This is a genomic window from Anaeromyxobacter sp. K (assembly GCF_000020805.1).
In the GTDB taxonomy this organism is placed as follows: Bacteria; Myxococcota; Myxococcia; order Myxococcales; family Anaeromyxobacteraceae; genus Anaeromyxobacter; species Anaeromyxobacter dehalogenans.
Genome location: NC_011145.1, coordinates 4,081,083 through 4,303,712, shown reverse-complemented (window position 1 = coordinate 4,303,712; position 222,630 = coordinate 4,081,083). Strand labels below are relative to the sequence as shown.

Genomic DNA, 222,630 nt, shown 5'->3' with positions numbered 1-222,630 from the left:
CACGAAGAGCTGCCCGGGGGAGAGCGTGCGGGTGTCGGTCGAGACGCCCGCCACGGCGGACGGCGGCGCGCCGAGCCAGCGGCCTCGCGTGGCGGCCGCGAGCTCGTCGGGCGTGAACTGCGGGGTGGAGCGGGGAGTGGTCATGCGATCCCGAGCGCCTTGCGCGCCTCGTCGCGGTCGGAGAAGGGGCGCTTCTCGGCGCCCACCTGCTGGTAGTCCTCGTGCCCCTTGCCGGCGACGAGCACCGCGTCGCCCTCGCGCGCGCACTCCACCGCGAGCGCGATGGCGGCGCGACGGTCCGGCTCGACCAGGTAGCCGTCCTCGCCGGTCCGCGCGCGGGCGGCGCCGAGGGCGGGCTTCCCGGCGCGGTCCAGCCCGGGCAGCACGTCGGCGATGATGGCGAGCGGGTCCTCGGTGCGCGGGTTGTCGCTGGTGACGATGGCGAGGTCCGCGGCCGCGGCCGCCGCGCCCATGAGCGGGCGCTTGCCGCGGTCCCGGTCGCCGCCGCAGCCGAACACGCAGATCAGCCGCCGCGGCGAGAGCCCGCGCAGCGCCGCGATCATCCGCGCCAGCGCGTCGTCGGTGTGGGCGTAGTCCACGAAGACCGACAGGCCGCGGCCGTCGATCCGCTCCAGCCGGCCCGGCGCGCCGTGCGAGGCGGCCAGGCCGCGGACGACCGCGTCGGGCGGCAGGCCCAGGCCGAGCGCGAGGCCCGCGGCGCAGAGCAGGTTCTCGAGGTTGTGCTGGCCGACGAGCGGCGAGCGGATCGCGAGGGCGCCGGCCGGCGTCTCGAAGGTCGCGCTCGTGCCGGCGAGCCCGGTCCGCACCTCCAGCGCGCGCAGCGCGTCGCCGGCGCGGACGCCGTAGCGCCAGACGCGCGGCCCCGGCCCGAGCTGGTCGGCGAGGCGCGCGCCCCAGGGATCGCGCGCGTTGATCACCGCGGTGCCGCCGGGCGCGAGGTGCTCGGTGAACAGCCGGCGCTTCGCCGCGAAGTACGCGTCCATGTCGCGGTGGTAGTCGAGGTGGTCGCGCGTGAGGTTCGTGAAGCCGGCCGCCTGGAAGCGGATCCCGGCCACCCGCTCCTGCGCGAGCGCGTGCGACGAGACCTCCATCACCGCGTCCCTCGCGCCGGCCGCGACCATCTCCGCCAGCACCGCCTGGATGGCGGTGGACTCCGGCGTGGTGTGGCTGGCGGGCCGGTCCGCGCCGGGGAAGCGGAAGGAGATCGTCCCGAGCACGCCCACCGGCACCGCGGCGGCGCGCGCGCACGCCTCCACCAGGTAGGTGACGGTCGTCTTCCCGTTCGTGCCGGTGACCGCCGCCATCCGCAGGCGCTCGGCCGGCCGGCCGTGGAAGCTGGCGGCGGCGAGCGCCATGGCCCGGCGCGCGGACGGGGCGAGCAGCAGCCGCGCGGGCGCGCACTCGACCGGCCGCTCGGCGACCACGGCGACGGCGCCGCGCCGCGCCGCCTCGGCGGCGAAGGCGTGGCCGTCGTGCTGGACGCCGGGGAGCGCGAAGAACACCGCGCCCGGGATCACCTCCCGCGAGTCGCCGGTGACGCGGGTGATCTCGGGATCGCCGGCGAGATCGCCGCGGGCGCCGCTGCCGGCGATGACGGTGGAGAGCCTCATTGTTCGCTACCAGCGGGAGATACCATGCAAACGGCCGTCCGCCTCGTTTTCCTCCGAAGCGCGGCCGGTTGCGCGCGGGCGTGTCCGGCGGGACACGGGCGGCGCGCCTCCTTCTATCATCCCGCCGGAGCGAGCGTCACCCGGACGCGCGAGCCGCGCGCGACCACCTTGCCCGCGGCGGGCGTCTGGCCGATCACCCGGCCGGAGCCGCTCGGCTCGGGCGCGAGGTCGAGCTCCTCCAGGCGGCGGATGGCGGCGCGCATGGGGAGCCCGGCGAGCGCCGGGACCGCCACGCTGCCTGCGGGCATCGCCGCCTGGCGCCGGTCGGCCCACTCCACCGCCGGCGGCTCGGGCGGCTCGTCCGCGGGCGGCGCCTGCGCCACCTCGACCACGGCGGGCGGGGGCGTGCGCACCGCCGACGGATCCGGCGGCACGCCCATCATCCGCAGCGCGTACTCGGCGATCTCCCGGAACGCCGGCGCCGCCACCTCGCCGCCGTAGATCTCGCCCCGCGGCTCGTCGATGAACACGCCGATGGCGATGCGCGCCTGCTCGGCCGGCGCGAAGCCCACGAACGAGCTGTAGTGCCGGTCGGAGGAGTAGCCGCCGGAGATCCGGTCCGGCTTCTGGGCGGTGCCGGTCTTGCCGGCGGCGCGCCAGCCGTCGAGCCGCGCGCGCTTCCCGGTGCCCTTCGGCTCCTCCACCACGCCCACCAGCCAGCGCGCCACCGTCGCGGCGATCTCCGGGCGCACCGCCTGCCGCACCACCTCGGCGCCCGGCGCCTCCAGCACCTGGCCGGTGGCCGGGTCCAGCACGCGCTTCACCAGCCGCGGGCGCATCAGCGCGCCACCGTTCGCGATGGCGGCCATCGCGGCGGTGACCTGGAGCGGGCTGGCGGTGATGGGGCCCTGGCCGAAGCTCTGGGTGGCGAGCGCGATGTCGGACCGGGCCAGCAGCACCTGCCCACGGATCTCGCCGGGCAGCCCGATCCCGGGGCGCTCGCCGAAGCCGAACGCGAGCAGCGCCTCGCGCACGCCCTCGCGCCCGAGCCGGGCGCCGACGTGCGCGGCCCCGATGTTCGAGCTCTCCACCAGGATGCGCGACGGGCCCGCCCAGCCCACCGGGTGCGTGTCGTGGATCACGTGGCTGCCCACCGGCCAGCGCCCGGCGCCGCAGTCGAACGGGTCCTTCGGACCGACGGCGCCGCGGTCGAGCGCCGCCGCGATCACGAACGTCTTGATGGTCGAGCCCGGCTCGAACGCGTCGGTCACCGGGCGGTTGCGGATGGCGTCCGCGCTGCGTGGAGCGTTCGCGTTCGCGACCGGGTAGCTGGCGAGCGCCAGCACCTCGCCGGTGCGCGGGTCCATCGCGACCGCGGTGCCGGACAGCGCGCGCGAGCCGGTCACCGCCCGCGCCAGCGCCCGCTCCGTCACCACCTGCAGGCCCTGGTCGAGCGTCAGCTCCACCCGCGCGCCCTCGCGCTCGCGGCCGGGCGAGGGCGCGTCGGCGAGCACCACCCGCCCGCGCCCGTCGCGCAGCGACGGCACCCGCGCCGGCTCGCCCCGGAGCAGCTCGTCCTCGGCGAGCTCCACGCCCTCGCGGCCCGCGCCGTCGTCGTCCACCACGCCCAGCACCTGCGCGGCCAGCTCGAGCTTCGGGTAGTAGCGCCGCGTCTCGGGCACGAGGCGCACGGCGCGCACCCGCTCCTCGTCGATCCACCTGCGCAGCGCGGCCGCCTCGGCCGGCGGGATGCGCCGCTCCAGCCACACGAAGCGCCCGCCCTTGGCGAGCTTCTTCTGCAGCGCGCGCGGGTCCTGCTTCAGGATCCGCGCGATGCGGCGGACCGCGGCGCCGGAGCGGTCGTGCTCGGCGAGCAGCTTCGGGTCGGCGTAAGCGGACTGCGCGTCGGCGCTGCCGGCGAGCAGCACGCCGCTGCGGTCGGTGATGACGCCGCGCCGCGGGCGGAGCACCAGCTCGCGCAGGTACTGATCCACCGCCTCCCCTGCGAGCGCGTCGCGCTGCAGCACCTGCAGCCAGAACACGCGCCCCGCGACCGCGGCCAGGCCGGCGGCGAGGAGGACGGCGAAGACGGTGATGCGGATGGCGATCCAGCGCGCGGCGCGGGGGTCCGGCCCGGCGCGCACGGCCTACGGCTCCCCCGGCGGCGCGCGACCCGCCCGCAGCGGACCCCGGAGCGCGTACGCCGCCCCGGGAGCCGCCACGGGCCCCGCCGCCGCCGCCCGCCCAGCAGAAGGGGATGGCTCCGCCGGCCGAGGAGGGTGACCAACCCCATCCACGCCCGCCCTACCCGGAGCGTCCAGCGGACGCTCCGGGCCTGCCGCCAACACCGCACCGCGGTCCGGCGGAGCCATGCCCAGCCCAGAAAGCCTCGTGCGCACCGCCCGCTCCAGCTGCCCGGGGGAGCGCAGCATCTCCAGCTCGATGCGCAGCTGGTCCTGCGCGGCCACCAGCTCGGCGTGCTGCTTCTGCAGCTCGCCGAGCGCGTAGCCCGCGGCCACCACGCGCGTGCGCGACCAGATGTGGAACACGCCCAGCGCCGCGAGCAGCGCGGCCGCGAGCGCGATCTCGCCGGCCAGCCGGGCGCCGGGGAGGCCCGGCGCGGCGCGGCGCGCGGGGGCGCGGGCGCTCATCGCAGCTTCTCCACCGCGCGCAGGCGCGCGCTCCGGGCGCGCGGGTTGCGCGCGATCTCCTCGTCGGACGCCTTGACGGCCTTGCGGGTGATGGCCGCGAACGAGGCCTTCGCCCCGCAGGCGCACACCGGCAGGTCCGGCGGGCAGGTGCAGGCCTGCGTCAGCGCCCGGAACTTCTCCTTCACCATCCGGTCCTCGAGCGAGTGGAACGAGATGGCCGCCGCGCGCCCGCCGGGCGCGAGGACGCCGGGCAGCCCGTCCAGCCACGCGGCCAGCGCGCCGAGCTCGTCGTTCACCGCGATCCGCAGCGCCTGGAACGTGCGGGTGGCGGGGTGGATCCGGTGCGGCCAGGCCTTGCGCGGGATGGCGCCGGCCACCACCTCGGCGAGGCGCGCGGTGTCGAGCGGCGCCTCGGTCTCCAGCGCCGCCTTGACGGCGCGCGCCACCGGCCGCGCGAACGGCTCCTCGCCGTACTCGCGCAGGATGCGGGCCAGCTCGCGCTCGTCGATGCGGCGCAGCAGGTCCTCGAGCGTCTCGCCGGTGTCGCCCATGCGCATGTCGAGCGGCCCGGGGCGCGAGAAGGAGAAGCCGCGCTCCGCCTCGTCGAGCTGGGGCGAGGAGACGCCCAGGTCCACCAGCGCGCCGTCCACCGCGGCGATGCCGAGCGCCTGGAGCACGTTCTTCGCGTCGCGGAAGTCGGAGCGCACCGCGCGGAACGCCTCGCCGAAGCGGGCGAGCCGGGCGGTCGCCGCGGCCAGCGCGCGCGGATCCTTGTCGAGGGCGATCACGCGCGCCCCCGCCTCGAGCAGCAGGCCGGAGTGGCCGCCGCCGCCGAGCGTGCCGTCGAGGAAGAGCTCGCCCGGCCGGGGGCGCAGGAGCTCCAGGATCTCGTTCGCGAGTACCGGCTCATGGCGAAAGTCCGCGCTCACGCCGCCCGGACGGCCTCCTCCACGTCGCCGTACAGCTCCACGTAGCCGCCCGCCCCGCCGGCGTGCACCAGGTCGCGCACGTAGCGGCTCGCGCCCGCGGCGCGCAGGCCGGGGATGGCCTTCAGCAGCGCCGCGCCCGCGTAGTGCAGGTGCGTGACGCGCTTCAGGTCCACCACCACCATCCGGCCCTCGTGGCGGGCTCGCTGCGCCAGCCCCGCGATGGCGGACAGCTCGTCGCGCGTGAGCTCGCCCACGCAGCGGATCACCGTGACCTCGTCCTGGTTGCGCGCCTCGTACATTGCCCGTTCCCCTTCGCCCGCTACGCCGTCCTGAAGAAGTCCACCACCTGGTCCGCCGGGATCTCCGCGGACATCTGCTCGTCGTAAGCCGCCCGGTCGTAGAGGTGGATGGTCCGCCCCATCCCCACCCAGACGACGTCCTTCTGAAGGCCCGCCCACTCGCGGAGCGGCGGCGGGACCAGCACGCGGCCGTGGACGTCGAGGTCCACCTCGTGCGCGCTCGAGACGAACTTGAGCACGTTGCGCTGCCACCGCGCGTCGAGCGGCGAGGCCTCCATCACCTTCTTGACCAGCTCGTTCCAGACCGACTGCGGGAGCGCCTGCACGGCCCGCCAGTGCGGGTACTGCATCAGCACGATGCGCGGCTCCCCGGCCGCGGCCAGCGCCTCGCGAAACTTCGCGGGGAGGCTGGTGCGCCCCTTCGCGTCGATCGCGTGGTTGAAGGTTCCGAAGAACACGGGCTGGCCGATCTTCCCGCCGGGATCCGCTTTTTGCCACTTTCTCCCACCGGACGGTTCGGATCTACGGACATCGGCCGGGGAAGTCAACGGTCGCCCCGGCGCGCCGGGACGGGCCTGGGCCGGCGTTCAGGATCGGATCTGGAGCCGTGGGGGTGGGCGTTGTCCCACACGCGACCGGTGGGAGCGTCGCAAGGCCGGGCGCGCGCTTCGGCCGCAGCGATATCGCGGTGGGACGCGGCCGGACCGGCGCCCCGAGCGACCCGTTGACGCGCCGTGGCAGGACCCTGAATAACGGCTCGACCCCCACCCCGAGGCCGCCATGACTTCACTCAAGGACAAGACCGTCTTCATCACCGGCGCGAGCCGGGGGATCGGGCGCGCCATCGGCGTGGCCGCCGCCCGCCAGGGCGCGAACGTGGTGGTGGCCGCGAAGACCTCGGCCCCGCACCCCAGGCTCCCCGGCACGATCCACGACGCGGCCGAGGAGATGGAGCGCGCCGGCGGGCGCGCGCTCGCGGTGGAGTGCGACATCCGCGACGAGGCGCAGATCGCGGCGGCCGTCGCGCGCGCGGTCGAGCGCTTCGGCGGGATCGACGTGCTCGTGAACAACGCCAGCGCCATCTTCCTCGGCGGGACGGTGGACACGCCCATGAAGCGCTGGGACCTGATGCACGGGGTGAACGCGCGCGGCACGTTCGCCACCTCGCAGGCCTGCATCCCGCACCTCGCCCGCGCCGGGAACCCGCACATCCTGAACCTGTCGCCGCCGCTCTCGATGGAGCCGCGCTGGTTCGCGAACCACCTCGCCTACACCATGGCGAAGTACGGGATGAGCATGTGCGTGCTGGGGATGGCCGAGGAGCTGCGCGACCAGGGCATCGCGGTGAACGCGCTGTGGCCGCGCACCGTGATCGCCACCGCCGCGCTGAACCTGCTCGGCGGCGACGAGACCGCCCGCCACGGGCGCACGCCCGAGATCGTCGCCGACGCGGCCCTGGAGATCCTCCGCCGGCCGTCCCGCGGCTGCACCGGCAACTTCTTCATCGACGACGAGGTGCTGCGCGAGGCCGGGATCACCGATCTCTCGCGCTACGCGGTCGAGCCCGGCGCCGAGCTGATGCCGGACCTGTTCCTCGGCTGACGCGGCCCGCCGCCGCGCCGCTGGCCGGAGGCTCATTCACCCACCGTGTCGCACCTGGCCGCCTGTGGGTGGACGTCGGGCGCTCGTCCCCGCACGCTTCGGGGGCTCCCTCCCGGCGAGGGCGCGTGCTACGCGATGGGCTTCACCAACCGGCGAATGCCGACGGGGACTCTCATGCGAAAGCTCACGATCGCCGCCCTGTGCGCGGCGGCGATGGCCTGCGGTGGCGATGACAAGGCGGCGGATCCCGCCTCCCGCAAGTTCACGTACGGCGCTGCCGGCGCGGCGACGTTCGAGGAGCAGGCCGCGGCGGACCTGGCGCAGGGCAGCGCGGCCGACGCGCAGCAGGTCCAGTCCGGCACGAGCAGCGACGGCTCCTCGGTGGCCGGGCTCGCGGACGCGATGGCCTCGCAGGCCTGGGGCAGCGCCACCGTCGCGGTGGCCGCGCTCCGCGCCGCCGGCATCGAGCGCGCCGTCACCACGGTGCGCCCGGCGGCCGACCTGACCGGCTTCGACGACCCGACCTGCGTGACGGTGACCACGGGCCGGATCTCCTACTCCGGCTGCACCATCACCATGGGGCTCGATCAGCTGTCGGTGAACGGCTGGTTCGCGCGCGACGGCGCCACCCTGGCCTGGGACGTCACCAGCGCGCTCCACAGCGTGGCGGACGGGTACGATCTCGACGTCTCCGCGCACCTCACCGGCAACCTGACCTTCGGCACCGGGACCATCGTCGGCCGGGTCCGGTCCGACAACGCGGCCACCATCCACACCGCGCAGGCGAGCATGCACGTCGCCTACGCCACGATCGCCGACCTCGACCTCGAGCACGACGGCAACGGCTGCGTCACCGGCGGCACGCTGGAGCTGCGGCGCGTCTGGACCGATCGCGCGCCCGGCATGCCCACCACCGGCGAGTACGCCGACGCGGGCCTGCTGTTCAGCTGGCAGGGCTGCGGCGTGGTGGTGGTGTCCAGGTCCATCTGACGGGGCTGCGCCCCGCCCCACGGAGCGGAGCTCCGTGGGGCCCCACCTTGCTCGCCGGGTCCCGTGCGCCGCCGCGGGCGGCTTCGCCGCGCGCGCGGCGGCGCCCCGGCGGGCTCGCTTCGCTCGCCGAACGGCATTGCCGCGCCCCGCCCCACGGAGCGGAGCTCCGTGGGGCCCCACCTTGCTCGCCGGGTCCCGTGCGCCGCCGCGGGCGGCTACGCCGCGCGCGCGGCGGCGCCCCGGCGGGCTCGCTTCGCTCGCCGAACGGCATTGCCGCGCCTCGTCGGGGCACACCCGCGCCCGCACCCGCCGGGATGGCTACCATCCTGGCATGCACTCCGCGGACCGCGCCCTGGCCGCCGTCGAGCGCGCGCTGCACCTGCAGCTCCCTCGCGGGCTGTTCCTGCCGGGCGGGCTGGGCCCGTTCGACGAGACGGTGGACCCGGAGGCGCTGCTCGAGCCGGGCGCGGGCGCGGTGCGCGGGGGCGAGCTGCTGCCGGACGCGCTCCCGTTCGCGCGCGGCGCCGACGGCGGGGTGCTGGCGATCCGCTTCGGGCCGGCCGGCCGGGCCGTGGAGGCGATCGCCTGGCATCCTGGCGGCGCCTGGCACCCGACCGATCTCGCCCCCGGGCTCGCGTCCGAGCCGGCGCGCCTCCGCCGGGCGTGCGAGGCGGCGCTGGAGAGCGGGCTCGCGGTGCTGGCGCGCGAGACCGGCGCGGCGGCGCTGGCGCAGGACCTCGGCGTCGCCCGCGAGACGTTCTCGGACTGGCTGCTCGACGCCCGGCTCGTGCCCGCCGCCGCGCGCGCCGCGCTGCGGCGGCTGACCGGGGCGGACGACGCGGCGCTGTTCGCGCAGGACTGGGCCGCGGCGGCGGCCGCCGCGCGGACCGCGCTCGCGAGGCGCCCGGAGCTCGCCTGGCCGGGCGCGGTGCTGGGCTGGCACGAGGAGGGGCGCGGGCGCGCCGCGGAGGCGGCCCGCGCCTACGCCGGCGCGCTGGGCGCGTTCGGGGGGACGCTCGCGTTCGCCGGCCGCCTGGCGCGCCCGGGCGAGAGCGCCGCGCGCGTGATCTCCGCCGCCTGGCTGCGCGCGACCCGCGGGCGCGCCGCGCCGGATCCCGCGCTGCGCGCGGCGCTGGCCGGGCCGGGGCCGCTGCGCGCGCACCGCCTCGCCGAGAGCGATCGGGCCCGGGCCGGAGGGCGCCACGCGGACGCGTGGGAGCTCGCGCTGCGCGCGGGCTGGCAGCGCCACGTGGCGGTGGACATGGACGACGTGCTGGGGCGGATGCTCGACGCGGCGGAGGCAGCCGGCCACGCCGCGCACGCCGAGCTGGCCCGGCTGCACCTGCGCGCCTGGGTCGAGTCCGGGCGCTAGCGCGCGCCCGATCAGCCGGCGACGGGCAGGAACAGGTTCGGGCCGATGCGCCCGTGCCCGGCCTCGCCGAGGAGCAGGTCGAGCGCGAGGGTGGCCGCGTCGTCGGCGAACGGCTCCGAGCCGGGGCGCTTCTCGAGGTCGAACAGCTTCAGGTAGCCCTGGCAGGCGGCGCAGGTCTCGGCGCGCGCGCCGGGATCGTTCTCGAGGTGGTGATACGCGAGGCCGGCGGTGGCCTGGCAGCCGGCGCAGCGGATCCGCGGGAGGTGCCACTCGGCCGCGCAGAGCGAGCAGGTGAGGTAGCGGAGGCGATCGTCGCCCTGCACCACGCCGGCGACCGGCGGGGCGCCGCACACCGGGCAGCCGCCCTCCACCCGCGCCACCGTGGACGGGTCGAGCCGCGCGGCCCGCACCGTGGCGAGCACCTGCAGCGCGGCCCCGACGAACGTCGCCGCGGCCAGGTCCTCGGGGCGGGAGGCCCCGGCGAGCACGCCGCCCGCGATGCGCCGCAGCGCGTCCGGCGCGGCGTCCCGGAGCCCGCGCACGGCCTCCGCGGCGGCGTCGGGCAGGCCGTCCGCCGGGAGCGCCACGAGGAGCGCACGGAGCACCGCGCCGAGCGCCGGATCCGCGGCGAGCGCCTCGCGGTCCACGGGGCGGCCCGGCGCGCGCGGCGGCGTGAAGCCGGGCACCGCCGCGGTCGCGGCGCGCTGCGCGCCGGCGAGCCGTCCCAGGAAGCCGAGGAACGGATCGCCGCCGCGCTCCGCCGCGACGGCCTCGAGCCGCGCGGCCCGGCCCGCGAAGAGCAGGGCCGGCTCGGGCAGGCGCAGGTACGGGATCTCGACCCCGGGGAGCTGCACGAGCGTGCTCACGCGGCCTCCCCCGAGATCGCCGCCCCGCGCCGCCGCGTCACGGCCGCTCCTTGCCGGTCATCCGGGCGTACCAGCCCGGGTGATGGAAGCGCGCCCACGCGCCGGAGACGGTGCCCCGGGTCATGGCGCGCATCGAGCCCTTGGTCCAGTAGGCCGCGTACACGTGGATGCCGATGCCCACGAACATCACGAACGCGAGCCCGGCGTGGATCACCGCCGCGAAGCGGCGCGCGACGAGCGAGAAGGAGGGCGCGAAGTACGGGCGCCACAGCACGATGCCGGTGAGGAACAGGCCGGCGATCACCACGATCATCGACCAGTACATGAGCTTCTGGCCGGCGTTGTACTTGCCGTCCACGTAGGGCTCGGCGGCCTTGTTCATGTACGCGACCATCTGGCCCATCCACTTCCGGTCGCTGTCGCTCAGGATGTTGTCGCGCCAGAGGCGCAGCGCGTACGCGTAGAACAGCACGAACAGCGCCACGCCGAGGAACGGGTGGAGCACGCGCATGAACGCGGCGCTGCCGAACAGCGCGCTCGTCCAGTAGAAGAACGGGTGGAACATGGCGAGGCCGGACAGGAACAGGGCCACGTACGCGACCGCCACCGCCCAGTGCGTGAGGCGCTCGCCGGTCGAGTAGCGGGGGACGACCTCCTTCCCCGGCGGCATCCGCATCGCAGGCATCATGACCCGTTCTCCTTCTGGTCCTCGTCGACCTCGACCGGTCCGACCTTCATGTAGTGGAAGATCCCGGCCACCACGACCGAGACCATGGTGAGGACGCCGAGCGTCTTGGCGATGCCGCTGCGCCACAGCGCCACCAGCGGCGACACCCGCGGGTCCTTGGGCAGGCGGTACAGCTCCGGATCGCCGTGCGGGAGCACGAACATGACGTGCGTGCCGCCCACGCCGGACGGATCGTAGAGCGCCGCCTTCTCGAAGCCGCGCGCCTTCAGCTCGACCAGGCGCTCGCCGGCGAGGTCCTTCATGTCGGTCTTGGTGCCGAACGCGAGCGCGCCGGTGGGACAGGTCTTGACGCAGGCCGGCTCGAGCCCGACCGAGACGCGGTCGGAGCACAGCGTGCACTTGTAGGCCTTCTGGTCCTTCATCGAGTAGCGCGGGATGTTGAACGGGCAGCCGGTCTGGCAGTAGCCGCAGCCGATGCACTGGTCCTGCTGGAAGTCCACGATCCCGTTCGCGTACTGCACGATCGCGCCCGGCGCCGGGCAGGCCTTCAGGCACCCGGGCTCGGCGCAGTGCAGGCAGCCGTCCTTCACGATGAGCCAGGCGAGCCCCCGGTCCGCGGGGAGCTCCTCCTCGTAGAAGCGCATCACCGTCCACGACTGCGCGGTGAGGTCGGCCGGGTTGTCGTAGTGCCCGGGGTTCACCCCGACCTCGTCGCGGAGGTCGTTCCACTCCATGCACGCCGACTGGCAGGCCTTGCAGCCGATGCACTTGGAGATGTCGATGAGCTTCGCCACCTCCAGCGCGCCGCGCGCCTGCGGCGGCGTGCTGGTGGAGGCGGACCGGTTGATGACGTCGAGCGACTGGAACGCCATGGCCGCCTCCTAGACCTGCCCCGCCGCGGCCTTCTCCACGTCCACCAGGAACGCCTTGAACTCGGGCGTCTGGGTGTTCGCGTCGCCGACGAAGGGGGTGAGGGTGTTCGAGATGTAGCCGGGCTTGGTGAGCCCGTTGAACCCCCAGTGGATGGGGATCCCCACGGTGTGGACCTCCTGGCCCGCGATCTTGAGCGGCTTGATGCGCTTGGTGACCACGGCCTTGCCCACGATGCGGCCGCGCTTCGAGCGGACCGCGACGGCGTCGCCGCTGCGGATGCCCTTCTTGCCGGCGAGCACCTCGTCCAGCTCGATGAACAGCTCGGGCTGGAGCACCGACGGGATCCGCGCGTGCTTGGTCCAGAAGTGGAAGTGCTCCACCACGCGGTAGGTGGTCGCGGCGTACGGGAACTCACCCGGCAGCCCGAGCTGCGCCTTGTCGCCGGGGAAGATGCGCGCGGCCGGGTTCGGCCCGACCTTCGGGTGCATCGCGTTCGACGCCGCCGGCGACTCGAACGGCTCGTAGTGCTCGGGGAACGGCCCCTCGGCCATCTTGTCGAGCGCGAACAGCCGGCCCATGCCCTCCGGGTTCATGATGAAGGGCGACATGCCCTCCTCGGGCTTCGAGTCCACCTTGAAGTCCGGCACGTCGTGCCCGACCCACTTCGCGCCGTTCCACCACACCAGCTTGCGGTTCTTGTCCCACGGCTTCCCGGACGGATCGCAGGACGCGCGGTTGTAGAGCACGCGGCGGTTGGCCGGCCACGACCAGCCCCAGGACGGCGTGACGCCCAGGCCGCTCGGGTCGGAGACGTCGCGGCGCGCCATCTGGTTGCCGGCCTGCGTGAAGGAGCCGCAGTACAGCCAGTTGCCGGACGCGGTGCTGCCGTCGTCCTGCAGGTGCGCGAACGTGGCGAGCTGCTCGCCCTCCTTCGCCAGCAGCGGGGCCTTCGGGTCCTTCGGATCCGCCTTGGGGTCCTTCACGTCGGCGAGCGCCTTGCCGTTGAACTCGCGGGCGAGCTCCTCGGCCGACGGCGCGCGCGGGATCTTGTAGTCCCAGGTCAGGTCGCGGATCGGATCCGGGAACGCGCCGCCCTCCTTCTCGTAGAGCGCCCGGATGCGGGTGAAGAGCGCCGCGACGATCTCGGGGTCGCCCTTCGCCTCGCCGGGCGGCTCGGCCGCCTTCCAGTGCCACTGCAGCGTGCGCCCGGAGTTCACCAGCGACCCGTCCTCCTCGGCGAAGCAGCTGGAGGGCAGCCGGAACACCTCGGTCTGGATCTTCGCGGACTCGACCGGGTTGAGGTCGCCGTGGTTCTGCCAGAAGTTCGAGGTCTCGGTGACGAGCGGGTCGATGGTGACGAGGTACTTCAGCTTCGACAGCGACTCGAGCAGCTTGGGCTTGTTCGGGATCGACGCGAGCGGGTTGAAGCCCTGGCAGAGGTACCCGTTGACCTTGCCCTGGTGCATCAGGTCGAACACCGCGAGGATGTCGTAGACCTTGTCGAGCTTGGGCAGGTAGTCGTACGCCCAGCCGTTCTCCTTGGTGGCGGCCTTCCCGTACCAGGCCTTCATGAGCGACGCGTAGAACTTCGGGTAGTTCTGCCAGTAGTTCATCTGGCCGGGCCGGAGCGGCTTCGGGGTCCGCTTCGCCAGGTACGTCTCGACGTCGCCGTCCGCGTCGCGCGGCACGGTGAGGTAGCCGGGCAGCAGGTCGGAGAGCAGGCCGAGGTCGGTCAGCCCCTGGATGTTGGAGTGGCCGCGCAGCGCGTTCACGCCGCCGCCGGCCATGCCCACGTTGCCGAGCAGCAGCTGGATCATCGCGATGCAGCGGATGTTCTGCGAGCCGACCGAGTGCTGCGTCCAGCCGAGCGCGTACAGCGCCGTCATGGTGCGGTCCGGCGCGGAGGTGGTGGCGATCGCGTCGCAGATGCGGGTGAACGCGGCCTCGGGCACGCCGGTGATGTCCGCCACCATCTTCGGCGTGTAGCGCGCGTAGTGCTTCTTCATGAGCTGGTACACGCAGCGCGGGTCCTGCAGCGTCGGATCGCTCCTCGCGAAGCCGTCCGGTCCGGTCTCGTACGACCAGGTCGACTTGTCGTAGGTGTGCTTCGCCTCGTCGTACCCGGAGAACAGGCCGTCCTGGAAGCCGTAGCCCTCCTTCACGATCAGCGAGGCGTTGGTGTACGCGGTCACGTACTGCTTCTGGATCGCGTCCTTCTCCAGCAGGTGCCGGATGACGCCGCCCAGGAACGCGATGTCGGTGCCCGGGCGGATCTGCGCGAAGACGTCGGCGACCGCGGCGGTCCGCGTGAAGCGCGGGTCGACCACGATGAGCTGCGCCTTGTTGTGCGCCTTCGCCTCGACGACCCACTTGAAGCCGCAGGGGTGGGCCTCGGCGGGGTTGCCGCCCATGACGAGGACGAGGTTGGCGTTCTTGATGTCGACCCAGCTGTTCGTCATCGCGCCACGGCCGAACGTGGGGGCCAGACCGGCCACCGTTGGACCGTGTCAAACACGTGCTTGGTTGTCGATCGCGACCCCGCCCAGCGCGCGCCAGACCTTGTGCGTGATGTAGCCGGTCTCGTTCGACGAGGCGCTCGCGGCCAGCAGGCCGACGGTGGGCCAGCGGTTCACCGTCACGCCCGCCGCGTTCTTCGCGACGAAGTTCTTGTCGCGGTCGTCCTTCATGAGGCGCGCGATCCGGTCGAGCGCCCAGTCCCAGGTGACGCGCTCCCACTTGTCGGAGCCCGGCGCGCGGTACTCGGGGTAGCGCAGCCGGTTCGGGCTCTGGACGAAGTCCAGCAGCGACGCGCCCTTCGGGCAGAGCGTGCCGCGGTTCACCGGGTGGTCGGGATCGCCCTCGACGTGCATCACCGCGCTGTGCGCGTTCTTGGAGCGATCGCCCAGCGTGTAGAGGATGACGCCGCAGCCCACCGAGCAGTACGGGCAGGTGTTCCGCGTCTCGGCGGTGCGCGACAGCTTGAAGTTGCGGACGTCGGCGAGGACGCGATCCGGGGAGAAGCCCAGCGCGACGAGGCCGGTGCTGCCCACGCCGGCGGCGGTGAGCTGAAGGAACTGGCGTCGGGTGACGGACATGGCTCGAACCTCCAGGAGGTTCGATCTCCATAGTCCCGTCCTTCGGCGGATGGCAGAGGCGCGGCGTGGCCAGTTGGGGCACCCACCTTCATTGACTCCTCGTGAACGGCGTCGTGACGCGGGGCGCCATGGACCCTGCGTCGAGCGCGCCGCGCGTGCGCGTCCGGATGTGGAGCGATCAGGTCGACGATGAGGTGCCTCTCATCCGCGCCGAGGCGGCGCCCGCGCGCAGGGCACGCGGATCGTCACGTGCCCTCAGCGCCCGTCGGGCAGCACGCGGGCGGACAGGAGGCGGCCCATCGGATCGCGCAGGACCTCCAGCGCGCGGCCGTCCCCCGCGTCCACCACCTGCACCACCTGGCCGCGCTCGTCGCGCCGCTGCGTCCGGATCGGGAGCGTGGAGAGGTCGCCCGCCTCCCGCTCGCCGACCAGCACCCCGTGCGCGTCGAGCGCACGCTCGAGCACGCGGCCGTCGGGGGTGAGCAGGCGCTGGACGCGCTCTCCCTCCGAGGTCCGCGCCTCGGCGAGCAGGGTGAGCGCGGGCGCGGGGAGCGCCACGGCCGGCGCCGGAGCCGCGGCTGAGGGAGCAGCGGGCGCCGGAGCGTCCGGCGCCGGAGCGGCGGGCCCGGGGGGCGCGGGCGACACAGGGAGCGCGGCCGCCAGGGGCGCCGCCGCGGCGGCCGGCGTCGTGGGCGCGGGTGCGCCGTCGGGCATCCCGGGCGAGGCGGCGGTCACCGCAGGGAGCGGCGTGGCAGCCGCCAGCGCGGCCGGCGGCGCGGCCCGGGCCGGGGCCTTCATGCCGGGCTCGATGCGGACGCCGGGCGCGAGCCGCGCCGCGTCGTCGAGCAGCGCCTGCACGGCGTCGGCGGGGCCCCCGACCGTCAGCTTCAGCACCACGTCGCGGTACACGACGCCGGGCTCGACCTCGGCGGGGAGGTTCGTCCGCTCCACCTTCCACCACGCGCGCGCCGGGCCGGCGCCGGCGAGCGTGACGCGGATCCGCGGGCGCTCCTCGAACGTGACCTGGCGGAGGCGCACGGTGGCGCCGAGCTCGACCGCGGCCGGGTCGGCGGCGCCGGCGGCCGGGTCGAGCGCGGGCGCGGGGGAGACCGCGAGCGCCACCGCCAGGGCCACGAGCGCGGCCTCGTCGAGGCGCGGCGCGGGGGCGGCCGCCGGCGCCTCGGCGTGCGCGAGACGAGGCAGGAGCGCGGCCGCGAGCGTGGCGAGGGCGAGGCGAGCGAGGGTCACGGGGCACCTCCGGCCGCGCGCGCGAACCGCGCCGCGCGCCGCGACCGGAGATGCATGCGAACCCGCGGGGCCGCAGGGAAGCGCCCGCGCCGGGCGCGACCCGCGGCGGCGGGATCAGTCGGCGGTGGCCGCCGCCTCCGCCTGCTCGTGGCGGAGCTGCTCCTCCATGACCAGCCGGGAGATCTCGCGCTTCACGTCGTTGAACTCCGGCGAGGCGGGGTCGCGCGGGCGGGGGAGGGTGATGCGCAGGTCGCGCTTCACGGTGCCGGGGCGGTAGGTCATCACCACCACGCGGTCGGCGAGGTAGATCGACTCCTCGATCCCGTGCGTCACGAACACGATGGTCTTCCGGAGCTCTGCCCAGATGCGGAGCAGCTCGTCCTGCAGGTTGCGCCGGGTGAGCGCGTCGAGCGCGCCGAACGGCTCGTCCATCAGCAGCATGGGCGAGTCGATGGCGAGCACGCGGGCGATGGCCACGCGCTGGCGCATGCCGCCGGACAGGTCCTTCGGGAAGCGGTCGCGGAAGTCGCGCAGGTTGAGCTTCGCGAGCAGCGCGTCCACCCGCTCGCGGATCTGCGCCCGCGAGGCCCCCTTCATCTCGAGGCCGAACGCGACGTTCTTCTCCACCGTCATCCAGGGGAACAGCGCGTACTCCTGGAAGACCATGGCGCGGTCGGGCCCGGGGGCCGTCACCGGCCGGCCGCCCGCCACGATGGTGCCGGCGGTGGGCGGGGAGAAGCCGGCGATGGCGTTGAGCAGCGTGGACTTGCCGCAGCCGGACGGGCCGAGCAGGCACACGAACTCGCCCTCGGCGATGTCGAGGTCGATGCCGTCGAGCGCCTTCACCTCGCGCCCGCCGGTGGTGAACACCTTGCGCACGCCGCGGATCCGGACGGCCGCGTCGGCGGCGACGGGGAGTTCGGCGGGCATCCTCATCCCTCCATCCCCCGGTGCCACCGAAGGAGCCAACCGTTGAGCCGGCTCATCCCGAGGTCGATGCCCAGGCCGGCGATGCCGATCGAGATCATCCCCGCGATCACCTTGTCGGACCAGAAGTACTCGCGCGCCTCGAGGATGCGGTAGCCGAGGCCGGCGTTCACCGCGATCATCTCCGCCACGATCACCACGATGAACGCGACGCCGATGCCGATGCGCACGCCCGCCAGGATGTAGGGCATGGCCGCGGGCACCATGATGCGCCAGAACAGCGTCCACTCCGACGCGCCCAGGTTGCGGGCGGCGCGGACGTAGATCGCGTCCACGTTCCGCACGCCGGCGATGGTGTTCATGAGCACCGGGAAGAACGCGCCGAGGGAGATGAGGAAGAACGCCGGCGGGTCGCCCAGGCCGAACCAGAGGATCGCGAGCGGGATGTACGCGATGGGCGGGATGGGCCGGAGGATCTGCACGAGCGGGTTCATCAGCTCGTAGACCACCGGCCGCGAGCCCATGAGCAGGCCGAGCGGCAGCGCCAGCCCGGCGCCCACCGCGAACCCGCCCACCACCCGGTACAGGCTGGTGAGCGCGTCGTGCGGCAGCTCGCCGGAGAACGCCCAGGCCACCCAGTTGCCCCCCGCGTACGGCTCGAGCGGCCGCGCGTAGGCGATCCAGCGCAGCAGCACCTGCGAGGGCGAGGGGAGGACGATGGGGGACACCCAGCCGGCCCGGGAGACGCCCTCCCAGGCGGCCAGGAAGATCACCGGCATGGCCAGCGACCGTGCGAGTCGGAGCGCGCCCTTCATCGCTACTTCACGCCCGCCTTCTGCTTCGCGTGCTGCAGCAGGTCGGTCTTCACCCAGTCGGTGGCCTTGGGCGGCTTCTGCATCTTGCCCACGCCGTACTTCGCCATCAGGTCGGTGGTGATCTGGATGTGCTCGGCGGTGACGTCGTAGGAGAACGGCGAGTTGGAGATCGCGTCCCGGTAGTCCTCGGGCGTGATCTGGCCCTTGAACATCTGCTCGACGACGTACTTCTCGGCGGCCTTCGGGTTGTCGATGAAGTACTTGGTCGCGTCCACGAAGCAGTCGAGCACCTTCTGCGCGACCTGCGGCCGCTCCTTGTAGAGCTTCTCGGTCATCACCATCACGCGGACCGGCTCGCCGAGCGGCGTGTCGTACGGCTTCAGCACCTCCTTGCCGAAGCCCTTGTTGATGGCCTGCGACGACTGCGGCTCGGACTGGCACATGGCGTCGATCTGCTTCTGCATGAGCGCCTGGTTGAGGTCGGCGAACGCCATGTAGACGATCTGCACGTCCTTGCCCGGCTTGTCCGACCAGGTGAGGCCGGCCTTGGACAGCTCGGCGAGCAGCAGCAGCTCCTGCGCGCCGCCGCGGGCCACGCCCACCTTCTTGCCCTTCAGGTCGGCGACCTTGGTGATGTTCTGGTCCACCGCGGACACGAGGCGCGCGCCGCCCTTGGCGAAGCCGGCGACCACGTAGACCTGGCCGCCGCCGGAGCGGTTCGCGATGGCGGCGTCGGCGGCGCTGGCGGCGAGGTCCACCTCGCCCTTCACGATGGCGGGGAAGATGTCGATGCCCTTCGGGAAGACGATCTCCTCCACGTTCAGCCCGAACTTCTTGCAGTGCTCCTTCATGTAGGAGACCGCGCCGTAGTGGGCGAACTTGAGGTTGCCGAGGCGGACCGTCTCCTGGGCACGGGCGGGGCCGCTCGCGAGCGCGAGCAGCGCCGCGAGGGCGGCGATGCGGACCATGGGACCTCCGGACGTCGCGGCGGGCGGGGGGAGCGCGCCGCGGTGATGTTCACGGACAGTTGTCGAACGACGGACGCATGAACCTAACCGGGCGCCTGCGCGGGTGTCACCGGGGCGCTCGATCTCGGTTGGGTCGTCGCACCGAACGTGCTCCCCGGTGCGCGCTCGCTCGCGCGACGCGTCACCGGGCCCGCGCGGTCGCCCGCGCGGCCCGGCGGCCTCGGCCTACAGCTCCACCTTGGGCAGGTGCGCGAGCGACGCGCGCACCTTCTCCTCCGGGTACTCGAAGTCGTCGAGCTTGCCGGAGAGGAACTGGTCGTACGACGTCATGTCCACGTGGCCGTGGCCGGAGAGGTTGAACAGGATCACCCGCTCCTTCCCCTCCTCCTTCGCGCGCAGCGCCTCCTCGACCGCGCCGCGGATCGCGTGCGAGGACTCCGGCGCGGGGATGATCCCCTCGGCCCGGGCGAACTGCACCGCCGCCTCGAAGCAGGCGAGCTGCCCCACCGCGCGCGCCTCCACCAGGCCCGCGTGCACGAGCTGCGACACGAGCGGCGACGCGCCGTGGTAGCGCAGGCCGCCGGCGTGGATGCCGGGCGGCATGAAGTCGTGACCCAGCGTGTACATCCGCATGATGGGCGCCATCCTGGCGGTGTCGCCGTAGTCGAAGGTGTAGGCGCCCTTCGTCAGCGTGGGGCAGGACGACGGCTCGATGGCGAGGATGCGCACGTCCTTGCCGGCGGCCTTGTCGGCGAGGAACGGGAAGCCGATGCCGGCGAAGTTGGAGCCGCCGCCGTGGCATCCGATGACGACGTCGGGGTACTCGCCGGCGAGCTTGAGCTGCTCCTTCGCCTCGAGCCCGATCACCGTCTGGTGCAGGCAGACGTGGTTCAGCACGCTGCCGAGCGCGTAGCGCGTGTCCTCGTGGGTGACCGCGTCCTCCACCGCCTCGGAGATCGCCACGCCGAGCGAGCCGGGGCTCTCCGGATCCTCGGCGAGGATCCCGCGGCCGGCGGCGGTGCGGTCGGAGGGCGAGGGGATCACCTCCGCGCCCCACAGCTGCATCATGCTGCGGCGGTACGGCTTCTGCCCGTACGACACCTTCACCATGTAGACCGTGCAGGCGAGCCCGAACATCTGCGCCGCGAGCGCGATGGACGAGCCCCACTGCCCGGCGCCGGTCTCGGTGGCGAGGCGCTTCGTGCCGGCGAGCTTGTTGTAGTAGGCCTGCGGCACCGCGGTGTTCGGCTTGTGCGAGCCGGCCGGCGAGACGCCCTCGTACTTGTAGTAGATGTGCGCGGGCGTCCCGAGCACCCGCTCCAGCCGGTGGGCGCGGAACAGCGGGGCCGGCCGCCACAGCCGGTAGATCTCGCGGACCGGCTCGGGGATCTGGATCCAGCGCTGGGTCGAGACCTCCTGCTCGATGAGCTGCGGCGGGAAGATCCGGACCAGGTCGTCCGGGCTGGCCGGCTTGCCGGTGGCGGGGTGGATGACCGGGGACAGCGGCTCGGGCAGGTCCGGGATGACGTTGTACCAGTGGGTGGGGATCTGGTTCTCGCCGAGCAGGAACTTCGTCTGCATTCGCGCCTCGCAGGAGGGATGGCCGGCGCCGCAGGCCCGGAGGGCGCGGCGCGAGAAATCGATCATTAGCGCAGAGCCCGACAGGGGCGTCAAGGCGGCCGCTTGCCTCGGGGGCTCGAAAGGGGCGCCCCCGTCAGGTGTGTAGAGCAATTCCCGACGACGTGTCCTCCAGAGGTGGCAAAATGCCGTCCGTTCGAGGTCCCGGGGGGACTCCTACTCCGCCCATTTCAGGGGGTTTCACATGACACGCTGTATCCGCTTCCTGGCGGTGGCAGCCGTGCTGGCGCTCGCCGGCACGGCCAGCGCCCAGAACGTCCGGCCGGCGATCGACAGCCAGCGCCTTCGCCTGGATCCCACGGCGCACGGCTCGCTCGTCCTCGGCGACGGCGAGGTGCTCGAGGAAGGGCAGTTCCGCGCGGCGCTCACCGGCCACTACGAGCGGTCGCCGATGGTGCTCCTGACGAACGGCGAGCTCCGCGGGCGCGGCCTGTTCTCGGACGGCACCAAGGAGACGCAGCTGCTCCGCGAGCGCGCCACCATCCACCTCAACCTGGCGATGAACCTCTGGAAGCGCCTCGAGCTCGGCCTCCACGTGCCGGCCGTCGCCTACCAGTACGCCGAGAACTACGTGTCGCCGTCCGGCGCCACCATCAACCACCCGACCCAGGGCGGCATCGCCGCCCCGTCCGCCATGCTGCGCTACGGCATGAGCAGCGAGCGGACCGGCGCGCCGCTCGCGAGCGCGATCGCGGTCGAGGTCGTGTTCCCGTGGACCGACAAGGTGGACTACGGCGGCGAGAAGGGCTTCATCATCGCGCCGCGCCTCGAGGTCGGGAAGGCCTTCGGCGGCCTCCGCGTGATGGCGGACGCGGGCGGCCAGTTCCGCACGAAGGACGTGGAGCTCACCGCGGGCGAGAAGCTCTCGCACGAGGTGCTCGGCGGCATCGGCGTCGCCACCACCGGCAAGCTGCGCGCCGAGCTCACCGCGCGCGGCGCGTTCAACTTCGACGGCCTGTCGCAGAGCGCCGAGCTGCTCGCCGGCCTGCGCTACGGCTTCGGCGAGGGCGAGATCTACGCCCTGGGTGGCCCCGGCTTCATGGAGTCCCCCGGCACGCCCACCTACCGCGGCCTGATCGGCTTCGCGTTCATCGGCGGCAAGAAGGCCGCCCCGCCGCCGCCCCCGCCGCCCCCGGATCCCTGCGCGGCCGGCCAGTCGCACACGCCCGAGCAGTGCCCGGCGCTGGACGACGACGGCGACGGCGTCCCCAACGGCCAGGATCGCTGCCCGCTGGAGAAGGGCGTCGCCGAGAACCAGGGCTGCCCGGACAAGGACACCGACGGTGACGGCGTGCCGGATCGTCTCGATCGCTGCCCGAGCGTGCCCGGCGCCACCGACAACCAGGGCTGCCCGAAGGACTCCGACAAGGACGGCGTGCCGGACGACAAGGACCGCTGCCCCGACAAGCCGGGCATCCCGGAGAACCAGGGCTGCCCCCCGGAGCGCGCCGAGATCAAGGCCGGCAAGATCGAGATCAAGGAGAAGGTCTACTTCGACACCGGCAAGGCCACCATCAAGGCGCAGTCCAACGCGCTGCTCGACGACGTGGCGAAGCTCATCGCCGCCAACCCGCAGGTGGGCGTGGTGACGATCGAGGGCCACACCGACAGCACCGGCTCCGCCGCGACCAACCGGGCGCTCTCGCAGAAGCGCGCCGAGGCCGTGAAGGACTACCTGGTCTCGAAGGGCGTGGACGCGTCGCGCCTCGAGGCGAAGGGCTTCGGGCCGGATCAGCCGGTCGAGTCCAACAAGACCGCCAAGGGCCGCGAGGCCAACCGCCGGGTCGAGTTCACCATCCAGAACGCGAACCCGTAGCGATCGCACCGGGGCCGCCGCCCGCACGGGCGGCGGCGTCCTCCGCGGCCGGACGCGCCCCTGGCGCGCCCGGCCGCGCCGTCTTCAGAGCGCGTGAATCCATCCCCGGACCGAGCCAGGCGGTCGAGACGCGAGCAGCGCGAGGCGCGACGACCGAGCATGCCCCGAGGCATGTGAGGGAGGAGCAACGATGCGATGCGACGCGGATCGGCCGCCGCGGCGACGGGAGGGGATGGGTTCACGTGCTCTCAGGCCATCACCTCGCCGCCGTCCACGTGGAGGGCCTGGCCGGTGACCGCGCCGTTCAGCGCGAGGAACACCGCCGCGTCGGCCACCTCCTCCGGCAGCGCCGCGCGGCCGAGGGGGTTCGCCCGCAGGATCGCCGCGCGCGCCTCCGCCTCGCTGCGACCGGTGGCGCGGGCGATGTCCTCGACCGCCTCGTCCAGCATCCGCGTCTCCGTCCAGCTCGGGCAGATCGCGTTCACCGTCACGCCCTTGCGCGCCGCCTCCAGCGCCAGGCTCCGGGTGAAGCCGATGAGCCCGTGCTTGGCCGAGGAGTAGGCGCAGCCGTACTTCAGGCCGATCCGGCCCGCCACCGACGAGACGTTGATCACGCGGCCGAAGCCGCGGTCGTACATCGAGGGCAGGCACGCTCGGGTGAGCAGCACCGGGGCGGTGAGGTCCACCGCGACGAGCGCGTCCCAGGTCTCGTCGTCCATGCGCTGCAGCGGCGCGCTCGCGTGGATTCCGGCGTTGTTGACGAGCACGTCCACCGGGCCGAGCCGGGCCGCCACCGCCGCCGGCGCCGCGGCGAGCTGCGCGCGGTCCGAGACGTCGAGCGGCAGGAACAGGGTGCGGCGCCCGAGCGCCGCGACCTCGGCCGAGACCGCCTCGATCTCCGGCACGCTGCGGGCCGCCACCGCCACGTCGGCCCCGGCGCGCGCCAGCGCGAGCGCGATGGCGCGCCCGATGCCGCGCCCACCGCCGGTGACCAGCGCCACGCGCCCCTCGATGCCGGCCATGATCGCCTCCCGCTCGCCCGGGCGAGCCGGTGCGACGATAGCGGCGGCGCGAGGGGAGGTGCAACCTCCGGCGTGCGCGCCGCACGGCCGCACACCCGCTCGCACGACCCCCGCGCCGCGGCGCACCGACGGCGTCACACCTCTGCGCGTCGCGTCCTCATGGTGCACCGTGGTGCGCGGCCGGGAAGGCGCGGACCCGCGGGCGAAGCGCTACAGTAGGCGAGCGTCATGGAGGTCCCGCCGGCGTGCGGCGCGGACGAGGAGCGGCGATGGACGAACGGCGCGCCCACCCCAGGTTCCCGCTGATCCTGGCGGTCCAGTACCTGGGCGCCGAGAACGTGCTCGACTACACCGAGAACCTCTCGGCGGGCGGCCTGTTCATCCGCACCGAGCGGTCGTTCGACGAGGGCGAGCGCGTCACGCTGGTGCTCTCGTTCCCGCAGCTCCTCGAGCCCGTCGAGCTCCAGATCGAGGTGGTGCGCCGCCGCGACGGCTCGGACGGCTCGCCGGCCGGCGTGGCGGTGCGCGTCCCCGACGATCGCCCCGAGGACCGCGCGCGGCTCGCCGACGTGGCGCGGCGCGTGGCCGGGGTGCGCCACCCGGACCCGTCGTTCCGGATCCTCCTCGTGGAGGACAACGCGCTCGTCGCCACCATGTACGCGGCGGCGCTGCGCCGGCTGTCCGAGACCGAGCACGTCCCGGGCCTCGGCATCGAGGTGGCGAGCGACGGCGCGGCCGCGTTCGACCGGCTGCTGCGCGCGCCGGCGGTGGACGTGGTGGTGACCGACGTCTTCATGCCCATCGTCTCCGGCATCACGCTGGTGGAGCGGATCCGGGCCGAGCCGACGCTGGCCCACCTGCCGGTGGTCGTGATCACCGCAGGGGGTGAGCAGGAGCGCGAGCGGCTCGCCGGGCTCGGCGTCTCGCTGTTCCTGCGCAAGCCGGTGAGCTACCAGGATCTCTCCGGCGCGGTCCGATCGTTGCTCGACGGGCGGGCGGCTCGCCCGCAGGCGGCTCCCCCTCGCGAGGAGGCCCGCCGGGAGGCGTTGACGGCGGACGCCGAGGTTGGCACTGATCGGGCAGACGCGAAACCGGCCTCCCGCCGGTGAACGGGGGCAGCAGCACGAAGCCTCCAGCGCTCGAGGGCCCGCCACGGCGGGCCCTCTCGCTTTCCGGCCCAGGCGTCCGCCGCGGCGGCGCTCACCAGCGGTGATACGCGGGGTGGCCCTCCTTCACCGCCACGAACGTGCCGCGGCAGGTGGCCCGCAGCTTCCCGTCCGCGGTCAGCGTCGCCTCCACCACCGCCCGGTCCTCGCCGGACTCCACCACCCGGGCCGCCAGCCGGACCGGGCCGCCGGTGGGCGTCGGGCGCAGGAGCTTCACGTGGAAGTCGGCGGTCACCGTGCAGGGCGGCGCGTCCAGGCCGGCCTTGCGCATCAGGTGCACCGCCGCGGTCCAGTTCGAGTGGCAGTCGAGCAGCGTGCCGGTGATGCCGCCGGAGAGCATGCCCTCGAACGCCTCGTGGTGCGGCTCCGCCTGCCACTCGGCCACGACCTCGTCGCCGCGCTCGAAGCTCCGCACGCGCAGCCCCTTCGCGTTGGCCGGGCCGCAGCCGAAGCAGGCGTTCCGGGGGGCGTAGCGCTCCTGCAGGCTGGGCTCGGCGGCGTCGGACATGGCGGCTCCCGGGGTGGCGGCGGGGAAGGACGGTGGACCCCGCCTCCCGAGGATAGCCGCCCGGCCGGGCGGGCGCGCGGGGCGCGGCGGGTGCCGGCCGAGGTCGGGGCGCGCGACGCCGACGGCGCCCACCGTCCCCGTTGCCGGGCCCGGGCGGGCAAGCTACCTTCGGCCCGCACGCGCCCCAGGTCCGGCGCCCGAGACGGAGACACCGATGGCGAACGTGGCCGCGCACATCACCGGCACCGTGGTGAGGATCGAGAAGAAGCCCGGGGACCCGGTCAGCCCCGGGGACGTGCTGGTGGTCCTCGAGTCGATGAAGATGGAGATGCCGCTCGAGGCCGAGGACGGCGGCACGGTGCAGGAGGTGCGCTGCCGCGAGGGCCAGTCGGTCACCGAGGGTGACGTGCTGCTGGTCGTCGGATGACCGGCCGGCGCGTCCGCACCGAGGACCGCGGCCTGGTCCGCGTCCTCGTCGTCGACAACGTCGCGAAGCGGAACGCGCTCGACTTCCGCGCCCTGGACGAGCTGGAGGAGGCCTGCGCCGCCGCCGCGCGGGACGGGGTGCGCTGCCTGCTGCTCCGCGGCGCGGGCGACGACGCGTTCTCGTCCGGGTTCGACCTCGCCGAGATGGGCCGCACCTCGCGCGCCGGGCTGCGCCCGGACGAGGCGGTGGAGCGCGCCGCGGACGCGCTGTCGGCGGTCCCCTGCCCGACGGTCGCGTTCCTGAACGGCGGCGCGTTCGGCGGCGGGCTGGAGCTCGCGGCCACGTGCGACCTGCGGGTCGCGCGCGAGGGCGCGCTGCTCGGCCTGCCGCCGGCGAAGCTCGGGGTGGTCTACCCGGAGGGCGGGATCCGGCGGTTCCTCGGCCTGGTGGGCGCGGCGCGCACGCGCGAGCTGTTCCTGGTCGGCCGTCCGGTGGACGCCGCCACCGCGCTGGCGTGGGGGCTGGTGAACCGGGTGGCGCCCGCCGCCGGCGCCGAGGCGGTGGCGCTCGCGCTGGCCGACGAGATCGCGGCCAACGCGCCGCTGGCGGTGCAGGGGATGAAGCGGATCCTCCAGCTCCTGGAGGGCATGCACGAGCGCGGCCTGTCCGAGCGGGAGCGCGAGGAGATCGCCGGCCTCCGGCGCCGCGCGTTCGAGAGCGCCGACATGCGCGAGGCGCGGCAGGCGCGCGCCGAGCGGCGGCCGCCCCGCTTCCGCGGCGAGTGACGGCGCGGGCGCGCCTCAGCGCGAGGCGGGGGCGCCGGGCGGCTCCGCGGCGGGCGCGGCGCCGAGCCGGCCCACCGTCCAGCCGGCGGCGATGCCGAGCGCGAGCGCCACCGCTCCCGCGACGAGCGCGAGCGCCACGGTGCGGCCGGTGCGCGAGGCGCGCGGGCCGGGCGGCGCCACCGCGGGCGCGGCGGGAAGGGGCGCGGTGGAGAAGGCCGCCTGGGCCGGCGCGGACGGGCGCGGCGTGGGCCGCGACGGCGCGGCGGCGGCCGGCGGGGGCTGCGCGGACGGCGCCGGGGCAGGCGCCGCGGCCGGGGTCGGTGCGGCGGGCGCGACCGCCGCCGCCGGAACGGGGATCCGCAGGCTGGGCGGCGTGGGCCGGCCGGGCGGCGGCGCGGCGGCGCCCGGCTCGGGGGTGCGGCGGCCGGCGGTCGGATCCGGCGTGCGCGCGCCGTGCGGGATGGGCGGGGGCGCGCCCGCGCCGGCCGCGTCCACGTCGGGCAGCAGCGCGAGATCGTAGGCGCCGATCTCCACCAGGTCGCCCTCGCGCAGCCGCCGCCGCCCGGAGATCCGCTCGCCGTTGACGCGCGTGCCGGTGAGGCTGCCCAGGTCCTCGACGAACACCGCGCCCCCGGCGCGCACGAACCGCGCGTGGCGGCGCGACACGTCGCGGTCGGCCATGTGGAAGGAGTTGCCCTCCGGCGCCCGGCCGACGCTGACCTCGTCGCCGTCGAACGGCACCACCGACCACGTCCCCTCGGCGTCCTCGATGACGAGCTTCATCGCACGCCGATCCCCCGGGCTACGGCCCGATCGCCTTCTCGCGCGGCTCGGGCTGATCGCTGCGGCCCAGCTTGCGGGTGAAGCGCGTCCCGTCCTTCTCCGGCAGCACCACGAACTGGTCGATCTCGTGGCCGGGGAGGGTGAGGTCCACGCGGTGGCGCTCGTCGAGGCGCACCCCCAGCACCGTCACCGGGGCGCGCCCCACCACGCGCCCGTCCAGGCGCACCTCGGCGCCCGCCGGCTGGCTCTCGATCGTCACCGCGCCGAGCGCGGTCTCGAGCCGGGCGTGGACGCGGCGCACCAGCGTGCCGGGCACCGGCGCCAGGTCCATCGTCACCGCCCGCACGCCCGGCCCGTCCAGCGCGACCTGGTGCGGCCTCGACAGGACGAGCCCCTCCAGCACCGCCGGCGTGGTCGCGCCGGAGCGGACGCCGTCCAGCGTGACCTCGGCGCCGGGCGGCTCGGAGGTGACCACCAGGATGCCGGTGCGCAGCCAGGTCTCCGCGTAGTGCAGCCCGGCGGCGCCGCCGACCGCCAGCACCAGCCCGACCAGCACGGCGGTGCGCAGCCGGATGCCCTCGCGCGGCGGCGGGCGGTGGCTGCGCGCCTTCCGCGGCGGGGGCCGGGCCGGCTCGGCGGCCGGGAGCACGTCGGAGGGTAGCGGCGCGATGGGGTCGAAGGGCGACGCGCCGGAGCCGGCCGCCGCGGGCAGCCCCGCCGGCGGCGTGGTGGCCGGCGCCGAGAGCCGCTCGTACTCCGCCTGCGCCTGCTGCTTCTCGGCGAGGTTGGAGAGCACCTTCATGATGAGCGGGTCGTGGGCGCGCGCGCTGCGCTGCCGCGCGATCTTCTCCGCGAACACCTGCTGCATCTGCTTGCCGAGCAGGTCCTGGATGGACGACTGCGGGGTCGGGAAGAGCACGTCCACCAGCGCGCCGGCGAACGCGCGCGCGTCGGTGAAGCGCTCGTCGGGATCGTAGGCGAGCGCCCGCGCCACGATGGCGTCGATCTCCCTGGGCAGGCGCGGGTCGATCGAGGTCGGCGGCACCACCCGCGCCTTGCGCGCGGCGACGAGCGACTCGACGTCGGTGGCCTTGGGGAACGGCTTCTGCTTGGTGAGCAGCTCGTACAGCAGGATCCCCGCGGCGAACAGGTCCACCCGGTGATCCCAGCGCCGCTCCAGCGAGGCCTGCTCGGGCGCGACGTACCCGAGCTTCCCCATCAGCATGCCTTCCTTGTAGTTCGACAGCCCGGTGGCGGCGCGCGCGATGCCGAAGTCGAGCAGCTTGATCTCGCCTTCCCAGGAGACGAGCGCGTTGTCGGGCGAGACGTCGCAGTGGACGATCTGCAGCGGCTGGCCCTGCGCGTCGGTCTTCTTGTGCGCGTAGTCGAGCCCGGTGAGGAGCTGCAGCACCATGTAGATGGCCTGCTCGGGCGAGAGCTGCGCGCCGGCGCGGGCGAAGGCCTGCATCATCTCCTTGAGGGAGACGCCGTTCACCAGCTCCATCGAGATGAAGTAGTTCCCGTCGATCTTCCCACACTCGTAGACCTGGGCGATGTTCGAGTGGGTGAGCTGGACGGTGAGCTTCGCCTCGTTCACCAGCATCTTGATGAAGCCGTGATCCTGCGCGCGCGCGGGCAGGATGCGCTTCACCACCAGCTCCTTCTCGAACCCGCCGGCGCCCGGGACGCGCGCGCGGAAGATCTCCGCCATCCCGCCGATGGCGAGACGCTGGAGGAGGAAGAACTTGCCGAACAGGTGCGGCTTGAAGTCCGTCGGGATGGAAGGGGCGGCCTCGACCACGGCGGGATGTTAGCCCGCCCCCTCGGGGGACCACAAGGCGACGCACCGGTGGGCGGCGGTCCTACTTGGGCTTCTTCGGCCCGCGGCCGGGTGGAACGCGCTCCAGTCCCGGCGGCGACCCGGGGCCGACGCCCTCGCGCGCGCTGCGGACGTGCTCGGAGGCCTTGTCCAGGCCGCCGGCGGCGGCGTCGGCGGCGCGGCTCCGCGCGCGCACCAGGTGGTCGGGCGACTCGCCGAACGTGTCCACCATGCCTTGCAGCGCGGCGCCGGCCTGGACGCGGCGCTCGGCCTCGACCAGGAACGCCGCCGCGTCCCGGCCGCCCTCGGCCCGGTACGCGTCGTAGAGCGCCGCCACCTCGCCGGCGGACGCGGGCGCGCGCTGCGCGAGCGCCGCGCCGAGCGGCAGCGTCTCCCGGACCGGCACGCCGCGCCGGGTCAGCTCACCCAGCGTGCGGGCCGCCGCCACCACCGCCTCGCAGCTCCCGCCGGACGCGCCCCGGGCCGCGTCCACGAGCTGGAGCACCGCGTCCGGCGGCACGCCCGCGCCGAGCGCGCCGGCCAGGTCGGCGAGCGCCGCGGTCCGGTCGCCGCGGAGCGGCAGCCCGGAGGCGCGCGCCTGCGCCACCAGCGCCGCCGCGCGCGAGAGGCGGCCGCCCAGCTCCGCGGCGACCTCGAGCACGCGCTCCGGCGGGGCGCCCTTGGCCAGGCCCTCGAGGATCTTCGCCGCGACCACCTCGCCCGGCAGGCCGGCGCGGGCCGCCGCGACCACCGGCGCGAGCGCCCGCTCCGGCGCGACGCCGCGCGCACCCGCCCGGCTCGCCACGTCGCGGGCCAGCGCGGTGGGGACTCCGGCGGCGCCCGCCGCCTGGACCGGGTCCGGCGCGGACGGCGCCGCCGGCCCGGGGACGCCGAGCACGAGCGAGGTGAGGAAAAGCGCGACGATCACCGACGGTGTCTCCGTTCTGCCGACGTCCGCACCACCCGACCCGACGAGCGTGGGAGCACGCGGTTACGGGACACGGAGGACCGCGTTCTCGCCTCCGAAGCCGTCGTCCACCCGCTCGGCGTCCGCCGGGAGCACGATACGCAGTTCGCCGCCGCGGCGCACCTCGAAGCGGTACTCGTAGCGACCGCTCGCGAGCGATATCGCGAGCACGAAGCGATCGCCCTCGCGCTCGAGCGGGAGCGCGTCCCACCCGGTCATCGTGCCGCGCAGCGCGACCGCCTCGGCGGGACCCCGGAACGTGAACACGGTGGGCGCGCGCTCACCCTGGGTGGACGCCCGCGCGGGCGCGCGGACGGTCGCGCGCGGCGCGCAGGCGCCCGCGGCCAGGGCCGCGATGGCCAGCGCCGCGAGCCGGCCGCGCCCGCTCACCACGAGAGCACCCGCGCGCTGCCGCGCACGCCCGCGAACACCGTCGCGCGGTCGGCCACGGCGCGCCCGGCGCCGCCGGTCGCGCTGCGGGCCCAGCCGCCGGAGACGACCAGCCAGACCGGGCCCGCCGGATGGGCGAGGTCCAGCGTGGCGCGCCAGGCCGTCTCGTCCACGCCGCCGTGCAGCGCGGCGCGGTGCACCTGCGCGACCGCCGACGCCTCCAGCGCGCCGAGGGGGTTCAGCAGCGCGCTCGCCGCGCCGCCCCAGGCGCGCAGCTCGAACGCGGGATCCTCGCTCGCCACGCGCTCGTGCCGGAGCGACAGCTCCAGCGCCGCGCGCCGGCACGGCGCCCACTCCGCGGCGGCGAGCGCCGCGAGCCCGCGCTCGCCGACCCGATCGCCGGACGCGCGCGAGGAGCGCAGCGCGCCCGTGACCGCCGCGCGCAGCGCGACCGGCCCGGTCCGCACCCGGAGCTGCGGCGTGAGCAGCGCCGCGGTGGTGGCGTCCACCTGCGGCCCGGCGGCGAGGTCGCCGAGCGGCACACCGGAGGTGAACGCGGCGTGCTCGGCGGCCGCGGCGAGCGAGGCCTCCCATCCGTCGCCGAGCCAGCGGGTGCGGACCCCGGCGGACCCGGAGGTGGCGCCGAAGCCGCCGGCCTGGTAGCGCGCGAGGGAGACCTCGCCGGTGGCGTCCAGCTTCAGGCGCGGCGCCAGCGAGAGATCCAGCCGCGCCGAGGGCGACAGCTCCGCGAACGCGCCGCCGCCCATGTCCGCGCCCAGGTAGGTGTCGCCGGCCCAGCCGGCGCCGGCGCGCGCCGAGAGCAGCAGGCGGCCGTTGCCGCCGTGCGCGGCCGAGCACAGCGCGAGGGCGACGAGGCTCGGCGCGAGCACGCCTACAGGTCCAGGATCGCGTTCTTCCCGCCGAACCCGTCGTCGGCGAGGGCGCGCGCGCCCGGGTCGGTGGTCCACGAGCCGTCCACCACGAACATGTACTCGTAGCGGCGGCCGGGCCGCAGCGGGACCTCCACCGTCCACACGCCGTCGGCGCCGCGCCGGAGCGGCGTCACCTCGGGCTTCCAGCCGTTGAAGTCGCCGGCGACGCGCACCACCCGCGCGTCGGGGGCGGCCAGCGCGAGCCGCGCCCGCACCAGCGGCGCCTCGGGGGCGCGCGCGGCGTCCGGCGGGGGCGGCGCCGGGAAGCGGGCCACCGCGAGCGCCAGGAACGCCGCGGCCCCCGCGCCGGCGAGCGCGCCGAGCGGCGAGAGGCGCGGCGCCGTCAGCCAGGCGAGCAGCGGCCGCCGCCGCGGCGGGCGGCTGGCGCGCACGCGCACGAGGGTGCGCCGGACGAAGTCGTCGGACGGCGTCGGGCGCGGGCCGGCGCCGGCCAGGCGCGAGAGCGCCACCAGGCGGAGCGCGGCCTGGCGCTCCTCCGGCGGCAGGGACGACAGCAGCCGCTCCGCGGCGAGCGGACCGGGGCGGCCGTCCAGCAGGTCCTGGAGCTCGCGCTCCGTCACGGCGTCACCTCGTCGGGATCGAGCAGGTCGCCGAGGCGCTCGCGCAGCATCAGGCGCGCGCGGTGCACGCGCACCTTCAGCGCGTTGACGCGCACGCCGGTGGCCGCCTCGATCTCCTCGTAGGGAAGGTTCTCGACGTGGAACAGCGTGAACGCCTCGCGGTACTTGGCCGGGAGCGCGGCGAGCGCGCCCTGCAGCGCGAGCAGCGCCTGCCGGGCGGCGGCGTCGCGCTCCGGGTCCACCGCGCTGACCAGCTCGTCGCCGGAGAGGTCGCTGGCGCGCTCCGCCCGCGCCCCCGCCTTCAGCCAGTCGCGGCAGCCGTTCACGGCGATGCGGTAGAGCCAGTGGCGGAAGCGGCAGTCGCCGCGGAACGAGGCGAGCCGCGTGTAGGCGCGGGCGAACGCCTCCTGCGCGAGCTCCTCGCCCAGGCGCGGGTCGCTCACCATGCGGCTGCACATGCCGACCAGGCCGCCGGCGTGGCGCCGGACCACGCCCGCGAACGCGTCGGTGTCGCCGGCGAGGGTGCGCTCGACCGCGTCGCGATCCGCGAGCTCGGCGAGGTCGAGGACGTCCGCCTCGGCCTGCGGCGTCACGGGTGCGGCGAGCGCGAGTCTCTGGGCCAGGCGAGCGATGGGATCCCCCTTCGACCATCGAACGACGCTTCGAGCGAACACTAGCGCGGCCGCCATGGGGCGGAAAGGGCCGTGAACGCGCGACGCGACGCTATCGGGTGCGAGCCGGTCAGGGATGGTGGGTGCTCCGACCTTCTCGCCTCCCCACGTCGAGGGCGGCGCCGATCGGGTGTCCCGTGGCCGGGAGACGGTCCGCGCGCGCCGGGCCCCCACCGGACGCTCAGTACCACGCGACGCCGCCGTAGGCGGCCCAGAAGCGGGACGCGCCGGGGCCCGCCGCGCCGCGGTACCACTGGCGCGAGCCGTCGAGCTTCATGCTCAGGCTGAAGCGGCGGCCGATCCGGAACGCGTAGCCGATCCCGCCGAGCACGTTCGTCCCGAGCCAGGCGTCGCCCTCGCTGCCCGAGGCGGACTTCACCGACAGAGAGAGCCGCGACGCGCCGGCGCCGGCGCGGAAGAAGAGCCCGTCGCCGAGCGGGAAGAACGTGAGCACCGCGTCGAGGTTCGCGACGCGGACGGTGCGCGTGGTGCGGCCGAGCAGCGGATCGTCCGGGTGCGCGGCGGCGCCGACCACCAGCAGCTCGCCGCCGAGCAGGGTGCGGGGGCCGAGCGTGGCGCCCGCCTCGAGCTGCGCCGCGAACGACGTGGAGGTCCCGCCGACCAGATCGCGGAAGCTGCGCCGATCGACGCTCGAGCCCACCGCCCCGGTCCCGTAGCCCAGGCCGAAGCCCACGTACCAGGGCGAGCGGTGGAGCGGCCGGGCCCCGCGCTCCGGCGCGGCGACCTCCTCCTCCGGCCGGTCGGCGTCCCGGGCCGCGTCGGCGCCCGCGATCCCCGGCGCGGCCGCGAGCGCCGCCACGGCGAGCGCGGCGAGCACGGCGGTGGGGAAGGGGTGCGGTCGGGACATCGCGAGAGGGTAGCGCGGCGGGCGCCGGCCGGCAGGGTACCGGGCTGGGTGCAGCGCCCACAGGTGGGTCAGCGCTGCGCGAGCGCGTACACCACGTGCCAGGTGGCGGGCACGCCGGCGGGGCCACCGTGGCGGGCCTCGTACAGCCGGAGCAGCTCGAGCGTGGCGCGTCGCCCGCCCAGCCCGCGCGCGCCGGGCACCGCCGCGGTGGCGCCGATCTCCTTCAGCGCGCGCAGCACCGCGCGCGCGTCCGCGTGCTGCTCGCGGCGCTCCTCCTCGACGACGGCGCGGACCCGCAGGCCGGCCGCGGCGAGCGCGGCGGCGACCTCGCCGCGGTCGAAGAAGCGATGGGTGCGCTCGCCCGGGCCCGGGCCGGCCGCCTCGCGCCAGGCGCCGCGCAGCTCGTGGAGCGTGCGGGCGCCGAACAGCGCCACGGCGAGCACGCCGCCCGGCGCGAGCACGCGGCGCGCCTCGGCGAACGCCGGCGCGAGCCGCGGCAGCCACTGGAACGCCGAGGTGGAGAGGAACAGGTCGAAGCGCGCGTCGCCGAACGGCAGGGCCTCCGCGTCACCGGCCGCCACCGCGGCGCCGGGCAGGCGCGCGCGCGCCGCCGCGGCCATCCCAGGGGCCAGGTCCACCGCCGCGGGCCGGAGCCCGGGGCGCGCGGCGGCGAGCCGGGCCAGCAGCGCGCCCGTGCCGGCGCCGACGTCGAGCACGCGCCGCGCGTCGGGGGCGGCCTCGGCCACCAGCGCGAGCACGCGGTCCTGCACCTCGCGCTGCACCGAGGCGCGCGCGTCGTACGCCGCGGCGGAGCGCGAGAACGCGGCCCGGACCCGGCGCTTGTCGACGCGGTTCACGCGGCCACCGCCCCGGCCCCGGCGGGGAACGCCTGGAGCAGCGCGGCGACCTCGTCCGGGCGGGTGAGGTGCGGCGCGTGGCCGGCGCCGGGGAGCAGGGCGAGGCGCGCGCCGGGGATGCCCGCCGCGAGCGCCCTGCCGGCGCCCGGCGGGCAGATCGGATCGGCCGTGCCGTGGATCACCAGCGCGGGCACCCCGACGGCGGCGAGCGTGGGCCGGAGATCGGCGGCGGCGAGCACGTCCAGCCCGGCGAGCGCCGCGGCGGAGCCGGGCGAGGGGATCGCGGCGCGGAGCGCCCCGGTGCGCGCGCGCGCGGCCGGGTCGAGCTCGCCGGGCGCGAACATGCCCTCGAAGAACCGGGCCGCCGCGCGCGCCGGATCGCGGCGGACCCGGTGCGCCAGCACCTCGAGCGCCTGCGCGGGCAGGCCGTGCGTCCAGCCGTCACACAGCGTGAAGCGCGGGGTCCCGGAGATGAGCACCAGCCCCGCGAGCCGTGCGCGCACCGCCGGGAGCGCGGCGAGCGCGGCCTGCGCGCCGAGCGACCAGCCCGCCAGCACCGCGCCGCGGAGCTCGAGCCGGTCCAGCAGGAGCGCGAGGTCCTGGGCCAGGTCCTCCAGCGCGAAGGGCGCCGCGCCGGAGCCGCCGTGGCCGCGCAGGTCGGGCGTCACCAGGCGGCGACCGGGGAGCCGCACGGCGAGGTCGTCGAACGCGGCGGAGGAGAGCGACCAGCCGTGGACCAGCACCAGCGGCGCGCCGGCGCCGCGATCCGCGTACGCGAGGCGCACGCCGCTGTCGGTGACGAGGAGGGGCATCGCTGGGCCGGAGTGGCGCAGGATACCAGCGAGGACCGCCTCGTCAACCGTACCCGGAGGTCACGGTTGACGAGGCGGCGGGGACCGGCGGAAGGGGGGCCGCCGGACCTTCGGGGCGGGGACGGCCCCTAGGGCTGGATCGCGCGGGCCGGCTCGGCGTAGTGGCCGCCGGTCCCGGGGCGGACCTTGCCGCGGAACACGCGATACACGAGCACGGTGTAGCCGATCACGAGCGGCATCCCGACCAGCGCGATCACCAGCATGACCGCCAGCGTCCGGGGGGAGGAGGACGCGTTGTAGATGGTGAGGCTGTTCGCGAGGTCGATCGAGGAGGGCACGAGCCGCGGGAACATCGAGACCGCCGCCACCAGGATCATCGCGACGATCGCGACGGACGAGGCGAGGAACGCCTTGCCGGCGGCGCCGCGGCGGCTCAGCACCGGGATGGCGCCGATCGACGCGACCACCAGCACGGCCAGCGCGAGGAAGAGCGGGTTCGCGAGCACGCCGGCGAACAGGTGCGGCGCCTCGACCAGCGACGCCGCGGTGGCGATCGCGTAGGTGGCGACGAACGCGCCCCACAGCCGCGGGATCCAGCGGGCCATCCGCGCCTCGAGCGCGCCCTCCGCCTTCAGGCGAAGCCAGAGCGCGCCGTGCATCGCGAACATCGAGAGGGAGACGAGCCCCACCAGCACCGCGTACGGGTGGAGCAGGCCGAGGAAGCTGCCCGCCCACTCCTGCTCGGCGGTCACCGGGACGCCGCGCAGGACGTTGCCGACCGCCACGCCCAGCAGCACCGCCGGGAGCAGGCTGCCGATGCCGAACGCGAGGTCGAAGCCGCGCCGCCAGGCCGCCCCGTCGAGCTGCGCGCGGAACTCGAGCGCGACCGCGCGGGCGATGAGCGCGAGCAGGAGCAGCATGAGCGCGAGGTAGAACCCGCTGAACACCGTGGCGTAGACGACCGGGAACGCCGCGAACAGCGCGCCGCCGCCGGTGAGCAGCCACACCTCGTTCCCGTCCCACACCGGGCCGATGGCCTTCAGGTGGACCTGCCGCTCCTCCTCGTCGCGGGCGAACAGCGACAGCACGCCCACGCCGAGGTCGAACCCGTCGAGCACCGCGTAGCCGGCGATGAGGACGCCCACCAGCACGAACCAGATGACGTTGAGATCCATGGTCGGTCTCCTCTCAGGCGGCAGCCCGCGCGCGCTCGGCGGCGGGGAGGCGCGGCGCGACGCGCGCCTTCTTCACCATCAGGGTCAGCCACAGCGCGCCCAGCGCCAGGTACACCAGGCCGAACAGGCCGAGCGAGAACGCGATCTCGGCGGCGGTCACCGTGGGCGAGTGGGCCTGGCCGGTGCGCAGCAGGCCGTAGACGATCCAGGGCTGCCGCCCGACCTCGGCGGCCACCCAGCCGAGCTGGCAGGCCACGATGGGCAGCGGGATGGACCAGACCAGCGCACGGAGCGTGAAGCGGTCGGTCCACAGCCGCCCGCGGTACCACTGCCAGGCGGACCAGGCCATGATGGCGATGAACCAGACGCCCAGCAGCACCATGTTGTGGAACGAGACGAACGTGAGCCACAGCGGCGGCCGGTTCGCGGGCGGGAACCGGTCGAGGCCCTGCACGTGGGCGCCGGTGTCGCCGAACGCCATCCAGGAGAGCAGCCCCGGGATCTCGAGCGTGCCCTTCAGCCGCGGCGGCTCGGAGAACGGCACCGCGAACAGCACCAGCGGCGCGCCGGTCTGGCTGGTGTAGAGCCCCTCGATGGCCGCGAACTTCTCCGGCTGCGTGCGCGCCACCTGCTGCGCGTGGAGGTGGCCGAACGGCATCACCTCCAGGCAGGAGACCAGCAGGCCCCACGCGACCGCGAGCTTCAGGGCCTTGCGCGCGAACGCCGACTCGGCGTCGCGGAGCAGGTGCCAGGCGGCCACGCCGGCCATCACGAACGCGCCCACCACCAGCGCGCCCACCACCGTGTGGAAGTAGCGCGGGAGCGTGGACGGGTTCCAGACCGCGGCCCAGAAGTCCACCAGCTCGGCGCGGCCGTTCCGCACCACGTAGCCGGTGGGCGTCTGCTGCCAGGAGTTCGCGACGATGATCCAGAACGCCGACAGCGTGGCGCCCACCGCGACCATGAGCGCCGAGAACCAGTGCAGGCCCTTCGAGACCCGCCCGCGGCCCCACAGGTAGAGCCCGAGGAAGGTGGACTCGAGAAAGAACGCGAACACGCCCTCCGCGGCGAGCGGGGCGCCGAAGATGTCGCCCACGAACTTCGAGTACGCCGACCAGTTCGTGCCGAACTGGAACTCCATCACGATGCCGGTGGCGACGCCGACCGCGAAGGTGATGGCGAACAGCTTGCCGAAGAACTTCGCCACCTCGACGTAGACCGCGTCCTGGTGCTTCCAGCCGAACCACTCGGCCAGGACGAGCAGCCAGCCCAGGCCGATGGTGATGGGCGGGAACAGGAAGTGGAACCCGGCGGTCACCGCGAACTGGAGCCGCGCGAGCGTGAGTGCGTCCATGGGGGCCTCCTTCGCCGGCGCGCGGCCCGGGGCGTCCACCGTGGATCGCCGCGGCCCGCCGCGCGGGCGCCGGGGCCCGCTTCAGCAACCGGGGTGCCACCGCGCCGCCCTGGCGCGCCGCGCCGGATCCCCGAGGCGGGGCGGGCGGCTGCGCGCCTGCGCGCGGGCGCGCAGGCGCGGCGGGCGGGGGGTGGGGCGGATCTGCGGGGCCGGCGGTGGGATCGACTTGTACGTTGGCGCTCAGCCCGGCCCGTCCTCGTCCTCCGCGTCGCCGCCGCCGCCCGGGCCGGGGCGCAGCGGGCCGATGAGCCCGTAGCGCTGGATCTTCGTGAACAGCGTGCGGCGGTCGATGCCGAGCAGCCGCGCCGCGAGCGAGCGGTTCCAGCCCACCATGGCGAGCACCTTCTCGACGTGCGCGCGCTCCACCTCGGCGAGCGTGAGCCCGCCCTCGCCCGGCGGCGGCACCGCCTCGGCGCCGGCCGGGGCCCGCACGACCGCGGCGGGGAGGTCGGCGGCGTCGATGCGCCGGCCGCGCGCGGCGAGCAGCGCGCGCTCGACCGCGTTGCGCAGCTCGCGCACGTTGCCCGGCCACCGGTGGCGCTCCAGCGCGGCGAGCGCCTCGGGCGTGAAGCCCAGCGCGGGCACGCCGTGGCCGCGCGCGACGTCGAGCAGGAGGTGCTCGGCGAGCGCCGGCACGTCCTCGGCGCGCTCGGCGAGCGTGGGGAGCTCGATGCGCAGCACGTTGAGCCGGTAGAACAGGTCCTCGCGGAACGCGCCCTTCGCCACCATCTGCTCGAGGTCGCGGTTCGCCGCCGCCACCACCCGCAGGTCCACCTTCACCGGCCGGGCGGCGCCCACCGGCGTGACCTCGCCCTCCTGCAGCACGCGCAGCAGCTTGGCCTGCTGCGCGGGCGGGATCTCCGCGACCTCGTCGAGGAACAGCGTGCCGCCGGACGACTGCTCCACGAAGCCGGCCTGCGACTCGACCGCGCCGGTGAACGCGCCGCGGCGGTGGCCGAACATCGCGCTCTCGAACAGCGGCTCGGGGATGGCGGCGCAGTTCACCGCCACGAACGGGCCGGCGGCGCGCGGGCCGCCGTAGTGGATGGCGCGGGCGGCCATCTCCTTGCCGGTGCCGCTCCGGCCGGTGACGAGCACGGTCGCGCCCACCTCGGCCGCCTCGCGCAGCGCCCGGCGCACCTCGCGCATCCGGGCCGAGCCGCCGATGAGCCGGTCGGCGGAGAAGCGCTCCGCCACCGCGCGGCGCAGCCCGTCCACCTCCCGGTGCAGCTCCAGCTCCCGCGCCGCGTTGCGGAGGACGGCCGCGACCGTCTCCACCTTGAACGGCTTCACCACGTAGCTGTACGCGCCGGCCTGCATCGCCTCGACCGCGTCGTCCACGCTGCCGAACGCGGTCATGAGGATCACCTTCGCGTCCGGGTGGCGCGCCCGCACCTCGGCGAGGAGCGTGCGCCCGTCCATCCCCGGCATGCGCACGTCGGAGAGCACCACGTCGGCGGGCGCGGCCTCGAGGAGCTGGAGCGCCGCCGCCGCGCCGCCGGCGCCGCGCACCGCGTAGCCCATGCGGTCGAGGTGCCGGGTGAGGATGTCGAGCAGGCGCGGGTCGTCCTCGACCACCAGCACCCGCAGCGCGCCCGCCCGCGGCGCCGCCGCCTCCGCCGTCCCCGCGCTCATCGCCCCTCCTCGGCCGGGAGCTGCACGGTGAAGCACGCGCCGCCGAGCGGCCCGGTGCCGACCCGGAGGTCGCCGCCGTGGTCGGCCACGATGCGCGCCACCACCGCCAGGCCGAGCCCGGTGCCCTCGGCGCGGGTGGTGAAGAACGGGTCGAGGACGCGCTCGCGCAGCGCGGGCGGCACGCCCGGCCCGTCGTCGTGCACCTCGAGCTGGACCGAGCGCTCGCCGTCCTCCTCCACCGCGCGCGCCGCCACGACCACGCGCCCGCCCTCGGCCACCGCCTGCGAGGCGTTCACCACCAGGTTGAGGAGGATCTGGTGCAGGCCGTCCGGGTCGGCGTGCAGCTCGGGGAGGTCGTCCGGGAGCCGGGTCTCGAGGCGCACGCGGCGGCGCTCCAGCGTGATGCGCAGCAGCGACAGCACCCGCGCGACCGCGCCGGGCAGCGCCACGGCGGTCTTGCCGGGCGAGGTGCCGCGCGCGAAGGAGAGCAGGTCGCGGACCAGCCGGCTGATGCGCTCGGTCTCGGCGACGATGCCGCCGAGCTGGGCCCGCGCCTCCTCGCCGGCGTCGGGGAGCAGGAACTCCGCGGTCGCGCTGATCACGTTCAGCGGCGTGCCGATCTCGTGCGCCAGGCCCGCCGCCAGGCTGCCCACCATGGCGAGCTTCTCCGAGCGCACCAGCTGCCGGTCGAGCCGGACCTGCGCCGACAGGTCCCGCGCCACCAGCGCCACGCCGCTCGGCGCGCGGTCGCCGCCCAGCGCCGCCGCCGAGACGTCCACCGGCACCGGCGCGCCCCGCGCGTCCTGCCACTCCATCCGGACGCCGCGCTGCGCCCCGCGCTGCACCGCCCGCTCCAGCAGCCGCGCCACCGGGCCGGCCGGCGCGACGCGGGTGAGCGGCTGGCCGGTGATCTCCGCGGCGGACCAGCCCAGGAGCTGCTCCGCGCCGCGGTTCCAGCTGGTCACGTTCCCGGTGAGATCGACGGCGAGGATGGCGTCGGCGGCCTCGCGGGTGATGTGGGCGAGGAGCTGCTCCTGCGCGCGCACCTGGCCCCGGAGCTGGTGCAGCGCGGAGAGGTCCTCGATGACGCAGGTCCTGCCCACCAGCGCGCCCGCCTCGTCGCGCAGCGCGACCGCCGAGACCGCCACCGGGACGCGCCGCCCGTCGCGGGCGCGCCGGACCGTCTCGGTGCGCGGGGCGCGCCCCTCGGCGGCCACCCGCGCGGCGCGCGCCCGCTCCTCGTCCACCTTGTCCTCGGGGACGATGAGGTCGATCCGCCGGCCCAGCGCCTCCTCCAGCGGGAACCCGAACATCGCCGCCGCCGCCGGGCTCCAGGAGACGATGCGCTCCTCGCGGTCGATCACCACCAGCGCGGCGGCGCCCGCCTCGGCCGCGGGGGCGCGCCCGGCGAGGTCCGGCGCGAGCGAGGCGAGCCGGATGAACGACTCCGCCACCCAGGCCAGCCGCCCCCCGGCGTCGTGCACCGGCACCGCGCGGACCCGCCACGCCTCCGGCGCGGCGCCCGGGCGGCCGCGCTCGCGCAGGCCCTCCTGCGGCTCGCCGGTGCGGAAGACGAGGAGGGGGAGGCAGTCGGAGCAGCGCTGCGCCTTGCGCCACAGCGCCGCGAAGCAGTGATCCGCGCCGCAGGACAGCTCGGGGGCCTGGTCGCGCACGAGGTCGTTCGCGAGCTGGACCCGCATCTCGCGGTCGACCAGGGTGAGGCCGATCCCGAGCGCCGCGAGCGCCTCGCCGACCGGCGCGAGGTCGGCGGGCGCGGCCACGCGGAGCGGGGCGCGCGCGGGCGCGGGGGAGGGAGCAGGTGCGGCGGCCATCCGGCGCGATGGTAGCGCCGGGCGCGGCGGCGGGGCACGCACATTCCGTCGCGCGCGCGGCGGCCCGGCCGCGGCGCTACAGCCCGGTCCTCGCCCGCACCACCTGGTCGAGCGCGGCCGCGTCGAGGCCGGGCATGCCCATGGCCAGCGACAGCTCCTCCGGCGTGCGCCGCGTGCCGTCCGCCCAGGTGCGCACCAGCCACGCGCCGGCCGCCGGCGAGCCCCACCAGGCCGGCGCCGCGGCGCGGCCGGCCAGGAACTGCTCGGCCTGCGCGGCGAGCAGCTCGGCGCGGAGCGCCTCGGCGGAGCGCAGCAGCGGATCGGGCTCGAGCCGCCAGGCCGCGAGGTCCGGCTCCTCCACCGGGCACCCGTAGGCGCGCGCGGGGAGCGCGGCGCGGGCTTCGGCGCCGGCGGGGCCGGCCGGCGCGAGCGCCGCGAGCACCCGGGCGGCCGCCTCGCGGGTGCGCATGAGCCGGCGCGCGGCCGCGCTGCGCGCCTCGGCGCGCGCCTGGTCGGCGTCGAGGCCCTGCGCCTCGAGCCACTGCGGCGCGCCGGCCACCTCCTCGAGCAGGATGGCCCACGCGCCGCTCACCGCGCCGGGGCCGAGCCGCCGGAACTCGAGCGGCGCCTGGGGCGCCACGTGCGCGTAGGCGAGCGCCGCGCCCAGCTCGTGGAGCACGCCGCGGAGCGCCTCCATGCCCGAGACCGGCGCCGCGGAGAGCCGCACGTCGCGCGGCGGGTCCACCGGCAGCGCGATGGCGTGGGGCAGCTTGCCGGGCCGCGCCGCCGCGTCGAGGAGCAGGTTGCGCTGGGCGGCGAGATCGAGGCCCAGGCCGGACAGGATCGCCGCGCCGGCGTCGAGCGCCTTGCCGGCCGGGAACGCGGACGCGGGCGCCGCCGGGCGCACCAGCCGCGGCAGGTCGCGGGCCCGGACCGCCTCCGGCGCCATCCCCTCGCGCCCGGCCAGGTCGGCGACGAGCGCGCGCCAGGTCGCGTCGGTCCGGGCGAGCACCGCGTCGGCGAGCGCGCCCAGCACCGCGGGGGACTCGCCGCGCAGGTCGGCCGCGAGCGCCTCCGGCGACGGGTAGCCGAGCGTCCGGGCAGCGGCCGCGAGCCGGGCGTCGCGCGCCTCGATCAGCGGCGCCACCGGGCTCGCGGCCTGGGCGGCGGCCTCGGCGAGCGCGCGGCGGCGGGCGGGCTCGGGCTCGGCCGCGAGCAGCGCGGCCGACTCGCGCACCGGCACCTCGTGCCCGGCCCAGCGGAAGTGCGCGGCGGTGCGCGCCTCGGCGACGCGCCGCACCGGCTCGGCGAGGTCGCGCGCCAGCCGCTCGCCGACGAGCCAGGCGCGCAGGTACGCCGCGGCCCGTCGGCCGTCGCCGCGCTCGGCCTCCACCGCCGCGCGCACCGCCGCGCGCGCCGCCGCGAGCGCCGGATCCGCGAGCAGGTCCTCGTGGCCCTTCCAGGCGCCCGCCGGGTCCGCGTCCGCACCCTTCGTGAACACCTCCCAGTACGCCTCCGCCTGCGCGCGCAGCACCGCGTCGGCGCCGGCCCGCAGCGGCGCGAGCGCGGCGGTGGTGGCGGCGCTGCCGGGCTCGGGCGACGGCGGCGCGGCGGCCGCCGGCGTCGGGGGGGTGGCGGGCGCGCGGTGCGCGCAGGCGGCGAGCAGCGCGAGCGGCACGGCGAGCAGGGCGGGGATCGGGCGGAGGCGCTTCACGAGGCGGGGATCTTAGCGCGGCGCGCGGGTTCTCGCGCGCACGGGAGGGCGCGGCGGTAGAGTCCGCCGCATGAGCGATCGCCGCAGGGAGGCCGCCCGGGCGCGGGCCCGCCTCTCCGCCGAGGTGCGCCGGATCCTGGGCGGCCTCGGGTACGAGGAGGTGGAGACGCCGTCCCTGGTGCCCGCGCCGGGCATGGAGCCGCACATCGACGCGTTCCAGGCCACCTTCGTGCCGGAGGGCGGCGGGGCGTCGCGGCCGCTGTGGCTCCAGAACAGCCCCGAGTACGCCATGAAGCGGCTGCTCGCCGATGGCTTCGAGCGGGTGTTCCAGCTCGCCCGGGTGTTCCGCAACGGCGAGGTCTCGCGCACCCACAACCCGGAGTTCACCATGCTCGAGTTCTACCGGGCCGGGACGGACTACCGGGGGATCATGGCCGACCTGGAGGTGCTGGTGGAGGGCGCCGCCCGCGCGCTCCTTCCCGGCGGCGAGCCGCGCGTGAGGCGGAACGGCCGGGTGCTGTGGCTGGGGGCGCCGTTCGAGACGCTCACGGTCGCCGAGGCGTTCCGGCGCCACGCCGGCGTGGACCTGGAGGCGTGCGCCGGCGACGCGGACCGGCTGGCCCGCGCGGCGCGGGAGGCCGGGCACGATCCCGGCCCGCCCGGCGAGCCGTTCGACGACGTCTTCTTCCGGGTGATGCTCGACGCGGTGGAGCCGCGCCTGGGCGTGGATCGGCCCACCTGGCTGGTGGACTGGCCCGCCTCGATGGCCGCGCTGTCGAAGGTGAAGGCCGCCGACCCGCGCTGGGCGGAGCGGTTCGAGCTGTACGCAGGGGGGCTCGAGCTCGCGAACGGGTTCACCGAGCTGACCGACGCGCGCGAGCAGCGGGCGCGGCTGGTGGAGGAGCAGGCGCTCCGGCGCAGGCTCGGCCGGCCGGCGTACCCGCTCGACGAGCGGTTCCTGGAGGCGGTGGGGCGCATGCCCGAGGCCGGCGGCGTGGCGGTCGGCTTCGACCGGGTGCTCATGCTGCTCACCGGCGCCGCGTCCATCGAGGACGTGCTGCTCTTCCCCGCGCACGGCTTCTGGGGCTGAGCCCCGGGCCGCGCTCAGCGCACCTTCACGCCGAGCGAGAGCCCCTCGCCGGTGGGCAGCAGCGTGGCGCGGAAGCGGCCGCCCTGCGCGAGCCGCGCGCTGAAGGTCCGCAGCGCCTCCATGGCCTCGGCGTCCTCGCCCTGCGGGCGGGCCCGGTGCACCTGCCCGAACCCGAAGGTGTTGTCGGCGAGCACGGCGCCGCCGATCCGCAGGTGCTCGGCGGCCCAGTCCAGGTAGGCCGGGTAGCCCTTCTTGTCGGCGTCGATGAACACCACGTCGAACGGCCCCTCGGCCTCGACGGCCGCCAGCCGCTCCAGCGCCGGGCCCACGTGCACCCGCACCCGGTCCGCCACGCCCGCCTCCTCGAAGTGGCGGCGCGCCAGGGCGGCGCGGCCCGGGTCGAGCTCGAACGTGTGCAGGCGCCCGTGCTCGCCCATGCCGCGGAGCAGGCAGACGCCGCTGTAGCCGCCGAGCGTCCCGATCTCCACCGCGCTCCGCCAGCCGCAGGCGCGCGCCAGCACCTCGAGGTGGAGCCCGTCCATGGCGCCGACCTGGATGGCCGGGAGCCCCGCGGCGATCGAGCGCTCGCGGATGCCGCGCAGCACCTCGTCCTCGGGCCGGTAGGTGGCCGCGGCCCAGGCCGCCAGCTCCGGGTCCGCCGCGCCGTACGCCTTCACGTCAGGTGATCCCATGGACGGGATGTGCCGCGGCCGCGGCCGAAGGGCAATCACCCCCGAGGGCTGCGCCCTCGCCCCGCCGGCGGAGCCGTCGGGGCCCACTCCTGCTGCGCGGGGCCCGCGACCTCGCGCGCCCGCCTGCGCGGGCTCGCGCGAAGTCCCCGCGGGCGCGCCTGGCGGCGCGCTGCCCGGGGAAGAGGGCGCGTCAGTGCTGCACGGGTGGCTCGGCCTCGCCGCCCGGGAGCGGCACGGCCGGCCGGAGCGGCAGCGTCACCTCGAACGCGGCGCCCTCGCCCGGCGCGCTCTCGACCCGGACCGCGCCGCCGTGCGCCTCCACGATCCGCTTCACGATGTACAGGCCCAGCCCGAGCCCGCCGTAGTTGCGCGACGACACCGCCCGCTCGAAGCGCTCGAAGATCTGCCGCTGGTCGGCCGGGTCGATCCCGATGCCCTGGTCGCGCACCCGCAGGTACGCGCGCCCGTCGCGCGTGCCGAACGAGACCTCCACCGGCTTGCCCGCGCCGTACTTCACCGCGTTGGAGAGCAGGTTCGTCGCCACCTGCGAGATGCGCAGCCGGTCCCAGCGGCCGCGCACCGGCTCCCCCTGCACGGTCACCTGCGACCCCGCCTGCGCCGCCTCGTCCTCCACCTGCGCGACCGCCTCGGACACCGCGTGGCCGAGGTCCACGTCCTCGAGCTCGAGCTCCAGCCGGCCCATGTGGATCCGCGACACGTCGAGCAGCGCGGCCACCAGCTTCTCGAGCCGCTGCCCCTGCCGCTCGGCGGTGGCGAGCACGCGCTCGACGTACGCGGCCGGGAGCGACTCGAGCGCCTCGCGGCTCGCCACCCGGCGCATGTTCTCGAGCGCGAGGCGCAGCGCGGTGAGCGGGGTGCGCAGCTCGTGCGAGGCGATGGAGAGGAACTCGTCGCGGGCGGCCACCGCCGCCTGCGCCTCGCCGTAGAGCCGCGCGTTCTCGAGCGCCTGCGCGGCCCGGTGGGCGAGGTCCTCGAGCAGCGCCTCGTCCTCCGAGGTGTACGGCGCGCCGCCCGCGTCGCGCATGAGCGTGATGTGCCCGACCACGGTGCGGCGCTGCTCCAGCGGCGCGATGAGCAGGCTGGAGACGCCCTCGAGGTAGGGCAGGTACTCCGGCTTCATCTCGTTGCGGATGATCTCGCGGGTGAGGTGCGGGATGCGCAGGGGCTTCCCGGAGGCGAGGACGCCGGCGGTGATGCCCTCGCCGGTGCGCTGCGGGGACGCGAGCAGCACCCTCCGGCGCAGCGCGGCGCGCTCGGGGGACGGGTGGTAGACGGCCACCGGCACCAGCCACTCGCCGTCCTCGGAGACCACGCGGATGAGCGCGCCGTCCCCGATGAGCTCGGAGAGCCGCCGCGCCACGGTGTCGAGCGTGGTCTTGTAGTCGAGCCCGGCCGCGAACACGCGCGAGGCCTCGGCCAGCGCCTCCAGCCGGCGCGCCTGCCGGCGCAGCGCCGTCTCGGCCCGGGTGCGGTCGGTCACGTCGATGCCGGTCGAGACGATGCGGTCCACCTCGCCGGCGGCGTCGAACAGCGCGGCGTTGGACCAGGCGATGAGGCGCGCCTCGCCGTCGCGGGTGCGCCAGTGCACCTCCTGCTGGTTCGGGAAGTCCCGGGCGAGCATCCGCGAGAACGCCCTGCGGATCCCGTCGCGCTCCTCGGGCAGCAGCAGCACGTCCCAGAACGGCCGGCCCACGATCTCGCCCGCGCGCCAGCCGGTCACCCGCGTGCAGGTGCGGTTCCAGCGGACCACGCGCCCCTCGCGATCGAGCACCACCACCAGCGCGCCGGCGCTGTCCGCCACCGCCTCGGCGACCGCCTGGTCCTCGGCGAGCGTGCGCAGCCCGTCGCGCAGCGTGGCGGCCTCGGGGAGCGATCCCCTCCGCGCCGCGTCGTCCAGCAGCGCGCCCAGCCGTTCGAGGAGCCGTCGGCGATCCGGGGTCGGCGGCACGGGAGCCCTCTCAGTACTCGAACCCGCTCCCGCCGATGAACTCGCGGATGAGCGAGGTCGGCGGGACGTGGTCCGGGTAGATGGAGACGAAGCGGTCCACCAGGTAGCGGAGCCGGTGCGCGGTCGGGAAGGCCGGGTGGTCCGGCGGGACCTCCAGCAGGTAGCGCTCGGCGTAGACCTTCAGGACGGCGGGCTCGTAGATGAGCGAGGTGTCGAACACCGCCTCGGCCTCGTCCTGGTACGGGAAGATGTGCTCGCGCTCCCCCGCCTGCACCGACGGCCAGCGCACGATGTTGTCCGCCGCGGAGTAGCCGCGGTGGTGGCGGTCCCGGATGATCCGGCGCAGCAGGCGGAGGTCGGTGGCCGACACGCGCGTGAGCCGGTCGAACGGGAGCGTGGTGGCGGGGTGCACGAACACGCGGAACAGCTCGCCGGCGCGCGGGATGGCGCCGAGCAGCCGCGGGTTCAGGCCGTGGATCCCCTCCAGCATGAGCACGTCGCCCGGGCGCAGCTGGATCACCGGCCCGCCCTCGGGGTGGCTCCGGCCGGTGAGGAAGTGGTAGTGCGCCGTGCGCACCGCCTCGCCGGCGAGCAGCCGGCGGACGTGGTCCTGCAGGAGCGGCAGGTCGAGCGCCTCCAGCGCCTCGAAGTCCCACTCGCCGCGGGCGTCGCGCGGGGTCTTCTCGCGGTCCACGTAGTAGTCGTCGAGGGAGATGCCCACCGGGTTCACGCCGTCGATCTGCAGCTGGACGGTGAGCCGCTTGATGAACGTGGTCTTGCCCGACGACGACGGGCCGGCGATGGAGATGATCCGGATCCGCTCGCGCCCGGCCGCGATGGCGTCGGCGATCTGGCCGATCCGCTTCTCGTGGAAGCCCTCCGCCACGCGGATGAGCTGCGTCACCTGGCCGGAGATGCACAGGTCGTTGAACGCGCCCACGCTGGTGACGTCCATGGCGTCGAGCCAGGCCCGGTGGTCGCGGACCATGTCGCCGGGGCGGCGCGGCCGCGGGCGCGGGGTCGCGCCGTGGCCGTTGCGCGGGTCGAGCCGGCCGAGGTCGAGCAGCAGGCCGTCGTCGCCGTCCGCCGGCTCCAGCGTCCAGCCGTGCAGCGCCCCGGTGGACGGCAGCAGCGGCCCCATGGACAGCGCGTACACGTCGCCGCACGAGACCAGGCGGACCGTGGCCTGCCGGCGGACGCGCAGCAGCCGGGCGGCGTCGCTCCAGCCGCGCTCCAGGAACCACCCCTGCGCCTCGTCGGTGGACCAGTACTCGCTCCGGAACGGCGCGTCGGCGGCGACGATCCGCTCCATCCCGGCCGCGAGGCGCGCCGCCAGCGCGGCGCGATCCTCCCCGCCCGCGCCCTCCACCATGACGAGCTGGCGCACCCCGAGCGACGGCCCCATGCGCACCCGCAGCGCCGGCGCCACCTGGTGCGCGGCCTCCAGCAGCACCAGCCCGAGCGAGTGGGCGTAGACCTGGCGCCCCTCCCAGTGCGAGACGGTGAGCGGCGCCACGGTGGTGTCGGTGAACACCGGGGTCGCGAGCGACACCGGCTTCTGCCCGAGCAGCCCCGCCACCACCAAATCGCCCTCGATGGCCTCGGGCAGCAGGTCGCGCACGCGCGTGCCGGTGCGGATCCGGCGCGCCTCGCCCATCACCTGGACCGTGACCTCCTGCGCGCGCGGCAGCGAGCGGCCGCGCAGCAGCAGGTCCATGTCGCCGCTCACGCGCTCGAGGTCCTCGGCGAGCGCCGCCGCCACGCCGATGGCGAGCTGCGTCGCGACCGCGGGCGCCTCGCGCTCCAGCTCGGCGAGCGCGGCCGGGGACAGGCGCGCCACGGTGAGCGCGCCGTCGGAGATCACCGTCTCGCCCCGGTGCCGCCCGCCCAGCCCCGCCAGCTCGCCGAAGTGGTCGCCCGGCCCGAGCCGGCGCAGCGCGAGCTGCTCGCGCCGGAGCGTCGCGGTGCCCTCCAGGATCAGGTACAGGTGGCGCCCCGCGTCGGCGTCCCCGTGCACGCGCGTGCGCGCGGCGAACGTGAGCCGCTCGGCCCGGGCCAGCAGCCGCTCGCGGGCCGCCGCGTCCATGCGGGCGAGCAGGGGGCCGCGCTCCAGCGCGGGGCCGGGCGGGCGGGACAGGTCCTGTGGCCGGATGGCCATCCGGTGGGCGCCTCCTCGGCGGGGGCCTACGATGCTAGCGCGTCCAGGGTGCGCGCGAAAGCGCACCCGGCCCCGCCGTGCGTGTCCCCGGCGGCCGGGCGGGCGGGGGGCCGGCGGATGCGCCTCACAGCACCCGCAGGAACAGGCACTTCAGATAGCGGGTCTCCGGCACGCCGGCGAGCTCGGGGTGGTCGCGGCCGGCGCCGCGCCGCTCCAGCACCTGCACCCGGCGCCCGGCGTCGTTGGCGGCGTCGAGCACCAGCTCCTCCAGCATCTCGGGGGACAGGTGATAGCTGCACGAGGCGGTCACCAGGATGCCGCCCGGCACCAGCACCTGCAGCGCGCGGAGGTTCACCTCCTTGTACCCGCGCCGCGCCGCCGGCAGCGACTCCTTGTTCTTCGCGAACGCGGGCGGGTCGAGCACCACCAGGTCGAAGGCGGGCTCCTCCTCGGAGCGGTCGCGCAGGTAGTCGAAGGCGTTCTCCTCGACGACCTCCAGGTTCTCGGCGCGGTTCAGCGCCGCGTTCTCGCGCAGGAGCCCGGCCGCGACCGGCTGCATCTCCACCGCGGTGACGCGCTCGGCGCGGCGCGCGAGGTGGAGCGCGAAGCCGCCGGCGTAGCTGAAGCAGTCCAGGCACCGGCCGGTGGCGTACTCCCCGGCGCGCAGGTGGTTCTCGCGCTGGTCGAGGAACGCGCCGGTCTTCTGGCCGGCGAGCACGTCCAGCCGCATCCGGACCTCGCCCTCGCGGTACTCGAGCGGCCCGGGCGCGGGGCCGCGCACCACGCCCTTCACCTGCTCCAGCCCCTCGAGCTCGCGCACGCGCACGTCGTTCCGCTCCACCACCGTGCGCAGGTCGAGCGCGCCCGCGAGCAGCTCGGCGATGAGCCCCTTGCGCCGGTCGGTGGCGGGCACGAGCGTCTGCACCACCCCCACGTCGCCGTAGCGGTCCGCCACCAGGCCCGGGAACAGGTCGGCCTCGCCGTGCACCAGCCGCACGAAGCGCTCCTCGCCGAAGACCCGCCGCCGCAGCGCGATGGCGTCCGACAGGCGCGCGGCGAGGAAGGCCTCGTCCACCGGGACCTCGTCGCGGGTGACGAGCCGCAGCGCGATCTTGGAGCGCGCCGACCAGAACGCCTTCCCCAGGAACCGCCCGCGCCCGTCCACCAGCGCCACCACGTCGCCCGCCTCGGCGCCGGCCGGGGCCTTCTCCACGTCCGTCCGGTAGATCCAGAGGTGGCCCCGGGCGATCCGCTCGGCGCCGCGGCGCGTGACCGTCACCTTCCGCTCGTCCATGGCGGCACTCCGTACCCGAGGACGCGCTCCGGCGCCAGCGGAGACCGGCGCAGGCCCGCTACAGCTCGACCGATTCCCGGAACGCCGGCAGGCCGTCCGCCTCCTGGAGGCGGCAGGCGGCCATCTGCGCGTCGTGGCCGAACACGACCACGCCGTCGTCCTCCAGCGCCTCGGCCATCAGCACCCGCTTCTCCTCGAGCGTGAGGAGCGGCTGCACGTCCCAGGCCGAGATCCAGGCCGGGCGAAGGTGCAGGTGGGTGGGGATGAGGTCGCCCGCGAACACGAGGTGCGAGCCGTCGTCCCCCTCGAAGCGCGGCAGCTGCAGGCCGGCGGTGTGGCCCTCCGAGACCACCAGGTCCAGGCCCGGGAAGAGCTGCAGCTCGCCCTCCACGAGGTGCAGCTGCTCCGACCGCTCCAGCGGCTCGAAGTCCTCGGGCAGGAAGCCGCGCGCGTCCTTCTCGCTGGGCGAGTGGGCCCAGTGCCACGCGCGGCGCTGCAGGTGGTGCACCGCGCGCGGGAACGCCAGCCGCGGCGCGCCGCCCGGATCGAGCCGCACCAGGCCGCCGGCGTGATCGAGGTGGAGGTGCGTGAGGAGCACGTCGGTGACGTCCCCGCGCGCCAGGCCCAGCCGCGCCAGCCCCGCGTCCAGCCCGCCGCCGGCGCGGTCCACCGCGTGGCGCTCGAGCCGCCGCGCGTCCCAGCGGTCGCCGAGGCCGACGTCCACGAGCACCACCCGGCCCCCGGCGCGGTCCACCGCCACCAGGCAGCGGGACACGAGCGGCACGCGGTGCCGGGCATCCGGCGCGAGCTGCCGCTCCCAGAGCGGCCGGGGCACCACCCCGAACAGCGCCCCGCCGTCCACCGCGTACCGTGCGTCCACCAGGCTCGCGATCTCGTACCTGCCGACGCGCATGAAACGAACGCTACACCACGCGCGCGTCCGCCGGATCGCCCGGCGAGGCGCCGCGCGCCATCGTCACCTGCGGTGGAGGCCCGAGAGGGTCGGGCGCGGCGTGGAGACCGGCGCCAGATTGCCCGCACCCCGCGTGCGTCCCCGCTGCCCACCCCGAGCGCGGGACCCACCTTGCAGCCGGAGGTGTCCGCCGTGCCCTATCGTGCCCACTGGATCGCGCTGTTCGTCGTCCTCGCCGGCTCGTTCGCCATCCTGGGCGGCTACGCGCCCCGCATCCGCTCGTCCGCGCCGCCGCTGCCGGAGCGCGTGATCGGGCCGGGCGGCACGACCGTGATCGAGGGCAGCGCGATCCTGCGCGGGCAGAACGTGTGGCAGTCGATCGGCGGCCAGGAGGTCGGCTCGGTGTGGGGCCACGGCGCGTACGTGGCGCCGGACTGGACGGCGGACTGGCTGCACCGCGAGGCGAACGCGATCCTCGACCGGTGGGCGCGGGCGGAGGGCGGCGGCCGCTACGCGGCGCTGTCGCCGGAGCGCCAGGCGGCGCTGCGCGAGCGGCTGCGCACCACGCTGCACGAGAACACCTACAGCGAGGACGCCCGCACCATCCGCGTCGGCCCGGAGCGCGCCGCGGCGTTCGAGGAGCTGGCGCGCCACTACGCCTCGGTGTTCCGCGACGGCGTGGACGCGTACGCGATCCCGGCCGGCGCGCTGACCGACCCGGCGCGCGCGCGCGACATGGCCGCGTTCTTCTGGTGGACGGCGTGGGCCGCGGTGACCGACCGCCCCGGCGAGCAGGTCACGTACACGCAGAACTGGCCGCACGACCCGCTCGTCGGGAACCGCCCCACCGGCCAGGCGGTGGTCTGGAGCGTCATCTCGTTCGTGCTGCTGCTCGCCGGGATCGGCGCGCTCGCCTGGTACCACGGCAGCCGCAAGGAGCCGGAGGTGGCCGCGGACGAGCTGCCGCTGCGCGACCCGCTGTTCGGGCTGAACCCGACGCCGAGCCAGCGGGCCACCGTGAAGTACTTCTGGGTGGCGGCCGCGCTGCTGGTGGTGCAGATCGCGCTCGGCGCGCTCACCGCGCACTACGGCGTGGAGGGGTCGAAGCTGTACGGCTTCCCGCTCGCCGAGATCCTGCCGTACTCGGTGACCCGCACCTGGCACACGCAGCTCGGCATCTTCTGGATCGCGACCGCCTGGCTCGCGACCGGCCTGTACATGGGGCCGGCGGTGTCCGGCACCGAGGCGCCGGGCCAGCGCCTCGGCGTGAACCTGCTGTTCGTCTCGCTGCTCGTCATCGTGATCGGCTCGCTCGCCGGGCAGTGGCTGTCGGTGATGCAGCGGCTCCCCGGCGAGAGCTGGTACTGGTTCGGCCACCAGGGGTACGAGTACGTGGACCTGGGGCGCTTCTGGCAGATCTTCCTGTTCGTGGGCCTGTTCCTGTGGCTCGGCCTCATGCTCCGGGCGCTCTGGCCGGCCCTGCGGCGCCCCAGCGCCACGCGGCCGCTCCTGCTCCTGTTCGTCCTCTCCAGCCTCGCCATCGCGCTGTTCTACGGCGCCGGGCTCATGTACGGCCGCACCACCAACCTCGCGGTGGTGGAGTACTGGCGCTGGTGGGTGGTGCACCTGTGGGTCGAGGGCTTCTTCGAGGTGTTCGCGACGGTGGTGATCGCGTTCCTGTTCGTGCGCCTCGGGCTGCTCCACCCGGACAAGGCGACGCGCGCGACGTTCTTCTCCACCACCGTGTTCCTGGCGGGCGGGATCGTCGGCACGTTCCACCACAACTACTTCGCCGGCACGCCGTCCTCGGTGATGGCGCTCGGCGCCACGTTCAGCGCGCTCGAGGTGGTCCCGCTCACGCTGGTGGGCCTCGAGGTCTGGCAGAACATCCGGCTCACCCGGGCGCGGACCTGGGTGAGCGCGTACCGCTGGCCCATCTACTTCTTCGTCTCGGTCGCGTTCTGGAACCTGGTGGGCGCGGGGCTGTTCGGCTTCTTCATCAACCCGCCGCTCGCGCTCTACTACATGCAGGGGCTCAACACGACCCCGGTGCACGGGCACGCGGCGCTGTTCGGCGTCTACGGCATGCTGGGCATCGGGCTGATGCTGTTCTGCCTGCGCGCGCTGCGCCCCGGCGCGGCGTGGAAGGAGCGCCCCATCGCGTGGTCGTTCTGGCTCATCAACGCGGGGCTGGCGATGATGGTGATGATCTCGGTGCTGCCGGTGGGCATCCTGCAGACCTGGGCGGCGGTCGAGAGCGGCACCTGGTGGGCGCGCAGCGCCGAGTTCATGCAGACCCCGCTCATGAACACGCTGCGCTGGCTGCGCGTGCCGGGCGACACGGTGTTCGCCGCCGGCGCGGTGGTGCTGGGCTGGTTCGTGCTGGGGCTCGCCACCGGCTGGTCGCTGCGCCGCACCGGCCACGTGGCCGAGGGCGCCACCGACGTCACCGAGGAGGACGCGCGCGCGGGCGGGCCCGCCTGAGCCACGGCGGCGCCCGCCGCGGCGCTACCGCGCGCGGAGGTACTGCTTCGGCCACGGGCCCTCGTGGCCCAGCACCTTCGACGCGCGGAGCGGGAAGTGGGGGTCGCGGAGCAGCTCGCGGGCGAGCAGCACCAGGTCGGCCTGGCCGGAGCGGATCACGTGGTCCGCCTGCTCGGGGGAGGTGATCATGCCGACCGAGCCGGTGGGGACGCCGGCCTCGCGCCGGATCCGCTCGGCGAAGCCGGTCTGGTACCCGGGGCCGGCGGGGATCTTCGCGCCGGGCACGAGGCCGCCGGTGGAGACGTCCACCAGGTCCGCCCCGAGCGCCTTCAGCGCGCGGCACAGCTCGACCGACTGCTCCGCGTCCCAGCCGCCCTCCACCCAGTCCGTCGCGGAGATCCGGACCAGCACGGGGAGCTCCTCCGGCCAGGCGGCGCGCACCGCCGCGGTGACCTCGCGCACCAGGCGCGTGCGGTTCTCGAAGCCGCCGCCGTACGCGTCGGTGCGGCGGTTGGTGAGCGGCGAGAGGAACTGGTGCAGGAGGTAGCCGTGCGCCGCGTGGACCTCCACCACCCGGAAGCCCGCGGCGCGCGCGCGGCGGGCGGCGGCCGCGAACGCGTCCACCACGCCGCGGATCCCGGCGAGGTCGAGCGCCGCGGGGGTGGGGTAGCCGTCCGCGAACGGCAGCGCGCTCGGCGCGACCGGCTGCCAGCCGCCGTCCGCCGCCGCCACCGGCCCGCCGCCGCTCCACGGCGCGGCGGTGGAGGCCTTGCGGCCGGCGTGGGCGAGCTGGATGCCCATGGCCGCGCCCTGTCCCTCGGCGAAGCGCACGACGCGCGCGAGCGGCTCGATCTGCCCGTCCTCCCACAGGCCCAGGTCGAGCGGCGAGATGCGGCCGCGGGCCTCGACGCCGGTGGCCTCGACCAGCACCAGCCCGACGCCGCCGGTGGCGAACGCGCCGAGGTGGACGAGGTGCCAGTCGTTGGCCCGGCCCTCGCTGGCCGAGTACTGGCACATCGGGGAGGCGGCGATGCGGTTGCGGACGGTGACGGAGCGGAGCGCGAGCGGGCTGAAGAGGTGCATGTCCTCAAATGGAACGCCGCCGCGCCCCGTCCGCAAGCGACACTTTCACGCAGCCTCGCGGCCGGGGCGCTGCGGCGCCTCGACGCGGGCCGGCAGCGGCGCGAGGGCCGCTCCTCCCTCGGGCACGCGGAACCAGCCCACCGTCCGGGCCAGCTCCTCCGCGTTGTCGGAGAGCGCGGCGGCCGAGCCGGCCAGCTCCTCGGAGGCGGCCGCCTGGCGCTCGGAGGCGCCGGCGAGCCCGTTCAGCACGTCGCCGATGGCCCGCGCCGCCTGGTGCTGCCGGCCGGCGGCCTCGGTGATGCGCTGCACCCGCTCGCTGGTGGCGCCGATGGAGGGCAGCGCGCGCGCGATCAGCTCGGCGGCGCGATCCGCCGCGGCCACGCTGCCCCCGGCCAGCTCGCCGATCTCCTGCGCGGCGGCGCGGCTCCGCTCGGCCAGGCGCCGCACCTCGGTCGCGACCACCGCGAACCCGCGGCCGTGCACGCCGGCGCGGGCCGCCTCGATGGCCGAGTTGAGGGCGAGCAGGTTGGTCTGGTACGCGATCTCGCCCACCACGCCGATCTTCTCGGCGATGGCCCGCATGGCGAGCGCCGTCTCGCGCACCGCCCCGGCGCCCTCGCCGGCGTCCTCCGCGGCGCGCCGCGCCAGCGCGTCGGTGGCCCGCGCCTCCGAGGCGGCGCCGTCGATCTCGGTGACCAGCTCGCGGACCGCCTCGCTGGACCGGGCCACGTCGGAGGCCTGCCCGCTCGACGCCTCCGCGAGCGCGCCCGCCACCGTGCGCGTCTCCTCGGCCGCGGAGGCGATCGCCTCGGCGGCGCCGCGGACCTCCCCCACCACCGCGGACAGGCGATCGGCCATCCCGGAGAGCGCGTCCAGCACGCGGCCCGGCTCGTCCCGCGCCGCGTCGGGGATCCGCACGGAGAGATCGCCGGACGCCACCGCGCCGGCCGCCTCCACCGCCCGCGCGAGCGAGCGGCGGACGCCGCGCGCCACCAGCGCCGCGCCGCCCAGGATCACCGCCACGATGAGCGCGCCCGTGCCGAGCACCCGCCGCGCCTCGCTCCGGACCGCCGCGTCGAGGTCGTCCACGTACAGGCCCGAGCCGACGACCCAGCCCCAGGGCTGGTACTGCGTCACGAAGGAGATCTTCGGCACCGGCACCGTGCTGCCCGGCTTCGGCCACAGGTAGTCCACGAAGCCGCTGCCGCGCGCGCGCACCGTGCGGACGAACTCCTGGAACAGCAGCTTGCCGTTCGGGTCCCGGTAGCCGGACAGGTCCTGCCCGTCGAGCTGCGGGTTGGTCGGGTGCATGACCATCCGCGGCTCGAGGTCGTTCACCCAGAAGTACTCGGCGCCGTCGTAGCGGAGCGCGCGCAGCGCCTCGAGCGCCGCGCGGCGGGCCTCCTCGGCGGAGATCTCGCCGCGGGCGGCGCGGGCGCCCTGGTGCTCGACGAGCGCCTGCGCCGCCTCCACCAGCGCGCGGACCTTGGCCTGGCGCTCGGCGAGCATGCGCGCCTCCAGCACGCGGACCGACTGCCACGAGAGCAGGAACAGGCCGGCGGCGCCGGCGAGCAGCACCAGGCGAAGGCGGGTGGAGATCGACAGGTTGGCGAGTGCGTGCAGCATCCGTCCTCCAAGGGGCTCCCCGCCCGAGCCCAATGGAAGGTTCGTGCCGATGGGTGCGCCGTCCCGCGCGGGTCAGATCCACGCGGAGCGTAAGCACATGTTTTCAACGGCTTGCGCCCCGCCCGGTGCGCGTTCACCCGTACGTACGGTTCGACTCGGGGCGGGTGGGTCGAGCCTCCGGGTCGGCGCGGCGGCGCAGCGGGTCACCCGCCATCGCCGGTGGGCTCGCGCCCACCCGGCTCGCCCTCGTCCTCCGCGGCGGGCTCGCCCTCTCGCGGCTCCACGGCGCCGAGCTCCGAGGTCCGGACGGAGGCGCCCGGATCCGGCGCGTCGAAGTCGGCGCGCGGCGCCACGTCGTCGCTGCCCGGCGAGTGGAGCGCCGGCGCGGGCGCCCGTCGCGCGCGGGGAACGGAGCCGTGCCGCATGTGCGGGCCGCTCCGGTCGGCACGATCGCGGTACGTCGGCTCCGGCCGCCCACGCGCCACCCCGGCCTCCAGCTCGGCGGGGCTCTTCACCTCGACCACCTCCGGCTCGCGCCGGGCGTGCCCCGCCGCCGGCGCGCCGCCTCGCAGGCCGCGCAGCCGCGCCGCCGCGCCCCGGAGCGCGCCCGACGTCGCCGCGAACGCGCGCCGCGCGGGCGCCGTCCGCGCCAGCAGCCACGCGCCCACGAGGCCGCCCGGGATGTGGAGCAGGCCGCGCCCGACGAGCGCGCGCACGAGCAGGAAGCCCGCCGCGGCGCCGGCCGGCCGCTCGGGGCGCCGCGCGGCGGCGGCGCGGGCCTGCTGGACCGCCCCGGCCGCGCGCTCCGCGGTGAGCGACGCGCGCACCTCCAGCCGCTCGAGCTGCGCGCGCGCCTTCCCCGGCGCCTGCCGCAACGCCCTGGTGGCGCGCGCCCGCCGCTCCGCCCCTTGCCCCGGCGAGAGGAACCACGCCAGCGACGCGAGCGCCGAGGCGGCCGCCAGCCCGCCCGCCCCGATCGCCGCCGCCCGGCCCGATCGCCCGCGCCGGATCATCCCGAGTGTCATGACCGCCCCCGTCCGCACGTCACGCTAACCACGGCGCGGCCACCACGGCGCCGCGGCCCGGGGCGCCGTCGGGCGGCGGGCGCCTTACGGTGACGTGCGTGAGGATCGACGCTCCGCCGGCGAAGGCGCCACCCTCCGTCCCGCGCCGCCGGCTCGCCGCCGGGGCCGAGGTGGCGGACGGGGGCGTGCACTTTCGCGTGTGGGCCCCGGCCTGCGCGCAGGTCGAGGTGCGCCTCGAGGGCGCGCGCGCCGGCTGCCACGCGCTCGCGGCCGAGCCCGGCGGCTGGCACGCGGGGCTGGTGCCGGGCCTGGGGGACGGGGCGCGCTACCGCTACCGGCTGGACGGCGGGGCGGCCTACCCGGATCCCGCCTCGCGCTTCCAGCCGGAAGGGCCGCACGGACCGTCGCAGGTGGTGGACCCGTCGCGCTTCGGCTGGACCGACGCGGGCTGGCGCGGGCTCCGGCCGCGCGGGCAGGTGCTGTACGAGCTGCACGTCGGGACGTTCACGCCGGAGGGCACCTGGGCCGCGGCGGAGCGCGAGCTGCTCGGCCTCGCCGAGCTGGGCGTCACCGCCGTCGAGGTCCTGCCGGTGGCGGAGTTCCCGGGCAGGTTCGGCTGGGGCTACGACGGCGTGGACCTGTTCGCGCCCACCCGGCTCTACGGCGCGCCGGACGACTTCCGGCGCTTCGTGGACCGCGCGCACGCGCTCGGGCTCGGGGTGCTGCTCGACGTGGTCTACAACCACCTCGGCCCCGACGGCTGCTACCTGCGGGAGTTCGCACCGGGCTTCTTCTCGACGCGGTACCGGGGAGAGTGGGGCGATCCGCTGAACTTCGACGGCGACGACGCCGGGCCGGTGCGCGAGCTCGTCGCCGACAGCGCCGCCGCCTGGATCTCCGAGTACCACCTCGACGGCCTGCGCCTCGACGCCACCCAGGGCATGTTCGACGCCTCGGAGGAGCACGTGGTGGCGCTCGTCGCCCGGCGCGCGCGGGCGGCCGCGGCCGCCGCGGGCCGGAGCATCCTGGTGGTCGCCGAGAACGAGCCCCAGGACACCGCGCTGCTCCGGCCGCGCGCCGAGGGCGGCATGGGGCTCGACCTCGCCTGGAACGACGACCTGCACCACTCCGCGGTGGTCGCGGCCACCGGCCGGCGCGGCGCGTACTACCACGATCACCGCGGCGCGCCGCAGGAGCTGATCTCGGCCGCGAAGCGCGGCTACCTGTTCCAGGGGCAGCGCTACGCCTGGCAGGGCAAGCGCCGCGGCCGCACCACCCGCGGGCTGCCCGCGCGCGCGTTCGTCGCGTACCTCGAGAACCACGACCAGGTGGCGAACCACCCGCGCGGCGAGCGGCTGCGCGCGCTGACCAGCCCCGGGCGCCACCGCGCGCTCACCGCGCTGCTGCTCCTCGGGCCCTGGACCCCGCTCCTGTTCCAGGGGGCCGAGTTCGGCTCGACGCGGCCGTTCCTCTACTTCGCCGACCACGGCGGCGAGCTCGGGCACCGGGTGCGCGAGGGGCGCGCCGCGTTCCTGCGCCAGTTCCCGGGCGTGGCCGGGCCGGACATGCGCGACCGGCTCCCGGATCCCGCCGATCCGGACACGTTCGCGCGCTGCCGGCTCGATCCGGCCGAGCGCGCCGCCGGGCGCGAGCTCCGCGCGCTCCACCGCGACCTGCTGGAGCTGCGCCGGCGGATGCCGGCGCTCGGCGACGCCGGGGACGAGCTGGACGGGGCGGTGCTCGCCCCGGAGGCGCTCTGCCTCCGCTGGCTCGCCGACGGCGCGGGCGACCGGCTCCTGCTCGTGAACCTGGGCCCGGATCTCGAGGCGGACGCGCTGCCGGAGCCGCTGGTCGCGCCGCCGGAGGGGCACGCCTGGCGCGTCGCGATCTCCACCGAGGACCCGCGCTACGGCGGCGCGGGGACGCCGGCCCTCGACGACGCGGCCGGGTGGCGGGTGCCGGCGCACGCCGCGCTGCTGCTCGAGCCGGGCGCGGAGGGCGCGGCGTGATCGAGCTTCCGGTGCGGCAGGGCTGGGCGCCGGGCGACGGCGCCGAGGCGCTGCTCGAGCGCGAGTGGCTGGTCGCGAACGGCCTCGGCGGCTACGCCAGCGGCACGCTCGCCGGCGCCTGCACGCGGCGCTACCACGGGCTGCTCGTGGCGGCGCTGCCGGGCGTCGGGCGCGCGGTGATGCTCTCGCACCTCTCCGACCGGGTCCGGCTCCCCGACGGCCGGGCCATCCGGCTGGCCGGGGACGAGCGCTCGGTGGGGCTCGCGCTGCACGGTGCGGAGCACCTGCGCGCGTTCCGGCTCGAGGGCGGGCTGCCGGTGTGGACCTACCGGCTCGGCGGGCTGGTGCTGGAGCGGCGCGTGGTGCTCGTGCACGGCCAGAACACGGTCCACGTCTCCTACCGCCTCCTCGACGGCGAGGGCCCGGTGCGGCTCACGCTGCGGCCCGGCGTCCACTTCCGTCCCCACGACGCGCCGGTGTCCGGGCCGGTGACGGCCTACCGCCTGGCGACGGCGCGCGGGCGCTTCGAGGTCTCCGGCGACGACCCGCGCTTCCCGCCGCTGCGCCTGGTCCTCCACGGCGCCCGCGCCGCGTTCACGGTGGAGGAGGAGCGGCTCGCCGAGGTGGTCTACCGCGTGGAGGCGAGCCGCGGCTACGACACGCAGGGCGACCTGTTCAGCCCGGGGCGCTTCCGCGTGGACCTCGGGCGCGAGGCGCCGGTGACGCTGGTCGCGTCCACCGAGCCGTGGGAGCGGGTGACGGCGCTCGCGCCCGAGGAGGCGCTCCGGGCAGAGCGCGCGCGGCGGGAGGCCTTGCTGGCCCGCGCGCCGGAGGCGGCGCGGCAGGGCCCCGCGGCCGAGCTGGTGCTCGCCGCCGACGCGTTCGTGGTCGAGCCCGCCGGCCGGGTGCAGGAGGAGGCGCAGGCGCGCGCCGAGGGCGACGCGCCGCGCACCGTGATCGCCGGCTACCACTGGTTCACCGACTGGGGCCGCGACACGATGATCTCGCTCGAGGGCCTGGCGCTCTGCACCGGCCGCGCGCGCGACGCCGCGGCGATCCTCCGCGCGTTCGCCCGCCACGCGCGCGACGGGCTCATCCCCAACCTGTTCCCCGAGGGCGACGCGGAGGGGCTGTACCACACCGCCGACGCGACGCTCTGGATGTTCCACGCGGTGGACCGGTACGTGCGGACCACCGGCGACCGGCAGCTCCTGCGCCGCCTGCTGCCGGTGCTTCGGGACGTGGTCGCGCACCACCAGCGCGGCACGCGCTTCGGCATCGGGGTGGACCCGGAGGACGGGCTGCTCCGGCAGGGCGAGCAGGGTTACCAGCTCACCTGGATGGACGCGAAGGTGGAGGGCTGGGTGGTCACCCCGCGCCGCGGCAAGGCGGTCGAGATCAACGCCCTGTGGTTCAACGCGCTCGCGAACCTGGCGCGCTGGCTCGAGGAGGAGGGGGAGGGCGAGGCGGCCCGGGCCGCGGGAGCTGCGGCGGCGCGCGCCCGCGCGTCCTTCAACCGGCGCTTCTGGAACGCGGCGGGGCGGCAGCTGTTCGACGTGGTGGACGGCGAGGACGGGCGGGACGATCCCGCGTGCCGGCCCAACCAGCTCCTCGCCATCGCGCTGCCCAGCCCGGTGCTCGAGCGCGACCGGTGGGCCCCGGTGCTCGAGACGGTGCGCGAGCGGCTGCTCACGCCGGTGGGGCTGCGGTCGCTGTCCCGCGACCACCCGGACTACAAGGCGACGTACCACGGCGACCTGCGGACCCGCGACGCGGCCTACCACCAGGGCACGGTGTGGAGCTGGCTCATCGGCCCGTGGGTGGACGCGTGGCTGCGGGTGCACCCCGGCGACCTGGAGGGCGCGCGGCGGGCGCTCGACGGGCTCGTGGGCGAGCTCGGCCACGCCTGCCTCGGGCAGATCTCCGAGGTGTTCGACGCCGAGCCGCCGTACACGCCGCGCGGCTGCGTGGCGCAGGCGTGGGGCGTCGCGGAGCTGATCCGCACGCTGCTGCGCGTCGCCGGCGCCGAAGCTCAGGACCCCGGCTCGCGGTCGGGATCCGGCCGCGAGATGGGGTAGTCGCTCTGCTCGCCCAGCAGCTCCGGCGCCTCCTCGCGCTCCGGCGGCGGCACCACGCCCGCGCGCCGCGGCGGCTCCTCCGGCGACCCCTGCGGCGGCTCCCGTCGCTCGGCCGGCACGCGCAGGTCCCCCGGCCCCTTCGATCCACCCGCCGGCACGCTCGCCCCGCCGGTCTCGCGCCGCTCGGCCGCCTCGCGCGCCCGGTCGGCCGCCCCGTCCGTCCACTCGTTCTCGGCCATGCCCCGCATGCTGCGCATCCGCCGGCGCCGGCGCCGCGCGGGGGGCCCTTCCATCTTCTCGTGCGCGCGCCGGCCGCGCCCGCCATGTCCGGGCCCGCACCCCGCGACGGAAGGAGCCGCCATGCTTCGCACCACGCAGGACGTCGTCGAGCTGCGCCGCTGGGCCGAGGCCCGCGCGGCCCGGCCCTGCCGCGAGGAGGCGAGCGGCCGGCTCGCGCTGGCGATGCCGGGCGAGTCGTGCCCGGCGGAGCTGCAGGAGGTGGGCTGGGAGGAGTTCGAGCCCGCCTTCTCGTACAGCCGCGCGGTGGCGGTCTACGACGACGCGCCCGGCGGCCGCCGCTGCTTCGTGGGCGGCTACGACGAGGCGCACGCGTTCGTGGCCTCGTGCCGGACCTGCGGGAGCGCCGGCGCGCAGGACGCCGGCGCCGCGCGCTGACGGCGAGCCCCCGGGGCGGCGACGCGCGCCGGGGGCGGAGCCGTCGCGCGCCTACCGGCTCCCGGTCGCGCCCTGCGCCGGCATCGCGTCGAGCGCGCGGGCCGCGGCGCGGACGAGCGGGGTGGCGGAGACGGGCGCGCCGGTGGCCTTCTTCATCCACAGATCCGGCGAGACCGCGCCCACCGTGGTCATCCGCTCGATCTCCGAGCCGAGCGTCGCGCCCTTCGGCAGCGCGGCGAGGTGGTCCTCTATCTGCGCCGAGATGAGCCGGCCCACCGGGTAGTCGGGGACGTAGAGGACGTTCGAGACGATGTGCGAGTAGATCGCGAGCAGCGGGACGTCGCGGGCGCCCAGCACCGGCGCGTACCAGCGGTTCCACACGTCGCGCGCGATCCCGAGCGTCGCCTCGCGGAGCTGCGCCGGGGTCGCCTGCGGGTGCGCGTACATCCACTTCCAGATCCCGAGGTCCACCAGCGCCACGCCGGAGATCTCGTAGGCGTCCCACAGGTCGCTCACCGCGCGCAGCCGCTGCTCCTCCGCGCCGGGGCCGGGTAGCCCCAGCACCTCGAGGTCGCGCGCCTGGAACACGAACGCGATCGCCTCGGTGAAGGCGGTGTTCGGCACGCCCTGCAGCAGCGTCGAGTCCACGCCGTAGAGCGAGAACGTCTGCTCGACGTTGTGGCCCAGCTCGTGGACGGCGATGTTGAAGCCCTTGTAGTCCATGCCGTCCGGGCCGACGCGGGTGCGCAGGTGCGCCTGGTCGCCGCGGCGCGCGGCGCCCATGGCGTGGCCCGAGCCGCGGGCCGGGTCCACGGCGATCCGCTCCGCGAGCCAGGCGGCCTTCTCCGGCGCGAACCCGAGGCGCTGGAGCACGTTCGGGAGGTCCTTCGCGAACGCGGCCGGCGTCGGGTAGCGCTTGCGCGTCATCGCGTCCAGCTCCGCCTCCGACTGGCGCGAGCGCGGCTTGAAGCCCGGGTACCAGATGTCGAACGGCTCCAGCTTGCGCCCGAGCCGCGCCTCGATGAGCGCCGCGATGCGCTTGATCTCCGGCGCGCCCAGCACCTCCTCCAGCATCGCGACCACCCGGGCCTCGGGCAGCTCGCGCTCCAGCTCGAACTTGCGGGCGATGAGCGTGGGCACCGAGGGCGAGTACGGGTCCGCGGCGCGCTGCGCCCGGAAGTTCGCGAGGATGCGGGCGTAGCGCACGTCGGCCTCGCGCGCGCCGTCCACCTTCGCGCGCGGCTTCGCCCCGCCCTCGATGGCGTCGGCCGGCGCGGGGCGCACCGCGTTCGTCCACGGGTTCCAGTCCACCGCCGGGTCGTTCACCACCGCGGCCGGGATGGTCTGCGTCACGATCCGCTCCATCACCTTGGCGATGGCGCGCTGCCGCGCCAGGCCCTGCGGGTCGGCGTACTGCGCCTTCAGCTCGTCGCGCAGGTTCCAGTGCGACAGGAGCCGCTTGCCCTTCGGGAACGGGCGCGCCCCCTGGTCGTCCACCAGGTGGTGCACGTAGACGTTGTAGTCGGCGATGTAGAGGTCGGCGTCCGCGCCGGCCTTCGCGATGTCGCGGTTCACCGCCGCGGGCACGCGGCGCGCGAAGCGGTTCGCGAGCCGCGCCTCGGCCCACTGGCGCCGGGACCAGGCCTCGCCCTGGCGGAGCCGCTCGTCGAGCGTGGTGAGCGGGAAGTTGAGCAGCGCCGCGAACGCGATCTTCCCGTCGAACAGGTCGTCCACCGCGTGGGCGGACGGGTCGTAGGCGGCGAGCAGGCCGTCCACCGGCTGCATCGGCCCGACGTCCAGCTGCGCGAAGGAGGAGAGCGTCCGGGCGATCTCCAGGCCGTTGCCGTCGAGCGCCTCGAAGCTCGCCTCGAAGCGCTTGAAGGTCTGGTCGAGGTCGCTCCCGCGGGGGCGGAACTGCTCGACGCAGAGCGCCTCGAACGCCTTCGCGTCGCCGTCCGACGGCCGCCAGAACGCCGCCGCCTGGGCGGCGCCGCGGGCGGCGCGATCCCGCTCGGCGTCGCCGTGCTTCGCGACCAGGGCGGCGGTGCAGCGATCGACGGCGCGGGCGAGGGCGGGCGGGGGCTTCGGGGTTGCGGTCATGGCGAGGGCGACCAGGGTCGCGGCGGCGATGGACATGGCCGCGCACTCTACCGCGAACCCTTCCCGGCGTTCCCGGCCTCTCACGCCTGCAATGAGGGGCGCCGGACGCCCCGAAGGAGACTCGTCATGACCGCCGAACGCGGTGTCCGCATCCTGGCCGGGACCTTCATCCTCGTATCGCTCCTGCTGGGCGTCGAGGCGAGCCCGCTCTTCGTGAACGCCCGCTGGCTCTGGCTCACCGTGTTCGTGGGCGCGAACCTGTTCCAGAGCGGCTTCACCGGCTTCTGCCCGGCCGAGATCATCATGCGGAAGGCCGGCCTGCGGGGCGCCGCCGTCCCCGCCTCGTCGCAGCGCTGAGCCCCCGCCGCACGCACGCCGGGCCCGCCCTCCCTCGGCGGGCGAGCCCGCCCTGCGCTCCGCGTTGACGCGCCCGGCGGGCGGCGCTAAACGCGCGGACGACCATGCGCCGGACCCACCGCGGACTCACCGTCGTCGCCCTGCTCCTCGGGATGTTCCTCGCCGCGATGGAGATGACGGTCGTCTCGACCGCCATGCCGTCGGTGGTGGGGGAGCTGGGCGGGCTGGCGCTGTACGCCTGGGCGTTCGCCGCCTACATGCTCACCGCCACGGTGAGCGTGCCCATCTACGGCAAGCTCGCCGATCTGAAGGGCCGCAAGGTGGTGATGCTGTTCGGGCTGGCGCTGTTCGTGGCGAGCTCGATCGCCTGCGGGATGGCCCGGTCCATGGAGGCGCTCGTGGCCGCGCGGGCGCTGCAGGGGCTGGGCGCCGGCGCCATCCAGCCCGTCACGCTCACCATCGCCGGCGACCTGTTCGAGCCGCAGGAGCGCGCGCGCATCCAGGGCGTGTTCGGCGCCGTCTGGGGCATCGCCGGCCTGGTCGGGCCGCTGCTCGGCGGCGCGATCGTGCACCTCGCCTCCTGGCGCTGGGTGTTCTGGCTGAACGTGCCGTTCGGCCTCGGCTCGGCGCTGGTGCTGGCGCTCGTCTACCACGAGCGCCCCGAGCGCCACGCCCACCGCCTCGACGTGGCCGGGGCGGCGCTGCTCTCGATCGCGGTCGTCTCCGCGCTGCTCGCGGTGCGCTCGCCCGCCGCCGGGTTGCTGGCCCTGCCGCTCGCCGCCGTCGCCCTGGCGGCCTTCCTCGCGGTGGAGCGGCGGGCGCCGGAGCCGCTCCTCCCGCTCGACCTGTTCCGCGACCGCGTCATCGCGGTGTCCTCCGCGGCGAACGCGCTGCTCGGCGCGGCGATGCTGGGCATGGTCACGTTCGTGCCGCTCTGGGTGCAGAGCGTGCTGGGCGGGACGCCCACGCAGGCGGGCAGCGCCATCGCGTCCATGGCCGTCGGGTGGCCCATCTGCAGCGCGCTCTCCGGGCGGCTCCTCCCGCGCACCGGCTACCGCGTGCTGGTCCGGGCCGGCATGGGCCTCACCGCGCTCGCCGCCGTCGCGCTCGCGCTGCTGCTCCGGCCGGGCGTGCCGCTCCTCGTGCCCCAGGCGCTGGCGTTCGCGTACGGCGCCGGCATGGGCCTCGCCTCCACGCCGCTCGTCATCGCGGTGCAGGCGAGCGTGCCCTGGAACCGCCGCGGGGTCGCGACCGCCACCACCATGTTCTTCCGCACCATCGGCGGCACGCTCTCGGTGGGCGTGCTCGGCGGCGTGCTCGCGCACGCGCTCGCGAGCGGCGGCGCCGACGGGGCGCTGGTGTCGCGGCTGCTCGGGCCGGAGCGGGCCTCGATCGACGCGAGCATCCTGGCGCCGCTCGCGGGGGCGCTGCAGGGCGCCATGGGCATCATCTTCGCGGCGGTGGCCGTGATCGCGGGCGCGGCGTTCGCGGTGGCGCTGCGGTTCCCGCGCCTCGCGCTCGAGGCGCGGAGCCCGGAGCGCGCCGGCGCCGGGGCGCCGCCGGCCCCGGACCGCCCGTGAGCCGCCCCGCCGACGTCGTCACGCTGTTCGCGACCCGCGCCGTGCGGCTGTTCGCGTACGGCCTGCTCTCGGTGGTGCTGGTGCTGCACCTCGAGGCCGCCGGGCTCGACCAGCCGCGCATCGGCGCGCTGCTCACGCTCACGCTGCTCGGCGACACCGCCCTGTCGCTCTGGATCACCACCCGCGCCGACCGGATCGGCCGCCGCCGCATGCTCGTGCTGGGCGCGCTGCTCATGGTGCTCGCGGGCGCCGCGTTCTCCGCCACCACCGCGTTCCCGCTGCTGCTGCTCGCGGCGACGGTCGGCGTGATGAGCCCCTCCGGCAACGAGGTGGGGCCGTTCCTCGCCATCGAGCAGGCGGCGCTCACCGAGGCGGTCCCGTCGGGACGCCGGACGGCGACGTTCGCCTGGTACCAGCTCGTCGGCGCGGTCGCGACGGCGCTCGGCGCGCTCGCCGGCGGGGCGCTCGCGGGGGGCCTGCAGCGCCGCGGCCTCGCCCCGCTCGCCTCCTACCGCGCCGTCACCGCGCTCTACGGCGCGCTCGGCCTCGCGCTCGCGGCGCTGTTCCTGCGCCTGACCTCGCGCGTGGAGACCGCCCCGCGCCCCGCGGCCTCGCCGCGCGCCGCGTTCCTCGGCCTGCACCGCTCCCGGCGCATCGTGCTGGAGCTCTCCGCGCTGTTCTCGCTGGACGCGTTCGCGGGCGGCCTGGTGGTGCAGAGCTTCGTGGCCTGGTGGTTCCACCGCCGGTTCGGCGCCAGCCCCGCCACCATCGGCGCGATCTTCTTCGGCGCGAACGTGCTCGCCGGGATCTCGGCGCTGTCCGCCTCGGCCATCGCGCGGCGCATCGGCCTCGTGAACACCATGGTGGCGACGCACCTGCCCTCGAACCTGCTGCTGGCGCTGGTCCCGCTCATGCCCACGCTGCCGCTCGCCATCGGCGTCCTGCTGCTGCGCTTCTCCATCTCGCAGATGGACGTCCCGACGCGCCAGTCCTACACGGTCGCGGTGGTGGATCCGGACGAGCGCTCCGCCGCGGCGGGGGTGACGGGCATCGCGCGGACGGTGGGCTCGGCGCTGGCGCCGGTGGTGGCGGGGCCGCTCTACGCCGGCGCCGGCGCGCTGGCGAGCGTCCCGTTCCTGGTCGCGGGCGGCCTCAAGGTCCTGTACGACCTGCTGCTCTGGCGGCGCTTCCGCGCGCTGCGCCCGCCCGAGGAGCGGTGAGCGCGGGGGCCCGCCGCCTCAGAACCCCTGCGCGATCCGCAGCCCGGCCGCGAACGCGTCGAGGCGCTGCCGCTCGCCGAACAGGTGCGGGCGCAGCACGGTGAACCGGCCCTCCACGCCGAGCGAGGTGTGGCGTCCCACCGGCAGCATGGCCGCGACCGCGGCCCATCCGCCGAGCGACGCGTCCTCCTCCTGCTCGGTCGTGACCGCGGTGGTGGCGCTGCTCGCCACGTCGCGCTCGGCGCTCACGAAGTGCACCGCGACGCCGGCCGCGGCCGAGAGCTCCACCGGGCCGGCGGCCAGGAACGCGCGCAGCCCGCCGCCCACCGGCACGTCCCACAGCCGCGGCTCCACCGTGCGCGCCACCCCGGCGGCGTCGCGCACGGCCGCGGACGTCGAGGACGGGCGGGCGACGCCCGCGCCCATCTCGGCGCCGAGCCAGGGGAGCAGGCGGAGGCCGAGCGTGAGCTCACCCTCCGGGCCGGGGTCGAGGCCGGCCATGGACGGGCCGGCCGGGATCCAGGCGCCGACCCGGAGCGCCAGCACCTGCGCGTCGGGGCCCTCGTCGCCGGCCCGGGCGGCCCCGGGCGCGAGGACGGCGAGGAGGGCGGCGAGGCAGGCGAGGGCGAGCGGTCTCATGCCCGCGAGCGTGGCACGGACCGGGGCCGCCGTCACGCGCGGCGCGCGGCGGCGAAGCCGCGCTCGAGGTCGGCGCGGAGGTCGTCCACCGCCTCGATCCCGGCGGAGACGCGGATGAAGCCGTCCGCGATCCCGAGCGCCTCGCGCGTCTCCTTCGGCACCGACGCGTGGGTCATGATGGCCGGGTGCTCGATGAGGCTCTCCACGCCGCCGAGCGACTCCGCGCACGCGAAGATCCGCACGTGCTCGAGGAACGCGCGCGCCGCGGGCAGGCCGCCGCGGATCACGAACGTGAGCATGCCGCCGAAGCCCTTCATCTGCCGGGCGGCGAGCGCGTGCTGCGGGTGCGAGGCGAGGCCGGGGTAGGTGACCCGCTCCACCTGCGGGTGGCCCTCGAGGAAGCGCGCCAGCGCGAGCGCGTTCTCGGCGTGCCGCTGCATGCGGACGTGCAGCGTCTTCAGCCCGCGCAGCACCAGGAAGCTGTCGAGCGGGCCGGGCACGCCGCCCACCGCGTTCTGCAGGAACGCGAGCCGCTCGTGCAGGGCGTCGTCGGAGGTCACCACCGCCCCGCCGATCACGTCGGAGTGGCCGTTCAGGTACTTGGTGGTGGAGTGGGCGACGAAGTCGATCCCGAGCTCGAGCGGCCGCTGGAAGTACGGGGTGGCGAAGGTGTTGTCCACCACCGTGCGCGCGCCGTGCGCCCGCGCGATCCGCGCCACCTCGGCGAGGTCCACGATCTTCAGCATCGGGTTGGTGGGGCTCTCGATCCACACCAGCCGCGTGTTCGGGCGCAGCCCGCGCTCGACGTTGCGCGGGTCGCTCATGTCCACGTGCGAGAACTCCAGCCCGTGGCGGCGGAACACCTTGTCGAAGATGCGGAAGGTGCCGCCGTACACGTCGTCCGAGGCGAGGACGTGGTCGCCCGACTGGAGCAGGTGGAGGATGGCGTCGGTGGCGGCGAGGCCGGAGGCGAACGCGAGCGCGTGCCGGCCGCCCTCCAGCGCCGCCAGGCAGCCCTGGAGCGCGTCGCGCGTCGGGTTGCGGGTGCGCGAGTACTCGAAGCCCTTGTGCACGCCGGGCGAGGCCTGCACGTAGGTGGAGGACAGGTACACCGGCGTCATGATCGCGCCGGTGGTCGGATCCGGCGCCTGGCCGGCGTGGATGGCGAGGGTGTCGAACCCGGGCTTCGTCTCGGCGTCGGCCATGGTCGCTCCGTGGGAGGGGCGGGGCGGCTAGCGGAGCCGCTGCGCCAGGAACTCGATGAGGTCGATCTTGGTCACGATGCCGGTGACCCGGTCGCCCTCCTTCACCACCGCCACGTGGTCGTCGTTGAAGATGTCGCGGAGGCGCGAGAGCGCCGTGTCCGGCTCCACCACGCCCTGCAGCGGCTGCACCAGCGGCTCGACCACCTCGGTGAGGCGGTGCTTCCCCTCGATGAGGAAGTTGAGCAGGTCGTACTCGTGGATCATCCCGGTGGCGCGGCCGGTGTCGTCCACCACCGGCATCTGCGAGATGTCGTGCTCCTTCATCTTCTTCACCACCGCCTCGACCTTGTCGGTCTTGCGCGCGGAGATGACCTCGCCGCGGCGGCGGCCGAGGATGTCCTTCACGGTGGCGGCGGAGACCGGGCCCCCGGCGCCCACCGGGAAGCCGTTGTCGCGCATCCACTCGTCCGAGTAGAACTTCGAGATGTAGGCGCGCCCGCCGTCGGGCAGCGGCACCACGATCACCTTGCCCTTGCCCAGCTCCTTCGCGAGCTTCACCGCGACGTGCACCGCCGCGCCGGAGGAGCCGCCGGCGAGGACGCCCTCCTCGCGGGCGAGCCGGCGCGCCATCACGAAGGCGTCGGCGTCGTTCACCTGGCGGACGTCGTCGAGGACCGAGAGGTCCATCGCGCCGCACATCATGTCCTCGCCGATGCCCTCCACCTTGTAGACGTGGGGCTGCGAGAGCTTCCCGGTCTTGAACATCGAGTGGTACACCGAGCCGATCGGGTCCACGCCGACGTTGAGGATGGCGGGGGCCTTCTCCTTGAAGAACTTCCCGCAGCCGCTCATGGTCCCGCCGGTGCCGAGGCCGGCCACGAACGCGTCGAGCCGGCCGCCGGTCTGCTCCCAGATCTCCGGGGCGGTGAGCTGGTAGTGGGCCTCGACGTTGTCGAGGCTGTGGTACTGGTTCACGTAGAAGCTGTTGGGCGTCTCGGCCGCGATGCGCTTCGCCACCGAGTAGTAGCTGTCGGGCGAGTCGGCCGGCACGTTGGTCGGCGTCACGATCACCTTCGCGCCGAACGCCTTCAGCGTGTCCTGCTTCTCCTTCGACATCTTGTCCGGCATGGTGAACACGCAGCGGTACCCCTTCACCGCCGCCGCCATGGCCAGGCCCACGCCGGTGTTGCCGCTCGTGTTCTCGACGATGGTGCCGCCCGGCCGCAGCAGCCCGGAGCGCTCCGCCTTCTCGAGGATGTGCACCGCCATGCGGTCCTTGATGGAGCCGCCGGGGTTCAGGTACTCGAGCTTCACGAGCACGGTCGCGTCGTCGGGACCGGTGAGCTTCTGCAGGCGGACGAGCGGCGTGTGCCCGATCGCGGAGAGGACGGTCTCGTGGTAGGCCATGGGGGCTCCGGATCCGGAAAGATCGACGGGAATCCCGGCGTTATAGGCAGGCGGCGTGACCCGCGTCAACGCGCCGGACCGGCGCGGCGCGACCCAGAGGAGATGCCCACGGCATGAGCGAACCCCACGAGACCGAGGCCCGCGTCCGCGCCGCGGTGGCGCGCGCCACCGGCGAGGACGTCTCCCGCGCGCCGGTGCGGCGCCTGGCCGGCCACGCGTCGCTGCGCAGCTACTGGCGGGTCGGCGAGCGCCCGCGCTCGCACGTGGTCATGGTGATGCCGCCGGACGCGAAGCCGGAGGAGGTCACGAAGGGCGGCGCGCCCGCGGTGAACCCGTTCGTCGACGTGCAGCGCTACCTCTCTGGCCTGGGCGTGCGCGTCCCCGCCATCCTCGCGTTCGAGGAGGCCGAGGGGTTGATGGTGCTGGAGGACCTCGGCGACGACATGCTCGAGACGCGCCTGCTCGCCGGCGCGCCCCGCGCGCGCCTGTACGAGGACGCGATCGATCAGCTCGCCCGGCTGCGCGCCGCGGCGGAGGCCCGGCCGGACGCGTGCGTCGCGTTCACCCGCGCGTTCGACCAGGAGCTGTACCGCTGGGAGCTGGACCACTTCGTGGAGTGGGGGCTCGAGGCCTGGAAGGGCGCGCGGCTCTCGCCGGAGGAGCGCGCGGTGGTGGACCGCGACTTCGACCGGATCGCGGCGGCGCTCGCGGCGGAGCCGCGCGGGTTCACCCACCGCGACTACCAGTCGCGCAACATCATGGTGCTGCCCTCCGGCGCGCAGGCGGTGATCGACTTCCAGGACGCGCTGCTCGGGCCGCGCCAGTACGACCTGGTGGCGCTGCTGCGCGACAGCTACGTGGAGCTCCCGCCCGAGCTGATCGACGCGCTCCTGCGCCGCTGGCTGGACCGGTTCGCGGCCGCCGGCGGTCCGCGCCTCGAGTACGGGCCGTTCCGCGCCACGTTCGACCTGCTCACCGTCCAGCGCAAGCTGAAGGACGCCGGGCGCTTCGTGTTCATCGACCGCGTGAAGGGGAACCCGGGGTTCCTGGTCTCCATCCCGGCCTCGCTGCGCTACGTGCGCGACGCGTTCGCGCGCCGTACCGAGCTGGCGGAGCTCCAGCGCGTCCTCGCGCGCCACGTGCCCGAGCTGGCGCCCTAGCTGGCGCCTGGGCTCGGGCGGCGCGCCGCGCCATCACTGTCGGAGCAAGAACGGGGCCGAACCGCGGACCCTGGGTTGACCCATACCCGATCGCGGCTGGGCTGCGAATACCTGCCCCCGGTGGTCCCAAGCGCGCGGGACCTGGGGCGTTCCGGCGTCCCGCGTCCACCGAGCGTGTGCGGCACGGTGCCGCACCCGGGGCGGGCTCCTGCTTGCACACGGGTCCGGGCCGTTGGCGCGTCCGCGCCGGGAGGATGTGTGAGAGACCTGTCGATCCGAGTCCGCCTGCTCCTCGCCTTCGGCCTCATGGTGCTGACGACCGCCGCCGTGGCGGGGTCCGGCTACTGGGGCACCGAGCGCATCGGCGCCGCCACCGCCGAGATGCTGGGGGGCGACGCGCTCATGGCCCGGCACGCCGACGACGCCCGCGCCGCGGCGCTGGGCCTGCGCCGGTTCGAGAAGGACGTCCTCATCAACATCGAGGACGCCGCCGAGGTGGCCGACTACCAGCGGCAGTGGGAGGGCGAGCTCGCGCAGCTCCGCACCTCCCTCGGCGAGCTCGACCGGCTCGCCGGCGAGGACGACCGGGCCCTGCTCGCGGCCATCCACCGGGACATCGACGCCTACGCGACCGGCATGTCGCGCCTGCTCGCCGAGATCCGGGCAGGCAAGCACGGCTCCACCGACTCCGGCAACGCCGCGGCGGCCGCGTTCAAGGCGCCGGCGCGGAACGTGGTGACGGCGGCCGACACGCTCGCCGAGGAGCACCACCGGCAGATGCAGTCGCGGGCGGACATGGTGGCGGCCGTCGCGTCCTCGGTCCGGACCACGATCTCCTTCACGCTCGTGATCGCGGTGCTGTTCGGCGCCGTGCTCAGCGTGGTGATCACGCGCTCGGTGGTGACGCCGGTGAGCGGCGTGGTCGCGGCGCTCGAGCGGATGGCGCAGGGCGACCTGCGCGAGCTCCCCACCGTGGATCGCGCCGACGAGGCCGGCCGGCTCCAGGCGGCCATGCGCGCCACCGCGGAGCGCATCACCACGGTGATCGCCGAGGTTCGCGGCGGCGCCGAGGCGCTCACCGGCGCGTCGGCGCAGGTCTCGGCCACGTCGCAGTCGCTCTCGCAGGGCACCGGCGAGCAGGCCGCCAGCGTGGAGGAGACCACCTCGTCGCTCGAGGAGATGAGCGCCTCGATCACGCAGAACGCCGAGGCCGCCCGCCAGTCGGAGGCGATGGCGAAGACGGGCGCGCGCAGCGCCGACGCGGGCGGCGCGGCGGTGAAGGAGGCGGTCGAGGCGATGCGCGCGATCGCCGAGCGGATCGGGATCGTGGAGGAGATCGCCTACCAGACCAACCTCCTCGCGCTGAACGCGGCCATCGAGGCGGCCCGGGCCGGCGAGCACGGCAAGGGCTTCGCGGTGGTGGCGACGGAGGTCCGCAAGCTGGCCGAGCGCGCCCAGAAGGCGGCGCAGGAGATCGGCGGGCTGGCGTCCTCGTCGGTGGCCGTGGCGGTGCGCTCGGGCGACATGATCGCCGAGATGATCCCCGCCATCCGCAAGACCTCCGACCTGGTGCAGGAGGTGGCGGCCGCGTCGCAGGAGCAGTCGGCCGGCGTGGCGCAGGTGTCCAAGGCCATGGCCACGGTGGACCAGGTGACGCAGCGGAACGCCTCCGCCGCGGAGGAGCTGTCCTCCACCGCCGAGGAGATGGCCTCGCAGGCGGAGGCGCTGCAGCAGCTCATGAGCTTCTTCCAGCTCGCGACCGACCACCGCGCGCCCGGCCACGCCGCCCAGCGGGTGCAGCCGGCCCCCGTGCCGCACCTGCCCGCCGCGGCGGCGCCGACGCGCGCCGCCGCGCGGCCGGCGGCGCCGGAGGTCCCCGCGCTCGCGGCGCGCAACGGCAAGGCCGGCGACGGCGAGTTCCGGCGGTTCTAGGCGGCGGCCGCCCCGGGCCGCGGCGCCGCGGCGCTCGCGAGAAGAAGAAGAACGGGCGGGCCCGGAGGGGCCCGCCCGCGCGGCTTCAGGGCGGCGTCGAGGAGGGGCCGCCGCCCGGGACGCTACTCGGCGCCGACGCCGAGGTACGTGCGGAGCTTCTCGTCCTCGAACTTGTCCTGCGCCGTCTGGTCGGCGGTCACGAGGGACACCACGATGCCCGCGATGAACGCGGCGGTCATCGAGAAGATGGCCGGGTTCTTCCACGGCAGGATGCCGTAGGGCTTGCCCGCGGCGTCGAGGTGGTGGAACACCTCGCCCCAGACCGTCGGCGACAGCAGGATCATGATGCAGGACGAGAACGCGCCCACCAGGATCGACCAGACCGCGCCCATGGTGGTGAAGCGCTTCCACACGATGGACATGAGCAGCGCCGGGAAGTTCGCGCTGGCCGCGATGGCGAACGCGAGGCCCACCATGAACGCCACGTTCTGGCCCTTGAAGAGGATGCCCAGGCCCACCGCGAAGATGCCGAACACCACCGTGGCGGTCTTGGCGGCCTTGACCTGCTCCTCCTCGGTCGCGTGCCCGCCCTTGATGACGTTCACGTAGATGTCGTGCGAGTAGGCCGACGCGCCGGCCAGCGTGAGGCCCGCCACCACCGCGAGGATGGTCGCGAACGCGACCGCGGCGATGAAGCCGAGGAAGCCGGAGCCGAGCAGCTGCTCCGCCAGGATCGGCGAGGCCATGTTGCCGCCCTTGTCGATCGAGGTGATGAACGCGCGCCCGCCCGGCGTGAGCACCGCCGCGCCGAAGCCGACGATCGGGATGATCAGGTAGAAGTAGCCGATGAGGCCGGTGGCGTAGAGCACCGACTTGCGGGCCGCCTTGGCGTCCGGGACCGTGTAGAAGCGCATCAGGATGTGCGGCAGGCCCAGCAGGCCGAACATGAGCGCGAGGCCCAGGGAGACCGCCTCCACCGGGTTCGCGACGAAGCCGCCCGGCTCGAGCGACTGCTGGCCGTACTGCGCCACCACCGCCTGGTACAGGTTGCCGGGGTTGAAGCCGAACTTCGCGAGCACGAGCCCGGTCAGGATGGTGACGCCGAACAGCAGCAGGCCGGCCTTGATGATCTGGACCCAGGTCGTGGCGAGCATGCCGCCGAACAGCACGTACGCGAGCATGACCACGCCGACGATGATCTCGGCGATCTCGTACTTCAGGCCGAACATGAGCTGGATGAGGGCGCCGGAGCCGACCATCTGCGCGATGGTGTAGAAGAGCACGGTCAGGATGCCGCCGATGGCCGCCGCGATGCGGACCGGCTTCTGGCGCAGGCGGAACGCGACCACGTCCGCGAACGTGAACTTGCCCAGGTTGCGCAGCGGCTCGGCCACGAGGAACATGAGCGCCGGCCAGCCGACGAGCCAGCCGGTGGCGTAGATCATGCCGTCGTAGCCCTTGAGGGCGACCATGCCGGAGATGCCGAGGAAGGACGCGGCGGACATGTAGTCGCCGGCGAGCGCGAAGCCGTTCTGGAGCGCCGACACGCTGCGGCCGGCGGCGTAGAACTCGGAGGAGGTCTTGGTCTTCTTCGCCGCGAAGTAGGTGATGACGAGCGTCACCGCCACGATCAGGAAGAAGAAGCCGATGGACGCGACGGTCGGCTTCCCGAGGGTGGTGGTCGCCTGGGGCGCCGCCTGCTGCGCCTGCTGGAGGATGAGCTGCTGGATCACGCCGAGGTGGGTCATGGTCACGGGTCTCCTGGTGCGATCCGGGTCAGCGCTTCAGCTGGGACTTCAGCCGCTCGACCTCGGGGTCGTACGACTTGTTGGCCCAGCCCACGTAGTAGGCGGTGAGCAGCCAGGCGAAGATGATGACCGCGACGCCGAGCGGGATGGCGAGCGTGGTGACCTCGCCGACCTTCTGCGTGACGAAGGCCTTGTTCGTCGCGAGCAGCAGGATGAAGCCGTAGTAGCCGACGAAGAGCAGGGCGAGCAGCACCATGCTGACGCTCCAGCGCTTCTTCACCAGCGCCTTGAAGTCCGGGGAATCGAGGACCTGGAGCGAGCTCTTGTGGCCCTTTTCCGTGCTGGAACCGCTCCGTGCCGCTTCTGCCATTTGACTCTCCTTGGATGCCTGCGCGAACGCGCCGGGCGTCTCTCGAAAGTGCGGTGCGACAAGTCAGCCGGGCTGCTTTCCGAGGACCGCGATTGCGTGGGGAGCTCGCACATCGTGGGTTCGGGTGTTGCGAGCGGCAAGCCTACAGCACGAAATGCGCGAACGATAGAGTCGCCCGCGCACAAAATTGCGCGAATTGCTGACCGTGGTCAATCGACGTCGCCGGTTCGAGTCGATGATTCGCGCGCGACGCACCGGTTGCGCGAACGCTTTGCGTTGCCCCCGGGTCGAACCGCACGGAGCGTGAGAGCGCGACGCCGGATCGGGGGAGACGGACGACCGCACGCCCGGCCGCTGGCGCAATGCTGGCGCCGCGCGGCCGCACGGGCTGCGCTTGCTATGCTGGCGCTCGGGGCCGGACCGGCGGTCCGCCGCTTCGACGCGGCCCGGGGGTGGGCATGAGGCTGGCGCTGTTCGCCGACGTGCACGCGAACCTGGAGGCGCTCACCGCCTGCCTCGCGCACGCGGAGGCGGCGGGGGTGGACGGCCACGCGTTCCTCGGCGACCTGGTGGGCTACGGCGCCGATCCGGTGGCGGTGCTCGAGCTGGTGCAGGCGCACGCCGAGCGCGGCGCGCTGGTGGTGCTCGGGAACCACGACGCCGCCGTGATCGAGCCGCGCGAGGCGGCCACCATGAACCCCACCGCCGAGGAGGCGCTGCGCTGGACGCGGGACCGGCTCGGGCCGGCCGCGCGCGCGTTCCTCGCCGGCCTGCCGCTGGTGATCCGGCGCGACCCCCTGGTGCTGGTGCACGCCAGCGCCGACGCGCCGCGGGAGTGGGCCTACGTGACCGACCCGCTGCACGCGCAGCGGAGCCTCGCCGCGGCGGGTGCGCCCTACGTCTTCTGCGGGCACGTCCACGAGCCGGTGCTCTACTACACCGGCGCCGCCGACCGGCCGGTGGCGTTCCGGCCGATCCCGGGGGTGGCCATCCCGGCGCCGCCCCGCCGCCGCTGGCTCGCGGTGGTGGGCTCGGCGGGCCAGCCCCGCGACGGGAACACCGCGGCGTGCTACGCCATCGTGGACGTGGCGCGCGCGTCCATCACCTTCCACCGCGTCCCCTACGACTGGCCGACGGCCGCCGCGAAGGTGCGCGCGGCCGGGCTGCCCGAGCGGCTCGCGCAGCGCCTCGCGCACGGGGAGTGAGCCCAGTGAGCGACCTGCCCGGGCCCGGCGACGTGGTGGACGGCTTCCGCATCGGCGAGCGCTTCCACGCGGGCGGGATGGGCGTCATCTACCGGGTCACCGGCCCCGACCCGGGCTTCCCGCTCATCATGAAGATCCCCCGCCTCGGCCCGGGGGAGCCGGCGAGCAGCGTGATCTCCTTCGAGGTCGAGCAGACGGTGCTCGCCGCGCTGAAGGGGCCGCACGTGCCGCGCTTCGTGGCCGCCGGGGACCTGGAGCGGCAGCCCTACCTCGTGATGGAGGAGGTCCGCGGCCGCTCGCTGAAGGAGTGGGTCGGCGACGGGCCCGTCCCGCTCGACGAGGTGGTGCGCATCGGGATCGCGCTCGCCGCCGCGCTCCACGACCTGCACCAGCAGGAGGCGATCCACCTCGACCTGAAGCCGGCCAACGTGGTGTTCCGGCCCACCGGCGAGGCGGTGCTGGTGGACTTCGGGCTCGCGCACCACGCCCACTACCCGGACCTGCTCGCCGAGGAGTTCCGGCGCCCCATCGGCTCGGCGCCGTACATCGCGCCGGAGCAGGTGGTCGGCGCGCGCAGCGACCCGCGCAGCGACCTGTTCGCGCTCGGGGCGGTGCTGTACGAGCTCGCCACCGGCCGCCTGCCGTTCGGCACGCCCACCACGCCCGGCGGGCTGCGCCGGCGGCTGTACCGCGACCCGACCCCGCCGCGGGCGCTGGTCCCGGCGCTGCCGGAGTGGTTCCAGGAGCTCGTGCTGCGGTGCCTCGAGCCGGACGCGAGCCGCCGCCACGCCTCGGCCGCGCAGGTCGCGTTCGACCTGGCGCACCCGGACCAGGTGGCGATCACCGAGCGCGGGCGCCGCCGGCGCGCCGCCGGGCCGCTCACGGTGCTCCGCCGCTGGATCAAGGCGGCCGGCTACGAGCCGGCGCCGCTGGCGCTCCCGTCCACCGAGCTGTCCGGGGCGGCGATCGTGCTCGCCTGCATCGCCACGCAGCACACCAACGAGGCGCAGTTCGAGGCCATCCGCCAGACGGTGCGGCGGCTCCTGTCGCTCCAGGACGCGCGGCGGCTCGCGGTGGCCACGGTCATCCGGCCCACCCCGGAGCTGGGCGGCTCGAGCGCCGACGAGACGGCCGCGCACCAGCGCATCAAGCACCTGGCGCTGCTCCGCCACTGGGCCGAGCCGCTGGGGCTCGCGGCCGGGCAGGTCTCGCTGCACGTGATCGAGTCCGGCGACGCGGCGCAGGCGCTGGTGGACTACGCGCGCGCCAACGGCGTCGAGCACCTGGTGATCGGCGCGCCCCCGCCCGACGTGCCACTGCGCGGGATCCTCGGCACCGTCGCGACGAAGGTGGCGCTGGAGGCGCCCTGCACCGTGACGCTGGTGCGCCCGCCCGGCCGCCGCTGAGAGCACGTGAAGCAATCCCCTCCCGTCGCCGCGGCGGCCATCGGCGCCGCGCGGAGAAAAGGGAAGGGGCCGGACGTGCGGGATGTGCACGTCCGGCCCCGGCACGAGCGGCGACTACCTGCTGGTGACCTCCGCCACTCCCCAGATGACGGGGCCCAGCACGGCCAGGCCACCGGCCATCATCCCGAACTGCGCGCCGCTCATGCTACTCGTGGTTGATGTCGCGATCCTTGGTCTCCGGCATGAAGAGGGTGCCGAGGACCGCGGTGATGAGCGCGATGACGATGGGGTACCAGAGGCCGTAGTAGATGTCGCCGCTGGCGGCGACCATCGCGAACGAGATGGTCGGCAGGAAGCCGCCGAACCAGCCGTTGCCGATGTGGTACGGCAGCGACATCGAGGTGTAGCGGATGCGAGCGGGGAAGAGCTCGACCAGCCACGCCGCGATCGGCGCGTACACCATGGTCACGTAGATGACGAGGATGGTCAGGAGCAGCACGACCATCACGTAGTTCACCTGGCTCATGTCCGCCTTGGCGGGGTAGCCGGCGGTCTTGATGGCGTCGCCCAGCGTCTTCTCGAACGCGGCGTTCTGCGTCTTGAAGTCGGCCGGCGAGAGCGTGTTGCCGGCGAAGCTCGCGACGGCCACCTCGCCGATCTTGATGGTGGCGACGGTGCCCGCGGGCGCCTCCTCGTTGCGGTACGGCACGCCCTTCTTCGCGAGCGAGGCCTTGGCCACGTCGCAGGACTTCGTGAACTTGGCCTTGCCGATCGGGTCGAACTGGAAGCTGCAGTCCTTCGGATCGGCGACCACCGTCACCGGGCTCGTCGCCTGCGCGTGCTCCAGCGCCGGGTTCGCATATTTGGTGATGCCCTTGAAGATCGGGAAGTAGGTCAGCGCGGCGAGCACGCAGCCCGCCATGATGATCCGCTTGCGGCCGATCTTGTCGGACAGCGTGCCGAACACGATGAAGAACGGCGTGCCGATGATCAGCGAGGCCGCGATCATGTAGTTCGACGCGGTCGGGTCCACCTTCAGCGTCTGCTGGAGGAAGAACAGCGCGTAGAACTGGCCCGTGTACCAGACCACCGCCTGGCCGGCGACGCCGCCGAACAGCACCATCAGGACGATCTTCAGGTTGTTCCAGCGCAGGAAGGACTCGGTGAGCGGGGCCTTCGAGGCCTTGCCCTCCTCCTTCATCCGCTTGAACACCGGGGACTCGTTCAGCTGGAGGCGGATGTAGACGGAGATGCCGAGCAGGATCAGCGAGAGCAGGAACGGGACGCGCCAGCCCCACTTCTCGAACGCCTCGTTCCCCAGGCCGATGCGGGTGCCGAGGATGATGAGGAGCGAGAGGAACAGGCCGAGGGTGGCGGTGGTCTGGATCCAGCTCGTGAAGTTGCCGCGCCGGCCCGGGGGCGCGTGCTCGGCCACGTACGTGGCCGCGCCGCCGTACTCACCACCCAGCGCGAGGCCCTGCAGCATGCGCATGGAGATGAGGATGATCGGCGCCAGCACGCCGATGGTGGCGTAGCTGGGGAGCATGCCGACGATCGCCGTCGAGCCGCCCATGATGAGGATGGTGAGGAGGAAGGTGTGCTTCCGGCCGATCATGTCGCCGAGCCGGCCGAACACCACCGCGCCGAACGGGCGCACCGCGAAGCCGGCCGCGAAGGCGAGCAGCGCGAAGATGAAGCCGGTGCGCTCGTCGACGCCGGCGAAGAACTGCTTGCTGATGATCGCCGCGAGCGAGCCGTACAGGTAGAAGTCGTACCACTCGAACACGGTTCCGAGGGACGACGCGAAGATGACCATCTTCTCTTCGCGGGTGATTCCAGCACGTGACCCGGAGTCGGGGGGGACGGGTCGGACAGGGGATGCCGACGACACGGACATTTTCTTCCTCCACGGTGAGGTTGGTACGCCAGCCGCGTGGCCTGAGGTACGAGGTAGCACACCGGATTCGCCGTTTACAACGGTCTGCGCGCAAATACCGCGCTTAGCGCAGTCCCTGCGCGCACGAACTGCGACGAACGCCCCTTGTCGGTAGCGAGATTTATCGCGGAGGTACGCCGAGTTGGGTCGTTGACGCGGCGCGTCCGCGCAAGAGGTGCACCGGCCAGACGAATGTTGCGCCCGGCGGGGGCGCGGTGGCCGGATCCGGCGCCCCGGAAGAGGCCAGAACGCCGCAGGCGGGGTACTCTCGGGCCCGGACGTCCGGACGCCGCGCGGAGGGCTCGCATGGAACGGGATCGGCGGGACGCGTACTGGAGGGCCAACCTGCGCACCGTCGCCGCGATCCTGGCGATCTGGCTGGCGGTGTCGTGCGGCGCCGCGATCCTGTTCGCCGACGCGCTCGACGCGTTCCACCTCGGCGGCTTTCCGCTCGGCTTCTGGTTCGGGCAGCAGGGCGCGGAGCTCGTGTTCGTGCTGCTGGTCGCCGCCTACGTGGCGATCGCCAACCGGCTCGATCGCGCCCACGGCGTGTTCGAGGACTGAGGCGTGGGACCCGTCGCCTGGACCTGGGTGCTGGTCGGCGCGTCCTTCGCGCTCTACGCGCTCGCCGGCCTGTGGGGCCGCGCGCGGACCACCAGCGCGTACTACGTGGCGGAGAAGCAGGTCAGCCCGGTGCTGAACGGGATGGCGACCGGCGCGGACTGGATGTCCGCGGCGTCGTTCATCTCGATGGCCGGGGTGGTGGCGCTGCTCGGCCGCGACGGCTCGATCTTCCTGATGGGCTGGACCGGCGGCTACGTGCTGCTGGCGGTGCTGCTCGCCCCGTACCTGCGCAAGTACGGCAAGTACACGGTCCCGCAGTTCGTGGGCGAGCGCTACTACTCGCGCACGGCGCGCGGGGTGGCGGTGGTGTGCGCGGTGTTCGTCTCGTTCACCTACGTGGCCGGGCAGATGCGCGGGGTGGGGGTGGTGTTCGCGCGCTTCCTGGACGTGCCGGTGGAGCGCGGCGTGCTGCTCGGCATGGCCATCGTGCTGTTCTACGCGGTGCTGGGCGGCATGAAGGGCGTCACCTACGCGCAGGTGGCCCAGTACGTCGTGCTCATCGCCGCGTACCTGGTGCCGGCCATCTTCGCGTCGATCATGCTCACCGGGAACCCGGTCCCGCAGCTCGGGCTGGGCGGCCGGGTCAGCGCGGAGGGCGCCCGGATCCTGGGGGTCGAGCCGGGGGTGCACCTGCTCCAGGTGCTCGACCGGATCGGCGAGGACCTCGGCTTCGGCCGCTACACCGCCGGCGCGCGGCCCCGCATCGACGTGCTGTTCAGCACGCTGGCGCTCATGATCGGCACGGCCGGCCTGCCGCACATCATCATCCGGTTCTTCACCGTGCCGAAGGTGCGCGACGCCCGCGCCTCCGCCGCCTGGGCGCTCCTGTTCATCGCGCTGCTCTACACCACCGCGCCCGCGGTGGCGGCGTTCGCCCGGGCCGGGATGATCCAGTCGCTGAACGGCAAGCGCCACGCGGACGCGCCGGCCTGGGTGGCGGACTGGGAGCGCACCGGCCTGGTGCGGTTCACGGATCGCGACGGCGACGGCGTGATGCGCCTCTCCGGCGATCCGGCCCGCAACGAGGTGCGGATCGACCCGGACGTGCTGGTGCTGGCGAACCCGGAGATCGCCGGCCTGCCGCCCTGGGTGGTGGGGCTGGTGGCGGCGGGCGCGCTCGCGGCGGCGCTCTCCACCGCGGCGGGCCTGCTGCTCGTCATCTCGGCGGCGGTGGCGCACGACCTCGTGAAGGGCATGTGGATCCCGCGCGTCTCCGAGCGCGGCGAGCTGGCCTGGGCGCGCGGCGCGGCGACCGTGGCGGTGCTGGTGGCGGGCTGGCTGGGCGTCCACCCGCCCGGCTTCGTGTCCGAGGTGGTGGCGCTCGCGTTCGGCCTGGCCGCGTCGTCGTTCTTCCCGGTGCTGGTGGCCGGCATCTTCTGGCGGCGCGCCACGCGCGAGGGGGCCATCGCCGGGATGGTGAGCGGGCTCGCGGTGACCACCGCCTACGTCCACTGGTTCAAGTTCTGGCACCCGGAGCTGGACGTCCCGGCGCACTGGTGGCTGGGGATCTCGCCGCAGGGGTTCGGGACGGTGGGCATGCTGGTGAACCTCACCGTCCTCGTCGTCGTGTCCCTGCGGACGCCGGCGCCGCCGCAGGCGGTGCAGGACCTGGTCACGAACCTGCGCTATCCGCGGGAGCCGGTGCGCCCGGCGCCGGCGCCCACCGCGCTGCGCGTGGGCGACGGCCGCTGACCGTCCCCGGCGCCGGCGCCGCGCCGTGACGCCGCCCGCGCGCCCCGCTATCCTCGCCGCATGGCCGCGCTCGACCCGGTCGCGTACCTGCGGGCGACGCCCCCGTTCCACGCGCTGCCGCAGCCGCTGTTCGAGGCGGCGGCCGCGTCGCTGGAGGTGGGCTACTACCCGGCCGGCTCGCGGCTGGCGCGGGTGGGCGGCGAGCCGCTCGCCCACCTGTACGTGATCCGCAAGGGCGCGGTGCGGCTCGAGCGCGACGGCCAGCTCCTCCAGGTGCTCGAGGAGGGCGAGACCTTCGGCTACACCTCGCTCATCACGCGCAAGGCCACCATCGACGTGGTGGTCGAGGACGACCTGCTCGCGTACCGCCTGCCGGACGCCGAGTTCCAGCGCCTGCTCGGCGACGCGCAGTTCGCCTCGCACTTCGCGGTGGGCCTGGCCGAGCGGCTCAAGTCGAGCCTCGAGCACTCGGCCATCACCACGTTCCAGGCCGACCTCTCGCGCCAGGTGGGCGACCTGGTGCGCCGCGCGCCGGTCTGGATCGCGGGGGACGCCACCGTGGGCGACGCGGCGCGGCTCATGCGGGCGGAGGGCGTCTCCTCGGTGCTGCTCCGCGCCGACCCGCCCGCCATCGCCACCGATCACGACTTCCGGAACCGCGTGCTCGCCGAGGGGCTCGGGCCGGACACGCCGCTCGCGCGCGTCGCCACCTCGCCGCTCCGCACCACGCCCGCGACCGCGCCCATCCACGAGGCCTGGGGGCTCGCGCTGGACGCCCGGGTGCACCACCTGCCGGTCACCCGCGGCGCGGAGATCGTGGGCGTGCTCACCTCGGGTGAGCTGCTCCGCGCCTCGGCGCAGGGACCGATGGCCGTGCTGCGCGGGGTGGAGCGCGTCTCGACGCGCGAGAGCCTGGCCGGCTACGGGCGGCGGGTGGCCGAGATGGCGGGCGCGCTGCTCGCCGGCGGCCTCGACGCCGCCGCGATCGCCGGGTTCGTGGCGCGCCTCAACGACGCGCTGCTGCACCGCATCCTGCGCTTCGCCGAGGCCGACCTGGGCGAGCCGCCGGCGCCCTACGCGTGGCTGGCGCTCGGGTCGGAGGGGCGCCGCGAGCAGACCCTGCTCACCGACCAGGACAACGCGCTCGTCTACGCGGACGAGGGCGAGGCGCGGCGCGCCTGGTACGAGGTGCTGGCGGAGCGCGTCAACGCGGACCTGGAGCTGGCCGGGTTCCCCGCGTGCCCGGGCGGCTACATGGCCCGCCGGTGGGTCGGGCCGATGGCCGAGTGGCGCGGGCGCTTCGAGGCGTGGCTGGACGCGCCGGGTCCGCAGGCGCTGCTCGAGGCGGCCATCTTCTTCGACTACCGCCGGGTGGCCGGCCGGCTCGACGTCGCGCCGCTCGACGCGGTGCTGGCGACCGCGGTGGACCGCCCGGTGTTCCTGCGCTTCCTGGCCCGCGCCGCGCTCGGCTTCCGCCCGCCCACGTCGCTGCTGCTGCGCCTGCGCGGCGGCTCCACCACGGTGGACCTGAAGCTGCAGGGCATCGCGGCGGTGGTGGCGGTGGCGCGCTGCTACGGCCTGGAGCTGCGGACCGAGGCGCGCGGGACGCTGGAGCGGCTGGAGGCGGCTCGCGACGCCGGGATCCTGGACGGCGACGCCGTCGCGGGGGCGGCGGAGGGGTTCCGGTTCCTGAACGGCCTGCGCCTGCGCCTCCAGCTCCGGGCCGTGGCCGAGGGCCGCCCGCCCTCGAACGAGGCGGCGCTGGCGGCGCTGAGCGCCATGGAGCGCTCGCGCCTCAAGGACGCGCTCCGCGCGGTGAAGACGCTGCAAGATCGGGCGGCCTTCCACTTCAAGACGGATTTCTGATCCGACGGGGACTGCGTCCCCGCCCCGCCGCCCTGAGCCTGCCGAAGGGCGTCGGGGCCCCTCCCGCGTCGGGCTGCTACCATCGCGGCCCGATGCTCTTCTCGTCGCCGCCCTGGGAGTCCGCCGTCTACTGGTCGCTCGACCTCGAGACCGGCGGCCTCGACGCGCGGCGCGACGCCATCCTCGCGGTCGGGATGCTCCCGGTGCGCGAGGGGCACCTGCGGCTCGGGGAGGCGTACCGCACGCTGGTCCGCCCGGAGCAGGGGAAGGCGGTGAGCCCGCGATCGGTGCAGGCGCACCAGCTCGTGGCCGGCGACACGCGCGGCGCCCCGGCGCTGGCGGAGGTCCTGCCCGAGCTCGAGCGCCGCCTGCGTGACGCGGTCCTGCTCGTCCACCACGCGCCCATCGAGCTCGGGTTCCTGAAGCGCGCGTTCCGGGCGGCGGGGCTGCGCTGGCCGGGGCCGCCGGTGGTGGACACGGTGAAGCTCCTGCTCCGCCTCGACGCGCGCGAGCGCCGGCGCTTCCCGGAGCTGCCCGCCGACCCGCCGGTCCTGAACCTCTCGGCCGCGCGGCGCCGGCTCGGCCTCCCCGACTACCAGGCGCACGACGCGCTCACCGACGCGGTGGCCACCGCCGAGCTGTTCCTGGTGCTGCGCGAGGCGCTCGGGGCCCGGCGGCTGCGCGACCTCACCTGACCGCGGGCTGGATCACGGCGCGGCCGGGCCGGTCCCGCGGGCGCGCGCCGCCGCCAGCGCGGCGGCCGCGGCGAGGCCCACGCCCACCAGCGCCAGCTCCAGCAGCGCGGCGCCCGCGAACAGCGGGGCCACCGAGCCGAGCCGGTCGTAGGCGGCGCCGGAGAGCGCGAACCCGACCCCGTTGCCGGCCCCGAACACCACCGCGCTGAACAGCGCCTGGCCGGTGGCGCGGAGCCGCGCCGGCACCACCTCGGCCATGCCCTTCATGGCGGCCGCCCAGAACAGGCCGAAGGTGAGGCCGTGCAGGAGCTGCAGCAGCACGATGGCCGCCGCGCCCTCGGCGCGCCAGAGCAGCGCCCAGCGCACCGCCGAGCCCAGGAACGAGGCGGCGAGGAGCCCGCGCAGCGACAGGCGCCGCTCCAGCCTGGGGAACAGGAGCAGCACGGCGATCTCGGCCGCCACGCCCGCGGCGGTGCCGAGCCCGGTCACGTCGGCGGGCAGGCCGCGGTCGCGCACGTACACGCCGAACAGCAGGTGGTACGGCGCGCAGGCGGCCCAGTGCACCGCGCACGCGCCCAGCAGGAGCGGCAGCGCCGGCCGGCGGAGCAGCGCGAGCATGTCGCGCGGGCCCGGGCGGTCCTCGTGCGGCGGCCCGGCGTGCGCCGGCAGCCGCCGCGCCGCCAGCGCGTAGCCGGCCACGAGCGCGGTCATGAGCGACGGCACGAGCAGGTCGGCCGGGCGGTTGCCGCGCAGCGTGAGCGCGCGCCCGGCCGCGAGCGCCAGCACCACGAAGCCGATCGAGCCGAACAGCCGGACCGAGGCGTAGGACCGCTCCGGCCGCGCCCGGGTGTGCTCCAGGGTCACCGAGTCGAGCAGCGGCACGTACGCGCGGTCCCCGAGCGCCGCGGCGACCAGCACCGCGCCGACCGCCGCCGGCGTGCGCGCGAACGGCAGCGCCAGCACGCAGAGCGCGCTCCAGGCGGTGGCGAGGCGCAGCCCGCGGGCCGGGGTGGCGTGGCGGTCGGCGAACGTCGCCCACGACATCGCCACCACCGGCGCGAGCAGCGAGGGGATCATCTGGACGGTGCCGATCTGCTCGCCGCTGAAGCCCAGGCCGCGCAGGTACGCGGCCAGGTACGGCTGCGCCACGCCCACGTTCCCGTAGTACAGGAAGTACATGAGCCGGAGTCGCGCCGCGGAGGCCATCGGTTAGACTCGCGTCTACCATGGGCGACCTCGCCGGGATGGTCCTCTGTGCCGGGCTCGGGACGCGGCTGCGCCCGCTCACCGCGCGCGTCCCCAAGCCGGCGGTGCCGGTGTGCGGGGTGCCGCTCGTCCGCTGCTCGCTGGCGCTGCTGGCCGGGGCGGGCGTGCGCCGCGCGGTGGTGAACGTGCACCACCTGCCGGACCTCATGGCCGCCGAGGCCGAGGCGGCCGCGCGCGCGCTGGGGCTGTCGCTGACCGTCTCGCGCGAGCCGGTCATCGCCGGGACCGGCGGCGCGCTCCGCGAGGCGCGCGCGGCGCTCCGCGGCGCGGACGAGATCCTGCTCGTGAACGGCGACGTGCTGTTCGACGTGGATCTCGGCGCCGCGCTCGCCGCGCACCGCGCCTCGGGCGCGCTCGCCACCCTGGTGCTGCTCCCCATGCCGGCCGGCGCGCGCTACGCCGCGGTCGAGGTGGACGCGGGCGGCGCGGTGCGGCGCATCGCCGCGCGGTTCGGGCCGGGCGGGGAGGGGCTCCGGCCCTGGCACTTCTCGGGCGTGCACGTGCTCTCGGCGGCGCTGCTCGACGCGGTGCCCTCCGAGCCGTTCGAGGCCGACGTGAACCGCCACGTCTACCCGCCGCTGATGGCGTCCGGCGCGATCCGCGGCCACGTCGCCGCCGGGTACTGGAACGACCTCGGCACGCCGGAGCGCTACCTCGAGGCGAACCGCGACCTGCTCGCCGGCCGCGTGCCGCTGGCGCGCTTCGCGGGGGCGGATCCGTTCGCGGGCGCGGTGGAGCGGCTGCCCGGCGTGAGGATCGCCCCCGGCGCGCGGGTGGACCCGGGCGCCCGGCTCACCGGGCCGGCGCTGGTGTGCGCCGGCGCGGAGGTGGCGGCGGGCGCCGAGGTCGGGCCCGGCGCGGTGGTGGGACCGGGCTGCCGCGTGCCCGCCGGCGCGGCGGTGCGCCGGGCGGTGCTGTGGGCGGGCACCGCGCTCGCGCCCGGCGAGGTCGTCGAGGACGCGATCGCGGCGGACGCGGATCGGGTGCGCGAGGGAGGGGCGGGCTGAGACGTCAGCCCTGCGCCTGGACCAGCACGCACGTCACGTTGTCGGCGCCGCCGGCCGAGTTGGCCGCGTCGACCAGCGCCTGGGCCGCGCGGCGGAGGTCGCCCGGCACCGCGCGCAGCACCTCGGCGATGCGCGCGTCCGGCACCATGCCCGACAGGCCGTCGGAGCAGAGCAGCACCACGTCCCCGTCCTCGAGCGGCTCGCGGAGCAGGTCCACCTCGACCGACTCCTTCATGCCGAGCGCGCGGACGATCACGTTCTTGTGCGGGAACGCCTCGATCTCGGCCTGCGTGAGCTGGCGCGTGCGCCGGAAGTCGTTGAGCAGCGAGTGGTCCTCGGTGAGCTGCCGCAGCGCGCCGCGCCGGAACAGGTACGCGCGGCTGTCGCCCACGTGGCCGACCAGCACCTCGCGCCCGTCGCGGGGGAACTGCGCCGCGACCAGGGTGGTGCCCATCCCGTGGAGCCGCTCGTCGGTCCGGGCCCGCTCGTGGATGCGCAGGTTCGCGAGCTTCACGCCGGTGAGGAGCCGGTTCTCGTCGGCGTCGCGGACCGGGTCCGGCCGGAAGGGCCAGGTGGCCTCGTCGTCCCGGCCGGTGATCCGGAAGAACTCGGCCATCTCCTCGACCGCGATGCGCGCCGCCACCTCGCCGGAGGCGTGGCCGCCCATCCCGTCGGCGACGCAGTAGAGCTGCTCCTCGGGGAGGAGCAGGAACGCATCCTCGTTGTGGGCGCGCTTCCGCCCGACGTCGCTCGCTCCCGCGTGGCTCAGGCGCATGGTGGGACCGGGAAGGTTAGTCGCGACCCCCTCACCGGTCAAAAGGATCCGCCCGGGAAAACGCGGTCAGGGCACCACCAGCTCGACGCCCGGACCGGTCGAGATCCGCACCGCCCGCGCCGGGCCGTACAGGTCGCCGTCCACCGTGAAGCGCAGCCCGTCGCCCTCGACCCGCAGCTCGCGCGCCACCTCGTCCTGGGCGTGGCGCCGCTTCCACGGCCGCCCCGCGCGGATGCGCGGCAGCGCGAGCGCGATCTGCAGCGGGCTGGCGGTGACCCCGACCGCGTGGAACGACCCGGGCTGCTCGCCGCACCGGTGGAACGCCCGGAAGCCGAAGCCGATGTCGGGCGTGGAGCCGGCCACGAGCGCGAGGTAGCGCGCGTCGGTCCACTCCTCGCCGTCGCTCCACACCCGGAGCGGATCGCGGCGGGTGAGCGAGGCGGCGAAGGGCCCGCGCACCAGCGCCGAGCCGACCGAGCGCGCGAGCAGGAGGCCCGCGGTGAGCGGGGAGGGCCGGCCCGTCGCGTAGTACGCCTCCAGGAACGCCACCACCGCGCCGGTGCCGAAGATGAACCCGTGGCGGGTGGCGATCCCGTCGGCCTCGACGCGGAGCAGGTCGCGCTCGACGGTGGCGAGGGGGATCCCCTGCTGCCGCCGTGCGAGGACCGCCCTCAGGATGGCCTCCGGGCCGCCGCGGATCCCGTTGCCGTGCGCCACCGTGTTCATGGCCCCGGCGCGCAGCAGCAGGATCTGCGGCAGCGGCGCGTCGCCGTACGCGTCCGCGAACGCCGAGAGCACCACGTGCGCGGTGCCGTCGCCGCCGCCGATCCCGAGCACGTCCACCCCGCGCGCGCGGAAGCGCTCCACGGCGCGGTCGAGCGCGTCGGGGGTGGCGGCGTCGATCAGCTCGCCCGCGTCGCCGAGTCGCGCCCGCAGCCGCTCGCCCAGGCGCGGGTCGCGCCGGTTCCGCCGCGAGCGGGGGTTGTTCACGATGCCGATGCCGCCCATGCCGACCCGTCCCAGGTGGATCCCGGTGCCGCCGCCCCGTCCGCCGACTCTGCGGCGCGGGCGTGGCCGGGTCAAACCGAAAACGCCCGCGCGGCCGCACCGGGAGCGCACGACGCCCGCCCGCGGTAAGATGTCGCGAATGTCCGTCCTCGAGGCCCCGGGCGACCTGGCCCGCACGCCGCTCGCCGCGATCCTGCTCGAGGCGCTGAACGTGCGCGCCACCGGCCTGCTCGAGGTGGCGCACGAGGGCGGCACCTCGCGGCTGTGGCTGCGCGACGGGCGGCCCGTCGGCGCGCAGGTGGTGACCGGGTTCCGGCCGCTCGGGCTGCTGCTCCTGCAGGCGGGGCTCATCGACATCGACGCGCTCTCGCGCAGCCTCGGGCTGATGGCCTCCACCCGGCGCCCGCAGGGAGAGATCCTGGTCGAGCTGGGCGCGGTCTCGCGCGCCGACGTGGACCGGACGCTGGCCGAGCAGCAGGCCGGCTACTTCGCGCTCATCGCCGCGCTCGACGCGGGCGCCTTCCGCTTCGATCCGGCCGCGCCCGTGCCGGAGTGGACCCGCGGCAGCCGGCTGTCGCCGCTGCGCACCATCGTGGACGCGCTGGAGCGGCCGCAGGCCGGCGCGCTGGTCGTGTCGGCGCTGCAGCCCGTCGCGCACCAGGCGGTGCGCCTCGCCTCGGGCTACGCGGAGGTGGCCGGCGCCTTCCGCTGGACCGCGCCGGAGCAGGCGCTGCTGCGCCGGCTCACGCCGTCCGCGACGCTGGAGGCGTTCTTCGCCGGCGACGAGGTGGAGCCGGAGCGCGCGCGCGCCGTGCTCGCGGCGCTGCTGCTGCTCGGGCTGGCGGTGCCGGCCACCGGGCGGCAGCCGAGCGGCGAGACCGCGGCCGGCCTCGTGCTCGAGCTCGAGCCGGAGCCCGAGCCGATCGCGCCCGCTCGCACCGGCGCCCCCGCAGCGGCGGCGGCCGCGCCCGCCGCGCCGCCGCCCGCGCCCGCCGTCCCGGCGCGCCGCAGCGATCCGGCGGAGGCGCGGGAGCGGCGCCAGCGCCTGCTGCAGCAGGCGATGCGCAACATGGGCATCGGGCCGTTCGCCGGGCGGCCTCCCGCCGCGGCGCCACGGCCCGCCGCGCCCGCAGCCCCCGCCGCCTCCCCGCCGCCGCCGGCCGGCGCGCCGCCCGGCTCGCCCGAGGCCGCGCTCCGGGCCGCGCTGCTCGCCGCCGCGCCGCGCGCGCGGGAGCGCGACCTGTTCGCCCGCCTCGGCCTGGAGGCCACCGCCGGCCGCGACGAGGTGAAGCGCGCCTTCCTCCAGCTCGCGCGCCAGTTCCACCCCGATCGCTTCGCCGCGCCGGCGCTCGCGGATCTGGCCGAGCAGGTGCGCGACTTCTTCACCGCGGTGAACGAGGCGTACGAGACCCTGTCCGACGACCGCAAGCGGGCCGAGTACCTCGCGGTGCGTGGCGCGCACGGCGTGACGCCGGCGCAGGCCGAGTCGGCGCGGGTGGACTTCCAGAAGGGCGAGGCGTGCCTGCGCACGCGCGACCTGGCGCGCGCGCGGGGGTTCTACGAGTCGGCGGTGCGCGCCGACCCGCGCCCGGAGTACCTGGCCGCCGTCGCGCACACCTTCCTGGCCGACCCGCAGCGCCGGGATCTCGATCGGGCGCGCGCCCTGGTCGAGCAGGCGCTGCGCGAGCCCGGCGGCGCGGCGAGCGATCGCGTGTGCCAGGTGGCCGGCCTGCTGGCGCGCGACGACGGCGACGTGGGCCAGGCCGAGCGCATGTTCCGCGCCGCGGTGGCGGCGAACCCGCGCAACGCCGACGCGCTGCGCGAGCTGCGCAACCTGGAGGCGCGGCGCGCCGAGCGGCGCGGGCGCTGATCGTCCCCGGGCGCGCGCTGTCCCCGGGTTCCGCGCCTTGACTCCGCCGGGCCGTTGCTGCGAGATCCGGGCGTCATCGCGGCGCGTGTAGACGTACGGAAACGTGCGGAAAGGCGGCAGCTTGGCGAAGCAGCACCTGCTCCTCGTCGACGGCGACCCCAAGTCACTGCGGGTGATGGAGGTCTCGCTCAAGAAGGCGGGCTTCACCGTCACGACCGCCGTGAACGGGCGCGACGCGCTGGAGCGGTGCGCGGTCTCGCCGCCCGACCTGATCCTCTCCGACACCAAGATGCCGGAGATGGACGGCTTCGAGCTGTGCCGGCGGCTGAAGGAGGACGAGCGTCACCGCGGGACGCCGTTCATCTTCCTGACCGGCCAGAAGTCGGTCGAGTACAAGGTGAAGGGCCTCGAGCTGGGCGTCGAGGACTACCTGACGAAGCCCATCTACATCAAGGAGATCGTCACCCGCGTGAAGCTCCTCCTCCAGAAGAAGGAGAAGGAGCGGCTCGAGAAGAAGGACCTGAAGGCGAGCTTCGCCGGCAACCTGTCCGACATGGGCGTGGTGGACCTGGTCCAGACGCTGGAGATGGGGAAGAAGTCCGGCGCGCTCCACGTGAAGAGCCGCCGGGGGCTCGAGGCCGTCTGCTACTTCAAGGACGGCCGCATCCTCGACTGCGAGCTGGGCGGCAAGGTCACCGGCGAGAACGCGTTCTACCGGCTGCTGAACTGGCAGGAGGGCGAGTTCGCCATCGAGTTCAAGCCCATCGAGCGCGAGGAGCGGATCCCGGTCTCGACGCAGGGGCTGCTCATGGAGGGCATGCGCCGCATCGACGAGTGGGGCCGCATCGTCGAGCAGCTTCCCTCGCTCGACCGCGTCTTCGAGATCGACCCGGCCGCGCTGGCCGAGCGGCTGGCGGAGATCCCCGACGACGTGAACGCGCTGCTGCGCCTGTTCGACGGGCGGCGCCCGCTCGAGCAGGTGATCGAGGAGGCGGACTACGACGACCTGGCCGCCGCCGGCGTGATCTCGAAGCTCTTCTTCGAGGGGATCGCGAAGGAGGTGGCGGTCCCGCCCGCGCCCGAGCCGGCCGCCGCGCCACCGCCCGCGGTCGAGGCCGCGCCGGAGCCGGTCGAGCAGGCGCCGCGCCTGGGCCGGCCCGCGCGCACCGCGCCGGCGGAGGCGACGCCGGAGCCGCAGGGCGTGGACTGGTTCGCCGGGCCGGTGGGGCGTTCCGCGCCGCACGCGCCCGCGCCGGAGGCCGTCGAGCCCGCCCCCGAGCCGTCGCGCGCCGCGGCCGCGCGCCCCGAGCCGCCTGCGGCGCCGCCGAGCTTCGTCCCCCAGGGCGGCTTCTCGATGCCGTTGCCGCCGCCCGGGTCGCTGCCCCCGCCGCCCTCGCTGGCCGCCCCCGCGCGGCGGCCCGCGCCGGCGCCGGCGACGCCGGTCGCGCCGGCCGCGCCGTCGATGGCGGCGCCCATCGCACCGCGCGCGCGCCCGGAGCCCACGCCGGCCGCGGCCGTCATCCCGGGCCCGCCCCCGGCACCGGCGGCGCCGTCGCGCGCGCCGGCCCGCTCGCGCGCGCCGTTCGCGATCGGCCTCGGCGTGCTCGTCCTCGCGGCCGTCGCCGGCGCGGTCGCGCTGCGGGGGCGCGGCGCGAGCGCCGGGCCCGCGCCCGCCGCCCCCGCGACCACAGCCGCCGGCCCGGCCGCCGCCCCGGCCGTCCAGCCGGCCACGGCCGCCGCGCCCGTCGAGCCCGCGCCGCCGGCGCACGCCGATCCTGCCGTCGCGACCGCGAGCGCCCCCGTCGCGACCGAGGCGCCCTCGCCCGCGCCGGTGGCCGCGGCCGTGGAGCCGACCGCGGCCCCGGCGGCGACCGCGGCGCCCGCTGCGGCCGTTCCGCGCGCGGAGAGCGCGGATCCGCGCCGCCTGCTCGCCGCCGCCGCCCGCAAGTACGAGGAGGGCCGGTTCGCCGAGGCCGCCGTCGACTACCGGCGCGCGGTGGGGTTGCGCCCGACGGCGCCCGGGTACGTCGGGCTCGCTCGCGCGCTGCACGACGCGCAGCGCTCGGGGGACGCCGTCCGCGCGCTCGACCGCGCCATCGAGCTCGACCCGGGCTACGCGCCCGCCTGGCTGCTGCGCGGCGAGATCCACCAGGGCGCCGGGCGCGCGTCGCAGGCCCGCGCCGCGTACACGCGCTTCCTGGAGCTGTCGCCGAGCGGCCCCGAGGCACGCGCGGTCCGCGACATCCTCGGCCGGCAGCTCCGGTAGTCCCCCGGAGGCGCGAGCCCCGCGCCGCGGGTTGCGCTCGCGCGCGAGGCCGGACCGCGTTACCTTCCGCCCCCGTCATGCCGACCCGAGTGCTCGCCATCGAGACCTCCTGCGACGAGACCGCCTGCGCGGTCGTCGAGGACGGCCGGCGCGCGCTCTCGGACGTGGTGTCCACGCAGATCGACATCCACCGGCGCTGGGGCGGGGTGGTGCCGGAGCTGGCGAGCCGCAACCACGTGGTGCAGGTGATGCCGGTGGTGGACGAGGCGCTGGCGCGCTCCGGCGTCGGGCCCGAGGGCCTCGACGCGGTGGCGGTGACGAGCGGGCCGGGGCTGGTGGGCGCGCTGCTGGTGGGCGTGCAGGCCGCGAAGGCGCTGGCGCTCGCCTGGGGCAAGCCGCTGGTCGGCGTGAACCACCTCGAGGGCCACCTGGTCGCGGCGTTCCTCGCGGAGGTGCCGCCCGCGTTCCCGTACCTCGGGCTGGTGGTGTCGGGCGGGCACACCTCGCTCTATGCCGCGCACGGCTTCGGGGACTACCGCCTGCTCGGGCAGACGCGCGACGACGCGGCCGGCGAGGCGTTCGACAAGGGCGCGAAGCTGCTCGGCCTGCCGTACCCCGGCGGCGTCGCCATCGACCGGCTGGCGAAGGAGGGCGACCCGGCCGCGATCCGCTTCCCGAAGGCGATCGTGAAGGGCGCCGACCTCGACTTCAGCTTCTCCGGGCTGAAGACCGCGCTGCTGCACCACGTGAAGAAGCACGGCGTCCCCGAGGGGCCCGCGCTCGCCGACCTGTGCGCGAGCTACCAGGAGGCGATCGTGCGCGCGCTGGTGGAGAAGGCGTTCCGCGCCGCGCGCCGCCTCCAGTTCGCGCGGCTGGTGCTGGCGGGCGGCGTGGCCGCGAACAGCCGGCTGCGCGCCGCCGCCACCGCCCGCGCCGCCGAGTACGAGGGCATGTCCGTCTTCATCCCGCCGGTCAGGCTCTGCACCGACAACGCCGCCATGATCGCCGTCGCCGGCACGCACGCGCTGCTCCGCGGCGAGCGGGCCGGGCCGGACCTGAACGCCGATCCCGCCTGGCGCCTCTGATCCGGCCGCACCCGCGCAGCCCGCCGCAGCGGGCGCCCGCCCGCCCGGCCCCTGCGGCCGCGACCGTCCGTTCCTATTGATCGGCAGGAGGATCGGAGCGGTCATGTCCCTGCGGTGGCTCAACGTGGTGTTCGGCGGGTGGATGCTCGCGACCGGGCTGGTCGCGGGCCCGCGCACGCCGGAGTTCGGCGATCACATCTTCCTCGGCCTCGCCATCTTCCTGGTGGCGTTCCTGGCCATGGCGCTGCCGCGCCTCCAGGCCGTTAACGTCGTGCTGGGCGCCTGGGCCGTGCTGTCGCCGTTCGTGCTCGGCTACCTCGACGCCGGACTGGCGGTGAACGACATCGTGGTCGGGATCCTGGTCTGCTGGGTGGCGCTCACGCCGCCGCGCCCGCACCGGCCGCGCGGACGGGCCGCCCCGGCGACCTGACGGCTCGCGCCCCCGAGCGGCGGGCGGGACGGCGCGGCCGCGCCGGGGCATACTGCGCCCCGCGATGACCGACCACTATCCGAGCCCGCGCGCGCTGCTCGACCGGTACGACCTCCGCGCGAAGAAGAGCTGGGGCCAGAACTTCCTCGGGGACGAGGCCGTCCTCGACGACATCGCGCGCCTCGCCGCGCCGCGCGCCGGCGACGCGGTGCTGGAGCTCGGGGCGGGCCTCGGCCACCTCACCGCGCGGCTGCTGGCGCGGGGCGCGCGCGTGGCGGCGGTGGAGCGCGACCGCGACATGGTCCGGGTGCTGCGCGGCGAGCTGGGCGACCGGATCACGCTGCTCGAGGCGGACGCGGCGCGGCTCGACTACGCCGACCTGGCGGCGCGCTTCGGGGCGGCGGCGGCCGCGGGAGAGGGGCCGCGGCTCGCGGTGGTGGGGAACCTGCCGTACCACCTCACCAGCCCGATCCTGTTCTCGATCCTCGACCAGGTGGCGCACGTGTCGCGCGCGGTGTTCCTCCTCCAGCGCGAGGTGGCCGAGCGGCTCGCGGCCCCGCCCGCGAGCCGGGACTGGGGCGTGCTCTCGGTGCTCCTGCAGCGCGAGGCGGACGTGTCGGTGGAGCGGATCGTGCCGCCCGGCGCGTTCTGGCCGCCGCCCAAGGTCGCGAGCGCGGTGCTCTGCGCGCTGTTCCGCCCGCCCGCGGACGCGGTGGCGGACCCGGCGCGCTTCCGGCGGCTGGTGAAGGCCGGCTTCGGTCAGCGGCGCAAGACGCTGCGCAACGCGCTCGGCTCGGCGAAGCTCGCGGATCCGGCGCGGCTCGAGGCCGCGTTCGCGGCCGCCGGGGTGGACCCGGGCCGCCGCGGCGAGACGCTCACGCTGGCCGAGTGGGCCGCGCTGGAGCGCACGCTGGGCTGACGTGCAGCGGAGAAGTCACGGGCGCCCGTCCTCAATCTCCCCGCCCGCCCCGACCGACCCCATCCGTCGAACGGGCGCCCGTGAGCCGTGCCCGGTGGCCTAGAGGCCTCCGGTGCGGGCGGTGGCGAGCATCAGGCTCATGTTCCGAGCGCCGTTCTCGCCGAGGTACCGCCGGAACGCGACCGGGTCGAGCTTCATCGACCGGATGGTCGTCGCCACGATGGCGTCGTAGCTGGGGGCGTTCGGCTTCTTGAGCTCGAGCGCGATCTTGAGGATGGCGCGGTGGTAGGCGGGGTCGATCCCGTCCTCCTGCGCCTTCCCGGCCTTCGCCACGGCCTTCTGCCCGACCGCCACCCTGCTCCGCATCTCCGCCTCCGAGCCCCGCGTTCCAGCTCCCGCCCTGCGAATCGGCATGACGATACGTGGCTGCACATGCGGGGTCAAGGCCAGCCCTGATCCCGGGATCATGGATCCCACGATCCGGATGTCAGATCGCCGCAGCGCGACGGCCCGCCGGCCCGCGGGACGGCCCGCCGCGGGCGCGCCTTGCGGGCGACCTCGACGCGTGGCAATCTCGCGCGTTCCTGCGAGCTTCCGGATGGAACGCCCTCGGTACATCGCGGTCGAAGGACCCATCGGTGTGGGCAAGACGACCCTTGCCCAGGTGCTGGCCGAGCGCCTGGGCGCTCGCCTGGTCCTGGAGGAGGCGGAGTCGAACCCGTTCCTCCCTGCGTTCTACGCAGACCGGAAGAAGCACGCCTTCCAGGCGCAGGTGTTCTTCCTGCTCTCGCGCTTCCAGCAGCAGCAGGTGCTCTTCCAGCAGGACCTGTTCTCCAGCTCCACGGTGGCCGACTACCTGTTCGCGAAGGACCGCATCTTCGCGACCCTGACGCTGGAGCCGGCCGAGCTGGCGCTCTACCGGCAGATCCACGAGCTGCTCGGCCCGCGGGTGGTCCGGCCGGACCTCGTGATCTACCTGCAGGCCCGCACCGACGTGCTCCTGTCGCGCATCAAGAAGCGCGGCCGCGACTTCGAGCGGGGCCTCGATCCCGCCTACGTCGAGGCGCTCGCGAAGGCCTACAACGACTTCTTCTTCCACTACGAGGACACGCCGCTGCTGGTGGTCAACACCAGCGACATCGACGTGGAGTCCGAGCCCGAGGACCTCGAGGCGCTGCTCGCGGTCATTCGCAAGCATCGCAAGGGCACGCAGCACTACGTACCGCTGGGCACCAGGACGTATTAGAGTCGTCTCCTCGCCTCACCAATGGGCAGGACCCCGGACCCGGGGCCTACACCGGAGGTCGTCGAAGATGTCGTCCCATCCCCCCGCGCCACGCAAGCACGTCACCATCCACGAGCTGCGCCGGATGAAGGAGTCCGGCGAGCGCATCGCCATGGTCACCGCCTACGACGCGACCGCCGCGCGGCTCGTCGCGGTCGCGGGCGTGGACGCGGTGCTGGTGGGCGACTCGCTGGGCATGGCGGTGCAGGGCCACGAGTCCACGCTGCCGGTCACGCTCGACCAGATGGTCTACCACTCGGCCATGGTGCGGCGCGGGCTCGCCCGCGGCGACGGCCGGGCCCACCTCGTCACCGACATGAGCTTCGGAAGCTACCAGGCCAGCGCCGACGAGGCGGTGAAGGCCGCCATGCGGCTGGTGGCGGAGGGCGGCGCCGAGGCCGTCAAGCTCGAGGGCGGCGCCGAGTTCGGCGAGGTGATCCGGCGGATCGTCCGCGCCGGCGTGCCGGTGATGGGCCACATCGGCCTCACCCCGCAGTCGGTCCACAAGATGGGCGGCTACGTGGTGCAGGGGAAGGACTCGGAGAAGGCGCAGCAGATCCTGCGCGACGCCCGCGCCCTCGAGGCGGCCGGGTGCTACGCGCTGGTGCTGGAGTGCATCCCCTCCGAGCTGGCCCGCATCGTCACCTCGCAGCTGCGCGTCCCGACCATCGGCATCGGCGCGGGCCCGCACTGCGACGGGCAGGTGCTGGTGCTGAACGACCTCCTCGGCCTCGACGCGTCCTTCACGCCCAGGTTCGTGAAGCGCTTCGGCGAGGTCGGCGCCGCCGTGCAGGACGCGGTGGGCGCGTACGTGGGCGAGGTGAAGGCGCGCGCGTTCCCCGACGACGCGCACAGCTTCCACTCCAGCTCGGTCCGCCTCGTTCCGGTGGAGCGCCACGCCGAAGCGGCGGAGGAAGAGCCGCCGGACGCCATCGGCGCCCCCATCTAGCGCCGGGATCGAGCACACCCAAGGTGAAGACAACCGAGCTGATCACCGATCCGGCCTCCTGGCAGGCCCGCTGCACCGCCGCGCGCGAGGCCGGCACGCGCATCGCCCTGGTCACGACCATGGGCTACCTGCACGAGGGCCACCTCTCGCTCATGCGGGAGGCGAGGCGCCGCGCCGACGAGGGCGGCCGCCGCGGCCTGGCGGTGGGCACCATCTTCGTCAACCCGACGCAGTTCGGTCCGACCGAGGACCTGGCCCGCTACCCGCGCGACCTCGAGGGCGACCTCGCGAAGTGCGCCGCCGCGGGCCTCGACGCGGTGCTCGCGCCGAGCGACCCGGCCCTGATGTTCGCGCCGGGGCACGAGACCTGGGTCACGGTGGAGCGCGCCTCGCAGGGCCTGGACGGCGCCTCGCGCCCGGGCCACTTCCGCGGCGTGGCCACGGTGGTCGCGAAGCTGTTCAACCTGACCCGCCCGCACGTGGCGCTGTTCGGGGAGAAGGACTGGCAGCAGGTGGCCGTGATCCGCGCCATGGTGCGCGACCTCGCCTTCGGCATCGAGATCGTGGGCATGCCCATCGTGCGCGAGCCGGACGGCCTGGCGCTCTCCTCGCGCAACGCGTACCTCTCGCCGGACGAGCGGCGCCGCGCGCTCGCGCTCTCGGGGGCGCTCGCCGCCGCGCGCGAGGCCACCGCCCGTGGCGAGCGGGACGCGGCCTCGCTGCGGGCCGGCGCGCGCGCCCGCCTCGAGGCGGCCGGCGGCCGGGTGGACTACGTCGAGATCGTCCACCCCGAGACGCTCGCGCCGGTGGCGCGCGCCGAGCCCGGCAGCGTGCTGCTGCTCGCCGCGTGGTTCGGCGCCACCCGCCTCATCGACAACGGCAGGCTGCCATGAAGGGCAAGGCCGGCGGCAAGGCGGCGGACGCCGCGGAGAAGGTGGCGGCGTCCAACCGCCGCGCGCGCTTCGACTACGACGTCGAGGACACCTGGGAGGCAGGGCTGGTGCTCACCGGCAGCGAGGTGAAGTCGCTGCGCGAGGGCAACGTCAACCTGTCCGACGCGTACGCGATGCCGCGCGGCGAGGAGCTGTGGCTGCTGAACTGCCGCATCGGCGAGTACCAGCAGGCGGCGCACTTCGGCCACGCGCCGCTGCGCGACCGGAAGCTCCTCATGAACCGGGCCGAGATCGACCGCGTCCGCGGCAAGGTCGAGCAGCGCGGCTACACGCTCGTGCCGCTCCGGATCTACTTCAAGCAGGGCTGGGCCAAGGTGGAGCTGGGCCTGGCGCGCGGGCGCTCGCACGAGGACCGGCGCGGGGCCATCGCCGAGCGGGAGTCGAAGCGCGAGATGGACCGGGCGCTCGCGCGGGGCCGGCGCCGCTAGCGTGCGCCCCGGCGTCCCGGGGCTCGCTCCTTCCTCCGCGGGCCCCCGATCGCGCGGCCGCCGTTCTCGATGGGGCGGTGGCTCCCGCCGCGCGGCGCGGGCCTGCTAGCCTCGTGTCGGTGTTCGACCGGCTCACGCTCGCCGAGGATCTGCTCGACTGCCAGGGCCGGGTGGTCGCTCGCCGCGGCCTGGTGGTGTCGCCCGAGTCCATCGAGGAGGCGGCCCAGCACGCGCGGCCGGCGCCGCGCCGCGCGCTCGCGGACACGCCGCTGGGCGGCGATCTCGAGGTGGCGCTGGACGACCCGGCCTACCGGGCGCTGTTCGCGCGCGCCGGGGCCCGCGACGCGGTGGCGCGGGCGGTGGCCGCGGCCGGCCTGACCGAGCGGCTGGTCGAGGAGCTGCTGGCGCTCCGCGCGGAGCGGCCGGCGCTCCACCTCCACGCGTTCACCACCGCGGCGGTGGCGGTCCGCATGCTGCTCAGCGCGGTGGGCGGGGCGCGCGCGCTGCCGGACCTGGCCGCGGCGGCGCTGCTGCACGACCTCGGCATGCGCCACGTGCCGGCGACGGTGGTGGAGCGCGCCGACCGGCTGGAGATCCGCGAGGCGCACCGGATCGCGGCCCACCCGCTGCTCGGCGCGTTCCAGCTCGCCCGCGAGCTGGGCCCGCACCCGGCCGTGGCGGCGGCCCGCTGCCACCACTGGCGCTGCGGGCAGGGCTACCCGGGCATGGGCGCCGCGCCCTCGCGGGCGGTGGAGGTGGTGTCGGTGGCGAGCGCGTTCGCGGCGCTGACGCGGCCGCGCGCGTACCGCTCCGCGGCCTACGACGCGCGCGGCGCCGCCGACGTCATCGTGGCGGAGGTGCTGGCCGGGCACGCCGACGCGAACACCGCCAAGCTGCTGGTCCACGCCCTCCGCGGCGGTCGCGGCGACCCGCGCGCGATCCGCTTCGGCGGTGCGCGCGAGGGGCACGCGCCCGAGGTGAACCGGCACGCGCCCGTCGCGGCACCTGGAAGAAGTCCGCTGTAGGCCGCTCACCGCGGGCGCGGGCCGCGGAGCGGTCCCGGAGCCGAGGCGCCGCCTACTCCAGCCCGCAGGCGTGGCGCAGCGTCGGCCAGGCGTAGAGGCCGGTGTTGTGGCCGTCGGACCACTGGATCTGGATCGCGTACGCGCCCACCGGGTTGATCTCCAGCGGGTGGATGTCGGGCGGGATGGTGGAGGAGTCGAGCAGCTTCTTGCCGGTGCCCTCCTCCACGCACGACGCGCACGGGCAGAAGTCGCGCAGCGCCCACGAGGTGAGGGTCGTCTCGCGCCCGCCCGGCCACACGATGCGGATCGCGTGATCGGGCTGGACGTCGATCGACTCGGGGGGCTCGGCCGTCTGCTTCTGGAAGGTGATCCGATCGAGGAGTCCCATGGCGGTTCCTTGGATGGCGCCCGGCGGGCGCGCTGTCAAGCCGACCGCGCCAGCGCGGCGACGAGGTCGGCCCGGTCCTGGTACGGTCCGAGGCAGGGGCGCGCGTCGGTCGCGTACAGCTCCGAGCGGTCCAGCTCGGGCGCGAGGCGCACCAGCGCCGACGAGCGGGTGCCGTAGTCCGGGTCCATGTGGATGCAGGTGGCGAGCGCGGTGCCGGTGCCGGGCACCGCCGCGTGCTGGGTCAGCACCTCTCGCAGGCGGGGCACCGAGGGCTCGAGCGGCCAGTGGGCGCGCACCAGGTCGGGGCGCGGGCCGCGCCCGTGCGGCGAGGTCTCGGTGACCACGTGCAGGCCGGGGCCGAGCGGCTCGATCCCGGAGGCCTCGCCGTCGAACCACCAGAGGAACGCGGCGCGCGCGTCGGCGACCACGAGGTGGAACGGGTTCCACTGCGCCGCGTCCGCCCGCTCGACGGCCGCGCGCGCGGCCTCCGCGTCCGGGGCGGCGAGCGCGAGCGGGACGAGGTCGCCCCGCGAGCGGCGCTCCGGGTCGGGGTACCACTGCGCCGGCGCGTGGTAGTTCGTCACGCCCGCGAACACGCCGCGCGCCGAGAGGCCGATCCAGGTGCCGCCGGCCAGGAGGTCGCGCGGCGCCGCGTAGCGGATGCCGGTCGCGCCGTCGCGCAGGCCCCAGCCCTCCGACGGGCGCCCGTTCCGCTCGTCGCGGTTGGCGGCCACGATCACCGGCCAGCGGCGGTCCGCCTGCAGGGCGACGGCGAGGGTGCACATGCCCGGACGCTTAACACGGGGGCGGCGGTCCCGCTCGCCCGGCGCGACGGGAAGGGGCCCGACCGTCGCCGGCCGGGCCCCCGGAACGTCTCGCGCGGAGCGCGCTACTTCACCTTGCGGGCGGCGCGGACGCGCTCGAGCAGCAGCTCGCGCTGGAGCGCGAGCGGGCGGGGCAGCGTCTTGCCGAGCTTCTCGAACCACTCGGACTGCGACTCCAGCTCCTGCTCCCACTCGCCGAGGTCGATCCGGGTCGCGGCCGCGATCGCGTCCTTCGAGACGTCGAGGCCGTGCAGGTCGAGGCCCGCGTCACCCGGCGTGTACCCGAGCAGCGTCTCCTGGGCGGGCGCGCGGCCGGCGGCGCGGTCGAGCATCCACTTCAGCACGCGCATGTTGTCGCCGTAGCCCGGCCACAGGAACTTGCCCTCGGCGCTCTTCCGGAACCAGTTCACCAGGAAGATCTTGGGCGGGTTCGGGATGCGCGACTGCATGTCGAGCCAGTGCTGCAGGTAGCTCCCGCAGTCGTAGCCGATGAACGGCAGCATCGCCATCGGGTCGCGGCGGACCACGCCGACCTGGCCGGTGGCGGCGGCGGTGGTCTCCGAGCCCATGGTCGAGCCCAGGTACACGCCGTGCGTCCAGTTGAACGCCTCGAGCACCAGCGGGACCGTGGTGGAGCGCCGCCCGCCGAAGATGATGGCCGAGATGGGCACGCCCTTCGGATCGTCCACCAGCGGCGAGATGGCGGGGTTGTTCTTCGCCGGCGCGGTGAAGCGGCTGTTCGGGTGCGCCGCCTTCTCGGTGGAGCCCTTCTTCCAGGGCTGGCCCTTCCAGTCGATCAGCTCGGCCGGCGCCTCGTGGTCCATCCCCTCCCACCAGATGTCACCGTCCGGCGTGCGCGCGACGTTGGTGAAGATGGTGTCCTTGCGGACCGAGTCCATCGCGTTGGGGTTCGTCTTCCGGTTCGTGCCCGGGGCCACGCCGAAGTAGCCGTTCTCCGGGTTCACCGCCCAGAGGCGGCCGTCCTCGCCCACCCGCATCCAGGAGATGTCGTCGCCGACCGTCCGGATCTTCCAGCCCGGGAACGCGGCGGGCGGGATCATCATGGCGAAGTTGGTCTTGCCGCAGGCCGAGGGGAACGCGGCCGCGACGTACTGCTTCTCGCCGGTCGGGCTCTCCGCCTCGAGGATCAGCATGTGCTCGGCGAGCCAGCCCTCGTTCTTCGCGAGGTAGCTGGCGATGCGCAGCGCGAGGCACTTCTTGCCGAGCAGCGCGTTGCCGCCGTAGCCGGAGCCCACCGACCAGATGGTGTTGTCCTGCGGGAAGTGGCAGATGAAGCGGCGCTCGGGGTTGCAGTCGGCGACCGAGTGCAGGCCGCGGTTGAACTCGTCCGAGTCGCCGAGGCGGTCGAGGGCCACCTTCCCCATGCGCGCCATGATCCCCATGTTCAGGGCCACGTACACGGAGTCGGTGATCTCGATGCCGACCTTCGCGAAGGGCGAGGTGCTCGGGCCCATCACGTACGGCACCACGTACATGGTGCGGCCCTTCATCGACCCGTCGAAGATGGCGCCGAGCTTCCGGTAGGCCTCCTTCGGCTCCATCCAGTTGTTGGTCGGGCCGGCCTGCTCCTTCGTCGGCGTGCAGATGAAGGTGAGGTGCTCGACGCGGGCGACGTCGCTCGAGTTCGAGTGGTGGTAGTGGCAGCCGGGCCACTTCTGCTGGTCGAGCGGGATGAGGACCTTGGCGGCGACGGCGTCGTCGGTCAGCCGCTTCTTCTCGGCCTCGGAGCCGTCGCACCAGTAGACGCGATCGGGCTTGCAGAGCTTCGCCATCTCGTCGACCCAGCCGAGGAGGTGCGCGTTCGACGTGGGACGAGCGGCAGGAGAGGTGGACATCAGGAATTCCTTTTTACGGTTGAGCGGAAAAAGGGCCTGGGGACGCGCAGCTGCAGCGCGGAAAACGGGGACGCCAAGCTAGCGCACGAGAGGTCGCAGAGTCGAGCCCCGAATTCGCGTTCCGACCTGCAAGCTGGCGCCGGCGCGCACCGCGCGCAAACGTGCGCCGGTGCGCCCCGCGATCGGGCGACACGGCCCCGCGGCGAGCCCGCGCCGCGCGCGGCCGGAGGCGCTACGTTGCTCGCATGTCGCGTCCGGCACACGGCCCCGAGATCACGACCGGAGGCGTCCGCTTCCGCGCCTGGGCGCCGCGCGCGGAGCGCCTGGCGGTGCGGATCGACGGCGTCGATCACCCGCTGGCGCCCGCGCCGGAAGGATGGTGGACCGGCGAGGTCCGCGGCGCCGGCCATGGCACGCGCTACCAGCTCGTGCTGCCGGGCGGGCGGGCGCTCCCCGATCCCGCCTCCCGCGCGCAGCCGGACGGCGTTCACGGAGCGTCCGAGGTGTTCGACCCGGCGCGCCACCGCTGGCGGCGCGCGTTCGCGGGGCTGCCGCTCGAGGCGCTGGTCTTCTACGAGCTCCACGTCGGCACGTTCACCGCGGCGGGCACGCTGGACGCGGCGGCCGAGGCCTTGCCCGGCCTGGCGGAGCTGGGCGTGACCTGCGTCGAGCTCATGCCGGTGCAGCCGTTCGCCGGCGCGCGCAACTGGGGCTACGACGGCGTGCAGAGCTGGGCGGTGCACGCGGCGTACGGCGGGCCCGCGGCGCTGCAGCGCTTCGTGGACCGCGCGCACGCGCTCGGCCTCGCGGTGTGCCTCGACGTCGTCTACAACCACCTCGGCCCGGAGGGGAACTACCTCCCGCAGCTCGCGCCGTACCTCACCGATCGTCACCGCACCCCGTGGGGCGACGGCCTCGATCTCGACGGCCCGGACGCCGAGCCGGTGCGCGCCTACTTCCTCGGCGCCGCGCTGCAGTGGGTGCGCGACTTCCGCGTGGACGCGCTCCGCCTCGACGCCACGCACGCGATCCGCGACGACGGGCCGCGTCACCTGGTGGCCGAGCTGTGCGACGAGGTCTCCGCGCTGGCGCGCCGGGAGGGGCGCCGGATCCACGTGATCGCCGAGAACGACGACAACGACCGCCGGGTCCTCGATCCGCCGCCCGCCGGCTGGGGCTGCTCCGCGGTCTGGGCCGACGACCTGCACCACGCGCTCCACGCGCTCGTGACCGGCGAGCGGGAGCGCTACCTCGTCGACTTCGGCGCGCCCGAGCAGGTGGCCCGCGCGCTGTCGGAGGGCTTCGTCTTCCAGGGCGAGCGCTCGGCGTACCGCGGCGGGCCGCACGGCACGCCGGTGGCGGGGCTCGCGCCCTCGCGCTTCGTGGCCTGCGCGCAGAACCACGACCAGATCGGCAACCGCCCGCACGGCGAGCGGCTGGCCGCGCTCGTGCCCTGGCCGGCGCTCGAGCCCATCGCGGCGCTCGTGCTGCTCGGCTCGGCCCTGCCGCTCCTCTTCATGGGCGAGGAGTACGGGGAGACGCGCCCGTTCCAGTACTTCACCAGCCACGGCGACGCGGCCCTGGCGCGCGCCGTCTCCGAGGGGCGCCGCGCCGAGCACATCGCGCGCGGGCAGGGCGAGCCGCCGGACCCGCAGGACGAGCGGACGTTCCTGCGGTCGACGCTCTCCCACCGGCGCGACGGCCGGCACGGCGCGCTCCGCGAGCACCACCGGCGGCTGCTCGAGGTGCGCCGCCGCCACCGCGACGCCATCGCGGCGCGCTGGCCGGAGGTGGCGCGGGACGGCGCGGCGTTCACGCTCCGCCGCCCCGGGCTCACCGTGCGCGCGAACCTCTCCGACCGCGCCGGGGCCGGGCTCGGCCCGTGGGGCTGGAGCGTGAGCGAGGGGTGACGCGCGATGCGCCCTGGCGAGGGCGCCCCGGGCGCGCGCAGGCGGCTCGGGGCGCGCTCTGGCGGCGCGTGCGTCGTGGCGCGCAGCGGTGCGGGGCCCGGCCGCCGGCGTTCGTGGTGGGCCGGCCCGCGCCGGGGCGCGCCTCAGGCGAGCGCGCGCCGATCCTGGCGGAAGTGGCGGATGCCCACGGCGAGCGCGATCACGATGGTCGCGAACGGGACGGTGACGGTGAGGGCCAGCAGCGCGACCCAGCCGACCGCGCTCATGAACGCGACCACCGCCGCGGTGGCGAGCGCCCCCACGAGCACGCGCCGGGCCTCGACCATGGCGCGGGTGATCACCCGGGTGGGGGACTGGGTGCGAGACGAGTACGACAGTGCACCGTACTGTGTGGCCATCGCGTCGCTCCTTCGCCGCGTCGCCGGCGCGGCCGCGGGTCGCTCGGGTGCCGGGCGACCACAGGCCATCAGATACGAGGTCGCGGCGGCTCCTGCGATGGGCCAAAAGGACGCTGACCTAATGGTTTCAATGGCTTAGAACCCGTCGAGCTTGACGCGGATCACTGCCCGCCGGAACGAGACCTCGAGGTTCCGAAGGCGCTCCGGGAACGTGGACTGCGCGAGTCAATATTGACCGCACGGGCAGGTCACACGCGAACGGGAGAGCCGGCGCCGGCGCTGTCCCTGATGGGGTGGCCCGGAGGCGCCCGCACGGACCGTGCGTCCGTCGAGGCAGCGGGCGCCGCCGATCACCATGCGTGAAGCCACGCACGGTGATCGCGTCCCGCGGCGGCGCGCTACTTCTTCTCGAGCTTCTGCCGGAGCAGGTCGCCGAGCGTGCCGAAGCCCTTGCCCTGCCCGCGCGGCGCCTTCGCCATGTACTCGCGCGCCTCGGCGCGCTCCGCGGCGTGCTCGGCCTCGGTCTTCGAGAGGCGGATGCGGCCCTGCTCGTCGATCGCCGACACGAGCGCCTGCAGCGTGTCGCCGACCTTGAAGCTCCGGCGCAGGTCGGCGCCGCGCGGCGTGCCGGTCTCGCTCGCCGGCACCAGGCCGCGGCCGCCGGCGAAGCGCACGAACACGCCGAAGCTCTCCACCTTGTCGACGGTGGCCTGCACCACGTCGCCGACGCGCGGCGGCGGCGGCGGGGTGGGGCGGGCGGGCCGCTCGGCGCCCTCCGCGCCCGGGGCCGGTGCCGCGGGCTCGGGCCGGGGCGCGAGCGCCTTCACCGAGAGCCCGATGCGCTCGCCCTTCTTCGGATCCTCGTCGATGCGGAGCACCTGCACCTGCACCGCATCGCCGGCCGAGAGCAGGTCCTGCGGCTTCGACACCCGGTCCCAGGCCAGCTCGGAGACGTGCACCAGGCCCTCGACGCCGCCGATGTCCACGAACGCGCCGTAGTCCTGCACGCTCGTCACGACGCCGTCGAACACCGCGCCCGGCGCGAGCCGCGCGCGCGTCTCGGCCGCCTTGTGGGCGCGCTCCTCCTCGAGCAGCGCGCGCCGCGAGAGCACGGCGTCGCGCGCGTCGGCGCGGGTGACCTTGAACAGGAGCTTCTGGCCGACGAACGAGGAGGCGTCGCCCACGAACCGCACGTCGATCTGCGAGATCGGGCAGAACGCGCGGACGCCGTGGACCTCGACCTCCAGCCCGCCCTTGTTCACCGCCTTCACCACGCCCTCCACCGGCAGGCCGGTGTGGGCGGCCTCGATCACCGCGTCGCGGGCGTTGTCGCGGGTGGCGCGGCCGTGGCCCTTCGAGACGACCGCGCCGCGATCGGTGGCCTTCACCACCACCGCGTCGATGATGTCGCCCACGCGGGCCGCCACGTTCCCGGCCTCGTCCTTCAGCTCGACGGTCTCGATCATCGCCTCGGCGACGCCCGACCCGAGCTCGAGGAACGCGACGTCCTCGCCGATCTGGATGATCTTGCCGGCGACCTTCTCGCCGACCTGGAAGCGGCGCCGCGGCCCCGCCTCCGAGCCCGCGAGCATGTCCGCGAAGGAGCCCTCGTCGGGAACCTCCACCTCCGGCGCCGGCGGCGGCTCGCCGGCCGGCGGGCGCGGGGAGTCGAGCGGGGCGGCCGGGGCCGGCTCACCGTGCTCCCGCCGCTCGGGACGCTCGCCGCGGGGGCGCCGCTCGCCGCGCGGACCGCCGCCGCCGGGCCTCGGGCCGCGGGGGCCGCCGCGCTGCTGCGGGCCGGCGCCGCCGGGGCCGGGTCGCGGGCTGCGATCCTCCGCCACGCGCTGCCAGAGCGGACGGCGGTCCTGCGCCGCCGGCGCGGGCTGCGACGTCGCGGGCGCGAGCCGCTCCTCCTCGGGCGCCTCGATCTTCGCGCCGGGGGGCGGGGGCTTCACGTGGCCCTTGCGGATCACCACCGGGCCCGGGGACTCGGGCTTCTTCTGGTCCGACATGGCGGCGTCTCATAGCACAGCCGCCGGGTCTCGCGTAAAAGGGGCGCATGGAGCGCCGCGCCGTGATCTTCGTGTCGCACGCCGACGCCGGCGCGCTCCGCCTGGCCGGCTCCGCCGCCCTGGCCGCCGCCGCGCTGGGCGACCGGGTGGACGTCTACCTGTTCGGCCCGGCCGTCCCGGCGCTGGTGGCCGCGCACGACGCCGACCCGGAGGAGCCGGGTGCGGCGCTCCAGCAGGCGCGGACGGTGGGCGAGTGCCGCCTGATCGCGTGCAGCGCCAGCGTCGTCGAGCAGAAGGTCGCGCTCGCCGACGCGGAGCGGACGCTGGACGCGGTGGTGGGCTGGCCGACGATCCTCGAGTGGTCCGCCGGCGTGACGGACCGATTCTTTTTCTGACGGCTGCGCCCCGCCCCACGGAGCGGAGCTCCGAGGGGGCCGAGCTGGCTGCGCTCGCTGCAACGCGATCGATCGACCGCTCGCTCGCTCGGACGGGGGAGGGCGGCCGGCCGGCCCGCGAGGGAGCCCGAGGGGCGTCCCTTGGGCGGAAGATCGCGGGTCGGTCGGCCGTTTATCATCCGCCCTCCCGTCGCCCTCCCGCACCCCCGGAGCCCCGCACATGGTCAGCCTCTCCATCGATCCGCCTCCCCACCGGCCGGGGCACACGCCGCGGCCCGGAGCGCGCCGAGCCGCCCTCGGCATCGCGCTGGGGGTGGCGCTCGCCGCGGGCATCCTGCTCGGCCGCCTCACGGCTCCCGGCGGCCGCTTCGCGATCGGCGGAGCGTCCCCGGGCGATGCCGCCCCCGTCGCGCAGGCCCCGGCCCCGGCCGCGCCTGCCGCCGCGGTCCAGCAGGCCGCCGCCCCCGTCCCCGGGGCTGCGCCGGCCGCCCCGGCCGCGGCGCCGGACGCGAGCGCGACCGCAGGGGCGCCCGCGCCCGCTGCGGCGCCGCCCGCCGCGGCCGCCGCGCCCGCGGCGCCTGCCGGCCCGCGCCGCGTGGTCGCGACGCTCTCCGGGGCGCTGGAGGAGTCGATCCAGCGCGCGCTCCCGCCCGAGGACCGGGACGTCGGCGAGCAGCTCACGCAGGTGGTGAACCGGCTGCTCGTCTGGGACCTCCGCGTCGCGCGCGACGGCCGCAAGGGCGACCGGATCGAGATCCTCTACTCGCCGCCGGCGCCTGCCGCCCAGGGCCTGCCCGCGTCGGGCGAGCCGGTGGTCGAGGCGGTGCGGTTCGCGTCGCAGAAGCTCGGCCGCGTGTTCGCCGCGTACCGCTTCCAGCCCGAGGGATCGCGCTGGCCGCGCTACTACCGCGCCGACGGCACCGAGCTCGAGGAGCTGCTGGTGGACGCGCCCATCCACGAGTACGACCAGGTCACCTCGCTGCTGCGCGACGGCCGCCGCCACAAGGGCGTGGACTTCCGCACGCCCACCGGCACGCCGGTGTTCGCCACGTTCGACGGCGTGATCGAGCGGCGGAACTGGAACTTCGCCGGGAACGGCAACTGCCTCGACCTCCGCGATCCCGCCTCCGGGCGACACGCGATCTTCCTGCACCTCGAGGTGCTGCCCAAGGACATGGTCCCGGGCCGCCGCGTGAAGAAGGGCGAGCAGATCGCGCTGTCCGGGAACACCGGCCACTCCACCGCGCCGCACCTGCACTACCAGCTCGAGGCGCCCGACGGCCGGATCCTGGATCCGTTCGAGATCCACAAGATCCGCCGCGCCTCGCTCGACCCCGCCCGCCGCCCCGCCTACGACGCGCGGCGCACCGCGCTCGACGCCGCGCTCGGCGGCGCCGTGGCCGCGACGCAGGCGCCGGCGGCCGTCCCCGCCACCCCGGTCGCGCTCCCCGCGGCGCGCTGACCGCGGGACGCGCCGGCGCCCCCGCGAGCGGGGAGCGCCGGCCGCGCCCGGGCGCGAGCGCCGCCCGCGCGTCACCCGACCTCCGGAAACGGAGAAGGCCGCCCTCGCGGGCGGCCTTCGGTGTCTTCAGGCTGCCGAGGAGCGCGGGCCTAGATCTTCCGGCCGCCCTCGTGCGCCCACTTCTCCAGCATCTCGGTGGTGACCGACTTCGGCCGCTCGATGGCGTAGCCGAGGCCGCGGTCCCACACGAGGTTGGCGAGCACGCCGAGCGCGCGGCCGACGCCGAAGAGGACCGTGTAGAAGTCCCACTCGCGGACGCCGTAGTACCACTGGATCACGCCCGAGTGCGCGTCCACGTTCGGCCACGGGTTCTTGGTCTTGCCGTGCTCGGTGAGGACGCCCGGCGCCACCTCGTAGATCATGTTCACGAGCTGGAAGAGCGGGTCGTTCGGCAGGTGCTTCTTCGCGAACTCGTTCTGCGCCGTGTAGCGCGGGTCGGTCTTGCGGAGCACCGCGTGGCCGTAGCCCGGGATCACCTGGCCCGAGTTCAGCGTGTCCCAGAGGAACTGCTTCAGCTGCTCCTTCGAGGGCACCTGGTTGTTCAGCTTCTTCATCGTCTGCTGGATCCAGCCGAGCACCTCCTGGTTCGCGAGGCCGTGCAGCGGGCCGGCGAGGCCGTTGATGCCGGCCGAGTAGGAGTAGTACGCGTCGGAGAGCGCCGACGCGACCAGGTGCGAGGTGTGGGCCGAGACGTTCCCCGACTCGTGATCCGAGTGCAGGATGAAGTACATGCGGGCCACGTCGTCGTACGGCTTCACCTGCCCGATCATCTTCGCGAAGTTGCCGCCGAGATCGAGGCTCGCGTCCGACGCGATGTGCGTGTCGCCCTTGTACTTCATCCGGTAGATGTACGCGGCGAGCACCGGGAGGCGCGCGACGAGCGTCATCGCGTCCTCGTACATCGGGTCCCACATGTCCGTCTTCTTGAGGTTGCCCTCGCCGTAGCGCTTCGCGAACACCGACTCGCGCTGCATCGTGACGATGCCGGCCGAGAACATCGCCATCGGGTGCGAGTCGCGCGGCATCGCGCGGAGCACGTCGATGACGTACTGCGGGAGCGCCTCGCGCTTCTTGAACTCCGCGAACACCTCCTGCGCCTGCTCCTTCGTCGGGATCTCGCCCGTGAGCAGGAAGTAGAAGAAGCTCTCCACGGTCGGCATCTCGCCGCCCGGCACGACGTGCGCCTTCAGCGCCTCGAAGGTCTCGGGGATGGTCTTGCCGCGGAAGCGGATGCCTTCCTGCGGGTCGAGGTACGAGATGTCGGTCACGAGGCAGCGGACGTCGCGGGCGCCGCCGATCGCCTGGCCGATGTTGACCTTGTCGATCACCACCTCGCCGAACTCCTTGTTCAGCTTCTGAATCCGCGGGCGGAACGCCTCGATCTTCTGCTTCAGCACCTGCTTCAGCGTGGACTCAGCCATGGTCACTCCGGCCAACTGTCTGAAGGTTTGAGTTGCTTGGGATTTCGTAACGCGAGGGCCCGAATCCTACTCGCGGGCGAGGGGACGGCGCAAACGGGAAAGGGCCGCTAAGTCGTGGAGCACAAAGGTCTATTTACGCTTTGAAAGGCGCCGGGCGAGCGCCCGGAGCGGTCCACTTCAGCCCGCGCGATTGGTCAATGGCGCCGATGTGCGCAGGCAGCGCCCGGCAAATCCTGGGGTTTCGCTCGCAGGCGAACGCGCCGTCCGTCCCGCCTCGAGCGGGCGTGCCGGCGGGCGCGCGCTCGCCGGACCGCGCGACGCCGCGACCAAATGCCGCTCGCCACCGAGCGCGCGGCGCCGGCGGCCGGCGCGCCGGGGTGGCGAGCACGCCAGCACCCCAGGGCGGCGCACCGCCCTCGCCCCCGCGGGCCACCCGATCCCCGGTGCGGACCCGGCGGCTAGCCGCGGCCTGCCGCCAGGGCTGCGGCGACCTCGGCGGCCACCGCGCCCGAGGCGCGCTTCCGCTCCGGCTCGGCCGGCGCGGTCACCCCGTTCGCGGCCGGGGGGACCTCCACCGCGGAGGACTCCACGGTTTCTGCAGCCCCCCCGCGCGGCTTCTCAGCGGTCCCGGACCGGCAGGTCCGGCACCACGGCTGGTTCCGGATGGCGCCGTCGGCCATGCGGCGCAGGCCGAACTGCGAGAGCGGCCGCATCTTGTGGCACTTCAGGCACATGAGCGTGATGAAGACCTCGTTGCCGTCGGCATCGTAGACGGACGAGCGGCGACGCCTGGGCTTCGCGGCGTCGCCGGGCTCCTTCTGCCGGCCGGGAGATCGCGGCTTCTCGAGCTCGCCCTTCACGATCGCGGGTGCCACCATGACCTTCACGGCCATCCTCGGAACCTCCACCTAGCGGACACCGCCCCTGCTCCCGTCGCGCCCGGGCCGGTCACGGCCAGGCGCGGGGAAGGGTCGGCGAGCGGACCCTAGCCGGAGCCTCTGACATGGGCGGGCGCCGGGGCGGGCGCCGGCCCCGGATCCACGGACCGGGGGCCGAGGCGCGCCGACGCGCGCCGGCGCCTCCCGGCCAGCCGTGGTCCGGCGGATGCATTCTCCCGCGGCGGACCGCGGTGGCGGGCCATCCCGGCCGGCGGCGCGCCTCGCCGTGCCGGCCGCCGCCGCCGATCCGGGCAGCGCGCCGGCGCCGCTGCCCGGACCGCTGGCAGCCGGCGCAGTGGAGGCTTCCATCGTGATCGCGCACCTGCTCGTCGCCCTCGCCGTCCTGCTCACCGCCGCGAAGCTCGGCGGCGTCCTCGCCGCCCGGCTGGGACAGCCGCCCGTCCTCGGCGAGCTCCTCGCCGGCGTCGCGCTCGGCGCGCTCCCCGCGGTCGGCCTGCACGGGACGGAGGGGCTGGCGCACGACGCGGTGCTGGAGGCGCTCGCGGAGCTCGGCGTCATCCTGCTGCTGTTCGAGGTCGGGCTCTCCACGCGCCTCGCCGATCTGGTGAAGGTCGGCGCGTCCGCGTTCCTGGTGGCGTGCATCGGCGTGGTGGTGCCCATGGCGCTCGGCTACGGGGTGGGCGCGTGGCTCCTGCCGGAGGCGAGCCCGGTCGCGCACCTGTTCCTCGGGGCGGCGCTCTCCGCCACCAGCGTGGGCATCACCGCCCGCGTGCTCCGCGACATGGGCCGCATCGGCTCGCCGGCCGGGCAGATCATCCTGGGCGCGGCGGTGATCGACGACGTGCTCGGCCTGCTCGTGCTGGCGGTGATGGTCGGGCTGGCGGGCGGCGGCGGCGGCTCCGGGGTGGTGACCGTCCTGGCGTGGGTCGGCGCGAAGGCGGTCGGGTTCCTCGGCGCCGCGCTCGTGGCGGGCCGGTGGGCGGCGCCGCGGCTGTTCGCGATCGCGGCGCGGCTCCGGGGCCAGGGCGTGCTGTTCACGCTGGCGCTGGTGATCTGCTTCGCCCTGTCGTGGGCGGCCTCGGCGGTGGGGCTCGCGCCCATCGTGGGCGCGTTCGCGGCCGGGCTGGTGCTGGAGGGCGTGCCGTTCGCGGAGCTGAGCGACGGAGCGGGGCGGCTCGAGGAGCGGCTCACCCCGCTCGCGGCGGTGCTCGTCCCGCTGTTCTTCGTGCGGATGGGCCTCGCGGTCGACCTCGGCGCGCTGGGCACCGGCTCGCTCGCGCTCGCGGGCGCGCTCTCGGTGGCGGCGATCCTCGGCAAGCAGGCGTGCGCGCTCGCGGTGGTGACGCCGGGGGTGGACCGGCTCGCGGTGGGGCTCGGGATGATCCCGCGCGGCGAGGTGGGGCTCATCTTCGCGAACATCGGCATGTCGCTCGCGCCCGGCGGGCGGCCGCTGCTCGGGCCGGGCGCGTTCGCGGCCATCGTGGCCATGGTGCTCGTGACCACGCTGGTGACGCCTCCGCTCCTCCGCTGGCGGATGGGGACGGCGCCCGCGGTGGCGGCCGGTCCCGCACCCACCGTCCGGGCGGCGTGACGCGGGGTGCGCGTCCGGCGTCCGGCCTCGCCCGTTGGCGGGCGACAGGAAGTGCACCTCGCACGAACAGGCGAGCCCGCATTGGACCCGGGCGCGAGAGTTTGGCAGCATCGGGGTGCCTGGGGGGGCGAGCCAGTGGAGCTTGTGCCGCAGCGCGAGGGGAGCGCGCAGCACTCGTCGGAGTACCGGACGGTCGCCGTCTACTGGACGCGCGCCGAGGCGGAGCTCGCCCGCGGCATGCTCGAGGCCGACGGCATCCCGGCCGCGTTCCGCGACGGCGCCGACGCGGCGCTGCTGCCCGGCACGCGCGCGCTGCGGCTCATGGTGCCCGCCATGGACCTCGACCGCTCGCGCGACATCCTGGCGACGCCGGAGCCGGCGCACGCCGCCGAGCCGCCCGCGCCCGCGGTGCCGGCGCGCGACGGCTGGGGCGTCACCTGGCTGGTGGTGTGGATCGCGGCGTTCGGGCTCGCCGGCGTGTTCGCGCTCGGGCGCGTGCTGCGCTGAGGGCGCGCCGGCGCGGCGCTCAGCGGTGCAGCGCCGCGTAGGCGACCACCTGCACCGTGCCCACCAGCGCGACGATGGTCGCGGCGGAGATGGCCGGCTTCGCGGTGGCGCGGAACCAGGCGATCAGGCCGGGGAGCGCGAGCGCGAGGCCGAGCACCAGCCCGAGCGGCAGCTGCACCACCCGGAGCTGCAGCACGCCCAGCGCCATCAGCACCTCGAGGCCGCTCGCCACGAGCGCGATGGTGGCGAGCACGCGGCCCCCGGTCGCGAAGAGCAGGGCGGAACCGGCGAGGGCGACGAACGCGAGCAGGGTGTGGAGCGACATGGCCGGCGTTCTTACGCCCGCCGGGCGGCGCGGGCAAGGAAGCGGCCGGCGCCGCGCGGCGCGCCCACCCCCGCGCACCGCCGCGGCCGGCGGCGGCGGCGCGGGCGCCGGGGTCAGGCGCGCTGGACGAGCTGCCGGAGCACGTACTGCATGATGCCGCCGTGCCGGTAGTACTCGACCTCGATGGGCGTGTCGATCCGCACGGTGACCGGCACCTCCTCGCGCGCGCCTCCGGCGCGGTGGATCACGAGGCGCGCCGCCTGCCGCGGCGCGAGGCCCTCCGAGATGCCGAGCAGGTCGAACGTCTCGCTGCCGTCGAGCTTCAGCGTCGCCGCCGAGACGCCCTCCGGCAGCTGCACCGGGAGCACGCCCATGCCCACCAGGTTGGAGCGGTGGATGCGCTCGAAGCTGCGCGCCGCCACGAAGCGGATGCCGAGCAGCACCGTGCCCTTCGCGGCCCAGTCGCGCGAGCTGCCGGTGCCGTACTCCTGGCCGGCCACCACGCAGAGCGGGACGCCCTCGCGCGCGTACTGCAGGGCGGCGTCGTGGATGGGCTGCTGCGCCCCGTCCGGCTGGTGGCGCGTGACCCCGCCCTCCACGCCCGGCACCATCAGGTTCTTCACCCGCACGTTCGCGAACGTGCCGCGCACCATGACGTGGTCGTTGCCGCGCCGCGCGCCGTAGCTGTTGAAGTCGGCCACCGACACGCCCAGCGACTGGAGGTACTTCCCGGCGGGCGAGGACGGCTTGATCGAGCCGGCCGGGCTGATGTGGTCGGTGGTGACCGAGTCGCCGAAGATCGCGAGCGGCCGCGCGCCGGTGATCTCTCCGATCGTGCCGGCGGAGAGGCCAAAGCCCTCGAAGTAGGGCGGCTGCTGGATGTAGGTGGACTCCGGGTTCCACTCGTAGAGCTTGCCGCCGCGCACCGGCAGCGCGTTCCAGCGATCGTTCTGCGAGAACCCGGCGTAGTTCTGCCGGTACTGCTCCGGATCCGCCGCCGCGCCGCGCAGCGCCTCCACCTCCTCGAGGGTGGGCCACACGTCGCGCAGGTACACCGGCTCGCCGTCCTTGCCGGTGCCGAGCGGCTCCTGCTCCAGGTCCACGTCCACCGTGCCGGCGATGGCGAACGCCACCACCAGCGGCGGGCTCATCAGGAAGTTGGCCTTGATGGACTGGTGCACCCGGGCCTCGAAGTTCCGGTTCCCGGAGAGCACCGCGGCGCCCACCAGGTCGTGCTCGCCGAGCAGCTTCTCGATGCGCCCGTCGAGCGGCCCGGAGTTGCCGATGCAGGTGGTGCAGCCGTACCCGACGACGTTGAAGCCGAGCGCGTCGAGGTCCTTCTGCAGCCCGGTGCGCTCGAGGTACCGCGACACCACGCGGGATCCGGGGCCGAACGAGGTCTTCACGGTCGGCTTCACCGTGAGGCCCTTCGCCACCGCCTTGCGCGCGAGCAGGCCGGCCGCGAGCATGACGCTCGGGTTGGAGGTGTTGGTGCACGAGGTGATGGCGGCGATGAGCACGTCGCCGTGCCCGACCTCCACGTCGGCGTCGGCGAGGCGCGGCACCAGCCCGACCGGATCCGGCGTGGGCCGGTTGTTCATCATCTCGGTCTCGGTGAGCGTGCTGGTGTTCTTGTGCCGGCCGTCCGGCGCGGTGTCCGGGTCCTGCAGGCCGCCGCCGGGGCGGGTCTGGCCGGAGGGCGCCGACGCGAGGCGGTGGCGCTGGCCCAGCTCCGACGCCGGCTTGCCGTAGCCGGTCGCGTCCGCGCGCGCGAACAGCTCGCGGAACGTCTGCTTCAGCGCGGGCAGCTCGATGCGGTCCTGAGGGCGCTTCGGCCCGGCCACCGCGGGGCGCACGCTGCCGAGGTCGAGCTCGATCACCTCGGAGTAGTCCACCTCGCCGGGGCGCGGGATGCGCAGCATGCCCTGCGCCGCGTAGTAGGCGCGGAACGTGTCCACGACCTCCTTCGGCCGGCCGGTCTGCTCGAGGTAGCGCAGCGACTGCTCGTCGGGCGGGAAGAAGCCCATGGTGGCGCCGTACTCCGGCGCCATGTTCGAGAGCGTGGCGCGCTCCGGCACCGGCAGCGTCTCCGCCCCGGCGCCGAAGAACTCGACGAACTTCCCGACCACCCGGGCCTTGCGGAGCACCTCGGTGACGCGGAGCACGAGGTCGGTGGCGGTGACGCCCTCGCGGAGCGCGCCCGTCAGGTGCACGCCCACGACGTCGGGGGTGAGGAAGTAGGTGGGCTGGCCGAGCATGGCCGCCTCGGCCTCGATGCCGCCCACGCCCCAGGCCACGATGCCGAGGCCGTTCACCATGGGCGTGTGCGAGTCGGTGCCGACCAGCGTGTCCGGGTAGTACACCCCGTCCTTCTCCAGCACGCCCTTCGCCAGGAACTCGAGGTTCACCTGGTGGCAGATGCCCATGCCGGGCGGGACGATGCGGAGCCGCTCGAACGCCTGCGTGCCCCACTTCAGGAACTCGTAGCGCGCCACGTTCCGGTCGAACTCGAGGTCCATGTTCCAGCGGAGGGCCTCGGGCGACGCGAACGCGTCCACCTGCACCGAGTGGTCCACCACCAGGTCCACCGGGACGATCGGCTCGACGATCATCGGGTCCTTGCCGAGCTTCGCGACCGCCGCGCGCATCGCGGCGAGGTCCACGAGCAGCGGCACCCCGGTGAAGTCCTGCAGCAGCACGCGGCCCACGACGAACGGGACCTCGCGGGTCCGCTCCGCCCGCGGCTTCCACTGCGCGAGCGCGCGCACGTCCTCCTCGGTGACGCGCTGGCCGTCGGCGTTGCGCGCGAGCGACTCGAGCACGACGCGCAGCGAGACGGGCAGGCGCGAGATGGGGCCGAAGCCCTTGCGCTCCAGCGCCGGCAGCGAGACGAGCTTGCCGGTCCGGCCGGGGCCGAGATCGAAGGGGGTGACGACGCCGAGGAAATCGTTCATGGGTGCGAGGCCTCCGGTGGCAGGCTACTTATCGTCGCGCCGCGCCGAAGCAAGCAAAGAGGGTCCCGCCCGCACCCGGGGTGGCGCGTCAGGAGACCGCATGTCCGTCCCGTCCCAGCTCTACCGCCCCTCGCTCGCGCTGCTCACCGACTACTACGAGCTGACCATGGCGTACGCGGCCTGGAAGAGCGGCGCGGCCGGGAAGCAGGCGTCGTTCACGCTCTCGTTCCGGGCGAACCCGTTTCACGGTGGGTTCACGGTGGCGGCGGGGCTCGAGCACGCCATGGACCTCGTGTCCCACCTGCGCTTCTCCGACGAGGACCTCGCCTGGCTGGCCACGCAGGCCGGCGCCGACGGCGCGCCGCTGTTCGAGGCCGGGTTCCTGGACGCGCTCCGCGCGCTCGAGGTGGACGTGGACGTGGACGCGGTGCCGGAGGGGACGGTGGTGTTCCCCACCGAGCCGCTGGTGCGCGTCACCGGGCCGGTGATCCCGTGCATGCTGCTCGAGACGCCGCTGCTCGCGGTGGTGAACTTCCAGACGCTCGTCGCCACCAAGGCCGCGCGGGTGTGCCTCGCGGCCGGCGGGGACCCGGTGCTCGAGTTCGGCCTGCGGCGGGCGCAGGGGATCGACGGCGGGCTGGCCGCGAGCCGCGCCGCGTACGTGGGCGGCTGCGCCGCCACCTCGAACACCCTGGCCGCGCGGCTCTACGGCATCCCGGGGAAGGGGACGCACGCGCACTCCTGGGTGATGCTGCACGCGGGCGAGCGCGAGGCGTTCCTGGAGTACGCGAAGGCGATGCCGGCGAACTGCGTGTTCCTGGTGGACACCTACGGCAGCCTGGACGGGATCCGGAACGCCGTCGAGGTGGGGCGCTGGCTGCGCGAGCACGGGCACGACCTGCTCGGCGTCCGCCTCGACTCCGGCGACCTCGCCTGGCTGTCGATCCAGGCGCGGCGCATGCTCGACGAGGCGGGCTTCCCGCGCGCGGCGGTGTACGCCTCGAACGAGCTCGACGAGATCATCATCCAGAGCCTGAAGGACCAGGGCGCGCGCATCGGGGTGTGGGGCGTCGGCACGCGGCTCGTCACCGGCCAGGACGACGGCGCGCTGGGCGGCGTGTACAAGCTGGGCGCGGTCCGCGCGTCGGCGGACGCGCGCTGGGAGCACCGGGTGAAGGTGTCGGAGCAGGCGGCGAAGACCACCATCCCGGGCCTGCTGCAGGTGCGCCGGTTCTCCGGCCCGCAGGGCTTCCTCGCGGACGTGGTCTACGACGAGCTCACCGGCCTCCCGGCGTCGCCGGTGATGGTGGACCCGCTCGATCCCACCCGCCGCCGCCAGCTCGCGGAGGGCACGCCCGCCGAGGACCTGCTCGTCCCGGTGTTCCGCGGCGGGCGGCAGGTGTACCGACCGCCGCCGCTCGACGCGGTGCGCGCGCGCACCCAGGCGCAGCTCGCCCGCTTCCACGCGGGCGTGAAGCGCTTCGTGAACCCGCACCAGTTCCCGGTGGGCCTCGAGCGCGAGCTCCACGACCTGCGCACGGAGCTGGTGCTGGCGGCCCGCGGCGCGCCGATCTGAACGGGGCTGCGCCCCGGCGGCTCGCTGCGCTCGCGCTGCGACGCTTCAGGACCGGCCGAGCGCCTTCGTCATCCGGATCGCGTCCCAGCGCTCGCCGGTGCTGCGGGGAAACGCGCGGCGGAGCACGGCGGTCTGCGCGAAGCCGTGCTTCGCGTACAGGGCGCGGGCGGCGGTGTTGTGCGGGAACACGTGCAGCACCAGCTCCCGCGCGCCGGCGGCGCGCGCCCAGCCCACCGCGGCCTGCACCAGCGCGTCGCCCACGCCCTGGCGGCGGGACCCGGCGGCCACCAGCATGCCGAGCTGCGGCAGGACCCGGCCCACCAGCATCGCCATCCCGGCCGGCGGCGCGCCCGCCCCCGCCTCGGCCAGGAGCAGCGTCCCCTCGCCGGTCCCGAGCAGCGCCTCCCACCCGCGGCGCACCTCGCGGCGGTCCACCGGCGGCTCGGTCGCGAGCCAGCGGCGCTCGGCGCACACCGCCGCGAACAGGTCGAGGCAGGCGTCCAGGTCCGCGGGCTCGAGGCGCCGCACGCGCATGTCTCCAGGGTAGGCGACGGCCGCCGGTTGCGCGACACCCGGCCCGGCCCGCCCTCCGCCGCGCGCGCTCGCGCCCGGCCGTTTCGGGGTAGGGTAGCGGCCGATGCGCGCTCCGAACCCGTGGACCGTGGTCCCCGCCGCCGACCACGCGCGATACCTGGGCCCGGAGGGCCTGGACCTCCGCTCGACGCTCGACGGCCTCTTCCAGGAGGCCTACCTGTCGGCCCAGCCCGACCGGCTGCTCGTCGTCGGCTGCGCCACCGGCGACGGCCTCGAGCACGTGGACCCGTCGGTCACCGGGCGCGTGGTGGGCCTCGACGTCAACCTGCAGTACCTCGCCATCGCGCGGCAGCGCTTCTTCCACCTGGGCCCGCGCCTCGAGCTGTACTGCACCGACGCCGAGACCTGGCGCGCGCCGCCCGGCGCGTTCGACCTCGTCCACGCCGCGCTGGTGCTCGAGTACCTGCACCCGGAGCCGCTGGTGCGCCGCATCGCGGGCTGGCTGGCCGACGGCGGCTCCTGCTCCATCGTGCTGCGCCTGCCCGGCGGCGAGGCGCCCGAGCCCCCCTCGCAGGCGCTGCGCCTGATCGAGCGCGCCGCCCGGCCGGTCCCGCCCGAGGAGCTGGTGCGCCTGTTCGAGCACTACGGGTTGCCGCTCCGGCGGCAGCGCGTGGTCCAGGCGCCCGGCGGGACGAGCCTGTGGACGGGGGCCTTCGGGCGCGCCGAGGCCCGCGCGAAATAACCCCGGCAGGGCGCGCGTAGGGTTCGGAGGAGGACGAACCGATGCTCTGCCCGTACTGCCGCACCGAGACCGCGCCGGGCGCGACCCGCTGCGCCGCCTGCACGAGCTGGCTGGTGGGCCGCCCGCCCTTCCGCGAGTGGACCCGCGCCCGCGAGGGCAGGATGATCGCGGGCGTCGCGCGCGGGCTCGCCAACCGCTTCGGCGTCCCGTGCGCCGCGATCCGCCTCGCGTTCCTGCTCTCCGTCGTGCTCGGCGGCTGGGGGATCGTGGTCTACGTGGCGCTCTGGATCGCGATGCCCGAGGAGCCGCTCCTGCTCCCGCCGCACGCGCCGCGGGAGGACGCGCGCCCGGCGCCGAGCGGCTGGGCGGGCTGACGCGGGCGGCGGCCGGCTACTTCAGGCGCCCGAGCAGCCGCAGGATCCCGTCGAGGAACGTGATCGGGTGCGGCGGGCACCCGGGGACGTAGAGGTCCACCGGGATGCCGTCGAGCGCGGCCGCGGCGCCGCCGCAGGTCACCGGGCTGCCTGCGAACGGGCCGCCGGAGATGGCGCAGGCGCCCACCGCGATCACGATCCGCGGCGCGGGCACCGCCTCCCAGGTCTGGCGCAGCGCGAGGCGCATGTTCTCGGTGACGGGCCCGGTGATCACGAGGCCGTCCGCGTGGCGCGGCGAGGCGACGAACTGCACGCCGAAGCGGCCCACGTCGAACTGGATGTTGCCGGAGGCGTTCAGCTCCGCCTCGCAGCCGCTGCAGCCGCCCGCCGAGACCTGCCGGAGCTTGAGCGAGCGGCCCAGCACCCGCCGCAGCTCGGCGTCGAGCGCGTCCGCGAGCACCGGCGCGTCGCGCGACACCACCAGCGCCTCGCGGGTGCGGGCGGCGAGGCGGTGGTCGCCGGTGAAGCGGATCGCGCCCGGCGGGCAGGCGGTGGCGCAGTCGCCGCAGAACGTGCAGCGCCCCAGGTCCACCCGCATCGTCGCGGTGCCGGGGTCGAGGATCGCCTCGGTGGGGCACGCCTCGGCGCAGCCGGCGCAGCCGGCCTCGCAGCGCGACGGATCCACCACCGGCCGCCCCCGGAAGCGCGCCGGGAAGCGGGGCGGGCCGTCGGGGAAGGCCACGGTCTGGTTCCCGTAGCCGAGCCGGAACTTCAGGATGTCGATCACAGGTCGTGCCCCGCGTAGGAGAGGTTGAAGCTCTTGTTGCAGAGCGGGAAGTCGGAGATCTGGCCGTCGCGGAGCGCCATGGCGAGCCCGAACCAGTTGTGGAAGGACGGATCCTTCACCTTGTAGGCCTCGAGGCGCCCCTGCGCGTCGGTCACCGCGACGTGGGCGATCTCCCCGCGCCAGCCCTCCACCATGGAGACCACCAGCGCGCCGGGCGCGAGCGGCCCGGGCACCGTGCGCGAGGGGCCGCCGGGCAGCCGCTCCAGCTGGTCGAGCACGAACTCCACGCTCCGCTCGGACTCGAGCAGGCGGATGAGCGCGCGGGCCAGCACGTCGCCGTTCTCGGCGGTGGTGACCGCCACGTGGGAGAAGCGGTAGATGCCGAACGCGTGGTCGCGCCGGACGTCGCGGTCCACGCCGCTGGCGCGCGCGGCCGGCCCGACCATCCCGAGCGCCTGGGCCAGCGCGGTGGGCACGGTACCGGTGCCCTCGAACCGGGCGCGCACCGAGGGCGACTCGAACATGAGCGACGCCGCGCGCCGGGTCTTCTCCCAGGCCGCGCGGACGCGGGCGGCCAGCGCGCGCGCCGCCTCCGCGTCGAGGTCGTGCTTCACGCCGCCCGGGCACACCAGGCTGCGCCCGAAGCGGTTGCCGCAGATCTCCGCCACCGCGTTCAGGAACTCGGCGCGGAGCGCGCCGCAGTACGACGCCGTGGGCAGGAAGCCCACGTCGCCGGCCAGCGCGCCCAGGTCGCCGACGTGGTTCGCGACCCGCTCCAGCTCGAGCCCGATCCCGCGCAGCGACATGGCGCGCGCGGTCGGCGCCACGCCGGCGAGCGACTCGACCGCCTTCGCGTAGGCGAGCCCGTGGCCCACCGCGGTGTCGCCGGCGATCGACTCGGCGAGCGCCATGGAGCGGCGGTCCGGCCCGCCGCGCAGGAGGCGCTCCACGCCGCGGTGCTGGTAGCCGAGCACGATCTCGAGGTGGAACACGCGCTCGCCGTGGCACTGGAAGCGGAAGTGGCCCGGCTCGATGATGCCCGCGTGCACCGGGCCCACCGCCACCTCGTGCACCTCCTCGCCCTCGACCCGGAAGAACGGGTACTCGCCGGGGATGGTGGCGCGCGGGTCCTGGCGGCCGAACGGATCCGGCGCCGCGCGGCGCGGCGGCTCGAAGCGGAGCGGCTTCAGCCAGGGGTGGCCCTCGGGGCGCAGCCCCCACTGCTCCGCCAGCTCGCGCTCGAACGCCTGGGCCGCGGGCAGCTCGGCCGCGATCGAGGGGAACGCGTCGGCGACGCGGGTGGCGAGCAGCGCCAGCCGGCCCTCCGGGTCGTCCGCCAGCACCGCGGTGACGAGGACGCCGCCCCCGGCGTCGGGGCGGCCGAACAGCGCGGCGAGGCGCCCGCCGCCGCGGTGCGCGGCGAGGACGATCTCCTTGAACCGGGCGGGCTCGTGCACCGGCACCGCGCGCGCGTCCACCGGCTCGCCGTTCCAGGTTTCGAGGACGTCGCTGGCGCGGGGCGCGGCGCCGTGCCCGGCGGTCGCGGTCGTGTTGCGGGCCATCACCAGCCTCCCCCGACGAGCGCCGCCGCGGCGCCGAACAGGTCCTTCAGCCCCGCCGGCAGGAACACCCCCAGCGCCAGCACCACCAGCATGAGCGCCAGCGGCGGGCCGGCGGTCAGCCAGCTGTCGCCGGTGCCGGGCACGCGCGGCGCGTCCGACGGATCGCCCTGCACCACGTCGAGCACGGTCGCGGCCATGCCGACGAAGATCACCGCCAGGAACGCGAGGAACAGCCCGCCCACCCAGTAGCGCCCGGCGCCGAACGCGCCGTTCACGATGGCGAACTCGCTGAAGAACGGCCCGAACGGCGGCGAGCCGGTGATGGCGAGGAAGCCGGCCAGGAACAGCGGCCCGGAGAGCGGCAGGCGGCGCGCGGCGCCGTGCACGTCGTCGGTGGTCTTCGAGCCGAAGGCGCGGTGGATGTTGCCGGCCGACAGGAACAGCACGCCCTTGGTCAGCCCGTTGTTCATGGTGTGGAAGAACGCGCCGGCGGTCGCGGCGCCGCCCAGCGAGACGCCGATGGCGAGGATGCCCATGTGCTCGACGCTGGAGTACGCGAGCATGCGCTTGAAGTCGCGCTGCCCCACCACGAACACCGCGGCGAGGCCGATCGAGAGCAGGCCGAGCGCCATGAGCGCGTCGCGCGCGAACGCGCCCTCGCCGGCCGCGATCGTCACCTGGAACACGCGCACCACCGAGACGAACGCGAAGTTGGTGAGCCCGCCGGCGAGCAGCGCCCCGAGGATCCCGGGCGCCTCCCCGTAGGCGTCCGGCTTCCAGGAGTGCAGCGGCGCCAGGCCCATCTTCGTGCCGTAGCCCACCAGCAGGAACACGAACGCCGCCCGCACCCACGGCCGCGAGAGCGCGCCGCCGGCCGCGATCAGGTCCTCGACCATCAGCGACTTCGGGCCGCCCGGGCCCGCCCCGGCGAGCGCCAGGAAGAACGTGCCGAGCAGGGCCAGCGCGATGCCGAGCGAGCCGATGAGCAGGTACTTCCAGGCGGCCTCGAGCGAGCGGGCGTTCTGGTTGAAGTAGATGAGCGGCGCGGTGGAGAGCGTGCTCGCCTCCATGGCCACCCAGGTCAGGCCGAGGTGGTGCGAGAGCGCCACCGTGGTCATGGCCGAGAGCAGCACCAGCAGGCCGCCCACGAACACGCGGTTGTCGCGATCGGCGCGGCGGGCGAGGTAGCCCTGCGCGTACACCGCCGAGGCGAGGAACAGCGCGGTGGCGGTGAGGAGCGTGACGCGCGCGAGCGGGTCGAACGCGAGCCAGGCGCCCTCGCGGGCGGGCGGCGGCGCGGCCAGCAGCGCCAGGACGCCGGCGGTGTGGACCAGCGCGCCGGCGAGGAGCACCAGCGGGCGGCGCCGGGCGGAGGGCATCGCGAACGCGACCAGGGCGAGCGCGAGCGGGGCGGCGATGAGGAGCACCATGCGCGGTCAGTCCTTCAGCGCCGAGAGCTTCTCGGTGTCGAGCGAGGCGAACTCGCGGTTGATGTGGAACATGACGATGCCCATGACGAACACGGCGGCGAACAGGTCGAGCAGCACGCCCGCCTCCACCATCACCGGCATGATCCCGGTGAGCAGCAGGCCGAAGACGTAGACGCCGTTCTCCAGCACCAGGAAGCCCAGCACCTGGTTGACGGCCTTCCGGCGCGAGACCACCAGCAGCATCCCGGCCCACACGGTCGAGAGCGCGGTCGGGACCAGGTACGGGTGCGCCTCGCCGCCCGGGAGCGGCAGGCGGCTCGAGAACGCGAACGCGAGCGCCACCCCGATGCCGCCCAGCACCATCGACGGGACGAAGCCGACGATGGGCTCCATCTCGCGGCGGATGGAGGCCTCGCGGATGGCGCGGAACATGAGCCAGGGGATGAGCGCGCCCTTGATGGCGAGCGCCCCGACCGCGAGCAGCAGCACGTGCCCGACCTGGTGCCCGCCCTCCAGGAGCAGCAGCGGCAGGGCGGCGAGCAGCGCCCCCTGGGTGGCGACCGCGCGGATGGCGGCGCCGAGCCGGCTCGAGGCGAGCAGGAAGAAGTCGATGACGACGACGAGGATGAAGACGAGGTCGGCGATGGAGGTCACGGGGTCACCGGAGCAGGAGGACCAGGGCGAAGGCGGACAGCACCGAGGCGCCCACCAGGAGCTGCGGCACGCGCACGATGCGCAGGCGCGCCATCACCGACTCGACCACGCCCACCGCCACCGCGAACGCGATCACGCCCAGGAAGAACAGCGCCTCCGAGGCGAGCGCGCCGGCGCCGTGGCCGAGCACCAGGCGGGAGAGCAGGGCGCCGAACAGGAACATCTTCATGGCGGCGCCGTACAGGATGAGCGCGAGGTCGGGCCCGCCGTGGTCGAGCACCATCACCTCGTGGATCATGGTGAGCTCGAGGTGCGTGTTGGGGTCGTCCACCGGGATGCGCGAGCACTCCGCGAGCGCCACCACGAACAGGCCGATGGCGGCGAGCAGGAGGCCCGGCGCCGCCGAGGACCAGGCCGCGTCGAGGTCGGGGCCGAGCATGCCGGAGAGCGACAGCGAGCCGGTGGCGCGCGCCAGCACGAGCAGGCAGAGGAACAGCGCCGGCTCGGCCAGGCTCGCGAACGTCACCTCGCGCGCGGCGCCCATGCCCTCGAACGACGAGCCGGTGTCGAGCGCGGCGAGCGCGGTGAAGAACCGGCCCAGGCCGAGCAGGTAGGCGAACAGGACGAAGTCGCCGGTGAACGCGATGGGCGCGGGGGCGCCGCCCATGGAGAGGAGCAGGCCGGCGGAGGCGACCGCCGCGAGCCCGATCACCGGGCCGGCGCGGAACACCCAGGTGGTGGTCCGGCTGTAGACCGCCCCCTTGCGCAGCAGCTTGGCGAGGTCGAGGTACGGCTGCAGCAGGGGCGGGCCGCGGCGCCCGCCCACGATGGACTTCACGCGGTTGATCACGCCGAGCAGCAGCGGCGGGAGCACGAGCAGCGCGACCACGTGCAGCGCGGTGCGCAGGACCATGGGTGCGTTCACCACGCGAACCCCCAGGCGAGGACGGCGAGGAGCGTCAGGAGCACGAGCAGCATCTGGAAGTGGATCCGGCGGAGGTAGAGGAGGCGCGCGCGCTCGGCGATCCAGCCGTACGCGCGCGCCGCCGGGAGGAGGGCGAGGTCGAGGACGGTGTCCGGCACCGCGGTGGCGAACGGCGCCGGCGCCGGGAACGGCCCCTCCAGCCGCGGCTCGGTGCGCCGCGGGTGGACCGCCCAGGAGAAGCGCGCCACCAGCAGCGCGGCGAGCGACGAGCCGGTGTACTGCATGCGGGCGGTCGGCGCGGAGAAGGCGCAGCCCCAGGTCGGCACGGCGGGCGCGATGCGGCCGGCCAGCCGGCGCCGCCGCCACGCCGCCACCGCCAGCGTCGCCACGAGCAGGAGCGCGGCGACCGCGCTCACCCGCGCGGCGCCGGCGGCCGCGCGCGCGGCGGGGGCGGCGAGCAGCGCGGGATCGACCCGGGCCCAGGCGGCCGCGGCGCGGGCGAGCGGCGCGGTGGTCGCGGCCGGGAACAGGCCGATGGCGGCGCAGGCGGCGGCGAGGAGCGCCATGGGCGCGAGCATGGCCGCGGGCGGCTCGTGCGCCCCGTCGGCGTGGTGGCTGCGCGGGCTGCCCAGGAACACCACCCCGACCACCTTCGCGAAGCAGGCCGCGGCCAGGCCGCCCACCAGCGCCAGCGCCGGCGCGCCCAGCGTCACGTACGCGAGCAGGTCGCCCCCGGGCTGGCGCAGGCCGTCGAGCAGGCCCAGGTAGACCAGCCACTCGGAGGCGAAGCCGTTCAGCGGCGGGAGCCCGCTGATGGCCGCGGCGCCGATCACGAACAGCAGCGCGGTCCGCGGCATGGCGCGCGCGAGGCCGCCCAGGTGGTCGAGCTCGCGGGTGCCGGTGGCGTGGTGCACCGCGCCGGCGCCGAGGAACAGGAGCGACTTGAACAGCGCGTGGTTGACGACGTGCAGGCCGGCGCCGCCCAGGCCGAGGACCACCAGCGCCGGGACGCCGCGGGCGCGCCCGAGCAGCGCCAGCCCGAGCCCGAGCGCGATGATCCCCACGTTCTCCACGGTGTGGTAGGCGAGCAGCCGCTTCAGGTCGTGCTGCGCGAGCGCGAACGCCACCCCCAGCACCGCCGAGACGCCGCCCAGCGCGAGCAGCGCGACGCCCCACGACTCGGGCGGCGCGTCCACCAGGCCGGTCACCCGCATCAGCCCGTAGATGCCGGTCTTCACCACCACCCCGGACATGAGCGCCGACACGTGGCTGGGCGCGGCGGCGTGCGCCGGGGGCAGCCAGAAGTGCAGCGGGACGAGCCCGGCCTTCATGCCGAAGCCGGCCAGCGCCAGCGCCAGCACCGCGGCCGCGGTCGGGCCGGAGAGCCGGAGGCCCTCCATGGCCGCGAGCTCGAAGGAGCCCGCCTCGCGGCGCAGCAGCGCGAACAGCGCGAACAGCGCCAGGGTGCCGGCGTGCGTGGCGGCGAGGTACAGGAACGCGCCGCGGCGCACCGACGGGTCCTCGTCCTCGGTCTGCACCATGAAGAAGTTCGCGAGCGCCATCACCTCCCAGCCGACGAGGAAGCCGATGGCGTCGGTGGCGCACACGAGCAGCGCCATCCCGGCGACCGCGAGGCCGTAGAAGAGCTGCAGCCGCACCGCGCGCGGGCCGCGCTCCGCCTGCGGGAAGTAGCGCAGCCCGTACGCCGAGCCCGCCGCGCCGATGCCGAGGATGGGCACGAGGAACAGCCCGGAGAGCGCGTCCACCCGCAGCACCCCGCCCGCCGCCGCCTCGCCCCCCGCCAGCGCCACGCCCGCCGCGGCGAGGCCCAGCGTCGCGCCGGCGCAGAGCACCGCGGTGGCGAGCGCCTGCGCGCGCGCCGGGCGGAGGCCGGGCAGCGCCGCGGCGAGGCCGCTCGCGGCGGTGAGGGCGATGGCGCCGAGGGCGAGCGCGGAGGTCACGGACCGTACCGGAGGAGCAGCAGCGCCGTGAGCCCGAGCAGCGCCGCGACGGTGTAGAGGAGCTGGAGGTTGAGGCGGGCCTGCTGGAAGCTGCGCAGCCGGCTGAACCAGCCGCCCACCCGCTGGAACGCCGGCTCGAACACGCGGGTGCGCGCCGGGTCGTCGCCCTCCAGCGCGAGCGACGCGCCCGCCGGGAACGCGCCCTCCGGCGGCCGCAGGCGCGCGCGCGGCCGGAGCGGGCGCGGCACGGCGGCGTCGAGCGCGAGCTGCGCGTAGGAGGCGGCGGTGTACTGGACGCGCGGGCTCGCGGCGGAGAAGCCGCAGCCCCAGGTCGAGGACTCGGCCACCGGCCGGCCCGCCCGCAGCCGCCGCGCCGCGATCGCGATCCCGACCCCGAGCGCCACCAGCACGAGGACGCCGGCCCGCAGCGGGCCCGCCAGCGCGCCGGCGGCCGGCGCGAGCGCGGCGAGCACCTCGCCCTCGGTGGTCCCGAGGACCTGCGCGGCGGCGGGCGCGAGCAGCGCGGCCGCCTGCGCCGGGAACAGCGCCAGGGCCACGTTGCCCGCCCCGAGCAGCGCGAGCGGCGCGAGCAGGAGCGGCCCGGCCTCGTGCGCGTGCGCCGCCTCCGCGCTGCGCGGCTCGCCCAGCAGCGCGGTGCCGAGGAGCCGCGTGAAGACGACCGCCGCGAACGCGCCCACCAGCGCGAGCGCGGCGAGCGCGAGCCACGCCGCCAGCGCCAGCCCGGCCGGCGCGCCGCGCCCGCCCTGCAGCAGGCCCAGGTACACGAGCCACTCCGAGACGAAGCCGTTCAGCGGCGGCAGCCCGCACAGCGCCACCGCGGCGAGCACCAGCATCCCGCCGGTGACGGGCAGCCGCCGGAGCAGCCCGCCCATCCGCTCCAGGTCGCGCGTGCCCGCGCCGTGCACCAGCGCCCCGGCGCCCAGGAACGCGAGCCCCTTCATGAGCGCGTGGTTCCAGACGTGGAGCAGCGCGGCGGTCACGCCGAGCGCCGCCACCAGCGGCGCGTGGTACGCGGCGCCGACGAGGCCCAGGCCGGCGGCGAGCGCGATGATCCCCACGTTCTCGACGGTGGAGTACGCGAGCACGCGCTTCAGGTCGCGCTGCCCGAGCGCGAGCGCCAGCGCCGCCAGCGCGCCCACCAGGCCCACCCCGGCGAGCAGCAGCCCGGCCCACGCCGGCGCGGGCGGCAGGAACGTGAGGACCCGCAGGATGCCGTACACGCCCATCTTCACGAGCACGCCGGACATGAGCGCGGACACGTGGCTCGGCGCGGCCGGGTGGGCCTCGGGCAGCCAGACGTGCAGCGGCACCAGGCCGGCCTTGGTGCCGAAGCCCACCAGCGCGAACAGGAACAGGAGCGCCGCCGGCGCCCCGCCGGCCCGCAGCGCGGCGAACGCCTCGAAGCGGAGCGAGCCCGCCTCGCGCCCGAGCACGAGGAACAGGGCGAACAGGAACGCGGCGCCGAGGTGCGAGGCGACGAGGTAGGTGCGGGCCGCCCGGCGCACCGAGGCGTCCTCGTGCTCGTGCGCGACGAGCAGGAAGGACGCGGCGGTCATGCCCTCCCACGCCACCAGGAACAGCACCGCCTGCCGGGCCGCGACCACGAGCGCCATGCTCGCGAGCGTGAGCGCGAAGAAGAGCGCGAACGGGCCCATGGGGCGGCGGTCGGCCTGCGGGCGCAGGTAGCCGGCGCCGTAGACCGAGGCGGCGAGGCCGAGCGCGAAGATCGCGGTCGCGAACGCGGCCGAGAGCGGGTCGAGGCCGAGCGCGAGCGCGCCGGACGGCACCGGCCAGGGGAGGTCGAGCGCGGCGGGCGGGGCGCGCAGCGCGGCGAGCGAGGCGGCGAGCCCGAGCGCGCAGCCCAGCGCGGCGCCGGCGCTGCCGACGGCGAGCGCGAGGCGCGGGCGCGCGGAGGCGGCCAGCGCGGCGAGCCCGCCGGCCACCAGCACCCCGAGGGCGGCGAGGTAGAGCGTCATGGCTTCCTCGCGGCCGCGCGCTTCTCCGCGATGGCGGCCTCCACCCGCGCGATCTCGGGGACGAGCGCGTCCACCCCGGCGCGCGCGTCCAGCGCGGCGAGCACGCCCGGATCGCGCAGCGCGGTCGCCACCAGCGCGAGCAGGTGCAGGTGCGCGCGGGTGGACGGGCTCACCAGCAGCACGAGCGTGTGCACCGGCTTCCCGTCCAGCGCCTCGAAGTCCACCGGCCGGTCGAGGTAGCTGATGGCCACCGCCGGCGTGGACACGTGCAGGACGATGGGGTTCCGCGCGTGCGGGATGGCGATGCCGTTCCCCACGCCGGTGGAGCCGAGCGCCTCGCGCGCGAGCAGCATCCGGTGCACCAGGTCGCGGTCGGCCTCGCGCGGCAGCGCCAGCCGGTCCACCAGGTCGCGCAGCGTGGCCGACTTGTCGGCGCCGGCCAGCCCGTGGTGCACGCCGCCGGCGCGGATCGCCTCGGCCAGGCTCGGCAGCGCCGGCTGCTCCAGCTCGGCGAGCAGGTCGGGCGAGATCTCCATCCCGCGCGAGGAGGCGAACTCGAGCAGGTCGATCTTGTTCAGCCGGTACTGCTCGTTCAGCCGGGTGGCGGCGAGCTCGCCGCTCCTCAGCCACCGCTGCAGGGTGGCCTCGGGGACGCCGAGGAGGCGGGCCGCGTCGCGTTCGGTGAGCTGCATTCCGTTCCGGTTCCTTTCAACCCAGGCGCTTCATGCCCAGGACCACGTCGATCGACCGCGAGAGCACGCCGGCGAGCAGCGGCAGGCGGAGCACCGCCACGCCGCGCTCGCCCCAGCCGGCCGGCTCGGGCGGCTGCCGCGGCCGCACCGCCAGCACCGGCGTGCCCGGGCGGGCGCGCTCCAGGTGCGACAGCACCGACTCCACCGCCGCCACCGGGACCTCCGGGCAGGTCACCACCAGCGCGACCGGCATCTCGTCGATGGTCCGGTTCGCGGCGGCCGCCGTGGCGACGCGCAGCAGGCACAGGTCCTCGCGGCGGGCGAGGTCCGCGAACAGGTCCTCGCTCGCCGGCGTGGGGTGGGCGAGGAGCAGCACGGAGGGCGGCGGCGGGGCGGTCTGCATCGCGTCGTCCCACCCGAGAGCAGGAACCGCGCCACCGCGTCATTTCATCCGGAACGCCGGGAATCCGGGCGCTTGGCGCATCCGCAGGCGCCGGCGGGCGCCGGCCGCGTCATGCCGATCCGGCATCCTCGGGCTCGAGACCCCAGGCCGCGAGCTTGGTGTAGAGCGTGCGGAGCCCGATGCCGAGCGCACGCGCGGTCCGGGCGCGCGTGCCGTGGCGGCGGAGCGCCGCGAGCACGATGCGCCGCTCCGCCTCGGCGAGCGTCTCGTCGAGCGACACCTCGACCACCGCGCCGGCGGCCGGCGCGGGCGCGGCGGCGTTCGAGGTCGGCGCCGGAGCCGCCGCGGTCCGCCGCGGCGCGGCGGCGTGGCGCCGGGGCGCGGGGACCTCGCCGGCGGGCCGGCCGGCCAGCTCCAGGTCCTCGAGCTTCACCACCTCGCCGGTCGCGAGCACGCAGGCGCCCTCGACCGCGTTCCGCAGCTCGCGGACGTTGCCCGGCCAGTCCTGCTCCACCAGGCGCTGGATGGCCGCCGGCGCGATCCCGGCGATCTGCCCGCCGCTGCGCCGGTTGAAGTCGGCGATGAACGCGTGGACGAGCGCCGGGATGTCCTCGCGCCGCTCGCGCAGGGGCGGGACCACCAGCGTCACCACCTTCAGCCGGTAGTACAGGTCGTGGCGGAAGCGCCCGGCGGCGATGGCCTGCTCGAGGTCGCGGTTCGTGGCGGCCACGATGGAGAGGTCCACCTTCACCTTACCGGTGCCGCCCACGCGCCGGAACTCGTTCCGCTCCAGCACGCGCAGCAGCTTCGCCTGCGTGGAGAGGTCCATCTCGGCGATCTCGTCGAGGAAGAACGTCCCGCCGTCGGCGAGCTCGAACAGCCCCCGCTTGCGCTCGTTCGCGCCGGTGAACGCGCCGCGCTCGTGGCCGAACAGCTCGTTCTCGAGGATGTCGCGCCCGAGCGTGGCGCAGTTCACCGGGACGAACAGGTGCTGCCGGCGCGGCCCGCGGTCGTGCAGCGCGTGCGCGACGATCTCCTTGCCGGTGCCGCTCTCGCCGAGCAGCAGGACGTTGCTCTTGTAGCGCGAGATCTTCTCGATGGCGGCGTGGAGCCGCCGCACCGCGGGCGAGGAGCCGTCCAGCCCGAGCAGCCGGCCCGGCGCGGCCGTGCGCGCGGGCCCGGGGCGCTCCAGCGCGCGGGCGAGGCGCCGCAGCAGCTCGCCGGCGGGGAACGGCGGCGGCAGGTAGTCGTCGGCGCCGAGCTGCATGGCGTCCACCGCCTCCTGGACCGTGCCGCTGCGCCCGAGCACCGTCACCGGCGCGCCGCCCAGCCGCTGCCCGGCGGCTGCGGCGAGCGTCGAGACCGCGGCGCTGCCCAGCGCCTGCTCCACGTAGACCGCCGCGAACCCGCCGCCCTCCAGCGCGGCGAGCGCGTCGTGCTCGCCCTCGACCACCGCGGGGGCGAAGCCCGCCCGCTCGAGCGCCGCCGCGATCTCCGGCGCGCCGCCCGCCGAGACGACCAGACAGGACCTTCCCGCGCCGAACGGCTCGGCCGCGTCGCTCGCGCCCATGGGGCCTCCTGCCGCCCCTTCTACTGCCGATTCGGCACGTGATGCAAGAACGGCAGGCCGGCGCCCCGCGGCGCGGCGCGGTCCGCGTCAGCGCCCGTCGTCGCGGAAGACCAGGATCTCCTCGCGGCCGAGGCGCAGCACCATGCCCGGGCCGAGCCCCTCGGTGCCCGCCACGCCCGGCCCGCCCAGCGTCTCGCCCGGCCCGGCCAGCGCCAGCACCCGCTCGACGCGGTCGGCCGCCTCGCCCAGCGCCACCAGCTCGTCGTGCACCGGCAGCGTCCCGGTGAGCAGCGGTCCCCGGTCCACCGCGGCGCGCACGTCGAGCGCCACGCCGAACGCGCGCACCGCGGCGCGGGCGGTGCGGGCGGCGCGGAGCGCGTGCAGGGGATCCTTCGGTCCCGGCGCGGGCATCCCGAACACCGCCAGGACGCCCGAGGCCGCCAGGCGGGCGGTGACGGCGCCCTCGTTGCTGGCGGCGCGCGCGGCGGCGTCGAGCGCGGCGCGGACCGCGAGCGCGTCGGCGGGGCGCCCGCGTCCGGTCGCCTGGATGGAGAGGCGCAGCACCGTGAGCGGGCGCGCGGCGAGCGCGTTCGGGTCGGCGCCGCCGGTGCGCAGCGCGGTGAGCGCCGGCTCCGCGTCGCCGCGCAGCGTGGCGCGGGCCTCGGCGCGCGGGCGGGGCTCGGTGGGCGACTCGACGCGGGTCCGCTCCGGAGAGGACTCCTCGATCGGCTCGGCGGCCCGCTCGCCCTCGGCGACCCGCACCTCGGTGCGCCCGAAGCGCAGCACCATGCCCGGCTCGATGCGCGCCTCGGCGATCCGGTCGTCACCGAGGAACGTGCCGTTGCGGCTCTCCAGGTCGATCACCCAGACGCCGTCCGCCCGCCGCTCGAACATGGCGTGCATGCTGGAGATCCACGGATCCTCGATCTGCAGGTGCGCCTCGGGCGATCGGCCCAGCACCGTCGGGATCTCCGGCAGCGCGAAGACGGCCCCGGCGCGGGAGCCATTCAGGATCACGAGATCGGCCAAGGTGCGTCCCCTCGGTGCAGCAGGCCTTCCATGATACCCTAGCCGTGACCCGCGCATGTCCGCCTCACGCCCGCCAGAATCGATCCCGCGGGGGGGTGACCCGACCGGCCCCGCGGCCGACGCGCTCGTGGGCCGTGTCTTCGGACAGCGATATCGCGTGCTGAGCCAGCTCGGCGAGGGCGGCATGGGGGCGGTCTACCTGTGCGAGCACTCGGTGCTGGGCCGGCGCTTCGCGGTGAAGGTGCTGCGGGCGGAGCGCGCCTCCGACGCGGAGCTCCGCGAGCGCTTCCGCAACGAGGCGCTCGCCGCGAGCCGCATCGGCCAGGAGAACGTGGTGGACGTGCTCGACTTCGGCGAGGAGGCCGACGGCACGCTCTACTACGTGATGGAGGCGCTGGAGGGGCGGAGCCTCGGCGCCGTGCTGCGCGAGGACGGGCCGCTCCCGGTGGGCCGGGCGCTCGGCCTGCTCGACCACGTGTGCCGGGCGCTCGCCGCGGCGCACGCGCGCGGCGTGGTCCACCGCGACGTGAAGCCGGAGAACGTGTTCGTGGTGCGGGGGCCGGACGGCGTGGAGCGCGCCAAGGTGCTCGACTTCGGCATCTCGCACGTGGAGCAGCTCGGCCGCACCGACCGCATCACGCGCGCCGGCGCCATCGTCGGCACGCCCGAGTACATGGCGCCCGAGCAGGCGGTGGGCGGCCCGGTGGACCACCGCTCGGACGTCTACGCGCTCGGCGTGCTCGCGTACGAGATGCTCACCGGCGCGCTCCCCATCGTCGGCGAGAGCGCCATCGCGACGCTCGTCGCGCACCAGACGCAGGCGCCCGAGCCGCCGTCGCGCCGGCGGGCCGGGATCCCGCCGGAGGTGGACGCGCTCGTGCTGCGCGCGCTCGCGAAGCAGCCGGAGGGGCGCTTCGCGACCATGCTCGACTTCGCGGCCGAGGTGACGCGCATCCGGCTGTCCACGCTCGCCGGCGACTACGCGCGGCCGTCCTCCGCCGCGGCCACCGCGCGCTACGAGCTGCCCGGGGTGCTCCCCGTGCCGACGCACCCGTCCAGCGCCGGGCGTCCGGGCGGCGCGCCCACCGTGCGCGCCGGGACGCCGGCCCCTGCCGCCGATCGCCGCCGCCGGACGGCGCGGGCGGCCGCGGTGATCGGGCTCGCCGCCGCTGTGGGTGTGGCGGGGTGGTGGTGGGCGCGCGCGCGGGCGCCGCGGCCCGCCGACCCGCTGGCGGTCACCCCCGGCCTCCGGGTAGATCCACCCATCGTGCAGGACGCTCCACCCGTGCCGCCGCCGGACGCCTCGGCGCCGCCGCCCTCGACCGCCGCCGCCGCGGCCGCCGCCCCCGCCGTCGCGCCCGCCGTCGACGACGCGCCCGCGGAGCCCGCGCGGCCGGTGCCCGCCGCGGCCCGCCGCCCGGCCGCCCCGCGCCTGCGCCCCGCGCCGGCCGATCCCTATTCCGACGACGGCGGGCTCAAGCCCGATCCCTTCCGATGACCCGACCCTGGCGCCTGCTCCCGCTCCTCGCCCTCGTCACCGCCTCGGCCGCCTCGATCCCCGCCGCCGCGCGCGCGGACGACGTGGCGGAGGCGAGCGCGCACTTCCGCAAGGGCTCGGCGCTGTACCAGCAGCGGCAGTGGCGCGCCGCCATCGCCGAGTTCGAGGCGGCGTACCGGCTGAAGCCGCACGGGGCCATCCACTTCAACGTGGCCCGCTGCCGCGAGCAGCTCCAGGAGTGGCCGGGCGCGCTGCGCAGCTACACCGATTACCTGCGGGAGGTGCCCGACGCGCGCGACCGGGCCGCGGTCCGCGCCGCCATCGGACGCATCGAGGCGCGCCTCGCCGCCGCCGGCGTGCAGGCGCTGCTCGCGTACACCGATCCGCCCGGGGCCGAGGTCCGCATCGAGGGCCGAGCCCGCGGCACCACCCCGTTCCACCTGACCCTGCCGCCCGGCCCGTACACGATCGCGCTCGCCCTCCAGGGCTACGCACCGGTGGAGCAGGCGGTGGAGGTCGGCGCGTCGGCGTCGCGGGTGGTGGAGGTGGTGCTCCAGCCCGGCGCCGCGCCGGCCCCGGCGCCCTCGGCCGCCCCGACCGTCCGCGCCTCGCCGTCCGCCCCGGGCGCGCCCGTCGCCGGCGCCGCTGCCCCGCCGCCGGGCCGCGCGAGCGCGCTGCCGGGGCCCGCGCCCACCCGCCCCGACCTCTCCGCCCGCGCGCCCGCCTCGCCGGTGCCGCTCACGCCCGCGCCGCAGGCCCGGCCGTCGCGGCACCGCGTGTACACCTGGGTCGCGGCCGGCGCCGCCGCCGCGGCGCTCGCCGCCGGCGCGATCTACGGCCAGGCCGCGCAGCGCAAGCGCGATGCGCTGGTGGACGGCGCGCCGCACGACGACGCCGCCGCCCTGGCGCGCGACGCGCGCTCGAAGGCGCGGACCGCGAACGTGCTCTACGGGATCGCGGGAGCGGCCGGCGCCGCGGGCGTCACGCTGTTCTTCGTGGAGGGGACCTTCTGATGCGCCGCCTCGCCGTCGTCGCCGCCGGGCTCGCGCTCGCGGCCTGCCAGGTGGACGTGGAGGGCGCCGCGTGCCAGGTCCCCGGCGCCACCGCGCAGTGCCCCTCCGGCCAGGCCTGCGGCAACGACCTGCGCTGCAGCCGGCGCGCGGCCGCCTGCGAGGGCGGCGCGTGCACCCCGGGCCAGGTGACCTGCTCGGCCGCAGGCGACGTGGTGCGGTGCGACGGCACCGGCGACGCCGTGTGCGGCGGGACCTGGACGCGGGTGGCGGACTGCGGCGCGGGCGTCCTGTGCGGTCAGCGGACGCCGGATGCCGATCCGGAGTGCTACTGCCCGGAGGCCGCCGGCGGCGAGCTGTGGGTGGACCCGGTGGCGGGCGCGCCGCAGGGCGAGCCGGCGCCGACCGGCGCGCGCGAGCCGGCGCAGTGCCGCTTCCGCGCGCTCTCCGACGCGCTGGCCCGGGCGGCCGAGGGCGGCGCGACCGCGGTGGTCGCGGCGGGCGCGGCCCCGGCGGTCTACCCGGTGGCCGCCGACCTGGTGATCCCGCCCGGCGTGACGCTGCGGGGCGACGACGCCCCGGCCGCGCCGGCCGGCCGGATCCTGGCGCTCGGCGACGGGGTCGTCGCGGCGGGCGTGACGCTCGGCGCCGGCTCGACGCTCGCCGGCGTCACCGTGCGCGACGACGCGGCGCCGGACGCGGCGGTCGCGGTCCGGACCGCGTGCGCCGCCGGCGATCCCGCCCGCGTGGCCGACGTCGCCGTGGCGGCGTCGCGCGAGGGCGGCGCGCTCGCGGCCGGGCTCCGCCTCGAGGGCGCGTGCCCGGTGGCGCTGGAGCGCGTGACGGTCTCGGGCGCAGCGGGCCCGGGCGTGGCGGTGGCGCGGGAGGTCGCGGTGGGCGCCCCGGTCACCGCCGAGGACTCGGTGCTCCAGGGGAACGCGCAGGAGGGGCTGCGCCTCGCGCGCGGCGACGTCACGCTGCTCCGGGTGACCCTGGCCGCGAACGGCGGCGCCGGGCTGGTCGCCGCCGCGGGGGCGGACGGGCGCCTCACGATGGAGGGCTGCACCGTCCGCGACAACGGGGCGACCGGCGTGGTGCTCGAGGCGAACACCGCGCGCGTCTGGATCAGCGGGACGCGGATCTGCCGGAACGCGGCCGCCCAGCGCGGCGCGTTCACCACCAAGCGGGCGGTGGGCGGCCTGTACCTCGCCGGCAACCCGCCCGCGGGCACGCAGGCGGTGGGGTTCTCCGGGAACGCGCTCCACGGCAACGCCGGCGATCAGGTGCTGGTCTCGGGCAGCGTGACGGCGTGGCACCTCGACGGCGGCGCCGGCGCCTGCGGGGCCGGGCGCAACGTGTTCGGCGAATACGCGCCGTCGCCGGCCCGCGGCCTGGTGGCCGACTCCGCGGTGGTCACCGCGCGCTGGAACGGCTGGGCGGGCCTCGTGCCGGCGCCCGGGACCGACTACGAGGCGGTCACCGGCGTGAGCGCCGCGTCGGTGGACGCCTCCACGTACTGCGACCCACCGGCCGCGGCCGAGCTGATCTGCGAGTAGCGCCGCGCCGCGGGCGCTAAACGGTCCGCCGCCGCGGCGTCATCACCATCCCCGCGATCACGAGCAGCACGATCGCCCCCACCAGGCTGCCGATGAACCCGGCGGTCTGGAACGAGGTGCCGGGCGAGCCGGCGAACGCGGACGCGACCAGGCCCCCGATGATCGAGCCGGCGATGCCGAGCAGGGTGGTCATGACGAACCCGAGGCTCTGCTTCCCGGGCACCACCGCGCGCGCGATGAGCCCGATGACGAACCCGAAGACGATCCAGGCGATGATCCCCATTGACCTGCCTCCCGGCGCAAAGGTAGGCCCGAGGCCGACGCCGGTGCTTGCCCGCCCCCGCAACGCGCGGGCGGGCGCGCGGGCGGGCGCACCTCGACCGTCGGTACGGGCGCTTCCTTGACTCCCCGATCCCCCGCCGAGTAGCGTCGGCTCGCGCCATGTCCCTCCGCCTCTCCCCCGCTCGCGCGCTCCTCCCGGCGCTCCTGGTGACCGCGTGCGCCGCCGGCGGGCAGCTCCGGGCCGACGTGCGCGCGGTCCGGGCCGAGCTGGTGGAGGCCCGAGGCGCGGGGGCCGAGCGCTGCGCCGCGGACGAGCTGTCCGACGCGGAGGCGAGCCTGGAGGAGGCCGAGCGGCGGCTGGGGCGGGGCGAGGACGCGGCGGCCCGCGCCCGGGTGGAGGCCGCCGGGCGCAGCGCGCGGCGCGCGCGGGAGCTGGCCCGGACCTGCGCCGCCCCGCAGGTCACCATCCGCAAGGGCGAGCCCGCGGCGCGGGTGGTCATCGAGAAGACCGACGGCGACCGCGACGGCGTCGCGGACCTGGACGACCGCTGCCCCGACGCGCCCGGCCCGGCCACGCTCCAGGGGTGCCCGGACGCGGACGGCGACGGCGTCGGCGACGCCGAGGACGCGTGTCCCGCGGAGGCGGGGCCGGCCGAGACGCTCGGGTGCCCGCCGGCGAAGGACTCCGACGGCGACGGCGTCCCCGACGAGATCGACCGGTGCCCGCTCGATCCCGAGGACGCCGACGGGTTCCAGGAGGAGGACGGCTGCCCGGATCCGGACGACGACGGCGACGGCATCGTGGACCGCGTGGACGCGTGCCCGCACGAGCAGGGGCCGCTCGAGAACCGCGGCTGCCCCGTGATGGACGCGGACGGCGACGGGGTGGCCGACCCGGACGATCGCTGCCCCGGGCAGGCCGGCGTCGCCGCCGACGGGTGCCCGCGGGCGTACCGGCTCCTCGAGGTGGGGCGGGACCGGATCGCGCTGCGCGAGCCGGTGCGCTTCGGCGCGCGCGACGACCTGCTGCCGTCGAGCGCGGTCCTGCTCGACGAGCTGGCGCAGGCGCTGCGCGACCACCCGCGGCTGCGGGTCGCGGTCGAGGTCCACACCGACGGCGCCGGCGAGGCGGCCGCGAGCAAGCGGCTGAGCCAGGCGCGCGCCGAGGCGGTGCGGGCGGCGCTGGCCGGGCGCGGGATCGAGGCGGAGCGGGTGGAGGCGAAGGGGTTCGGGGCCGAGCACCCCATCGCCTCCAACAAGACGGCGCGCGGTCGCGCCCAGAACCGGCGCACCGAGATCAGGATCCTCCCCGGCGGGTGAAGGCGAGAGGGACGCATGGCGCAGTTCGAGATCTTCGTGCCGGCCACCCCGCCCGCGCAGGCGGCGGACGTGGTGGTGCTCCTCGAGGCGGACAGCTGGCTCGGGGCGCTCCGGGCCGGCGTGGCGCGCATCGGCGGCCGCCACCCGGCGAACGTCCTCTGCGACGTGCGCCCGGGCGGCGTCATCCACGTCACCGACCCGGAGACCGGCCGCGCCTTCCGGATCCAGGAGCTGCCCGAGGCGGCGGTCCGCCCGGCGCGCACGCCGCCGCCGGGGTCCCCGCCGCCGGCGCGGCCGCGGCGGCCGGCCCGCGACGAGATCACCGAGAAGCTGCCGCTCCCCGGCGCGGCGCGGCGCGGGGAGCCGCCGCCCCCGCGGACGCCGCCGCCCCGCCGGCCGCCCGCGCCCATCGGGCGCGAGCCGGCGCCGCGCTCCTCCTCCACCGACGCCCTGCTCGCCGGGCTGGCGCGGCGGGCGGCGGCGCTGCCCGGCGTCGCCGCCGAGGCCGGCGGCGGGCTGGGCGCGCTGCTCGACCTGGCCCTCGAGCTGACCGGCTGCGAGGCCGGGTCGGTGTTCCTGCTGCGGCCCGGCGAGCGCGAGCTCTCGTTCGCCGTCGCGCGCGGCCCCGCCGCCGGGGCGATCCTCCGGCGCGGCGTGCGGGTGCCGGTCGGCGCCGGCGTGGTGGGGTTCTGCGTGCAGGAGAACGTGGCGCTGGCGGTGTCCGACGTGCGCCAGGACCCGCGCTTCGACGACGCGGTGGCCCGCGCGGCCGGCTACGAGGCCCGCTCGCTCCTGTGCACGCCCATCGCCCGCGGCGGCCGCGTGCTGGGCGCGTTCGAGGTGATGAACAAGCGGGGCGGCGAGCTGTTCGACCAGCAGGACGTGGCGGTGCTGGCGCTCCTCGCGGACCACGCGGCGGCGCGCCTGGGCGCCTGATCAGTCCGCGTCCTCGGGCAGCTCCGCCTCGCCCTTGGTCAGCTCGCGCATGACCACGGTGGCGTACGCGCCGCGGGGCAGCTCGAACGCCGCCCGGTACCCGTCCTCCAGCGGCTCGAGCGCGACCTCCACCCGCAGCCGCGCCGCGCGGCGGGTGCCCTCGGCCTCGCCGCCGCCGCGCGCGAAGTCGGCGAGCGCGATCCCCTCGGCCTCGAGCAGCCGCGCCTCGCGGGCCCCGGCCTCGCCGGCCGCCAGGCGCAGCGCGTGCCCGAACATCGGGCCGGCCGGCGAGATCTCGAACCGCTCCACCCGCGGCCCGTCCGCGGCGGGGTCCTCGCAGGTGAACAGGCCGCCGGTGTCGAGCTTCTTCATCGCGTCGCCCTCCAACGCGGCCGCGAACAGCCCGTCCGCCATCCGCTCCGCCAGCCAGCGGTTGAACAGGAGCGACTGGTAGGCGGAGAGCGAGAGCCGGCGCAGGAAGCGATCCCGCGCGGCGCGGCCGGCCTCGGGAGTCCGCTCGCCGGTGACGAGCGCGCGCCCCACCGCTGCGTTGCGCCCGGCGGCGCCGAAGCGCTGCGGCCCGAAGAAGTTGGGGAGCCCGCGCGCCGCGAGCGCGCCGGCGCACTCCCGTGCCCGCCCCAGGTCGCCGCCGCGCACGCCAGCGTGAAGCGGTTCGCGCGCACGTGGCCGGTGCGGAGCTTGTTCTGGTGGCGCGAGACCTCCAGCACGCGCAGGCCCGGCGCGGCGAGCGCGGCCGGGTCGGGATCGCGCGCCACCGGGAAGGAGAGCCACTGCGTGGTGACCGCGTCCTTGTCCTTCAGCCCGGCGCAGCCGGCGTCGCGCTCGGGCACGCCCAGCGCCCGCGCCAGCTCGCGCACCACGTCGCGGGTGGTGCACCCGCGCTTCTCCACGCGGAGGTACAGGTGCGGGCCCGCGCCGGACGGCAGGTACGCGGGCACCTCGTCCACCCGGAAGTCCTCGGGGGCGCGGCGCAGCGCGCCTCCGGAGCCGGGCAGGTCGGCGGTGACGAAGGGGAGGTCGGTCATGCGGAGGGGAGCAGCGCCTCGACGCGCGCGAGGCCGCGCCGGAGCGACGCCCCGAGGGCGCGCTCCGCCGCGCGCTCCAGGCGGTCGCCGGCGGCGAAGAGGTGGAAGAAGAGCAGCTCGCGGAGCGCCTCGAACAGCACCCGCGCGCGATCGCCGGAGGGGTGGAGCCGGGCGGCGGCGGCCGGGGCCAGCGCGCCCACGTTCGCCGCCAGCGCGCCTGGGTCGAGCGCGCCGTCGTCGGCGTGGCCCACGTGCGCCCAGACCGGCGCCCACGCCGCCGCGCCGTCCGCGAGGAACCCGCGCACCGCGGCGCGCAGCGCCGGCCGGCCCGCCTCCGGCACGGCGGCGGTCACCTCGCGCAGGAGCGTGTTCATGGCCTCCGCGAGCTCCGCCAGGCGCGCCGCCTCCGGGGCCGGCTCCGCGGCCGCGTCGGCCTCCACCGCGACGTGGCCCGCCTCGGCGAGGTGGTAGAGGAGCTTCGTCGCCTCGAACTCGTCCAGGTGCGCGGCCATGGCCAGCTCGGCCACCGTGCGGCTCCCGTCCACCAGCTCGAGCAGGGCGCGCTCCGGCGGCTGGAGCGCGGCCGCGCGGCGCGGGCGGCGCCGGCGCACGCGCGCCCGGGGCCCGGGGATGCGGGCGCGGAACAGCGCCAGCTCGTCCATGCGCCGGGCGCCGTCCATCAGCAGCGCCTGCGTGCTCACCGTGAGCGCGGCGGCGGCGCGCTCCGGCAGCTCCTCGTCCATGAGCACGAACGTGCCGCGGCCGGCGAGCAGGACGGCCTGGAACACCACCGTGGCCTGCTCGTGGAGGCAGTTCCACAGGTCGGCCGCGGAGAGCGCGCCCGCGTCGAGCAGCGCCTTGCCCACCGGCCGCCCCGAGCGCAGCGCCTCGCGCGCCTGCGCCTCCCCCACCAGCCCGAGCCGCACCGCGATCTCGCCCAGCCGCTCGCCGGGCGCGCTGGAGCGGGCGCCGCGCACCTCGCCCTCCTGGAACGCCACCGAGCGCTCCACCCCGCCGGACGACACGGTGAGGATCCCGGTGAGCCGCGACTGGTGGAGGAACGCCATCAGGTCGCCCAGCGGGAAGCCGTCCAGGTCGCCGGCCAGCAGGCAGCGCGGGCGGGCGGCCGCGGCCCCCGTGGCCGGGGTGCGGCGCGCCAGCAAAAGGTCGGGCGCGGAGGGCAGGAGCACGAAGCGCCCGGCGCGGTCGGCGAGCGCGCGCCGGACCTCGTCGGTCTGGGGGACCAGCCGCCCGTGGGCGTCGATGTCGACGAGGAGGGTCAGTCCTTCTCCCAGCCCTGGTGCTGCTGCCACTCCTCCTCGTCCTCGAGCGCGTGCAGCAGCATCGCGGGCGAGAAGTCGGGCAGGGCCAGGTAGCGGCCGTTCAGGAACAGCGTGGGCGTGCCGCGAAGCCCGGCGGCGCGCGCCTCCGCCTGCGAGGCGCGGATCTTGTCCAGGTACTTCCGGCTGGCGAGCGCGTCGCGCAGGTCGCCCGCGTCGCCGCCCGCCTCGCGCGCGGCCGCCGCGATCGCGTCCACGTCGAGCGGCGCCGCCGCCTCGAACAGCGCGTCGTGCAGCGGCCAGAAGATGCCCTGGTCGCGCGCCCACTCGCCGGCCTGCGCCGCCTCCAGCGCGCCGGGGTGCGCCTCGATGGGGAACGGCTTGAAGACGAGCTTCACGCGGCCGGGGTGCTCCTCCACGAAGCGCTCCAGCGCCGGGCGGAGACCCCGGCAGAACGGGCAGGTGAAGTCGGAGAACTCGAGCAGCGTCACGGGCGCCGCCGGGTCGCCGAGCGGCGGGCCGAAGCCGTCGGTGGCGAGCGCCATGCGGCGGTCGAACGAGGCGTAGTAGTCGTCCACCAGGCCCGGCAGGACCGACGGGCCGGCGCCGGCCGCGACCAGGCGCGCCGCGAGGCGAGCCATGCGCGCGGCGTGCTTGCACGGCTGGTGGGTGCGCAGGCAGCTCCCGACGGTGTGCGGGCAGCCGCAGTAGCAGAACGCCCGCGAGGCCCAGTCGCGCACGATGGCGCGCTGCTCCGGGGTGAGATCGTCGAGGTCCACGCCGGCGAGCGGGTCGGCGGTGGCGGCGGCCTCGGGGGCGGCGCCCGCGGCGGCGGGGGCGGCGCCCGGTGCGGGCGCGGCGGTCTTGCAGGCGGGCAGGCCGGCGAGGCCGAGGGCCGCGAGCGCGGCGAGGAGGATCGAGCGGGAGACGGTCATGGAGGGAGCCCCGGGGAGCGCGGTCGCGGGATTCTAGTACGACCCGCCCGCGGGTGGGCGCCGCGCACGCTTTGAACGTGGCACGGCCCCCATGGTCTGCTTAGACAGGACCGGCCTTGGAACGCGAGCAGCCGACGAGGGAGCGGGGGACCATCCGCAAGGAGCCCGGCGGGCGCCTGGGCGTCGCCCTCGTGTACCCGAACGCCTACCGGCTCGGGATGGCGAACCTCGGCTTCCACGCGGTGTACCGGCTGTTCAACGCCGACCCGGGGGCCGCCTGCGAGCGGGCGTTCCTGCCGGAGGACGGGGGCGAGCCGCGGACGGTCGAGTCCGGCCGGCCGCTGCGCGACTTCGACGTGGTGGCGTTCTCGCTCTCCTTCGAGGACGACGACGCCCACGTCCTCGAGCTCCTCGACCGCGCCGGCCTGCCGCTCCGCAGCGCGGATCGCGACGAGCGCCACCCGCTCGTGCTCGGGGGCGGCATCGCCGTGCAGATCAACCCCGAGCCCCTGGCGCCGTTCTTCGACGCGTTCCTGGTGGGCGAGGGCGAGGAGCTGGTCGGGCCGTTCCTGGCGCTCGCCCGCGCCGCCCGCGAGGAGCGGCCCGCCCGCGCCGAGCTGCTCCGGCGCGTGGCGCAGCTGCCCGGCGGCTACGTGCCCGGGCTGTACGACGTCGAGTACTCCGACACGCGGGATCCCCGCGACGCCTGGGTCACCCGCTTCGCGCCGCGCGAGGGCGCGCCGGAGCGCGTGCGGCGCTGCTACGTCCCCGATCTCCGCCAGGTGCCCACCTCGCGGGTGGTGGACAGCCCCGACGCGCAGTTCGGCGACCTGTTCCTCACCGAGGTGGCGCGCGGGTGCCTGTGGGGGTGCCGGTTCTGCGCGGCCGGCTTCGTGCAGCGCCCGTACCGCGAGGTGGACCTGGAGCGGCTCCGCGCCGAGGTGCGCGAGGGGATCGCCCGCGGCCAGCGCATCGGGCTCATCGGCCCGGACACGAGCGACTACACCGGCCTCGACGCGCTCACCTGCTTCATCGGCGAGCAGGGCGGCACGTTCAGCCCGTCGTCGCTGCGCGTGGACGCGATCACCGCGCCGCTCGCCCGGCGCATGGCCGAGGGCGGCGAGCGGTCGATCACCATCGCGCCCGAGGCCGGCACCGAGAAGATGCGCCGGGTGATCAACAAGGACTTCACCGACGACCAGATCGTCCAGGCGGCGGAGAACGCGCTCTCGCAGGGGATGCAGCACGTGAAGATGTACTTCATGTGCGGCCTGCCCGGCGAGACCGACGACGACGTGCTCGGGATGGCGCGGATCGCGGTGCGCATCCGCGAGGAGGTGATGCTGCCGTGGGCCCGCAAGCGCGGGCGCATGGGACGCATCTCGCTCTCGGTGAACCCGTTCGTGCCGAAGCCGTGGACGCCGTTCCAGTGGCTGCCCATGCACGACCGCAAGTGCCTGGAGGCGAAGCGCAAGCTGCTGGAGCGGACGCTGCGGCCGCTCGGCATCGACGTGGACTTCTTCAGCCCGCGCGAGGCCTACCTCCAGACGCTGCTCTCGCGCGGCGACCGGCGGGTGGCGGACCTGCTCGAGCTGGCGCACCGCGAGGCCGGCGGCGACCTGCGCAAGGCGCTGGCCCGCTGGCCGCACGACCCGGACTTCTTCGTGCTGCGCGAGGCCGGCGTCGAGGAGACGCTGCCCTGGGACTTCATCGACCAGGGCCTCGAGAAGCGGTTCCTGGCCCGCGAGCTCCGCCGCGGCGTGGGCTCGAAGCTCACGCCCAAGTGCGCGGTGGACACCTGCCGCGCCTGCGGCCTCGACTGCGCCGACCACCCCGAGCTCGAGCCGGCGGTGGTCCAGCTGGCCGCGCCGGCCCGCCCCGCCTGATCGGCGCGCCCGCCCGGGCCCGCGGACGGGCCCGGAGCGGGTGGCGCGATCAGGGCGCCGGCGGCGGCGCGGTGCTGGTGCCGGTGAGCGGCAGCAGGATCCCGAGCGGCAGCGGAGCGTCCACCGTCCAGTCCACCTCGCTCGTGCCGACGTCCGGCTCGGTGGCGGCGGTGAGCGTCACGCGCGCGCCCACGCCGCAGGTGAAGCCGTCGATGCGCGCCACCATCCGGCACGGCCCGACGCTGTCCGCCGGGCACCGCGTGCCGCAGCCGTTCGCGGCGTTGCACGGCTGGTAGGTGAAGTCGAGGCCGCGGCCGTCCGGGTAGGCGTCCAGCCCGCGGTACGCGGCGGAGATCTTCGACGGCTCGCGCACCGTGACGGCGTAGGCGGTGCCCTCCGGGAGCAGGTTGAGGTTCACGTCCGACGCGAACACGGCGTACGACGCCTGGGTGGGCGGGTCGCCCGAGGTGAGCGCGAAGGGCGGGGGCGCGGCGGTGGGCGTGCACGCGCTCGCGCCGCCCGGGGGCATCGCGGCCCAGCGGGTGCCGAGCAGGCCGGCGCCGCCCGGCGCGGCGGTGGGCGGCAGCGGCGCGCCGGTGAACAGCACCACCGTCTGCGTCCAGATCTTGGTCGCCGCGTCCCAGCGCCCGTTCGCCGCGGTCCAGTCGCCCGAGGCGTCCACGTCCACGAACGCCTCGCCCGGATCGTGCTGCCCGTCGTCGTCCGCGTCCACGAACGGCTCGGGCAGGTCCACGAACGGCTCGCCGGCGTCGTACCGGCCGTCGCCGTCGAGGTCGGTGAACGCCTCCTCGCCGTCGGCGACCGCGATCACCGAGACCACGCCGTCGCGCGGGTTGTGCGTGCGGGTCCCGCAGGCGTCGGCGTACGTCACCGACGGCTCGCCGGCGCGCGGCGCCACGTCCTCGGGCAGGTAGCCGCCCAGCGTCGCGAACAGGCCGGACGCGAGGCCCAGCTCGCGCTGCGCCGCCGGGTCCATGCCGGGCTCGAGGTCCGGCGTGGTGCGCGCCAGGGTGGCGCGGCTCGCCTCGGAGTGGAACGTCACCGCGGTCGCCCGCCCGAGCACGTTCTGGTAGCGGTCCTGGAGCACCGCCACGCAGGTGAACGCCGCGTCCACCAGCGACGCGCCGCAGTCGGTCTCGACGAGCGCCTCCACGTTCTGCGGGCTGCAGACGATCGTGAACGCGCCCGCGCTGGGCCGGGCGCCGACGACCGGCACGCCGGGCTGGAGCGCGACCGAGCGGGTCTGGCCGCCGGCGGTCGCGGTGGCGGTCAGGGTGAGCGTGCCGGCCACCGTGCCGGACTGGAGCGTCACGCGGGCCTGGCCGAGCGTGTCGGGCGGGGCGCCGCCGGAGGTGGTGGCGGTGCGCACCGCGCTGCACGACGGGCCGGCCACGGCGCAGGCGATCGCGCCGTGCAGGTCGGAGCCGCCCAGTCGCGGGTGCTCCAGGTAGACCTCCAGGTCGTCCGGGTAGGCGAGGCCGTCGTCGCCGATGAGCGTGAACGTGACCGCGTTCGACTCGTTCCAGCCGGAGTCGCGCACGCCCATCACCGGCCAGGCCGGCGCGGGCTGCGCCGAGATCTGCGCCAGCGCCGGCATGCGCACCGAGGCCGTGGTCTCGACCGGCGCGGCCGCCAGCCGGGCGGTGAGGCGCGCGGTGCCGCCCTGCGCGGCGGAGACGAAGGTGGCCGCCGCCACGCCGGCGCCGTCGGTGGTCACGGTCACGCTCGCGGCCGGGCCGGCCTCGGCCTGGAACGCGCCCAGCGTGGTGGACAGAACCACCTGCTCGCCGGCCGCGGGCACGCCGTCGCGCGCGAGCGTCACCGTGACGGCGGTGGTGGCGCGACCGTCGGCCGGGATGCGGGCGCGCGCCGGGGCGAGCCCGAGCGCGACCCCGGACGCGAGGTCGGTGCAGCGGTTGTTGCGGCAGGCCCAGCGCGCGCCGGCCGCGGCGTCGCACGGCTGCCCGTCGCAGGCGGCCTCGGCGCAGTCCACCCGGCCGTCGCAGTCGTCGTCGAGCCGGTTCGCGCAGGAGACCTCGGCCGTCTCGGTGGCGTCGCAGGCCACCGGCGCGCAGGCGCCGGCGGCGCACGCGCCCGCCCGTCCGTCGGCGGTGGCGCAGGTGGCGCCGCCGCAGTCGGCGTCCTCGCAGTCCACCCGGCCGTCGCAGTCGTCGTCCCGCCCGTCGCCGCAGGCGACCTCGCTGGCGGACGCGGGCGTGCAGACGCACGTGCCCTGGGCGCAGGCGCCCACCGCGCCGCCCGCGGCCAGGCAGCGGCGCCCGGCGCACCCGGTGTCGGCGCAGTCCACCCCGCCGTCGCAGTCGTTGTCGCGCGCGTCGTCGCAGGCGGTCTCGCCGCCCACCTGCCCGGCGTCGGGCGTGCAGGTGCACGCGCCCCCGGCGCAGGTCCCCACCGCCCCGGTGCCGGTGCGACAGGTCGCGCCCGCGCACTCGGCCGCGGCGCAGTCCGCCGCGGGGTTGCCGGCGTCCGGCACGCCGTTGTCGCAGACCTCGGCGCCGACGAACGTGACCTGCGCCAGGCCGTACGCCAGCGACGCGTCGGAGGCGGTCACCGACACCGGCCCCCAGCACGTCGGGTCGAGGCGCTGGTCGCAGGTGACGAGCGTGAGGTCGCCCTCGGCCGCGGCGAGCGTGGCGGTGCTGGTGCCGGTGCCGAGGAACGTGCCGCGGCTCGCCACCACCGCGACCGGGCCCTTGCCGGCGCGCACGTGGACGGTGACCGTCGCCGCACCGTCCGCCTTCACGACCGCCGGCGTGGCGGTGACCGTCACCGGCAGGGCGACCGGGGTGTCGTCGCCGCCGCCACCGGAGCAGGCGGCCGCCGCGAGGAGCAGGGCGAGCATGGGACGGCGGGTGGGCTTCATGGATGGCTCCGGTCGGCGAGGGGTGGCGACGGCCGGCCTTCGCCGGCGGTGACTGCGACGTTTGGTGAACGTGCTCCACACGACGGAACGCCGGCGCGCGCGGACGTGACCGCAAGTGGAGGCCGGGCGCGCGCGTCCGGACGCGGCGTGCGGGTCCGGCCGCCGACCCGCGGGGTTCACCTCGGGTGCGCGGCGACCCCTGCGGCGCCGCGGCGCGCGTGCGCGGGCGGCCGGCGTCGCGGTATGTAGGGCCCGTGGACGAGCGCGAGGCGATGCAGGAGGCGCTGGGGCTGGCGCGCGAGGCGGCGGCCCGCGGCGAGGTGCCGGTCGGCGCGGTGGCGCTGTTCGAGGGTCGCGTGGTCGGCCGCGGCGCGAACGCCCGCGAGGCGGCGCGCGATCCCACCGCCCACGCCGAGCTCCTCGCCATCCAGGAGGCGGCGCGCACCCTCGGGCGCTGGCGCCTCACCGGCGTGACGGTGGTGGTGACGCTCGAGCCCTGCGCCATGTGCGCCGGCGCCATGGTGCTCGCGAGGATCGACCGGCTGGTCTACGGGGCGAGCGATCCCAAGGCCGGCTGCACCGGCTCGCTGCAGGACCTCTCCGCCGACCCCCGGCTGAACCACCGCTTCCCGGTGGAGCGCGGCCTGCTGGCCGAGGAGTCCGGCGAGCTCCTGAGAGCCTTCTTCCGGGCCCGCCGGGGCGCCGGGAACGGAAACGGCAACGTCGGCGAGGGGTAGGCGAGCCTTCCCCCTTGGCACGCCCCGGGAGATCGGTTAAACCCGCCCGCGGAGAGCTGGCCGAGCTGGTCGAAGGCGCCTGACTCGAAATCAGGTGTACCGGCAACGGTACCGGGGGTTCGAATCCCTCGCTCTCCGCCAATTTGGACCGAACGATCGCGGCGAGGCTCGCCTCAGGGCGTTCACAGCAGAGGCCGGACGAGCGGTCGGGAAGCGGGGGAGCGCAGGTCCCAGAGCGAAGCGAAGGGGGCCGAGCGCTCCGGACGAAGTAGAACCGCGGCAGTGCCCGCGGACGAGACGAAACGCGGGACGCCCGCGGATGAGACGAAACGCGGGACGCCCGCGGATGGCTTCTGAAGCAGTAACCTCAGCGAGCGCAGGCCCACGCGGATGAGCGTGGGCCGGAGCGAGCAGGGGGTCTGGGGGAGCGCAGGCTCCCCTTGCGAAGCGCGGAGCAGTTGGGCGCTCCGGAGGATTTGGAGGGAAGAACCTTCAGCGAGCGCAGGCCCACGCGGATGAGCGTGGGCCGGAGCGAGCAGGGGGTCTGGGGGAGCGCAGGCTCCCCTTGCGAAGCGAAGGGGAGCCGAGCACTCCCCCAGGTATAAGGAGAGGTGACCGAGCGGTTGAAGGTGCACGACTGGAAATCGTGTGTACCGGGAACGGTACCGTGGGTTCAAATCCCACCCTCTCCGCCAGCATTGCAGGTCCCAGGACGTTAAGAAGGTGGGACCCGCGAGCCGGCGCCAAGCCGGGCGAGCCGGCCCAGAATCCTCGGGCGACGTGGGGGCCATCGAACCCCGCCAGGCCCGGAAGGGAGCAACGGTAGGTGGTCCTCCGTGCGCCCGGGGATTGTGGGCCGGCTTTTTTTGCTGGAACGTGAGGCGCGCCAAGCCCCCGCGGTGACCGATCCCAATGGCTTACCTCGTCCTCGCCCGCAAGTACCGGCCGCAGCGCTTCGGCGAGATGTCCGGCCAGGAGCACGTGGTCCGGACGCTCTCGAACGCGCTCAAGACCGGCCAGCTCGCCCACGCCTTCCTGTTCACCGGGCCGCGCGGCGTCGGCAAGACCACCACCGCCCGCCTGGTGGCGAAGGCGCTCAACTGCGAGAAGGGCCCGACGGCCGAGCCGTGCGGCGTCTGCACGCCCTGCGTCGAGATCGCCGAGGGCCGCGCGGTGGACGTGGTGGAGATCGACGCCGCCTCCAACAACGGCGTGGACAACGTCCGCGACATCGTCGAGGCGGTGAAGTACCGGCCCGCCCGCGATCGCTTCAAGGTGTTCGTGGTGGACGAGGTCCACATGCTGTCGCAGGGCGCGTTCAACGCGCTCCTGAAGACGCTGGAGGAGCCGCCGCCGCACGTGAAGTTCGTGCTGGCCACCACCGACGTCCACAAGGTCCCCGAGACCATCCTCTCGCGGTGCCAGCGCTTCGACTTCCGGCGGCTGACCCTTCAGCAGATCGCCGACCAGCTCGCCAAGGTCGCGGCGGAGGAGGGGATGCGGCTCTCCCCGGCCGCGCTGGCGCTGGTGGCCCGGCAGGCCGAGGGCGGCATGCGCGACGCGCTGTCGCTGCTCGACCAGGTGCGGGCCGCCTGCGGCGACGCGCCCGGCGACGACGCGGTGGCGGAGGCGCTCGGCGCGGTGGACGCGGCCGCGGTGTCGCGCATCGCGGGGGCGCTGGTCGGCCGCGACGGCGCCGCGCTGCTGCGCGAGATCGAGGCGCTCCACGACCGCGGGCTCGAGGTGAAGCGGCTCGCCGAGGAGCTGGTCCGGCACCTGCGCAACGTGGTGGTGGCGAAGCTCGTGCCGCAGGCGCCCATCGACCTGCCCGACGCGGAGCTCGCCGAGGTGCGCGCGCAGGCGGCGGCCGCCGACGCGGCGCAGCTCACGCGGCTGTTCGACCTGGCGCAGCGCGCCGTGGTGGACGTGAAGCTCGCCGAGCAGCCGCGCTACGCGCTCGAGGTCGCGCTGCTGGAGGGCGTGTTCCTCGCCCCAGGCGCGCAGGTCTCCGAGCTGGTCGCGCGCGTCGAGGCGCTCGCCCGCGGCGCGCCGCTCCCGCCGCCCCGCGCCGCCGGCCCGGCCACGCCGGCCGCACCCGCCGCGCCGCCCTCCGGCTCCGCGCCGCCGGCCCCGCCCGCCGCGCCGACCCGCGGCGCCGCCGCCGCCTCCGGCTGGCGCGACCTCCCCGCCTTCGGCACGCCCGGGTGCGCCGCCGGCTCGGCGCCCGCCGAGCCCGAGCCCGAGCCCAGGCCCGCGCCGCCGGCGCCCGCCGCGCCCGCGGCCGACCCGGGCGCGGCCGCGAGCGCCGCCGATCGCTGGCGCGCGGTGGTGGAGCAGGTGGAGCAGGAGAGCCCGACCGCGGCCGCGTCGCTCAAGCAGGCGGCGCTGCTCGGCCTCGGCGAGGGCGAGGTGCGCGTCCAGCTCCCGCCCGGCTTCCACGCGCAGAGCGCGGAGCGGAAGCGCGGCGACATCGAGGCCGTGTTCGGCCGCTTCTTTGGGCGCCCCACCCGGCTGGCGCTGACCGTGGCCGCCCTGCCGGCGGCGCCCGCCGCGGCGGCGGCGCCCCCCGGCGCGGCCGCGCCGTCGATCGCCGCGAGCGACGCCGCCGAGCGGATGGCCCGCTCGGCCAGGGTGCGCGAGACCGCCCGCGCCCACCCCAACATCCAGGAGGCCGTCCGCGTGCTGGACGGCGCCATCGACCGGATCGAGGAGCTGTGATGGACATCCAGTACCTGATGCGCCAGGCCAAGAAGCTGGAGAAGGCCATGGCGGACGCGAAGGAGAAGCTCGCCGAGATCGCCGTCGAGGCCGAGAGCGGCGGCGGGCTCGTCAAGGTCGCCATGAACGGAAAGTGCGAGATCACCCGGCTCACGGTGGACCCGAAGGCCATCGACCCGAACGACAAGGCGCTGCTCGAGGACCTCGTCACCGCGGCGGTGAACGCGGCGGTGGAGAAGGCGCGCACGGCGGCCGACGAGTCGATGAGCAAGGCCACCGGCGGCATCAAGATCCCGGGCATCGCCGGCTGATCATGGCCGTCGCGGATCCCATCGCGCGCCTGGTGAAGGAGCTGGCGAGGCTCCCCGGCATCGGGGAGAAGACCGCGCAGCGCCTGGCGTTCCACATCCTCAAGGCCGGCCCCGGCTACGCGGGCGACCTCGCCGCGGCCATCGCCGGCGTGGTGCGCGACGTGCGGCTGTGCTCGACCTGCCAGACGCTCACCGACCAGGACCCCTGCGCGATCTGCCGCGACCCGGAGCGCGACGCCCGGACGCTGTGCGTGGTCGAGGGCGTGCCGGACCTGCTGGCGGTGGAGCGCACCCACGAGTTCCGCGGCCGCTACCACGTGCTCCACGGCGCGCTGTCGCCGCTCGACGGCGTCGGGCCGTCCGACCTGAAGATCCGCGAGCTGCTGGTGCGCCTGGAGCGCGAGCCGGCCGACGAGATCGTGGTGGCGACGAACCCGGACGTCGAGGGCGAGGCCACCGCGCTCTACCTGACGAAGCTCCTGAAGCCGATGGGGCTCAAGGTCACGCGCATCGCCCAAGGTGTTCCCATGGGCGGGGATCTCGAATACGCTGATCAGGTGACGCTGGCCCGCGCGCTGGCCGGCCGCCGCGAGCTCTGAGCGCGACGGGCGCCGGTCCCGGGCCGCGCCGCATCGCCTCCCCGGTGCGATATCGCGCTACACGCGCCGGCCCCGATTGAACGCGGCACGGTTCCCTGGTATTCGCCCATCACTCGGATCTTCGCGGAGAGCGACGGCCCATGAATTCCGGCTTGGTGATGTACGAGGAGGAGTTCCGGCTCATCGCCGGGATCTGCGACCGGCTCACGCGCGACGCGAACGCCAAGGTCGTCTTCCTCGTCGACAAGAACGGCCAGCTCATCGCGTCGAGCGGGCAGGCGCAGAACCTGGACACCACCTCGCTCGCGTCCCTCACCGCGGGTAACGTCGCGGCCATGGGCGGCCTCGCCAAGCTGATCGGCGAGAAGGAGTTCCCGAACCAGTTCCACGAGGGCGAGAAGGAATCGCTCCACATGAGCATCGTGGGCGGCCGGGTGGTGCTGGTCGTCATCTTCGACGCGAAGAGCTCGCTCGGGCTCGTGCGCCTCCGGGTGAAGAAGGCCGGGGAGGAGCTGGCCCGCGTCTTCGACGCGCTGGCCAGGAAGCAGGCCGCGCCGGGCGCGGCGAGCCCGTTCGCCGAGATCACCGACGACGACATCGACAATCTGTTCAGCGAGTGATCATGAGCTTCATCAACTACAGCTCGCGCGAGATCAACTGCAAGATCGTCTACTACGGGCCCGGCCTGTGCGGGAAGACGACGAACCTCCAGTACGTCTACGCGAAGACCAACCCCGACGCGAAGGGGAAGATGATCTCGCTCGCCACCGAGACCGAGCGGACCCTCTTCTTCGACTTCCTCCCGCTGTCGCTGGGCGAGATCCGCGGCTTCAAGACCCGCTTCCACCTGTACACGGTGCCGGGCCAGGTGTTCTACGACGCCTCCCGCAAGCTGATCCTGAAGGGCGTGGACGGCGTGGTGTTCGTGGCCGACTCGCAGATCGAGCGCATGGAGGCGAACCTCGAGTCGGTCGAGAACCTCCGCGTGAACCTGGCCGAGCAGGGCTACGACCTGAACAAGATCCCGTACGTGGTCCAGTACAACAAGCGCGACCTGCCCAACACCGCCACCGTGGACGAGCTCCGCCGCCTGCTCAACCCGCGCGGCGTGCCGGAGTTCCAGGCGGTCGCCCCGACCGGCGTGGGCGTGTTCGACACGCTGAAGTCGGTCGCGAAGCTGGTGCTCACCGAGCTGAAGAAGGGCGGGTAGCCCGCACCCGCACCCGCGCGCCCGCGCGCAGCGACCCGGGCGCCGCGACGCGCGCGGCCGACGTGCGCCCGCGCGGGCCGCGCGCCCCCCAGCGGACACGACATTAGTTCTGGCGGTGCGCGCCGGGATGGCGTATTTGCTCGGGATTCCAACCGTTCGACCGGTCGACCACCGGCCCGCCCGGTTGAGTGCGAGTGCGACGTGCGCCGCCCACGGCATGCGACGGGGCGAGCGAGACACTGGAACGAGGTGCTCAACATGACATCGAAGATCCGGATGGCGGCCCTCCTGCTCCTCGCGACCGCGTGCGCCACGGGCGGCGGCGCGGCCAGGGGGCCGTCGGAACGCTTCAAGCAGGCCGACGAGAAGATGCCGGGCGCGAGCGCGATCCAGGAGGACGCCGAGCGCGCCTTCTACTCCGACGTGCTCGACCACAAGCGGCGCGGCGACATCGCGGCCCAGGCCGGCAACATGGACCAGGCCCGCGCCGAGTGGGCGACGGCCGCCGAGGGGCTCGGCAACTTCAACGACCGCTTCGGCGCGAACGAGTACCAGATCCCGATCCGCTACAACGCCGCCGAGCTGTTCATGCAGGCGCAGCAGTGGGAGAAGGCGGCGCAGGCGGCCGAGCGGACCTCGGCCGATCAGCACGCCGGCCCCAAGACCAAGGCGATCGCGGGCCACCTCGCCGCGCAGGCCTGGCTCATGGCCGCCAACGCGGACGTGAAGAGCGGCAAGCTCGAGCCCATCAAGCTGGCCTACGTCGAGCAGCGCAAGGGCGAGGCGCTGAAGCCGCGCACGCCGCCCGGCGCCTGGAAGCGCTTCGTGGACACGACCGACGTGTACCTCGCGAACATCGACGCCGACCCCGAGCAGCAGAAGCCTGCCGCCGAGCGGCGCCTCGTCCCGGCGCAGCAGCTCGCGCTCATCGCCGCCGAGGTGCAGTACGCGTTCGACAACATGGAGGAGGCGCGCCGCCGGTTCGAGGTGGTGCTGCAGCGCTGGCCGGACGACGCCGACGTGGTCGAGGCGGCCGCGCCGCTCTACCTGCAGACGTTCGCGTTCGCGAAGGACGCCGCCGGGCACGAGGCCGCCACGAAGCGCGTGCGCGACCTGGTGACCGCCCAGCAGCAGAAGGCCACCGACCCGAAGGCCAAGGCGTCCTACGAGAAGGTCCTCCAGGACCTCGGCCGCTCCGAGGCCGGCGCCCGGTTCGCCGAGGCGCAGAAGCTGCTCGAGGCCGGCAAGGCTGCCGACGCCGCCAAGGCGTTCGAGGCGCTCGCCGCCGATCCGTCGAGCGGCGACGTGGCCGGCGCGCTCCACAACGCCGCCATCGCCTGGGACAAGGCCGGCGACGCGGCCAAGGCCAGCGCGCTCCGGCAGCGCATCCTGAAGGAGTTCCCCGAGTCGAAGGTGGCGCCGCAGAACGCGCTGCTGCTCGCCGCGCAGCACTCGAAGAAGGGCGACCACGCCGGCGCGGCCCGCATGTACTCCGAGTTCGTGGAGAAGTGGCCGGGCGATCCGAACCGCTGCGTGGCGCTCCAGAACGTCGCGGCCGAGCTCGACACCGCGAAGAAGACGGCCGACGCCGCCGAGCGCTACCTGGTGTTCGGCAAGGACGCCACCTGCGCCAAGGGCGACCCGAACTTCGCCGCCCGCGCGCTCTACCGCGCCGGGACGCTGTTCTCGTTCGCGAAGAACAACGCCAAGGCCCAGGAGGCGTTCGCGGCCGCGGTCGCCGTGCAGGGCGTCACCGACACCGTGGCGAAGAGCCAGGTGGAGGACGCGAAGCGGCGCCTGAAGAAGTAGCGGCGCCGGGCGCGAGCCCACGAATGGACGCGGCCCGGCCGGCGGACGAACCCGCCGGACCGGGCCGCACCTTTTCCACCCTCCCGCATGGCCGACACGCTCTCCGCCGTCGCCGCCGAGGTCGTCCGCTGCCGCGCCTGCCCGCGCCTGGTGGCGTGGCGCGAGCAGGTCGCGCGCGCGAAGCGGCGCGCCTACCGCGACGAGGTCTACTGGGGCCGGCCCATCCCCGGCTTCGGCGACGCCCGCGCGCGCATCGCGCTGGTCGGGCTGGCGCCGGGTGCGCACGGCTCGAACCGCACCGGGCGCATGTTCACCGGCGACCGCTCCGGCGACTTCCTGTACGCGGCGCTCCACCGGGCCGGGCTCGCCAGCCAGCCCACCTCGCGGGCGCGCGACGACGGCCTCGCGCTCGACGGCGCCTGGATCACCTCGGCCTGCCGGTGCGCGCCGCCCGACAACCGGCCCAGCCCGGACGAGCTGGCGCGCTGCGCGCCGTTCCTCGACCGCGAGCTCGCGCTGCTGCGCCCGCGGGTGCTCGTCGCGCTCGGCTCGGTCGGGTGGGACGCGATCCTGGCCGCGCTGCGGCGCGCCGGGCGCGAGGTCCCGCGCCCGCGGCCGCGCTTCGGGCACGGCGCCGAGCTGCGCCTCCCCGGGCTGCCGGCGGTGCTCGGCTGCTACCACCCCTCGCAGCAGAACACGCAGACCGGCCGGCTCACCCCGGCCATGATCGACGCGGTCCTCGCGCGCGCGGTCGCGCTGGCGCGCTGATCGCCGATCCCGGCGCGAGCGCCGGCGTCCGGTGCGGCCGCGTGCCGGCCGCGGCGGACGTTCCCCGGACCGGCCGCGCCGCGGCGCGCGGCCCGGACCCGCGGATCCACGGCGCGCGACGCTGGCACGCGGCCTGCTGAACGCGCGTGCATGCTCGTGCGCGTGCGATCCGGGGCGGTGCTCGGCGTGAACGCCGTCCCGGTGGACGTCGAGGTGGACGCGACCGTCGGGATGCCCGGGTTCTACATCGTCGGGCTCGCGGCCGGGCCGGTGCGCGAGGCCGAGGTCCGGGTGCTCGCCGCGATCCGGAACATCGGCGTGAAGCTCCCGTCGAAGCGCGTCACCGTGAACCTCGCCCCGGGAGACCTGCGCAAGGAGGGCACCGGCTTCGACCTGCCCATGGCCATGGGCGTGCTCGCGAGCGCGGGGGAGGTCCCGGCGGAGGCGCTCGAGGGCGTGCACCTGGTGGGCGAGCTGGCGCTGTCCGGGGAGGTGAAGCCGGTGCGCGGGGTCCTGCCGCTCGCGATCGAGGCGCGGCGGGCCGGTGCCCTCGCGCTGCTCGTTCCCGAGGCGAACGTGCTCGAGGCGAGCGTGGTCGAGGGCGTCCGGGTCCTGCCCGCGCGCCACCTGGGCGAGGTGACGGCCTGGGCGCGCGGGGAGACGCCGCTCCTGCGCGGCGTGCCGTCGCCGCCGCCGCCGCCCGCCTCGCCGCTCGACCTCGCGGACGTGAGCGGGCAGGACGCGGCGAAGCGCGCGCTCGAGATCGCCGCCGCCGGCGCGCACAACCTCCTGTTCTTCGGGCCGCCGGGCAGCGGCAAGACCATGCTGGCGCGCCGGTTGCCGGGCGTGCTCCCGCCGCTCGCGTTCGAGGAGGCGCTCGAGGCCACCGTGGTGCACAGCGTGGCCGGGCTGACCCGGTACCGGGGCCTGCTCACCGAGCGGCCCTTCCGCGCGCCCCACCACTCCATCTCCGACGCGGGCCTGGTGGGCGGCAGCACCGTGCCGCGGCCCGGCGAGATCTCGCTCGCGCACCACGGGGTCCTGTTCCTCGACGAGCTGCCCGAGTTCCGGCGCCACGTGCTCGAGTCGATGCGCCAGCCGCTGGAGGACGGGGAGGTCTGCATCGCGCGCGCGGGACGCTCGGTGACCTACCCGTCGCAGGTGATGCTGGTGGCGGCGATGAACCCGTGCCCGTGCGGCCACCACGGCGACCGCTCCCGCGCCTGCCACTGCACCGCGCACGAGCTGCTGAGGTACCGGCGGCGCATCTCCGGCCCGCTGCTCGACCGGATCGACCTGCACGTCGACGTGCCGGCGGTGCCGCCCGCGCTCCTGGCCGGCGGCACCCCGGGGGTGCCGAGCGCCGTGGTCCGCGCGCGCGTGGCGCGGGCGAGGGACCGGCAGGCGGCGCGGGTGGGCCCGCGCACCGCGCCGGTGAACGCGCGGCTGCGCGGCGAGGCGCTGCGCCGGATCTGCGCGCCCGACGCGGCGGGGCGCCGCCTGCTCGACGACGCGGTGGCGCGGCTCGGGCTGTCCGCCCGCGCCCACGACAAGGTGCTGCGGGTGGCGCGCACCATCGCCGACCTGGAGGGCGACGACGCCGTGAAGGCGGCGCACGTGGCCGAGGCGATCCAGTACCGCGCGCTGGACCGCCCGCTCCTGTGACCACGCCGCCCGCGGGCGGCATCAACCCCGCCGACGGCGGGAGAAGCGAGGCAGCGACGTGAGCAAGCTGGCGGAGAGGGCGAAGGCGCTGGGGCAGGCCGTGGCCACCATCGAGAAGGCGTTCGGAAAGGGCAGCATCATGAGGCTGGCGGAGTCGGCGGAGCCGGCGCCGGTCCCGGTGGTGCCGAGCGGCTCCATCGGGCTCGACCTGGCGCTCGGCGTGGGCGGGCTCCCCCGCGGCCGGGTGGTGGAGATCTTCGGGCCGGAGTCGTCGGGCAAGACCACGCTCGCCCTGCACGCCATCGCCGAGGCGCAGAAGGCCGGCGGGGTGGCGGCGTTCATCGACGCCGAGCACGCGCTCGACGTGGGCTACGCCCGGAAGCTGGGCGTGAACCTGGCCGAGCTGCTCGTCTCCCAGCCGGACACCGGGGAGCAGGCGCTGGAGATCGCCGAGCAGCTGGTCCGCTCCGGCGCCTGCGACGTCATCGTGGTGGACTCGGTGGCGGCGCTCGTCCCCAAGGCCGAGATCGAGGGCGAGATGGGCGACGCGCACATGGGCGTGCAGGCTCGGCTCATGAGCCAGGCGCTCCGGAAGCTCACCGGCGTGGTCTCGCGCAACCAGACCCTCGTCGTCTTCATCAACCAGATCCGGATGAAGATCGGCGTCGTGTTCGGGAACCCGGAGACCACCACCGGCGGCCACGCGCTCAAGTTCTACGCCTCGGTGCGCATGGACATCCGGCGCATCGGCCAGGTGAAGGAGGGAGACGCCGTGGTGGGGAGCCGCACGCGGGTGAAGGTGGTGAAGAACAAGGTCGCGCCCCCGTTCCGCGAGGCCGAGTTCGACATCCGCTACGGGGTGGGCGTGGACCGCTTCGGCGAGGCGGTGGACCTCGGCGTCGAGCGCGGGGCGGTGGAGAAGTCCGGCGCGCACTTCTCGATGGACGGCGAGCGGATCGGGCAGGGCCGCGAGCGCGCGGCGGAGTGGCTGCGCGCGAACCCGGCCGCCTTCGAGCGGCTGGTGGAGCGGATCAAGGCCCCGGGGGCATCGACGCCGCTCGCGGTCGTCGCAGCGGAGGCGGCGGGGTAGGCCCGCGGCCGGCGAGGCGCGGCGGGAGGGGCAGCGGCCGGGCGCGATGGCGGGGCGCGATGACGGGGCGCGATGACGGGGCGCGGCGGCGGCTCGGGACGATGCAGGCCCGCGCCGCCCCGCGTTCAGGCCGCGTCACATGAAGAAGTACCGGAGCGTCACGTTCGTCACCCACTTCGTCCCCTCCTGCATCGCCGGGGTCTTGATCCCGCCGATGTCGAAGGGGTGGCCGAAGTGGACGCGCAGGAGCAGCGGGCCGAACAGCACGTTCACGCCCAGCACGCCGGTGAGGGTGCGCGACTCCCAGGCGCCCGGCTCGAGGATGGCGCCGGAGGCGTCCACCCGGTCCTCGAACCGGTTGAACACGCTGCCGAAGTCGAGCGCGGCCACGCCCTCCAGGTAGTCGAAGATGAGCAGGCGGATGAGCGGGTCGAGCGGGAACTGCAGCTCGGCGTTCACGACGTAGTAGTGCTGGCCGATGAGGTAGGCGAGGTCGAAGGGCGAGAAGCCGCGCAGGTTGTCGCCGGAGGTGAGCCACCAGCTCCGCTGCCAGACCTCGCTCTTCCCGCTCGGCGCGAAGGTGGTGCCGCCCGCGAAGCGGAACGAGAAGTTGGAGCGGCCCACGAGCTGCCAGTACTTCTGCGCGTCGAGCCGCGCCGACCCGTGCACCGCGCTCCGCCCCGGCAGGTAGCCGCCGCCCAGCTCGAGCAGCAGCGAGCTGCCGGCGAGCGGGCCGGTGAACGCGTCGTAGCGGATGGTGTCGAAGCCGTAGCGCACCGCCGGGTTGACGGTGAAGTTCACGCCGCCGTTCTGGCGCTCCCAGTCGGCGGTGTCGCGGTAGACGCCGCCCTGGAGCTGGATGCCCTTGCAGACGAGGAACCCGGCGCCGGAGAAGTCGGTGAGGCAGTAGCGCTGCACGCCGCCGACGGTGAGCTCCAGCTCGACGCGGCGGAACCGGTCGAGCGGGTAGCGGAGCGCGCCCACCACGCCGAAGTCGCGCTGGTAGTAGGCGAGGTTGTAGTCGAGCCGGTCGATCTGCTGCTGGACGAAGTGGAACCCGCCCAGCGCCCAGTTCAGGCGCCGCGACCGGTTCTCGTACAGCACCATCGCCTGCGTGTAGTCGAACGAGCCGTAGATCGAGAGATCCACGAACAGCACGTGGTCGCGCAGCAGGTCGGAGAAGAGCACCGCGGCCCGGCCGGCCACGTTGCTGCCGGCGCCGCCGCCGTAGACGAACCCGCCCTCCGGCCGCCAGTTGCGGATGGAGGTGGCGCGGTACGAGGGCACCGAGTCCGGGAAGTCGGCGGACGGGATCTCCAGCACGTCGCCCGCCGGCGGCGCCACCGGCGTGGGCGGCTCCTCCAGCCACGCGACCCGCGGCACCTCCACCATGCGGAACAGGCCGCCGTTGAAGGTGGCGGCGAGGACGCCGCGCGCCTTGGGCGCGACCGCCGGGCTGGTGAGCCCGGTGGTGAAGTCGGTGAGGCGCTGGATGGCGCCGTCCTTGAGCAGGTAGAGGTCGGGCTTGCCGCGCGCGTCCGACGAGAACAGCACCGAGCCGTCCGCCTGCGGGTAGGGGTGCCGGTCGGTGGAGGCTGCGGTGGTGAGCCGGGTGCGCGCGCCGGTGGCCGGGTCGATGCGGAACAGGTTGAGCCGGCCGTGGTCGGTGGCGTCGGACGCGCAGTAGAGGCCGTCGGCGCCCCAGTGCAGGTCCTTCTCGGTGTAGCCGTCGTTCGTGAGCCGGCGGGCCACGCCCCCGGTCACCGGCACCACGTACACGTCCTGCTGGCCGTCCTCGGCAACGCCCACGAAGGCGAGGTGGCTCGCGTCGGCGGAGAAGGTCGGGTCGGCGATGGTGATGAAGCGGCGCCCGTCGGGCGGCCGGACGTCGAGCTTGCGGCGCTTGCCGAGCTGGAAGCGGGCGGTGCGGCCCTCGGTGAACTTGTGCCGGAAGCGCTGGAGGTAGAGCGCGTCGCCGATCCCGTCCTGCGCCGAGAACGCGAGGACGCCGTCGGCGACCGCGCCGACCGAGTAGTCGATGGGGTGGAGCGACTCGAGCCCGGGCTGGCTGTCCGTCGCGACCTCGACCGCGCTGCGCGGGCTGCGCACGTCCATCAGGTAGAGGCTGGCGCGGCCGCGGCGCCGGTCGATGGCGCGGTAGAGCACCAGCGTGCCGTCGTGCGAGGTGGTGAAGTCCTCCGGCTCGCCGGGGAGCTGCCGCACCTCCCGCACCGCCGAGAGGTCCTGCCGGGAGGCGAGGTAGGCCGGGTAGTAGCGCTTCTTCAGCCACGCCCGCCAGCGCGCGTCCACCTGCTCCACCGGCTCGTTCAGCACCCGCCGCACCAGCGCGGAGAAGCCCCGCCCGCCGCCGCCACCGCCCCGCCCGCCGTCGTCGGCGAGCAGGTACGCGCTCTCCAGGAAGCCCTGGATCTTCTCGCGCCCGTACTCCTCGGCGATGAAGGCGACGCGCGCCTGGCCCAGCTTGTAGGTGGGGATGTAGCCGCGGTAGCGGTCGTCCTGGAACGCGAGGATCTCGTACCCGCGCCGCGGATCCGGGTTCCACACCAGGTCGCGCAGGTACAGGTCGGTCTCGACGTCGATTCCACCCTTCGTGTAGTACTCGGCGATGCCCTCGATGAACCAGAGCGGCAGGTACTGGATGGGCGAGCCGATGTCCTCGGCCCCGGCGGCCTCCATCAGCTTCTGGATGGTGAACTGGTGCACCATCTCGTGCGTGGAGACCTCGGTGAACCGGGAGTGATCGCCGAAGTACGGGACCGTCATCTTCAGGTCCTCGGGCGAGGTCACGCCCAGCACCGACTCGGTCACCGCGAACACGTTCTGCGTCTGGAACTCGCGCTGGGTGGCGTAGAGGATGTACGGGATGCGGCGGGTGGGGTTGTAGTGGAACGCGTCCACCAGCCGCGCGTAGGCGCTGCGGATCGCGGGCAGCGCGCGCCGCGCCTGGGCCAGCTCGGTCTCGTAGTAGTAGAGGCGGATGCCGCCCTTGCCGCCGCCCGGGGGCGGGACGTCGAGGTAGTGCCAGTCGAAGCCGTACCAGGCCACCTGGTTCTGGCCGGGGCGCTCCGGGAGGATGTACGTCTGCTCGAGCCCGTCCTCGACGCGGCCCTCGACCTGGCGCGCCTCGATGCGGTCCATGGTCTGGAACGCGTCGGCCAGCGACGGCGCCCGGAGCTGGAACCCCTGGGGCGCGGCCGCGAGCGGGATGGCGAGCGCGCAGAGCGCGACGAGTCTTCTCATTTGCGGAAGGTAACGGTCGGGCCCGCCGCCGGGCGAGCAACCGGAAGGATACCGCGCCGGGCACCGTCCGTGCGGACTACGACACCGTCACCGGCCAGCGCGCGCCATTCACGAAAAGTGCGTAGCCACCCGACCCGGGAGGGTCCTCGCGCAGCATCAGGCCGAGCGACACGTGGCCCGCGCGGGTGAATCGGGCCCGGTGGGCCCCGCCCTTCACCGCGCAGCGCAGCACGCCGTCCGCGCCGAGGGACAGGGTGGCGGGGTCGAGCGGCTCCGCGGTGCCGTCGGAGAGGTGCAGGAGCGGCGGTCCGCCGCGCGGGTCCTCGGTGGCACCGCGCACCGCGTACGGCGCCTCGTCCACCTGCACGTAGGCGCGCTCCCGGCCGATCGCGACCTCGTAGCGCCCGTCGGGCGTCCGCGAGAGCGAGCGCCACAGCACCTCCAGCGTGCGGGCGTGGGTGATGGGCTCGCCGCGGTGCAGGAACCGGCCCTCGGCGTCGATGGAGAGGCCGCTCCGGGAGCGGAGCAGCTCGAGCGCGGCGGGGTCGGGAGGGCCCTCGGACACGCCCGGAGGATAGCGCGCCCCGGCGGCGGGCGCGGGCCGCGCGTGGACGCCGTTGCGCGCCGGCCGGCGCGAGGGTACGAACGGGGCCCGTGAGCGCCCGCACCGAGCCCGTGGTCCGCATCCGCTGCCCTCCCGAGGAAGAGGTCCGCTGCCGCGCCGCGCTGGAGCGCGCCGGGTACGCCGCGGAGCGTTCGCTTACGTGGGTGGTGGTCCGCGACGCGGCGCCGGACGCCGTGAACGAGGCGCTCGCCGCCGGCGGCGCCGGCGTGCGGGTGGCGGTGCGCGAGCGGCTCGGCCAGCTGGTCGGGTGGCTCATCGACCGGCAGGGCAGGCTGGAGGGGCGCGCGGTGAACGTGCAGGCGCTGGTGCGCCGCGTGCTCGAGGACGGCGGGCTCACCGCCCGCTACGCGCCGCGGCCGCTGCCGGAGCTGCTCGAGGCGGCGACGCGCACCTACGAGGCGCTGATGGCGAGCGGCGCCGCGCAGGTCACCTGGGATCGCTTCGTCGAGGCGTTCTGCCTCGAGCCCGGCGCCCCGCCGGCGGCGTGACGCGCCCGCCGCTCAGCGCAGCGCGAGCCGCAGCAGGTTGAGCGCCTCGTAGGCGGCCTGGCGCCGCACGCGGTCGCGGTCGCCCCGGTAGGCGCGCGCCACGGCCTCGGTGCCCGACGGGCCCGCCACCGCGAGGTGCACGGTGCCGACCGGCTTCTCCGGCGTGCCGCCGCTCGGCCCCGCGATGCCGGTGATGCCGACGCCCCAGGCTGCGCCGCCGGTCCGGCGCGCGCCCTCGGCGAGCGCCCGCGCCACCGGCTCCGACACGGCGCCGTGCGCCGCGAGCAGCTCCGCCGGCACGCCCAGCACCCGCTCCTTGGCCGCGTTCGCGTAGGCGACCACCCCGAGGTCGAGCACCGCCGAGGCGCCCGGCACCGCGGTGAGGAGCTCGGCCACCATTCCCCCGGTGCACGACTCGCCCAGCGCCACCCGCTCGCCGCGCGCGGCGAGGCGCGCCACCACCAGCTCCGGCAGCTCGTCCTTGCCCTCGCCGAACACCTGCTCGCCGAAGATCCCGAGCACCCGCTCGCGGATGCGCGCGGCGCGGGCGGCCGCGCCGGGACCGGGCACGGTCCACTTCACGTGGGTCTCGGGCCAGTGGGCGCGGTAGCCGAAGCGGACGCCGGCGTTGGCGGGGTCGTCCATCACCGGGCGCATGGCGTGGTCGGCGTGCGACTCCGGCACGGCGAACAGCTTCACCAGCCCCGCCGCGGGCACCTCGCCCAGCCGGGCGCCGACGTGCGGCAGCACCCACTCCTCGCACAGCCCCCGGTACTCCACCGGCACGCCGGGCAGGCACACCACCCGCCCGCGCCCCACCGGCACCGTGAACCCCGGCGCGCTGCCCCAGCGGTTCGGGATCACCTCCGCGCCGCGCGGGAACCAGGCCTGCTTCTCGTTGTTCGGCGTGAGCGCGCGCCCGAACTTGCGGAAGCGCTCGCGCAGCACCTCGATCGACGGCTCGTGGCGCTCCAGCGGCACGCCCAGCACCGCCGCGACGCACTCCGAGGTGAGGTCGTCCTCGGTCGGGCCCATCCCGCCGCTCATGACGACGAGGTCGGCGCGCGCGGTGGTCTCGAGGATGGAGGCGCGCAGGTCGTCGCGGTCGTCGGCCACCAGCGTCTTGCGGCGCACCATGAGGCCGAGGTCCCACAGCCGGTCCATCAGCCACGGGGAGTTCGTGTCCACCACCTGGCCGGTGAGCAGCTCGTCGCCGGTCGCGAGGATCTCCACCTGCATCACGACCCCACCTCCACGCACCACCAGTGGAACACGGTCCCGCAGCCGGCGAGGAGCCGGAGCGCGAGCTGCACGAACTGCAGCGCGCACCAGGCGAACACCCCGGCCGCCACGTCGTCCATCACCACGCCGAAGCCGTTCTTCACGCGGTCGAACGCGGACGCCGGCCAGGGCTTCAGCACGTCGAAGATCCGGAACAGCACGAAGCCGGCGATCGCCGCGGGCCAGGAGAACGGGACGAGCGCCATGGTCACGAGGTACCCGGCCACCTCGTCCACCACGATGGGCGAGGCGTCGGCCACTCCCCAGTAACGGCCGGCGCGCTGGGCCGCCACCATGGCGAGCGCGGTGAGCGCCGCGGTGACGGCGAGGTACGCGGGCCAGGTGAGCCAGGTGAGCGCCCAGTAGAGCGGGATGGCGCCGAGCGTGCCGAACGTGCCGGGCGCGACCGGCGCGTAGCCGCAGGGGCCCCACGCGGCGAACAGCACCGCCGGGCCGGGCGGGCCCTTCGGGCTCGGGCCGCGCTTCAGGCCGCGGCGGCGGAGGCGGGAGAGGAGGCCGGGGGAGGACGCGCCCGGCGCGGGCATGGCCGGGCCGGGCGCGGGCGAGGGCGGCGTGGTCACGCGCTAGATGTACTCGTCCTGCTCCGCCTTGTCCCCGTCCACGTCCTCGGGGCCCGGCTCGAGCGCCTCGTCGGCGTCGAGCTCGGCGCGCACGTCCGGCGGCAGCCGGCTGCGATCCAGCGTGCGGGCCTTCTCGAACAGCGACTCGGCGAGGCCCATGGCGATGTACGCGCCCATGTAGACCACGAGCGCGAAGGACGCGCGGGTCGCGTACGCCACCGCCAGCCCCACCGCGCTCGCCAGCACGAACGCGGACAGGCTCCGGGCGGACAGGTGCACGTCCTTGAAGGTGCGGTAGCGGACCGTCGAGACCATCAGGAACGAGAGCAGGGCGACCACCACCAGGACCGGCACGCGGGTGGCCGGGTTGGTGGCCGCGCCGAACTCCTTGTAGTGCGCGATGACGAGCGCCGTGATGGTGCCGGCGGCGAGCGGGATGGGGAGCCCGACGAAGAAGGCGGACGAGCCCTTGTCGCCGCGCTGCGCGAGCACGTTGAAGCGCGCCAGGCGCAGCGCGCCGCAGGCGGCGAAGGCGAAGGAGAAGAACAGGCCGATGAAGCCCAGCGGGGCGAGCGCCCACTTGTAGACGAGCAGCGCCGGGGCGGCGCCGAAGGAGATGACGTCCGCCAGGCTGTCGAGCTGGACCCCGAAGTCGGACTGGGTCTTCGTCATGCGCGCGACGCGGCCGTCGAACGCGTCGAAGAACATGGCGAAGAAGATGGCCAGGGCCGCCTGGTAGAGCTGGGCGGGGGTGGCGTCGCCGGCGGACAGCGTGAGCGCGTAGAAGCCCAGGAAGATCGAGCTGACCGTGAACAGGTTCGGCAGCACGAACATCGCCTTGCGCAGGTTGATCTGCATGAAGCGCGATCCTCCAATGGCGCGCGACGAGGGCCTTTCCCTGGAGCGGCGTGCCGAGCGACGGCCCGCCCCCCGCGGGACCCGATGCGAGCGCAGAGGCTGGCACGGGCGGCCCGATTTGTCGAGTGAGGACGGGACACGGCGCCGCCGGCGGGCCCGGTGGAGGAGGGGCGGGGATCCTCTCGGCGTTCCCTGCATCTCCCTGCACGCACGCACACCTCCCGGGGCCCCGGGGGACCGGTCGGCGGCAGCCAGGCCGGGCCGGGCGCGGGGCGCCCGCGCGTGCACTGTATGTGACGGCCGGCCCGGGGCTTTGACCGCGCGCCGCTCCCGGCGCACCATCTCGCCATCGCCTCGCCGCATCCGGCGCCGCCTTCCGCGGGGGAGGGTGTGGGAAGGGCGCCCTGGCCGCCGCGCCGGGGCGCCTTCTTTCTTCCGGCGTCCCGCCGGCGCGGCCGCCGGTGCTAGCATCCGCGCCCGCATGCCGCCCCGCTCCCGGCTCCGCGCACGGCCCCGCGCGCCCACCGCGCAGGCTCGCGCCCGTGCCGCCGAGATCGTGGACCGCCTCGACGCGGAGATGCCCGAGGCGCGCATCGCGCTCGCGTTCGAGGACGACCTCCAGCTCCTCGTGTCGGTGATCCTGTCCGCGCAGAGCACCGACGCCGGCGTGAACAAGGTGACGCCCGCGCTGTTCGCGCGCTTCCCGGACGCCGCGGCCTACGCCGGCGCGCAGCCGGAGGAGCTCTGGCCGTACATCCGGTCGCTCGGGCTGTTCCGGAACAAGGCGAAGGCGATCGTGGCCGCCATGGGCGCGATCGCGCGCGAGCACGGCGGCCGCGTGCCCCGGACGCGCGAGGCGCTCGAGGCGCTGCCCGGGGTCGGGCGGAAGACCGCCGGCGTGGTGCTCGTGCACCTCGGCGCGGCGGAGGCGTTCCCGGTGGACACGCACGTCGGCCGCGTCTCGCGCCGGCTCGGCCTCACCCGCGAGCAGGATCCCGACCGCGTGGAGCGGGACCTCATGGCGCTCCTGCCCGAGTCGCGCTGGGGCCGCGGCCACCAGCTGTTCGTGTGGCACGGGCGGCGGACCTGCGCCGCGCGCGCGCCGGCGTGCTCCCGCTGCGTGGTGGCCGACCTCTGCCCGAAGCGCGGGGTCCCGGCCGCCCTGCGCCGGTAGGCCCATTGCCGGCCCGCCGCCCGCGTGTTACATCCGCCTCGCCGGAGCCGCCCGGGCGAACGCGTCGGTCCTGCAGGGAAGGGGGCCGCCGAGGAAAGTCCGGGCACCACAGGGCAGCGTGCCGGCCAACGGCCGGTCGGGGCGACCCGCAGGAAAGTGCCACAGAGAACAGACCGCCGAACGGCGCCGGGCGACCGGCGTGCGTGGCAAGGGTGAAACGGTGCGGTAAGAGCGCACCGCGCGCCGGGTGACCGGCGCGGCACGGCAAACCCCACGCGGTGCAAGAGCGAATAGGGAGGCGTCCCACCCGCGCGAGCGGGAGGGCAAGACCGGCCCGGTCCAGGCCTCCGGGTATGCTCGCTGGAGACGCGCGGCAACGCGCGTCCGAGATGAATGTTCGTCGCCGCGGGGTTTCCCGCGGAACAGAACCCGGCTTACAGGGCGGCTCCGGTCTTTCATCTTCTGCATCAGCTACTTGGACCCCGCCGAGGGTGGGGTCCTGCCCAAACCCTGCCCAAGCGGACGCGAGAGGCCGGAGCCCGGGGCGTGCGCGTAGTACTGTGAGCGAACCGTGGCGAAGGGGAAGTTCAAGAAGCGGATGAGCTCGCCGGTGACGACGACCGGCGTCCCGGTCGCCGTCCTCGTCGTGTTCATCTTGTTCTTCGGCGTGCCGGCGGCGGCCTTGGCCCGAGGCGGCCATCCGCTGCTTGCGGCGGTCGTGGGGTTCCCTCTGGCGGCAGCCGCCGCCTTCTGGACCTTCGGGCGCATCCTGCTGGTGCTGGCGGCGTTCCGTCTTCATCGGCGTGGCGTCGCCGGTGTCTTGGTCTACTCGAACTCGCCGACGTGGCAGGCGCACATCGAGCGCGAGTGGCTGCCCCTGGTCGGCGGGGCCGTCGTGACGCTGAACTGGTCGGAGCGGGCGACCTGGAGGGACACACTCCCGGTCATGTTGTGGCGACACTTCTGCGCGAACTACCGTGGGAGCGTTGGGGTCTTCCGCAACATCAACCCCGCAGTGATTGTCCTGCGCGGCCTGCGTCAGCCGCTGGTCTTCAGGTTCTACGGGCCCTTCGAGCTGGCGAAACACGGGGACACCGAGAACCTGAAGACGCTTGAGCGCGAGATGCTAGAGGCCGTCGGAGCAGCGACCTAGCCTTTCCGCAGACGAGAAGGGCTCGGCGTCGCCAGCGGGACGGGCTTCTCGTCGCCCCCCGCCAGGTTGAGGTCGAGGACGGCCAGGTCCTTCGCCGAGAAGAGGTCCGGCCGCAGGTGGGCGTACCTCTCGGTCATCACGACCGAGTAATGACCGAGGATCTCCTTCAGCTTCTCGATGGAGCCGCCGGAGAGCGCCCACTGCGACGCGAAGGTGTGGCGGGTGGCCTCGTACCAGCCGAGGCCCGGCCTGGCGAGCCCGAGGGCGTTCAGCACCGGGCGCAGGAAGTTGCCCGGCGTGGCCTTGTCGATCTTCCGGCCGTCGCTGCGGAGCGGCGGGATGACGAGCCCCTCGGCGCCGGACTTGAGCTTCCACTCGGCCAGGATCGGCAGCAGCGGGTCGAGGATGGGCACCACGCGCGAATCCTTGTCCTTGAGCGGCCCCTTCACCGACTCGCGGACGTGGATGCGCCGTGCAGTGAGGTCGACGTGGAGCCACTTGAGGGCGAAGATCTCGCCGGTGCGGAGGCCGGCGAGCACGCCGATGGCGTAGGCGATGCTCAAGGGCGGGGGGAGCAGCAGGAAGATGCGCCGGATGTCGCCGACCCGCTCGATGAACGGCGTGGTGCGGGGATCGTGCGTCGGCTTCATCAGCCGCCGGGTCGAGCGTGGCAGGCCATGGCACGGGTTCGCCGTGGCGACCTTGTCCTCGACCAGGCCGACGTAGAGCGCCGAGAGCAGCGCCACCAGGATGCGGATGGTGGCCGGGTTGAGCCCCTCGGCGAGCTTCGCCTCGATGAAGCGCCGGATGAGGGCGCCGTCCACCTCGTGCGGGCGCCTGTTGCCGAACCACGGCCGCAGGGGCTTCTTCCACCGCCCTCGTCGATGCCAAGATGCTGAGGATGCGGATGGCGGTGAACACCTTCCTCAACGCTGTGTCCTCACCGCAGCTCGGGGACCGCATCCATCAGTTCGTCCGCGTGGTCGACGGGCTCACGCGCGTGATCTGGGGCGGGAGGACGAAGTTTAAGGAGAGGTGCAAGACGTTCGTCCCCTCGGAGCAGGCCGATGCCTGCTGGGAGATGTACGTCATCCGCTGCAACGTCGAGCATTTCCAGGACCCCTCGCAGGACCTGCCGGCTCTGCCGCGCCGGGACGACATGCTTCGCGGCTACCGTCGAGCTCATGAGGCCGAAGCTCTTGCGCGCGACTGCATGGCCCACCTGCTGCTCAACGAACCGTTGTGGCAGCACTTCGCCGACGACCAGATCAACGCCTTCTGGGCGAGGCCGGAGGAGGAGCGCGCCGCGATCTGGGGCAAGAAGTTCGACCTCGCGGTGGCCGTGTCGGAGTTCCGGCCGGACCACATCCCCGACGAGTAGCCCATCATCACGAACCGCTCGCGGCCCGCGTGCAGGCCATCGGGGCGATCTTCTTCTGTTAGTGTGAGGCGTAAGGGGGAAGGACGATGGCGCCCAAGGTCACCAGGCGGACGATCCTCGTCGGCGTGAGCGCGGTGGTGCTCCTGGCCGTGGCGTTCGGGGCGGGAGCGTGGGTCGGCGCCGACATGATCGGCAACTTCCACGGCTACCAGGTGCTGCCGCGTGCGAGCGCGAACGCGAACCTGCTCCACCGGAAGCTGCTGCTGCTCGACAAGGACGACTCGAAGGGGCTCCGCGAGGAGATCAACATGGAGCTCGACGGCGAGCTGCTCGGCATGTGCATGCTTGCGAAGGAGCGGTCGGGGAGCTCCAGCGACGCCGTCGCGGCCGCGAGGACGGTCCTCCAGCGCATCGCGAAGTATCGCAACGAGCGGCCGCCTTCGTACCCGACCGCCTACTCCTCCCAGGTGCCCGCCGACGCGCAGAAGGCGATCCAGGCCTGCCTCGACGCGGCTAGGGTAGCCCCTGGGCCGTAGACTGTTACAAGGGGCACGATGATGGGCATGGACCCCGCAGAGAAGGCGACGAAGTTCGCGCAGGCCGTCAGCGAGGGGCTGAACTGCCTAGGAGTGTTCCTGTGCGGCCCCGCCCTGCGGAAGCTCAGGGATCAGGTTCCCGAACTGCTGCGCCGGTGGGAAACGGAGTACGCGCCAGTCTTGCGGCAGATCGACCTGCCGGCGGCCAACGGCGACCCGTCGGCATTCTCCGCGAGCATCGCCAAGATCTGCTCCCTGATCGCCGCCGGCGTTGATCTCGACGCGCCCGACCAGCTCGCGGCACTTCGTGCGGCCGTCCGAGACTTGCTCGCCGCCATGCGGTTCCCGATCCCGCCAGTGCCCCCAGCGGAAGCCGCCGTGTGCGAGCTTCACGGCGCCGCCTGTCCTGTGCTTGAGGGTGGGGTGGGCGGCTAAGGGGCCTGCCCAAACCCTGCCCAACCGCCGGCCGGAGCCGCCCTCACGGCGATCCCGGGAGAGGTCATGCCGCGCGCCAGGCGCCCGGGATGACAGCGCGTGACCACGCCGTGCGGTCAGGGGTGGCCACGCTGGGCGACCCCGGCTTACAGGGCGGCTCCGGTCTTTCGTCTTCTGCGCGTCACCACCCCACGAGCACTTCGAACCCGGCCATGGCCATGCGCTTCACGTCGAAGGGCATCGTGGTCACGCCGGCCATGCGCGGGTCCTTCATCACCTTGGCGTTCACCCGGTCGCGGTGGGCGCGCGACCTGTAGAGGATGAAGGAGAACACCACCGTCTCTCCGGCCTTCAGGCCCGCCATCTTCTTGAAGCCCTGGCCGAAGCCCTTCAGGTCGTCGGCGATGCACTCCTGGTAGCCCAGCGCGCCGTGGTCCTTCCAGACCCTGGCGCCGAGCTTCGCCATGGCGAGATAGGCCTTCACCTGCTTCTTCGGGATGGGGATGACGAAGCCGTCCACGTAGCCGGGCATGAGCACCTCCTCGTCGCCCGTCACGCCGGTCCGGTCCGCGTCGGTGCGCCGAACGAAGAGCGTAGTCCGGCGCTCCTTCGGTGGCCCTGTCCCAGGGCGGTACGACTTCCTGCTGGGCATCCCTGCGGCGTTCACCGCGAAACGCCGCGGCATCGCGAGGGCACCGTGGTGGTCCTCGAGCGCGCGCTTTCGTGCGCCGACCGGCGCCGTCCGACGGCTTCCGATGACGTGCGTTCGTGCCCGGCGCTTGCTTACAGGGCGGCTCCGGTCTTTCTCATGGCGTGACGGATGCCTGACGGCGTTCACCATCCCAGGACGGACCACCACCAGTAATAGGCCAGCCCGACGGCTGCGAGCAGGGTCCCGCCGGTTGCCGCCCTTCGTGTCCCACGGCCGGTCACGACCGCGTGTACTCTCAGCAAAGCTCCAACGAGCATCACGACCGCACGTACGTACCGGGAGGACGCGTTTCCGAGGGCGCGGTTCGCGTCTTCGCGATGGTAAGGGATTTGCTCCGGGTGCGCGATGGCGACGCAGGGTTCGCACGGCCCTGCGGCGCCGCCGAACCGGCTTGACCCGGACGATGCGTGATGCGACCGTCTCGACGCGGGAGTCCGCGGGGTCGTGGGACACCCGCTCACGCGTGTACGCGCGGGGGGATGCATGGAACCGACTGCGGAGCCCGTTCTCGAGACGCAGCCCGTCGCGGCACGGTTCGCGGGCCTCTGGCGGCGGCTCGGCGCATGGCTGGTGGACACGCTCGTCCTCGCCGCGATCGGCTTCCCGCTGGGCCTGCTGCTCGGGGAGCGGTTCGCGCCCGTCGGGACGCCGGCTCGGCTCATCGGGCTGCTCGTCGCCGTTCCGTACCTCGGGATCCTGGGGAGCGAGATCGGCAACGGGCAGACGCTCGGGAAGCGGCTGCTGCGGCTCCGGGTGGTGGACACCGACGGCCGGTGCCTGCCGGCGTCGCGAGCGTTCGTCCGCGCCGTCCTGCTCTCGCTGCCCGGCATGATCAACGGCGTCACGTTCCGCCTGGCGGGACCGGTGGCGGTCGCCGCGGCGTGGGTCGCGGGCGTCCTCGTCCTGGGCCTGGGCGGCGCGACCCTCGGGACCGTCCTCCTGAATCGTCCGACGCGACAGGGCCTGCACGATCTCCTCGTCGGGAGCTACGTCGTGGAGGCGGGTAGCGTCGACCTGCCCGTCCCCGCGCGGAGCACCCGCCGGCCGAAGATCGCGAGCGCGGTGTGGATCGGGCTCGTGGCAGCAGGGGCCAGCGCGATGGTGGTCTGGGGTCCCGGCCTGACGGCGAACGAGCTCCCTCCCGCCCTGTTCCAGCGGGTCGGGTCGATCCCGGGCGTGAACTCCTTGCAGGTCAAGACCGTCACGACCTGGAGGAAGGGAGGCACGTCGAGGGTCGTCTCCGGCGTCGTCTGCTACGGGGGGCGATCCGAGGACGTCCCCGAGGCGGCGAGAAAGGTCGCGGCCGCGATGATGGAACACCACCCCGACGCCGCGAGCGCACCGACCGTTGGCGTCACCGTCGTGCGTGGCTGGGACGTGGGGGTCGCACGGCTCACCCACGCCGCCAACTTCGTTCAGACGCCGGAGCAATGGCGTGCCGAGCCGGGACCGTAGGCGCGCATTGCCGGCATCGGCGCCATGCGGCCAGCTCCGCGCATGAGCCGGCGCGAACCGGTCGGACGCGCCCGACCGGGGCAGGGAAGATCCCCGCCCCGCGAGCACGGCTCGCCACGCGATGGACGATCGTGACGCACCGTCCTACTCTCGTCGCGGCCGGACGGCGCGGGGACGCACCGTCCCATGAGCCCGGGGGAGCAACCATGAGCTTCGCGTCGGAGTTCAAGGCGTTCGCGCTGAAGGGGAACGTGGTCGACCTGGCGGTGGGCGTCATCATCGGCGCCGCCTTCGGCAAGATCGTGGACTCGATCGTCAACGATCTCGTCATGCCGGTGGTCGGCGCGATCTTCGGCGGCCTCGACTTCAAGGACTACTTCGTGGCGCTGAAGGAGATCCCGCCGGGCGTTCCCCACGCCCTGGACGCGGTCAAGAAGGCGGGCGTGCCGGTCTTCGCCTACGGCAGCTTCCTTACCATCGTCCTCAACTTCCTCATCCTCGCCTTCATCATCTTCCTCATGGTGAAGCAGTTCAACCGGATGAAGCGGGCCGAACCGGCGCCTGCCCCGGCCGCGCCGCCGGAGCAGGTCGTCCTGCTCCGCGAGATCCGCGACGCGCTGAGGCGGTGACGGCCGTCCGCCCGGAGCCTCGCCATGGGCGGGGCTCCGGCGGCGAGCACCGGGCGCCTGGTGCCTCAGGTCGCGCTCGCGTGCGTGGCCGTCGCCCGACCGTGCGCGGCGCGGCCGCCGGCGACGAGCGGGTAGACGATGCCCGCCAGCGCCGCACCGACGATCGGCGCGATCCAGAACATCCAGAGCTGCGCCACCGCCCAGTCGCCCACGAACAGCGCCGGCCCGGTGGACCGGGCCGGGTTCACCGAGGTGTTGGTGACGGGGATGCTGACGAGGTGGATGAGCGTGAGGCAGAGCCCGATCGCGATGGGGGCGAGGCCCTTGGGCGCGCGCTCGTCGGTCGCGCCCAGGATCACGAACAGGAACGCGAACGTCATGACGAGCTCGGTGAGGAAGCACGCGCCCAGCGCGTACCCGCCGGGCGAGTGCTCGGCGAAGCCGTTGGAGGCGAAGCCGGCGGAGACGTCGAAGCCCGCCTTGCCGGAGGCGATGAGGTACAGGACGCCCGCGCCGGCGGTCGCGCCGATCACCTGGGCGAGGACGTACGGGCCGACCTCGCCCGCCGGGAAGCGGCGCGCGACGGTGAGCCCGACCGTCACCGCGGGGTTGAGGTGACATCCGGACACGTGCCCGATGGCGTACGCCATCGTGAGCACGGTCAGGCCGAACGCGAGCGCGACGCCGTGGAACCCGATCCCCAGCTCGGGGACCGCGGCCGCCAGGACCGCGCTGCCGCAGCCGCCGAGGACGAGCCAGAACGTGCCGACGACCTCCGCCGCCATCCGGTGTGCCAGGGGCATGATCGCGACCTCCGGGTCGAGGTACGGATAGCACGATGGGTCGAAGCCGGCGGCGGGGCCGTCGAGGCCGTCCGGCGTGGTGCGACACGGTGACGCGATCGCGCCGGCCTCGCGGCCCAGCCCGGCTCAGTTCGTCGCGGTGACGCTCGCGGGCTGGCTCACCACCAGCGTGCAGGAGCCGGTCCCGGTGCAGGCGCCGGAGAACACCGTCCAGGTGGACCCCGACGTCAGCGTCACGGTCGCGCCGGCCGGGAAGGCCGCGGTGCAGGTTCCGGTCGCGCCGCCGGGGCCGCCGCCGCACGAGATGCCCGCGGGCGCGCTCGTGACGGTGAACGACTGGAGGCCGGTGCAGTACCGAGGACAGTAGGACGAGCAGTAGCCGTTGCAGCGGCCGAAGAAGTCGTAGCTGCAGCAGTGCGTCCCACAGACGTACTCGCCGCACTGGTACTGGTACGTGGCGACGGCGACCGGCGTGACCGACACGGTCTGGAAGGTCGGCGTGTGGATGCACGCGCCGGTGGCCGGATCGCAGGAGTCGGTGGTCGCGGGGTCCGCGTCCGCGCACACCTTGGGCACGTGCTCGCAGCCGCTGCTGGGGTTGCATGCGTCCACGGTGCACGCGTCGGCGTCCGCGCAGTCGAGCGCCTGGTACACGCAGCCGGAGGCGCTGCTGCAGGCGTCGAGCGTGCAGGCATTCCCGTCGTCGCAGACGAGCGCCCGGTGCAGGCAGCCGCCGGTGGCCGCGTCGCAGGAGTCCACGCTGCACGCGTCGCCGTCCCAGCAGCTCTTCGGCGGGTGCACGCACCCGTTGACGGGGTCGCAGAGCTCCACGGTGCACCGGTCGCCGTCGTCCTGGCACGACACGGGCGTGTAGGCGCAGCCGCCGGTGGCCGGGTCGCAGGAGCCAGCGGTGCACGCGTCGGTGGGCGGGCAGGCCAGCGCCTCGCCGGCACAGGCCCCCGCGGCATCGCACGCGTCGCCGGTCGTGCAGGCGTTGCCGTCGTCGCACGCGGCGCCTGGCGCCGCCGGCACGTGCGTGCACGCGCCGACCGTGCCGTCGCACGTGTCCGTGGTGCAGGCGTTGCCGTCACCGCAGTCCAGGGCGGAGCCGACGCAGGCTCCGGCGACACAGGCGTCGCCGGTGGTGCAGGTGTTGCCGTCCTCGCACGGCGTCGCGTCCGCCAGCGGCTCGAGGGCGCAGCCGGTGCCGGCGGCGCAGGTCGCCCGCTGGCACGGGCCGGCCGGGCAGGTGACCGCGGCGCCGGGGACGCAGGTGCCCTGCGCCGAGCACGCGTCGCCGGAGGTGCACGCGTTGCCGTCGTCGCACGGCGTGCCGGCCGCCCGGCGCGTGAACGTGCAGCCGGTCGCGGGGTCGCAGGAGATGCCGCTCCAGCAGGCGGGATCGCCGGGCGGCGCGCACGTGGTGGTGCCGGTCGCGACGCACGTGCCCGCCTCGTCGCAGGCGTCGCCGGTGGAGCACGCGTTGCCGTCGTCGCAGGGGGTGCCGACCGCCTTCGCGTGGTTCGCGCAGCCGGTGCCGGGCTCGCAGGTGGGCGCGTCCCAGCACTGCGGGTTCGGGGGCGCCGGGCAGTCCACGGCCGCGCCGCCGCAGGTCCCGCCGGCGCAGGCGTCCCCCGCGGTGCAGGCGTCGCCGTCGTCACACGGCGCCGCGTTGAGGGCATGGGTGCACTGGCCCGCCGCGCACGCATCGTCGGTGCACGGGTTCGCGTCGTCGCACGAGACGCCTGCGCACGGGTCGGCCGGCGAAGCGCCTCCGCCGCCCGAGCAGCCTCCGAGGGCGGTGCCGGCTGCCACGACCGCGACGGCGAGGAGGAGGGGGCGAACGGCGCGAAGGGCGCGGGCCATGGCGGCTCCAGGGAAGGTTGACCCGATGTCACCATTCAACCCTGGGTACGTCGAGTTCCAGCCCCGCGGCCGAGGGTCGCGCACGCGAAGTGCGAAGCGGTCCAGGTCGGTGGAGGCGGGCTGGAATTCGCCGCGTCCTCATGCGGGCGCTACGCTCCCCGGATGCTCGCCTTCTCGCTCCTCGCGCTCCTCCTCGGCGCCGCGCCCTCGGCCCCGGCCCCGGCCCCGGCCCCCGTCCACGTGGTGATGACCACCGAGCTCGGCGAGCTCGAGGTCGAGGTGGACGCGGCGCGCGCGCCGGCGACGGCGGCGAACTTCCTCCGCTACGTGCGCGAGGGGCGCTACGACGGCGGCCGCTTCCACCGGACGGTGCGCGCCGGCAACCAGCCCGGCAACGCGGTGAAGATCGACGTGGTGCAGGCGGGGGTGGCGCCGGCGCACGGGGAGCACGACCACGCGCCCATCCGCCTGGAGCGCACGCGCGACACCGGCCTGCGGCACGCGGACGGCGCGATCTCGATGGCGCGCGCAGGGCCGGACACGGCCACCAGCGACTTCTTCGTCTGCGTGGGCCCGCAGCCGGACCTGGACTTCGGCGGCCGGCGCAACCCGGACGGCCAGGGCTTCGCGGTGTTCGGGCGGATCGTTCGCGGCATGGACGTGGTGCGGCGCATCCACCGGGCAGCGGCGAACGGCCAGGCCCTCTCGCCGCCGATCCGGATCCTGGCCGCGAGGGTGGTCGGCCGCGGCGCCCCGGCGCCGGCGCAGAGGTAGGCGATCCCCTTCACACCTCGTGACGCACAGTGATCGGGTGGGCCGCGCCGGCGCCTGGGCTGCCGCGGCTGCCTGGCGCGGCAGGGCCGGAGACGGCGCGCGCCGGCCCGCGGGGGTGCGGACCGGCGCGCGAGGTGTGGCGACGGCGAGCGGCTAGAAGGTGACGGTGGCGACGACCGCGTCGGCGTAGCTGCCGGTCGGCACGTTCTGGGCTGCCGGGATGCGGCCGTACACCGGGTACGGCACCGGGGTGATGCCGGCGGCGGTACCGGTCTGCATCACGGTGTTGTCCCAGACCGTGGTGCGCGCCGCGTCGAGGTAGAGCTCGTAGGGGAGCTCCGCGGTGAGCGACGCGTGCTGCATGGCGCGGCTGCCGCTGGCGCTGTTCCCGGCGCCGAGGCCGATGGTGTAGGCCGTGCCGGTCGTGCAGGTGACCGTCACCGTGCCCTGCGCGTTGAGGGCCGTGCTCGAGTTCGTGACGAGCGGGTCGTAGTTGCCGAACGCGACCGGGGTGGCGGCGATCGTGCACGACGGGACCACGGTGGCGGTGACGTCGAGGGTGGCGGTCGCGGTCGCCGCGCGGGCGGTGCCGGCGGTGAGCGTGAGGGCGGCGATGGCGAGCGCGAGGCGCAGGGCGAGCTTCTGCATGTGGACGACTCCTTGGGTGAACGTTCGCGAGAGCGCGAGGCTCGGGACGCTACCCGGGGTCGGGGACCTCCGGCATCCCCATCCCACGTGAAGAGCGCGTGACCCGTGGTCAACGCGGGGGCGCTGTCGCCGCGCAGGCGCTGCGGTGGGTCCGGCTCTTCCGCGATATCGTCGCGGCAAGCGCGCGGGCGGGAGGCGCGATCAGAACTCGAACGTCACCACGATGGTGTCGGAGTACGGCCCCACGGGCGGCTCCTGCCGCTCGCGGATGCGCCCGAACACGTACGCCACGGTGAGGCCGTTCGCGAGCGTGGTGACGGCGGGCGCGGCCGCGGTGCCGCCCGTGCCGTCTCCCCAGACCGTCCCGAAGCCCGCGTCGGCGTACAGGTTGTACGCGAGCGTCCAGGGCCCCTGGCGCAGCGTGCGGGCCTGGAAGTCACCGGAGCTGCCGGGGCTCAGCGTGATCCGGATCGGCTGACCGCGGGAGCAGCGGTACTGCAGCATGCCGGTGGTGGTGAGCGGGACGGGGGAGAGCGGATCGTAGGCGCCGAACGCGATCGAGGTCCCCATGGTCATGCTGCAGCTCGTGGCGCGCGCCGCCGCAGGCGCGAGGAGCGATAGCGCCACCGCCAGGAGGCGCGCGAGCGCGCAGGACGTCGGGGGATGTGGCAGCCGCCGATTCATTGATCGGTCCGTCGTTTCGTATACCGTGACGGGCCGCCGTCCGGAAATCCTCCGCCGGGACGGCCCCGACCGCCATGACCCTGCTCGCCCGCGCGACCCTCGCCCTGCTGCTCGCCGCCGCAGCCCCCGCGCGCGCGGGCCAGATCGACGTGAAGCCGATCCTGGTCGAGCTGGGGCCGCGGGGGCGCACCGCGCTGCTCGAGGTGCGCAACTCCGGCACGACGCCGCTCCGCGTGCAGGTGCGGACCGCGAGCTGGGCGCAGGACGCGGCCGGCGTGATGCGCGTCGAGCCGACCACCGAGCTCCTCGCGTTCCCGCCGCTGCTCGAGATCGCGCCCGGGACGAGCCGCAACGTGCGCGTGGGCACCGAGCTCGCGCCCGGCCCGGTCGAGCGGAGCTTCCGCGTGTTCCTCGAGGAGCTGCCGCCGCCCGCGGACGTCTCGGCCGCCGAGGTGCGCGTGCTCACCCGCATCAGCATCCCGGTGTTCGTGGCGCCGGCCGCGCCGGTGGTGCGCGCCGTGGTGGCGCCCCCCGCGGCCGCGGCGGGCCGGGTCACCGCGCTCCTGCGCAACGAGGGCAACGCGCGCTTCCGGCCCAGCGCCGTCCGCCTGCTGGTGCGCGGCGCCGCGGGCGGGCCGCTGCTCGAGCAGGACCTGGAGGGCTGGTACGTGCTGGCCGGCGGCGAGCGCCGCTACGAGGTCGCGCTCGGCGCGGCGGTGTGCGCCGCCGCGCGCGCCGCGGCGGTCACCGCCACCGTCACCGCCACGCTCGACACGGGCGAGGTGAAGGCGTCGGCCCCGATCCCGCCGGGCGCCTGCGGGCCGTGACCGCCGCGCGGACGCTGGCCCTGGCGTTCGCGGCGCTCGCCGCCGCCGCCGGGGCTCGCGCCCAGCCGTCACCCACCGTCGAGGCGTCCCCGGCCCAGCCGGCCGCCGGCCCGCGCCCGGCCTTCCTCCTGCCGATCGTGAACGACGCCGAGGGCGAGCCGGTGCTGGTGGTGCTGGAGGGCGGCGACGCCTGGATGGCGCCGGCCGACCTGGAGCGCCTGGGCGTGGCCGCCGGCGACGGCGCGCGGCGCACCGCGGACGGACGCGAGCTGGTGTCGCTCCGCTCGCTCGCGCCGCGGCTCGAGTTCGAGGTGGACGAGGCGGCGCTGACGCTGCGGCTCACCGCCGGCCCCGCGCTGCTGGGGCGCAGGGCGCTCGACCTCGACACGCTCCGCCGTCCGTCCGGCCTCGAGCTGCGCGAGTCGCCCGGCGCCTTCCTCAACTACTCGGCGCGCGGCACCAGCGATCGCGAGCTGACCGGCTTCGCCGAGGCCGGCGTGAGCTTCTCGCGGCACCTGGCGCTGGGGAGCGCCTCGGTGGACCCGGACGGCCGCGTGATCCGCGGGCTCACCGCGCTCACCCGCGAGGAGCCGGGGCCGATGATCCGGTTCACGATCGGTGACGCCATCGTCCCGGCGCAGCCGCTCGGGGGCGCGCCGATCCTGGGCGGCCTGGGGATCTCGCGCGAGCCGTCGCTCGATCCGTACCGCCGCACCACGCCGCTGCCGCAGGTCTCGGCGTTCGCCTCCAGCCCCTCCACCGTGGAGGTCTGGGTGAACGGCGCGCTGGTGCGCACGATGCAGGTGGCGCCGGGCACGTACGATCTCTCCAACCTGCCGGTGACCACGGGGCAGAACGACGTGCGGGTGGTGGTGCGCGACGCGTTCGGCCGCACCGAGGAGGTGGACGCGGCGCGCTACCAGGCCCAGGGCCTGCTCGCGCAGGGCTTCCACGCGTTCTCCTGGTACGCCGGGCCGCGGCGGCGCGCGTTCGGCCTGGAGAGCTGGAGCTACGGGCGGCCCGTGCTGATGGGGAGCCACCGGCTGGGCGTGACCGACTGGTTCACCGCCGGTGCGCGGGTGGAGGCCTCCCCGGAGCTGGCGAGCGGCGGGCTCTCGGCGGTGGTGGGCCTGCCGGTGGGCGAGCTGCAGGTGGGCGGCGCCGCCAGCGGCCACGACGGCGCGCTGGGGGGCGCGGCGCTCGCCGGCTGGCGCCTGGGACTGCGCCGGGCGTGGCTCGGGCTCGACCACACCTGGACGTCGCGCGGGTACGTCACCACCACCTCCGACGCGCTGTTCCCGCGCATGCTCTGGCGCAGCGGCGCGAACGTCTCCTGGTCGCCGCTGGGCTGGCTCACCGGACAGCTCGCCGCCTCCACCACGCGCTACGCCGACGGGAGCGCCCGCTCGGCGGCCGACTTCACCGCCTACGTGCGCGTGGCGCGGGGCGTCCACCTCCAGGTCGGGGCCGGCGTCTCCGGCGCGGGCGGTACCGCGCAGTGGACGGGCACCGCCGGGCTGGCGATCACCGCGGATCGCGCGATCACGCTCGACGCCGGCACGCGGGTCCAGGACGGCCAGGCGCGGACCGGCGCCGGGCTCCAGCGGCCGCTCCCGCTCGGCGAGGGGTTCGGCTACCGCGTGCGCACCGATCGCTGGGCCGGCCAGACCGACGTCTCCGCGCTCGGCCAGGCGCAGTCGTCCTTCGGCCGGTACGAGCTGACCTGGGACCGCACCCGCTTCGGCGAGGTCGGAACCGCGACGGCCTCCGGCGCGCTGGTCCTCATGGACGGGCGCGTGTTCGCGGCGCGGCCGGTGGAGGGCAGCTACGCGGTGGTGCGCGTCCCGGGCGTCCCGGGCGTGCACGCCTACCTCAACAACCAGCCGGTGGGTCGCACCGGCCGCGGCGGAGACCTGCTCGTCCCGGGCCTGCTCCCCTACGGCGGCAACCGGCTCTCCATCGCCGACGCCGACGTCCCCATCGATCACTCGGTGGGCGCGACCGAGCGCGTGGTGGGCCCGCCCCGCCGCGGCGGCGCGGTGGTGGTGTTCGACGTGGAGCGGCTGCGCGCGGTCCAGGGCCGGGTGCGGATGCCGGGCCACGACGCCGTGCCGGCCTACGGCACCGTGGTGGTCCTGGCGAGCCGGCGCGTGTTCTCGTCGCCGGTCGGTGCGCGGGGCGAGTTCTGGCTCGACGGCCTGCCGGCCGGGACGCACCGGGCGCACGTGCTCTGGCACGGCCAGACCTGCACCTTCCCGATCGAGGTGCCGGCGGGGGCGCCGCCGCTGCTCGACGTCGGGCAGGTGACGTGCGCGCTGCTCGCCTCGCGCTAGACTCCTCTCATGTGGACGGTGGTCGAGCCGGCCGGGACGGCGCGCGCGGGGGCGATGGCGGCGTACGTGGTCGCGGTGGCCGGGTTCCTGTGGGTGCAGGAGGTGGGGCTCCGCCTGCTCCGGGAGGAGCGGCGGGCGTGGTGGGCGGGCAGCGGGCGCGACCTCCTCAACCTGGCCGGCCTCGTCGCGATCGCGGGCGCGCTGCGGCTGCTGGGCTTCTCCGGCCCGGCCGCGCTGCTGGTGGGCGGGACGCTGACGCTGCTGCTGTTCGGCGCGTCGGTGTTCATGGCCACGCAGACCGACACGGCGCACCCGCTCGCCTGGGCGGTGCTCGTCGGCGCCGCCCTGGCGCTGCCGGTGCTGCTGTTCCCCGCGCAGGTGGCCGGCGCGTTCGGCGCCGCGGCGGACGCGCTCTTCGCGCTCCCGCCCGGCGCCGCGCGCTGACGTACACGTTCAGTGATGCGTGCGCCGCTTCGCCCGGCCGCCGGTGGTCGGCTCCATCTCCACCGGGTGGTAGTCGGACGGGCGGAGCTCGGCCGCCGCCGCGCCGGCGGGCAGGTCCATGCCGACGTCGCCCGGGCGCTCCACCTCCGCGGCGTGCGCCCGCGGCCCGTGGTGCGTGCGGACGGGGTGCGGCTCCGCCGGCTCCATCTCGAGGAGGTGATAATCGGAGGGCCGGAGCGCCTCCGCCGCCGCGCCCGCGGGCAGGTCGATGCCCACGTCGCCCGGCCGGTCCACCTTGGCCCGCTGCATCGTTCGCCTGGTCATGGCGGGATCCTGCTCCCGCGGGAGCCGGGGAGGGGCGGCGGATTTCGGGTTCCGCGGCGCGAGGTTCTCCGGACGGAGTTGCGCCGGGATGCGCAGCGGCGCGGGGCCGCGCTCCGCTGCGTCAGGGCGCCGCGGCGGGCGGGGCTGCGGGCGGGGGCTGGCCGCAGGCGTTCTCCAGGCGCGTCTTCCGCTCGACCAGCATGGTCCACAGCGCGGCACCGCCGCGATCCGGGAACACGTCCAGGGCGCGCCGCTGGAACGCGAGCGCCTCGGGGCACTGGCCCAGGTCCTCGAGGACGGCGGACAGCGTGGTGAGCGCGTGCGTCTTCCATGGCTCGAGCGCGACCGCTCGCCGGGCGAGCGGCAGCGCCTCGCCGGAGCGCCCGGCGTCGAGCAGCGCCGCCGCGAGCATGCTGTGCGCAGGGGCGCTCGTGCGGTCGGCCGCGACCCCCTTGCGCAGTGCCTCGAGCCGCCGCTCCTCCTGGCCCGCCGGGATCACGAAGGCGAGCGCCAGCCATGCACGTGCGTCCTCCGGGTGGGCGGCGGTGGCGCGCTCCAACAGGCGGAGGGCCTCGGCGTCCGGGGCCGCGCCCGCGAGCAGCGCCAGCGCCTCGACATGACCGGGGTCGTGCGTGAGCGCGTGCTCGATCTCGGCGCGGATCTCCGCGCCCTCGACCCGCATCCGCGGCGCGAGCCAGAGCAGGGAGAGGCGCGCCGCGTGCACCTCGGCGCCGGTCATCGGCCGGTCCGTCACCGGGGGCTGCGGCGGCAGCCGGATCGGGCGGGAGGTGTACCTCCCGCGGTGGTTCAGGTACTGATCCAGCGCCTCGTCGAGCGCCCGCGCGCGCTCCTCGACGGCGGGATCCCACTCCGGGAAGACCTCTCGCCACGCGGCCGCGGGGTCCTGCCCGCGCGCGAAGCGCACCTGCAGGGCGCGGAACCGCTCCGGCTCGCGGTTCACGAGGTAGTGCACCAGGGCCCACGACTCCGCGTACGCCGCGCCGGCGCCGTTGCCGTCGAACCTGCTCGCGGTGAGGACGTCGGCGGCCCGGATGCCTCGCCCGTGGTGGGCGCTGGCGAACCAGGACCGGTGCTCCGGCGCGCCGCCCAGGCTGGGCGAGTCCCTGGTGCCCATCGACTCCATGAAGCTGGCCAGGCCCTCGCCGAACCAGGGCGGCTGGCGCGCGAAGAGCTGGGCCGTGAGGTGGTGGGTGAGCTCGTGCGCGATCGCGATCCGCTGCGCGTCGCCGAGCGTGCCAGGCATCACCACGACCGGCCCGGAGAGCTCGGAGCGGAGGTAGTACGCGCCGGCGTTCCTCGGCGCGAAGCGCTCGAACTCGCGCTCGGACGCGAACGCCACGGTGCGCATCACGCCGGGCGCGGGCGGCGGGTTGCGGAACAGCCCGCTGCGCACGACGACGAACATGCGCTCGAGCTCGCCCGCGAGCTCCTTCGCCTTCGACGACGGGAGGTCCGTCTGCAGCAGGACGTGCTCGGTGCGGATCTCGCGCCAGGCCGGCCCGCCCTGCTCCGGGCAGCGGAACGCCCCGACCCCGGCGCAGCCGGAGAGCGAGGCGAGCGTGATCGCGAGGACGGGGATCCGCGCGGCGATCCGGCGGGGCGGGTGGCGCATCCACCCACGGTACCAACCGCCCGCGCGCGGCGTCCACACGCGGAGCGAAACTGCCGTCATCACGAAAAGAAGAGGGGCCGCCGGCGCACCGGCGACCCCTCGGTTCCGTCCGGGAGGACGGGACGGCCTACATCATGCCGCCCATCCCGCCCATGCCGCCCATGCCGCCGCCGACGGGGGCCGCAGCCTCCTCCTTCGGCCGCTCGGCGACCATCGCCATGGTCGTGAGCATGAGCGAGGCGACCGACGCCGCGTTCTGCAGCGCGGAGCGCGAGACCTTGGTCGGGTCGATGACGCCCGCCTTCACCAGGTCCTCGTACTCGCCCGTGGCGGCGTTGAAGCCGAACGCGGCCTCCTTCGCCTCCTTCACCTTGTTCACCACGATCGAGCCCTCGTAGCCGCCGTTGCCGGAGATCTGGCGGAGCGGCTCCTCGATGGCGCGGCGGACGATGTCGAGGCCGACCTTCTCGCCCTCGTTCACCTTCACGCCGTCGAGCGCCTTCACGCAGCGCAGGTACGCCACGCCGCCGCCGGGGACGATGCCCTCCTCGACGGCCGCGCGGGTCGCGTGCAGCGCGTCCTCGACGCGGGCCTTCTTCTCCTTCATCTCGGTCTCGGTGGCCGCGCCGACGTTGATGACCGCCACGCCGCCCACCAGCTTCGCGAGGCGCTCCTGGAGCTTCTCGCGGTCGTAGTCGGAGGTGGTCTCCTCGATCTGCGCGCGGATGGTCTTCACCCGGGCCTCGATGTCCTCCTTCTTGCCGGCGCCGTCGACGATGGTGGTGTTGTCCTTGTCCACCGTGACGCGCTTGGCGCGGCCGAGGTCCTTCAGCGTGACCTGCTCGAGCTTGAGGCCGAGCTCCTCGGCGATCATGCGGCCGCCGGTGAGGATCGCGATGTCCTCCAGCATGGCCTTGCGGCGGTCGCCGAAGCCGGGGGCCTTCACGGCGCACACGTGCAGCGTGCCGCGCAGCTTGTTGACGACCAGCGTCGCCAGCGCCTCGCCCTCGACCTCCTCGGCCACGATGACGAGCGGCTTGCCCGAGCGCGCGATCTGCTCCAGCAGCGGGAGCAGGTCCTTCATGTTCGAGATCTTCTTCTCGTTGATGAGGATGTAGGCGTCCTCGAGGACCGCCTCCATGCGCTCCGCGTCGGTCACGAAGTACGGCGAGAGGTAGCCGCGGTCGAACTGCATGCCCTCGACCACGTCGAGCGTCGTCTCGAGGCCCTTGGCCTCCTCGACGGTGATGACGCCCTCCTTGCCGACCTTCTCCATCGCCTCGGCGATGATGTTGCCGATGGTGGTGTCGCCGTTGGCCGAGATGATGCCGACCTGGGCGATCTCCTTGTGGTCCTTCGTGGGCTTCGAGAGCTTCTTCAGCTCGCCCACGATGGCCTCCACGGCCTTGTCGATGCCGCGCTTCACGTCCATCGGGTTGTGGCCGGCCGCGACGAGCTTCGAGCCCTCGCGGTAGATGGCCTGGGCGAGCACGGTCGCGGTGGTGGTGCCGTCACCGGCCACGTCGGAGGTCTTGGAGGCGACCTCCTTCACCATCTGCGCGCCCATGTTCTCGAACTTGTTCTCGAGCTCGATCTCCTTCGCGACCGTCACGCCGTCCTTGGTGATGGTCGGGGAGCCGAAGCTCTTCTCGATGACCACGTTCCGGCCCTTCGGCCCGAGGGTCACCTTCACCGCGTCGGCGAGCGTGTTCACGCCCTTGAGGATCGCGTCGCGGGCCTTCTGGTCGAAGACGATTTCCTTGGCTGCCATGTCTTTGTGCTCCGTGTTCCGTGAGAGGGGCTGCGGGCGCTAGCCTTCGATCACGCCGAGGATGTCCTCCTCGCGCATGATCAGGTGCTCCTCGCCGTCGATCTTGACCTCGGTGCCGGCGTACTTGGAGAAGAGGACGCGGTCGCCGGCCTTGACGTCGAGCGGGCGGACCTTGCCGTCCTCGAGGACCTTGCCGTTGCCCGCGGCGATCACCTTGCCCTCGATGGGCTTCTCCTTGGCCGAGTCCGGGATGATGATCCCGCCCTTGGTCTTCTCCTCCTCCTGCACCCGCTTCACGATGAGGCGGTCCTGCAGCGGACGGATCTTCGTCATGGTGTGTCCTCCTTGTGGCTCTGGCCTCCCCCGCCAACGCGCGGCGGGAGGGTTCGAAGGTCGTTGGAGCCGGCTGGCAGTCGAGTGCTCCGACTGCCAGCGGCGCGCGTATCCTAACCACGGCCTCGGGGGTGTCAAGCGAGCGGGGCGAATGCGTATCCTTTGGGAATGACGAACTTTTTATTCCGGGGCTGGCAGTCGACCCGATCGAGTGCCGAAGGTGCGGCTGGCAGTCGCAGCCTCCGGCTGCCGGAGGTGCGGCCGGGTGGGTGAAAGCGCTGTCACGGCGCGGGGTTGCGCCTCCGGCGCGGCGGAGGTTACCGTTCAGGGTAGGAGGGCGCCCCTGCGGCGAGCCGTCCAGCCGCCCGCGGGGCCACCCACCGAGGAGGGCCGCGACCCAGTGAGCGACACGATCCTCGTCGGCAAGACCGCGCAGGAGTGGTTCCGGGAGGCGATCGCCGATGCGCTCTCCCATCGCCGCATGAAGATCGAGGAGGTCACCGAGTTCTACCTGGTGAACCTCCTCACCGGCTTCCTCGAGAAGGAGCGGCTGTTCGTGGAGGACGCCGACGGGACCGTCCGCGCCGAGCCGCTCGCGCTCATCCTGGTGAAGGCGCTGCAGGCCGACCGGGCCGCGCGCGCCCGGGAGCTCCGGCGCCTCGGGGACACGGCGCTGTTCGTCGCGGGGTTCTTCGGCGACTCGCTGGCGCGCTCGCTCGTGGACGTGGACTACTACATCGCCATGGGCGAGCGCGCGTACGGCACGCTCGCGGGCACCGAGCGCCGGCCCGGCCTCGACGGGCTCTACGAGGAGCTGGCCGGCCGCTTCGGCGACTTCGTGGACCTGTTCGCCGAGATCGCGGAGCTGTCCGACCTGCGCTCGAACCGCGGCCTCCTGCGCCTCTACGAGCGCTTCCTCGCGACGCGGTCCGAGCGCGTCGCCGACCGGCTGCGCGCGCGCGGCGTGGCCCTGTTCGGCGGACCGGGCGCGCCGCCGCGGGGGCTGAAGCACTGATGGGCCGCGCCGACGAGACGCTCGCGTTCCTGCAGGACGAGCTCGAGGCCATCTACGGCGTCGAGGCGCCCCGGGTGCACGCGTTCGTGATGGGCGAGGCGGCCGCGCGCGCGGCCGGTCGCGCGCCGCGCGCGCCCGAGGAGCTGCTGGTGGTCGAGGAGCAGGACGGCGTCGCGCTCGGCCTGTACCTCGCGGACGAGGTGATGCGCGCCGCCGCCGCCGCGGACCCGCACGATCCGCGCCCGCGCCTCACCGCGCGCGGCGCGCTCGGCAGGCTCGCCTGCGCGGCCGAGGGCGTCTCGCACTTCGTCTACCTCGCGACGCGCGCGGCCGAGGGCCGGCCGGTGTCGCTGCTCGAGCTCGAGGTGCAGGCGGAGGTGGACAAGTTCGCGCTGCTGGTGCTGCACCTGTGGCGGCGCGGGCTGCGGCGGATGAGCCCGGCGCTGCGGCGCCGCCTGTTCGAGCGCGTCGCGTACCACGCCCACCTCGGCGGCGAGGAGCTGCACCGGTACCGCGAGGCGAACCGGCTGGGCGGCGGCTACGCGCGCTGGCTGGAGGGGCGCTACGTGGAGGAGGCCGACGTCGAAGGCCTGCTGCGGGAGCTGCGCCGCTCGTACCGGCTCGGCGGCGGCGAGAAGCTCGGGTACCTGGGCACGCGCACGCTCCAGTGAACGCGAAAGGGCGCGCCACGTGGCGCGCCCCTCGGAGTCCCTGCGGTGGCGGTCGCGCTAGCGCAGCGTCCGCGTCTGCCCGGCGGGGATGTTGACCTTCTCCTTGTCGAACTTGCCGGAGAGCGCGTCGCGGACCGAGCGGTCGAAGCGGACCTTGCCCGTGGCGATCTCGCGCAGCGCCAGGACCGGCGGCTTGTTCTTGCTCGCCGCCTGCAGCGGGCGGGCGCCGGCCATGAGCTGGCGGGTCCGCTTGGTCGCGAGCAGCACGAGCGCGAAGCGGTTGTCCACCATGGGGAGGCAGTCTTCGACGGTGACGCGGGCCATGCGCTTCTCCTTCGGTTCGACGCGAAGGGCGGAACATAAGCGGACGGGGAGGGCGGGTCAACCTCGGAAGGGACGGGGCTCCGCCGCAGGCGTCGGCGCCTGCGCGGGCGGGGGAGCCCCGCCGAGCACGAGCAGCCGCCCGATCGCCGCCTCCACGCGCGCGGCCGCATCGTCGGCCACCGCCACCACCTGGCCGTCCGGCGCCCGCACGAACGCGGCGCCGTCGGCGCCGGTCCCGCCGCCCAGCTCCAGCCGCGCCGTCCCGCCGCCCTCGAGCCCGAGCGCCACCCGGGCGCGCGGCGTCTCCAGGCCGTACGGATCGAACACCCCGCCGCGCTCGCCGGAGGGGCCCAGCGTGGCGCGCCGGCGGAGCGCGCCCATCGCCTCGAGGAGCTCTGCGGCCGCCGCCGGATCCACCGCCGCGCCGTCGCCTGCGCGCGCCCACCCGCCGCCCCGCCGGATCACGCGCACGGCGCGCCCGCCCGCCGCGACCTCGATCGCGGTCACCTGCCCCGGCGCGAGGTCCACCACCGCCCCGCCGCGCGTGCCGCCGGCCGCCCGCTCGCGGCCGCGCAGGCGCACGCCGGTGGTGGCGATGAGCGCGATGGCCCCGGCCAGCACGGCCAGCGCGAGGGCGAGCAGGAGGAGGGCGCGGCGCGACACCCGGGCAACGTGCCACAGGGCACGGGCGGTGGCGAGCGGCGCGACGGGCCGTGCGGCGCGAGGCGCCCACTTGCCCGCGACCCCGGGTCGCGGCATCCTCCGCGCGCCGGAGGTGCCCGAATGCCCGTGGTGGTCCAGAAGTACGGCGGCTCGTCGGTCGGGACCGTCGAGAAGATGCGCAAGGTGGCGGAGAAGGTCGCCGCCGCGCGCCGCGCCGGGAAGGACGTCTGCGTGGTGGTCTCCGCCATGGGCGACACCACCGACGACCTGCTCTCGCTCGCGAAGCAGATCTCGCCCGCGCCGGCCCGGCGCGAGCTGGACATGCTGCTCAGCGCCGGCGAGCGCATCTCGATGGCGCTGCTCTCCATGGCGCTCAACGACCTGGGCGTCCCCGCCATCAGCTTCACCGGCAGCCAGTCGGGGATCATCACCACCGACAGCCACTCCGCCGCCCGCATCCTCGAGGTGCGCGCGTTCCGCGTGCAGGAGGAGCTGGGGAAGGGGAAGGTGGTGATCGTGGCCGGCTACCAGGGCGTGTCCACGCGCAAGGAGGTCACCACGCTCGGCCGCGGCGGCTCGGACACCACCGCGGTGGCGCTCGCGGCGGCGCTCGGCGCCGACTGCGAGATCTACTCCGACGTGGCCGGCGTGTTCACCGCCGACCCGCGGGTGGTCCCCTCGGCGGCGCGGCTCGACGCGCTCTCCTACGAGGAGATGCAGGAGCTGGCCGCGGCGGGCGCGAAGGTGCTGAACGCGCAGGCGGTGGAGTTCGCGAAGGAGCGCGGCATCGCCATCCACGCCCGGTCCACCTTCGGCGGCCCGGAGGAGACGATGGTGAAGGGCGGCGCGCACCCGGAGCGGATCGCCGGGGTGGCCGTGCAGAAGGGGCTGGCGCTGCTCGGGTTCCCGGCGGCGCGGCTCGGCGACGTGCTCGGGATCCTGGAGCGGCACGGCGCGGTCGCGCTGGAGATCGCGGCGCCGGGCGAGCGCGCCGGCGTGGCGCTCGACCTCGAGAACGTGCACGACTGGCCGGTGCTGCGCGCGCAGCTCGCCGCCGAGGTGCCCGGGCTCGCCGCCGAGGACGAGGCCATCGGCGCGGTGTCGGTGGTGGGGACCGGGATCTCGGCCGGCCACCGGGTGCTGCGCGCGGTGACGGCGACGCTGGCGGAGCTGGGCGCGCGGCCGCGGGCGCTGTTCACCTCGCCGCTGCGCGTGACCGCCTACTGCGACGCCGCGGTCCTGAAGGACGCCGCCCGGCGGCTGCACGAGCAGCTCGTCGGGTAGTCCCTCGACCCGGTGCGGCCCATGTGCCGCGCCGCGCTCGGAATGAGCGAGGCGTCAGCCCCAGAAGCCGCCCGAGCCGGCGCGGTCCTTGCGCAGGTCGTGGCCGGGGTCGAGCTTCACGAACGTGCACATCTCGTTCAGGCGCGAGTAGATGCGGTCGCCCACGCGCTGGGCGAGCGTCATCGCCTCCGCGTCGCGCCGCCACTCGGGCGACGCCGTCCGGACGTGCTTGCCGGGCTCCTCGCGCACCGGGTTCTCGTCCGGGCGCAGGAAGTAGTTGGTGGCGAACAGCGTGGCGAGCCCGGAGTTGAAGCGCCGGCTGATGAGCTCGTCGAGCATGGAGCGCTCCCACTCGGTGCCGCGCTCCTTGCCCAGCTCGTCGATGGCGAGCACCGGCACCGAGAGCAGCGGCCGCAGGATGTCCATGTGGCTGCGGTTCGCGTCGAAGCCGGCCTTGATCTCGGACAGCAGCAGCATGAACTCGACGTACCGCCCGGACACGCCCTTCTCGAGGGCGAGCCAGCGCAGCGTGGCGACGAGCAGGTGGGTCTTGCCGGCGCCGGGGCGGCCGTAGAGCAGGTAGCCCTTGGTGGGCGCGTCGCGCCGGAACTTGCGCGCGAAGTCCTCCGCCACCGCGCGGGCGCGGGCGTGGTCGGGCGACCAGCTCTTGAACGTCTCGAACGAGGCCCTCGCCACCGCCGCCGGGATCGCGATCTGGTTGAAGACCGCGATGCGCTCGTCGAGGTGCCGGCAGCTGCACACCTGGGCCACCGTCGAGCCGCCCTGCGGCACGAGCACGTAGCCGGTCTCCTCGCAGCGCGGGCAGCTCGCCTGGCAGGCGCAGCGGCGCGCGCGGGCGGTCGCGCCGAGGATCTGCTCCACGACGTATCCTGAGCCGCCGCAGTCGGCGCAGGCGCTGGCGCTGGCGTTGTCCACGGGGTCCGGCATGGGCGCGGGAGTCTACACCGAACCCCGGAGGCAGGTGAGCCCCGCCCTCCGGGCCAGATCGGAGAGGTGCGCCCGGAGCGCGTCCCGGTGCGCGCGCCGGCTCGCGCCTCGGGATCGCGGCCCGGCGAGCAGCCGGATGCGCGGCCCGAGCGCGGCCCGCTCCGCGCGGGGGAGGGTGGCGAGCCAGGCGTGGAGGATGCGCGCGTCGGCCGCGGCGAGCGCCGCCTCCACCCGCTCGAGCGGCGAGCCCTCGTGCGCGTCGGCGGTCGCGAGCGCGCGCCAGGCGGCGCGGTAGCCCTCGCGCTGCGCCTCGTCGGCGTCCCGCCCCGCGCCGGCCACCAGCTCGCGCGCGGCCCGGAGCCGCGCCTCGGCGGCCTCGGCCTCGCCGGGCGGCGCCGGCGCGTCGCCGACGCGCCCGCCCTGGTACGCGCGCCACTCGTCCTCCACCGCGAAGCGGAGCGCGCGGATGGAGCGCGGGGGCGAGGCGCCGGGCGCGCGGCGCTCGGCGGCGTCCTCGAGCCCGCGGCGCAGCCCGCGGCAGACCACCGCCAGCGGGACGCCGCGCCGCTCCCACCGCGCGATCAGCTCCTCGTCGAGCGGCGACACGAGCAGCCCGTTCCCGCGGAGGCCGAGGAAGTACTCGGTGACCACCGCGTGGTAGCCGAGCGCGCCCTGGGGGAGGTCCGACATCGCCGGGGAGGGTACCTCGCGCGTCCGTCAGCGAGCGCTCACGGCGCGGTGAGCGCCCGCCGCACCTCGGCCGCGGACTGCGGGCGGCGCGCCGGGTCCTTCTCGAGCAGGTGCAGCGCGAGGCGCACCAGCGCCGGATCCGCGCCCGGGTTCACCTCCGCGAACGGCGGCGGCGGCAGGTCCAGGATCTCGTGCCACAGCGCCACCGGGTCGCGCGCCGAGAACGGCGGCACGCCCGCGAGCAGCTCGTAGAGGATCACGCCCAGGCTGTAGAGGTCGCTGCGCGCGTCCACCGGGTGCCCCTGCGCCTGCTCGGGCGACATGTAGCGGTAGGTCCCGACGATGTGCCCGGCCTGGGTGAGCGCGTCGTCCACGTCCCGCTCCGCCTCCAGCTTCACCAGCCCGAAGTCCATGAGCCGCGCGCGCCGCGTGTCGTCCACCATCACGTTCGACGGCTTCAGGTCGCGGTGCACCAGGCCGCGGCCGTGGACGTACTCGAGCGCGTCCACCACCTGCTCCAGCACGCCGCGCATCCGCGCCACGCGCACCGGCCGGTTCAGCGCGGCGCGCTGCTCCTCCGAGAGCGGCGCGACGCGGGCGCAGGCGGCCAGGTCCTCGTCGTCGCCGCTGGCCGGGCGCGGCGCGAGCACGCCGAGCTCCTCGGTCTCCGGCTCGTCCATCATGGCGGCGAGCGCGCGGATCGCGTCGGGCCCGGGCTCGCCGGTGGAGCCGGTGATCGCGTCCAGCGCGAACGGCTCCGCGTCGGCGGCCAGGCTCGGGTCCGCGTCGAGGGCGGGCGAGAGGTACGCGCGCAGGTCGAGCCCCTCCACCAGCTCCATGGCCAGGTACGAGTAGCCCTCGGTGACCCCCGCGTCGAAGACGCGCACCACGTTCGGATGATGCAGGGTGCGCAGCACCTCGTACTCGCGCGCCAGCCGCCGGGCGGCGGTCGCGTCCACCGCGGGTGCGGGCCCGAGCAGCTTCACCGCGGCCAGCTCGCCGGTCTCCAGGTGGCGCGCGCGGTAGACGGTGCCGATCCCGCCGCGTCCGACGACGGAGACGATCTCGTACGAGCCGACGCGGTGCGGGGGCACCGATCGAGCATAAGGGGCCGGCGTCGCAGGGGTCAAACCGCGCCCTCGACCCCCCGCCCGTCCGGGCTCGCCCCTGTGCCGCGCCGTGCTATAAGCGCGCGCGATGGCGGACCCCACGGTCGAACAGCTCGAGGCACGCGTGCGCGCACGCCCCCTGCCGCGCCACGTCGCCATCATCATGGACGGGAACGGGCGCTGGGCGGAGACCCGCGGGCTCCCGCGGGTGGCCGGTCACCGGGAGGGGTCGGAGGCGGTCCGGGCGGTGACCCGGACCGCGCGCCGGGTCGGGCTCGAGGCGCTCACCTTGTACGCGTTCAGCGCCGAGAACTGGGCGCGGCCGGACGAGGAGGTGGGCGCGCTCATGCAGCTGCTCGCCGACTACCTCGAGAGCGAGCGCGCCGAGATGATGCAGAACGGCATCCGGCTGAACGCCATCGGCGAGCTGGACCGGCTGCCCGGCTTCGTCCGCGAGCGGCTGGACGCGGCGCGCGCCGAGACCGCCGGCAACGACCGGATGGTGCTCACGCTCGCGCTCTCGTACGGCGGGCGGCAGGAGCTCGTCCACGCGGCCCGCGCCGCCGCCGCCGCGCGCGGCCCGGCGCTGGACGCCGACGACCTCGAGGCCGCGCTGTGGACGCGCGGGCTGCCGGAGCTGGACCTGCTGGTGCGCACCAGCGGCGAGCGCCGTATCTCCAACTTCCTGCTGTGGCAGTGCGCCTACGCCGAGCTCTACTTCTCGGAGGTGCTCTGGCCCGACTTCCGCGACGCGGCGCTGCTCGAGGCCATCGCGAGCTTCCAGGCCCGCGAGCGGCGCTTCGGCCTCACCGGCGCCCAGGTCGCGCGCCCCGAGCGCGGGTGAACGGCCGCGATGGGCGCCCTCGATCCGAAGAACCGCCAGAACCTGCGCCTGCGCGTCGCGTCGGCGGTGGTGCTGTTCCCGCTCGCGGTGTGGATCACCATCCTCGGCGGCCTCCCGTTCGCGCTGCTCGCCGCGGCCGCCGGCGCGGTGGCCTCGAGCGAGCTCATCCTCATGTTCGCGGGGCTGGGCCTCGCCGAGGCGTTCGGGATCGCGGTCGGCGGGGTGATCCCGCTCGCGGCCGCGTTCGGCGAGGGCGGCGAGCTGATGCCGGGCTGGACCTGGCTCGCGCTGGCCGGCGCCACGGTCGCGCTGTTCACGCTCCACCTCTTCCGGCGGGGGCCGCTCGAGGAGATCCCCCGCTCGCTGTCCGCGGTCGCGCTCTCCTGGCTCTACTGCGGCGTCCTGCTCGCCTCGGTGGTCGCGCTGCGGCTGCGCTTCGGGGTGGAGTGGGTGATCCTGGCGTTCGTGGTGACCTGGGGGAACGACACGTTCGCCTACTTCGCCGGCCACGCGTTCGGGAAGCACAAGATGTACGAGCGCATCTCTCCCAAGAAGACCTGGGAGGGCTTCGCGGGCGGCGCGGTCGGCTCGATCGTCGGGGCGCTCGTCACCCGGGCGCTCCTGCCGGCGCTCGCCGCCGACCTGTCGATGGCCCACGCGATCCTCATCGGCGTGGGGGGCGCGGTGCTCGGGCCGCTCGGCGACCTGGCCGAGTCGATGGTGAAGCGCGCCGCGGGGGTGAAGGACTCGGGCAAGATCATCCCGGGCCACGGCGGCCTGCTCGACCGCATCGACGCGCTCCTGTTCGTGTCTCCCTGGGTGTACGCGGTGGCCCACGTGCTCGCGTCCCGGTAGGTGCTGCGGGCGCGGCGGCGCGGGGCCGGCCGGCGTGGTAGAGAGGAGCCCGTGAAGCGCGTCGCCATCCTCGGGTCCACCGGCTCCATCGGCGTCCAGGCGCTCGACGTGGTGGGGCGCTTCCCCGACCGCTTCGAGGTCGTTGGCCTCGCCGCCGGCCGCAACGCGCCGCGCCTGCTCGAGCAGATCCGCCGCTTCCGCCCGCGGGTGGTCTCGGTCTGCGACGAGGCGGCCGCCCGCGCGGTCCGCGCCGAGGCGCCCCCCGGCACCGAGGTGCTCTCCGGCGACGCGGGCGCGGTGGCGGTCGCGAGCCACCCCGACGCCGCGTTCGTGCTCGCGGCCATCTCCGGGGGCGCCGGACTGCGCTCCACCGCGGCGGCCATCGAGGCGGGCAAGCCGGTGGGGCTCGCGAACAAGGAGTCGATGGTGCTCGCGGGCGAGCTGCTCATGGCCCGCGCCGCCGCGAAGGGCGTGCCCATCCTGCCGGTGGACTCCGAGCACAGCGCCATCCACCAGTCGCTCGTCGGCCACAACCGCGGCGAGGTGCGGCGGCTCATCCTCACCGCGTCCGGCGGGCCGCTCCGCTGCACGCCCGAGGCGGAGCTCGCCACGGTCACGCCCGAGCGCGCCCTCAAGCATCCGAACTGGTCGATGGGCGACAAGATCACCATCGACTCGGCCACCCTGATGAACAAGGGGCTCGAGGTCATCGAGGCGCGGTGGCTGTTCGGGGTGGAGCAGCAGCGCATCGACATCGTCGTGCACCCGGAGTCGGTGGTGCACTCGATGGTCGAGTACGTGGACGGATCCATCGTGGCGCAGCTCGGGATCTCCGACATGCGCGGGCCGATCAGCTACGCCATGGGCCACCCCGAGCGCATGCCGCTCGACCTGCCGCCGCTCGACCTCGGGCGGCTCGGGAAGCTCACCTTCGAGCCGCCGGATCCGGCGCGCTTCCCCGCCTACACGCTGGCGTACCGCGCGCTCGAGCTGGGCGGCACCGCGCCGGCGGTGCTGTCCGGCGCCGACGAGGCCGCGGTGGCCGCGTTCCTCGCGCGCCGCTGCAGCTTCACCGGGATCGCCGAGGTCTGCGCCGACGTGCTCGAGGCGCACGTGGTCGAGCCGGTGCGCTCGGTGGAGCAGGCGCTCGCCGCGAGCGAGCACGGCCGGCGCGAGGCCGAGAAGCGCGTCGGTGCGCGCGCGCACGCTCCGGCGGGGCGATAGGGCGCCCGGGGCAATCCGCCCCGCCGCCTCCCCCGCCGACAGGGCAGGCGAGCGTGTCCGGCTCCCCGGTGCTAAGTAAAAAAGAATGCCGGACCTCCTCCTGAAGATCGGATCCATCGTCCTCCTCCTCGGGGGGCTCATCTTCGTCCACGAGCTCGGCCACTTCGTGGTCGCGAAGCTCATGGGCGTGAAGGTCGTCCGCTTCTCGATCGGCTTCGGGCCCCGGCTGTTCGGGGTCCACCGCGGCGAGACCGAGTACCGGATCGCGCTCCTGCCGCTGGGCGGCTACGTGAAGATGGCCGGCGACGATCCCTCCGAGGCGGTGGCCCCGGAGGACGCCGGCCGCGGCTTCCTCGAGCAGCGGCCCTGGAAGCGCCTGCTCATCGCGGTGGCGGGTCCGGCCGCGAACCTGATCTTCCCCGGCGTCATCTACGTCGCGCTGGCGCTCGCCCAGAACGGGGAGCCGGCCCCCGGCCCGGTGGTCGGTACCGTCGCGCCCGGGACCCCGGCCGCAGAGGCCGGCATGCAGCCCGGCGATCGCATCCTGAGCGTGGCCGCGCCCGGCCAGGCCGCCGACCCGGTGCGCTACTTCTCCGACCTGCGCGACCTCGTGTCGCCGCACCCCGGCGAGCCGCTCACCTTCCGGATCGAGCGCGACGGCGCGCAGCGGGCGCTCACCATCACCCCGGCGAGCGAGCAGGAGTCGAACCCCATCGAGTCCACGCGGCGCGGCGTGATCGGCGTGACGCCGACGTATCCGAGCGCGGTGGTGGCCCCGGTGCGGCCCGGCCTCGCCGGCCCGCTCGAGCCGTTCGACCTCGTGATCGCCGCCGGCGGGAAGCCGGTGCGCCACGCGGGCGACCTCGAGCACGCGGTGGCCGCGGCGCGCTGCGGCCCGCTCGACCTCGAGGTGGTGCGGGAGTCGCCGCGGACGCTCCCGGGCGTGGCGCTCGCCGACCACCGCGCGGTCTCGCTCCCGCAGGTGCCCACCTGCGCCGCCGGCGAGCGCACGTTCGCGGTGGCGGATCCAGCGGTGTCCACGTTCATCGCCACCGTGGTCCCGGGCAGCCCGGCCGAGAAGGCGGGGCTTCGCCGCGGCGACGCCATCGCCTCGGTGAACGGCAAGCCGGTCCGCTCGTTCCTCCGGGACGTGAACGCGTTCGGGCGCGACTTCCTGAAGGCCGGGACCCCGGTGCAGCTCGGGCTCGCCGACGGCCGCACGGTGGCGCTCGTGCCGGCGAACGAGACCTACCGCGACGAGATCACCGGCGAGCCGGCGCAGCGCCTGGTGCTGGGCTTCCAGCCGGACCAGCGCGACGCGGTGGATCCGCTGGCGCTGCTGGCGGAGCAGGTGCCGCTCGCGCGCGGCGCGGTGGAGGCGTTCCAGCTCGCCTGGCGGCAGCTCCACGAGGTGGTGCGGCTCACCGTGCTCGGCATCGTCCGCATCGTCACCGGCGACATCAGCTTCAAGACGGTGGGCGGGCCCATCATGCTGTTCTCCATCGCCTCGGAGGCGGCGGAGGAGGGCTGGGGCTCGTTCCTGTTCAAGATGGCGCTCATCAGCGTGAACCTCGGCCTGATGAACCTGCTGCCGATCCCGGTGCTCGACGGCGGCCACATCGCGCAGGCGGCGCTGGAGGGCGTCACCCGGCGGCCGCTCTCGGTGCGGACGCGTGAGCTCGCGAACATCGTCGGCATCGTGCTGCTGTTCACGCTCATGCTGTTCGTGTTCAAGAACGACATCGTGCGCCTCATGCGGCCGATGGAGTAGAACCGGCCCGTGCTCGTCGCCGCCCTCGACACCGCCACCCTCACGCTGTCCTGCGCCCTCGTCGACCTCGACCCGGCCGGCGGGCCGGTGCGCGTCCGCTGCGAGCGCACCGAGCACGCCGCGGCGAAGCCCGCGCCGGGCCGGACCGGCGGCCACGGCGCGCGGCTCCCCTCGGCGCTCACCGACCTGCTCACCGCCGAGGGGCTGACGCTGCCCGACGTCGAGGGCTACGCGATCGGCATCGGCCCCGGCTCGTTCACCGGCCTGCGCATCGGCCTCGCCACGTGGAAGGGGCTCGCCTACGCGAACCGGCGGCCCATCGCCGGCGCGTCCAGCCTGGCGGCGCTCGCGCTCGGCGCGGCCCCGGCGGCGCCGGAGGGCGCGCTGCTCGTGCCGCTGCTCGACGCGAAGAAGGGCGAGGTCTACGCCGGCTTCTACCGGGTCGCGGGCGGCGCGGTGGAGGCGGTGGCGCCGGACGCCGCGCTCGCCCCCGGCGCGCTCCTCGAGCGGCTCGCGACGCTGCCCGGTGGCGCGGGCGCGCTCGCGCTCGGCGAGGGGCTCGCCGCGTACGCGGAGACGCTGGAGGGCCGCCTGACCCGCCTCGCCGGCGCCCCGGTCGCCCCGCCCGCGGGCGCCATCGCGGCGCTCGCCGCCCCCGCGCTCCTCTCCCGCCCGTACGACGCGCAGGCGCTGTTCGCGCTCGAGCCGCACTACGTCCGCGCCAGCGAGGCGGAGCTCAAGTTTCCCCACGGCCTCGGGCCCGGCGCGCAGAAGCCCTGAACCGCGCGCCACTCCCGCCGGCCCCCGGTGATCGCCATGGAACCCGCCGTCTTCCGTCCCGCCGCACGCGCCGTGCTCCCGTCCCTCCTGCTGGGTGCGGTGGGCGGCTCGCTCGTCGGCCTGCTCGCCGGCATCCCGCCGGTGCTCGCCGCGCTCTTCGGCGGCGCCGCCGCCGCGGTCGCGCTCGGCGTGCGCCAGGTCACCGGCCTGCGCGCGGTGGCGAGCGAGGAGGGGCTGCGCGTGCTCGGCCGCGAGGACGGCCTCGACGCCCGCTGGTCGGACGTGCGCGTCGGCTTCGGGCAGAGCCCGCGCCCGGTCGGCCCGCCGCAGCGCTACGCCATCCTGGCCGACGCGCGCGGCCGCTCGTTCGCGTTCGCCGATCTGGCCGGCGCGCCGCCCTGCGCGCCGGTGCGCGGCCTCGACGGCGACGACGTGGAGGTGACCGATCTCCGCGACGCGGCGCTGCTGCTCGCGCTCGTGGTCCAGCGGGCGCCGGCCTGGTTCGCCTTGCCCGCGAGCCTGCTCGCGCCGCCGCCGCAGCCCGTGACCGAGCCCGGCGCGGCCGCGGCGCCGGCGCGCCCCGGCGACCGCCGCGCGAGCGTCGGCTTCCTGGGGGTCCTCGCGAAGCTGGGCGGCACGGTGCTGAAGGCGCTCAAGACCGCCAACCTCGGGTGGGCGGCCGCCTCGGCCGCGGCGTACGGCGTCATCTTCTCCTGGAAGTTCGCGCTCGCGCTCCTGCTGCAGCTCTTCGTGCACGAGTACGGCCACGTCCACGCCATGCGCCGCACCGGCATGCAGGTGCGCGGCATGTACTTCGTGCCGTTCCTCGGCGCGGTGGCGGTCACCGAGGACGCGTTCACCTCGCGCTGGCAGCAGGCCTACGTGGCGCTCTCCGGGCCGATCTGGGGCTCGGCGTTCGCGCTGGTGCCGGCCGGCCTCTGGCTGTGGACGGGCCAGCCGATCTTCGCCGCGGTGGCGTCCTGGTGGGCGATCATCAACCTGTTCAACCTCATCCCGGTGTCGCCGCTCGACGGCGGCCGGCTCATGCAGGCGCTCGCGTACTCGTTCTCCTCCTCGCTCGGCCTCGCGCTCACCGTGCTCGGCCTGGGCGGCGCGGTGGCGGTCGGGAGCGCGCTCGGCTACGGGCTGGTGTGGCTGGTGGCGCTGCTCGGCGCGATGGAGCTGATGGGCGAGGCGCAGTCGCGCGCCGGCGGCCGGGCGCTGCGGCTCCTCCCCGAGCGCGCGCGCTTCGGGCCGGAGCACTTCCGCTACCTGCGCGCGGTGGTCGGCCCTCCGCTCGGCTCGCCCTCCGAGGCGATGTGGCTGCGCGGCCTGGAGCGGCTGGAGAAGGCGGCCCGCGCCGCGCCCATGTCGCCGCGGCAGATCGCCGCGTGGGGGATCGCCTACGCGGCCCTCGCCGGCGGGCTCCTCGCGCTCATCCACTTCATGGCGCACGTCCCCGGCGCCAACGTGGCGGCGCAGCTCCTGAGTTGAGCATTCTCACGGGGCTGCGCCCCGCCCCACGGAGCGGAGCTCCGCGGGGCCCCACCCCGCTGCGCGGGACCCGTGACCTCGCGCGCCCGCCTTCGCGGGCTCGCACGAGGTCCCCGCGGGCGCGGCTGCGCCGCGCACGGGCGCCCCGCACGGCGGCGGGCCACCGGTCCGTGGCGCCGTCTAGAATGCCCGCATGCACGTCTTCCTCACCGGCGCCACCGGGCTCATCGGGCGTCCGGTCGCGGCGGCGCTGCTCGCCCGCGGCCACGCCGTCACCGCGCTCACCCGCTCCGCCGCGCGCGCGGGGCTGCCGCCGGCCGTGCGGGTGGTGGAGGGCGATCCGTCGGCGCCGGGCGACTGGGAGGAGGTGCTGGCCGGCTGCGACGCCTGCGTGCACCTCGCCGGCGAGCCGGTGGAGGGGCGCTGGACCGCCGCGAAGAAGCGGCGCATCCGCGACAGCCGGGTGCTCTCCACCGAGCGCATCGCCGCGGTGTTCCGGGCGGGCGGGCCGCGGGTGCTCGTGTCGGGGAGCGCGGTGGGCTTCTACGGCGCGCGCGGCGACCAGGTGCTCGACGAGGGCTCGGGGCCGGGGGAGGGGTTCCTCGCCGAGGTGAGCCAGGCCTGGGAGGCGGCGGCGCGGCCGGCCGAGGCGCGCGCCCGGGTGGCCTGGCTGCGCACCGGCATCGTGCTCGCGCGCGGGGGCGGGGCGCTGCCGCGGCTGGTGCAGCCGTTCCGGCTGCTCGCGGGCGGGCCGCTCGGACGCGGCGACTTCTGGCAGCCCTGGATCCACCTCGACGACGAGGTCGGCCTGGTGCTGCTCGCGCTCGAGGACGCGCGCGCCGCCGGCCCGCTCAACGCGGCCTCGCCCGCGCCGGCGCGGAACCGCGACCTGGCGCGGGCGGTGGGGCGCGTCCTGCACCGCCCCGCGCTCGTGCGCACGCCCGAGCTCGCCATCCGGCTCGCGGTGGGCGAGATGGCCGAGGTGGTCCTGGCGAGCCAGCGGGTGGTGCCGCGCCGTGCCCTCGAGCTCGGCTACCGCTTCCGCTTCCCGGACCTGGAGGCCGCGCTGGCGGACCTGCTCGCGCGGTAGCGCCGCTTGCCGCCCGCGCTCCGGGCCGCTAGGTTCCGCCCCCCGTCTCCCGGAGGAACGCGTCATGTCGAAGCCCATCTCCGTCGCCCTCGTCGGCGCCACCGGCCTGGTCGGCCGCGCGGTGCTCGACGCGCTGGGCGAGTCCAGCCTGCCGCTCTCGCGGCTCACGCTGCTCGCGTCGGCGCGCTCCGCCGGGACGCGCCTCGAGCACGCCGGGGCGGAGCTGCCGGTGGGGGCGCCGGCCGAGGGCGCGTTCCGCGGCGTGGACGCGGCCATCTTCTGCGCGCCGGCCGAGGTGGCGCGGGAGTGGGCGCCGCGCGCCTGGGCGGAGGGCTGCGCGGTGGTGGACGCCTCGCCGGCGTTCCGGCTGGAGGCGGACGTGCCGCTGGTGGTGCCGGAGGTGAACGGCTCGGCGGTGGACGGCTTCCGCGCGCGCGGGGTGGTGGCGAGCCCGGGCGGCGCCGCGGCGGCGCTCTCGGTGGTGCTGGCGCCGCTGCACGCGGCCGCCGGGCTGGAGCGGGTGGTGGCGACCACGCTCGAGCCGGCCGCCTCCGCCGGCCACCGCGCCATCCAGCAGCTCGAGCGCGAGGCGATGGATCTCATGAACGGCCGCGAGCCCGAGCCAGGCGTCGCCGTCCCGCACCGGCTGGCGTTCAACCTGGTGCCGCAGGTGGGCGCGTTCCAGGAGGACGGCCGCACCGACGCGGAGGAGCGGCTCGGCGCCGAGCTGACCAAGGTGCTCGGCGCGCCCGGCCTGCGCGTCGCGGCCACCGCGGTGCGCGTGCCGGTGTTCTACGGCCAGGCGGCGGTGGTGACCGCCGCCACCGCGCGCGCGCTCCCCGCGGCCGCGGCCCGCGACCTGCTGCGCCGTTCGCCCGGCGTGAAGGTGCTCGACGCGCCCGCGGAGGGCGTCTACCCGATGCCCATGCTGGCGGTGAACGACGACGCGGTGCTGGTCGGGCGCCTCCGCGACGACCGCTCGCAGGAGCGCGGGCTCGAGCTGGTGGTGGTGTCGGACGAGCTGCGCAAGGGCGCGGCCACCAACCTGGTGCAGATCCTGGAGCGGCTGGCCGCGCTGCTCTAGGCCGCTGCCATTTTGTCAGCCTGGCCGGCAGGGCCGCGGAGCCTTTGCCAAATTGGCTGCGCGGGGCGTCCTGCCACGGCGCCCGGTGGCGCAACCACGCGCGGCGCCTCGGGAACGCCTGCTTGCCCGGGTGGCGTTTCACTTGCACAATCCGCGCGACATGAGACGCGCGATCCTCGCCGCCGCCCTCCTCGCCGCGCCGCTGCTGGCCGTGGGGCAGACCAATCCGACCGCGGGCACCGTGAAACCCAGCTCGTCGCCCGAGGACGAGTACATCAACGCCGCGCAGTGCACCGGCGCGGACCCGCGGCCGCTCGAGCTCATCTGGCAGATCCAGGTGAAGAGCGGCACGTTTTCGACCGACGGCCACTACCAGGTCTTCGCCGCGACGCAGGGGGCGTACGGTACCGGGACGAACCAGGGCTACTGCGCCGAGAGCAACGACACGACCAACGGCATCCAGGCCGGCCAGATCGGGAGCCTCCTCGCCGACGATGCCTCGGTGCTCACGCCGCAGGCTTTCGACCCGGTCACCGTCGTGACGGCTGTCGGGCTGGAAGCCTGCACCGTCCAGACGAAGACCATCTACATCTGCGTGCACTGGTACGACGCGAGCGGTACGCGGCGCGGGTTCGCCCAGGGCCAGGTCACGCTCAGCACCGCCAAGCCCGCCACCCCGGTGAACGTCGGCGTCACGCCCGGCGAGAACGCGCTCAACGTGAGCTGGGACGTCGGGACCGGCGGCACCGAGCGGACCGAGGAGTACCAGGTCCTCGCCACCCCGACCGGCACCACCGACACCGTGTACTCGAAGCGAGTCACCGGGACGAGCCTGCGCCTCGGTGGGCTCACCAACGGCGTCACCTACGACGTCCAGGTGGTCGCGTACACCAAGTCGGGCAACCCGAGCGATCCGTCGGAGACGAAGAGCGGCACGCCGGTGCCGGTCTCCGACTTCTGGGAGCAGTACAAGGAGCGGGGCGGCACCGACTCCGGCGGCTGCGGCGCCGGTGGCACCGGCGCGCTCGCCATGATCGGCGCCGCCGCGCTCGCGGCGCTGCGCAGGAGGAAGCCGTGATGCGGTCCGCCACCCTGACGCTGGCGGCGCTCGCCGCGGCCGCGCTCCTCGCCGCCCCCGGGCCGGCGAGCGCGCAGCCCTCGCCGAAGCGCGGCTCCGTCGAGCTGGGCGCCGGCAACTACACGCCCGACGTGGACTCCGGCTTCGCGAAGCCCGGCCCCTACGAGCAGGTGTTCGGCGGCGGGAAGGGCTGGATGTTCCGCGCCGGCTTCGGGTACGCGCTGTACTCCGGCGTGGGCGTGGTGGAGGGGGGCTTCCGGAGCGGCTACTTCCGGCGCTCGGGCAAGGGCATCGTGGACGTCTCCGGCACCGACGTGCGGTCCGGCGACAAGACCACCTTCAACATCATCCCCACCAGCCTCACGCTCACCTACCGGTTCGACTGGATGGCCGAGCAGTGGCACGTCCCGCTCGCGCCCTACGCTCGCCTCGCGGCCGAGCGGTACAACTGGTGGGTGACCGATGGCCGCGGCAAGTCGGTGGAGTCCGGCGCCACCAACGGCTGGTCCTGGACCGCCGGCGTGGCGCTGCTGCTCGACATCGTCGACCCGGGCAGCGCCCGCGATCTCGACCGCGAGACCGGCATCAACCACACCTACCTGTTCTTCGACGTCACGCAGGCGAAGGTGGACGACTTCGGCTCGAAGAAGAGCTGGGACCTGTCGAACAAGGACCTGGCGATGGCCGGGGGCCTGATGTTCGTGTTCTGATCGCAACGGGGACTGCGTCCCCGCCCCGCCGGCGGAGCCGTCGGGGCCCCACCCCTGCTTCGCGGGTGCCCGTGACCGCTCGCGCCCGCCTGCGCGGGCACGCGAGCGGTCCCCGCGGGGAGGGGCCGCGCCCCTCCCCCGCTGCGCGGGGCCCCCTCCCTGCGGCGACCTACAGCTTCCGGTGCTTCAGCGCCGGGAGCTCCTGGCGCACCTGCTCCAGCCGCTCGCGGCGGAACGGGGCCACGCACACGCCCTCGCCGTCCGGGCAGCGGGCGAGGACCACGCCCCACGGATCCACGATCATCGCGTTGCCGAACGTCTGCCGGCTGGCGGAGTGGCGGCCCACCTGCGCCGGCGCCATCACGTAGGCCAGGTTCTCGATGGCGCGCGCGCGGAGCAGGACCTCCCAGTGGTCCTTGCCGGTGAACAGCGTGAACGCGGCGGGGATGGTGATCACCTCGGCGCCGAGCCCGGCCAGCTTCCGGTACAGCTCCGGGAAGCGCAGGTCGTAGCAGACGGTGAGGCCGACGCGCCCGAGCGGCGTGGGCGCGATCACGACCTTGTCGCCCGGCACCACCACCTCGGACTCGGCGTAGCGCGCGCCGTCCGGGATGGACACGTCGAACAGGTGGATCTTGCGGTACGCGGCCGCCACCCGGCCGTCGTCCGCGATGAGCACGCTCGTGTTGGCGGTCTTGCCCGGGTCGTCCACCTTCTCCGCGATCGACCCGGCCAGCACGTACACGCCGCGCCGCCGCGCCACCTCGGAGAGCGCCCTCACCGTGGGCCCCTCCAGCGTCTCGGCGCCGGCCCGGCGGCCCTCCTCGGGCCCCATGTACGCGAAGTTCTCGGGCAGGCCGATGAGCCGGGCGCCGAGGTCCGCCGCCTCGTTCACCAGCCGGACCGCGGTCTCCAGGTTGCGGGAGCGGTCCGCCGTGGAGGTCATCTGCACCGCGCCGAGCAGGTAGGTGGGAGCAGGCATGGGCTCTCCTTAGCATTCCCGGGCGGGACGGTGGAGGCCCGGGTTGCGGGATGGCGCGCGGGACGATCTGACGGGGCTGCGCCCCGCCCCACCGAGCGGAGCTCGGTAGGGCCCCACCCGGCCCGCCGGGTCCCTTGCGCCGGCGCGAGCGGCTGCGCCGCTTCCGCGCCGCCGCCCCGGCTGGCTCGCTTCGCTCGCTGACCGTTCACGAACGATGACCGGACGTCTAGACTTGCCGCGCATGCCCGGCTTCTACACGACGTTCGAGGCGGCCCGGCTCCTCGGCGTCTCGCTGCCCACGGTGGTGAACTGGATCGAGGCCCGGCGCCTCAAGGCGCACCGGACGCCCGGCGGCCACCGGCGCATCGCGCGCGAGGAGCTGGCCGCGTTCATGCTCCGGCACGGGATGCCGGTGCCCGAGGAGCTGTCCGGCGCGGCGCCGGCGCGGCGCAAGGTGCTGGTGGTGGCCGAGCCCGGCCCGGCGCGTGAGGGGACGGCGCGCCAGCTCGCGGTGGCCGGGTACGCGGTGGAGCAGGCCGCCCCGGGGTTCGCGGCCGGGGCCGCCGCGGCGCGCTTCGCGCCCGACGCGGTGGTGCTGCACGCGACCGGGCCGGACGGGGGAGAGACGCTGCGCGCGTTCCAGGCGGACCGCGAGCTGACCGGCGTGCCGGTGGTGGCCGTCGCCCACGTCGACTGGGGCGAGCCGCTCCGCGAGGCCGGCTGCGCCGCGGCGGTGACGCGGCCGCTCGTCGACGGCGCGCTCCCCGCCGCGGTGGACGCGGCGCTCCGCGCCGGCGGGCCCCCACCGCTGAAGGCGCGCAGCGGCCGGCGGCCCCGCGCCAGGCGCGCCGGCGACCCCGATTGAACCGGGGGCCCGCCCGCCGGTATCCTCCGGCTCCGCCCGCACCGCGGGCCGCCATGCGTCCGCTCGCCCTCCCGCTCGCCGCCGCGCTCCTCGCCACCCTCGGCGCCGGGTGCGCCGGCGCGCGCCCCGCGGCCGCCGCCGGCCAGGGCACGCCGCCGCCCGCCGCGCGGTTCGTCTCCCCGCGCGCCATCGCGCACTACCTCGAGGCCCGCCGCGCGCGCGGCGCCGGCGACGATGCCGGGGCGGTGGCGGCGCTCCGGCGCGCGGTGGCCTACGACGAGGCCAGCCCGGAGCTGCACGCCTCGCTGGCGGAGGCGCTCGCCCGGGCCGGGCAGGAGGAGCTGGCCGAGGGCGAGGCCCGGCGCGCGGTGGCGCTCGCCGCGGGCGGTCCGGCGGCCTCGCAGGCGCACCTGCTGCTCGCCGACCTCGCCGCCGGCCGCGGGGAGCGCGAGCGCGAGCTCGAGGAGCTGCGCAGGGCCATCCGGGTCGAGGAGGCGCTCGGACGCGCCGGCGAGCGGCCGGATCCGGAGCCCTGGCGCCGGCTGGTGGACGCGTACCTGGAGGCGGGCGACGAGGTCGCGGCCGAGCGCGTGCGGGCCTGGGCCCGGACCGCGGGCGCGCCTTGACCCCGCCGCCCCCGGCCGCTAGCGTCCCGCCGATGCCGCTCCCCTCCTTCCCGTCCGACGCCGAGGCGAGGCACGAGGAAGGGTTCATCAACTCGGCCGATCACCTGCGCCTGTACTGGCAGCGCTTCACGCCGCCGGCGCCGCGGGCCACGGTGGCGGTGCTGCACGGCGGAGGCGATCACTGCGGCCGCTATGCCGGGATCACCGCCGCGCTGGTGCGCGCCGGCTTCCAGGTGGCGCTGCTCGACTTCCGCGGCCACGGCCAGTCCGACGGCCGGCGCTGGCACGTGGACGCGTTCGCCGACTACCTCGCCGACCTCGACGCGCTCGTGGCGAAGCTCGCGCAGGACGGCGTCGCCGGCGAGCGGCTGTTCGTGCTCGCGCACAGCCAGGGCGCCTTGATCGCGACGCTGTGGGGGCTGAGCCGGGGGCGGCACGTGAGCGGGTTCGTGCTCACCTCGCCGTTCTACGCGCTCGCCACCCGGGCGCCGCTCGCGAAGCTCCTCGCGGCCCGCACCCTGGGCCGGCTCGTGCCCTGGCTGCCCATCTCCTCCGGCCTCGATCCCGTCGACCTCACCTCGGATCCGGACCTGCAGCGCTGGACCGCCCGCGACCCGCTCTACGGGCGGGTGACGACGCCGCGCTGGTTCGAGGAGGCGCGGCGCGCGCAGGCCGAGGTGGCGCGGCGGGCGGGCGAGTGGACGGCGCCGCTGCTCGTGCTCGCGGCCGGGGCGGACCGCGTGGTGGGGCTCGACGCGACGCGCGCCTTCGTCTCCGCGGCGGGCGGCGACGACAAGCGGCTCGAGGTGTACGCGGGGTTCCGACACGAGGTGCTGAACGAGGCCGAGCGGGCCCGCCCGATCGCCGAGGCGGTCGCCTGGCTCTCGGCACGCGCGCCGCGTTGAACGCTGCGTGTGTGCGCGGAACACCCTGTTGACTGGCCCTCGAACGGACCTCTATCCTGCGCGGGTCTTACGAACCGATGTTCATCGGGGGATCACCACAGGCTCGTGGAGGGCTGCGGAACATGGCTGGCATCGAGAAGGTCCCGGCGTCGCGCGCCGGCGCGCACACGGTCATCGGAAGCTCGATCGTCATCGACGGCGAGATCTCGGGCGACGAGGACCTGGTGATCCAGGGCACCGTCAAGGGCCGCATCAGCCTGCGAGAGAGCCTCTTCGTCGAGTCGTCGGGCGTCATCGAGGCGGACATCGAGACGGCGAACGTCGAGGTGTCGGGCCAGGTGACGGGGAACATCAACGCGAGCGACAAGGTCGAGCTGAAGGCCGATTGCAAGGTGGTCGGCGACATTCGCGCGCCGCGCATCCTGATCGCCGATGGCGCCCTGTTCAAGGGCAACGTGGACATGGAAGTCCGTGAGACGAAGGGGAAGTGAGCCGTGGCGACCACTGACGGCAGCACCATCATCGGCGAGTCGATCCTCATCAGCGGTTCCCTCAACGGCGACGAGGACCTGACGGTCCGCGGCCGCGTCGAGGGGACGCTGACCCTCACCAAGACCCTGGTGGTCGAGCCCACCGGCACGGTCAAGGCCGAGGTCCAGGTCCGCAACTGCGTGATCGCGGGCGCGGTGGTCGGCAACGTGACCGCCACCGAGTCGGTCGAGATCACCCGGGAAGGCCGGATGATCGGCGACATCCAGGCTCCCCGCGTCATCATCGTGGACGGCGCCAGCTTCCGCGGCCGCATCGACATGGGCGAGGTGGAGATCGAGGCCGAGCCCGAGGCCCGCGCCGCCCGCGCGGTCGCGGCGGCCCCGGCCCGGCCGGCGCTGCGCCCCGCGCCGCGCCCGGCCATGCCGGCCCCGCGCCCCGAGATCCGCAAGGTGGAGGAGCCGTCCGCTCCGAAGCCGCCCGCTCCGCCGGCGCCGGTCGCCATGGGCGCGGTGAAGCGCAAGGTGATCGTCAAGCGGAAGTAGTCCCGATCCCGCGCGGAATGGGAGGGGACCGGGTCGCGACCCGGCCCCCGCCCGGCCCGCGGGCCCCGCGCGGATCGAGCGGAGGTGGACGTGGAGCTCGAACCGCGCACCGCGGCGCCCGCCCATGCGACGGGCGCCGTCGAGTTCGTACCGCTCTCGGCGCTCGCGCTGGACGCGACGTTCCGCGTCCGCGAGGAGGCCGACGTCTCGGCCCTGGCCGCGTCGATCGGCCGCCTCGGGCAGCTCGTGCCCGTCGAGCTGCGGCCGCTGCCCGGCGCCGGCACCGACGGACCGCGGTTCCAGGTGGTGGCCGGGTTCCGGCGCATCGCCGCCCTGCGCATGCTGATGCGCGGCCGGGTGCTGGCGCGGCTGCACGCGACGCTCGACGACGACGACGCGTGGGGCCTCGCGCTCGGCCAGGCGCTCCTCACCGAGCCGCTCGACCGCGACGGCCTGCGCCTGCTGCGCGAGCGGCTGGAGCAGACCGGCGTCGCGCCCTGGGCCGAGGAGCTGCTCGACGACGCGCTGGTGCGCGCGCCGGTCGAGCCCGAGCTGCGCGAGCGCTTCTTCGAGTTCCTCACCGCCGGGCCCGCCGCCGACGCGGCCGGGTCCGCCCCCGACGACGACGGCGGCCTCGAGCCGGAGCCGGCGCCGCACCAGCTCGAGCCCGTCGCCGCGCCCGCGGCCTCGCCCGAGCTTGGTGAGGGCGGGGCGGCCGCCGAGGCCGAGGCCGGGGCCGGGGCGGAGGAGGTCACCCCCGAGGAACTCGTTGCGGACGTGGCCGCGCGGCTGTACCAGGTGAACGCGGACCTGGCGGTGGCGTTCGAGTCGTGGCGCGAGCTGCCGGCCGACGGCCGCCGCGCGGTGCTCGAGCAGGTCCGCTGGATGGCCGAGCTGCTCCCCCACCTCGAGCGCAGGGAGGACGAACCATGAGCCTGGAACGGGATCGCGCGCGGCTGCTCGAGCTCCTGCGCAGCCTGTCGTTCGAGCGCCGCAAGGTGGTCCTCGCCTCCGGCAAGGAGAGCGACTTCTACATCGACTGCAAGCGGACCGCGCTCACCGCCGAGGGGCACGTGCTCATCGGCCGGCTGCTGCTCGAACGCGTGCGCGGCCTCACGCCGCCGGTGCGCGGCGTGGGCGGGCTCACGCTCGGCGCGGATCCGATCGCGAGCGCGGTGGCGCTCACCAGCTTCCTGGACGGCGGCGCCGGCGCGGCGGTGGACGCGTTCATCGTGCGCAAGGAGCCGAAGGGCCACGGCACCGGCCAGTGGATCGAGGGGCGCAAGACCCTCCCCGACGGCAGCCGGGTGGCGGTGATCGAGGACGTGGTGACCACCGGCGGCTCGGCGCTGAAGGCGATCGAGCGCTGCCGGGCCGAGCACCTGGTCCCGGTGGCCTGCCTGGCGCTGGTGGACCGGCAGGAGGGCGGGCGCGAGGCCATCGAGGCCCAGGGCGTGCCGCTGCAGGCGCTGTTCACCCGCGCGGACTTCATGTCATGAGGCTGCGCGCGCTCGCCGCCGCCGCGCTCGCGCTGGCGCTCGCCGGCTGCCCGTTCCACCCGCGCCAGCCCGTCCCCGGGCCGCGCGAGGGCGAGTGGTCCGACCTGCGCGCCGCCGCCACGCGCCGGGCGACCCTCTACGACGGCCTCGAGCACCGCGCCACCGCCACCGCCACGCACCTGGGCCTCCCCGAGCGCGAGGCGCGCGTCCGCCGGCTGGCCGCGTGGCTCGGGTGGACCGCCGCCGAGCTCGACGCCCGGCTCGCCACCGAGCGCGCCGAGGCCGCCGCCGGCGAGGAGTTCCTGCTCGCGCTCTACACCGCGAACGGCAAGCAGAACGACCTCGACGCGCCGAGGAGCATCTGGCGCGTCGCGGTGCGGACCGAAGAGGGCGAGCTGCTCGCGGCGAAGGTCGAGGTGCTGGACGTGGACGCCACGCTGACCGGGCTGTTCCCGTACGTGGGCACGTTCGACGTGGTGTACCGGGTGCGCTTCCCGAGCGCGTCGCCGCCGCTGGAGGGCCGGCCCTACGTGCTCGCGATCACGAGCGCCCTCGGCCGGATGGACCTCGACTTCGGCGTCGTGCCCGAGCCGTCGCGGCTCGAGTCGGATCCCGACCTGTAGGCGCCTTCGGCGCGCCGCCGGCCCGCGCGCGCGGACCGGCGCGGCCGCTCACTCGAGATCGCCGCGCGTGATCACCGTGTCGCGCAGCCAGCGGTCGTCGGGCTTCGGGTGGTCGAGCAGGTAGTGGAGGCCGCGCGACTCCTTGCGCTGCCGCGCGCACTCCACGATCAGCATCGCCACGTCGGCGAGGTTCCGCAGCTCCACCAGGTCCGGGGTGAGCCGGTACTCCCAGTAGTACTCGCGGATCTCCGCGCGCAGCAGCGCGAGCCGGGTGCGCGCGCGCTCCAGGCGCTTCTGCGTGCGGACGATGCCGACGTAGTTCCACATCAGCCGGCGGACCTCGTCCCAGTTGTGCGTGACCACCACGCCTTCCTCGGGCGCGAGCGCGGCCCCGGGGTTCCAGTCCGGGATCGTCGGCAGCGTGCCGCCCACGTGGCCGAGCTCGTCCACGGCGCTCAGCGCGGCGCGGCGCCCGAACACCAGCCCCTCCAGCAGCGAGTTGGAGGCGAGCCGGTTCGCGCCGTGCAGGCCGGTGCAGGACGTCTCGCCGATCGCGAACAGCCGCGGCAGCGAGGTGCGGCCCATGAGGTCGGTCACCACGCCGCCGCACATGTAGTGCGCCGCCGGCACCACCGGGATCGGCTGCACCGCCATGTCGATCCCGAACTCCTTGCAGGTGGCGTAGATGTTCGGGAAGTGCTCGATGAGGAAGCTCTTCGGCAGGTGCGTCATGTCGAGGAACGCGCTCTCGTCGCCGCGCCGCTTCATCTCGGCGTCGATGGAGCGGGCCACGATGTCGCGCGGCGCCAGCTCCTTGCGCGGGTCGTAGCGCGACATGAACGCCTCGCCGGCGCCGTTGCGCAGGATGCCGCCCTCGCCGCGGCACGCCTCGGAGATGAGGAAGCTCTTCGCCTGCGGGTGGAACAGGCAGGTGGGGTGGAACTGGAAGAACTCCATGTTCGCGATGGTCGCGCCGGCCCGGTACGCCATCGCCACCCCGTCGCCCGTCGCGACGTCCGGGTTCGAGGTGTAGAGGTAGACCTTCCCGCCGCCGCCGGTGGCGAGCACCGTCACGCCCGCGGTCACCGTGGTGATGTCGCCGGAGGCGCGGTCGAGCACGTACGCGCCGAGCGCGCGGTTCGGGCCGCCCAGGCCGAGCTTGCCGCTGGTGATGACGTCGATCGCGATCTGGTCCTCGACGATCCGGACGCCCTTCGCGTCGCAGGCGGCGAGCAGCGCCCGCTCCACCTCGCGGCCGGTGGTGTCCTTGGCGTGCGCGATGCGCCGGCGGGAGTGCCCGCCCTCGCGGGTGAGGTGGAGCTTGTCGGGGGCCTCGCGGTCGAACTCCACGCCGATGCCGATGAGCCAGCGCAGCCGGTCCGGGCCCTCGCGGACCGTGACCTCGACCGCCTCGCGCTTGCACAGCCCGGCGCCGGCGACCAGGGTGTCCTGGACGTGCAGCTCCGGCGCGTCGTCCGCGCCCAGCACGCCCGCGATGCCCCCCTGCGCGTACTGCGTCGAGCCCTCCGAGCGCTGCCGCTTCGTCAGCACCAGCACCGATCCGTGATCGGCCGCCTCGAGCGCGAAGGTCAGCCCCGCGACACCACCACCAAGGACCAGGAAGTCCACGTTCTCTCGTGCAGGCAGTGTGGTCATGGCGTTTGATGTAGCACGCGCTCCGGGAATAAAGTTGTCCGGCCGAGCGTGCTGCTGGTAACTTTTTCGACGATGTCCGTCCGCCCCTACCTCGCCAGGTTCGCCCTGCTGGGCGCCGTCCTGGCGGCTCCGGCCGCGCGGGCGAGCGATCTGTATTCGTACGTCGACTCCGACGGCGTGGCGCACTTCTCGAACGCGCCCAGCGATCCGCGCTTCCGCCGCATCGCGCGCATGAAGGACGGCGGCGGGGTGTACCGCGGAGGCAAGGCGCAGGCGCGCGCCCGGCCGCTCCCTCGCTCCGAGGCGCAGGCGCGGTACCGCGAGCACATCCGGGCCGCCGCGACGAAGTACAACCTCCCCGAGGCGCTGCTCCTCGCGGTGATGGCGGTCGAGTCGAACTTCGATCACCGCGCCGTCTCGGAGAAGGGCGCCATGGGCCTCATGCAGCTCATGCCCGGCACCGCCCGCGACATGTACGTGGGCGACGCGTACGAGCCCGCCGAGAACATCGAGGGCGGCGCGCGCTACCTGCGCATCCTCGCGAACCAGTACGCCGGCGACATGGTGAAGACGCTCGCCGCGTACAACGCCGGGCCCGAGGCGGTCCGGCGCGCGGGCGACGGCGTGCCGAACATCCCGGAGACCCGGGAGTACGTGCGCAAGGTGGTGGCGCTGTACGAGGCCTACAAGGCAGGGCGGTGAGCCGTGGCGCGGCGCGCGGACGGCGGCGACGGCGTCGACGACGAGCTCGCCTTCCACCTGGCGCGCGGCACGGAGCTGCTCGCGCAGGGGGACGCCGACCGGGCCCGCGCCGCGCTGGAGCGCGCGCTCGAGCTCGGCCCCAAGGACGCGAAGGTGCTCGCGCTGCTCGGCCAGGCCTGCTACCGGCAGGGCCAGTTCGACGACGCCGCCATCGCGTGGCAGCGGCTGGTGGACGAGAACCCGGTGGAGCCCGCCGCGCGCGTCAACCTCGGCCTCGCCTTCCTGAAGGCGAAGCACCACGAGGAGGCGCGGCGGCAGCTCGAGATCGCGCTCGACCTCAACCCCGACCACCGCAAGGCCATGGGCTACCTCGGCCTCGCGCTGCTCGAGTCCGGCGATCCCGCCGGCGCGCGCGAGTGGTTCCGCAAGGCCGGCAGCGACCACATGGTGGCGCGCTGCGACGAGCTCGTCGCCAGCGGCTGGACCGTCCCGCCCCCGCCCGCGCCCACCGAGGCGCCGCTCCCCGCGGCCGGCGAGACCCCCGCGCCCGAGCCCTACGTCACCCCCGTCCCCGGCAGCGTGCCGGTGCTGCGCGTCGTGCCGCCGCCCGCGCCCGAGGCCGAGCCGTCCGCCGCCGCGGTGCCCACGCTCGCCGCGTGGGGAGACGCCCGGCTCGTGCCGGCCACGCCCGAGCCGACGGTCCCGTTCACGGTCCGTGACGGATTCCTCACCGTGACGGTGCGCGGGACGGTCCGGGTCCGGCTCGACGGCCTGTTCGCGGTCCGGGGCGAGGTGACGCTCGGCGGCGAGCTGATGCGCTTCCGCGGCCGCGCCACCGAGCGGCCCTTCGGCGAGGGCGCCACCCGGATGCACCGCGCGTCCGGCGAGGGGGCGCTGCTGTACGCGGCGTCCGGGCGCCGGTTCACCGCGCTCGAGCTGGACGGCGAGGCGGTCTACCTGCGCGAGGAGGCCGTGTTCGGGTTCGAGGACGGGCTCGCGTTCGAGAACGGCCGGGTGCCGTCCACCAGCGGCGCCGAGCTGAGCCTGGTCCACCTGCGCGGCCGCGGCGGCATGCTGCTCGTCACCGCCGGCGCGCCGCTCGCGCTCGAGGTGTCCACGTCGGCGGCGGTGCGCCTGCCGCTGGCGGCGCTGGTCGGGTGGACCGGGGCGCTCACGCCGCGGCTGGTGGGGCTCGCCGAGGAGGGCGCCGGCACGGCGGTGGTGGAGCTCACCGGCGAGGGCCGCGTCCTCGCGGACCCCGACGCCGCCGCCGGCGGGAGCACCCCGTGAGCGCGCGCTCGCTGCGGCGGGAGGCGCTCAACCTCCCGAACGCGATCACCCTCACGCGGATCGCGCTCATCCCGGTGTTCCTGTGGTTCACCTACTACGAGTCGCGGGTGGACAGCTTCATCGCCGCGGTGCTGTACGCGGTGACCGGCGCCACCGACTTCCTCGACGGCTGGGTGGCGCGGCGCAAGAACCTCGTCACCGTCATCGGCAAGTTCCTCGACCCGCTCGCCGACAAGCTCATCGTCATGGCGGCGCTGGTGATGCTCGTGCACCTCGGCCGCGTGGCCGCGTGGGTGTGCATCGTGGTGCTGGCGCGCGAGTTCATCGTGACCGGCCTGCGCACCATCGCCATGAGCGAGGGCATCGTCATCGCCGCCGGGCAGGAGGGGAAGCACAAGACCGCGTTCCAGGTGGCCGGAATCACGTTCCTGCTGCTGCACTACACCTACCCGATCGACGCGCTCTTCTTCTCGTTCGACCTCGACGCGAACCGGGTCGGCACCTGGCTCATCTACATCTCGCTGTTCTTCTCGGTGTGGTCCGCGGTGAGCTACTTCGCGAACTTCATCCGCGCCGTGTACCGCCGCGAGGGCGAGGCGCAGGCGTCCGAGGACGTCCGCCCGAACCGCCGCACGTCGCGCGGGTAGCCGCGCCCTCAGGCGCGCTCGAGGTTCACGGACAGCACCCGGTCGCAGGCCGCCAGCACCGCCGGCGCCTCCGCGTCGCTCCGCACCTCCGCCGCCGCGAACGCCGGGATCGCGTGGCCCCAGCGCGCCGAGTCGCCGCGGAAGAACACGCCCACCGTCGGCGCCCCCACCGCGACCGCCAGGTGCATCGGGCCGCTGTTGTTCGAGACCACCAGCCGCGCCCGCCGCATCAGCCCCGCGAGCTTGTCGAGGTCGGTCGGCGGCGCGAGCCGCGCGCCCGAGCCCTCCACGATGGCGGCCGCCAGCCCTTCCTCGCCCGGGCCCCAGACCACCAGGACCGTGAGGCCGCGCTCGGAGAGCCCGCGCGCCACCGCCGCGTAGGACTCCGCCGGCCAGCGCCGGTCCGCGAGGCGCGCGCCCGGGTTGAGCAGCGCGAACGGCCCCGACACGCCCGCCGCCGCGAGCGCCGCGTCCGCCGCGACGAGGTCGCGCCCCAGCCCCGTCTCCAGCTCCAGGCCGCGCGCCGGCAGGCCCAGCGGCGTGAGCAGCTCCAGCTTCGCCGGGACCTCCGCGACGCTCGCCGGATCGTGCGGCACCGGGTGGGAGAGGAACCGCGCCGCGTCCCCGCGGTCGTGCCCGACGATGGCGCGCCGGCCGCCCAGCAGGCGGGCGAGGAGCGAGGCCGTGAGCGACCAGGCGGACCAGTGCCCCGCCTCCAGGACCACGTCGAACCGCTCGCGCCTGAGCGCACGCAGCTGCCCGAGCTGGCGCAGCGGGGCCCGGAACGCATCGCGCTTCTGCCAGAGGTGGAACCGGTCCACGTGCGGCGAGGCCACGAGGAGGCCCTGCTTCGGCGCGAGCAGGTGGAGCTCGGCGCCGGGCAGGCCCAGCTTCAGGGCGCGGAGGAGCGGGGTGGTGAGGAGCTGGTTGCCCACCCGCTCGTCCACCCGGATGACGAGCAGGCGCCGGATCGTCTCCGGCGCCGGCACCGGCGCCCGCGGACGGGGGAGCACCAGGTTCGCGAGCCCCAGCGCCAGGCCGCGCCCCACCGCGCGGAAGAGGTCCCCCACCGGCCCGCGCTGCCGCCCCCCGCCCACCTGCGCCTGCCGCCGCGCGTCCTCGCGGCTCTTGCGCAGCCGCGCGAAGAACCCGCGCGGCGGAGCCGGTGGAGGAGGTGGGGCAGGGGAGGGCGGAGGGGCGGTGACCGGGTCCGGCACGGGGCGCGGATGATACACCGCGGGCCCGCCGTGGCCCGTCGCGAGGGCGTGTTCGAGGCCTGCCGAAACCCGCTTGACACCCCTCGGGCGGTCCCTCTATAAACCTCCACCTTCGCGAGCTTCTTGCGGGAATAGCTCAGTGGTAGAGCATCGCCTTGCCAAGGCGAGGGTCGAGGGTTCAAATCCCTTTTCCCGCTCCAGTTCGACCCCCGACAACTCCAGAGTTGTCGGGGGTTTTTCGTTTCCGGTCCCTTCGACTGTCACCCTGGATGTAACCCCCGCTGTAACCGCGTCAGGGCGCTTCCATTCGTTCGAACAGAACGGCGCCCATCCCTTCGTGCCTTTCCTCTCGTTGGTCCAGAAGCGCGGGTAGACGTCTTCGCGGCCGCGGAAGAGCGAGGCGAAGAGGGCGACCTTGGCTGGATGCGTCGTGGGCGTGGGGGTGGGCGAGGGGTGGAGCTTCGGGACGGAGATCGTCACGGCCTCGACCGCGGCCAGCTGCCGCCGCGCGGCGGCGATCTGCTCGCGGATGAACGCTCGTTCCGCGTCGAGCGTGGAAGGCCTGGCTTCGAGTCGAGCCAGTTTGGTCGTGATGTCCTCTCGGTTCCGAGTCACGTCACCCGTCCGCGTGGTGTTGGCCGATCATCTACCATCGCCGGCGCTGGAAGGAGGTCTTGAGCTCGACACGGGGTGGCCGTGTACGGCGTGCCGGGGCACCGCGACGGCGGCCGGCTCAGTAGGGGCCAGTTCCCTCCCTGCCCGGTCCTCACGCACGCCGTGGATGAGCTTGAACTCATATGAGCCCAACGTTATAGTCAAGCCCACCGATGTCCGACGGGAGCGGTAGAGAACCGCATGGCCGTCGTCAACGCGACCAACGAATTCGAGCGCTGGATCGAGAACTTGAGCCACCGGGAACAGAAGGCCGTGCTCCAAGCCGTGAAGATCCTTGAGCAGGTGGGGATCGCGCTCGGCGAGCCGTACGCGAGCGCCCTCAAGGGGTCGAGACACCCGCTCCGCGAGCTTCGCCCGAAGCGCGGCGCGAGTCCGCTGCGGATCATCTACGCGTTCGACCCGAAGCGGGAGGCGTTGCTCCTCATCGGTGGTGACAAGGGCAACGACAAGCGGTTCTACGAACGGGCGATCCCCAAGGCAGAGCGACTCTGGGAGGCGCACCTCGAGCACCTGGAGAAGGAAGGCGAGCCATGAAGGCGAAGACGAAGAGCTGGAAGCAGATCGAGAAGAAGCTTTTCACGCGCGAGGAGATCGCCGAGGCGGAGCGGTTCGCCGAGCGCGAGATCCTCGAGATGAATTTACGCGAGCTGCGGCAGGCCGCCGGGAAGACCCAGGAGCAGGTTGCCCGCGCCGCGAAGATGAAGCAGTCGGAGTTGTCTCGCGCCGAGCGGAGGGAGGATCACCTCTTGTCGACGTTGAGGCGGTACGTCGAGGGGCTTGGCGGCGAGCTCGAGGTCGTCGCGCGGGTGGGCAGCAAGGTCGTCAGGTTGCGCGGAGTGTAGACTAGCCGCTCAAGGAGACCGCTGGAGATGCTGAGAGCGATCGGACTCGGGATCGGGATACTCGCGGCTGGCCAAGCGGTCGGGATTGCCTTCCTCTGCACGAAGTCCAATGTCGGCGTGACCGTTTCGGCGTGGGTGATCTGGGCCGCCACGGTTGCAGCGGCCTTCGTGACCGCGCGCGCCGCACCGAGATGGAAGATCGCGCAGGGCCTCTTCATGGCCGTCCCGGCGTCCGTTCTCGGGGTGCTCTTCAACATGGGATCGGAGTGGCTCGGGTTCGGTACCGACTTTCCTGGGGTTCAAGGAAGCCTGATTGTCTTCAAGTTCTCGCTGGGGTGGAACGCGCTGCTCAGCGCGCTGGGCGCCGGTGAAGGCTCCTATCCTGCGGCAAAGCAGAAGATCTGGTCGATGCTGATCAAGAGAAAGAGGGGATCCACCGCGGTTGGCGAGTAGCGTGGTTATGCAACTCGTGCCGCGCCGCATCTCCCGTATGTCTCCCGGAGCGTGGACTGTCGCTCAGTTAGCGTTCACCATTAGGCAAGCTTCAAATCCCTTTTCCGCTCCATCTAGCCCCCGGTTCCTCTCTGGAACCGGGGGCTTCTTCTTTCCGGCTCCGAGCACCACCGCGGATCTCGGTCGAGCTAACCGGTTTTCAAGGCCCCGGCGAACTTGTACGCGACGAGGATGACGCCGGACGGCAGGGCGCTCGTGCTGACGAGCTCGAATGACCGTGGCGGCGTGCCCTCGGCGAAGAAGCGCTTACCCTTCCCCAGGAGGACCGGATAGACGACGAGCAGGACTTCATCCGCGAGTCCATGCTCGAGCACCACCGACGTCAGCGTGGAGCTCCCGGAGAGGATGAGGTCCGGGCCGTCCTTCGACTTGAGGCGGCGAATGCCGTCGATGACGTCGGGCCCAAGGCTCTCCGACGGTCCCCATTCCAGACTCTCCGGACGGTGGGTCGCGACGTACTTGGTCGCCGCGTTGAGGCCTTCCGCGAGGGGACTGCTCGGCGCCGCTGGCCAGTAGCCTGACCACAGATCGTAGGTGCGACGGCCGAGCAGCAGATCGAAGCGCGCGCCGTGCGCAGCGGTGATCGCGTCGCGGCCAGCGGGGGTCCGATACGGCGCGGGCCAGTCGCGGTAGGGGAAGTCGTCGTCGGCGGAGATCTGGATCACGCCGTCCAGCGAGATGTGTTCGATGAGCCTGAGCTTTCTCATTCGAGCCTCGTGCCCTGGGGTGTCGACATGGCGAGGGAGATCCACGCCTTCGACGGGGCGGCCCGGGAGAACTCATCGATCACGCCCCAGGGGAGGCTGTCTCCTCCACGAGGTCGCCAGGCGGCCAAGCAGCGCTTCGCGTTCGACGCGGTTTTGCTTCCCGCCTGCCGCTCTGGCGCGGTGCCTGGCGCGACCTGGGCTTCAGGAACCGCCGCGCGGTTCCGCGACCGTGTGCGTGAGGATCGAGCGCGCATCGCCGCTGGATCGCGCGAGACTCCGAGCGGCGCTGCTTCTCGCAACGAGGGCGGAGCTCAGCGGTCGCCGCTGGAACGCTCCGCTTCCCGCGCTCCGCACGTCGCCGGTTCGTCCTTGCTGTCGCCATCAGGACTGCAGGGCGATCCTGCCGGCGGCGGCTCAGGGCAGCGGTAGGAGGGATCGACGCGGCCTAGATCGCGCACGTGCTGGATCCGCTCTGCGAGCTTCGGGTGCGTGGAGAGGAGCCTCGGCATCGCGCCCAGCGACGCCTCGCGCTCGACGCACTGGAGCAGGCACAGCGCCTCCACCATCGGCAGGGCGGAGCGGCCGGCCGCGCCCAGGAAGCGGACGGCGTCCTCGTCGGCCTCGCGCTCGGCGTCGCGCGAGTAGTCGAACATCGCGAGGGCGGCCGGGATCGCCGCAGCCTGGCCGGAGAAGTCGCCCCAGAGCAGGCTCGCCGCGGCGCCCACGCCGGCGCTCTTCAGGAGCGCCTGCACCGAGTGGCGTCGGGCCACGTGCCCGAGCTCGTGGCCGACGATCGCGACGAGGCGATCGTCGCTCGCGGTGCCGCGCACCAGGCCATCGAGCAGGATCACGGTGCCGCCGGGGAGCGCGAAGGCGTTCATGCTCGGCCCGAACCCGGCGGACCGGAAGACGAGACGGTACTTCACCGCGGGCGCGCCGAGCCGCGCCGCCTCGTCGACCCGCTCTTGCGCCGCACGCTGCTCCTCCTCCGAGAGCGCCGTGGGTCGAAGCAGGTGGCCGTCGAGGAGCTCGAGGACGCCGTCCCCGAGCCGCCGCTCCGCGCTCACCGGCAGCGTCCGGGCGATCCAGCCCGCGGCAGCGGGGAGCCCGTAGACGTAGGCGGCGACGATGACCCCGACGCACGCGACGACGGCGCCGAGCGCGGCGCGCCAGCGCGCCTCGAGCCGATCCACGAGGTCAGGCCGCCGGCCCGCGGCGGCGAGCGCTGCGGTGAGGGCGGTGCCGTCCGTCACCTCGACCACGGCGCCGCCGGGCAGGCCGATCTGCCGGGGCGCCGTGGCGAACGCCTCGGTCACGGTGAGCAGGGAGAGGCCCTGCTCGGAGAGGAGCGCGCCCTCGGGCGTCGTGACCGTGAGGACGCCCCCCGCGATCGTGATCCGGACCGGCGTCGCGGCGGCGCTACGTCCATCGAAGAGGAGGCCTTCGAGGACGGTCTCGCTCACAGGCCGATGTCCCACCCGAAGAAATCGACCGCGCCCTCGCCCGTCGCGGAGCGCTCCGCGGACATGCTCCCCGCCGCGATGGTCTCGAGAGGCGCTCCCGCCTCGAGGGTCATGCACTCGAGCCGGTAGCGCGCGATCGCCACCGCCGCCCAGGGCCAGTACATGCCGAGCGTGAGGAGCGTCAGGGCACCGTTGACGATCCACACACGCATGAGGCCGCGCGCCGTGATGCTCGTCGCGAAGCGCACCGGGCCCGCGTGCGTCCGGGCCCAGACCAGCCGCTGCAGGCGCGCGGCGAAGATCGCGCCGACCACGGCGTACGTGAGGCCGAGCACGGCGTAGGTGACGACCATGATCGGGACGATCGCGCGCGTCATCGCCCCCGGGTCCTTGACGCCGCCCGTGGCGGCGAACACGAGGGCCAGGGTGATCCCCAGCAGCAGGATGAAGGGCAGGGCGAAGAGGAGGGTCTTGCCGTACAGGCCGTAAAACGCGCCGGTGGACGGCTCGAACTCGAACGCGAGGTTCCCGTACTGCGCGCGGCCGTGCTGGTACGCCTTCAGCCGCGCGTGCAGCCAGGGCCAGAACGCGAACACCGCGAGCTCCACGAGCAGGATCGGCAAGGGGTTCGCCTGCTCGCCGGGCGCGATCCGCTGAACGGCTGCGAGCGAGCCGACGAAGAAGACCCCGAGGACCACGCCCGGCGCGAGGACCGTGTAGGCCCGTCCGGCGGTGGAGTCGAACCCGAAACGCAGCCCCCGCCAGCTCGTGTTCGCGAGCTTGAACCGCATGGACTTGTAGAAGAACCAGGGGCCGAGCAGCATGAGCACCGCGCCGGCCACCAGCCCCGCGGCGACCGAGATGCGCCCGGCGACCGAGTACGCGAGGAAGACGGCACCGGCGAGCAGCCGGCCGCGCAGGATCGCACCGGGGTTCCCGTGGTACTGGAACGCCGCGCCGGCGAGCTGCGTGTTGCTCCAGAAGTAGCGCGTCTTGCGGACCTTCGCCCACGCGGACCAGATGCCGAGGGTCACGAGGGTGAGGAGCAGGTTGACGATCCAGATCCGGAAGTACTCTCCGCCCGACCCGGTGAACCGGATCGGCAGCGGCTGGGGCTGCGGTGCAGGCTCGGTCGGGAAGGCATCGGCCGGTGCTGCGGGCATCGACGCGGCGAACTCGGTCATGGGTGGTCCCCTCGATCCGCCGCGGGCCAGGGCGGCCGCCTGCGCGGAGCCCACAGCGCTATCACGGAGAGTCGTACGAAGCCTACGGGGAACTTCACTCTGCGCACAAGGGGAGAGGTGTGCTTCTCGCGCCAGCTTCGGTGGATCGCTGCCGACGTCGTGAGCGGGGCGCGGGAGGAGGGGGATGGATCACATCGGTTGCGGTGGCGCCGAGCCCCTGACCCGGGCGACGCCCACCTGGGACTTCTTCTGTGCGGCTCGGCGCCCCCCTGGATCTCGTCCCTCGCCCCAGGGCTTGCCCCTTGATCGCGTGCTCCTTTGGTCGGGCGGGGTGGATGGAGCGCATGTTCTTCGAGGCCGTCCTCGGCGGCGCACGAGGGACCGGGTTACGATGACCCGCATGGCCCTCTCCGCCCGAGCGCAGGCGCGGCCGAGTCCGGCCCCCGCCGACAAGGTCCTCGACCTCATCGACGTGGCCCGGGCGCTCGCGATCGCTCCGGACGTCGAGGGCGTCGGCCGCATCGCCAAGGTCGCAGCCCGGAGGCTGCTCGGCGCGGACGGGGTGACGTTCGTCCTGCGCGAGGGTGACCTGGTCCGCTACGCGGACGAGGACGCCATCTCTCCCCTCTGGAAGGGGACCGCGTTCCCGGCGAGCGCCTGCATCTCGGGGTGGGCGATGGATCACCGGGAGACGGTGGTGATCGAGGACGTGTACGCCGATCCGCGCGTCCCGCACGACGCGTACCGGCCCACCTTCGTGAAGGGCATGCTGATGGTGCCGGTGCTCACGGCGCAGCCGGTCGCGGCCATCGGCGCCTACTGGGCGGAGCGCCACGCGGCCACGCCCCGCGAATCGGCCCTGCTCGAGGCGATCGCCGGGTTCGCCGCGGCGGCGCTCGAGCGCGCGAAGCTCGAGCGTGAGCTCCGCTCGGCGGTCGCGCTCCGCGACGAGCTGCTCGGGCTCGCGGCGCACGAGCTCCGGACGCCGCTCACCGTCCTCAACCTGGCCGTGAGCGGCGTGACGCGCGCGCTGGAGACGGCCGACGTGGACGGCGCGCGCCGGGCGAGCGAGCGCGTCCAGCGCGGCACCGAGCGGCTCGCGCGCCTGGTCGAGATGCTGCTCGACTCGACCCGCCTCGCGCAGCTGGAGATCCCGCTCACGCGCGAGCCGGTCGAGCTGGGTGGGCTCGTCGCGCGGGTGGTCGCCAGCCTCGCCGGCGCCGGCCGCGTCCGGATCGAGGCGGAGCCCGGCGTCGAGGGTGAGTGGGATCGCGCCCGCCTCGAGCAGATCGTGGCGAACCTGGTGGGGAACGCCCTCAAGTTCGGCGAGGGGAAGCCGGTGGACGTGTCGGTGTCGTCGCACGGCGACCTCGCCCGGCTGGTGGTCGCCGACCAGGGCGCCGGGATCCCGGAGGAGGAGCGGGCGCGGCTCTTCCGCCGCTTCGAGCGGGGCGCGGCGGCCCGGGGCGTCGGCGGGCTCGGGCTCGG

Annotated in this window: 202 protein-coding genes, 3 tRNA genes, 2 other RNA genes and 1 pseudogene (2 of these 208 running past the window's edge); 103 read left to right on the top strand and 105 right to left on the bottom strand. The window is 75.1% G+C overall.

The annotated features are described in order from the left end of the window. From murF to ANAEK_RS19210, 7 genes are all read right to left on the bottom strand, one after another. A protein-coding gene (murF, locus tag ANAEK_RS19240) for a UDP-N-acetylmuramoyl-tripeptide--D-alanyl-D-alanine ligase (protein WP_012527795.1) crosses the window boundary here: on the bottom strand, positions 1–144 show its 5' end (the start). Its footprint begins 1,263 nt before the window's first position; only the first 144 of its 1,407 coding nucleotides appear in the window; it begins with the start codon at positions 142–144; its stop codon lies off the left edge, out of view. Continuing rightward, positions 141–1,631 carry a UDP-N-acetylmuramoyl-L-alanyl-D-glutamate--2,6-diaminopimelate ligase gene (locus ANAEK_RS19235; RefSeq protein WP_012527794.1) on the bottom strand — a complete coding sequence of 497 codons (1,491 nt, stop codon included), beginning with the start codon at positions 1,629–1,631 and terminating at the stop codon, positions 141–143. Before ANAEK_RS19235 ends, murF begins: the two co-directional genes overlap by 4 nt. A 116-nt stretch (positions 1,632–1,747) precedes the next feature. Beyond that, positions 1,748–3,775: a penicillin-binding protein gene (locus ANAEK_RS19230; protein WP_012527793.1), complete on the bottom strand. Its 2,028-nt coding sequence runs from the start codon at positions 3,773–3,775 to the stop codon at positions 1,748–1,750. A gap of 3 nt (positions 3,776–3,778) precedes the next feature. After that, positions 3,779–4,282 (bottom strand): hypothetical protein, encoded by a 504-nt coding sequence (locus ANAEK_RS19225; RefSeq protein WP_012527792.1) that lies wholly within the window; start codon positions 4,280–4,282, stop codon positions 3,779–3,781. After that, positions 4,279–5,211 (bottom strand): 16S rRNA (cytosine(1402)-N(4))-methyltransferase RsmH, encoded by a 933-nt coding sequence (rsmH, locus tag ANAEK_RS19220; RefSeq protein WP_012527791.1) that lies wholly within the window; start codon positions 5,209–5,211, stop codon positions 4,279–4,281. Before rsmH ends, ANAEK_RS19225 begins: the two co-directional genes overlap by 4 nt. Then, positions 5,208–5,510 (bottom strand): anti-sigma factor antagonist, encoded by a 303-nt coding sequence (locus ANAEK_RS19215; RefSeq protein ID WP_011422810.1) that lies wholly within the window; start codon positions 5,508–5,510, stop codon positions 5,208–5,210. The genes rsmH and ANAEK_RS19215 overlap by 4 nt, the downstream gene beginning before the upstream one ends. A gap of 20 nt (positions 5,511–5,530) precedes the next feature. Continuing rightward, on the bottom strand, positions 5,531–5,968 hold the full coding sequence (locus ANAEK_RS19210) for a division/cell wall cluster transcriptional repressor MraZ (protein ID WP_012527790.1): 438 nt from the start codon (positions 5,966–5,968) through the stop codon (positions 5,531–5,533). A gap of 322 nt (positions 5,969–6,290) precedes the next feature. Between ANAEK_RS19210 and ANAEK_RS19205 the strand changes: the two genes are divergently transcribed. The 3 genes from ANAEK_RS19205 (at position 6,291) to ANAEK_RS19195 (ending at position 9,474) form a co-directional block, all read left to right on the top strand. Continuing rightward, positions 6,291–7,112: an NAD(P)-dependent oxidoreductase gene (locus ANAEK_RS19205; RefSeq protein WP_012527789.1), complete on the top strand. Its 822-nt coding sequence runs from the start codon at positions 6,291–6,293 to the stop codon at positions 7,110–7,112. A 174-nt stretch (positions 7,113–7,286) separates the two neighbouring features. Continuing rightward, entirely contained in the window at positions 7,287–8,102 is an 816-nt protein-coding gene (locus tag ANAEK_RS19200) for a hypothetical protein (RefSeq protein ID WP_232288281.1), read from the top strand. A gap of 331 nt (positions 8,103–8,433) precedes the next feature. Further along, positions 8,434–9,474 (top strand): SMI1/KNR4 family protein, encoded by a 1,041-nt coding sequence (locus ANAEK_RS19195; RefSeq protein ID WP_012527787.1) that lies wholly within the window; start codon positions 8,434–8,436, stop codon positions 9,472–9,474. An 11-nt stretch (positions 9,475–9,485) separates the two neighbouring features. On the opposite strand, the gene fdhE is transcribed toward ANAEK_RS19195, so the two are convergent. From fdhE to ANAEK_RS19145, 9 genes are all read right to left on the bottom strand, one after another. Continuing rightward, complete coding sequence (fdhE, locus tag ANAEK_RS19190; RefSeq protein ID WP_012527786.1) at positions 9,486–10,340, bottom strand: formate dehydrogenase accessory protein FdhE; 855 nt, start codon at positions 10,338–10,340, stop codon at positions 9,486–9,488. Between the two features lie 37 nt (positions 10,341–10,377). Beyond that, a complete protein-coding gene (locus tag ANAEK_RS19185) occupies positions 10,378–11,028 on the bottom strand; it encodes a formate dehydrogenase subunit gamma (protein WP_012527785.1) in 651 nt (216 codons plus the stop codon). Next, positions 11,025–11,900 carry a formate dehydrogenase subunit beta gene (gene fdxH, locus ANAEK_RS19180; RefSeq protein ID WP_012527784.1) on the bottom strand — a complete coding sequence of 292 codons (876 nt, stop codon included), beginning with the start codon at positions 11,898–11,900 and terminating at the stop codon, positions 11,025–11,027. Before fdxH ends, ANAEK_RS19185 begins: the two co-directional genes overlap by 4 nt. Before the next feature lie 9 nt (positions 11,901–11,909). Continuing rightward, positions 11,910–14,996 (bottom strand): formate dehydrogenase-N subunit alpha, encoded by a 3,087-nt coding sequence (fdnG, locus tag ANAEK_RS19175; RefSeq protein WP_012527783.1) that lies wholly within the window; start codon positions 14,994–14,996, stop codon positions 11,910–11,912. Between the two features lie 255 nt (positions 14,997–15,251). Beyond that, positions 15,252–16,244, bottom strand: coding sequence for a hypothetical protein (locus ANAEK_RS19165; protein ID WP_012527782.1), 993 nt, complete (start codon positions 16,242–16,244; stop codon positions 15,252–15,254). 114 nt (positions 16,245–16,358) lie between these two features. After that, positions 16,359–17,174, bottom strand: a complete 816-nt coding sequence (locus tag ANAEK_RS19160) for an ABC transporter ATP-binding protein (RefSeq protein ID WP_012527781.1) — start codon at positions 17,172–17,174, stop codon at positions 16,359–16,361. A gap of 2 nt (positions 17,175–17,176) precedes the next feature. After that, positions 17,177–17,986 carry an ABC transporter permease gene (locus ANAEK_RS19155; protein WP_012527780.1) on the bottom strand — a complete coding sequence of 270 codons (810 nt, stop codon included), beginning with the start codon at positions 17,984–17,986 and terminating at the stop codon, positions 17,177–17,179. A gap of 2 nt (positions 17,987–17,988) precedes the next feature. Continuing rightward, the gene (locus ANAEK_RS19150) at positions 17,989–18,954 is read right to left on the bottom strand and encodes an ABC transporter substrate-binding protein (protein ID WP_012527779.1); all 966 of its coding nucleotides are present in this window, start codon (positions 18,952–18,954) and stop codon (positions 17,989–17,991) included. Between the two features lie 225 nt (positions 18,955–19,179). Then, entirely contained in the window at positions 19,180–20,535 is a 1,356-nt protein-coding gene (locus tag ANAEK_RS19145; protein ID WP_012527778.1) for a TrpB-like pyridoxal phosphate-dependent enzyme, read from the bottom strand. Positions 20,536–20,776: 241 nt separating this feature from the next. Between ANAEK_RS19145 and ANAEK_RS19140 the strand changes: the two genes are divergently transcribed. Further along, positions 20,777–22,408, top strand: coding sequence for an OmpA family protein (locus ANAEK_RS19140; RefSeq protein WP_012527777.1), 1,632 nt, complete (start codon positions 20,777–20,779; stop codon positions 22,406–22,408). A gap of 248 nt (positions 22,409–22,656) precedes the next feature. Here ANAEK_RS19140 and ANAEK_RS19135 read toward each other — a convergent pair whose 3' ends face one another. Continuing rightward, positions 22,657–23,430: an SDR family NAD(P)-dependent oxidoreductase gene (locus ANAEK_RS19135; protein WP_012527776.1), complete on the bottom strand. Its 774-nt coding sequence runs from the start codon at positions 23,428–23,430 to the stop codon at positions 22,657–22,659. Between the two features lie 269 nt (positions 23,431–23,699). Here ANAEK_RS19135 and ANAEK_RS19130 point away from each other — a divergent pair, with 269 nt between their 5' ends. Beyond that, positions 23,700–24,539, top strand: coding sequence for a response regulator (locus tag ANAEK_RS19130; protein WP_012527775.1), 840 nt, complete (start codon positions 23,700–23,702; stop codon positions 24,537–24,539). 91 nt (positions 24,540–24,630) lie between these two features. Here ANAEK_RS19130 and ANAEK_RS19125 read toward each other — a convergent pair whose 3' ends face one another. After that, positions 24,631–25,104 (bottom strand): PaaI family thioesterase, encoded by a 474-nt coding sequence (locus ANAEK_RS19125; RefSeq protein WP_012527774.1) that lies wholly within the window; start codon positions 25,102–25,104, stop codon positions 24,631–24,633. Positions 25,105–25,318: 214 nt separating this feature from the next. On the opposite strand from ANAEK_RS19125, the gene ANAEK_RS19120 reads away from it, so the two are divergent. After that, the gene (locus ANAEK_RS19120) at positions 25,319–25,531 is read left to right on the top strand and encodes an acetyl-CoA carboxylase biotin carboxyl carrier protein subunit (RefSeq protein WP_011422791.1); all 213 of its coding nucleotides are present in this window, start codon (positions 25,319–25,321) and stop codon (positions 25,529–25,531) included. Then, complete coding sequence (locus ANAEK_RS19115; RefSeq protein WP_012527773.1) at positions 25,528–26,316, top strand: enoyl-CoA hydratase-related protein; 789 nt, start codon at positions 25,528–25,530, stop codon at positions 26,314–26,316. The genes ANAEK_RS19120 and ANAEK_RS19115 overlap by 4 nt, the downstream gene beginning before the upstream one ends. A gap of 15 nt (positions 26,317–26,331) precedes the next feature. Here ANAEK_RS19115 and ANAEK_RS19110 read toward each other — a convergent pair whose 3' ends face one another. From ANAEK_RS19110 to ANAEK_RS19040, 15 genes are all read right to left on the bottom strand, one after another. Continuing rightward, complete coding sequence (locus ANAEK_RS19110; RefSeq protein ID WP_012527772.1) at positions 26,332–27,099, bottom strand: FHA domain-containing protein; 768 nt, start codon at positions 27,097–27,099, stop codon at positions 26,332–26,334. Positions 27,100–27,118: 19 nt separating this feature from the next. Continuing rightward, positions 27,119–28,900: a serine/threonine-protein kinase gene (locus ANAEK_RS19105; RefSeq protein ID WP_012527771.1), complete on the bottom strand. Its 1,782-nt coding sequence runs from the start codon at positions 28,898–28,900 to the stop codon at positions 27,119–27,121. Between the two features lie 61 nt (positions 28,901–28,961). Then, positions 28,962–29,846: a hypothetical protein gene (locus tag ANAEK_RS19100; RefSeq protein WP_012527770.1), complete on the bottom strand. Its 885-nt coding sequence runs from the start codon at positions 29,844–29,846 to the stop codon at positions 28,962–28,964. Positions 29,847–29,909: 63 nt separating this feature from the next. Further along, on the bottom strand, positions 29,910–30,275 hold the full coding sequence (locus ANAEK_RS19095) for a glycogen-binding domain-containing protein (protein ID WP_012527769.1): 366 nt from the start codon (positions 30,273–30,275) through the stop codon (positions 29,910–29,912). After that, positions 30,272–31,165 (bottom strand): hypothetical protein, encoded by an 894-nt coding sequence (locus tag ANAEK_RS19090; RefSeq protein ID WP_012527768.1) that lies wholly within the window; start codon positions 31,163–31,165, stop codon positions 30,272–30,274. The genes ANAEK_RS19095 and ANAEK_RS19090 overlap by 4 nt, the downstream gene beginning before the upstream one ends. A 2-nt stretch (positions 31,166–31,167) precedes the next feature. Further along, positions 31,168–31,788, bottom strand: a complete 621-nt coding sequence (locus ANAEK_RS19085; RefSeq protein ID WP_012527767.1) for an isoamylase early set domain-containing protein — start codon at positions 31,786–31,788, stop codon at positions 31,168–31,170. Continuing rightward, positions 31,785–32,381: an RNA polymerase sigma factor gene (locus tag ANAEK_RS19080; RefSeq protein ID WP_232288280.1), complete on the bottom strand. Its 597-nt coding sequence runs from the start codon at positions 32,379–32,381 to the stop codon at positions 31,785–31,787. Before ANAEK_RS19080 ends, ANAEK_RS19085 begins: the two co-directional genes overlap by 4 nt. Before the next feature lie 259 nt (positions 32,382–32,640). Continuing rightward, entirely contained in the window at positions 32,641–33,327 is a 687-nt protein-coding gene (locus ANAEK_RS19075) for a hypothetical protein (protein WP_012527765.1), read from the bottom strand. A 68-nt stretch (positions 33,328–33,395) separates the two neighbouring features. Next, positions 33,396–34,184, bottom strand: a complete 789-nt coding sequence (locus ANAEK_RS19070; protein WP_012527764.1) for a methyltransferase domain-containing protein — start codon at positions 34,182–34,184, stop codon at positions 33,396–33,398. After that, positions 34,181–34,996 (bottom strand): alpha/beta fold hydrolase, encoded by an 816-nt coding sequence (locus tag ANAEK_RS19065; RefSeq protein WP_012527763.1) that lies wholly within the window; start codon positions 34,994–34,996, stop codon positions 34,181–34,183. Before ANAEK_RS19065 ends, ANAEK_RS19070 begins: the two co-directional genes overlap by 4 nt. 128 nt (positions 34,997–35,124) lie before the next feature. After that, positions 35,125–36,171 carry a cytochrome d ubiquinol oxidase subunit II gene (gene cydB, locus ANAEK_RS19060; RefSeq protein ID WP_012527762.1) on the bottom strand — a complete coding sequence of 349 codons (1,047 nt, stop codon included), beginning with the start codon at positions 36,169–36,171 and terminating at the stop codon, positions 35,125–35,127. 13 nt (positions 36,172–36,184) lie between these two features. Next, a complete protein-coding gene (locus tag ANAEK_RS19055; RefSeq protein WP_012527761.1) occupies positions 36,185–37,525 on the bottom strand; it encodes a cytochrome ubiquinol oxidase subunit I in 1,341 nt (446 codons plus the stop codon). A 240-nt stretch (positions 37,526–37,765) separates the two neighbouring features. After that, positions 37,766–39,220, bottom strand: a complete 1,455-nt coding sequence (locus ANAEK_RS19050) for a sigma-54 dependent transcriptional regulator (RefSeq protein WP_012527760.1) — start codon at positions 39,218–39,220, stop codon at positions 37,766–37,768. Next, the gene (locus tag ANAEK_RS19045) at positions 39,217–41,052 is read right to left on the bottom strand and encodes a PAS domain S-box protein (RefSeq protein WP_012527759.1); all 1,836 of its coding nucleotides are present in this window, start codon (positions 41,050–41,052) and stop codon (positions 39,217–39,219) included. Before ANAEK_RS19045 ends, ANAEK_RS19050 begins: the two co-directional genes overlap by 4 nt. 76 nt (positions 41,053–41,128) lie before the next feature. Beyond that, entirely contained in the window at positions 41,129–42,766 is a 1,638-nt protein-coding gene (locus tag ANAEK_RS19040) for a hypothetical protein (protein WP_012527758.1), read from the bottom strand. 70 nt (positions 42,767–42,836) lie between these two features. Here ANAEK_RS19040 and epmA point away from each other — a divergent pair, with 70 nt between their 5' ends. Further along, positions 42,837–43,856, top strand: a complete 1,020-nt coding sequence (epmA, locus tag ANAEK_RS19035; RefSeq protein ID WP_012527757.1) for an EF-P lysine aminoacylase EpmA — start codon at positions 42,837–42,839, stop codon at positions 43,854–43,856. Between the two features lie 14 nt (positions 43,857–43,870). On the opposite strand, the gene ANAEK_RS19030 is transcribed toward epmA, so the two are convergent. The 5 genes from ANAEK_RS19030 to ANAEK_RS19010 all read right to left on the bottom strand — a co-directional run bounded on the left by ANAEK_RS19030 (position 43,871) and on the right by ANAEK_RS19010 (position 50,882). After that, positions 43,871–44,548 (bottom strand): O-methyltransferase, encoded by a 678-nt coding sequence (locus ANAEK_RS19030; RefSeq protein WP_012527756.1) that lies wholly within the window; start codon positions 44,546–44,548, stop codon positions 43,871–43,873. 190 nt (positions 44,549–44,738) lie between these two features. Continuing rightward, entirely contained in the window at positions 44,739–46,517 is a 1,779-nt protein-coding gene (locus ANAEK_RS19025; protein WP_012527755.1) for an ATP-binding protein, read from the bottom strand. Between the two features lie 10 nt (positions 46,518–46,527). Further along, complete coding sequence (locus tag ANAEK_RS19020) at positions 46,528–48,675, bottom strand: cyclic nucleotide-binding domain-containing protein (RefSeq protein WP_012527754.1); 2,148 nt, start codon at positions 48,673–48,675, stop codon at positions 46,528–46,530. Between the two features lie 124 nt (positions 48,676–48,799). Further along, positions 48,800–49,969, bottom strand: a complete 1,170-nt coding sequence (locus ANAEK_RS19015; RefSeq protein ID WP_012527753.1) for a class I SAM-dependent rRNA methyltransferase — start codon at positions 49,967–49,969, stop codon at positions 48,800–48,802. 58 nt (positions 49,970–50,027) lie between these two features. Continuing rightward, positions 50,028–50,882, bottom strand: a complete 855-nt coding sequence (locus ANAEK_RS19010; RefSeq protein WP_012527752.1) for an MBL fold metallo-hydrolase — start codon at positions 50,880–50,882, stop codon at positions 50,028–50,030. Between the two features lie 192 nt (positions 50,883–51,074). Here ANAEK_RS19010 and ANAEK_RS19005 point away from each other — a divergent pair, with 192 nt between their 5' ends. Further along, positions 51,075–53,366, top strand: a complete 2,292-nt coding sequence (locus ANAEK_RS19005; protein WP_012527751.1) for a nitric-oxide reductase large subunit — start codon at positions 51,075–51,077, stop codon at positions 53,364–53,366. A 24-nt stretch (positions 53,367–53,390) separates the two neighbouring features. On the opposite strand, the gene ANAEK_RS19000 is transcribed toward ANAEK_RS19005, so the two are convergent. The 3 genes from ANAEK_RS19000 to ANAEK_RS18990 form a co-directional block, all read right to left on the bottom strand. Further along, entirely contained in the window at positions 53,391–54,449 is a 1,059-nt protein-coding gene (locus ANAEK_RS19000) for an NADH:flavin oxidoreductase/NADH oxidase (RefSeq protein WP_012527750.1), read from the bottom strand. A 45-nt stretch (positions 54,450–54,494) separates the two neighbouring features. Further along, the gene (locus tag ANAEK_RS18995; protein WP_012527749.1) at positions 54,495–56,075 is read right to left on the bottom strand and encodes a methyl-accepting chemotaxis protein; all 1,581 of its coding nucleotides are present in this window, start codon (positions 56,073–56,075) and stop codon (positions 54,495–54,497) included. A 203-nt stretch (positions 56,076–56,278) separates the two neighbouring features. After that, entirely contained in the window at positions 56,279–57,100 is an 822-nt protein-coding gene (locus tag ANAEK_RS18990) for a hypothetical protein (RefSeq protein ID WP_012527748.1), read from the bottom strand. A 98-nt stretch (positions 57,101–57,198) separates the two neighbouring features. Between ANAEK_RS18990 and treZ (ANAEK_RS18985) the strand changes: the two genes are divergently transcribed. Beyond that, positions 57,199–59,109 (top strand): malto-oligosyltrehalose trehalohydrolase, encoded by a 1,911-nt coding sequence (treZ, locus tag ANAEK_RS18985; protein ID WP_049778415.1) that lies wholly within the window; start codon positions 57,199–57,201, stop codon positions 59,107–59,109. Continuing rightward, positions 59,106–61,187 (top strand): amylo-alpha-1,6-glucosidase, encoded by a 2,082-nt coding sequence (locus ANAEK_RS18980; protein ID WP_012527746.1) that lies wholly within the window; start codon positions 59,106–59,108, stop codon positions 61,185–61,187. Before treZ (ANAEK_RS18985) ends, ANAEK_RS18980 begins: the two co-directional genes overlap by 4 nt. Here the strand turns inward: ANAEK_RS18980 and ANAEK_RS18975 are convergent. Next, complete coding sequence (locus ANAEK_RS18975; protein WP_157376714.1) at positions 61,142–61,426, bottom strand: hypothetical protein; 285 nt, start codon at positions 61,424–61,426, stop codon at positions 61,142–61,144. The two genes, ANAEK_RS18980 and ANAEK_RS18975, sit on opposite strands and share 46 nt — an antisense overlap. Before the next feature lie 121 nt (positions 61,427–61,547). On the opposite strand from ANAEK_RS18975, the gene ANAEK_RS18970 reads away from it, so the two are divergent. Then, positions 61,548–61,862, top strand: a complete 315-nt coding sequence (locus tag ANAEK_RS18970; RefSeq protein WP_012527744.1) for a hypothetical protein — start codon at positions 61,548–61,550, stop codon at positions 61,860–61,862. Between the two features lie 51 nt (positions 61,863–61,913). On the opposite strand, the gene ANAEK_RS18965 is transcribed toward ANAEK_RS18970, so the two are convergent. After that, a complete protein-coding gene (locus tag ANAEK_RS18965; protein WP_012527743.1) occupies positions 61,914–63,998 on the bottom strand; it encodes a hypothetical protein in 2,085 nt (694 codons plus the stop codon). A gap of 90 nt (positions 63,999–64,088) precedes the next feature. Here ANAEK_RS18965 and ANAEK_RS18960 point away from each other — a divergent pair, with 90 nt between their 5' ends. The 3 genes from ANAEK_RS18960 to ANAEK_RS18950 all read left to right on the top strand — a co-directional run bounded on the left by ANAEK_RS18960 (position 64,089) and on the right by ANAEK_RS18950 (position 67,119). Beyond that, positions 64,089–64,319: a DUF2892 domain-containing protein gene (locus ANAEK_RS18960; RefSeq protein WP_012527742.1), complete on the top strand. Its 231-nt coding sequence runs from the start codon at positions 64,089–64,091 to the stop codon at positions 64,317–64,319. Positions 64,320–64,423: 104 nt separating this feature from the next. Further along, positions 64,424–65,899 (top strand): MDR family MFS transporter, encoded by a 1,476-nt coding sequence (locus tag ANAEK_RS18955; RefSeq protein WP_012527741.1) that lies wholly within the window; start codon positions 64,424–64,426, stop codon positions 65,897–65,899. Beyond that, a complete protein-coding gene (locus ANAEK_RS18950) occupies positions 65,896–67,119 on the top strand; it encodes an MFS transporter (RefSeq protein ID WP_012527740.1) in 1,224 nt (407 codons plus the stop codon). Before ANAEK_RS18955 ends, ANAEK_RS18950 begins: the two co-directional genes overlap by 4 nt. Positions 67,120–67,137: 18 nt before the next feature. On the opposite strand, the gene ANAEK_RS18945 is transcribed toward ANAEK_RS18950, so the two are convergent. Genes ANAEK_RS18945 through ANAEK_RS18935 form a run of 3 tightly spaced genes read right to left on the bottom strand, consistent with a single transcriptional unit; the run spans position 67,138 to position 70,370 of the window. Continuing rightward, positions 67,138–67,758, bottom strand: coding sequence for a hypothetical protein (locus ANAEK_RS18945; RefSeq protein WP_232288279.1), 621 nt, complete (start codon positions 67,756–67,758; stop codon positions 67,138–67,140). Positions 67,759–67,790: 32 nt separating this feature from the next. Then, positions 67,791–68,963: a cystathionine gamma-synthase gene (locus tag ANAEK_RS18940; protein ID WP_012527738.1), complete on the bottom strand. Its 1,173-nt coding sequence runs from the start codon at positions 68,961–68,963 to the stop codon at positions 67,791–67,793. 27 nt (positions 68,964–68,990) lie between these two features. Beyond that, positions 68,991–70,370, bottom strand: a complete 1,380-nt coding sequence (locus ANAEK_RS18935; RefSeq protein WP_012527737.1) for a pyridoxal-phosphate dependent enzyme — start codon at positions 70,368–70,370, stop codon at positions 68,991–68,993. A 113-nt stretch (positions 70,371–70,483) separates the two neighbouring features. Here ANAEK_RS18935 and ANAEK_RS18930 point away from each other — a divergent pair, with 113 nt between their 5' ends. Beyond that, on the top strand, positions 70,484–71,530 hold the full coding sequence (locus ANAEK_RS18930) for an aminoglycoside phosphotransferase family protein (protein WP_012527736.1): 1,047 nt from the start codon (positions 70,484–70,486) through the stop codon (positions 71,528–71,530). A gap of 258 nt (positions 71,531–71,788) precedes the next feature. Then, positions 71,789–73,462, top strand: coding sequence for a methyl-accepting chemotaxis protein (locus ANAEK_RS18925; protein ID WP_012527735.1), 1,674 nt, complete (start codon positions 71,789–71,791; stop codon positions 73,460–73,462). Between the two features lie 122 nt (positions 73,463–73,584). On the opposite strand, the gene ANAEK_RS18920 is transcribed toward ANAEK_RS18925, so the two are convergent. Both ANAEK_RS18920 and ANAEK_RS18915 read right to left on the bottom strand, forming a co-directional pair. After that, positions 73,585–75,210 (bottom strand): cation acetate symporter, encoded by a 1,626-nt coding sequence (locus tag ANAEK_RS18920; protein WP_012527734.1) that lies wholly within the window; start codon positions 75,208–75,210, stop codon positions 73,585–73,587. A gap of 28 nt (positions 75,211–75,238) precedes the next feature. Next, positions 75,239–75,580 carry a DUF485 domain-containing protein gene (locus ANAEK_RS18915; RefSeq protein ID WP_012527733.1) on the bottom strand — a complete coding sequence of 114 codons (342 nt, stop codon included), beginning with the start codon at positions 75,578–75,580 and terminating at the stop codon, positions 75,239–75,241. A 458-nt stretch (positions 75,581–76,038) separates the two neighbouring features. Here ANAEK_RS18915 and ANAEK_RS18910 point away from each other — a divergent pair, with 458 nt between their 5' ends. Then, positions 76,039–76,785 (top strand): metallophosphoesterase, encoded by a 747-nt coding sequence (locus ANAEK_RS18910; protein WP_012527732.1) that lies wholly within the window; start codon positions 76,039–76,041, stop codon positions 76,783–76,785. A gap of 5 nt (positions 76,786–76,790) precedes the next feature. Further along, positions 76,791–78,191 (top strand): bifunctional serine/threonine-protein kinase/universal stress protein, encoded by a 1,401-nt coding sequence (locus tag ANAEK_RS18905; protein ID WP_012527731.1) that lies wholly within the window; start codon positions 76,791–76,793, stop codon positions 78,189–78,191. Between the two features lie 205 nt (positions 78,192–78,396). Here the strand turns inward: ANAEK_RS18905 and ANAEK_RS18900 are convergent, their stop codons facing one another. Continuing rightward, positions 78,397–80,088 (bottom strand): MFS transporter, encoded by a 1,692-nt coding sequence (locus ANAEK_RS18900; RefSeq protein ID WP_012527730.1) that lies wholly within the window; start codon positions 80,086–80,088, stop codon positions 78,397–78,399. Positions 80,089–80,433: 345 nt separating this feature from the next. On the opposite strand from ANAEK_RS18900, the gene ANAEK_RS18895 reads away from it, so the two are divergent. The 4 genes from ANAEK_RS18895 to ANAEK_RS18880 all read left to right on the top strand — a co-directional run bounded on the left by ANAEK_RS18895 (position 80,434) and on the right by ANAEK_RS18880 (position 85,004). After that, on the top strand, positions 80,434–80,691 hold the full coding sequence (locus ANAEK_RS18895; protein ID WP_011422745.1) for a DUF4212 domain-containing protein: 258 nt from the start codon (positions 80,434–80,436) through the stop codon (positions 80,689–80,691). Between the two features lie 3 nt (positions 80,692–80,694). Then, positions 80,695–82,443, top strand: coding sequence for a sodium:solute symporter family protein (locus ANAEK_RS18890; RefSeq protein ID WP_012527729.1), 1,749 nt, complete (start codon positions 80,695–80,697; stop codon positions 82,441–82,443). A 60-nt stretch (positions 82,444–82,503) separates the two neighbouring features. Beyond that, positions 82,504–84,309, top strand: coding sequence for a DUF294 nucleotidyltransferase-like domain-containing protein (locus ANAEK_RS18885; protein WP_012527728.1), 1,806 nt, complete (start codon positions 82,504–82,506; stop codon positions 84,307–84,309). A gap of 92 nt (positions 84,310–84,401) precedes the next feature. Then, positions 84,402–85,004 carry a 3'-5' exonuclease gene (locus ANAEK_RS18880; protein ID WP_012527727.1) on the top strand — a complete coding sequence of 201 codons (603 nt, stop codon included), beginning with the start codon at positions 84,402–84,404 and terminating at the stop codon, positions 85,002–85,004. Positions 85,005–85,016: 12 nt separating this feature from the next. Here ANAEK_RS18880 and ANAEK_RS18875 read toward each other — a convergent pair whose 3' ends face one another. Further along, entirely contained in the window at positions 85,017–86,210 is a 1,194-nt protein-coding gene (locus tag ANAEK_RS18875; RefSeq protein ID WP_012527726.1) for an MFS transporter, read from the bottom strand. A gap of 20 nt (positions 86,211–86,230) precedes the next feature. Between ANAEK_RS18875 and ANAEK_RS18870 the strand changes: the two genes are divergently transcribed. After that, positions 86,231–87,277: a nucleotidyltransferase family protein gene (locus tag ANAEK_RS18870; protein WP_012527725.1), complete on the top strand. Its 1,047-nt coding sequence runs from the start codon at positions 86,231–86,233 to the stop codon at positions 87,275–87,277. 4 nt (positions 87,278–87,281) lie between these two features. On the opposite strand, the gene ANAEK_RS18865 is transcribed toward ANAEK_RS18870, so the two are convergent. Together ANAEK_RS18865 and ANAEK_RS18860 are read right to left on the bottom strand one after the other, a co-directional pair. Beyond that, positions 87,282–88,052, bottom strand: a complete 771-nt coding sequence (locus ANAEK_RS18865) for a Stp1/IreP family PP2C-type Ser/Thr phosphatase (RefSeq protein WP_012527724.1) — start codon at positions 88,050–88,052, stop codon at positions 87,282–87,284. Positions 88,053–88,118: 66 nt separating this feature from the next. Beyond that, the gene (locus ANAEK_RS18860; protein WP_012527723.1) at positions 88,119–89,060 is read right to left on the bottom strand and encodes a diacylglycerol kinase family protein; all 942 of its coding nucleotides are present in this window, start codon (positions 89,058–89,060) and stop codon (positions 88,119–88,121) included. A gap of 139 nt (positions 89,061–89,199) precedes the next feature. Between ANAEK_RS18860 and ANAEK_RS18855 the strand changes: the two genes are divergently transcribed. From ANAEK_RS18855 to rsmA, 5 genes are all read left to right on the top strand, one after another. Continuing rightward, positions 89,200–90,930: a DUF4388 domain-containing protein gene (locus ANAEK_RS18855; protein ID WP_012527722.1), complete on the top strand. Its 1,731-nt coding sequence runs from the start codon at positions 89,200–89,202 to the stop codon at positions 90,928–90,930. Between the two features lie 121 nt (positions 90,931–91,051). After that, entirely contained in the window at positions 91,052–93,196 is a 2,145-nt protein-coding gene (locus ANAEK_RS18850) for a DUF4388 domain-containing protein (RefSeq protein WP_012527721.1), read from the top strand. A 77-nt stretch (positions 93,197–93,273) separates the two neighbouring features. After that, entirely contained in the window at positions 93,274–94,281 is a 1,008-nt protein-coding gene (gene tsaD, locus ANAEK_RS18845; protein ID WP_012527720.1) for a tRNA (adenosine(37)-N6)-threonylcarbamoyltransferase complex transferase subunit TsaD, read from the top strand. A 103-nt stretch (positions 94,282–94,384) separates the two neighbouring features. Further along, entirely contained in the window at positions 94,385–94,711 is a 327-nt protein-coding gene (locus tag ANAEK_RS18840) for an SPW repeat protein (protein ID WP_012527719.1), read from the top strand. A 64-nt stretch (positions 94,712–94,775) separates the two neighbouring features. Then, positions 94,776–95,630 carry a 16S rRNA (adenine(1518)-N(6)/adenine(1519)-N(6))-dimethyltransferase RsmA gene (gene rsmA / locus ANAEK_RS18835; protein ID WP_012527718.1) on the top strand — a complete coding sequence of 285 codons (855 nt, stop codon included), beginning with the start codon at positions 94,776–94,778 and terminating at the stop codon, positions 95,628–95,630. Positions 95,631–95,729: 99 nt separating this feature from the next. Here the strand turns inward: rsmA and ANAEK_RS18830 are convergent, their stop codons facing one another. After that, positions 95,730–95,996 (bottom strand): hypothetical protein, encoded by a 267-nt coding sequence (locus ANAEK_RS18830; RefSeq protein ID WP_012527717.1) that lies wholly within the window; start codon positions 95,994–95,996, stop codon positions 95,730–95,732. Between the two features lie 232 nt (positions 95,997–96,228). Here ANAEK_RS18830 and ANAEK_RS18825 point away from each other — a divergent pair, with 232 nt between their 5' ends. From ANAEK_RS18825 to ANAEK_RS18805, 5 genes are all read left to right on the top strand, one after another. Beyond that, entirely contained in the window at positions 96,229–96,876 is a 648-nt protein-coding gene (locus ANAEK_RS18825) for a deoxynucleoside kinase (protein WP_012527716.1), read from the top strand. 67 nt (positions 96,877–96,943) lie between these two features. After that, positions 96,944–97,864 (top strand): 3-methyl-2-oxobutanoate hydroxymethyltransferase, encoded by a 921-nt coding sequence (gene panB / locus ANAEK_RS18820; protein WP_012527715.1) that lies wholly within the window; start codon positions 96,944–96,946, stop codon positions 97,862–97,864. Between the two features lie 23 nt (positions 97,865–97,887). Further along, the gene (gene panC / locus ANAEK_RS18815; RefSeq protein WP_012527714.1) at positions 97,888–98,757 is read left to right on the top strand and encodes a pantoate--beta-alanine ligase; all 870 of its coding nucleotides are present in this window, start codon (positions 97,888–97,890) and stop codon (positions 98,755–98,757) included. Next, positions 98,754–99,245 (top strand): SsrA-binding protein SmpB, encoded by a 492-nt coding sequence (gene smpB / locus ANAEK_RS18810; protein ID WP_012527713.1) that lies wholly within the window; start codon positions 98,754–98,756, stop codon positions 99,243–99,245. Before panC ends, smpB begins: the two co-directional genes overlap by 4 nt. 119 nt (positions 99,246–99,364) lie before the next feature. Then, complete coding sequence (locus ANAEK_RS18805) at positions 99,365–100,270, top strand: HD domain-containing phosphohydrolase (protein ID WP_232288277.1); 906 nt, start codon at positions 99,365–99,367, stop codon at positions 100,268–100,270. Between the two features lie 52 nt (positions 100,271–100,322). On the opposite strand, the gene ANAEK_RS18800 is transcribed toward ANAEK_RS18805, so the two are convergent. The 3 genes from ANAEK_RS18800 to ANAEK_RS18790 form a co-directional block, all read right to left on the bottom strand. Continuing rightward, positions 100,323–100,658, bottom strand: a complete 336-nt coding sequence (locus ANAEK_RS18800) for a DUF971 domain-containing protein (protein WP_012527711.1) — start codon at positions 100,656–100,658, stop codon at positions 100,323–100,325. 35 nt (positions 100,659–100,693) lie between these two features. Beyond that, the gene (locus ANAEK_RS18795; RefSeq protein WP_012527710.1) at positions 100,694–101,443 is read right to left on the bottom strand and encodes an NRDE family protein; all 750 of its coding nucleotides are present in this window, start codon (positions 101,441–101,443) and stop codon (positions 100,694–100,696) included. Positions 101,444–101,547: 104 nt separating this feature from the next. Then, positions 101,548–103,338: a phosphoenolpyruvate carboxykinase (GTP) gene (locus tag ANAEK_RS18790; RefSeq protein WP_012527709.1), complete on the bottom strand. Its 1,791-nt coding sequence runs from the start codon at positions 103,336–103,338 to the stop codon at positions 101,548–101,550. Positions 103,339–103,583: 245 nt separating this feature from the next. Between ANAEK_RS18790 and treZ (ANAEK_RS18785) the strand changes: the two genes are divergently transcribed. Next, positions 103,584–105,248 carry a malto-oligosyltrehalose trehalohydrolase gene (gene treZ / locus ANAEK_RS18785; protein WP_012527708.1) on the top strand — a complete coding sequence of 555 codons (1,665 nt, stop codon included), beginning with the start codon at positions 103,584–103,586 and terminating at the stop codon, positions 105,246–105,248. Between the two features lie 143 nt (positions 105,249–105,391). On the opposite strand, the gene ANAEK_RS18780 is transcribed toward treZ (ANAEK_RS18785), so the two are convergent. Further along, positions 105,392–105,646, bottom strand: coding sequence for a hypothetical protein (locus ANAEK_RS18780; RefSeq protein ID WP_012527707.1), 255 nt, complete (start codon positions 105,644–105,646; stop codon positions 105,392–105,394). A gap of 398 nt (positions 105,647–106,044) precedes the next feature. Continuing rightward, positions 106,045–107,658, bottom strand: coding sequence for a 30S ribosomal protein S1 (locus ANAEK_RS18775; RefSeq protein ID WP_012527706.1), 1,614 nt, complete (start codon positions 107,656–107,658; stop codon positions 106,045–106,047). A 47-nt stretch (positions 107,659–107,705) separates the two neighbouring features. Between ANAEK_RS18775 and ANAEK_RS18770 the strand changes: the two genes are divergently transcribed. Both ANAEK_RS18770 and ANAEK_RS18765 read left to right on the top strand, forming a co-directional pair. Then, the gene (locus tag ANAEK_RS18770) at positions 107,706–108,053 is read left to right on the top strand and encodes a DsrE family protein (protein ID WP_012527705.1); all 348 of its coding nucleotides are present in this window, start codon (positions 107,706–107,708) and stop codon (positions 108,051–108,053) included. Between the two features lie 220 nt (positions 108,054–108,273). Continuing rightward, the gene (locus ANAEK_RS18765) at positions 108,274–109,515 is read left to right on the top strand and encodes a M23 family metallopeptidase (protein ID WP_012527704.1); all 1,242 of its coding nucleotides are present in this window, start codon (positions 108,274–108,276) and stop codon (positions 109,513–109,515) included. A gap of 149 nt (positions 109,516–109,664) precedes the next feature. Here ANAEK_RS18765 and ANAEK_RS18760 read toward each other — a convergent pair whose 3' ends face one another. Then, complete coding sequence (locus ANAEK_RS18760) at positions 109,665–110,996, bottom strand: citrate (Si)-synthase (protein WP_012527703.1); 1,332 nt, start codon at positions 110,994–110,996, stop codon at positions 109,665–109,667. 458 nt (positions 110,997–111,454) lie between these two features. Then, a complete protein-coding gene (locus ANAEK_RS18755; protein ID WP_012527702.1) occupies positions 111,455–111,889 on the bottom strand; it encodes a hypothetical protein in 435 nt (144 codons plus the stop codon). 355 nt (positions 111,890–112,244) lie between these two features. Between ANAEK_RS18755 and ANAEK_RS18750 the strand changes: the two genes are divergently transcribed. Both ANAEK_RS18750 and ANAEK_RS18745 read left to right on the top strand, forming a co-directional pair. Next, on the top strand, positions 112,245–113,486 hold the full coding sequence (locus ANAEK_RS18750) for a cation:proton antiporter (RefSeq protein WP_012527701.1): 1,242 nt from the start codon (positions 112,245–112,247) through the stop codon (positions 113,484–113,486). Positions 113,487–113,621: 135 nt separating this feature from the next. Then, complete coding sequence (locus ANAEK_RS18745; RefSeq protein WP_012527700.1) at positions 113,622–113,993, top strand: DUF2007 domain-containing protein; 372 nt, start codon at positions 113,622–113,624, stop codon at positions 113,991–113,993. A gap of 19 nt (positions 113,994–114,012) precedes the next feature. Here ANAEK_RS18745 and ANAEK_RS18740 read toward each other — a convergent pair whose 3' ends face one another. Beyond that, positions 114,013–114,318 (bottom strand): hypothetical protein, encoded by a 306-nt coding sequence (locus tag ANAEK_RS18740; protein WP_012527699.1) that lies wholly within the window; start codon positions 114,316–114,318, stop codon positions 114,013–114,015. A gap of 113 nt (positions 114,319–114,431) precedes the next feature. Further along, positions 114,432–117,272 carry an aconitate hydratase gene (locus tag ANAEK_RS18735; protein ID WP_012527698.1) on the bottom strand — a complete coding sequence of 947 codons (2,841 nt, stop codon included), beginning with the start codon at positions 117,270–117,272 and terminating at the stop codon, positions 114,432–114,434. 100 nt (positions 117,273–117,372) lie between these two features. Here ANAEK_RS18735 and ANAEK_RS18730 point away from each other — a divergent pair, with 100 nt between their 5' ends. After that, a complete protein-coding gene (locus tag ANAEK_RS18730) occupies positions 117,373–118,848 on the top strand; it encodes a nicotinate phosphoribosyltransferase (protein ID WP_012527697.1) in 1,476 nt (491 codons plus the stop codon). Positions 118,849–118,893: 45 nt separating this feature from the next. On the opposite strand, the gene ANAEK_RS18725 is transcribed toward ANAEK_RS18730, so the two are convergent. After that, positions 118,894–119,382, bottom strand: coding sequence for a GNAT family N-acetyltransferase (locus ANAEK_RS18725; RefSeq protein ID WP_012527696.1), 489 nt, complete (start codon positions 119,380–119,382; stop codon positions 118,894–118,896). A 103-nt stretch (positions 119,383–119,485) separates the two neighbouring features. On the opposite strand from ANAEK_RS18725, the gene ANAEK_RS18720 reads away from it, so the two are divergent. Together ANAEK_RS18720 and ANAEK_RS22685 are read left to right on the top strand one after the other, a co-directional pair. After that, positions 119,486–120,124, top strand: a complete 639-nt coding sequence (locus ANAEK_RS18720) for a class I SAM-dependent methyltransferase (protein ID WP_012527695.1) — start codon at positions 119,486–119,488, stop codon at positions 120,122–120,124. 41 nt (positions 120,125–120,165) lie between these two features. Beyond that, positions 120,166–120,498: a PspC domain-containing protein gene (locus ANAEK_RS22685; RefSeq protein WP_012527694.1), complete on the top strand. Its 333-nt coding sequence runs from the start codon at positions 120,166–120,168 to the stop codon at positions 120,496–120,498. A 16-nt stretch (positions 120,499–120,514) separates the two neighbouring features. Here ANAEK_RS22685 and ANAEK_RS18710 read toward each other — a convergent pair whose 3' ends face one another. The 11 genes from ANAEK_RS18710 to ANAEK_RS18660 all read right to left on the bottom strand — a co-directional run bounded on the left by ANAEK_RS18710 (position 120,515) and on the right by ANAEK_RS18660 (position 133,508). Next, positions 120,515–121,285, bottom strand: a complete 771-nt coding sequence (locus ANAEK_RS18710; RefSeq protein ID WP_012527693.1) for a 4Fe-4S binding protein — start codon at positions 121,283–121,285, stop codon at positions 120,515–120,517. Continuing rightward, a complete protein-coding gene (locus ANAEK_RS18705) occupies positions 121,282–122,847 on the bottom strand; it encodes an NADH-quinone oxidoreductase subunit C (protein WP_012527692.1) in 1,566 nt (521 codons plus the stop codon). Before ANAEK_RS18705 ends, ANAEK_RS18710 begins: the two co-directional genes overlap by 4 nt. Continuing rightward, positions 122,847–124,277: a proton-conducting transporter membrane subunit gene (locus ANAEK_RS18700; protein ID WP_012527691.1), complete on the bottom strand. Its 1,431-nt coding sequence runs from the start codon at positions 124,275–124,277 to the stop codon at positions 122,847–122,849. The genes ANAEK_RS18705 and ANAEK_RS18700 overlap by 1 nt, the downstream gene beginning before the upstream one ends. A gap of 6 nt (positions 124,278–124,283) precedes the next feature. Further along, positions 124,284–124,931 (bottom strand): hydrogenase, encoded by a 648-nt coding sequence (locus ANAEK_RS18695; protein ID WP_012527690.1) that lies wholly within the window; start codon positions 124,929–124,931, stop codon positions 124,284–124,286. A gap of 4 nt (positions 124,932–124,935) precedes the next feature. Further along, positions 124,936–125,856 carry a respiratory chain complex I subunit 1 family protein gene (locus ANAEK_RS18690; RefSeq protein ID WP_232288276.1) on the bottom strand — a complete coding sequence of 307 codons (921 nt, stop codon included), beginning with the start codon at positions 125,854–125,856 and terminating at the stop codon, positions 124,936–124,938. After that, positions 125,853–127,817, bottom strand: coding sequence for a proton-conducting transporter membrane subunit (locus ANAEK_RS18685; RefSeq protein WP_012527688.1), 1,965 nt, complete (start codon positions 127,815–127,817; stop codon positions 125,853–125,855). The genes ANAEK_RS18690 and ANAEK_RS18685 overlap by 4 nt, the downstream gene beginning before the upstream one ends. Next, complete coding sequence (locus ANAEK_RS18680; RefSeq protein ID WP_012527687.1) at positions 127,814–129,814, bottom strand: proton-conducting transporter membrane subunit; 2,001 nt, start codon at positions 129,812–129,814, stop codon at positions 127,814–127,816. Before ANAEK_RS18680 ends, ANAEK_RS18685 begins: the two co-directional genes overlap by 4 nt. Beyond that, positions 129,811–130,506, bottom strand: a complete 696-nt coding sequence (locus ANAEK_RS18675; protein WP_012527686.1) for a PTS sugar transporter subunit IIA — start codon at positions 130,504–130,506, stop codon at positions 129,811–129,813. The genes ANAEK_RS18680 and ANAEK_RS18675 overlap by 4 nt, the downstream gene beginning before the upstream one ends. Positions 130,507–130,522: 16 nt before the next feature. Further along, positions 130,523–130,909 carry a hypothetical protein gene (locus ANAEK_RS18670; RefSeq protein WP_011422700.1) on the bottom strand — a complete coding sequence of 129 codons (387 nt, stop codon included), beginning with the start codon at positions 130,907–130,909 and terminating at the stop codon, positions 130,523–130,525. A gap of 109 nt (positions 130,910–131,018) precedes the next feature. Next, positions 131,019–132,479, bottom strand: coding sequence for a sigma-54 dependent transcriptional regulator (locus ANAEK_RS18665; protein ID WP_012527685.1), 1,461 nt, complete (start codon positions 132,477–132,479; stop codon positions 131,019–131,021). Between the two features lie 87 nt (positions 132,480–132,566). After that, positions 132,567–133,508: an FHA domain-containing protein gene (locus ANAEK_RS18660; protein WP_012527684.1), complete on the bottom strand. Its 942-nt coding sequence runs from the start codon at positions 133,506–133,508 to the stop codon at positions 132,567–132,569. Between the two features lie 157 nt (positions 133,509–133,665). On the opposite strand from ANAEK_RS18660, the gene ANAEK_RS18655 reads away from it, so the two are divergent. Genes ANAEK_RS18655 through ANAEK_RS18645 form a run of 3 tightly spaced genes read left to right on the top strand, consistent with a single transcriptional unit; the run spans position 133,666 to position 137,572 of the window. Continuing rightward, complete coding sequence (locus ANAEK_RS18655; protein ID WP_232288275.1) at positions 133,666–135,006, top strand: serine/threonine-protein kinase; 1,341 nt, start codon at positions 133,666–133,668, stop codon at positions 135,004–135,006. Continuing rightward, entirely contained in the window at positions 135,003–136,019 is a 1,017-nt protein-coding gene (locus ANAEK_RS18650; RefSeq protein WP_012527682.1) for a PEGA domain-containing protein, read from the top strand. The genes ANAEK_RS18655 and ANAEK_RS18650 overlap by 4 nt, the downstream gene beginning before the upstream one ends. After that, a complete protein-coding gene (locus ANAEK_RS18645; protein WP_012527681.1) occupies positions 136,019–137,572 on the top strand; it encodes a right-handed parallel beta-helix repeat-containing protein in 1,554 nt (517 codons plus the stop codon). The genes ANAEK_RS18650 and ANAEK_RS18645 overlap by 1 nt, the downstream gene beginning before the upstream one ends. A 16-nt stretch (positions 137,573–137,588) precedes the next feature. Here ANAEK_RS18645 and ANAEK_RS18640 read toward each other — a convergent pair whose 3' ends face one another. Beyond that, complete coding sequence (locus tag ANAEK_RS18640; protein ID WP_012527680.1) at positions 137,589–137,855, bottom strand: GlsB/YeaQ/YmgE family stress response membrane protein; 267 nt, start codon at positions 137,853–137,855, stop codon at positions 137,589–137,591. 158 nt (positions 137,856–138,013) lie between these two features. Between ANAEK_RS18640 and ANAEK_RS18635 the strand changes: the two genes are divergently transcribed. Both ANAEK_RS18635 and ANAEK_RS18630 read left to right on the top strand, forming a co-directional pair. After that, complete coding sequence (locus ANAEK_RS18635) at positions 138,014–139,174, top strand: OmpA family protein (RefSeq protein ID WP_012527679.1); 1,161 nt, start codon at positions 138,014–138,016, stop codon at positions 139,172–139,174. Positions 139,175–139,189: 15 nt separating this feature from the next. Next, on the top strand, positions 139,190–140,110 hold the full coding sequence (locus ANAEK_RS18630; protein ID WP_012527678.1) for a GAF domain-containing protein: 921 nt from the start codon (positions 139,190–139,192) through the stop codon (positions 140,108–140,110). On the opposite strand, the pseudogene truD reads toward ANAEK_RS18630, so the two are convergent. The 3 genes and pseudogenes from truD to ANAEK_RS18615 form a co-directional block, all read right to left on the bottom strand. Beyond that, positions 140,111–141,156 (bottom strand): annotated as a pseudogene (truD, locus tag ANAEK_RS18625) (tRNA pseudouridine(13) synthase TruD). Then, positions 141,153–142,469 carry a DUF4388 domain-containing protein gene (locus tag ANAEK_RS18620; protein ID WP_012527677.1) on the bottom strand — a complete coding sequence of 439 codons (1,317 nt, stop codon included), beginning with the start codon at positions 142,467–142,469 and terminating at the stop codon, positions 141,153–141,155. The pseudogene truD and the gene ANAEK_RS18620 overlap by 4 nt, the downstream one beginning before the upstream one ends. Continuing rightward, positions 142,436–143,371: a thioredoxin domain-containing protein gene (locus tag ANAEK_RS18615; RefSeq protein WP_012527676.1), complete on the bottom strand. Its 936-nt coding sequence runs from the start codon at positions 143,369–143,371 to the stop codon at positions 142,436–142,438. The genes ANAEK_RS18620 and ANAEK_RS18615 overlap by 34 nt, the downstream gene beginning before the upstream one ends. A 116-nt stretch (positions 143,372–143,487) precedes the next feature. On the opposite strand from ANAEK_RS18615, the gene ANAEK_RS18610 reads away from it, so the two are divergent. Continuing rightward, on the top strand, positions 143,488–145,257 hold the full coding sequence (locus ANAEK_RS18610; RefSeq protein ID WP_012527675.1) for a radical SAM protein: 1,770 nt from the start codon (positions 143,488–143,490) through the stop codon (positions 145,255–145,257). Positions 145,258–145,306: 49 nt separating this feature from the next. Here ANAEK_RS18610 and ANAEK_RS18605 read toward each other — a convergent pair whose 3' ends face one another. After that, positions 145,307–148,162: an Ig-like domain-containing protein gene (locus ANAEK_RS18605; protein WP_012527674.1), complete on the bottom strand. Its 2,856-nt coding sequence runs from the start codon at positions 148,160–148,162 to the stop codon at positions 145,307–145,309. Positions 148,163–148,416: 254 nt separating this feature from the next. Between ANAEK_RS18605 and tadA the strand changes: the two genes are divergently transcribed. From tadA to recA, 13 genes are all read left to right on the top strand, one after another. Then, complete coding sequence (gene tadA / locus ANAEK_RS18600) at positions 148,417–148,899, top strand: tRNA adenosine(34) deaminase TadA (protein WP_255344370.1); 483 nt, start codon at positions 148,417–148,419, stop codon at positions 148,897–148,899. Between the two features lie 50 nt (positions 148,900–148,949). Beyond that, a tRNA-Ser gene (locus ANAEK_RS18595) sits at positions 148,950–149,040 on the top strand. 464 nt (positions 149,041–149,504) lie between these two features. Further along, positions 149,505–149,594 (top strand) — tRNA-Ser (locus tag ANAEK_RS18590). Between the two features lie 68 nt (positions 149,595–149,662). After that, an RNA gene (ffs, locus tag ANAEK_RS22705) (signal recognition particle sRNA small type) lies at positions 149,663–149,756 on the top strand. Positions 149,757–149,811: 55 nt separating this feature from the next. Then, positions 149,812–151,617 carry a DNA polymerase III subunit gamma/tau gene (gene dnaX / locus ANAEK_RS18585; protein WP_012527672.1) on the top strand — a complete coding sequence of 602 codons (1,806 nt, stop codon included), beginning with the start codon at positions 149,812–149,814 and terminating at the stop codon, positions 151,615–151,617. Continuing rightward, on the top strand, positions 151,617–151,928 hold the full coding sequence (locus ANAEK_RS18580) for a YbaB/EbfC family nucleoid-associated protein (RefSeq protein ID WP_012527671.1): 312 nt from the start codon (positions 151,617–151,619) through the stop codon (positions 151,926–151,928). Before dnaX ends, ANAEK_RS18580 begins: the two co-directional genes overlap by 1 nt. 2 nt (positions 151,929–151,930) lie before the next feature. Continuing rightward, on the top strand, positions 151,931–152,527 hold the full coding sequence (recR, locus tag ANAEK_RS18575) for a recombination mediator RecR (protein ID WP_012527670.1): 597 nt from the start codon (positions 151,931–151,933) through the stop codon (positions 152,525–152,527). 140 nt (positions 152,528–152,667) lie between these two features. Beyond that, positions 152,668–153,147, top strand: a complete 480-nt coding sequence (locus tag ANAEK_RS18570) for a roadblock/LC7 domain-containing protein (RefSeq protein WP_011422682.1) — start codon at positions 152,668–152,670, stop codon at positions 153,145–153,147. A gap of 2 nt (positions 153,148–153,149) precedes the next feature. Continuing rightward, positions 153,150–153,737: an ATP/GTP-binding protein gene (locus ANAEK_RS18565; protein WP_011422681.1), complete on the top strand. Its 588-nt coding sequence runs from the start codon at positions 153,150–153,152 to the stop codon at positions 153,735–153,737. A gap of 258 nt (positions 153,738–153,995) precedes the next feature. After that, positions 153,996–155,546: a tol-pal system YbgF family protein gene (locus tag ANAEK_RS18560; RefSeq protein ID WP_012527669.1), complete on the top strand. Its 1,551-nt coding sequence runs from the start codon at positions 153,996–153,998 to the stop codon at positions 155,544–155,546. 87 nt (positions 155,547–155,633) lie between these two features. Next, on the top strand, positions 155,634–156,314 hold the full coding sequence (locus tag ANAEK_RS18555; protein WP_012527668.1) for a uracil-DNA glycosylase: 681 nt from the start codon (positions 155,634–155,636) through the stop codon (positions 156,312–156,314). A 162-nt stretch (positions 156,315–156,476) separates the two neighbouring features. Further along, complete coding sequence (locus ANAEK_RS18550; RefSeq protein ID WP_232288274.1) at positions 156,477–157,979, top strand: YifB family Mg chelatase-like AAA ATPase; 1,503 nt, start codon at positions 156,477–156,479, stop codon at positions 157,977–157,979. Positions 157,980–158,037: 58 nt separating this feature from the next. Further along, on the top strand, positions 158,038–159,069 hold the full coding sequence (recA, locus tag ANAEK_RS18545; RefSeq protein ID WP_012527666.1) for a recombinase RecA: 1,032 nt from the start codon (positions 158,038–158,040) through the stop codon (positions 159,067–159,069). Positions 159,070–159,204: 135 nt separating this feature from the next. On the opposite strand, the gene ANAEK_RS18540 is transcribed toward recA, so the two are convergent. Beyond that, positions 159,205–162,330 (bottom strand): hypothetical protein, encoded by a 3,126-nt coding sequence (locus ANAEK_RS18540; protein ID WP_012527665.1) that lies wholly within the window; start codon positions 162,328–162,330, stop codon positions 159,205–159,207. 76 nt (positions 162,331–162,406) lie between these two features. Further along, a complete protein-coding gene (locus tag ANAEK_RS18535; protein ID WP_012527664.1) occupies positions 162,407–162,895 on the bottom strand; it encodes a DUF1285 domain-containing protein in 489 nt (162 codons plus the stop codon). Positions 162,896–162,984: 89 nt separating this feature from the next. On the opposite strand from ANAEK_RS18535, the gene ANAEK_RS18530 reads away from it, so the two are divergent. Then, positions 162,985–163,443, top strand: coding sequence for a hypothetical protein (locus ANAEK_RS18530; RefSeq protein WP_012527663.1), 459 nt, complete (start codon positions 162,985–162,987; stop codon positions 163,441–163,443). Between the two features lie 12 nt (positions 163,444–163,455). Here ANAEK_RS18530 and ANAEK_RS18525 read toward each other — a convergent pair whose 3' ends face one another. Genes ANAEK_RS18525 through pssA form a run of 3 tightly spaced genes read right to left on the bottom strand, consistent with a single transcriptional unit; the run spans position 163,456 to position 166,163 of the window. Further along, complete coding sequence (locus ANAEK_RS18525; protein ID WP_012527662.1) at positions 163,456–164,682, bottom strand: CinA family nicotinamide mononucleotide deamidase-related protein; 1,227 nt, start codon at positions 164,680–164,682, stop codon at positions 163,456–163,458. Further along, complete coding sequence (locus ANAEK_RS18520; protein WP_232288273.1) at positions 164,682–165,305, bottom strand: phosphatidylglycerophosphatase A; 624 nt, start codon at positions 165,303–165,305, stop codon at positions 164,682–164,684. Before ANAEK_RS18520 ends, ANAEK_RS18525 begins: the two co-directional genes overlap by 1 nt. A gap of 3 nt (positions 165,306–165,308) precedes the next feature. Next, positions 165,309–166,163: a CDP-diacylglycerol--serine O-phosphatidyltransferase gene (gene pssA / locus ANAEK_RS18515; protein WP_012527660.1), complete on the bottom strand. Its 855-nt coding sequence runs from the start codon at positions 166,161–166,163 to the stop codon at positions 165,309–165,311. Positions 166,164–166,644: 481 nt separating this feature from the next. Between pssA and nth the strand changes: the two genes are divergently transcribed. The 3 genes from nth (at position 166,645) to ANAEK_RS18505 (ending at position 168,490) form a co-directional block, all read left to right on the top strand. Next, a complete protein-coding gene (nth, locus tag ANAEK_RS18510; protein ID WP_012527659.1) occupies positions 166,645–167,337 on the top strand; it encodes an endonuclease III in 693 nt (230 codons plus the stop codon). 43 nt (positions 167,338–167,380) lie between these two features. After that, positions 167,381–167,790, top strand: an RNA gene (rnpB, locus tag ANAEK_RS22710) — RNase P RNA component class A. Positions 167,791–167,908: 118 nt separating this feature from the next. Next, complete coding sequence (locus tag ANAEK_RS18505; RefSeq protein ID WP_012527658.1) at positions 167,909–168,490, top strand: hypothetical protein; 582 nt, start codon at positions 167,909–167,911, stop codon at positions 168,488–168,490. On the opposite strand, the gene ANAEK_RS18500 is transcribed toward ANAEK_RS18505, so the two are convergent. Further along, positions 168,487–169,314, bottom strand: a complete 828-nt coding sequence (locus tag ANAEK_RS18500) for a site-specific integrase (RefSeq protein WP_012527657.1) — start codon at positions 169,312–169,314, stop codon at positions 168,487–168,489. The two genes, ANAEK_RS18505 and ANAEK_RS18500, sit on opposite strands and share 4 nt — an antisense overlap. Positions 169,315–169,403: 89 nt before the next feature. Here ANAEK_RS18500 and ANAEK_RS18495 point away from each other — a divergent pair, with 89 nt between their 5' ends. From ANAEK_RS18495 to ANAEK_RS18485, 3 genes are all read left to right on the top strand, one after another. Continuing rightward, positions 169,404–169,871, top strand: a complete 468-nt coding sequence (locus ANAEK_RS18495) for a hypothetical protein (protein WP_232288272.1) — start codon at positions 169,404–169,406, stop codon at positions 169,869–169,871. A gap of 86 nt (positions 169,872–169,957) precedes the next feature. Next, the gene (locus ANAEK_RS18490) at positions 169,958–170,407 is read left to right on the top strand and encodes a hypothetical protein (protein ID WP_012527655.1); all 450 of its coding nucleotides are present in this window, start codon (positions 169,958–169,960) and stop codon (positions 170,405–170,407) included. Positions 170,408–170,425: 18 nt separating this feature from the next. Then, on the top strand, positions 170,426–170,842 hold the full coding sequence (locus tag ANAEK_RS18485; RefSeq protein WP_012527654.1) for a hypothetical protein: 417 nt from the start codon (positions 170,426–170,428) through the stop codon (positions 170,840–170,842). A 181-nt stretch (positions 170,843–171,023) separates the two neighbouring features. Here ANAEK_RS18485 and ANAEK_RS18480 read toward each other — a convergent pair whose 3' ends face one another. Next, a complete protein-coding gene (locus tag ANAEK_RS18480; RefSeq protein ID WP_198137447.1) occupies positions 171,024–171,398 on the bottom strand; it encodes a DUF1428 domain-containing protein in 375 nt (124 codons plus the stop codon). Between the two features lie 639 nt (positions 171,399–172,037). On the opposite strand from ANAEK_RS18480, the gene ANAEK_RS18475 reads away from it, so the two are divergent. Both ANAEK_RS18475 and mscL read left to right on the top strand, forming a co-directional pair. After that, the gene (locus ANAEK_RS18475; protein ID WP_012527652.1) at positions 172,038–173,009 is read left to right on the top strand and encodes an RDD family protein; all 972 of its coding nucleotides are present in this window, start codon (positions 172,038–172,040) and stop codon (positions 173,007–173,009) included. 206 nt (positions 173,010–173,215) lie between these two features. Further along, entirely contained in the window at positions 173,216–173,638 is a 423-nt protein-coding gene (gene mscL / locus ANAEK_RS18470; protein ID WP_012527651.1) for a large conductance mechanosensitive channel protein MscL, read from the top strand. A 65-nt stretch (positions 173,639–173,703) separates the two neighbouring features. On the opposite strand, the gene aqpZ is transcribed toward mscL, so the two are convergent. Beyond that, positions 173,704–174,441 carry an aquaporin Z gene (gene aqpZ / locus ANAEK_RS18465; protein ID WP_012527650.1) on the bottom strand — a complete coding sequence of 246 codons (738 nt, stop codon included), beginning with the start codon at positions 174,439–174,441 and terminating at the stop codon, positions 173,704–173,706. A 126-nt stretch (positions 174,442–174,567) separates the two neighbouring features. Continuing rightward, entirely contained in the window at positions 174,568–176,307 is a 1,740-nt protein-coding gene (locus ANAEK_RS18460; RefSeq protein WP_012527649.1) for a hypothetical protein, read from the bottom strand. 162 nt (positions 176,308–176,469) lie between these two features. On the opposite strand from ANAEK_RS18460, the gene ANAEK_RS18455 reads away from it, so the two are divergent. Beyond that, on the top strand, positions 176,470–177,081 hold the full coding sequence (locus ANAEK_RS18455; protein WP_012527648.1) for a peptidylprolyl isomerase: 612 nt from the start codon (positions 176,470–176,472) through the stop codon (positions 177,079–177,081). 153 nt (positions 177,082–177,234) lie between these two features. On the opposite strand, the gene ANAEK_RS18450 is transcribed toward ANAEK_RS18455, so the two are convergent. Both ANAEK_RS18450 and ANAEK_RS18445 read right to left on the bottom strand, forming a co-directional pair. Next, positions 177,235–177,729 carry a spore coat U domain-containing protein gene (locus ANAEK_RS18450; RefSeq protein ID WP_012527647.1) on the bottom strand — a complete coding sequence of 165 codons (495 nt, stop codon included), beginning with the start codon at positions 177,727–177,729 and terminating at the stop codon, positions 177,235–177,237. Positions 177,730–177,930: 201 nt separating this feature from the next. Beyond that, positions 177,931–178,413: a spore coat U domain-containing protein gene (locus ANAEK_RS18445; RefSeq protein ID WP_012527646.1), complete on the bottom strand. Its 483-nt coding sequence runs from the start codon at positions 178,411–178,413 to the stop codon at positions 177,931–177,933. A gap of 74 nt (positions 178,414–178,487) precedes the next feature. Between ANAEK_RS18445 and ANAEK_RS18440 the strand changes: the two genes are divergently transcribed. The 3 genes from ANAEK_RS18440 to ANAEK_RS18430 are packed head-to-tail and all read left to right on the top strand — an operon-like array spanning position 178,488 to position 182,017. Continuing rightward, a complete protein-coding gene (locus ANAEK_RS18440; protein ID WP_012527645.1) occupies positions 178,488–179,240 on the top strand; it encodes a molecular chaperone in 753 nt (250 codons plus the stop codon). Next, on the top strand, positions 179,237–181,573 hold the full coding sequence (locus ANAEK_RS18435) for a fimbria/pilus outer membrane usher protein (RefSeq protein ID WP_012527644.1): 2,337 nt from the start codon (positions 179,237–179,239) through the stop codon (positions 181,571–181,573). Before ANAEK_RS18440 ends, ANAEK_RS18435 begins: the two co-directional genes overlap by 4 nt. 9 nt (positions 181,574–181,582) lie before the next feature. Further along, positions 181,583–182,017 (top strand): hypothetical protein, encoded by a 435-nt coding sequence (locus tag ANAEK_RS18430; RefSeq protein ID WP_012527643.1) that lies wholly within the window; start codon positions 181,583–181,585, stop codon positions 182,015–182,017. Between the two features lie 9 nt (positions 182,018–182,026). Here ANAEK_RS18430 and ANAEK_RS18425 read toward each other — a convergent pair whose 3' ends face one another. The 4 genes from ANAEK_RS18425 to groES form a co-directional block, all read right to left on the bottom strand. Next, positions 182,027–182,341 carry a hypothetical protein gene (locus tag ANAEK_RS18425; RefSeq protein ID WP_012527642.1) on the bottom strand — a complete coding sequence of 105 codons (315 nt, stop codon included), beginning with the start codon at positions 182,339–182,341 and terminating at the stop codon, positions 182,027–182,029. A 121-nt stretch (positions 182,342–182,462) separates the two neighbouring features. Beyond that, positions 182,463–183,974 carry a DUF1570 domain-containing protein gene (locus tag ANAEK_RS18420; protein ID WP_012527641.1) on the bottom strand — a complete coding sequence of 504 codons (1,512 nt, stop codon included), beginning with the start codon at positions 183,972–183,974 and terminating at the stop codon, positions 182,463–182,465. A 127-nt stretch (positions 183,975–184,101) separates the two neighbouring features. Further along, on the bottom strand, positions 184,102–185,745 hold the full coding sequence (groL, locus tag ANAEK_RS18415; RefSeq protein WP_012527640.1) for a chaperonin GroEL: 1,644 nt from the start codon (positions 185,743–185,745) through the stop codon (positions 184,102–184,104). A gap of 39 nt (positions 185,746–185,784) precedes the next feature. Next, complete coding sequence (gene groES, locus ANAEK_RS18410; protein WP_011422641.1) at positions 185,785–186,078, bottom strand: co-chaperone GroES; 294 nt, start codon at positions 186,076–186,078, stop codon at positions 185,785–185,787. A gap of 400 nt (positions 186,079–186,478) precedes the next feature. On the opposite strand from groES, the gene ANAEK_RS18405 reads away from it, so the two are divergent. Both ANAEK_RS18405 and ANAEK_RS18400 read left to right on the top strand, forming a co-directional pair. Then, positions 186,479–187,093: a hypothetical protein gene (locus ANAEK_RS18405; RefSeq protein WP_012527639.1), complete on the top strand. Its 615-nt coding sequence runs from the start codon at positions 186,479–186,481 to the stop codon at positions 187,091–187,093. Next, entirely contained in the window at positions 187,093–187,764 is a 672-nt protein-coding gene (locus ANAEK_RS18400; protein ID WP_012527638.1) for a hypothetical protein, read from the top strand. The genes ANAEK_RS18405 and ANAEK_RS18400 overlap by 1 nt, the downstream gene beginning before the upstream one ends. Positions 187,765–187,821: 57 nt before the next feature. On the opposite strand, the gene rpoZ is transcribed toward ANAEK_RS18400, so the two are convergent. Together rpoZ and ANAEK_RS18390 are read right to left on the bottom strand one after the other, a co-directional pair. After that, complete coding sequence (rpoZ, locus tag ANAEK_RS18395) at positions 187,822–188,088, bottom strand: DNA-directed RNA polymerase subunit omega (protein WP_011422638.1); 267 nt, start codon at positions 188,086–188,088, stop codon at positions 187,822–187,824. 57 nt (positions 188,089–188,145) lie between these two features. Beyond that, positions 188,146–188,751, bottom strand: coding sequence for a hypothetical protein (locus tag ANAEK_RS18390; protein WP_232288270.1), 606 nt, complete (start codon positions 188,749–188,751; stop codon positions 188,146–188,148). Between the two features lie 120 nt (positions 188,752–188,871). Between ANAEK_RS18390 and ANAEK_RS18385 the strand changes: the two genes are divergently transcribed. Next, entirely contained in the window at positions 188,872–190,035 is a 1,164-nt protein-coding gene (locus tag ANAEK_RS18385) for an aspartate kinase (protein WP_012527636.1), read from the top strand. A gap of 54 nt (positions 190,036–190,089) precedes the next feature. Here the strand turns inward: ANAEK_RS18385 and ANAEK_RS18380 are convergent, their stop codons facing one another. Genes ANAEK_RS18380 through ANAEK_RS18370 form a run of 3 tightly spaced genes read right to left on the bottom strand, consistent with a single transcriptional unit; the run spans position 190,090 to position 192,767 of the window. Next, positions 190,090–190,983 (bottom strand): ATP-binding protein, encoded by an 894-nt coding sequence (locus ANAEK_RS18380; protein ID WP_012527635.1) that lies wholly within the window; start codon positions 190,981–190,983, stop codon positions 190,090–190,092. A 12-nt stretch (positions 190,984–190,995) separates the two neighbouring features. Beyond that, positions 190,996–191,673, bottom strand: a complete 678-nt coding sequence (locus ANAEK_RS18375; protein WP_012527634.1) for a hypothetical protein — start codon at positions 191,671–191,673, stop codon at positions 190,996–190,998. 38 nt (positions 191,674–191,711) lie between these two features. After that, positions 191,712–192,767, bottom strand: a complete 1,056-nt coding sequence (locus ANAEK_RS18370; RefSeq protein ID WP_041454114.1) for a serine/threonine-protein kinase — start codon at positions 192,765–192,767, stop codon at positions 191,712–191,714. 103 nt (positions 192,768–192,870) lie between these two features. Between ANAEK_RS18370 and uppS the strand changes: the two genes are divergently transcribed. The 10 genes from uppS to ANAEK_RS18320 all read left to right on the top strand — a co-directional run bounded on the left by uppS (position 192,871) and on the right by ANAEK_RS18320 (position 203,712). Further along, entirely contained in the window at positions 192,871–193,626 is a 756-nt protein-coding gene (gene uppS / locus ANAEK_RS18365) for a polyprenyl diphosphate synthase (protein WP_012527632.1), read from the top strand. Between the two features lie 9 nt (positions 193,627–193,635). After that, on the top strand, positions 193,636–194,481 hold the full coding sequence (locus ANAEK_RS18360; protein WP_012527631.1) for a phosphatidate cytidylyltransferase: 846 nt from the start codon (positions 193,636–193,638) through the stop codon (positions 194,479–194,481). A 51-nt stretch (positions 194,482–194,532) separates the two neighbouring features. Continuing rightward, positions 194,533–195,705: a 1-deoxy-D-xylulose-5-phosphate reductoisomerase gene (gene dxr, locus ANAEK_RS18355; protein WP_012527630.1), complete on the top strand. Its 1,173-nt coding sequence runs from the start codon at positions 194,533–194,535 to the stop codon at positions 195,703–195,705. A gap of 85 nt (positions 195,706–195,790) precedes the next feature. Continuing rightward, positions 195,791–197,476 carry a site-2 protease family protein gene (locus ANAEK_RS18350; RefSeq protein ID WP_012527629.1) on the top strand — a complete coding sequence of 562 codons (1,686 nt, stop codon included), beginning with the start codon at positions 195,791–195,793 and terminating at the stop codon, positions 197,474–197,476. A gap of 9 nt (positions 197,477–197,485) precedes the next feature. Beyond that, positions 197,486–198,256 carry a tRNA (adenosine(37)-N6)-threonylcarbamoyltransferase complex dimerization subunit type 1 TsaB gene (tsaB, locus tag ANAEK_RS18345; RefSeq protein WP_012527628.1) on the top strand — a complete coding sequence of 257 codons (771 nt, stop codon included), beginning with the start codon at positions 197,486–197,488 and terminating at the stop codon, positions 198,254–198,256. Between the two features lie 36 nt (positions 198,257–198,292). After that, positions 198,293–199,750, top strand: a complete 1,458-nt coding sequence (locus ANAEK_RS18340) for a metalloprotease (protein WP_012527627.1) — start codon at positions 198,293–198,295, stop codon at positions 199,748–199,750. A 193-nt stretch (positions 199,751–199,943) separates the two neighbouring features. Further along, positions 199,944–200,840: a TIGR01777 family oxidoreductase gene (locus ANAEK_RS18335; RefSeq protein ID WP_012527626.1), complete on the top strand. Its 897-nt coding sequence runs from the start codon at positions 199,944–199,946 to the stop codon at positions 200,838–200,840. 64 nt (positions 200,841–200,904) lie between these two features. Further along, positions 200,905–201,924: an aspartate-semialdehyde dehydrogenase gene (locus ANAEK_RS18330; RefSeq protein WP_012527625.1), complete on the top strand. Its 1,020-nt coding sequence runs from the start codon at positions 200,905–200,907 to the stop codon at positions 201,922–201,924. A 160-nt stretch (positions 201,925–202,084) separates the two neighbouring features. Beyond that, complete coding sequence (locus ANAEK_RS18325) at positions 202,085–203,002, top strand: fibronectin type III domain-containing protein (protein ID WP_012527624.1); 918 nt, start codon at positions 202,085–202,087, stop codon at positions 203,000–203,002. Beyond that, positions 203,002–203,712 carry an MXAN_2562 family outer membrane beta-barrel protein gene (locus ANAEK_RS18320; RefSeq protein WP_012527623.1) on the top strand — a complete coding sequence of 237 codons (711 nt, stop codon included), beginning with the start codon at positions 203,002–203,004 and terminating at the stop codon, positions 203,710–203,712. Before ANAEK_RS18325 ends, ANAEK_RS18320 begins: the two co-directional genes overlap by 1 nt. 169 nt (positions 203,713–203,881) lie before the next feature. On the opposite strand, the gene ANAEK_RS18315 is transcribed toward ANAEK_RS18320, so the two are convergent. After that, positions 203,882–204,694 (bottom strand): carbon-nitrogen hydrolase family protein, encoded by an 813-nt coding sequence (locus ANAEK_RS18315; protein WP_012527622.1) that lies wholly within the window; start codon positions 204,692–204,694, stop codon positions 203,882–203,884. Between the two features lie 241 nt (positions 204,695–204,935). Between ANAEK_RS18315 and ANAEK_RS18310 the strand changes: the two genes are divergently transcribed. The 8 genes from ANAEK_RS18310 (at position 204,936) to ANAEK_RS18275 (ending at position 210,246) form a co-directional block, all read left to right on the top strand. Beyond that, positions 204,936–205,559: a helix-turn-helix domain-containing protein gene (locus ANAEK_RS18310; RefSeq protein ID WP_012527621.1), complete on the top strand. Its 624-nt coding sequence runs from the start codon at positions 204,936–204,938 to the stop codon at positions 205,557–205,559. Between the two features lie 53 nt (positions 205,560–205,612). After that, positions 205,613–206,185, top strand: a complete 573-nt coding sequence (locus ANAEK_RS18305; protein WP_012527620.1) for a ribonuclease E — start codon at positions 205,613–205,615, stop codon at positions 206,183–206,185. 32 nt (positions 206,186–206,217) lie between these two features. Next, complete coding sequence (locus ANAEK_RS18300) at positions 206,218–207,090, top strand: alpha/beta hydrolase (protein WP_012527619.1); 873 nt, start codon at positions 206,218–206,220, stop codon at positions 207,088–207,090. Positions 207,091–207,212: 122 nt separating this feature from the next. Further along, on the top strand, positions 207,213–207,581 hold the full coding sequence (locus tag ANAEK_RS18295) for a polymer-forming cytoskeletal protein (RefSeq protein WP_012527618.1): 369 nt from the start codon (positions 207,213–207,215) through the stop codon (positions 207,579–207,581). A gap of 3 nt (positions 207,582–207,584) precedes the next feature. After that, the gene (locus tag ANAEK_RS18290; RefSeq protein ID WP_012527617.1) at positions 207,585–208,124 is read left to right on the top strand and encodes a polymer-forming cytoskeletal protein; all 540 of its coding nucleotides are present in this window, start codon (positions 207,585–207,587) and stop codon (positions 208,122–208,124) included. A 90-nt stretch (positions 208,125–208,214) separates the two neighbouring features. Beyond that, a complete protein-coding gene (locus tag ANAEK_RS18285) occupies positions 208,215–209,057 on the top strand; it encodes a ParB N-terminal domain-containing protein (RefSeq protein WP_012527616.1) in 843 nt (280 codons plus the stop codon). Continuing rightward, positions 209,054–209,623 (top strand): orotate phosphoribosyltransferase, encoded by a 570-nt coding sequence (gene pyrE, locus ANAEK_RS18280; RefSeq protein WP_012527615.1) that lies wholly within the window; start codon positions 209,054–209,056, stop codon positions 209,621–209,623. Before ANAEK_RS18285 ends, pyrE begins: the two co-directional genes overlap by 4 nt. Then, positions 209,620–210,246: a hypothetical protein gene (locus ANAEK_RS18275; RefSeq protein WP_012527614.1), complete on the top strand. Its 627-nt coding sequence runs from the start codon at positions 209,620–209,622 to the stop codon at positions 210,244–210,246. The genes pyrE and ANAEK_RS18275 overlap by 4 nt, the downstream gene beginning before the upstream one ends. A gap of 48 nt (positions 210,247–210,294) precedes the next feature. Here the strand turns inward: ANAEK_RS18275 and nadB are convergent, their stop codons facing one another. Next, positions 210,295–211,902 carry an L-aspartate oxidase gene (gene nadB / locus ANAEK_RS18270; RefSeq protein ID WP_012527613.1) on the bottom strand — a complete coding sequence of 536 codons (1,608 nt, stop codon included), beginning with the start codon at positions 211,900–211,902 and terminating at the stop codon, positions 210,295–210,297. A 72-nt stretch (positions 211,903–211,974) separates the two neighbouring features. Here nadB and ANAEK_RS18265 point away from each other — a divergent pair, with 72 nt between their 5' ends. From ANAEK_RS18265 to pgsA, 3 genes are read left to right on the top strand one after another with little or no spacing between them, the layout of a single operon-like run. Further along, on the top strand, positions 211,975–212,604 hold the full coding sequence (locus tag ANAEK_RS18265) for a lytic transglycosylase domain-containing protein (RefSeq protein WP_012527612.1): 630 nt from the start codon (positions 211,975–211,977) through the stop codon (positions 212,602–212,604). Positions 212,605–212,607: 3 nt separating this feature from the next. Next, complete coding sequence (locus ANAEK_RS18260) at positions 212,608–213,894, top strand: tetratricopeptide repeat protein (RefSeq protein WP_012527611.1); 1,287 nt, start codon at positions 212,608–212,610, stop codon at positions 213,892–213,894. Beyond that, a complete protein-coding gene (pgsA, locus tag ANAEK_RS18255; protein WP_012527610.1) occupies positions 213,891–214,541 on the top strand; it encodes a CDP-diacylglycerol--glycerol-3-phosphate 3-phosphatidyltransferase in 651 nt (216 codons plus the stop codon). The genes ANAEK_RS18260 and pgsA overlap by 4 nt, the downstream gene beginning before the upstream one ends. Before the next feature lie 8 nt (positions 214,542–214,549). Here the strand turns inward: pgsA and ANAEK_RS18250 are convergent, their stop codons facing one another. Then, a complete protein-coding gene (locus tag ANAEK_RS18250; RefSeq protein ID WP_232288269.1) occupies positions 214,550–215,758 on the bottom strand; it encodes a glycosyltransferase family 9 protein in 1,209 nt (402 codons plus the stop codon). 125 nt (positions 215,759–215,883) lie between these two features. On the opposite strand from ANAEK_RS18250, the gene ANAEK_RS18245 reads away from it, so the two are divergent. From ANAEK_RS18245 to ANAEK_RS18230, 4 genes are all read left to right on the top strand, one after another. Then, positions 215,884–215,958 (top strand) — tRNA-Gly (locus ANAEK_RS18245). A 655-nt stretch (positions 215,959–216,613) separates the two neighbouring features. Next, positions 216,614–216,967, top strand: coding sequence for a type II toxin-antitoxin system RelE/ParE family toxin (locus tag ANAEK_RS18240; RefSeq protein WP_012527608.1), 354 nt, complete (start codon positions 216,614–216,616; stop codon positions 216,965–216,967). Beyond that, the gene (locus ANAEK_RS18235) at positions 216,964–217,275 is read left to right on the top strand and encodes a helix-turn-helix domain-containing protein (RefSeq protein WP_012527607.1); all 312 of its coding nucleotides are present in this window, start codon (positions 216,964–216,966) and stop codon (positions 217,273–217,275) included. Before ANAEK_RS18240 ends, ANAEK_RS18235 begins: the two co-directional genes overlap by 4 nt. 27 nt (positions 217,276–217,302) lie before the next feature. Then, positions 217,303–217,728, top strand: coding sequence for a hypothetical protein (locus ANAEK_RS18230; RefSeq protein ID WP_012527606.1), 426 nt, complete (start codon positions 217,303–217,305; stop codon positions 217,726–217,728). Positions 217,729–217,916: 188 nt separating this feature from the next. On the opposite strand, the gene ANAEK_RS18225 is transcribed toward ANAEK_RS18230, so the two are convergent. The 3 genes from ANAEK_RS18225 to ANAEK_RS18215 form a co-directional block, all read right to left on the bottom strand. Beyond that, positions 217,917–218,495, bottom strand: a complete 579-nt coding sequence (locus tag ANAEK_RS18225) for a dihydrofolate reductase family protein (protein ID WP_012527605.1) — start codon at positions 218,493–218,495, stop codon at positions 217,917–217,919. A 311-nt stretch (positions 218,496–218,806) separates the two neighbouring features. After that, positions 218,807–219,958, bottom strand: coding sequence for a M48 family metallopeptidase (locus ANAEK_RS18220; RefSeq protein ID WP_012527604.1), 1,152 nt, complete (start codon positions 219,956–219,958; stop codon positions 218,807–218,809). After that, complete coding sequence (locus ANAEK_RS18215) at positions 219,955–221,142, bottom strand: YjgN family protein (RefSeq protein WP_012527603.1); 1,188 nt, start codon at positions 221,140–221,142, stop codon at positions 219,955–219,957. The genes ANAEK_RS18220 and ANAEK_RS18215 overlap by 4 nt, the downstream gene beginning before the upstream one ends. 400 nt (positions 221,143–221,542) lie before the next feature. Between ANAEK_RS18215 and ANAEK_RS18210 the strand changes: the two genes are divergently transcribed. Beyond that, positions 221,543–222,630, top strand: the 5' portion of a protein-coding gene (locus ANAEK_RS18210; RefSeq protein WP_232288268.1) for a GAF domain-containing sensor histidine kinase. Its footprint extends 109 nt past the window's final position; the window shows 1,088 of its 1,197 coding nt (coding positions 1–1,088); its start codon is at positions 221,543–221,545; the stop codon falls past the right edge of the window.

Excerpts from the sequence above, each read along its gene's own strand:
- ANAEK_RS19235 (WP_012527794.1), bottom strand. The coding sequence starts at position 1,631 with ATGAGGCTCTCCACCGTCATCGCCGGCAGCGGCGCCCGCGGCGATCTC.
- ANAEK_RS19225 (WP_012527792.1), bottom strand. The coding sequence starts at position 4,282 with ATGAGCGCCCGCGCCCCCGCGCGCCGCGCCGCGCCGGGCCTCCCCGGC.
- ANAEK_RS19215 (WP_011422810.1), bottom strand. The coding sequence starts at position 5,510 with ATGTACGAGGCGCGCAACCAGGACGAGGTCACGGTGATCCGCTGCGTG.
- ANAEK_RS19205 (WP_012527789.1), top strand. The coding sequence starts at position 6,291 with ATGACTTCACTCAAGGACAAGACCGTCTTCATCACCGGCGCGAGCCGG.
- ANAEK_RS19200 (WP_232288281.1), top strand. The coding sequence starts at position 7,287 with ATGCGAAAGCTCACGATCGCCGCCCTGTGCGCGGCGGCGATGGCCTGC.
- ANAEK_RS19195 (WP_012527787.1), top strand. The coding sequence starts at position 8,434 with ATGCACTCCGCGGACCGCGCCCTGGCCGCCGTCGAGCGCGCGCTGCAC.
- ANAEK_RS19185 (WP_012527785.1), bottom strand. The coding sequence starts at position 11,028 with ATGATGCCTGCGATGCGGATGCCGCCGGGGAAGGAGGTCGTCCCCCGC.
- fdxH (WP_012527784.1), bottom strand. The coding sequence starts at position 11,900 with ATGGCGTTCCAGTCGCTCGACGTCATCAACCGGTCCGCCTCCACCAGC.
- ANAEK_RS19160 (WP_012527781.1), bottom strand. The coding sequence starts at position 17,174 with ATGCCCGCCGAACTCCCCGTCGCCGCCGACGCGGCCGTCCGGATCCGC.
- ANAEK_RS19155 (WP_012527780.1), bottom strand. The coding sequence starts at position 17,986 with ATGAAGGGCGCGCTCCGACTCGCACGGTCGCTGGCCATGCCGGTGATC.
- ANAEK_RS19150 (WP_012527779.1), bottom strand. The coding sequence starts at position 18,954 with ATGGTCCGCATCGCCGCCCTCGCGGCGCTGCTCGCGCTCGCGAGCGGC.
- ANAEK_RS19145 (WP_012527778.1), bottom strand. The coding sequence starts at position 20,535 with ATGCAGACGAAGTTCCTGCTCGGCGAGAACCAGATCCCCACCCACTGG.
- ANAEK_RS19140 (WP_012527777.1), top strand. The coding sequence starts at position 20,777 with ATGACACGCTGTATCCGCTTCCTGGCGGTGGCAGCCGTGCTGGCGCTC.
- ANAEK_RS19135 (WP_012527776.1), bottom strand. The coding sequence starts at position 23,430 with ATGGCCGGCATCGAGGGGCGCGTGGCGCTGGTCACCGGCGGTGGGCGC.
- ANAEK_RS19130 (WP_012527775.1), top strand. The coding sequence starts at position 23,700 with ATGGACGAACGGCGCGCCCACCCCAGGTTCCCGCTGATCCTGGCGGTC.
- ANAEK_RS19125 (WP_012527774.1), bottom strand. The coding sequence starts at position 25,104 with ATGTCCGACGCCGCCGAGCCCAGCCTGCAGGAGCGCTACGCCCCCCGG.
- ANAEK_RS19120 (WP_011422791.1), top strand. The coding sequence starts at position 25,319 with ATGGCGAACGTGGCCGCGCACATCACCGGCACCGTGGTGAGGATCGAG.
- ANAEK_RS19115 (WP_012527773.1), top strand. The coding sequence starts at position 25,528 with ATGACCGGCCGGCGCGTCCGCACCGAGGACCGCGGCCTGGTCCGCGTC.
- ANAEK_RS19110 (WP_012527772.1), bottom strand. The coding sequence starts at position 27,099 with ATGAAGCTCGTCATCGAGGACGCCGAGGGGACGTGGTCGGTGGTGCCG.
- ANAEK_RS19075 (WP_012527765.1), bottom strand. The coding sequence starts at position 33,327 with ATGTCCCGACCGCACCCCTTCCCCACCGCCGTGCTCGCCGCGCTCGCC.
- ANAEK_RS19065 (WP_012527763.1), bottom strand. The coding sequence starts at position 34,996 with ATGCCCCTCCTCGTCACCGACAGCGGCGTGCGCCTCGCGTACGCGGAT.
- cydB (WP_012527762.1), bottom strand. The coding sequence starts at position 36,171 with ATGGATCTCAACGTCATCTGGTTCGTGCTGGTGGGCGTCCTCATCGCC.
- ANAEK_RS19055 (WP_012527761.1), bottom strand. The coding sequence starts at position 37,525 with ATGGACGCACTCACGCTCGCGCGGCTCCAGTTCGCGGTGACCGCCGGG.
- ANAEK_RS19050 (WP_012527760.1), bottom strand. The coding sequence starts at position 39,220 with ATGAGCGCGGGGACGGCGGAGGCGGCGGCGCCGCGGGCGGGCGCGCTG.
- ANAEK_RS19045 (WP_012527759.1), bottom strand. The coding sequence starts at position 41,052 with ATGGCCGCCGCACCTGCTCCCTCCCCCGCGCCCGCGCGCGCCCCGCTC.
- epmA (WP_012527757.1), top strand. The coding sequence starts at position 42,837 with ATGAGCGATCGCCGCAGGGAGGCCGCCCGGGCGCGGGCCCGCCTCTCC.
- ANAEK_RS19030 (WP_012527756.1), bottom strand. The coding sequence starts at position 44,548 with ATGGGATCACCTGACGTGAAGGCGTACGGCGCGGCGGACCCGGAGCTG.
- ANAEK_RS19020 (WP_012527754.1), bottom strand. The coding sequence starts at position 48,675 with ATGGCCATCCGGCCACAGGACCTGTCCCGCCCGCCCGGCCCCGCGCTG.
- ANAEK_RS19015 (WP_012527753.1), bottom strand. The coding sequence starts at position 49,969 with ATGGACGAGCGGAAGGTGACGGTCACGCGCCGCGGCGCCGAGCGGATC.
- ANAEK_RS19010 (WP_012527752.1), bottom strand. The coding sequence starts at position 50,882 with ATGCGCGTCGGCAGGTACGAGATCGCGAGCCTGGTGGACGCACGGTAC.
- ANAEK_RS19000 (WP_012527750.1), bottom strand. The coding sequence starts at position 54,449 with ATGCACCTCTTCAGCCCGCTCGCGCTCCGCTCCGTCACCGTCCGCAAC.
- ANAEK_RS18995 (WP_012527749.1), bottom strand. The coding sequence starts at position 56,075 with ATGCTGCACGCACTCGCCAACCTGTCGATCTCCACCCGCCTTCGCCTG.
- ANAEK_RS18990 (WP_012527748.1), bottom strand. The coding sequence starts at position 57,100 with ATGACACTCGGGATGATCCGGCGCGGGCGATCGGGCCGGGCGGCGGCG.
- ANAEK_RS18975 (WP_157376714.1), bottom strand. The coding sequence starts at position 61,426 with ATGGCCGAGAACGAGTGGACGGACGGGGCGGCCGACCGGGCGCGCGAG.
- ANAEK_RS18970 (WP_012527744.1), top strand. The coding sequence starts at position 61,548 with ATGCTTCGCACCACGCAGGACGTCGTCGAGCTGCGCCGCTGGGCCGAG.
- ANAEK_RS18965 (WP_012527743.1), bottom strand. The coding sequence starts at position 63,998 with ATGTCCATCGCCGCCGCGACCCTGGTCGCCCTCGCCATGACCGCAACC.
- ANAEK_RS18960 (WP_012527742.1), top strand. The coding sequence starts at position 64,089 with ATGACCGCCGAACGCGGTGTCCGCATCCTGGCCGGGACCTTCATCCTC.
- ANAEK_RS18955 (WP_012527741.1), top strand. The coding sequence starts at position 64,424 with ATGCGCCGGACCCACCGCGGACTCACCGTCGTCGCCCTGCTCCTCGGG.
- ANAEK_RS18945 (WP_232288279.1), bottom strand. The coding sequence starts at position 67,758 with ATGAGACCGCTCGCCCTCGCCTGCCTCGCCGCCCTCCTCGCCGTCCTC.
- ANAEK_RS18940 (WP_012527738.1), bottom strand. The coding sequence starts at position 68,963 with ATGGCCGACGCCGAGACGAAGCCCGGGTTCGACACCCTCGCCATCCAC.
- ANAEK_RS18935 (WP_012527737.1), bottom strand. The coding sequence starts at position 70,370 with ATGGCCTACCACGAGACCGTCCTCTCCGCGATCGGGCACACGCCGCTC.
- ANAEK_RS18930 (WP_012527736.1), top strand. The coding sequence starts at position 70,484 with ATGAGCGAACCCCACGAGACCGAGGCCCGCGTCCGCGCCGCGGTGGCG.
- ANAEK_RS18920 (WP_012527734.1), bottom strand. The coding sequence starts at position 75,210 with ATGACCCACCTCGGCGTGATCCAGCAGCTCATCCTCCAGCAGGCGCAG.
- ANAEK_RS18915 (WP_012527733.1), bottom strand. The coding sequence starts at position 75,580 with ATGGCAGAAGCGGCACGGAGCGGTTCCAGCACGGAAAAGGGCCACAAG.
- ANAEK_RS18910 (WP_012527732.1), top strand. The coding sequence starts at position 76,039 with ATGAGGCTGGCGCTGTTCGCCGACGTGCACGCGAACCTGGAGGCGCTC.
- ANAEK_RS18900 (WP_012527730.1), bottom strand. The coding sequence starts at position 80,088 with ATGTCCGTGTCGTCGGCATCCCCTGTCCGACCCGTCCCCCCCGACTCC.
- ANAEK_RS18895 (WP_011422745.1), top strand. The coding sequence starts at position 80,434 with ATGGAACGGGATCGGCGGGACGCGTACTGGAGGGCCAACCTGCGCACC.
- ANAEK_RS18885 (WP_012527728.1), top strand. The coding sequence starts at position 82,504 with ATGGCCGCGCTCGACCCGGTCGCGTACCTGCGGGCGACGCCCCCGTTC.
- ANAEK_RS18880 (WP_012527727.1), top strand. The coding sequence starts at position 84,402 with ATGCTCTTCTCGTCGCCGCCCTGGGAGTCCGCCGTCTACTGGTCGCTC.
- ANAEK_RS18875 (WP_012527726.1), bottom strand. The coding sequence starts at position 86,210 with ATGGCCTCCGCGGCGCGACTCCGGCTCATGTACTTCCTGTACTACGGG.
- ANAEK_RS18870 (WP_012527725.1), top strand. The coding sequence starts at position 86,231 with ATGGGCGACCTCGCCGGGATGGTCCTCTGTGCCGGGCTCGGGACGCGG.
- ANAEK_RS18865 (WP_012527724.1), bottom strand. The coding sequence starts at position 88,052 with ATGCGCCTGAGCCACGCGGGAGCGAGCGACGTCGGGCGGAAGCGCGCC.
- ANAEK_RS18860 (WP_012527723.1), bottom strand. The coding sequence starts at position 89,060 with ATGGGCGGCATCGGCATCGTGAACAACCCCCGCTCGCGGCGGAACCGG.
- ANAEK_RS18855 (WP_012527722.1), top strand. The coding sequence starts at position 89,200 with ATGTCCGTCCTCGAGGCCCCGGGCGACCTGGCCCGCACGCCGCTCGCC.
- tsaD (WP_012527720.1), top strand. The coding sequence starts at position 93,274 with ATGCCGACCCGAGTGCTCGCCATCGAGACCTCCTGCGACGAGACCGCC.
- ANAEK_RS18840 (WP_012527719.1), top strand. The coding sequence starts at position 94,385 with ATGTCCCTGCGGTGGCTCAACGTGGTGTTCGGCGGGTGGATGCTCGCG.
- rsmA (WP_012527718.1), top strand. The coding sequence starts at position 94,776 with ATGACCGACCACTATCCGAGCCCGCGCGCGCTGCTCGACCGGTACGAC.
- ANAEK_RS18830 (WP_012527717.1), bottom strand. The coding sequence starts at position 95,996 with ATGCGGAGCAGGGTGGCGGTCGGGCAGAAGGCCGTGGCGAAGGCCGGG.
- ANAEK_RS18825 (WP_012527716.1), top strand. The coding sequence starts at position 96,229 with ATGGAACGCCCTCGGTACATCGCGGTCGAAGGACCCATCGGTGTGGGC.
- panB (WP_012527715.1), top strand. The coding sequence starts at position 96,944 with ATGTCGTCCCATCCCCCCGCGCCACGCAAGCACGTCACCATCCACGAG.
- smpB (WP_012527713.1), top strand. The coding sequence starts at position 98,754 with ATGAAGGGCAAGGCCGGCGGCAAGGCGGCGGACGCCGCGGAGAAGGTG.
- ANAEK_RS18800 (WP_012527711.1), bottom strand. The coding sequence starts at position 100,658 with ATGGGACTCCTCGATCGGATCACCTTCCAGAAGCAGACGGCCGAGCCC.
- ANAEK_RS18795 (WP_012527710.1), bottom strand. The coding sequence starts at position 101,443 with ATGTGCACCCTCGCCGTCGCCCTGCAGGCGGACCGCCGCTGGCCGGTG.
- ANAEK_RS18790 (WP_012527709.1), bottom strand. The coding sequence starts at position 103,338 with ATGTCCACCTCTCCTGCCGCTCGTCCCACGTCGAACGCGCACCTCCTC.
- treZ (WP_012527708.1), top strand. The coding sequence starts at position 103,584 with ATGTCGCGTCCGGCACACGGCCCCGAGATCACGACCGGAGGCGTCCGC.
- ANAEK_RS18780 (WP_012527707.1), bottom strand. The coding sequence starts at position 105,646 with ATGGCCACACAGTACGGTGCACTGTCGTACTCGTCTCGCACCCAGTCC.
- ANAEK_RS18775 (WP_012527706.1), bottom strand. The coding sequence starts at position 107,658 with ATGTCGGACCAGAAGAAGCCCGAGTCCCCGGGCCCGGTGGTGATCCGC.
- ANAEK_RS18770 (WP_012527705.1), top strand. The coding sequence starts at position 107,706 with ATGGAGCGCCGCGCCGTGATCTTCGTGTCGCACGCCGACGCCGGCGCG.
- ANAEK_RS18765 (WP_012527704.1), top strand. The coding sequence starts at position 108,274 with ATGGTCAGCCTCTCCATCGATCCGCCTCCCCACCGGCCGGGGCACACG.
- ANAEK_RS18760 (WP_012527703.1), bottom strand. The coding sequence starts at position 110,996 with ATGGCTGAGTCCACGCTGAAGCAGGTGCTGAAGCAGAAGATCGAGGCG.
- ANAEK_RS18755 (WP_012527702.1), bottom strand. The coding sequence starts at position 111,889 with ATGGCCGTGAAGGTCATGGTGGCACCCGCGATCGTGAAGGGCGAGCTC.
- ANAEK_RS18740 (WP_012527699.1), bottom strand. The coding sequence starts at position 114,318 with ATGTCGCTCCACACCCTGCTCGCGTTCGTCGCCCTCGCCGGTTCCGCC.
- ANAEK_RS18735 (WP_012527698.1), bottom strand. The coding sequence starts at position 117,272 with ATGAACGATTTCCTCGGCGTCGTCACCCCCTTCGATCTCGGCCCCGGC.
- ANAEK_RS18730 (WP_012527697.1), top strand. The coding sequence starts at position 117,373 with ATGTCCGTCCCGTCCCAGCTCTACCGCCCCTCGCTCGCGCTGCTCACC.
- ANAEK_RS18725 (WP_012527696.1), bottom strand. The coding sequence starts at position 119,382 with ATGCGCGTGCGGCGCCTCGAGCCCGCGGACCTGGACGCCTGCCTCGAC.
- ANAEK_RS18720 (WP_012527695.1), top strand. The coding sequence starts at position 119,486 with ATGCGCGCTCCGAACCCGTGGACCGTGGTCCCCGCCGCCGACCACGCG.
- ANAEK_RS22685 (WP_012527694.1), top strand. The coding sequence starts at position 120,166 with ATGCTCTGCCCGTACTGCCGCACCGAGACCGCGCCGGGCGCGACCCGC.
- ANAEK_RS18705 (WP_012527692.1), bottom strand. The coding sequence starts at position 122,847 with ATGGCCCGCAACACGACCGCGACCGCCGGGCACGGCGCCGCGCCCCGC.
- ANAEK_RS18700 (WP_012527691.1), bottom strand. The coding sequence starts at position 124,277 with ATGGTGCTCCTCATCGCCGCCCCGCTCGCGCTCGCCCTGGTCGCGTTC.
- ANAEK_RS18680 (WP_012527687.1), bottom strand. The coding sequence starts at position 129,814 with ATGACGCTCTACCTCGCCGCCCTCGGGGTGCTGGTGGCCGGCGGGCTC.
- ANAEK_RS18675 (WP_012527686.1), bottom strand. The coding sequence starts at position 130,506 with ATGCAGCTCACCGAACGCGACGCGGCCCGCCTCCTCGGCGTCCCCGAG.
- ANAEK_RS18670 (WP_011422700.1), bottom strand. The coding sequence starts at position 130,909 with ATGCAGACCGCCCCGCCGCCGCCCTCCGTGCTGCTCCTCGCCCACCCC.
- ANAEK_RS18665 (WP_012527685.1), bottom strand. The coding sequence starts at position 132,479 with ATGGGCGCGAGCGACGCGGCCGAGCCGTTCGGCGCGGGAAGGTCCTGT.
- ANAEK_RS18650 (WP_012527682.1), top strand. The coding sequence starts at position 135,003 with ATGACCCGACCCTGGCGCCTGCTCCCGCTCCTCGCCCTCGTCACCGCC.
- ANAEK_RS18645 (WP_012527681.1), top strand. The coding sequence starts at position 136,019 with ATGCGCCGCCTCGCCGTCGTCGCCGCCGGGCTCGCGCTCGCGGCCTGC.
- ANAEK_RS18640 (WP_012527680.1), bottom strand. The coding sequence starts at position 137,855 with ATGGGGATCATCGCCTGGATCGTCTTCGGGTTCGTCATCGGGCTCATC.
- ANAEK_RS18635 (WP_012527679.1), top strand. The coding sequence starts at position 138,014 with ATGTCCCTCCGCCTCTCCCCCGCTCGCGCGCTCCTCCCGGCGCTCCTG.
- ANAEK_RS18630 (WP_012527678.1), top strand. The coding sequence starts at position 139,190 with ATGGCGCAGTTCGAGATCTTCGTGCCGGCCACCCCGCCCGCGCAGGCG.
- ANAEK_RS18615 (WP_012527676.1), bottom strand. The coding sequence starts at position 143,371 with ATGACCGTCTCCCGCTCGATCCTCCTCGCCGCGCTCGCGGCCCTCGGC.
- ANAEK_RS18605 (WP_012527674.1), bottom strand. The coding sequence starts at position 148,162 with ATGAAGCCCACCCGCCGTCCCATGCTCGCCCTGCTCCTCGCGGCGGCC.
- dnaX (WP_012527672.1), top strand. The coding sequence starts at position 149,812 with ATGGCTTACCTCGTCCTCGCCCGCAAGTACCGGCCGCAGCGCTTCGGC.
- ANAEK_RS18580 (WP_012527671.1), top strand. The coding sequence starts at position 151,617 with ATGGACATCCAGTACCTGATGCGCCAGGCCAAGAAGCTGGAGAAGGCC.
- recR (WP_012527670.1), top strand. The coding sequence starts at position 151,931 with ATGGCCGTCGCGGATCCCATCGCGCGCCTGGTGAAGGAGCTGGCGAGG.
- ANAEK_RS18570 (WP_011422682.1), top strand. The coding sequence starts at position 152,668 with ATGAATTCCGGCTTGGTGATGTACGAGGAGGAGTTCCGGCTCATCGCC.
- ANAEK_RS18565 (WP_011422681.1), top strand. The coding sequence starts at position 153,150 with ATGAGCTTCATCAACTACAGCTCGCGCGAGATCAACTGCAAGATCGTC.
- ANAEK_RS18560 (WP_012527669.1), top strand. The coding sequence starts at position 153,996 with ATGACATCGAAGATCCGGATGGCGGCCCTCCTGCTCCTCGCGACCGCG.
- ANAEK_RS18555 (WP_012527668.1), top strand. The coding sequence starts at position 155,634 with ATGGCCGACACGCTCTCCGCCGTCGCCGCCGAGGTCGTCCGCTGCCGC.
- ANAEK_RS18540 (WP_012527665.1), bottom strand. The coding sequence starts at position 162,330 with ATGAGAAGACTCGTCGCGCTCTGCGCGCTCGCCATCCCGCTCGCGGCC.
- ANAEK_RS18525 (WP_012527662.1), bottom strand. The coding sequence starts at position 164,682 with ATGCAGGTGGAGATCCTCGCGACCGGCGACGAGCTGCTCACCGGCCAG.
- pssA (WP_012527660.1), bottom strand. The coding sequence starts at position 166,163 with ATGCAGATCAACCTGCGCAAGGCGATGTTCGTGCTGCCGAACCTGTTC.
- nth (WP_012527659.1), top strand. The coding sequence starts at position 166,645 with ATGCCGCCCCGCTCCCGGCTCCGCGCACGGCCCCGCGCGCCCACCGCG.
- ANAEK_RS18490 (WP_012527655.1), top strand. The coding sequence starts at position 169,958 with ATGGCGCCCAAGGTCACCAGGCGGACGATCCTCGTCGGCGTGAGCGCG.
- ANAEK_RS18485 (WP_012527654.1), top strand. The coding sequence starts at position 170,426 with ATGATGGGCATGGACCCCGCAGAGAAGGCGACGAAGTTCGCGCAGGCC.
- ANAEK_RS18475 (WP_012527652.1), top strand. The coding sequence starts at position 172,038 with ATGGAACCGACTGCGGAGCCCGTTCTCGAGACGCAGCCCGTCGCGGCA.
- mscL (WP_012527651.1), top strand. The coding sequence starts at position 173,216 with ATGAGCTTCGCGTCGGAGTTCAAGGCGTTCGCGCTGAAGGGGAACGTG.
- aqpZ (WP_012527650.1), bottom strand. The coding sequence starts at position 174,441 with ATGCCCCTGGCACACCGGATGGCGGCGGAGGTCGTCGGCACGTTCTGG.
- ANAEK_RS18460 (WP_012527649.1), bottom strand. The coding sequence starts at position 176,307 with ATGGCCCGCGCCCTTCGCGCCGTTCGCCCCCTCCTCCTCGCCGTCGCG.
- ANAEK_RS18455 (WP_012527648.1), top strand. The coding sequence starts at position 176,470 with ATGCTCGCCTTCTCGCTCCTCGCGCTCCTCCTCGGCGCCGCGCCCTCG.
- ANAEK_RS18450 (WP_012527647.1), bottom strand. The coding sequence starts at position 177,729 with ATGCAGAAGCTCGCCCTGCGCCTCGCGCTCGCCATCGCCGCCCTCACG.
- ANAEK_RS18445 (WP_012527646.1), bottom strand. The coding sequence starts at position 178,413 with ATGAATCGGCGGCTGCCACATCCCCCGACGTCCTGCGCGCTCGCGCGC.
- ANAEK_RS18440 (WP_012527645.1), top strand. The coding sequence starts at position 178,488 with ATGACCCTGCTCGCCCGCGCGACCCTCGCCCTGCTGCTCGCCGCCGCA.
- ANAEK_RS18430 (WP_012527643.1), top strand. The coding sequence starts at position 181,583 with ATGTGGACGGTGGTCGAGCCGGCCGGGACGGCGCGCGCGGGGGCGATG.
- ANAEK_RS18425 (WP_012527642.1), bottom strand. The coding sequence starts at position 182,341 with ATGACCAGGCGAACGATGCAGCGGGCCAAGGTGGACCGGCCGGGCGAC.
- ANAEK_RS18420 (WP_012527641.1), bottom strand. The coding sequence starts at position 183,974 with ATGCGCCACCCGCCCCGCCGGATCGCCGCGCGGATCCCCGTCCTCGCG.
- groL (WP_012527640.1), bottom strand. The coding sequence starts at position 185,745 with ATGGCAGCCAAGGAAATCGTCTTCGACCAGAAGGCCCGCGACGCGATC.
- groES (WP_011422641.1), bottom strand. The coding sequence starts at position 186,078 with ATGACGAAGATCCGTCCGCTGCAGGACCGCCTCATCGTGAAGCGGGTG.
- ANAEK_RS18400 (WP_012527638.1), top strand. The coding sequence starts at position 187,093 with ATGGGCCGCGCCGACGAGACGCTCGCGTTCCTGCAGGACGAGCTCGAG.
- rpoZ (WP_011422638.1), bottom strand. The coding sequence starts at position 188,088 with ATGGCCCGCGTCACCGTCGAAGACTGCCTCCCCATGGTGGACAACCGC.
- ANAEK_RS18385 (WP_012527636.1), top strand. The coding sequence starts at position 188,872 with ATGCCCGTGGTGGTCCAGAAGTACGGCGGCTCGTCGGTCGGGACCGTC.
- ANAEK_RS18380 (WP_012527635.1), bottom strand. The coding sequence starts at position 190,983 with ATGCCGGACCCCGTGGACAACGCCAGCGCCAGCGCCTGCGCCGACTGC.
- ANAEK_RS18375 (WP_012527634.1), bottom strand. The coding sequence starts at position 191,673 with ATGTCGGACCTCCCCCAGGGCGCGCTCGGCTACCACGCGGTGGTCACC.
- uppS (WP_012527632.1), top strand. The coding sequence starts at position 192,871 with ATGGCGGACCCCACGGTCGAACAGCTCGAGGCACGCGTGCGCGCACGC.
- ANAEK_RS18360 (WP_012527631.1), top strand. The coding sequence starts at position 193,636 with ATGGGCGCCCTCGATCCGAAGAACCGCCAGAACCTGCGCCTGCGCGTC.
- ANAEK_RS18350 (WP_012527629.1), top strand. The coding sequence starts at position 195,791 with ATGCCGGACCTCCTCCTGAAGATCGGATCCATCGTCCTCCTCCTCGGG.
- ANAEK_RS18340 (WP_012527627.1), top strand. The coding sequence starts at position 198,293 with ATGGAACCCGCCGTCTTCCGTCCCGCCGCACGCGCCGTGCTCCCGTCC.
- ANAEK_RS18335 (WP_012527626.1), top strand. The coding sequence starts at position 199,944 with ATGCACGTCTTCCTCACCGGCGCCACCGGGCTCATCGGGCGTCCGGTC.
- ANAEK_RS18330 (WP_012527625.1), top strand. The coding sequence starts at position 200,905 with ATGTCGAAGCCCATCTCCGTCGCCCTCGTCGGCGCCACCGGCCTGGTC.
- ANAEK_RS18325 (WP_012527624.1), top strand. The coding sequence starts at position 202,085 with ATGAGACGCGCGATCCTCGCCGCCGCCCTCCTCGCCGCGCCGCTGCTG.
- ANAEK_RS18320 (WP_012527623.1), top strand. The coding sequence starts at position 203,002 with ATGCGGTCCGCCACCCTGACGCTGGCGGCGCTCGCCGCGGCCGCGCTC.
- ANAEK_RS18315 (WP_012527622.1), bottom strand. The coding sequence starts at position 204,694 with ATGCCTGCTCCCACCTACCTGCTCGGCGCGGTGCAGATGACCTCCACG.
- ANAEK_RS18310 (WP_012527621.1), top strand. The coding sequence starts at position 204,936 with ATGCCCGGCTTCTACACGACGTTCGAGGCGGCCCGGCTCCTCGGCGTC.
- ANAEK_RS18305 (WP_012527620.1), top strand. The coding sequence starts at position 205,613 with ATGCGTCCGCTCGCCCTCCCGCTCGCCGCCGCGCTCCTCGCCACCCTC.
- ANAEK_RS18300 (WP_012527619.1), top strand. The coding sequence starts at position 206,218 with ATGCCGCTCCCCTCCTTCCCGTCCGACGCCGAGGCGAGGCACGAGGAA.
- ANAEK_RS18295 (WP_012527618.1), top strand. The coding sequence starts at position 207,213 with ATGGCTGGCATCGAGAAGGTCCCGGCGTCGCGCGCCGGCGCGCACACG.
- pyrE (WP_012527615.1), top strand. The coding sequence starts at position 209,054 with ATGAGCCTGGAACGGGATCGCGCGCGGCTGCTCGAGCTCCTGCGCAGC.
- ANAEK_RS18275 (WP_012527614.1), top strand. The coding sequence starts at position 209,620 with ATGAGGCTGCGCGCGCTCGCCGCCGCCGCGCTCGCGCTGGCGCTCGCC.
- nadB (WP_012527613.1), bottom strand. The coding sequence starts at position 211,902 with ATGACCACACTGCCTGCACGAGAGAACGTGGACTTCCTGGTCCTTGGT.
- ANAEK_RS18265 (WP_012527612.1), top strand. The coding sequence starts at position 211,975 with ATGTCCGTCCGCCCCTACCTCGCCAGGTTCGCCCTGCTGGGCGCCGTC.
- ANAEK_RS18240 (WP_012527608.1), top strand. The coding sequence starts at position 216,614 with ATGGCCGTCGTCAACGCGACCAACGAATTCGAGCGCTGGATCGAGAAC.
- ANAEK_RS18235 (WP_012527607.1), top strand. The coding sequence starts at position 216,964 with ATGAAGGCGAAGACGAAGAGCTGGAAGCAGATCGAGAAGAAGCTTTTC.
- ANAEK_RS18230 (WP_012527606.1), top strand. The coding sequence starts at position 217,303 with ATGCTGAGAGCGATCGGACTCGGGATCGGGATACTCGCGGCTGGCCAA.
- ANAEK_RS18225 (WP_012527605.1), bottom strand. The coding sequence starts at position 218,495 with ATGAGAAAGCTCAGGCTCATCGAACACATCTCGCTGGACGGCGTGATC.
- ANAEK_RS18215 (WP_012527603.1), bottom strand. The coding sequence starts at position 221,142 with ATGACCGAGTTCGCCGCGTCGATGCCCGCAGCACCGGCCGATGCCTTC.